Consider the following 230,686-nt stretch of genomic DNA (forward strand, 5'->3'; position numbering starts at 1 on the left):
GTGGCGGAGCCCCCGAGGTCGCAGAACAGCTGGCCCCCATCGAAACAGCCCCGCAGCCGATGTCCCACCCGCACCGCCAGCGAGGTCTTGCCGACACCGGGCATCCCGCTGAGTGCCAGCACCCGAAGACCGGCTCCGGCGGCCGCGCCGGGGGTCAACCAGTCGGCCGCGTCGTTCAGCAGGCCGGCTCGGCCGACGAAGTCCGCGATGTCATGCGGGAGCTGGGCGGGCGGCTGTTCGAGACCGACGCAGGCAACGCCGCCGGGACCCGACGGCCCGATGCTGCCGATCGTGGGGCTCTCGGCGCCCTCGGTGGTTGTCACCTCGCCGCTGAGCAGCGCGTTGTGCCGGTTCTGGAGTTCGGCGGAGGGTTCGAGTCCGAGCTGGTCGATCAGGTTCCGCCGAAACCGTCGATAGACGTCCAACGCCTCGCTGCGGCGGCCTGCGAGGTTCAACGCGCTCATGAGCTGGCCGTGGAAGCCCTCGTCGAGTGAGCGGGCGACGGTCAGCTCCTTCAGCTCGCTGATCAGTTCACGGTGCCTGCCCAACGAGAGGTCCGCCTCGATGCGGTTCTGCAGGACGCGAAGCCTGCTCTCCTCCAGCCGGGTGAGGTACCCGGTCAGTAGGCTGCCGACCTCGATGCCTCCGAGTCCGGGGCCCCGCCAGAGGGACAGGGCGGACCGAAGTCGTTCGGCCGCGGACCGCACGGAACCGGACTCCAGCTCGGCCCGCCCCTGCCGGGCGAGTTCCTCGAATCGGTATTGGTCTATGTTCTCGGCGGGAGTGATGATCAGGTAGCCGGAGTACCGCGTCCGCAACGAGACTCGTTCCTCGATGGGCAACAGCGCGAAGAGTAGTTTCCGCAGTTTGTATATGTAGGTCTGCAACGTGACCAAAGCGCTCGCGGGCGGTCGCTCTCCCCATAATTCATCCACGATCTCGCTTGTGTGCACCAGCGTATTGTGTCGCGAGATCAATAATGCGAGAACCTGTCGGATTTTCGGGGCGGTCGGAGTCAGATCGCGATCACCGACGACGACCTCCATCGGACCCAGCACGTTGAACCGAACAGCCATTCTGCCTCCGGGATTCGCACGCTGGCGGGCGAAGCCGACCCGAGCCGATCGGCTTTCCTCGATCCGCATTCGAAGACGACCAGACTACTCTCCCGCCAACGCCGCCCCATTACCCGGAAAATGTAGGGCTAATACCCGGAAGAGTCACCAACAACGCGCTGGGTGAGATTCGAAAACGAAGAAGGCAGAAACCCAATACACGTTGGGCTTAATTCATCGCGCCGCCGACGGGAGTTCCCGGCGGGCCCGACCGTGGTCGGTGGGCCCGCCGCTCCCGTGTCACGGCCCGGTTCGGCCCGGAACCCAGCTCACCGGACGGCCGGTGTCGGTGAGAATCCGCTGCCAGCGGACCAAACCCTCCGGGGCATCCGGAGACCACGGCCAGGCCCCCTGCGGAGTGGACCCGATGAGCTGCACCGCCGGGAACTCGGCCTTGCGGTACAGCAGCAGTGCATGCCCGAGGTACTCGGCGTAGTAGCCCTTGTCCACCCGTTCGAAGGTGACCGGGCAGTCCTGGAGGAAATCGTCGTACTCCCGGCCGATCACGAAGGCCTCGCCCGCGACGGTCCGCCGGATGTACTCGTTGAGCACGGTGTGCGCCACCTTCGGCGGCATCCCCACGGCCACGACCTCCGGACTGCCACACCGTCGCCACAACCCGACGGAGAAGGCGAACGGCGGCCCGGTGCGATCACCCGCGATATGCACGACGGCGGCGCCGTGCTCCTCCGCATCGGCGAGCAGTCTTCGACGGGCCTCGGCGTCTCCGGGAAGCATTCGGACGGTTCCTCCTATCCGGGTCGCCGACCGAGCGATCAGGCCTCGACGGCCTGCATGACCTCGTCGGACACATCGATGTTGGAGAAGACGTTCTGCACGTCGTCGCAGTCTTCCAGAGCATCGATCAACTTGAACACCTTGCGCGCGGTGTCCACGTCCAACTCCACGGTTCCCGACGGAACGAAGTCGGCCTCGGCCGAGTCGTACTCGATCTTCGCCTCGCGCAGTGCGTTGCGCACGCCCACCAGGTCGGCCGCCTCGGAGACGATCTCGAAGTTCTCCCCGAGGTCGTTGACCTCCTCGGCACCGGACTCCAGCACGGCACCCAGCACGTCGTCCTCGCCGAGTCCGTTCTTCGGCAGCACCACGACACCCTTGCGGGAGAAGAGGTAGGCGACCGAGCCCGGGTCGGCCATCGAGCCGCCGTTGCGGGTCATCGCCGTGCGGACCTCGGAGGCGGCCCGGTTGCGGTTGTCGGTCAGGCACTCCACGAGGACCGCGACGCCGTTGGGCCCGTAGCCCTCGTACATGATCGTCTGCCAGTCGGCGCCGCCCGCCTCCTCGCCACCGCCGCGCTTGCGCGCACGCTCGATGTTGTCGAGCGGGACCGAGTTCTTCCTGGCCTTCTGCATCGCGTCGTACAGGGTCGGGTTGCCGTCCGGGTCACCACCACCGGTACGCGCCGCGACCTCGATGTTCTTGATCAGCTTGGCGAAGAGTTTGCCCCGCTTGGCATCGACGACGGCCTTCTTGTGCTTGGTCGTGGCCCACTTGGAATGGCCGCTCATGTCTCCTCCATCGTCGAGGTCCTCGTCATTTCGCCCCGCCGGGCGGGCGGTCGCCGACCGCACACGACACCGACACCACAGCGAATCCAGCAGCCCGGTTCATCGCTCGCGCACGACGCGGACGAACTCCTCGTGCACCCGCCGATCGCCTTCCACCAGCTCGGGATGGAATGCGGTCGCGATCACTGCACCCTGCCGAACCGCGACGATCCTACCGGCGGCGGATCCGGCCTCGGGCACCTCGGGCACGGTTGCCAACACCTCGACGTCCGCACCGACCGATTCGACCCAGGGCGCCCGAATGAAGACCGCCCGCATCGGACCGTCGGACAGACCCGCGACATCGAGCGTCGCCTCGAAGGAGTCGACCTGCCTGCCGAAGGCATTGCGTCGCACCACGATGTCGAGCGCGTCGAGCGAGCGCTGGTCCTCCCGGCCGTCGAGCACCTCGCGGGCGAGCAGGATCATGCCTGCGCAGGAGCCCAACACCGGAAGTCCGTCGGCGATCCGCTCACGCAGCGGCTCGAAGAGGTCGAACACGGTCAACAGCCTGCTCATCGTGGTCGACTCCCCGCCGGGGAGCACCAACCCATCGACCTCGGCCAGCTCCGACGCCCGGCGAACGGGCCGGGCCAGCACGTCGAGCTCGGCGAGGGCGACCAGATGTTCACGAACGTCGCCCTGCAGGGCGAGCACACCGATGACGGGCGCGGCGGACACGAAACTGCCTCCTGGATGCGGTGAGATCACGTTGCGCTGATCTGCGCTGTGGGGTCTGCGCGGGTTGCGCTGCGCCGACCAGCCTAGTCAGGGCGCGGCGCGGCCGATGTCGCCGGTGAACCCGCCCTGTGCTCGACCAGGCTCAGGGCACGCCGATCAGTCGTAACAGCGCGGCGGTGGCGGCGGCGGCGAGCACGACCAGGACGAAGGGGACCCGACGCCAGGCCAGGACCGCACCGACGGCGACCCCGGCCGGCCGCGCCCAACCGGCGAAGCCGCCCGCCTCGGTCAACGCCGAGGTCAGCAGCAATGCGGCCAACAACGTGGTGGCGGCGGTGGCCAGCAGTCGTTTCGCCTCGTCCGACACCTCGACCCGCCCGCGCAGCAGCGGGCCTGCGACGCGCAGCAGATAGGTGCCCGCGGCCAGCACGAGCACCGTCGTCATCGACATGGCGTCTGCCTCCCCTCGGGTCGGCTCTCGCTCGCGGTGTCGGGCTCGGCCTGCTGCACGGGCTCGGCCTCGATCGCGGACATGCTCGCCGTTGCGATCGGATCGGACATGGTCGCCGCGGTGTCGGGCTCGTCGGTCGGATCGGCGGGCGGGGTCGGGCGCCCTCGCCTGGTCGCCCAGGCAGGCAGCGGCAGCGCGAACACGATGCCGATCAGCGCCAGCAGCACCGGCATCCCGGCGGGCAGCACGGGTGTCGCGACGACCGCGATGAGTGCGCCGACGATCGCCGAACGACGGGTTCGGGCCTCGGATCGCAGCGCGGGCAGCACCAGTGCGACCAATGCGGCGGGGAAGGCGGCATCGACGCCGTAGGCGCTGGTGTCGCCGAGCGCCTCGCCCGCCATCGCGCCCAGCACGACCGCCGGATTCCAGGCCAGGAAGGCGGCGATGCCGGACAGCCAGAAGGCCGCCCTCGCCCGCGCCGGGTCGCGTTGGGACATCGCGAACGCGACCGACTCGTCGATCAGGATGTGGCTGCCCACCAGCTTGGCGAGCAGGCCTCGCCCGATGGTGTCGCCGAGGGCGAGTCCGAAGGGCAGATGTCGCAGGTTGAGCAGCAGTCCCGCGGCCACGGCCGCCACCGCGCCGCCACCCGCCGCGAGCACTCCGACGACCATGAACTGGGAACCGCCCGCGAAGACGATCAGCGACATGAACAGGGCGTCCCAGGTCGAGAGGCCCGCGGCCACCGCCACGGCGCCGAAGGACGCACCGACCACGCCGACGGCTGAGGCCAACGCGCCGACGTCGCGGAGCAGCGCCCTGTCTATCGTTCGCCATATCGAACCCATCGACTCACATCCTGAACACCACGGCCGCGTTCGTCAAGGAGAACGACTGTTCACCGGAGGAAACATTGACTGAGAACGAGCAGCCCGGAGCCCCGTTGGACATCATCGCCGCAGCATTGCGGCGCGAACGGGGGCGGGCGGGACTGACGCTGAGCGAGGTCGCCCGACGCGCGGGCGTCGCGAAATCAACCCTGTCGCAGCTCGAGGCGGGCAATGGAAACCCGAGTGTGGAGACGCTGTGGGCATTGGGGGTCGCGCTCGACGTGCCCTTCAGCAGGCTGGTCGACCCGCCGAATCGGCCGATCCAGGTGATCCGGGCCGATGAAGGGCTACGCGTTCGCTCCGAGCAGGCCGACTTCGATGCCCGCCTGCTCTCGTCCTGCCCGCCGGGCGCTCGACGGGATGTCTACACCGTCACACTGCAACCCGACGGGGTCCGGATGGCCGAGGGACACCTGCCCGGCACCGTCGAGCACCTCGTCGTCGCAGCGGGGGCGCTCCGGGCCGGCCCCGTCGATCAGGTCGTCGAGCTCGGCCGGGGCGACTATCTGAGTTTTCCCGGCGATGTCCCCCACCTGTACGAGGCCACCGCCATCGACACCAGCATCGTGCTGGTGATGGAACACGTCTGACACCGCCCGGATCACCGCGGCAGAGGCCCGCTGCCCCGATCTCCGAGGCAGCGGGCCTGCCCATGACTCGATGGGCTGCGGTGCATCACCAACCGCGGTCGGCGTACCGCTGGCTCTCGGGCAGGTCCGTGACGTTGAGGCCCACCATCGCCTCGCCCAGGCCCCGGGAGACCTTGACGATCACGTCCGGGTCGTCGTAGAAGGTGGTCGCCTTGACGATCGCCTCGGCCCGCTTGGACGGGTCGCCCGACTTGAAGATGCCCGATCCCACGAACACGCCCTCGGCGCCGAGCTGCATCATCATCGCCGCGTCGGCGGGCGTCGCGATGCCGCCTGCGGTGAACAGCACGACGGGAAGCTTGCCCGCCTCGGCGATCTCCCGAACCAGCTCGTACGGGGCACGCAGCTCCTTCGCGGCGACGAAGAGCTCCTCGTCGTCCAGCACGGCCAGCCTGCGCAGGTCCGCACGGATCTGCCGCATGTGCCGGGTGGCCTCGACCACGTTGCCGGTGCCCGCCTCGCCCTTGGAGCGGATCATGGCCGCGCCCTCGGAGATCCGGCGCAGCGCCTCGCCCAGGTTCGTGGCACCGCACACGAACGGCACGGTGAAGTTCCACTTGTCGATGTGGTGCGCCTCGTCCGCCGGGGTCAGGACCTCGGACTCGTCGACGTAGTCCACGCCGATGGCCTGCAGGACCTGCGCCTCCGCGAAGTGACCGATCCGGGCCTTGGCCATGACCGGGATGGACACGGCCTCGATGATGCCGTCGATCATGTCCGGGTCGGACATCCTGGCGACGCCGCCCTGCACGCGAATGTCGGCGGGCACCCGCTCCAGTGCCATCACCGCGACGGCACCGGCGTCCTCGGCGATCTTGGCCTGCTCCGGTGTGACGACGTCCATGATGACGCCGCCCTTGAGCATCTCCGCCATTCCGCGCTTCACTCGCGCGGTTCCGGTGACCGGAGTCACGGCGGCCTGGTCGGAATCGGGGCTGGTGATGTCGGACGAGGTCACAGCATGAACCTTTCGCGGAACTCGAGTAGGGGTTCACCCGTTCGTACGAGTGCGGTCTCCCAGTCTACGACCCTGGTGGACCGGTCTCCCAGGCCAATCGACCTCTATCTGACCAGTCCACTACGTGGCCACCCGTGCGTGATCACGACCGCTCATAAGTCGCATATCGTGCGTTCACGACAACGGAGGTCCGATGCGCATCCTGGTCGACGGGCTCGACATGACCGGCAAGTCCACCCTCACCGAACTCGTGGTGAGAACGCTCGAGGCCCGAGGCGTCCCCGCGAGACGACACCGCGGACTGATCAGCATCGGCGCCCTGCTGGAGCCGCTGCGCAGCCCCCTCCGGCCGTTCCGGCTGCCCAGACGCACCCTGGCCAGCACGACCTTCCTGCTCGCCGGATACGCGTTGGACGCGTTACTCACCAGGGTGCTGCCCTACCGCCACCCCCGGCTGGTACTGGTCCAGGACGGCTATGTGGACCGCTGTGTCGCCTCGGGGATCGCGGCTGGCCCCTACGCGCCCGCCCGGTGGGCACTGCGCCTCGCAGATTGGTTCGTTCCCTTCGACCTGGCCGTGTACCTGCACGCTCCCCCGGATGAGCGGGCCGCCCGGCTGGCGGAACGCGCGGATGCCGATACCAACGATCGACACTCGGTCGCCGATCCCGCCTTCGCGGCCGAGTTCACCCAGGTCCTGATCGACGGCATGGGTCCCCGACACGATCGGCTGCTGGTGTTCGACACCACGACGCACAGCGTGGAGGAGACGGCGCGGATCATCGTCGACACCCTGCTGTCCGATCCCAGGCGCGCCCGCGACAGACGGCGATCGATCATCGGCGACGGTGCTCGACGGACGTCCGGTGCACACCTGGCGACCGGCAGACGAACGGCAGCCGATCGAATCGCGCCGCCGCCGGTGGCCACCGAGCCGCCTGCAACAGCACCGGAGTAACGGCCTCCGGTTCACCTGGCTGAGCTGTCTCGCCCAGTTCGCTGGTCCGGACGCCGAGCCCAGAAGGCGCCAGCGGGCGGATGTGCACCCACCCGACCGTTAATTACCGTCGACAGTTGGGAGCATCACGTAAGGAGATAACCGTGACGAGACGGCGCAAAGGCGCGTTGATCGGTGCGCTGGCGGGGATCGCGGGGCTGCTCGCGGTCCTGATGCCCGGCAGTAGCGCCCTCGCCCATGGCGGGATGTCCTCACCCGGAACCCGGACCTACTTCTGTTTCGAGGAGGGACCGGAGAACCCGCAGTCGCAGGCGTGCACCGATGCGATCGCCGAAGGGGGCACCCAGCCGCTGTACGACTGGTTCGCCATTCTCATCAGCGATGCCGCGGGCAGGCATCAGGAACTGATCCCCGACGGTCGACTGTGTGGGGCGGGTACCGACAAGTACGCTGCCTACGACGTGCCTCGGGACTGGCAGACCACCACCGTTCCCTCGGGTAGCGAGTGGACCTTCGAGTACGTGGCCTGGGCTCCGCACCCCGGCGACTTCGACCTGTATGTCACCAAGGACGGTTTCGACCCCGATCAGCCGTTGACCTGGGACGACCTCGAACCCGAGCCGTTCTCCACCGTCACCGATCCGCCGATCGTGGACGGCTCGTACCAGTGGACCGCCGAACTGCCCTCGGGCAAGACCGGCCAGCACATCATCTACTCGATCTGGCAGCGTTCCGACAGCCCCGAGGCGTTCTACAACTGCTCGGACGTCGTCTTCAACTGACTTTCGGCGGCCCCGGGCGGCAGGCGGCCGCGATCGCCCTCGCGCTGCAAGTGCTCGAGTGGGCCCAGGTCCTCGCCCGTCGTGGACCTGGGCCCGACCGACGTCCGGCCGGTGGTCACGCTCACAGCCGAGCCCGCACCACGACTCTGCTCCGGCGGCACGTCGGCCGGCGTGATCCGGCGGGACGCACCAGACGATCCGCCCCTGGCTACGGGCCGGCCGGCGAATCAGGACGTCGGGTCTCGTCCCACGAGGACGCGGGCGCCTGCTCAGCGGATGGTGCGCACCTGGCCGTCCCATTCGGCCGCCAGCAACTGCGGCAGGAACTCGGCCAGCTGCACCGGATAGACGGTGTCCTCGCTGGCGGCCAACTCGGCCGCCGTCCACCAACGGTGGCCACGCACCGTGCGCCGTTCCAGCTCGGTGAAACCGGAGACGTCCACGACCGGTGCGCTCGATCCGGCTGCCCGGACCAGGAAGAACCACTCCTCGCTGTCGAAGACATCACCCTCGAAGCCGAACACGGCCCGCCGTCGCCACACCGGTCCGATCAGCTCGGATTCCGTCAGTAGCAGCCCGGTCTCCTCCCGGACCTCCCGAATCGCCGCCGCCCGCAACTCCTCGTCGGCCTCGACGCCACCGCCCGCAGTGCACCAGAAGGTCTCCTGCGGCCGGTCCGGATCACTCGATTCGAAGAGCAGCAGACGATCTCGGTCGTCCAACAACAGGACCCGCGCCGACGGCCGGTAGGTCGCCGCAGCGACCGGCTCCGACTCGCCGGCCCGCTCGATGATCTCGAAGTACTCCGGGGGCGGGGCGCCGCCTGCCAGCCGCAGCCAACGCACCGGACGACGGGCCCGGAGGGCCAGTGTGTCGCGCACGGCGTCGTTGTAGACCCGCCTGGCCAGCATCACCCGTTCCTCGGCCTCCACGAGTTCGGCGGCCAAGGGCGAGGACAACCTCGTGCGATCCAGTTCGCCGAGCAATCTGCCGAGGAGGTTCTCGCTGTGCTCCCGGCCCGATCGCGAGGTGCGCTCGGCCTCCCAGGCGGCATCCCGCAGGCGATCCGGGTCCACCCCGAGCGGGTTCGTCCCGGGTTCCGCCGCCGTCACGGGCGCCGGGCTGCGATCCTCACCCGTGCCTGCGCCCAGCGGCGCCACCGCCGCCACGGCGCGCGCCACCACGGCCCGTCTGCCCAGCGAGGCCTCCAGGGCGGCCCACCCCGCGTCCGTGCGGATGTGCAGGCGGTTGAGTCGATTGGCGATGAGCAGCGACCACCCCCCGACCAACAGCAGGACGACCAGAACGGCCAGCACCACGGCCAAGAAGGTGGTCAGGGTCACTCGGGATCTCCCCAGCTCCGCCCGTCGACGGGCTCCTCGTCATCCGGGGCATCGTCGGCCTCGCCGACCCGACGCGGGTCGGCGGCCATGGCGGTCTCATAGACCCGCAGCACCTGCCGAGCTACCACCGGCCAGTCGAAGTTCTCCACGAACCGACGGCCGGACTCGGCGTAATCATCGCGTCGAGCGGGATCGTCCAGCAGATCCGCGAGACGCTGGGCGAGGGCGGCGGGGTCCCCGACCGGACTGAGCACTCCCGCTCGGCCGTCGTCGAGCACCCGGCGGAAGGCGTCCAGGTCGCTGGCGACCACGGCGGTGCCCGCGGCCATCGCCTCGGCGAGGATGATCCCGAAGCTCTCCCCGCCGGTGTTCGGCGCACAGTAGACATCGACGCTGCGCAGGGCGCGAGCCTTGTCGATATCGCTGACCTGGCCCAACAGATCCAGCCGGTCGGCCAATTCCGGCCCCGCCTCGGTCCGCAACGCCTCGGCGTCGCCACGGCCGACCACCACCAGACGAAGGTCGGGCCGCCGTGAGATCAGCAGTCGCATCGCCCCGAGCAGCACCGACATGCCCTTGCGGGATTCGCCGTAGCGGCCGACGAATCCGACGGTGCCACCTCGGCGCGGATAGCCCACCAGCGGATCCGCCGAGGCGAAGAAGTCGACGTCGACCCCGTTGGGAATCAGTACGGCGTCGCCGCCCAGATGCTCGACCTGGACACGCCTGGCCAACGCGGACACCGCGATCCGCGCGGTGATCTTCTCCATGAACGGCTGTAGGACGGAGTGGAACGCGGCGAGGGTGCGGGAGCGCTGGGTCGAGGTGTGGAAGGTCGCGACGATCGGTCCGTCGGCGACCATCAGGGTCAACAGCGACAGGCTCGGCGCCACCGGCTCATGCAGGTGCAACACGTCGAATCGGTGGTCGCGCACCCACCGTCTGGCCCTGGCGAAGGACACCGGTCCGAAGGACAGCCGCGCGACGGACCCGTTGTACGGGATGCCCATCGCCCGGCCTGCGGGCGTCACGAAACTCGGCAGGTCGGTGTCCTCGTCCGCCGCCGCCAGTACGTTCACCCGGTGGCCGAGTCCGATGAGCGTGTGGGCCAGGTCCATGACGTGCGCCTGAACTCCACCCGGCACCTCCAGGGAGTACGGGCAGACCAGGCCGACCCTCACGACGGCGGCTCCGTCCGGCCGTGGCCCGTCGATCTCGAGGTATCCGGTGCCACCATCGGCGATTCCACGACGGCCGTCGGATCGGGCGTGTCCCGGCTCAGCCGCGCCCGCCGTCGCTCCGAGAGATCGCTCAGCCAGAGCGGTTGCATCATGTGCCAATCCTGCGGACGGCTCGCGATATCCGCCGCGAACCGGTCCGCGACCCGCTGGGTCGCCGCCTGGACGTCCGCATGACTCGAACTGGCGACGGAGATCGGTTCATGCAACCGGATCGCCCAACCGTCGTCGGTGAACTCGCAGGCGGCGGGTACCAGCAGGGCGCCGGTCTGGGCAGCGAGTCGCGCCGGTCCGCTGGCCATGCGGGTGGTCTCGCCGAAGAACTCCACCTCGACACCACGTCGGCTCAGGTCCCGATCGGCGATGAGGCAGACCAGTCTGCCTTCCCGGATTCGGGTCAGCAGGGTCTCCATCATCCGCTTGCCGCCGTCGTGCGGCATGATCTCGAAACCCAGCGCCTCGCGATAGGCGACGAAGCGTCGGTACAGCGGCTCCGGGCGCAGTCTCTCGACGACCGAGGTCATCGAGCCGTAGGTCCCGACCGCCCACACGCCCGCGATGTCCCAGTTGCCGCTGTGCGGCAGGACCGCGATCGCCCCCTTGCCCGCAAGCGCCGCATCGAGGTTCTCGCGGCCGACCAAGGTCGTGTTGACCTTGGCGATCACCGCCGCCAGGTCCATCGTGGGCAGTCGGAACGCCTCCCGCCAGTAGCGCAGGTAGGAACGCATCGACTGCCGCACCAACTCGTCCAACTGAGCCTCGGTCGACTCCGGCGCCACCCGACGCAGGTTCCGGCGAAGCTGGTCGATCCCTCGCCCGCCCCGCCGAACCACGAGATCGGCGCCCGCCTGGAACAGCGCGACCGCCGCCCTCTCCGGCAGCAGCCGCACCAACCGCCATCCCGCCGTATAGGCGAGTTCCGCGCCGCGCTCACGAAGGGTGCGTCTCGACTTCTGTCCGCTCATGCCGCCTGCTCCACCGAGGATCGATACACCGACCACAGCCGTTGCCCCACGGTGATCACCGAGAGCACCGCCAACAGCCACAGGCTCACGGGCAGTGCGTAGGGCACACCGAGACCATGGATTCCGACTCCGACCAGGCCGATGATCAATCGCTCGGCCCGCTCGACCAGACCTCCGTCGGCCGACAGCCCAGATGCCTCCGCACGGGCCTTGATGTAGGAGATGACCTGGCCACAGCTCAGACAGATCAGGGCGGCGATCCCAGCCGCGCGATCGTCGCCGCCGACGAAGCACCAGTAGGCGATGGCGGCGAACAACGCCGCATCGGCGAGCCGGTCGCAACAGGAGTCCAGGACGGCGCCGAAGACGGTGCTGCCGCCGCTGACCCGCGCCATCGCTCCGTCGAGCAGATCGAACAGCACGAACACCGTCACCACGGCCGCGCCGACGAAGAGCTGACCTCTGGGCAGGAACCACAGCGCGGCGACGATCGTCCCCACGGTCCCCACCACGGTCATGACGTTGGGCGAGAGCCCACGACGTACCAGCCACCCGCCCACCGGATCGGTGACGCGGGAGACGGAGTCACGCGCGAAGATGTTGAGCATGGGGCTGGTGGACTCAGACCTTCTCGTCGACGGCACGGATCGACGATCGCCTGCTGGCCGTGCCGGGCCCCGGCGGAACGTCGATTTCGGAAATCAGACTAACGAGGCGCGAATCCGCCGCCCACGGCGGCGCATCGACAGGCCCGGAAACCCGTGCCGGTCCACCTCGTCATTCCGCAGGCCAGGCATCGGCCAGCATCGATCTGGTCTCGCCGAGTAGTTGCGGCAACACCTTCGTGTGCGCGATCACCGGCATGAAGTTCGCATCGCCACCCCACCTCGGCACCACGTGCTGGTGCAGGTGGGCCGCGATACCCGCGCCCGCGACGGGTCCCTGGTTCATCCCGATATTGAAACCGTGCGGCGCCGAGGCGGTGCGGACCGCCCGCATGGCGCGTTGGGTGAACGCCGCCAGTTCCGTGGTCTCGGCCAGATCGAGATCGGTGTAGTCCGGGACGTGTCGGTAGGGCAGCACCATCAGGTGACCCGGGTTGTACGGGTACAGGTTCAGCAGCGCGAAGACCCGCTCCCCCCTGGCGACGATCAGCGCGTCCTCGTCGTCCAACGACACCAGCGTGCAGAACGGACAGCCCGCCTCGTCCGAACCGACGGGCTTGTTCGCACCCCGGATGTAGTTCATCCGGTGCGGTGTCCAGAGTCGTTGCAGAGCGTCGGGCACACCGACGCCCTGCTGCTCGGCGAACTCGGTCATCCCAGCTTCGCGGGGTCGAAGATCTCGGCGTTCGGCGAGGCGTTCTCCCGACGGCCCACCCAGTCGGTCAGCGCGGCGATCGCCTGGTCGACCGGAACGTTGTTGATCTGACCGCCGTCGCGGAAGCGGAACGACACCGCACCGGCCTCGACGTCCTTGTCCCCGGCGAGCAGGAGGAACGGCACCTTCTGCGTCGTGTGGTTGCGGATCTTGCGCTGCATCCGGTCGTCGGAATCGTCGACGTCCATCCGCAGGCCCTTGGCCTTGAGCGCCTTCTGGACACCGCGCAGGTGCTCGACGTGGTCGTCGGCGATGGGGATGCCGACCACCTGCACGGGGGCCAGCCACGCCGGGAACGCGCCCGCGTAGTGCTCGGTGAGGATGCCGAAGAATCGCTCGATCGAGCCGAAGAGCGCGCGATGGATCATGACCGGCCGCTCGCGGCCCGACGCCGAGGTGTACTCGAGTCCGAATCGCTCCGGCAGGTTGAAGTCGAGCTGGATCGTCGACATCTGCCAGGTTCGACCGAGTGCGTCCCGGGCCTGCACGGAGATCTTCGGTCCGTAGAAGGCGGCGCCTCCCGGGTCGGGGACCAGTTCGAGCCCGCTGGCCTCGGCGACCTCGCGCAGCGTCTCGGTGGCGGTCTCCCAGATCTCGTCGGATCCGACCGACTTCTCCGGGTCCCGGGTCGAGAGCTCCAGATAGAAGTCGGACAGCCCGTAGTCGCCGAGTAGATCCAGCACGAAGGTCAGCAACGAGCGGATCTCATCGCGGACCTGCTCCGGCGCGCAGTAGATGTGCGCGTCGTCCATCGTCAGGCCGCGCACCCGGGTCAGGCCGTGCACCACACCGGACTTCTCGTAGCGGTACACCGAGCCGAACTCGAAGGTCCGCAGCGGCAACTCCCGGTAGGAACGCCCCCTGGCCTTGAAGATCAGATTGTGGAACGGGCAGTTCATCGGCTTGAGGTAGTAGTCCTGCCCCGGCTTGCGAACCGTGCCGTCCTCGTTGAACTCGGCGTCCAGCTGCATGGGAGGGAACATGCCGTCGGCGTACCAGTCGAGGTGACCGGAGGTCTCGAACAGCGCGCTCTTGGTGATGTGCGGGGTGTAGACGAACTCGTAGCCCGCCTCCTCGTGGCGGCGCCGCGAGTAGTTCTCCAACTCGCGGCGGATGATGCCGCCCTTGGGGTGGAAGACCGGCAGACCCGAGCCGATCTCCTCGGGGAAGCTGAAGAGATCCAGCTCGGCGCCGAGCCTGCGGTGATCGCGGCGCTCTGCCTCGGCCTGCAGCTCCAGGTACTCGTCCAGCGCCTCGGTGGATTCCCATGCGGTGCCGTAGACCCGCTGGAGCTGTGGGTTCTTGTCGTTCCCCCGCCAGTAGGCCGCCGCCGTCCTGGTGAGCTTGAAAGCGGGGATGTGCTTGGTGGTCGGGATGTGCGGGCCCCGACAGAGGTCGCTCCAGATCCGGTCCCCGGTGCGCGGGTCGAGGTTGTCGTAGATCGTCAGCTCCGCACCGCCCACCTCCATGACCTCGGAGGTGTCGACGGTGACGTCGGCGGTCTCGCCCTTGATGTCGACCAGTTCGAGCTTGTACGGCTCCGAGGCCAGCTCCTCCTTCGCCGAGGCGACCGAGTCGACGACCCGGCGGGAGAAGCGCTGGGCGCCCTTGACGATCTGCTTCATCCGCTTCTCGAGCGCCTTGAGATCCTCCGGGGTGAAGGGCCTCGGCATGTCGAAGTCGTAGTAGAAGCCGTCGGTGACGGGCGGTCCGATGCCCAGCTTCGCCTCGGGGAACAGATCCTGGACCGCCTGCGCGAGCACGTGGGCCGTCGAGTGGCGGATCACGGCGCGCCCGTCCGGGGTGTTCGCGGCCACCGGCGTGACGTCGGTGTCGGTCTCGGGGGTCCAGGACAGGTCCCGCAGGACGCCTGCGGCATCGCGGACCACCAGCACGGCGTCGGATCCCTTGACGGACAGGCCCGCCTCGCGAACCGAGGTACCCACCGTCGTCCCGGCGTGCACCCTGAGCGGCACTGCGGATTCGGGCGGCGGGGACTGCGGTCGGGACACGGTCACTCCTTGACGATCATGGGGAACATCGGACTCTGATGCTCTGGGCCGATGCTATCCGGCCGAGCCGTCCCGACCCCGCCCGGTTTGGCGTCGCGGCCGCGTGGCGGGCCCACGCGGACCGGTCAGAGCGTTTTGGCCAGCGCCAGCAGGCGATCGGCCAGGGCCGCCGCACAGGCATCCAGCCAACGACGTCCCTTCTCCGCCGAGGCACGGCCGGGTTCGTCGGTGAACCCGTCGATCCGACGCCACCGGTCGCGACTGTGCAGGGTGATCCCCGCCATCGCCTGTAGTTCGCTGACCGCTCGCGCCCCGGGACGGTCGGCGACCAGCTCCTCCCGCAGGGCGAGCAGCATCGCCGTCTCGAACACTCCGGCGTGTCCCGGCACCAGCGGGCTGTTGCCGCCCGCCTCCGCGGGGAACAGCTCCCAGTAGTCGGCGTAGCCGACGGAGAGGTCGAAACGGATCGCGGCGGCCTCGGCCACCGAGTGACACGGCCCCTTGTTTCCGCCGTGGCCGTTGACGATGACCAGCCGACGGCCGCCGCCCATCGCAATGGACCGCACGATGTCCAGCAGAACCTGGGTGAAGGTCTCGAATGTCAACGACAGGGTGCCGCCGAAGGGCAGGTGGTGATCGGAGGAACCGAAGGCCACCGGCGGCGTGATGATCAACTGTCGCGATGAGTGATCGGCCGCCTGTGCCACCGCCGCCTCGACCACGGCCTGGACGATCAGCGTGTCGGTCCCGGTCGGCAGGTGGGGGCCGTGCTGCTCGATGGCTCCGACCGGCAGGATCACCACACCCTCGGGTAAGGCTTCGATGAGGCGCTCACGTGTGGAGCCATGCCACCGCATCACGTTCACCGATCTCCTCCTCTGTACCAATCGGTGAAGCACTGAATTGCTGCATCACCACGGATGCGCACTCGGATTCGCTTATCATCTACCACACGCCCGAGTGGGATTCCCGGCCCCTGGCGCGGCAGGAAAGCGCTCCCTTGACTACAGAGCGCAACGGCAATAATCATGCCCCGCACGCATACGCACATCTGGGCTATCCTGTAGAGGTGAGTGCGGGATTGGAAACAGTGCTGGCGAACGCGGGTCTCGGGGTCTCGCCCCGCGAGTTCCTCGCCTTCGTCGAGGACGCCGTGCGCAAGCTGGCTCCGCCGCGACCGGATCCGGCCGCCTATCTCAGCCTGGACGAGCGCACGGCGCTGACCGAGGTCGGCCTCGACCTGAGTCGTCGGGGCGACACCGAGAGCGACCACCGCGCGCGCGCCATCGCGCAGCAGGCGGTTCTACACGACACGGCGCTGACCGTCCCCCAGGCCGCGGCGGCCCTGGGCATCGACGCCAGCCGCGTTCGACACCGCATCGCAGAAGGACGACTCGCAGGTTGGAAGGACCATCGAGGCTGGCGGCTGCCCGCATGGCAGTTCACCACGCACGGAGTGCTCCCCGGCCTGGACACCGTCCTCGCCGCCGTTCCGTCCGACCAACCGCCGCTCGTCGTCGCTGCGTTCATGTCGACCGTGCAGGAAGATCTTCAATCGGGACCGGCCAATGCCGCTCCTCGGGACTGGCTCCTCGCAGGCGGGGATCCGACCAGGGTCGCCCGACTGGCGGCTCGGCTCGGCGAACCCGCCTGATCAGTCCCGTCCCGGACATCCCGAAACGGAAGACGAACGAACGACGATGGCTCGGCTCCCCCAGCCGCCTGCTCCCGACGTCCTGCGCACCATGCTGCGCGAGACCGAGGACGTGGTGGCGGTTCATCAGGCGACCAGGTTGGTCCGGGTCTTCACGACCGGCGGCCGACACCGCCAGGACTGGAACACCTTCCGACGGGTGGGTCCGCTCGCACATGCCAGATTCGATCCGCATCCCGCCGTCGGGGACCCGCCTAGACCGGAACCCGCCGACGACGGAGTCCTGTATTTCGGTCTGTCGGTGCGCACCAGCATCGCCGAGGTCTTCCAGGCCGGTTCCATCGTCGACCGACGCACCCGAGCGCCACAGCTCGTCGTGCTGCGTCCGGTCCGCCCGCTGCGGCTGCTCGACATCGCGGGTCTGTGGCCCACCAGGGCGGGTGCGTCGCAGGCGATCAGCAGTGGACCCAAGGACCGCACCCAGGCATGGGCACGGGCCATCCGTGAGGCCTATCCACAGCTCGACGGCCTCTGGTACCGCTCGTCGATGGACTCGGGCAGCCCCGCGGTGTGTCTGTGGGATCCGCCCAGCGGCGGCGCGCTACCCGAGGAGCCCGATGTCCTGCTGCCGCTGGCCCATCCCGGGCTGGACCTGCCGCTGGGCCGGGTCTGCGAACAGTTGAGCTACACCCTGCTCGACTGACCCGGATCCCGAGTGGGACTGCGCCGCTCAGCCCGCCTCGACGGTCGCGGCGGCCGTCGTCGCGGGGGTGGAACCGGTCTCGGGGTCCACCGGCAGCGGTCGCGAGTATCGGATCTCTGGAAGGCTGAATCCGGGCAGCTCCAGCGGGCGCACGACCTCGTCGCACGACCATCCGACCGCCTCGTAGAACGCCCGGCCCTCGGCGTTGTCCGCCATCACCCAGACCACGACGTGCTCGAAACCGGCCTCGGTCAGATGTGTCAGGCCTGCGTCGTGGGTCAGTCGGCCCGCGCCGGTACGCAGCCACCGAGGCGCGGCGTACAGCGACATCAGCTCGCCGGTTCGCCGCGTCGGGTGGGCGTCATCGGCCTCCCGGACGGGACCGACGGTGGCGTAGGCGCCGATCCATCCGTCTGGGTCCGAGTCGGTGATCGCACCGGCCCGATCCGACACGCCCGGTCCGCCCGCAGCACCCGGCTCGTCCCCGGGTAGGACGGCGAGGAAATCGGCGTGCGGCTCCGGCCAGCCCAGGGTCTCGCGCCAGTTCGGTGTCTGGTCCACCCTGGACAGTCCGTCGAGCAGTGCGGCAGGCATCAAGCCTCGGTAGACGCGCTGCCAGGCCAGCACGTTCACCCGCCCCAGCGCCGCCGCGTCGTCGAGTCCGGCCCGCCGTAATCTCCATCGCATTGGTCCCATGATGCCCGTTCCAACGGACGCGAATACCGGACCTCGATCAACCGGCTGCCGCCGATCTCCAGTTCGATCTGCACGCCGTCGTCCGACCAGCCATGGCGTTCGTAGAATCGCCTGCCGGACAGGTTGTCCCGCAGCACCCATAACACCGCGTGCTCGAAACCCTGCTCCGCTAGGAAGTCGACACCGGCCTGGGAGGCGAGGTGTCCGGCACCGGTCCCTCGCACATCGGGATCACCGTAGAGCGCGACCAGCTCGCCGACGCGGACACCCGGCAGCTGATCGCGGGAGGTCCGGACCTGGGCGACGGCACAGTACGCCCCGATTCGGTCCTCGGCGTCGACGGCGACGAAGACCGCGTGCGGGTCGGGCTGATCCAACCATCGTTCCCAGCCCGGCTCGCGGGACTCGGGGCGTAGTCCCGCGAGGAACTCCGCCGGGACGATCCCGGAATAGGCATGCTGCCAACTACGGACGTTGATCTGGGACACCCCGAAGGCATCCGTGGGTACCGCTCGACGCACCGTCCATCGCATGGGAAGAGCATGCGTCCTCGCGCCCCTGTCTGGCCAGGGGTTTTCCACGGGGTACGGCGCTCAGGCGACGGGGCAGGTCGAACGTCCGACCTGCCCCGGCCGGCAGGAGCGGGTCAGACCGGCAGTCGGCGATTCCAGAAGTCCAACGCGGCCTCGAAGCGCTGGACGCGGTGCCGCGGCTGGCCGCTCCGGCTGAGTTCGTGTCCCTCGCCGGGGAAGATCAGCATCTCCACGTCGACACCGGACCGCTTCAAGGCCACGAACTGGCGCTGCGCCTGTTCCAGCGGGCAACGCCAGTCCTGCTCCGAGTGCACGACGGCGAACGGGATCTCGATCCGATGCGCGTGATAGAGCGGACTCTTCTCCCGCCAGACGACCGGGTCCGGCCCGAGGTAGGCCTCGGTGAAGAACCATCCGATGTCGGAGCTGCCGTGGAAGGAGTCCCAGGCGTTGACCGCGCGTTCGCTCCATGCGGCGACGAACCGCTCCCCGTGGTGGGCGGCCAGCCAGCTGGTCATGAAGCCACCGTAGGAACCGCCCATCACGCCGACCCGGCTCGCGTCGCATTCCGGTTCGGCCAACCCGATGTCCAGCAGCGCCAGGATGTCGGAGACGTCGACGGTGCCCATCGCCTCCACCACCGCCCGACCGTGCCGCTGGCCGTAGCCCGCGGAACCCCGCGGATTCGACATCACCACCGCGTAGCCTGCCGCCGCGTAGACCTGGGCCTCGTCGAAGAAGCTCCACTCGTACGACGCGAAGGGCCCGCCGTGCACGAGCAGCAACACCGGGTGCGGCCCCTCGCCCTCCGGCAGGACCAACCAGCCGTGCAGCGGATAGCCGTCGGGGCCCGTCCCGATGAGCTCCCGCGCAGGCCGTACCCCGAGGTCGCGGATCGCCCGGTTGTAGTCGGTGAGTGTCCTCGGCTCACCGGCGACGGCTCCGTCCCAGTCCAGCAGCACGACCTCGCCGGGGCCATCGGCGGCCGCACGCAGTACCGCGACGCGCCCACCGTGCACCGCGAAGGCGCGGACGTTCTCTCGTTCCGGGGTGAGCGCGGTCAACGAGGCGAGCTCGGCGTGCACCGCGTCGTCGGGCACGAACCGCAGCCGGGAAGAGCCGCGTTCGTTGACCACCACCAGAGCACCGCCCGGCACCGGGGCCGGAGCACAGCCATGGTCGAGGTGCACCGTCTCCACATCGGTGAGCCTGCGACCTTCGACGGTGCTGCCGTCGGTGGGCAGCGATGCCAGGAACAGTCCGCCGTTGCGTGCCACGGAGTCGGTCTCGCCGTGCTCGGTGCCGAGGTAGAACAGCTTGCCGTCCGGGGTGACGGTCGGGTGGGTCACGCTGCCGGTGGACCGGACGACCGGGGTGGGTTCGCCACCCGCAACCGGTACGAGGTACAGGTCGGTATGTTGGGTGTCGACCCGGCCCAGACCGCGCTCGGCGACGACGACGAGAGCGGTGCCGTCGGGTGTCCAGGCGGGTGAGTCGACCTCGAACTCGCCCTCGGTGAGCATGGTGGGCTCGGCGCCTGCTTCGAGAGCCTCCACCACGAAGAGCCGCTTGGGCTGGTCGGTCAGGAAGCCGGGACCATCGATCCGGTACTGCAGCCGGGTGATGTGACGCGGGGCCTCCGCAGCGGCGTCGATGCCCTCCTCGGTGCCGTAGCGGCCCTTCTCCGCGACCCGCGCGACGAACGCGATACGACGGGAGTCCGGGCTCCACACCGGGTTGCCTGCGCCACCGACCAGGGAGGTGATCTGGCGTGCCTCCCCGCCGTCGACGGGCATCACGAAGAGCTGTGCCCGCTCGCCGGGACAACTGCGGGAGAACGCCACCAGCCGGCCGTCCGGAGAGATCCGAGGCGCGATATCACGTTCCCCGCCGGTCCAGGCGACCGGTTCGCCGCCGTCGAGAGGGACGCGCTCGATGCGGCTGAGATAGGCGTTCTTCTCCACATCGGGACGACTGATGCCCGTCAGCAGCAGATCACCGTGAAAAGCGAGGTCACCGAGTGTCCGCAGTAGCGGTAGGTCTTGTGGACGCACCGGAGGAAACCTACCGGGCATCTCGACGGACTACGAGGGATTCGACCCGTCGAGCTGTCCGTTCAGACCAAATCGTTAGCAAGCCACACTATTTACCGCCGGGTGGTCCGGCCCGCGCAGGTCGGCACTCGGCCTGCGTCCGGAATCCGGTCCTGAAAACGGCGACGCGCCGGAACCCGTCCTGCTGGGCTCCGGCGCGACGCGATGGATCCGACGGATCAGTCGATCTCCTTCACCGCACTGGGATCGCGGCGAACCTTCCAGAGGCTCGCGACGGTGGTCACAGTGAGGACCGTGATGATCACGCCCAGGGACAAACCGACCGAGACCTCGGGCACCGGCACCGGCTGGCCGCCGTTGATGAAGCCCAGCGTGTTCTCGTGCAACGCGTGCAGCACCAGCTTCACACCGATGAACGCCAGGATGATCGAGAGACCGATCGACAGGTAGACCAGCTTGTTGAGCAGGCCGCCCACCAGGAAGTACAACTGGCGCAGGCCCATCAACGCGAAGGCGTTCGCGGTGAAGACCAGATACGGCTCCTGGGTCAACCCGAAGATCGCCGGGATCGAGTCGAGCGCGAACAGCAGGTCCGCACTGGCGATGGCCACCAGTACGACAGCCATCGGGGTCAGCCAGGTCTTGCCGTCGATCTTGACGACCGACTTGCCGCCGTGGAACTCCTCGGTCACCGGCATGAAGCGGCGAACCAGGCGGACCATCAGGTTGTCGGCGGCGTCGGAGTCGTCCTTCTCCTTGTGTCGCAGCAGGCCCCAGGCCGTGTACACCAGGAACCCACCGAAGATGTAGAAGACCCAGCTGAAGCGCTCGATCGCGGCGGCGCCCACCGCGATGAAGATGCCGCGCAGCACCAGGGCCAGCAGGATGCCGATCAACAGGACACGGTGCTGATGGATCTTGGGCACCGCGAAGGTCGACATGATGATCACGAAGATGAACAGGTTGTCGACGCTGAGCGCCTTCTCCGTCACATACCCGGCGAAGAACTCGCCGGCGATCGCCCCGTCGACGGTCAGCCACAACCCGATGCCGAACACCACGGCCGCGAGGACCCAGGCGATGGACCAGGTGGCGGCTTCCTTCATGCCGACCTCATGGGGGTTGCGCCCCACCAGTATCAGATCAACGGCGATCAGGGCCAGCAATACGCCGACCGTCACGAACCAGACCCATGTTGGAACGTCCACTGAGATTTACCCTCCGGTGTCAGGACATGCCGATCACCGGAGGTCTCTTCCGCCGGCTCCAGCCGACCGACGGCCCCGGGCGTTCTCTGCCGAGAAACACCGTGATGACGAGACCGCCGCGAAGGAATACTCCCCTCCACCAATCTCCGAATTGTCTACCATGCGCAGGCGTGCGCACCAGCCGAGGTGACCAGTGACACCGGTCGCACTATCGGCCGTCCGGGTCGGGTGCCAGGGCCCCTGCCCGCAGGCCGCCAATCAAGACCACTCATGCGGGTGATCTTCTCGCCGCTGCGACGAACGGTCGATGGCAAACACCGAGCGTGCGGACGACCGACCACCGCGCTGGACTCCCCGTTCGGCGACGATCGGTGACGACGGTGTCCCTCCGGGGTGAGCTCTGCCTTAAGGTCCCTGCCGTGGCCGTCCGATCCCGCCGGACCAGGAGACCGTTGCTCGCGGTCGCCCTCGTCCTTCTGACCTGCACCGGGTTTCTGCTGTGGCCCCGCGATGAGGCCGCACCCGAGGTCGGTGCGCGCGAACTCACCCTGGAGCTGCCCGCAGGTCCCGGAGATGCCGCGCGGGTGAGCATCGATGCGACCCTCTACACGCCGGAGCGCACCCCGGCACCCTCCGTGTTGCTCGCGCACGGTTTCGGCGGCAGCAAGGACGATCTCGTCGAACAGGCGCAGTCACTGGCCGAACGCGGCTTCGTCGTGCTCTCCTATTCGGCACGCGGCTTCGGCGCCAGCACGGGCCGCATCGGCCTGAACTCGCCGGACCACGAGGTCAACGACGCTCGCGAGTTGGTCACCTGGCTGGCGGGCAGACCCCAGGTCCTCTCGGACGGACCGGACGACCCCGTCGTCGGTGTCGCAGGCGCGTCCTACGGCGGTGCGCTGGCGCTGTTGCTGGCCGGAACGGACGACCGGGTCGACGCCATCGCCCCGATGATCACCTATAACGACCTCAACCGCGCGTTGCTGCCCAATGCCGCAGGCAAGCCCCAGTCGGGCGCGGTGACACCGGCGGCCGGGCCCGAGTCCGGAACCGGCGTCTTCAAACAAGCGTGGGCCGCCTCGTTGTTCAGCTCCGGATTCCGAGCGAACCCCGCAGGCTCGGACGACCGCGAGTCGGAGCAGGACTCACCGCAGCAGGATGGCGCGCCCGCCGCCGCCCCGGACCAGGGCCCGTTGACCTGCGGTCGCTTCAACAGCGCGGTCTGCCAGGCCTACACCGAACTCGCCACCACGGGCCGCCCGAGCAACCAGACGGTCGAGCTGCTCGCCTCGCTGTCGCCGTCCTCGGTCACCACGTCGATCCAGGCGCCCACCCTGTTGATCCAGGGCAGACAGGACACCCTGTTCGGCTTCGAGGAGGCCGATGCCACCGCCCGACAGATCACCGAGGCGGGCGGCGAGGTCCGAATGATCTGGTACGACGGCGGCCATGACGGCGACTCGCCCGGTCCGGACCTGCTCGACGAGGTCGGCGACTGGTTCGACTTCCATCTCGCCGACCGGGGCGCGGACCCCGGCACCGGTTTCGAGTACGCCCTGCCCAACACCGGTCCCAACGACGACGCGCCCATCCAGACCGTCAGCGTGGACGCCTATCCCGGCTTGGCGGGCGCCGAGGGAACGACCAGGGAGAACCATCGACTCGTCGGACAGGCGACCCCGGTGCTGCGACCGCCCGGCGGCGAACCCGCCTCGATCAGCAGTCTGCCCGGTGTCGGTCTCGGCGGCGTGCCCGGCGGGAACGAGTTCGCCACGGACCTCCCCGGCCAGGTCGCCCGATTCACCAGCGAACCGCTGACCGAGTCGGTGTTGATCACCGGCTCGCCCAAGGTCAGTCTCAAGATCTCGGCCGTCCCCGGCCAGCCCAGAGACGGATCGACGGTGCTGTTCGCCAAGTTCTACGACCTGAGCGGCGGCGACGACCGCAGGCTGCCGGGCGGCGGCGTGGCACCGATCAGACTCGGCGATCTACCGGCCGACGGTTCACCGGCCGAGGTCGTCGTCACCCTGCCGGGCATCGTGCACACCCTCGACGCCGGGGATCGCATCGAGATCGCGGTGACCACGACCGACCAGGCGTATCGAAGCCCGCAGCAGCCTGCGGTGCAGCTGGTGGAACTGGGCGGTGACGAGCACATCAGCCTGCCCACGGTCCCGGGGACACCGACCCAGGTCACGGCGCAGGCGACCCCGCTGTTCGGGGCGCTGACGGTGGTCGTCCTCGGCTTGGCTGTGGCCGCGGTCGGCGCCTTCCGCCGCAAGCAGACCGCCGACTTCGAACCGGCACTGGCCGATGCCCCGTTCGCCACCGACGGGCTCGGAAAGTCCTACGGAAGCAGCGAAACCGCCGTCGTCTCCGATCTGTCGGTCCGGGTCGAGCCCGGTCAGGTCGTCGGACTGCTCGGTCCCAACGGGGCAGGCAAGACCACCACGTTGCGCATGCTGCTGGGTCTGATCGCTCCGACGACCGGTTCGGTGCGGGTGTTCGGTCACCTCATCAGACCCGGGGCCCCGGTCCTGTCCAGGGTCGGCTCCTTCGTGGAGGGCGCAGGCTTCCTTCCTCACCTGTCCGGTCTGGAGAACCTGCGCTCCTATTGGGCGACCACCGGGCGCACCCCGGAGAGCGCCCGTCTGGACGAGGCGTTGGCGATCGCCGGGCTCGGTGCCTCGATCCATCGCCGAGTGGACTCCTACAGCCAGGGGATGCGCCAACGGCTCGCGCTGGCCCAAGCCATGCTCGGACTGCCGGATCTGCTCGTCCTGGACGAACCCGCCAACGGGCTCGACCCGCCGCAGATCCATCAGCTGCGCAAGGTGCTGGCCGACTACGCCGCGACCGGGCGCACCGTGCTCGTGTCCAGTCACCTGCTCTCCGAGGTCGAGCAGACCTGCGACCATCTGATCGTGTTGCATCGGGGTCGACTGGTCGCATCGGGCCCGGTGACCGACATCGTCGCGGGCGATGGGCAGTTCGTCTTCGCGGTGGACGATCCCGAGCTGGCAAGCCAGGCGTTGTACAGCCTGCCCGGCGTGGACGAGATCACGAAGCAGGAGCGTTCCGTGACGGCACGGCTGGTCGACGCACCGGTGTCGACGGCGGTCGCGGTCCTGGTCAACGCCGGGGTCGCCGTCGGCAACGTCGGGCCGCGCGGCAGACTCGAGGACGCATTCCTGCAACTCGTCGGTGGGGAGAACACACCGTGAATCCATCACCCGAGTTGCCCTCGACCGACGCACCCGTCGCCGATGTGGTCCACCGCAATCCCCGGGCAACGCAAGACGATGCCGAGCAGAAGGCCGGCCAGGGCACCGAGCAATGGGACGCCACCTCGCCCGAGGGTCGAGCGGGCCGTTCGCTCTTCCGCAGAGCCGCCTCCGCTCTCCCCAGGGACGCCGACGACGGTGCCGCGACCGGATACCGTCCGGAGCGGACGCTGCGGCTGAGGGTGGAGTTCGGCAGACAGCTCCGGCGCAGGCGAACTGGCATCAGCCTCGGCCTGCTACTGGTGCTACCCGTCGTGTTGTGGGCGTCCTTCGAGGTCGGCTCCGACGACACCGGTCCCGGCCAGGGCAGCTTCGTCGACCTCGCCACCAGCAGCGGGCTCAACTTCGCCCTCTTCTCGCTGTTCGCCTCGGTCAGCTTCCTCTTCGTCGTGGTCGTCGCGCTGTTCTTCGGCGACACCGTCGCAGGCGAGGCGTCGTGGTCGAGTCTGCGTTATCTACTGGCGGTGCCGATCCCCCGTGCTCGACTGCTTCGGCAGAAAGCACTGGTCTCCGGCTTACTCAGCCTCATCGCGGTGGTCGTCCTGCCCGCCTCGGCGCTCCTGATCGGTGTGCTGGTATACGGCTCGGGACCGCTGACCACGCCGAGGGGCGAGTCCCTGCCCTTCGTCGACGGGCTCACCGCGCTGGCGTTAGTCGTCGCCTACCTACTCGTCTTCTATCTCTGGATCGCAGGACTGGCCCTGCTGCTCTCGGTGTCCACGGACGCACCGCTGGGCGCGGTGGGCGGGGCGATCATCGTGTTCATCGTGTCGCAGATCCTCGACCAGATCACCGCACTCGGCGAGCTGCGGTCCTTCCTTCCCACCCACCACGCCTACGCCTGGCTCGATCTGCTGAGCGCTCGGCCCGACCTCACCGATGCCGCCCAGGGTGTGTTCGCCTCGGTCAGCTACGCCACGGTGTTCCTGCTGGCCGCAGGTTGGCGCTTCCAGCGGAAGGACATCACGAGCTGAGACACGGGAAGGGTTTCGAGCGTCCGGGTCCCCGCCCGCGCGTCACTGCACGCAGAACTCGTTGCCCTGGCGGATCACGGAGCACGAGGAACCAACCGGCCGGACCGTCCTCGTCCACCTCGCGCAGCTCGACCGCCCCGGCCTGCACGAGTGTCTCGACATGCGCCCTGGCGCGTGCCTTCTGCTCGTCCTTGTCGGTGGCTCCCCTGCCCACGTTGACATCGAGGTGCACTCGGTTCTTCACCTGTTGCGGGGGAAGGTTTGCGGCTCGAGCGAAGTCCGCCCAGGTCGCGAAGCCCGCAGGCGGCGGCTCCAATTCGTAGCGCAGCGCTCGGGCCCAGAATGCGGCGAGGCGTGCCGGGTCGGTGGCATCGAAGGTCACCTGGAAATCGATACTCGAACTCTCATCTCGCCGCCGAGGCTAACCCGCGCGCCCGACAACGATGCCGATCGACAACGGCGTCGGGTGAAGCGCGGAAAAGCCTCATGGCGGGCGCTCGCGACGGCGTCGGCCCGAGGATCAGGACAAGCCCGCCGCGTCCATCGCCCGAAGTTCCTTCTTGAGGTCGGCGATCTCGTCGCGCAGTCGACCCGCCAGTTCGAACTGCAACTCGCGAGCCGCACTCATCATCTGATCGGTGAGCTGTTGGACGAGATCGGCCAGCTCCGCTCGCGGCATCGAGCCGGTGTCGCGGTCGACCAGCACCCCCGAGCTGCCCCGTGGCTGCCCCCGCTCCCCCACCGGTTTGCGACCCCGCGAGGCGTTGCGTCCACCGACCTCGGTGCTGCCCGCGGTGTCCTCGGCCTCGGTGTAGACCTGATCGAGGATGTCGGCGATCCGCTTGCGCAACGGCTGTGGATCCAGGCCCCGTTCCTCGTTGTAGGCGATCTGCTTCGCCCGCCTGCGGTCGGTCTCCTCGATGGCGCGTTGCATCGAGTCGGTGATCCGGTCGGCGTACATGTGGACCTCGCCGGAGACGTTGCGCGCCGCCCGCCCGATGGTCTGGATCAAGCTGGTCCCCGACCGCAGGAAACCCTCCTTGTCCGCATCGAGGATCGCCACCAGGGAGACCTCCGGCAGGTCGAGTCCCTCGCGCAGCAGGTTGATCCCGATCAGCACGTCGAACTCGCCGAGTCGCAGCTGTCGCAACAGCTCGATCCGGCGCAGCGTGTCGACCTCCGAGTGCAGGTAGCGGACGCGGATGCCCAGTTCCAGCAGGTAGTCGGTCAGGTCCTCGGCCATCTTCTTCGTCAGCGTGGTGACCAGCACCCGCTCATCGCGCTCGGCGCGCACCCGGATCTCGTGCACCAGATCGTCGATCTGGCCCTCGGTGGGTTTGACCAGCACCTTCGGGTCGACCAACCCCGTCGGTCGAATCACCTGCTCGACGAACTCGCCTCCCGTCTGGCCGAGCTCGAACGGCCCGGGCGTTGCGGAGAGGTACACGGTCTGACCGATGCGATCGGAGAACTCCTCCCAGGTCAGCGGCCGGTTGTCCAACGCACTGGGCAACCGGAAGCCGTGGTCGACCAGGGTGCGCTTACGCGAGGCGTCGCCCTCGTACATCCCGCCCACCTGCGGCACCGTCACATGCGACTCGTCCATGACGAGGAGGAAGTCCTCGGGGAAGTAGTCGATCAGGGTCGCGGGGGCCGAGCCCGGCTCGCGGTCGTCCATGAAACGCGAGTAGTTCTCGATTCCGGAGCAGAAGCCGACCTGGCGCATCATCTCGATGTCGTAGGCGGTGCGCATCCGAAGTCGCTGGGCCTCCAGCAGCTTGCCTCGGTGCTCCAGGCTCGTCAGCTGGGTCTCCAGCTCGCCCTCGATCGCGCGAATGGCCTTCTCCATCCGCCCGGGACCCGCCACATAGTGCGTGGCCGGGAAGATCCGCACCTCGGTCAGATCCCGCACCACGTCGCCGGTGAGCGGGTGCAGGTAGTACAGCTTGTCGATCTCGTCGCCGAAGAACTCGATCCGTACGGCCAGCTCCTCGTAGGCGGGGATCACCTCGACGGTGTCGCCCCGAACACGGAAGGTGCCCCTGCTGAACGCCAGGTCGTTGCGTTCGTACTGGACGTCGACCAGGGTGCGCAGCAGCAGGTCCCGATCCACCTCCTGGCCGACCGCCAAGGGGATCGACCGATCGAGGTAGGACTGCGGCGTACCCAAGCCGTAGATACAGGAGACGGACGCGACCACGATGACATCGCGCCTGGTCAACAGGCTCATCGTCGCCGAGTGCCGCAGCCGCTCGACATCCTCGTTGATCGAGGAGTCCTTCTCGATGAAGGTGTCGGTCTGCGGGACGTAGGCCTCTGGTTGGTAGTAGTCGTAGTAGCTGACGAAGTACTCCACCGCGTTGTCCGGGAAGAATCCACGCAGCTCGTTGGCCAGCTGGGCGGCCAGGGTCTTGTTCGGCGCCATCACCAACGTCGGGCGCTGCACCTTCTCCACCAGCCACGCCGTGGTGGCCGACTTTCCGGTACCCGTCGCGCCGAGCAGTACGACGTCGCGCTCGCCCGCCTCGAGGCGCTTCTCCAGCTCGGCGATCGCCTGTGGCTGGTCGCCCGCGGGTTCGTAATCACTGACGACGCGGAACCGACCGTCCGAACGCGGGATATCGCTGATCGGACGGAACTGGGAGGAGGCGGTCACCGGTGCATCTGCCACGACGACAGGGTAGGCCTGCCCTCCGACACGCACCGCTGCCGCCGGGCGGCAGACGCCTGGGAGCGCAGCGCGTCGGGCGTGACAATCCGCCACACAGCCCCGAATCCGCCGTGAGCCCGCCGACTCGGGTGTGAGCAAGGCAACGCTCGCGTGGATGGGGATCAGGTCGGGCCGACGACGGCCTCTGACGGTCGGCGAGCCCTCGTGTTCGAAGAGTGGCCACACCGACATCGCGCTTACCCGAACGGGGGATCACACTACGGTCACGAATTAGGCAGTATGGGTGTATGAGCGTCGAGGTCCGGATCGCGCCGCACATCCATCCGCCCAAGGTCGAGACGTTCGACCTGGAAGACATGACGAACGTGGATCCCAAGGGGATCGTTCGCGCTGTCGATCATTTCGAGGTGCATCCGTTCGGGCTGTATCTGGCTCGCCAGGTGGTCGGACATCATCGGATCGCCTATCTCAAATCCTGGTTGTTGCCGGAACTCGGCCTACGGATCACCGATTACGACCTACACGCGAGCGCGACACCCGACTGCGATCTCTATCTGGATCTCGTGTCGATCACCTCGGAGCAAAATCGGTGGACCACGGTCGACCACTACCTCGATCTACTCGTGTGGACCGGACGCGGAGTCACCGTGGTGGATTCCGACGAGTTGTTGGCCGCTCTCGCCGCCGACCTGCTCGACACGGGCAGCGCGCAGCTCGCCATGGAGAACACCCATCGAGCCGTCGAGGGCATCGCGGCGAATGGATACGACGTCTTCCGCTGGCTGAGCACCGTGGGAATCGACATCCACTGACTGCGACGTCGCTGCTAGTCGGTGGACTCCGCGCCGTCAACCGCTGATGCGGTCGGTCTGGTGATCCACCGACCAACAGCAATATCCACGTTGGCAATCCGTAACGGAAAAGAAGCAGTCAGCATGGTCACAAATCGCGCCCATCCCGCTACGCTCTGGTTTTGTGGGCGCCATTATCACTCCGCAATTGGTCGATGTGGTCGACACGATCACCTCGGTCCGTAGCTATTCCTCGGGTACTCGCCGACGTCTCACCGCCTGTTCTGTCGAACGGTGGGGACTTCGGATGGAGTACCTCACTCCGGAGGACCCGTTCGCGGGCTCCGAGGTGACCTGGATCCTGGCCGAGTTCGGTTTACGACTGGTGCATCAGCGCCCGCGTTCCCGACACGGCCGCAGCGGTCCCAGTGTCCTGACCGCGGTCCGCGTCGAGCGCGATCACCGGTTCTGGCAGACCACGGATCTGTTACTCGGCCTCGCCGTGCCGGGCGGCACGAGCGCCAGGATCGTCCGATCCGAGGAGTTCGCGGCGGCAGTGGCAGGCCGGGTGCTCCCGCCCCGGGACGCCGATCTCGCATTGCGGACCGTTCACCGGACGCTGGAGGAGGTCAGCATGCAGCGCCACGATCTCTCCCGCTGGTTGTTGTCCTCGGGCATCTTCGAGAGCTGGCCGCCCCGCTGAGCCTGACCGCACCGGAATCGTCGCGGCCCTCGCGCGCCCGCCGCGACGGTCGTCGATGTCCGCAGCACGCCCCGGCCCGGGTGGGTGCTAGCTACCCGCCGAACCGGCGACCACCACGTAGAGATCGGCAGGCGCCCCCGGGTCGGCCGATCGGTGCAGCCGCGCACCGGACACCTCGGATTCCGAGGGTTCGGCGGTGTCCGGTTCCCGTGTCACCGGTGGGAACCCCGCCGAGGACAACGGCGCCGTGAGGTTCTCGGCTGCCTCCGCCGAGACAACGGTGAGCATGAGTTCCAGGACATCCGGAGCCGCCACCCCCGGCACCGAGGTGGCGCCGACGTGCTCGATCGCGACGATCTGCTCGTCGTATCCGCCCAGTTCGCTGCGCAGCCTGGCGATCAACCGGCCTGCCCGGACCGCCCGGTTCGGATCGAAGCCGGTGGCCGCCGAGCGAGCTGTCATCGCGGGTGTGTTCGTTCGAAGGTTGTGCGCGAAGGGTTCGATCCGGCTCGTCCACAGCAAATCCACGGCGGCCCGCGTCTGCGAGGTCGACCCGTCGTTGTCCAACCAGACGTCTGCGGCCGCCCGGCGGGCCGCCTCGGTCGCCTGACTGGCGATCCGCGCCCGTACCGCTTCCTCCGTCATGGCCCGGTCTCGACGAAGACGCTGCACTCGCACCGCCTCGTCTGCGTGGACCACCACCACCAGGTGATAGCCGGCGGCGAGCCCGTTCTCCACCAACAGCGGCACGTCATGCACGACGATGGCATCGGGTGCCGCCTGCGCCAACAACTCGGCGGTGCGGGCCGCGACCCTCGGATGCACGATCTCGTTGAGCCGGGCCCGCGCGGCCGCATCGGCGAAGACCAGCTCCCCCATGGCAGGCCGGTCGAGGGTGCCCTCGGCGGTGAGCATCCGGTCCCCGAATGCCGTGACGATCTCGGCGAGCCCGTCGGTTCCGGGCGCCACGACCTCCCTGGCCAAGCGGTCGGCGTCGACGATCACCGCCCCGAGTTCCGCCAGTCGCTTCGCGACGGTGGACTTGCCCGCCCCGATTCCTCCGGTCAGCCCGATGCGCAGCACGCGATCATCTTGCCGGCCCGGCGTATCCGGTGCCGGTCCGCCTCACGACGGACCGGCACGGCAGGCACGGTCTACCAGCCGGTCAGCTCGTAGATCTCGGTCTCCAGGAACGGCGCCATGGTGCGCATATACGTGGCGCCGATGTGGTTGTGATCCAGGTACACCAGCACGTTGCCGATCGCGGGCGGGCACTCGTCCTCGGTGCAGATGTAGTCGCTGAAGTCGAGGAACGAGACGTTGGCCGGCACATCGGGGATCAACTCGTACGGCGGGATCTCGGTGAGCAGCTCCGCCCTCGGCGTGGAGCACTGCGGTGCGTCGACGCCGTTCTCCGCGGCACACTCGGAGGGTTTGAAGTCGTAGCGCGGGTTGTCCCGCATGGCCAGCAGGGGAATGCCCGCTTCGTCGAGCCGCCGCCACTGCTCGACGAACCCGGGCGGTGTCGCCTCCGTGGGACCGACCCGGACATCCCTGCTTCCGATGGTGAAGACCGCATCCGGGTTCATCTCGATGATCTCCGAGGTGGCGTCGGCGTTCCATTGACGACAGCCGTCGTTGTTCGGATCGGTCTCGGACTCCACCGAGTACGGGCAGGCCCCGCGCAGCATCGAGGAGATCTGCCAGTTCTCCCGATCCGCGATGTCGTAGAGCGCGGTCAGCCACTGCTCGGCGTGCGAGTCACCCACGACCACGATGTGCCGGTCGAAGTCGTCGCCGACCGCGTTGCGGCAGATCTCCAGTTCCTCGTTCCGGGCAGTCGGGGCGCAATGCTCCTGTACGACCTGCGCCCAGTCATCCCCGATCGTGATGAACGAGGGGGCGACCTCCACGTCCGCGTCTCCCCAGTACTGGAAGCCGGGGACCCTCGCGGCGGCACCGGGGTAGTTCGGGTCGCCGACCGCGACCTCGTAGGCGGTCGACTGTCGCTGGGCGAGGAACTGCCAGGTACCTGCGGCGGCGATGACCGGGATGAGCAGGACCAGGCCGAAGCGGTAACCGGCCCACGGGGTCCTGGTCCCCACGGCGGAGCGGCGCAGCGGATTCTCGATCAGGTGGTAGGTCAGCATCGAGAGGATCACGGAGACGCCGATGATGAAGGCGCCACCCAGGAGACCGACCTCGGTGCGCTGCCGATAGATCAAGTAGAAGACGAGTACGGGCCAGTGCCAGAGATACAGGGCATAACTGAGATTACCCAAATACTCCAACGGCCGAGCCGACAGAATCCAATCCACACCCCACCGCGTACCCGACGCACCCGCAACAATCACCAACAAAGCCGCAACCGTCGGCCACAACGCCATATAACCCGGAAACACCGAACCAACCTGCAACACCAAACCACAGGCCACCAACGCGGTAATCCCGAACCAACCCAACAACACCCGACCAAACTTCGGCAGATTGATATGATCAATCCCCAAAGCCAACAACCCACCCAACGCGAACTCCCACACCCGCGTCAACGAGTTGAAATACGCAAAAGGCTGATTATCCGCCGTGCTGATAATCGAGAAAACCAACGACACAGTGAACACCACGAACAACGTGCCCAACAACGTCAACCGGAAACGATTCTTCGTGAACCGCGCAACCCCGATAACCAACAACACCAACAACGGCCACACAACATAAAACTGGCCCTGAATCGACAACGACCAGAAATGCTGAACCGGACTCGCCGCATTCGTCTGCGCCAAATAATCAACCGAATCAGCAGCCAACTGCCAATTCTCAAGATACAACGCCGAAGCAACGATCTCACGAATCGTCTGAAACCAACGGTTCTGCGGCAACAACAACACCGAAGCAACCATCACACCGACCAAAACGGTCAGCGCCGCCGGAAACAGACGCTTAATCATCCGCCCCCAGAACGGACGAAACTCAATCCGACCCGAACGCTCCACCGCCCGAACCAACTGACCCGTGATCAAAAAACCAGAGATCAAGAAGAAGACATCAACACCACCGGAAACCCGCCCCAACCAAATGTGGTACACGACCACCAACAGAGCCGCCACCGCCCGAAGCCCCTGCAACTCCGGCCGATACTTCCGCACCACAGGCGGAGCAATGAGACGCGAACCGGTCAAGGGTTTCGCCGCCACGTCTGCTCCGGTATTGCCCGCCGAATCTGGACTGACCATCCTCTTCCTCTGCTCATCACCGAGCCACGTACCCCGTCTACCGGACCGGCGCGGCGGGCCGTGGCCCGCAGCCCGCCGCTTCGACCCGATCCACGTTCGTCACCACTGGGTCACATCGAGGATCGCCTCCTCCAGCATCGGCGCCATGCTGGCCACATAGCTCGCGGTGATGTGGTTCTCGTCGAGGTACACCAGCACGTTGCCGATGACCGGCGGGCAGAGATCCTCGGTGCAGATGTAGTCGCTGAAGTCCACGAAGGAGACGTTCGGCGGGACATCGGGCAACAACTCGTAGGGCGGCGTCTCGGCGAGCAGCTCAGCCCTAGGCACCGAGCATTCGGGGGCCGTCGGACCAGCCTCCTGGATGCACTCGGAGGGCTTGTAGTCGTAACGTGGGTTGTCTCGTATCGCAACCACCGGAATGCCCGCTTCGTCGAGCTTGCGCCATTGTTCGAGGTAACCCTGGGGAGTGTGCTCGGTCAGGCCGATTCGGACCTCGCGGCTCGCCGTGGTGAACACCAGATCGGGCTGCATCTCGATGGTCGTCTGGGCTGCGGCCGCATTCCACTGCACACAGGACTCGTCATCCGGGAAGGTCTCCGACACGACCGAGAACGGACATCCCCCCTTGTACATGGAGGTGACCTGCCACCCGCGTTCCTCCGCCATAAGGTACATGGCGGTCACCCACTGCTCGGAGTGGGAGTCGCCGACCACCACGATGTGTCGCTCGGCGGATTCGTCGACGATGTTGTGACAGATCCGTAGTTCCTCGTGGAGCGGCGATGTGCTGCAGTGCTCCTGATTGACCTTGACGAAGTCGTCCTCCAGGTTGATGAACGGCGGTGCCGGGACGACCTCGTCCTCGCCCCAATAAGTGAAGTCGGGCGTCCTGCTCAAGGCGCCGGGGTGGTTGGGGTCGTCCATGACTCCATCGAAGGCATTGGCCTGCTGCGTCGCGGTGTATTGCCAGGTGCCTGCGGCGGCGATGACCGGGATGAGCAGGACCAGGCCGAAGCGGTAGCCGGCCCACGGGGTCTTGGTCCCCACGGCGGAGCGGCGCAGCGGATTCTCGACCAGGTGATGGGTCAGCATCGAGAGGACCACCGACACGCCGATGATGAACGCGCCGCCTGCAAGGCCGACGCCCTCGGGGCGACCCCTGGCCAGCTGGTAGAAGACGAGTACGGGCCAGTGCCAGAGATACAGGGCATAACTGAGATTACCCAAATACTCCAACGGCCGAGCCGACAGAATCCAATCCACACCCCACCGCGTACCCGACGCACCCGCAACAATCACCAACAACGCCGCAACCGTCGGCCACAACGCCATATAACCCGGAAACACCGAACCAACCTGCAACACCAAACCACAGGCCACCAACGCGGTAATCCCGAACCAACCCAACAACACCCGACCAAACTTCGGCAGGTTGATATGATCAATCCCCAAAGCCAACAACCCACCCAACGCGAACTCCCACACCCGCGTCAACGAGTTGAAATACGCAAAAGGCTGATTATCCGCCGTGCTGATAATCGAGAAAACCAACGACACAGTGAACACCACGAACAACGTGCCCAACAACGTCAACCGGAAACGATTCTTCGTGAACCGCGCAACCCCGATAACCAACAACACCAACAACGGCCACACAACATAAAACTGGCCCTGAATCGACAACGACCAGAAATGTTGAACCGGACTCGCCGCATTCGTCTGCGCCAAATAATCAACCGAATCAGCAGCCAACTGCCAATTCTCAAGATACAACGCCGAAGCAACGATCTCACGAATCGTCTGAAACCAACGGTTCTGCGGCAACAACAACACCGAAGCAACCATCACACCGACCAAAACGGTCAGCGCCGCCGGAAACAGACGCTTAATCATCCGCCCCCAGAACGGACGAAACTCAATCCGACCCGAACGCTCCACCGCCCGAACCAACTGACCCGTGATCAAAAAACCAGAGATCAAGAAGAAGACATCAACACCACCGGAAACCCGCCCCAACCAAATGTGGTACACGACCACCAACAGAGCCGCCACCGCCCGAAGCCCCTGCAACTCCGGCCGATACTTCCGCACCACAGGCGGAGCAACAGATGAGGTAGGACGGTCTATCGACCCCGATGGTTCGGCGGTACCTGTCAGGCTAAGAGTCGCCACGCTCTTCCTCTACTCCTCGCTGCGAAAGTGTGCCCGACCCGATGAATCACCGGCTCGCACGCCGGAGCCGGGGTATCGGGTGAGTCACGCGCAGCTACCTATGCGATGCACGGGTGCACGCTCCATCAACAACAGACGCTGCGAACCGCGCCACGGTAGGCGACTTACCTACCTCGAGCAAACGACCGCCAGCGACATATAACGTGACATAGCTACGCACCGAGATCGCCAGCGGGTCCGCTTTGTTATCTGGCCGACTATCAGGCGATATTCACCGGTGATAATCGGAAACAGAGCGCTACCGAATAGCGGGACAATCGAGCAGAAAAGCACAGAGGGTGATCCTCGACCGTATCGATCGAAGATCACCCTCTGGATTGTCTCCTGAGCCCGAGCTAGCCCGGATCAGTCAGTAACAGCTATCAGGCGCCGCCGGAAAGCTTCTCCCGAAGAGCCGCCAGCTGCTCGTCGCTGGCCAGCGAACCGCTCGAAGAGCTGGTCTCCGCAGCCTTCGGCGAGTCGGACGAGTAGTTCTGCTCGCCAGCCTCCCCGGCCTCTGCGTGGTCCTCGGCGGCCTTGGCGACCTGCTTCTTGTGCTGCTCGAAGCGGACCTGCGCCTCGGTGTACTGGCGCTCCCACTCCTCGCGCTGCGCGTCGAACCCGTCCATCCAGTCCTGAGTCTCGGGGTCGAAGCCCTCGGGGTAGATGTAGTTGCCCTCTGCGTCGTACTCGGCAGCCATGCCGTACTGGGCCGGGTCGAACTCCATGTCGGGAGTGAAGCCCTCGTTGGCCTGCTTCAGCGACAGCGAGATACGACGACGGTCGAGGTCGATGTCGATGACCTTCACCATCACGTCGTTACCGACCTGGACGACCTGCTCCGGCACCTCGACGTGGCGCTCGGCCAGCTCGGAGATGTGCACCAGGCCCTCGATGCCCTCGTCCACCCGGACGAACGCGCCGAAGGGCACCAGCTTGGTGACCTTGCCGGGCACGATCTGGCCGATGGCGTGGGTGCGGGCGAACTGACGCCACGGGTCTTCCTGCGTCGCCTTGAGCGACAGCGAGACCCGCTCGCGCTCCATGTCGACCTCGAGGACCTCGACGGTGACCTCCTGGCCGACCTCGACAACCTCGCTCGGGTGGTCGATGTGCTTCCAGGACAGCTCCGAGACGTGCACCAGACCGTCCACGCCGCCGAGGTCGACGAACGCACCGAAGTTGACGATCGAGGACACGACGCCCTTGCGGACCTGGCCCTTCTGCAGCTGGTTCAGGAACTCGCTGCGCACCTCGGACTGCGTCTGCTCGAGCCACGCGCGCCGCGACAAGACCACGTTGTTGCGGTTCTTGTCGAGCTCGATGATCTTGGCCTCGAGCTCACGGCTGACGTAGGGCTGCAGGTCGCGGACCCGACGCATCTCGACCAACGACGCGGGCAGGAAGCCACGCAGGCCGATGTCGAGGATCAGGCCGCCCTTGACGACCTCGATGACGGTGCCCTTGACCGGCTCGTCCTTCTCCTTGAGCGCCTCGATGGTGCCCCATGCCCGCTCGTACTGGGCGCGCTTCTTGGAGAGGATCAGCCGGCCTTCTTTGTCCTCCTTCTGGAGAACGAGGGCCTCGACGTGGTCACCAACGGTGACCACCTCGGCCGGATCGACGTCGTGCTTGATCGACAGCTCTCGCGAGGGGATGACGCCCTCGGTCTTGTAGCCGATGTCGAGCAGCACCTCGTCGCGGTCGACCTTGACGATGGTGCCCTCCACGATGTCACCATCGTTGAAGTACTTGATGGTTTCATCGATGGCGGCGAGGAAGTCCTCCGCCGTCCCGATGTCGTTCACGGCGATCTGCGACTCACCTCCACCGGCGTGGACGGGCGAGGCGGGGACGGTGGAAGTGTCGGTGGACATCAGGTAGATGGCTCCGGTACGGATAGGGGTAGGGGACTCTGCGGTTGTGATGGTGTGACGCGGCGGGGACCGATCGGCACCTCCGACGACCATGATGAGAAGTCGAACCGAGCGACCCCGTCCGCCTCGCGACCTCATGAGGGCGGCGGCATCGCACGTGGGCAGAACGATCCCACTACGCAGCGATATCGTACGCGTAGAGGCGTTCGGTGAGCAAACCCGGCATGCACTCGATGTGAAGAACCGCCCCCGACCGCGTGAAACGGAGCACCCCGCGTGACCATCGACTCCCCCCAGGAGACCAGTTCGCCGGACGTCGACCGCTATGCGGCGGCACAGGCGGCGCTGGGTGCGACCCGGTACGGGCACGCCGAGGTCGATGCCGCCTCGGCCAGAGCCGCCGGACGAGCGTGGTGGGACGCCGACGCCGACGAGTACCAGGCATCCCACGGTGATTTCCTCGGCGACGCCGAGTTCCGTTGGTGCCCGGAGGGCCTTCTCGAGTCCGAGGTCGGACTGCTCGGCGATCTCGAGGGTCGCACCGTGCTGGAGGTCGGCTGCGGGTCGGCGTCGTGCTCCCGCTGGCTGGCGGGACAGGGCGCCGAACCGGTGGCGCTGGACATCTCCGCCGGGATGCTCCGGCATGCCACGATCGGCGCGCAACGCACCGGGCTGCAGGTCCCGCTGGTCCAGGCGAGCGCCGACGCGCTGCCCTTCGCCGACGACTCCTTCGACATCGCCTGCTCCGCCTTCGGTGCGCTGCCCTTCGTGGCGGATCTCGATCTCGTCATGCGAGAGGTGTCGCGGGTCCTGCGACCGGGCGGGCGCTGGGTGTTCGCGGTGACGCATCCGATGCGCTGGATCTTCCCCGACGATCCCGGTCCGGCCGGACTGACCGTGCGGCAGTCGTACTTCGATCGGGCGCCGTATATCGAGGCAGACGAGGACGGGACGACGACCTACGCGGAGTTCCACCGCACCCTGGGCGACTTCGTCCGCGCGATCGTGCAGGCGGACCTGCACCTGACTGATCTGATCGAACCGGAGTGGCCAGAGGGACACGAACGCGAATGGGGGCAATGGAGCCCGCTGCGCGGCAGGCTGTTCCCCGGCACCGCCGTCTTCTGCTGCCGGAGTCGATGAGAACCCGCTGAGCGCGGACCTGCGCGGCAGATCGAGGGCCGATCACCGACGTCGAGAGCGAGAAGGCCGTGAACGAGGAGCTGCTTCCCGTCGACCTGCACCGTCTCGACCCGCTGTTGCCGGATCGGTTCCCCCAGCCGCGCGGGCCACTGCTGCACGCCGCGTTGCCCGACGGACGCCGGGTGTCCGCAGCCTGCGTGGTATCGCGACACCCGCCCGGCTCGATCGCGACGCTGTGGTCGGCGCGCTGGTCGTGCGCGTTGTTCCCGCTGTCGGGGGCGGCCACCGAGTCCGCCGAGTTGCGAGCGCTGGTGGAGGTCTGGCGCGCCGAACTCGATCGGCTCTCGCCGCCCGCGCAGGACTCGGCCTGTGAGATCACCTGGCCGAGTCGGGACGTGGACGGGACCAGGGTGTTCCTCGATCACTGCCTGATGCCGCTCACCGTCCTGGCGGTGCGCACGTCGGACCGGACTGCTCCGATACCTCGGGCATCCGGTACGACGGTGCGACGCGCCACGCCCTCGGACCTCGATGCCGCCGCCGAGATCGCCCTGCACGAGACCCGCTATTCGGCGTTGGTCGGCGGCACGATGCTGCGGCCGGACCACGTCGAGCTGAAACGAGCGGGTCTGCGAGCTCGGCTGGCCGCAGGGGCCCCGGTGTGGCTGGCCGAGCGAGACGGGCTGCCCGTCGGTCTCGCGGAGTGCTCGTGGAGCACCGTGCGATCCGATGATCTCGAGAGCAGGCTGCGTCCGGGCACCTGGGGGTACGTCAACTGCCTCTCGGTGCTTCCCACTCTGCGCGGTGGCGGCGTCGGGTCGATCCTGATGGCGGCGGCCCATCGACACTTCACCGAGGGCGGGGCCAGCGGCACCTACCTGTACTACAACCCGGCGAATCCGCTCTCCACTGTGTTCTGGCCAACGCAGGGTTATCGTCCTCTGTGGACGGTGTGGGAGGTGCGTCCCGCCGCGGCTCTGCGGTGAGATGACCAGGTCGAAGGGGGTTCGTCCGTGGAGCGGCCGGTGGACATCCACGCACGCCAGGTGAGCCTCGCCGACACCAGGGGAACGCTGCTCTCCCCCACCAGCGTCGAGCTCCGGGCGGGCGAACTCACCCTGATCGCCGGGCGACCGGGCTCGGGCCGGACCGCGTTGGCCCTCGTGCTGGCAGGCCGGATGCGACCGCACGACGGCCGGGTCGAGTCCGACGGTCCCCTACCGCGATCGGAGCTACGCCGCCGGTCCGCCATCGTGGACTCCCCCGAGATCAGTGCCCCCGAACCGGGCGCGCTGCTGCGCGACATCGTCGCCGAGGGCCTGTCGCAGGCGGGTCGGCCGGACGACCGAGACTCGATCATCTGGTGGTTGCGCGAACGGGGGCTGCTCGCCGAGTCGGAGGAACGCGCAGATCGCCTGGACCCCGCGGTGCGGACGCGGGTGCTCACCGATCTCGCGGCGGCACGACCCGGCGTCCACGCCCTGATCCTGGACTGTCCCGATCGACACGGCGGCAGCCCGCACAGCTGGTTCGGCGTCGCCCGCGATCAGGCCGATCAGGGTTGGGCCGTGGCCGTGATGTGCTCGCCGGAGTCGGTGTCGATGTTGGGCGTCCAGTCCGCACGGATCGGTGCCCACGACGGCCACCGACCGGCCTATCGCCGATACAGCAGCCCGGGCAGGCCCGTCACCCCCTTGTTGTCGCCCGCAGCCGAGGCCGCGTGGAGGGAATCGGGATGAGCGCACGCCGGTTGGCTTCCATCGAGCTGCGACGACTGGCGACCGGCCGGATCACCAGGCTGGCCCTGGTGGCGGCGCTGTTCGTGCCGCTGGTCTTCGGTGCGCTGTCGATCTATGCCAACTGGGACCCCTACCAGCGTTTGAGTTCGGTGCCCGCGGCCATCGTGATGGCCGACGACGGCGCGATCGACACCGAGGGCCGCACCCTGGACGCGGGCATGGAGGTCGAGGAGCAGCTGATCGCCGCAGGCGACTTCGACTGGCACCGCGTCACCTCGGAGGAGGCCGACCGGGGAGTCGCCTCCGGTCGGTTCGGGTTCGCCCTCGTCGTGCCGCCGGACTTCTCCAGCGCACTGCTCTCCCATGCCGCCCTGGACCCACGTTCGGCTCGACTCACGGTGATCACCAACGACGCCAACGATCACCTCGTCGGCACGGTCGCCAACCAGCTCGCGGAGCGGATCCGGTCGACCGTCGCCACCCAGGTCGGTACCGAGACCGCCGATCGACTGTTGCTCGACCTCAGCACGGCACAGCAGCAGACCGCCGATGCGGCGGCGGAGTCCGGGTATCTCACCGAGCTCACCGCCAGGCTCGTCGAGGAATTCGCCATCGCCGAGGAACTGCTCGCTGAGACCGCCGCGCTGATCGAGGAGGAGCTGGCCCAGGCACAGGACCGATCCGAGCGGTTCGCGGAGTTGACCGAGACGACCGGTGTCGCGACGGAGGCCGCCGAGGCGCTGGCCGCGGTGGAGGCGGATACCGAGACGGTGCGTGCGCAGCTGGCGTCTGCCGCAGACCAGGCGACCGAGCTCGGGGCACAGGCCCAGCGGGCGGCAGCGCAGGCGGCGGACACGGCGGCTGGGACCGAGTCGGCGGCCGAGACCGGCAGCGATCTGGCCGAGACCACGGGCGAGATCGCGATCGCGCTGCCGACGCTTCGGACCGAACTGACCGATGAGCTCACCCGCCTCGGGGTGTCCTCCGAGACGCTCGACGCGGTCTTGGAGACACTGGACGACACCATCGGCCGGACGGATCGGGTCGACGACACGGCAGCCGCACTCGCCGAGTCGCTCGCCGAGTTGGTGGCAACGCACCAGGCAGACGGCGACACCACCGCCGCCCTGGCCGAGACAGCACACCGCCTCGCCTCGTCGATCGGCCCCGCCGAGGAGCACAGTTCCGCGGACCCCTCTGGTGTCGGGGCGATGGCCGACGGCACGCTGGAGCTCGCCGATGCGCTTTCGACGATCAGCGCCGATGTCGCGGAGTTGGCCGCGCAGCAGGAGCTCTCCACGCAGGCCGCGGGCACCCTCGCCGAACACACCGCGCTGCTCACCGACGGGGCCGGAGCACTCATGGCCACCGCCGAGGAACTCGATGAGGACACGGTCGGATTGGCCGAGCAGCTCGCCGAGCAGTCCGAGGTGGCCCCCACGCCCGATGCGGCCACCCGGCAGGTCGCCGCCCGGACCATCGCCTCGCCGGTCACCGTGACCGACCGGGCGCACCTGACCGCAGGCAGCCACGGCGCGGGTCTCGCGCCGTTGTTCCTGGGTCTGGCCCTGTGGGTCGGGGCCGTCGTGTCCTACCTCCTGCTGCAACCGCTGTCGGCTCGCGCGCTCGCCGCCAACGTGCCCGCCTGGCGGGTGGCACTGGGCGGCTGGTTGCCCGCCGCCGTATTGGGCGTGGCACAGGCGCTGCTGCTCTTCGCCACGACGGTCCTGGTGATCGGACTGCCCGCGACACGGCCATGGGCGATACTGGGGCTGCTGGTGGTCACCGCGCTCGCGTTCACCGCGATAGCGCACGCGCTGTGCGCGCTGTTCGGCCCCGCAGGAAGGCTGATCTCGCTGGTCGCGTTGATCCTCCAGCTCACCACCGCGGGCAGTGCCTTTCCCTGGTCGGCGGTTCCCGATGCCACCCAGCCGCTGCACCGGATGCTGCCGCTGGGCTACGTCGTCGAGGGATTGCGCCACCTGCTCTACGGCACCGACATCGAGGCTGCGCTGCTGGCCACGGCGGTATGCCTGTGTTGGCTGGGGGTCGCCTTCCTCGTCGCCGTCACCGCCGCGATGAGCAGGCGGGTCTGGACACCGAGCAGATTGCGACCCGAGATCGCCTGGTGAGAGCACCGGGTGCCGCCGCCTTACGGACGACGGCACCCGGTGTCGGAGCATCCGAGGACGAGGCGGTTACTCCTCGACCTCCTCGTAGCGCGAGACCTCGATCAGGTTGCCGTCGGGGTCGCGGAAGTACAGCGAGATCATCGGGCCGAGTGCGCCGACCCTGGTGACCGGTCCCTCCTCGATGCGCACCTCACAGGCCCGCAGGTGGTCCTTGACCTCGGAGATCGCCATGAGCGTCACCAGACACACGTCGGCGGACCCCGGCACGGGATAGGTCGCCGCAGGGGCGATGGCCTCGGAGGAGGGATGCAGGTTGATCCGCTGAACGCCGAAGGCGAGACCATGCCGGTCATCGGCGAAGGTCACCGGCTCCATGCCCAGGACGTCCCGGTAGAACTCCTGGGTCCGTTCGATGTCCGCGACGGTCAGCACAAGGTGGTCGAACCGCTCGACTTTGATCAACTTATCCTCCGGGTCAGTGGGCGGCGGAGTCCCAGGAACGCCCGACACCCACCGAGACCTCCAGCGGCACGTCGAGTTGGTAGGCCGAGCCCATCGTGCGGCGAACCAATTCCTCGACCACGTCTCGCTCGCCCTCGGCGATCTCCAGGACGAGTTCGTCGTGCACCTGCAACAGCATCCGCGAACGCAGACCGGACTCAACGAGGCCCTTGTGCACCTCGATCATCGCGACCTTGATGATGTCCGCAGCGCTGCCCTGGATCGGCGCGTTGAGCGCCATCCGCTCGGCCATCTCCCGCCGCTGCCTGTTGTCACTGGTCAGGTCGGGCAGGTAACGGCGTCGCCCCAACACCGTCTCGGTGTATCCGTCCTTGCGGGCGCGCTCCACCACGTCGTGCAGGTAGTCGCGCACCGCGCCGAAACGAGCGAAGTAGGCATCCATCTGAGCACGGGACTCCTCGGCGGAGATCCGCAGCTGTTGCGCCAGACCATACACCGAGAGGCCGTACGCCAAGCCGTAGGACATCGCCTTGACCCGCCTGCGCAGTTCGGCGTCGACCTGGTCCGCAGCGACGTCGAAGGCCCGCGAGGCCACGTAGGTGTGCAGGTCCTCGCCCTGCCGGAATGCGTCGATCAGGCCTTCGTCACCCGAGAGATGCGCCATGATCCGCATCTCGATCTGGCTGTAGTCGGCGGTCATCAGCTCGGCATGCCCGGCACCGACGACGAAGACCTCGCGGATCCGCCTGCCCTCCTCGGTGCGGATCGGGATGTTCTGCAGGTTGGGTTCCGTCGAGGAGAGCCTGCCGGTCGCGGCGATGGTCTGGTTGAAGGTGGTGTGAATCCGACCGTCGGCGGCGATGGACTTGATCAGGCCGTCGACGGTGCTCTTCAATCTCGTGGCATCGCGATGGGCCAACAGGTGCGCCAGGAACGGATGCTCGGTGGAGGCGAAGAGCGTCTGCAGCGCCTCGGCGTCGGTGGTGTACCCGGTCTTGGTGCGCTTGGTCTTGGGCATCCCCAGCTCGTCGAACAGCACGACCTGCAGCTGCTTGGGCGAGCCGAGGTTGATCTCCTTGCCGATCACACCGAAGGCGGCGTCGGCGGCGACCTTGACCTGGGCGGCGAAGTGATCGGCCAAGCCGTGGAGCCGGTCGGCGTCGACCGCGATCCCGGCTTCCTCCAGCTCGGTGAGCACCCCGAGGACCGGCAGCTCCAGCTCGGTCAGCAGCGAGGAACCGTTGATGCCCGCGAGCTCGCCGTCCAGGGCATCGGCCAAGAGCGCGATGGCATTGGCGCGCACGATCTCGTCGGTGGCCTGCGCCGCCGCGTCCGCCCGCTCGTCCGCGAGCAACGAGAGTTGACCGGAGTCCTCCTCGGCCTGCAGCCGCAGTTCTCTGCCGAGATACCGGACGACCAGATCGGCGAGATCGAAGGAACGCTGCCCCGGCCGCACCAGGTAGGCCGCCAGGGCCGTGTCGCTGGTCAGGCCGGCGAGACGCCATCCGCGCGCACCCAGCACGTGGCGGACGATCTTGGCATCGTGTGCCGCCTTGGGTTGCTGCGGGTCGGCCAGCCAGGCGGCCAGCGCCTGTTCGTCGTCCTCGGTCAGGTCGACGGTCTGGATGTAGGCGCCCTGTCCTGAGGCGGTGGCCAGGGCCAACCCCTCCGTGTCGCCCGCGCCGCGCGCCCAGGTTCCCTTCGTCGCCAATCCGATCCGGGTGCCCGCCACGGCGTGCTCACCCAACCAGGCGGCCAGCGCCCCGGAGGGCAGCAACCCGCCGTGGACGTCGAGCCCCTCCTCGACCTCCGGTTCCGCAGCGCCGAGGGTGGCGAAGAGCCGGTCACGCAACACCCGGAACTCGAGATCGTCGAACAGCCGGTGCACGGCGTCGCGGTCCCACTGCCGGACCTCCAGGTCCTGCGGGGCCAGCTCCAGCTCCACGGCTCGATCCAGTTCGGTGAGCCTGCGGTTGAGCAGGACGGCCTCCAACCGCGAGCGAAGGGCCTCGCCCGCCTTGCCTCGGACCTCGTCGACCCGGTCGACCAGGTCCGCAAGCGAGCCGTACTCGCGGATCCACTTCGCGGCGGTCTTCTCGCCGACCCCGGGGATACCGGGGAGATTGTCGGACGGGTCGCCGCGCAGCGCGGCGTAGTCCGGGTACTGCACCGGGGTCAGGCCGTACTTCTCCTGGACGGCGTCCGGGGTGAAACGGGTCAGGTCCGAGACGCCCTTGCGCGGGTACAGCACGGTGACGGCCTCGGTGACCAGCTGCAACGCATCTCGATCGCCGGTGCAGATGGAGACCCGCAAACCCTGCTGGGCGGCCTGGGTGGTCAGCGTCGCGATGATGTCGTCGGCTTCGAAGCCCTCCTTGGCCAGCACCGGGATGCCGAGGACGGCCAGTACGTCCTGAATGAGGCTGATCTGGCCCTTGAACTCGTCCGGGGTGGCCGACCGGGTCGCCTTGTACTCGGGGTAGACCTCGCTGCGGAAGGTCTTGCGCGAGACGTCGAAGGCCACCGCGAGGTGCGTCGGGGTCTCGTCGCGCAGCAGGTTGATCACCATCGAGGTGAAGCCGTACACCGCGTTGGTGGTCTGCCCGGTCGTGGTCCGGAAGTTCTCCGCAGGTAGTGCGTGGAACGCCCGGTAGGCCAGCGAGTGGCCGTCGAGCAGCAGGAGGCGGCCGGGTGCGGAGTTACCGTCAGACAGGGACACGGCCAGCGAGTCTAGGCTGCGGGTCCGACTGTCTTTCAGTGCGTCATTCAGAGGAGACCACGGGTGAGTGATTCCAGCCAGACCCGAGAGCCGATCAGTGCTGCCGCAGTTCAGCACGGCTTCATCGGCGAGGGCACCCAGGTACCGGACGAGCAGCTCACCGCCCGAATGGGCATCGCGATCACCCACTGGGATGCGGATCAGCTGACGGCGACCATGCCGGTGGCGGGCAACCGCCAGCCCTACGGGCTGCTGCACGGCGGGGCCAATGCCGTGCTCGCGGAGACCCTCGGTTCGATCGCGGCGGCCATGTATGCCGGAGCTCATCGGATCGCCGTGGGCATCGAGTTGTCCTGTACTCACCACCGGGCGGCCCGCGAGGGCACCGTGACCGGCGTGGCCACCCCGCTGCACCGGGGCCGCAGCACCGCCTCGTACGAGATCGTGATCACCGACGAATCCGGGCGGCGGACCTGTACGGCACGGCTGACCTGCATGCTTCGCGATCGCCCACCGGGTGAGCCCGCCGCGTCCTGAGGCTTCGCGCCATCGACCGCGCAACCGAGGTACGGCCCCGGCGAGCGGGCGATCGACGAACCTCCTGCACGACCAAGGCGGGGCCACCGGCCCGGCTGTCACGCCGAAGCCGAGGACCCCGCCTCGATCACCGCCTACGCCACGCCGAGATAGGCGTCCTTCACCGCGGGGTCGGCGAGAAGTTCCCGCCCACCCCCGGATCGGGTGATGTTGCCGCTCTCCAGCACATAGCCTCGATGGGCCCTGCTGAGCGCCGACTGCGCGTTCTGCTCCACCAGCAACACGGTGGTGCCCTGTTCGTTGATATCGGTGATGATGCGGAAGATCTGCCGGATGAACTGCGGCGCCAACCCCATCGACGGTTCGTCGAGTAGCAGGAGTCGGGGCCGGGCCATCAGTGCGCGGCCGATGGCGACCATCTGCTGCTCACCGCCGGACAGCGTGCCGCCCGGTTGCCCGATGCGTTCCTTGAGCCGGGGGAACAGCTCGTAGACGCGTTCGAAGTCCTCCTGGATCCCCTTGCGGTCCTTGCGGGTGTAGCACCCCATCTCGAGGTTCTCCAGCACCGTCATGCCGGGGAAGACTCCTCGGCCCTCCGGTGCCTGCGAGATGCCCCGCACCACCCGGAGGTCGGCACGGAGTTTGCTGATGTCCTCGCCGTCGAAGGTGATGGAGCCCTTCGACAACGGCAGGAGACCCGACACCGCCCGCATCGTGGTGGACTTGCCCGCACCGTTGGCACCGATCAGGGTGACGATCTCGCCTTGGTCGACGGTGAGGGAGATACCGGACAGCGCCTGGATCCGCCCGTAATGCACGGAGACATCGGACAGCTCAAGCAACGTCATCGTCGGGCACCCCCAGATACGCGGCGATCACTGCCGGGTCCTCCCGCACCTGCGCGGGCGATCCCTCGGCGATCTTTCCGCCGAACTCGAGCACCACGATGCGATCCGTGACGCCCATGACCAGCTTCATATCGTGCTCGATCAACAGCACGGTGTACCCGTCGTCCCTGATGCGGCGGATGAGCTCCATGAGCTCCTCCTTCTCCGCCGGGTTGAAGCCCGCGGCGGGCTCGTCCAGGCAGAGCAGCTTCGGCTCGGTGGCCAGGGCGCGGGCGATCTCCAGCCTGCGCTGGTAGCCGTAGGGCAGGTTCCGCGCCTTGTCGGCGGCGCGGTCGGCGATGCCCACGAACTCCAGCAACGCCATGGCCCGCTCGATGCCCTCCTTCTCCTCGCGACGGTGCCGAGGCAGCCGCAGCAGAGCCCCGACGACACCGGTGCGGTGCCGGGCATCGGTGCCGACCATGACGTTCTCCAGCGCCGTCATCTCCGAGAAGAGCCGGATGTTCTGGAACGTCCTGGCGATACCGCGCCGGGTGATCTCGAAACGCTTGAGCTTGCCCAGCGGCTTGCCCTCGAGAAGCACCTGGCCCTCGGTCGGCCGGTAGACACCGGTCATGGCGTTGAAGCAGGTGGTCTTGCCTGCACCGTTGGGGCCGATCAAACCCAGGATCTCGCCTCGGCGGATGCTGAAGGAGACCGAGTTCAACGCGGTGAGCCCGCCGAAGCGCATCGTGAGGTCACGCAGTTCCAGCAGGGTGTCCCCCACCTCGACGGCGATCTCTCGATCGGGCGCGACGACCTCGGCCACCTCGGCCTCGTGTTCGGCCCGTTCCTTCTCCGTCATCCCGGCGACCTCGGCGACGAGGCCACCCTCGACCGGCTCGTTGGCCTCGGCCGTCGAGTCCGAAGGCTCGGTGCCCGTGGTCGGCGAGACCTCGTTCTCCGGTCCGTCCGGCGGTGTGTTCTGACTGCTCACGCGTTCACCCCCTTGCCCGAGTCCTGCATGGGACTCTCGGTGGCGACCGGTTCGGAACGCCCGAGCAGCTTGCGATACGCCTGTCTGCCGTAGGCGAGCAATCGCTGCCTGGCACCGAGGAGACCCTGCGGACGGAAGATCATCAACACGATCAGCGCGAGACCGAAGATGAGGTATCGGTACTCGCTGATCACCTGGAATCGGTCTGGGATGTAGGAGATCACCAGGGCGCCCAGGATGACGCCGACCTTGTTACCGGAACCGCCGAGCACCACTGCGGCCAGGAAGAGCACCGAGGTGATGACGTCGAACCGCTGGTTGTTGACGAAGGCCGCCTGACCCGCGTACAGGACACCGGAGAGTCCACCGATCGCGGCACCGATCACGAACGACCAGATCTTGAACCGGAACGTGGCCACGCCCATGATCTCGGCGGCGTCCTCGTCCTCCCGGATCGCGACCCAGGCGCGGCCGACCCGGCTGCGCTCCAGATTGCCCACCAGGATGAGCACCACGATGATCGCGGTGACCGTCAGCCAGTACCACGGAGCCCCATCGGTCTGGACGAAGATCGGCGACCCGTCGGCGTAGGTTCCCGGCGGGCCGCCGACCGACTGGAAGCCCTGGTTGCCGCGAAGCTGCGGGATGTTGTCCGCCAGCAGCCGGACGATCTCACCGAAGCCCAGCGTCACGATGGCCAGATAGTCGCCGCGTAGTCGCAGTGTCGGTGTACCGAGGATGACACCCGAGATCATCGTGACGGCCATCGCGATCGGCACCACGGCCAGCCACGGGTAATCCCCGTACAGCACCGAGTCCGGGCTGGTGAGGACTGCGGCGACATAGGCGCCGATGGCGAAGAATCCGACGTAGCCGAGGTCGAGGAGACCGGCTTGGCCGACGACGACGTTGAGGCCGATCGCCAACAGCGCCATGCGCGCCGCGTTGAAGAGCGCGATCTCGTAGTTGGTTCCCGGCTCCGTGGACAGCGGGAAGAAGTTCAGCAGTGGCAGCAGGTAGACGACCGCCACCAGCGGGATCAACAGGCCCCACTGTTGGAATCGGCTCAGCCCGTTCCACCAGGTGCGAATCCTCGTTCCGAAGGGCTCGCGAGCGGTGCTGGAGGTCTGCGTTGCACTCATACCCGTGCCTTCCCGAGAGACTCGCCCAGAATGCCGGTGGGCCGGAACATCAGGATGGCGATGAGCAGCACGAAGGCGACGATGTCACGCCACTCGCCACCGAACAGGGACTGCCCGTAGTTCTCCGCGATACCGAGGATCAGGCCACCCAGCAACGCGCCTCGCAGGTTGCCGATACCACCGAGCACCGCGGCGGTGAACGCCTTGATGCCCAGCAGGAAGCCACCGTTGTACAGCACGCCCTGCGGGATCTGCATGATGTAGAACAGCGCCGCCGCACCCGCGAGCACACCACCGACGATGAACGTCAACATGATGACGCGCTCTCGGTTGACACCCATCAACGTGGCGGTGTCCGGGTCCTGGGCCACGGCACGGATTCCCCGGCCGAGCCGGGTGCGGTTGATGAAGATGTCCGCGACGAGCATCAGCACCAGCGAGGCCAGGAAGATGGTGAGCTGGATGTTGGTCACCCTGGCGCCGAAGAACTCGAACACCGGCTCCGGACGCAACAGGCGGATCGCTCGCTCGGCGTTGGCTCCGCGCCACAGCAGGAACAGCTGCTGGATGGTGAACGAGGCACCGACCGCGGTGATGAGGAAGACCAGTCGCGGCGCCTTCTTCTTCCGCAAGGGTCGATAGGCCACCCGCTCCAGGGTCAACGCGAGCAGGCCGGAGGCGATCATGGCGACCACACCCGCTAAGAGCAGGTTCACCACGATCTCGATCATCGGGATGTCCAGGGTGGGACCCGGCCGGAACCCGAGGGCGGTGAAAGTGAAGTACGCGGCGAAGGCGCCGACGATGAAGACCTCGGAGTGCGCGAAGTTGATCAGCTTCAACACACCGTAGACGAGGGTGTATCCGATCGCCACCAGGGCGTAGATGCTGCCGTAGGACAGGCCGTCCACGGTGTTGGCCCAGAACCGGTCGATGAAGAGCCCGACGTCGAAACCGATCCAGGACTCACCTTGGGCGAGGACCTGCGCAGAAAGAGACTGATTCAATGATCGACTCGTTTCCATACAAGAGCGCCGAGGCGCGGTCGGCGGCGCTCGCCGTCGCCAAACCGCGCCTCAGCGGTGATAACCCGAAGAACCGGCGTCAGCCGATCTGCTCGCCCTGAACGATCTCGCCGCCCTCGACGCGGTACGACCAGACCGGGGTGTCGGTCAGCTCGCCCGTCTCGTCCCACTGGAAGTTCTTGGTCAGGCCCTGGCCGTTGTACTCGCGCACGTAATCCAGGACCTCCTCCCGAGTGGACAGACCCTGGTCGAGCGCGGTCAGCAGGATGGTGGCGGCGTCGTACCCCTCCGGGGAGTAGGTCGACGGCTCCGCGCCCGCAAGCTCCTCGAAGGCACTGGTGAAGTCGGTGAAACCACCGGAGGGAACACACGGGCAGGTGAAGTAGACACCCTCGGCGGCGTCACCGGCGTTGATCACGAACTCGTTGTCCCGCACGCCGTCGGGCGCGACGAGGTCGACCTCGAGACCGGTGTCGTAGAGCTGCTGCGCGAAGGGCGCGGCCTCCTGGTAGTAACCGGCGAAGAAGATGGCGTCGGGCTCGGTGGCCTCGATGCTGCCGATCACGGCGGAGAACTCGACCTGCTGGGTGCGGATCTCCTCGTTGCAGGTGACCGCGTCGCCGAGTGCCGAGGCGACCTCCTCGGCGAGCCCCATGCCGTACGCGGAGTCGTCCTGCACGATGCAGACGCTCTCGGCACCGAGGTTCTCGCTGATGAAGCTGGCTGCCGCAGGCCCCTGCACCGAGTCGTTCCCGAGGGCGCGGAAGAAGGTGTCCCAGCCGTTGGTGCTCAGGTCCGGGCGGGTGGCCGATGGGCTGAGGGCGACCAGTCCGGCCGAGGCGAAGGAGTCGCCGACCGCTGCGGATTCACCCGAGAACGGCAGTCCGACAACGCCGAGGACCGACTCGTTGTTGATGGCCTCGGTCACCACACCGGGCGCCCGGTCCGGCGTGCCCTCCGTGTCGTACTCGAGAAGCTCGACCTGACAGTTCTCGTTCGCGTCGTTGTGCTCCTGAACCGCGAGACGCACGCCGTTGAGGATGTTGAGTCCGAGCGCTGCGTTCTGACCCGCGATCGTGCCGATATAGGCGATCGCGACGTCCTCACACTCGCCGGACCCGTCGCCTGCCGGCAGCACCACATTCTCGGGAACACCGGGCGAATCGGCGGACGCGCCGCCGTCGCCGCTTGGGCCCGCGCTGTCATCCTCGGTGTTCTGCGCGCACCCCGCGACCGTCAGCGACAGGACCGCCGCTAACGCCAGGGTCCGTACGAGTCGTGTCTGGGACACCCATACCTCCATTTGGCCTACCCATGCTTTTCAGCGACCACCGCGCTCACTCGGTGCTGGGTTGGGGAGGAAGGTAGCGCCAATCGGGTGTATTGGACAGCGTCGGATTGTTGCCGTTTCCACATCGTGACGCAGCGCAAAGAGTCACCTGATCAGGTGGATCAGTCATATGTTTCCGACAAATGGCGGTTGCCAAACGACGCTGTTACGAACCGATTCTCAGTCCAGGGTATCGACGACCGCCGCGGCCACAGCCTTCATCGTGGTACGCCGGTCCATCGCCGTGCGCTGAATCCACCGGAAGGCCTCCGGCTCGCTCAGCGACTGGTTCTTCATCAGGATGCCCTTGGCCCGCTCGATGAGCTTGCGAGTCTCGAGCCGCTCCTGGAGGTCTGCGACCTCGCCCTCCAAGGCGCGCAGCTCGGAGAAACGCGACATCGCCAGCTCGACGGCCGGGATCAGGTCCCGCTTGGCGAAGGGCTTCACGAGGTAGGCCATCGCGCCGGCGTCCCGCGCCCGCTCGACCAGGTCGCGCTGGCTGAAGGCGGTCAGGATGACCACGGGAGCAATACGGTCTCCCGCGATCCGCGATGCGGCCTCGATCCCATCGACCTTCGGCATCTTGACATCGAGAATCACGAGATCCGGGCGCAAGCGCGAGGCGAGATTCACGGCTTCCTCGCCGTCGGCGGCCTCGCCTGCGACCTCATAACCTTCCTCGCGAAGCATCTCGACCAGGTCTAGGCGGATCAACGCCTCGTCCTCGGCCACGACCACTCTGCGGGGCGCAGACGGCGTGGCTTCGGTTGGCTGGGCCGTCGATCGGGCCTCGGCAGCCGGCTCGGTCACCGGGGTCCTCCAGGGGTATGACAACGGATGGGCGGACCATCATGGTGGGCATGGCTCGACGTCCGAGCTTAGCGCCCGACGACCGCCTTCGGTGTATCACGCTCACCACATGCCTGTCTCACCCGAAACGCGGGCGCGATCAGTGCGTTCCCGGTCCCCCACGCCGGTCCGAGCCGCCCGCCCGCGCTGCGCCCGCAGGACGAGCAAGGGCCTGGAGGGTTTCCGGGGTTCCACGAGTTGCCCGGGCAGGCCGAAGCGGTCTCCCGAGGGCGGGATCATTGCTGTTCAGACCTATTTCGGGCACCGGTTGCAACGCTGTGGATCGCATTGGATAGAGTCTCGGATCAGCGCCAGCCCCCGTAGCCCAATCGGCAGAGGCAGCGGACTCAAAATCCGTCCAGTGTCAGTTCGAGTCTGACCGGGGGCACCACCGCTGACCAGCGGTTACAACCGAAGATGTGGATCACTAGTTGATCTTTGGGTGCGGCCTTGGGTGCGAGTATGCTCAAGGCCATGAGTCGTGCGCGCTCCGAAGGCCGTCAACGGGGACGGGTCGAACAGCGAGGCAACACACTTCGCGTCGTCGTCTACGCGGGCACCGATCCGGTCACCAGCAAACGGCGGTATCTCCGCGAGACGGTGCAGGGAATCGACAAGGCGGCCCACCGCAAGGCCGACCGGGCGATGACACGACTGCTCGCCCAAGTAGACGGTCAGCGCGCAGCAACCTCCGTCGTCACACTCGGGTACGCCATCGACGAGTGGTTACGGACCAGCGAACACGAAGAGAGCACCCGCAAGACCTACCTCGGCTATATCGATCGCTCGATCAAGCCGGTTCTCGGCGGCCTGGCAGTGAGCAAGATCGACGCGCGGGCTTTGGAGAGCTTCTACACGGAGCTGCGTCGCTGCCGGACCCGCTGCGACCGGAACCCCTTTATCGAAAAGCACGCGACGCGCGCTGAGCACGACTGCGGCACGGCAGGGTGCAGAGTCCACGTCTGCAAGCCCATGGCCGCATCCACGGTCCGGCAGATGCACGCAATCATCAGCGGCACTCTGACCGCTGCGGTTCGTTGGGACTGGATCACTGCGAATCCTGCGCGGATCGCGCGCCGACCGAAGCAGAAGACACCGGAGCCGGACCCGCCCACTTCTACCGAAGCTGCGCGTCTCGTCGATGCGGCGTTCGAGATGGATGAGGACTGGGGAATTCTCGTCTGGGTCGCGATGACGACCGGCCCGCGACGGGGCGAACTCTGCGGGCTGCGATTCAGTCACATCGACTTCGACGCGGAGATCATCGACTATCGGCGTAACTGGGTGGCAGGCCGCGAGAAAGACACCAAGACCCATCAGCGCAGAAGAATCGCCCTCGATTCCGAGACGGTCGTACTACTTAAAGAACACCGCGATCGGGTCAAGGCTCGCATAGAAGAACTGGGCGGCGAATTCACCGAAGATCTCTTCGTGTTCACCGGCGTCCGTTCGCCCGACCACCATGTGCCTTACTCCCCCAACGCCGTATCCCAGCGGTACAAGGACATGGCGACACGGCTCGGCATCGACACCCATCTGCACGCACTGCGGCACTACTCCGCTACCGAGTTGCTGACGGCTGGTGTCGACCTGCGCACCGTGGCCGGCCGATTGGGGCACGGTGGCGGTGGGTCGACGACACTGCGCGTCTATGCCGCGTGGGTCGCTGCGGCTGACCGGAAGGCGGCGGAGCTGCTGGGTAGCCGGATGCCCAAGCGGGTACGGAAGTCAGCCGGGGACAGCAAGGCGAGCTAGCCGCCGTTGCTGCCGTGCGGAACCGATCTGTTGTGCAAGTGCATCCGCCTGCGCGGCCTGTTCGGCGGCTGAGTCTCGCTCTCCGGCGTGCAGAAGCGCGCGGGTGAGATCGACCCGCAAGGCCGTCTCTGCGCGCGTATATGACGGATCAAGGCCCCGTAGCGCGTCATTGAGAACGGCGACGGCTGAACGTTCCCCGGTCCGGGCCAGCGCGTGGCCGCGCCACCGAGTCAGATGGACGTCATCCATCGCGACGTAGGGCGTGTCGGTGTGCACGGTGTCGGCGGGGAGAGTTCGGGCGGCATGGTCGAAGGCGCGCAGGCTCTTGGCGCTCTGGTCATTCGCGGCCAGCGCTTCGCCGTGTGCTGCTGCGAGCCAGGCGAGCAGGATCGCGGGTGCGTTCTGGCGGGCTGCGGCGAGTGCGTGGCCGGTGAGATCGCTCGCGTCGGTGCTGCGGCCGATGTCGATGAGCACGAATGCCTGTTCGGCGATCACATGGGAGAACAGCGCTGCGTTGCCGGATTCGCGGGCGGCGGTCTTGGCGTTCTCGTAGTGCTGCCACGCTTCGCCGAGTAGGCCGCTGTCGAGGCATTGCCAGTCAGCGAGGGTGCAGTACTCGGTGAGCACCGCTGCCAGGCTGCGGCGAATCGCGGGGTCGATGCTGTGGCGCATCAACGGTTCGATCTGCGCGATCTTGGCTCGGACTTCGCCGCGCAGCAGTCCGGCGCCCAATCGTCGGTCCAGCGTCCGAATGTGTTCGAGTTGGGCTACGAAGGATTCGACGACCTCGGCATCGACTCGGCGGGCTGATTGAAGAGCCGCAGCAAGTTCGTGTGTCTGCTCGTCCGCCGTCGCAGCCGCGTGGATGTCGGTACTGCTGATCTTCTCGGTCGGTGTGCGGTGACCGCGTTGCGCGCGGTGGCGGAACACGGCTTGTTCTCTCTCCCGCTCGATTCGCTCGGATTCGGCGGCTGCGGATTGAAGTCGGTCGAAGTGATCGAGCAACACGCCATCGGCGCCGACCGCATCGTCGGCGGCTGCCCAGAATCGACGCGGCGGGAGGTGTCTGCCCGCTTCCGCGTGACTCACGGCGGTGCGGGTGTAGTGGACACGACGGGCTATCTCCGCTTGGGCGAATCCCGCCGCTCGGCGGTGATCGGCCAATGCGCGCCCGAGGGCTTGCTTGAGTTCTCGCACTGCGTCCGTATCGCGTGCCATGTTCGGCATCTCCCCGATCCACGCCTGACCCAACACGGGCGGCAGGGCCGATATCAGCTTAACCGAAGCGTCGATCGGCAAGATTTCACGTCCTTTTTCACCTGAGCTTTCACCTCTTCTGCTGTCACCACACCCGAGAGCACGCGGGTGCCCGCCACGGAAGGGGTCCGAGTTGACACGCCGAGGTCGACGACGTCGAAAGCCGACGGTTGCCGTCGCGTTAAAGCGCGCTGCGGTGGCGTATGCCGCATACGGATGGCCGGTGATACCGGGTGCCCGATGGAACGGCACGAAGTACATCCGCCCGGACAGCGGGCTACGGGTGCCCGGATTGCTTCCCATCGTTCCGCACACCGAGGCGACCGATCGGCAGGCGCAGATCGAGCGATGGTGGAATGCGGCGCCGTTCTCGGTACTGGTGGCCGCAGGGCGCGGCTTCGCGGTGATCTCGGTACCCGCCGAGTTGGGCGTGGCGGCAGCGCGGTTCTCGGTGTTCCGCGATTCACCGACGCCGACCCTCGTTCATCCCGAGGGCCGGATCCTGTTCCTTGTCGAGCCGATCAAGGCATTGCGACTGGAGTTGCGAAGTTTTCGCAGTGTCTTTCTGATGGAACCGGATTCGGTTTTTCCGGTGCCTCCGACCATCACAGGGTCCGGTCCGGTTCGCTGGTGGTTTCCACCGGATGCCTGTCCGATCACCAGTGGCAGCGCGCGAATAGTTCAGGAAGCACTGTGTCAGGCGATCTCCGCCGTTCGCTGGTCTCGGACGCCGCCATGATGACGCAGTCATTGGACTGGCACGACATCGTGTGGTCGCTCTTGTTAGGTGCGGTGATCGCGGAACTCATCATTGCGGTTCGTCTGGCCACTGCATCGGCCTGGTTCTGGCTGGTGTTCGCCGAATGGCGATGGCGGCAGGGGTGCCGCATTCGGAGATTTCTTCGCAGAAGGTAGTTGGTGATACCCATGAATTCCGTCGATCGTGCCTATGCTGCTTTGCTGCGCCGTGGCTTCGGATTCTGTCTTGCACCGGGTGACCACGAGGTCAGGTACACGGTGCTCGCCACCTATGGATGGCCGGGCCATGTCGATTCGCTGCATATCCGTGGCGAAGACGAGGCGACCGCCAGTCGCGTGCGTGACCGCGATGAGGGGCAAGGGCTGTTCGCGGACCAATGCACGGTGTGGAGCTACGAAGGCACGTTCCTGGCCGCAGCGGCCGAACTGCTCAACCTGCCCGCGCCCGGTGAGCGCGGTGCGCCGGAACTCACCCGCAGGACGCCGAGCGGGTTGTGGCTGCCGCCCTCGGTTCGACTGACCCGACCGGCCTGACAAGCGCGGTTTGAAGGGAGGTGAGGCCATGGAACCTGTGAGCTGACGGATAGCTCTTCCGCGTCGGATTCGTCAGCCGATCTCCTCGTGCAACATCAGCGCGGCCGGTGTCTGGGGGTCACGTCCCGGGCCGGCCGCGCTGCGCTGTTCCGCGCTCGTTCCGCGTGCGATGTCGAGCCAGCCAACGCGCAGGCGCGCGCGTGCGCGCGTAGGGGAAGTTCCGCGCACGGCACGGAACTTCCCCGGAACACGGCTTTTCCGCGCTTAGTCGGTGTGCTCGTTCCGCAGTCGCGGTGTCCCTCGGTAGTAGCCGTGTCGACCGGTGCGCTCAGCGAAACGCTCGGTCTCCAGCGCGTCCAACTCGCGATAGATCCACGTCTTGCGCCGGTCACACACCGCGCCGAGTTCTTCCACCGTGGTGCCCTCTTCGCCTGCGGCAGACAAGGCCGCTCGGAGCGCCTTGCGGGCGTGCTCGTTGTCGAGTCGTTTCTTGGCCGGTGATCGGGTAGCCGGTCCGCGCTCGGCGAGCGCGGCCAATGGTGCGGCTGGCTCGGCCGTCGACGCTTCGGTTTCCCGAGAAGCCGGCGTGGTGTCCGGCTCATCGTCCGTATCGAGCGAGAACGTCGAGACGACATCGGCGGTGACGGGATCGAGCGCCGGTTGCCTACCTCGCCAAGTCTCGACGATGTCGGACACGAGATCGTCTGTCACCCAGTAGCAGCGGACCAACGCCGGACGCTCGGCCCCGGCGGCTTCCACGTATCCGCAGCCGGGCCGGTCCTTGCGGATCACCGCCGGGTCGGTCCCGGTGGTGTCCCGCAGCACGGTGGAAGCCTCTCCGCTTTTGAGGAACCGGAATGCCACCCGCGTGCGGAGTTGAGCGCGCACCTGCGCCGAGCCGACCGCGTTGACCGTGGGGTACTGGGTGGCGAGCACCAGGGCGACGCCGAGCGCCCGACCGCGCCGGGCGACCGATTCCAGATCGGGCACGCACTCCACGGGGAGTTCGGCGGCTTCATCGATCAGCACCACGATCACCGGCTGTTCTGGGCTGGCTTGCCATACCCGTTTGGTGGCGTGTTGGCCGCGCATGTCGATGACCTCCCGCAATGCCGCCAGCATCGTGCGGGCGGAATCCGCGGTGGTCGACAGCCAGTCTGTCACCGGCCACCACGGACGCAGCTCGATTCCGCCCTTGAGGTCGATCGCCCACAGCACCGCGTCTGGTGCGGTGACCGCATGGCAGGCCATCAGGTTCAGCAGCCCGGACTTGCCGGACCCGTTCGTTCCCGCGACCAGTGCGTGATGCGTCCCGGTCTGTCGGTCGTACAGCGGGACTCGGCAGACGTCGCCGTCGTCGTAGGGACCGACCGGCATCGCATCGGCGATCGAGGCCGCCGGGCTACCCGCCCAATGGATCGGGTCGGAATGGGGGTCGGCTTCGATCACCCGCATCACCGCGATGTCTGCCCGGTCCGCCCACGGTTCGGCACGGACCGACCCGACCGGGAGTTGCAACGCGCTCTCGACGGTACGAAGTCTCCCGGTGACGTCCCGCGCCGTCTGGCCTGCGGCCAGGCGCAGCCGCCCGGTCCATCCCCAAGTGGTGACGAGCACCCCGGTCAGTCGGGACCGGGCGAGACCGGCCGTCTCGGCGACGCGCGGCCAGGCCGCAATGGTGCGTTCGACACGGACCTGTGCGCGGACGCGACGGTGCAGCCACCACGGGATAGCGCCGATCAGTCCGCCTATTACGAGTGCCCGCAGCATGATCGGGTGGTTGGAACCGAGCGCCGATGCCGCCACTATCCACGTAGCAACGGAGAAGACGACCACACGGGCATAGGCCCGCTCGATCTTCCGGTCCAACACCTGACCCACCCACAGCGCGGAAATTCCAAGCAGGAATAGGCAGATCAGTACCGTGGTGACCACGGTGAGCCAGGCGAACGCGAGGGTTCCCAATGCCCATACGGCGATGACCGTATAGAACGGGGCGAGTCGGTGTCGATGTCGCCACAGGACAGTGAATAGGGATTCTCGCGGTTCCGACTTTCGACGTTGTTGCACGGTGACCATGGCGGTTGCCTCCGAATCTGGGCGTGCGGCATCGCCACACGCCCAGTAGACGTGAGTAGGAATGAGCGGGATCAGCTTTCGGCGAAGAACTCCGGTCGCGGGATCGGCGTGCCGGATTCGATCAGTTCGAGGTAGGCGCGGTAGACGACCTTGAGTGCTTCTTGTGCATCGCGGAAACACTCACTGCTTGCCGCGAACCTGTCTCCCGCTTCAGCGAATTGGATGGTGATGCGCTGATCGATGTGATGGTCGGCCGTCCACCGTTCGCCGAGATCGGCGAGATGGTTTCCGCCGAGCACCACGGCGCGTTGGAAACCGGTCAGGATTCGCTCGAATTCTGCGACGTTCGCGGGTTCGAGCGCGGTGAGCGCTTCGGTTGCCGACACCCAAGCGTCGATCTGTGCGACCCCGGTCACCGATCGGTTGGTTCGGTGACCGGCGGTCTTCCGCCGCTGGGAGGGCCGGATAGTGCGGGTACGGCGCACCGGTATCCGGGCTGCCTGCTTCCGATGTTCCGTGCGATGGGTGGCGAAGTGGCGCGCGGCCTGTCCCGCCGGATAGCTGCCACCGCAGGAACACCGCACCTGCCGAGTTCGAGCGGTCCGCCGCCTGGTGGTCTTCCGCAGCCACCGGCCGCCCCGGCGGAGGGTGCTTCGAGCGGAGGCGAGAGTGCTCCGTTGTCGCGGCGTATTCATCGGTTCGTCTCCTCTCGCTTGAGCGCGCGAACCACGCGCCTGCCGTACTCGCGGGTGCCGAAGTGCCGATCAAGCTCGGCGCCGGAAAGCACGCGGCCCTGTTCTCGCTCGGCGAGCCAGTGAGCAGCCATGCGTTCCTTCAGATCGGCCGGTGATTCCACATCGCTGCTTTCGGTGACCGGCTCCGCCGATTCGGCCGACTGCTCCGGCGCCCTAGGCGTGTCGACGACCGTGCGATCGGCGGCCACCCTGGCCGCGAGATGCGCGACCGACGCCAGCAGAACGGGCAGCACCACCGACAACGCGATGGCCGCACCCACCGCCAACCAGCTCCCATCACGGTGGGCTTCCACGGCGTGGTAGACGCCGTTGAACACCACCGACAAGCCCACCGCGCCGTATGCCTGTCGGCGGGCGGTGGCGCGGGTGGCCGCGCTCGCATCGGGCGAGCGCAGCCATACCCGCGTGGCCACCACGGCGTAGGCGTCCAGGGCGACCGGCAACAGCCACGCCAAGGGCACCCCCTCAGCGAGGAAGGGCACCGGCAACGACTGTCGAAATCCGGCGAGTTCGGCGAACCCCGTCAGCCCGTCGAAGGAGAGCACCGCGACCGCGCCACCCACCGCGAACAGCCCCGCTGTAGTAGCACCGTCCTGTTGCCGAGCTGTCTCGTTCTTCGCGGTGGTGGCCATGATCAGCTCACCACCTGCGACACCGCGTCGATCAGACCGTTCACCACGTCGGTGGTGATGTCGATCAGCGCGACGCCCCACGAAGTACCGCCGAGGAACAGCCCGGCGAGCAGGATCGGCAGCCCGTAGACCAACGGCATCTCCCGGCGGACGAGCAGCCAGCCGCCCCAGACCACGAAGATCACGGTCAATGACAAGGTGACATTCATCGGCCTGGCTCCTGTCCGTCCGCACCGGACCGGCGAGCCACCCACAGCGGCAGCAGCGCGCGCCGGTCGTGCTCGGCGAGTCCGCCCCACACTCCGGTGGTGCGTTCGCCTGCGGTCCGCATCTCCAGTTCGAGGCACGGACCGGCCACCGTGCAGCCCTCGCACAACCGCCGGGCAAGCTCCCGATCCGCGGGCTCATCTCCGCTCGGTGCGGGCGCGTCTCCCTCGGTGAAGACCCACACGCAACGGCCATCACGCAACACCGCATCGGCCAAGACGTCATCCGGGGTGTCTCGCCACCGGTCCAGTCCGGCGGCAACCTCTGCGAGTTCTTCGCGGCCGATACTCATCGGGCACCCCCGCCGAGCACCCGTGCCACGTCCCGTTCCTGTCGTCGTCGGGTCGCGATGGCCGCGACATCCACGCAACCGCCGGACTCGGCCGCTTGGCTGATCAGTTCTTCGAGTGCCGCGACCGGCACGACGTAGCGGGTGCGCACCCGCACCGAGGGGAAGGCGTCTTCCCGGATCGCCCGATACACGGTGGCCGGGTCGACTCGAAGGATCTCGGCGGCCTCCCGCACCGTGAAGAACAACGGCGCTCGGTCAGTACTTCGCTGTGTCGACATGAGTTGTGCCCTTCCGCGCACACACCACCGGCCAATATTGCGCGATCAATGCGCCAGTATTGGCGCAATTGACGGCATAGTGAGCCGATATAGGCGTGCGAGCTATTGCTGTTCCTGCGTAATTCCGAGTCCGCGCTAATCTCGGCGCTCAAGGCGGAGCGCGGAGGAGTACGTGGCGGAAGACTGGGCGGCAGTCGCAAGAGCGATCGATGACCGCATTCACGAGCTGGGCATCAAACAACGCGAAGTAGCCGAGCGTTCGCAGGTATCGCAGGCGATCGTTCGCGAACTTCAGTACGACACCACCCGCCGCAAGCGCAGCGCCCGCACCCTCGAAGCCCTGTCCGTCGCCCTGGAATGGCACCCGCAACACCTGGCCGCCGTGCTGGCCGCGACCCGCCCGCCGGACATCAACGACGCAGGTAGACCGCCCACCGTGGACGAACGCCTTGCGGCAATCGAGGACGGCCTGACCGCGATCACCGAGCGGCTGAACACGATGGACGATCGCCTTGCCCAGGCTCTCGGCGAGACCAGCGGACGCGAGTTCCCTCGCTAGCCGGTGAGCGGTGTCGGTCGTTGTGGTCATGTCACCAAGAAACGGCAAGAATCCGCCGCTCAACAGTTGTCATCGGTTAACGGGGGTACCGATAACCCCCGTTAAGTGCGCAGGTCGCCGAGTTATCGCTATGGTGGTCGGCGATGGCAAAAACTTTGTTGGCGCGGGTACGCCAAGAGTTAGGACACAGCCAAGACGCGGTGATCCGCCTGCTATTGGCACGCGCCGACGCGACGAATGCCGCCATCGCCACCGGGCGCAGCCTCAAGACGAAACTCTCCCGGTGGGAGAACGGGCACGAGACACCCGCGCCCTATTACCAAGCGCTGTTCCGCGATGTCTACGGACGCACCAACGAAGAACTCGGCTTCCCCGCCGCAGTCGAAGAGATCGACGACGCGGCCACCGAGCTGGCCGATCGACTGATCGTCGCGCAGCGAATCGACCCCGAGACCGTGGAGCTGTTCCGCAGGCAGGTCGACAACGCCAGACACATGGATCAACGCTTCGGCTCAGTAGCGCTGCTCGATCAGCTCCGCAGCCAGATCGGCCAGATAGAAGACCTTCTGAGCCACGCCCTGCTCAGTTCGCAACGAGCGCCATTGGCCGCGACACTCACCGAGGCCAGCACCCTGGCCGGGTGGACCTCACTGGATCGCAGAGCAACACAGCAGGCGTGGCAACACTACGAACGCGCCAAAGCCGCAGCCCGCGAAGCCGGATCACCGTCGCTGCTCGCCCACGCACAGGCCGAACAAGCCATGGTCTTGGTGGAAATCGACCAAACCCATGATGCGGTCGGCTTGGTCTCCGAAGCGGTCGAACTCGGACGGACAACAACAGCGCCACTCTTGCGGGCATGGCTGGCCGCGACCCTCGGCGAAGTTCTCGCGGCCGATGGCCGCCGAGACGATGCCCTACGCGCCTTCGACCAAGCCGACGAGCTGCTGCCCGCCGACCCGCGCGACCCCGCGTTGCCGTTTGTGTTCCTCGGCGGGACACATCTGGCCCGCTGGCGCGGTAGTGCTATCGCTCGACTCGGCGAGCCGGACGCCATCACCCAACTGACCGACGCCCTTGACGGACACCCCGCAACATTCAGCCGTGCCCGCGCGAGCCTGCTCGTCGATCTAGCCCACGCCCACGGCGCAACCGGCGACCGGGACGCCGCACTGAGCTACGCCGGACAAGCCCGCCGCCTTGCCGCACAGATCTCCTCCGAACGACAAAAGCGGCGACTCAAGCGGCTCACTCTCCCCGGAACGTCAATCCTCGGCGCGTGAAGCCAAGAAGTACATCAACGCCACCAACGTCCCCGAACCGAGCAACTTCCGCTCCTTCGCAAGCTTGGTAGCCCGCTTCAACGACACCCACTCAACCGTTCCGGCTTCCTCGGTATCGGTCGGTTCGCCGATGCGTTCGGCGCCGCGCCAGTGATAGACGTCCATCTGCGAGGTCACCATGCCGGGGATGGGCTCGAAGCTGATCAAGTGCTCCGGCTCTCCGGTCGGAAGCCACCCGCACTCTTCCCCCGCCTCACGAGCTGCCGTCGCGGCCGACTCGTCATCACCGTCGATGATGCCGCCGGGCAGCTCATAGCCCCACTCGTCGGTGGCGAACCGGTACCGCCACAGCATCAACACCTCGTCACGATCGTTGGTGATCAGAGCAACCGCGACTCGGCTAAGATGCACAACGTGATGCTCCCAACGTTTTCCATTCGGAGCTTCGACATCCGCAAGCCCCAACCTGATCCAACGATTGGAATAGACAGCTCTTTCCCCGAGCACGACCCATGTTCCAAGATTCGAGGCACTATCCATGATGGGATGGTAGCCCATCCCACCATTCAATGCCAACGAAAATCGAAAATCACAATGAGTGAAGGTAGAACACATTGGAAATTGAATGGAATTCAAGAATCGGCTCATTCGCCCCGAAGCCCGCTAGTACGACGAAACGGCACCATAAGAAAGTCGAAATTCCCATCAGCGACATTCGAGAAATGACACTACAGCAAATAATAAGCTCGCTGAATGATGCAACAAACAATACTCACCTAGTTCTGTCAGCTAAGCTAAAGCAAGACGGCGACCTCCAGATTGATACCATTGAACTCGAGATAGATACAAAAAAACAAAAGGTCGAGATTAATTTCAGCATCAAGCAAACCTGGAGTGCATCAGCTGACCGGCTCGCGAAGGAAGCTGAACCCTTCCTGTTCCCCTACGGCATTACAATCACAAAGTACTACCTATTCAGTGAAGACATAGGACTTATCGACCCAAGCGGCTCCACCCTGTACCTATATCTAGCAACACCAGAAAGAAATAACAATCGAACAGATTTCTAATATTCATCAAATTCTCGTTTCTTCATTGTCGACGCAGCGCATCCCTCAAGGTACACCACTATGGGTGTTTCGATCGGCAATCAGTGCCCCAAGTGCACTCATAGGCCTTTGCGAATCTCAGTATCTCGACGCCAAATCTTCGGGGTATAACCTCAGAATTGACAGCCAGAAACTTGAGCTAGCATCGGACGTCGCCGCCTTCGCAAATGCTACAGACGGGGGAGTCATTCTTATTGGGGCAGAGACAGCAAAAGATAAATTCGGGAGAGACCAGATCGTCAAGTTTCCCGGAATCGCGAGCAGGTCCGTCGACGTTAATCAGTACCGGGATACCATTTCAAGGTATGCGATACCAGGAATATCGGGTTTGCGAATCGATGTCTGCGAAACAGAAGGGAGTGAGCTTCTTTGCATACTGATCCCTCCACAAAATCCATCCAAGATTCCATTCATTGTCAAAGGCTCGATAAACAAAAACGGCAAAATCTCCGGCAAGCATATCGCAGTTCCCATCCGCTCGACAGACGGGAATACGCACCTTGACGCCCACCTTATTCATGCGGCTCTGTCGGACGGTTGGCATAAGAAGAAATAACAAGAGAAGAATATCTATCCTCGGGCCGTCACGAAACAGCTCAAAGATATGAGCAGATCGCGCAGTGATTGCATCCGGTGAACCAGAGATAACTGCCGCTCAGAGAACTGGCCCAGCACAAAAATGAGAATCTTTACACCTGCATTAGATCTTGATACTTGAACATCGTCGCTGAATCAAGATCTATCCAAAGGGAATCCTTGGCTAGCCGAGGCATCAGTGCCAAAGGTCGGAGAAATTTCGACCACTTGATGCTCCGCAGCGCACCACCTCTCAAGCCAATCGCGCAGCAGCACCATCGCACGTTTTCGGCGAACCCAACGTGCTCACGCCCCACAGCCTCGTTGATCTCGCCGAAAAAGGATTCGCACTCGGTGACTCAGATGCCTCGCGCTAGATCAACACCACGGACACGCTCACTCAACTGCGAACGAGCGTGGCCAAATGGTCGCGAACCAATGAATGAACAAATTCGTATCCCCCACCCGACGGGACAATAACAGATGATTTCCGCAACGAGTTAATCCCGCGACCGAAAGGCTTAGGCAAAAACCCAATAATCCCCAAATACCACCTTGAAATCAGGCGACCAATTAGATCAGCCCCACCATTAATAAAGAACGCCGTAATAACGAAAAGGGGAACAAAAAAGAACACTGTCGAGACTGCGTTCGACGGAAGCTCTTCCGGCCGCGCCACATAGATCGGCGTTAGGAACATCATAAGAGTCCCAAATACCATGGAGAACACCAAAAGAGAGCAACGTCCTGCAACCTTCAGCAAGCTCTTTAGCTCATAGTTTGGGTATTTCGGCGTTACTGCCGGATCACCAGGGGCAGAGCCGACAATGAGAACAAGAACCGGCCATACCGCGACGACAATATTTCCCAATATCGCAACCACATAAGCTACTCCTGAATTTGCTCCGATTTGGTTCATGATAGCCATGATCGCACTAATGCTCATGTAGCCAATAAACCAGCGCCTGAACGCTTTCTTCATTAGCCCCTTAGTTCTCTGTTCAATACTTCCCGGCGGGTTCGTCATCACGGCGCGCGTCAATATCATGCAACCAAATGCAACCCCAGTTGAGCCAACTATTCCCATCATGAAATAAATGTCACCGGACTGCGTATTGAACGTGAATATCGCTAGCGGCATCCTACACAATAGGAAGAAAAACAAGGCTCCTACGAAGACCGCACACATCGACATGAATCGAATTCGGCGAGCGTGAATTCCAGAAACAAATCGATAGTGTACGCGGTCGGGGAAGAATACAGTTTCCCGCTCCGCCCGCATCTGATTCGCGATCCTGGGCAGCCATGAGTGAAGACCAAGGTCAATTCGAGCGGTTTTTCTACCTGCGCGCTCTGCAGCGCGATCGAGGTAAGATTGTATGATTGAATAATCCCACTTTCGGTTCTTAGAATGTATCTCTGATGGATCCAACCCAAGGAAAGCGGACATCGAAAAACGCATAAACAAAGGCGTCCGCAACAAGTCTCGAAGCTTAGAATCGTAACGCGCCCGCTGAAGTAGACCATCATGCTTTTGAGTTTGAGCAAGAACGCTTTCGACATCTTCCCACAACATCTTGGTCAGTGAAAGTCTGCCAGCCACATCAAGGCGAGTTCGTAGTTGAGAGTGTTCAAGTTCGCGACAAGCGATTACCACAGGAATAGTACCGTAATCGCGCCGAAAGGAATTGAAAGAACGCACAAAATCTTTTCGATCCCGATAATTCAATTCGTCTAGCCCGTCAAGGATCAACGCAATCTCCCCCTCGTCTAGCCAGTGTCGGATGACGTTATCTTTTACTCCATACAGGTCGAAAAGCTCTTTCGCTAGCCAAGGAACTAGTCCGCCTTTCATGCGGCTCCAACTGGTTATATTCATATAGAACGGGATAGGGTTGGAGTTTGCACACTGAGCATCCTTCAACATCTTTGAGGTCAATTCGGCTAGGACTCTCGTCTTTCCAGTTCCTGCTTCTCCCGTTACCAAAATCCTGCCACCTGACTCGCGAAAACATCGGTGAACAGATTCTTTGAACTCTCGACACTCTGAGAGCGGACCAGTGCCCGATAGGGATCCGACGATTCTAAAGTTGGCCCGAAATGGGTAACTTATCTCCCGATCTTCCGGAAGCCATAGATCGATGTTTCGCGGGATGTCCACTGGGAGAAGCCGATCGATTAGGCGATGTCGCAATTTCCGGGCTTGACGCTCCAGGTGATTCCTACCGGAAAACCACGATTGGATACGAAAATTATTTATATCGCGACCTGCGTACTGTTGATTCGGCTCATTTCGAGTTTGATCATCATGGCGCGCCACCTCATTAACGATGAAGTCGCGAGCACTCATTTGTATACGCGAGTTTCCTGAAGATTCTGCGTTTTGAATGACGGCCGGAGGGCCGTCTTTCTCAACAATCGGCCAACTAACATCCTGGTACAATGAATCATTTTTTTTGGCGCTATTCAGTTTCAACCTCGACCGAAGGAGCAGATATAGTTCTTCTTCGACCTGAGCGACAACCTCAGCTCCCTGAGAGCCCTGTGCGATAATTCGATCCTTATACGCTTCAAGGATTCGTTCACCCTTACTTTGGTCGCCCCCATCGGATGCAAGAAGCTCAGCAATCTCCCTCTTGTACCATTCCCACTTTTTACTTACTGCATAGTCGTGAAAATTCCCTGAAATTTTCCTCAAAGTATCGTTCATAACTTGCATCCAAACGTTCGCAAGCACCATGCCCGGACTGCGGTAACACAACGTGCGTTTGATGCTACTCGGTGTGCTCGAAGCTGTAGCCAGCACCGCCGATCAGGCTGAGCAAGCTGGGTGCGAGCTTGGGTGCGAACTGGGTGCGAATGGTGCCTTGACAGGCCACTCGCACCCAACTCCAGCACGCGAATGCCCAGGTAGAAGCCCTATGCCGCGCTCCGATGCCGACTCAAAATCCGTCCAGTGTCAGTTCGAGTCTGACCGGGGGCACCACCGCTGACCAGCGGTTTTTCGTTAGATTCCTGCATCTTCGTTGATCTTCGTCCGTGACTTGGTCCCCGGTTTGGGTCCGAAAGTTCGCCGCCCCGGTGGACATCCCGCACGACGTGTCGCTCGTTGACCTCGCCGCCGACGCCTGCATGCACCGCAGCGGTGATCGAAGGGCGCTCTGGCCGGCTGCCGCGCCCGGCTGCGAAGCGCCCCGGACTCGAGTGTCAGGACTCATGCCTGTCCACAGCGAACGGATCCTTCAAGTACCGAGCCGGATCGAATCAACCACCGCCGTACCCCTGGAACGCGATTCAGCACACGACGCGGATAGCGCTCTCGCAATTCTCACATTGTGAGAATTGTGAATGCGCGCCCTGTTGCGGAACCCAATCCCTTTTGCACTCGGTGTCGTCTTCGCCCCCGCTGACGAAATGCCCGGGACTACCAGCCCGTGGCCATCGGATCGCCAACCATCGAGCAGACAGGCGAGGAAGCGGCTGGCACCGACCTCGCGAGTTCGTCGGGCCGCGAGCCGCGCAGCAGGCACCTCACCCGTCCAGGACGATCGCACCGACATCTGGCTGCGGCTTCGGTCGGTAGAGTGACCGGTTCGTCTGGTGGTTCTCGGGCACTGCTGGGCGCTGTGGGTGCGGAGGGAGTACGGGAGACGATGCCGCCGAGCAAACGGGAGGGCAGCGCCGCGATCCGGCCGGTTCGGGATCGGGTCCTGGACGTGGCGACCGTGCTGTTCTACCGGGACGGCATCCGGGCGGTGAGCGCCGACAAGTTGATCGCCGAGGTCGGCATCAGCAAGGTGACCTTCTACCGACATTTTCCGACCAAGGACGACCTGGTGGTCGCGTATCTCCAGCAGCGTTCGGACATCGAACGCGAGGGGCTGACCCGGATCCGGCGCGAGCTCGCTGATGATCCGATGGCGATGCTGCGGGCGTACACGGTCGCACTGGGCGAGGTGAGCTGCGCCCCCGGGTTCCGAGGCTGCCCGTTCATCAATGCCGCCGCCGAGTTCGCCGATCCCGACCATCCGGTGCGCGTGACGGTGGCGGAACATCGGCGCTGGTTCTCGAGTGAGATCCGCGAGATCCTGGCCGAACTCGGTGTCACCGACGTCGGGTCGGTCGCCGAGCAGCTCATTCTGCTCCGGGACGGGGCGATGGTCAGCGGCTACGTCGGGAATCCACAGGACGCCTCGAAGGCCTTGACCGACGCGCTGAGCGCGATCATCGACGCCGCTCGTTGACCCCGTCTCCCTCGGCGGGCTGGGCGCACCACAGTCGCCGGGATGTAGTCCCGATCACCTTGTCACCACATGCGGGTCTCGTGTTGACTCGGCCAGGTAGACGAACTAGTTCGTCTACCTGGTTCCGGGGGCCCCGATCCCCCGGAACCGGGCTGTCACCTTCACCGACCGTCCCCGGGCGGTCGAGCGACAGAGAGGAAGCCGCTATGAGCGCGATCTACTCCACCGCTGCCGTCTCCACGGGCGACGGGCGGGAGGGTCAGGTACGCACCATCGACGGTCAGGTCCAGCTCGACCTCGCCATGCCGCGTGAACTGGGTGGCGCAGGCGGCGCGACCAACCCGGAGCAGCTGTTCGCGCTCGGCTACTCGGCCTGCTTCCACAGCGCGCTCAAGCGCGTGGCCCAATTGGAGAAGATCACGGTCACCGATTCCGCGGTCACCGCCGAGGTCGGGTTGGAGAAGGTCGACACGGGGATGGCACTCACCGTGGCGCTGCACGCCGAGCTCTCCGGAGTCGACCAGGCCACGGCGGAGTCCCTGATGGCCAAGGCACACGCCCTGTGCCCCTACTCCGCAGCGGTGAAGGGCAACGTGGATGTGACCCTGGACGTCGTCGTCGGGTGACGTCCCCGCTCGCGGCAATAGGCCGGGCGGCGCGGCGGAACCGCATCGGATGATCAGCTCGGGGCGAGGCATCCACACGACACCATGGCGCGGCTTTCGACTCCGCAGTAGGCAGGGCTCGGCTCCGCACGGCAGGCGCGGAGCCGAGGTCCGGCGGTCGTAGACTCGTCCGATGGCTTCCCCGGTGACGACCGATCCTGAGGTGAGCGAACCCCTCCGAGTGCTGCGCCGGGTCTTCGGCTACGACTCATTCCGAGGCGATCAGCAGTCGATCATCGAGACGGTGGTCAACGGGGGCGATGCCCTCGTGCTGATGCCGACCGGCGGCGGCAAGTCGCTGTGCTATCAGATCCCGGCGCTGGTTCGGGAGGGCGTCGGGATCGTGGTCTCCCCGCTCATCGCGTTGATGCAGGACCAGGTCGATGCCTTGACCGCGTTGGGGGTGCGGGCGGGGTTCCTCAACTCCAGCCAGGACTTCGAGCAGCGTCGCGAGGTCGAGGCCGCGTTCCTGGCGGGCGAGCTGGACCTGCTGTACCTCGCGCCGGAACGCCTCACCGTCGAATCGACCCTCCGGCTGCTCGATCGCGGCACGATCTCGTTGTTCGCGATCGACGAGGCGCACTGCGTGGCGCAGTGGGGCCACGATTTCCGTCCGCACTATCTCGAGCTGTCCATGCTGCACGAGCGTTGGCCGGACGTGCCCCGAATCGCGTTGACCGCGACGGCCACGGAGGCCACCCACTCCGAGATCGCCACGCGGCTGAACCTCACGGCCGCCAGGCACTTCGTCGCCAGCTTCGACCGGCCGAACATCCAGTACCGGATCGGGCTGAAGAACCGCGCGCAGCAACAGCTTCTCGACCTGCTGCGCACCGAGCATCCCGGCGATGCGGGGATCGTCTACTGCCTTTCGCGCAACTCCGTGGAGAAGACCGCCCAGTTCCTGGTGGACAACGGCTTCGCCGCAGTGCCCTACCACGCCAAGCTGGACCCCGCCGTCCGTGCGGCGAACCAGGCCCGGTTCCTTCGTGAGGACGGCGTGATCGTGGTCGCGACCATCGCCTTCGGCATGGGGATCGACAAGCCGGACGTCCGGTTCGTCGCGCACCTCGATCTACCGAAGTCGGTCGAGGGCTACTACCAGGAGACCGGACGAGCCGGGCGCGACGGCCTGCCGTCCACGGCCTGGATGGCCTACGGCCTGCAGGACGTCATGCAGCAACGCAGCATGATCGACTCCTCGGAAGGCGATGCCGCGCATCGGCGGAAACTCGCCGCCCATCTCGATGCGATGTTGGCGCTGTGCGAGACGGTGGAGTGCCGCCGCGTGCGGCTGCTCGCGTACTTCGGGCAGCAGAGCACCGCCTGCGGGAACTGCGACACCTGCCTGACGCCGCCGGAATCCTGGGACGGCACCATCCCCGCCCAGAAGATCCTCTCGGCCGTGTACCGGCTGGATCGGGAACGTGATCAGCGGTTCGGGGCGGGCCACGTCATCGACATCCTGTTGGGCAAGCGGACGCCGAAGGTCGAGCAGAACCGCCACGATTCACTCACCGTCTTCGGGATCGGAACCGAACTGCGGGATTCCGAGTGGAGTGGCGTGGTCCGACAGCTCCTCGCGCAGGGGCTGTTGGGTGTCACCGGCGACTACAACGTGCTGGTACTCACCGAGGGCAGCGAAGCGGTGCTGGCCAGGAAACGGGAGGTCCGACTCCGGCGAGAACCAGAGCGCCAGGCTCGACCGGCCAAGAGCGCCAAGGCAGGGCGCGGGCAGAAGGCGACCATCGACCTAGCGGCCGAAGCCGTCCCGGTCTTCGAGCGGCTTCGAGCCTGGCGGGCCTCGACCGCCAAGGAGCAGGGCGTCCCCGCCTATGTGATCTTCCACGATGCCACGCTGCGCGAGATCGCTGCGCGCCGACCGTCGGATCTGACCGAGCTCGGCACGGTCAGCGGGGTGGGCGAGAACAAGCTCGCCAAGTACGGCCAGCAGATCCTGGAAAGCCTGGCCGACTGAGCCAAGGCTGGTGATCGCGACCGAGGGGCTCTCGTGCTTGGTTCCGGTGATCGCCCGGGCCTGCAGCCTGCAGCCGAGCGTCAACGGGTCGGACGCTCGGTGTCCCCGGTCGCCGCACCGGCCGGGACCGGATCATCGCCGAGCATTCGTCTACCGAGTTCGACGAGGACGACTGCCCGCCGATTCTGTTCGCTCAAGGTCGTGGCACGGCTGAAGAGTCGGTAACAGCTCTTCTCGATCAACCACAGGAGCGATTCGGCCAGTTCGAGCGGCGTCTCGTCGGTCACCGTCAGCAGGCCGGTCGCCCGGCAGCGGGCGATCCACTGCGCCAGCAGCCCGGTGAGGTCGCTCGCCGTCCGCTGCCACTGTCGGGCGACGTCGAGGTCGTCGGCCGCTTCGAACCCCCGTCGCAGAACGACGGTGTTCTCCCGCCATGTCCGAAAGGTCTGACGCACTATCGACTGCACCTGACCGGCGACCGGTTGCTCGGAGTCTGCCGCGCAGAGCAGGAACCCGGGTGTGCGGTGATATCCGGTACGCGCCAACAGAGCGCAGAAGACCTGCGCTTTCGAGTCGAAGTAGAAATAGAGACTAGGTCGGGAAATTCCGGCGCCCTTGGCGATATCGCCGATAGTGATCGACTTCAATGGTGCGGTGGTCAACAATCCCGCGAGGCTGTCCAAGATCGCGCTTTCTCGACGGTCGCCACGCTCGAATGATACTTCCGCCCGCCCCGACCGGCGCGTTGGTCGTCCCAAGGCCATTCATCGATGCTATCCGCCCGTCTCGTCGGTCACCAGCATCGACTCCGCATCGTGGGAGCCGGTGGTCACAACTGCAGGTCGCGCGATGGAATCGAATCTTGACAACACATCAATTCACTCGTCAAGGTGTCTATTCAGATATCGATAATTCGGAAAACCACGCGGTGAAACATGGTAATCCAGCTCGGTCGGCCGGCTCGCTTCGTGCGCTATGGGACTCGGGTCGGTGGAGAACGCGCTTTGCGAAGCCGGCCGATCGAGGGTGTCTCTCGCATCCGGCTGAATCAGGCATGACCCCAACGACGCGGTGAATACCAGTGGCGCTTCGCAGGCCGAGTGTCCGGGGAGACATGCGTCCTGGCGGCACCCGACGCCGAGTGAGTGGGCTCCGGCTCCGGATTCGCCGTGGCTGCGGTGTCCGTCGTCGCGGCCACCCGACCGGTCGGCTGCTGCTGCTGAGCGGACCGCTGGGCCGCCGCCTTGCGCCGCGCCCGCTCCCGCGCCAGCGACTCGAGCATCATGTTCTCCCGGATCCGCTGCTCGGCGAGGTAAGCCGCCGGGTCGTAGTGCCTGCCCGGACGTGTGGCCTCGCGACGAGCCTCGCGGGAGGCCCGGAAATCCTCGATTCCACTCATATCCTTCCCCGTCCCCTCCTAGCTCGTCCCCGATGCAGCACCCCTGGGATGTCGACCGGCTACGAGCCTTGGCGTGTGGAGCGGTCCGTCCCCGGACCCGATCTCCCCTCGGTGATCAGGATGCGGCGGAACTGGATCATCCGAACAGGGTCGAAAGACCCGTGTCCGCACGACGGAAAGACCCTGACCTATCGAGGCCGGTTCGGTGGTGGCCGCGCGCCTGGTCGACGGCGACGTCGTCCCGGAAGGAGAGTCGCCCACCTTCGCACCGCGCCTGCCGTCCGAGGAGTCGTCCTGATCAGGCAGTGCGATCAACTCATGGGCCCGTTTCGCTCACCAGCCGCGACCTGTTCGTCTCCATCTCCTCTGCGGCACCGGGCGGGATGACGATCACCGGGCACCGTGCGTGTCGAATGCAGGCGGCACTCACCGAACCGACGATCGAGGAGTACGCCCGCCCGTGTCCGTGACTGCCCAGCACCAGTACCGCGGCATCCCGAGAGGCATCGAGCAGGACGGTGGCGGGCGGTCCCTCGATGACCTCCTGCCGAATGTCGATCTCGCCGACCGCCTGCTGCTTGGCTTCCGCCACCATCTCGTGCAGTCGGTCGATGTGCTCCTGTCTGAGGTTGTCCGGGTCGACCAGGACGGTCGCCGGACCCGCAGCCATGGGCACGAAGTGCCAGGCGCTGACCGCGCGAACCGGTCGCCGCAGCGCCTCCGACTGGGCAACCACCCAATCGAGCGCGGCGGCGCTGGACGGCGATCCGTCGACTCCGACCACGATCGGCCTGCCACCGGCAGGGTTCGAGGTGTCTTCACTCATCGTCGTCTCCTTCCGTGACGACCCCTCATCGGCAGGCCGTCGTCTCAACTCGGGTCCCCCGTGCTCGGTTCCTCGGCATCGGCGAGCAGCGAGCCGACGACCCACAGACGTCCATCACTCCACCCTCGTCCGACTCGGCCTGTCCGACCACGGGCACTCGACTCGTACGGGAGGGCCTTTCGGCCCTGCTGAACACCAGAAAGGGTGCGCTGACCAGCCATGACTCGGCCGCGAATCGGCCATATGGTCGGTGCGACCCCACGCCCGGCCGGGACCATCGAGCAGGGAGCAGGGTCCACTCCCGACCCGGTCCGACAGCCCCGGCGAACATGTCACTCGGGAGTGGCGGAGGGCTGGGCCGCCACTCGACCTGGCGGCGGAATCACGACGACCGGTGTGTGCGCATGCCGAAGGCAGGCCGCACTGCACGAGCCCAGAACGACCTGTCGAAGGAATCCGCCCCGATGCGAACCGACCACGAGCAACTCGCCCTCGGCGACCTCGGCGAGTAGTACCGCCGCAGGCGTGCCGGGGACACCACGGGCGCTCACCTCCACATCGTCGCCCGCCTGTGCGACCGCGAGACCGATCTGCCGATCGAGCAGCTCGTTACTCGCTCGGATGGCGTCCTCGGGGTCCGCGAAGGCGAATTCGGCCAGCGGTTCGTGACGCCAAGCGTGCAGCGCCCGTACCCGGCTACCTCGGATCCGAGCCTCGCGGATCGCCCACACCAGGGCGGCCACACTCGACTCGGAATCGTCGACGCCGACCACGATGTCGGTGCGATCGTCGGGCCCGGTGTGCTCCGCGAGCCCCGCTGCCTCCGAACGGTGGGCCCCGTTGATCACGGTGGCTCGCGCCGCATGCGTCGTCTGTGCCTCGTTCATGGCACCCGCCTTCCTTCCGGTCACACTCCGTTCTGGATGCCCGCTGAGGAGGCCTACGACTCGGATGACCGCGTACTCGATCGCCGACGTGGTCCGGCGGCGGAGCTGCGGCCGCACCGACGACCTCGCAGCCGACGAGCCGGACAGGTACTTGGTTCTCTCGCTGATCGACCATGACAAAATGGTCGAACATTTGTTCGATTCCGGCAAGATATCGATCGAGTGCATCTCGGACCTGCGTCGAGCGCGAGCGATCCCACAACGGGACAGCCCTCGCCCCGAGGCCCCGCCTGCTCACCGATCGCCCACCCACCCGAACAGGCGACATACTGATCGACACCGGACAAAAGGTCTCGGACCTGCGACGATGCCTGGGAACTCGGTAGAATTCGGGGTCCGACGCACGTCATCGCCGCCAGCGGGGGCTCGATGTCCGCAATGCCGTCCCCACCGTCACCCGAGGAGTTCGCGGCCGACCGCTGCGATCACTGCACCGAACAGCCGTCGGACCACGCCTTGGTCGAGGCGGTGTTGGCCGTCGCCTCCGGGATGAGTCTCGAACCGACGCTTCGCAGAATCCTGCGTTCGGCCCTGTCCCTGCTCGGCGCCCGCTTCGGCGCCTTCATCGCCGTGGAGCGCGGCAGGGCGGCGGACTCCGTCTTCCTCGGCCTCGACGCCTCGCAGTGGCATGAGCGAATCAGCCGGGAGTCGGCCGCCGATCCGGAGGACACCGACGCAGATGTGCTCACCGTCGCGGTGGGCGTTCGCGACGAGGTCTACGGCAGGTTGAGCGTGGCCGGGAGATCGAGTACCCCGTTCGGCCCCCGTGATCGGGAATTGCTCACCGGGCTGGCCTCGACCGCGGGCATCGCCGTGGCCGACGCGCGACTCTTGGAGCAGGAGCAGGACCGACGACGATGGTCCGCGGTGGAAAGCGAGATCACCACCGCGTTGATCGCGGGCGTCTGCGCCGAGGATGCCTTCGGCCTGCTGGCCCGACGCACCCTGGAGACGACGAGCGCGGATCTCGCGCTGGTGTTCCTGGCCGAATCGGACGGATCGACACTGCGCCGCGTGGGGTCGGCAGGCGCCATCACCACGCCCACCACGTCCCGGGTGGACCGAGCGGTCCTGCTGCCGACCGGGCAACCTGGCGCGATAGGTCCGCAGGTCCTCGACGCAGCGGCCATCGCGTCCGACGCGGGCCTGAACGACATGACCGATACGGGCTCGATCGGCTCTGCGGTCGCCCTCCCGTTGGGTGGAGTCGTCGATCCCCTCGGCGCCATTCTGGTTGCTCGCGTCGATCGGCGGGAGCCGATGCCGGACAGTCGGATCGCGGCGATGGCCGCGTTCGCGGACCAGATCTCGTTGACCCTGCAGCTCGTCGAGCGTCAACGGACCCGCAGGCAACTGGACCTACTGGCCGACCGGGACCGCATCGCCCGCGAGCTGCACGATCAGGTGATCCAACGGCTGTTCGCCATCGGGCTGGCCCTCGATGGGACAGCCGACCGCAACACCGATCCGGTGGTGGACGAACGTATCCACGAGGTCCTCGACGCACTGGACGCGACGGTCCGCGAGATCCGCACCTCCATCTTCGATCTGCACGCCGAGACGGGTGCTGTCGGTCTCCGCCGACGGCTTCTCGACACCGTGTCCGAGTTGACCGTGGACACGGCGCTGTCGCCGGTGGTGCGGATATCCGGGACCCTCGACTCCCGGGTCTCGGGCATCCTGGCCGGACACGCCGAGGCGGTGCTGCGAGAAGCCGTCAGCAACGTGGTCCGGCATGCGGGTGCCACCCGACTCACCGTGACCATCGAGGTCGCCGATCAGCTGGTCATCGACGTACTGGACGACGGTGTCGGCGTGCCCACCTCCGTCGCCCGCAGTGGACTGCGGAACCTCGCCGAACGCGCCGCCGAGGCCGACGGGACCCTGACGATCCTGGCGGCCACGCCGAGGGGGACCCGGTTGTCCTGGCGGGCTCCCGTCCGTCCGGAGGTGCCACAGGACCACCGCAGCACGGGCGCCGTCTAGTCGGTGCGCTCCTGATCCGAGACCGGAGGGCGCCGGAGTCGGGTGGCCAGCACGGCAGCCTGGGTCCGCCGCTGCATGCCGAGTTTCGCGAGCAGATGCGACACGTAGTTCTTCGCGGTCTTCTCGGCCAGGAACATGCGTTGGGCGATCTCTCGGTTGGTCAGTCCCTCCCCGATGAGCTCCAACACGGTCCGCTCCTGCTGGCTGAGCACCTGTAGTGGGTCGGTCTCCTCGCGTTGGCGCCGCAGTCTGTTCAGCAGGGCGGTCGTGGTGTGCGGGTCCAGCAGGGAACCGCCTGCGCCCACGATGCGTACCGCGGCGACCAGGTCGTGGCCGCGCACCTCTTTCAGCACGAAGCCCGCCGCGCCCGCCATCACCGCGTCGAAGAGTGCCTCGTCATCGGAATAGGACGTCAGGATCAGGCAGTTGAGTTCGGGCATCATCGAGCGCAGCTCGCGGCACAGTTCGACGCCGTTGCCGTCGCCGAGGCGCACATCGAGTACCGCGACATCCGGACGGGCGGCGGGAATCCGCACCAGTGCCTCGGCGACCGAGGCCGCTTCGCCGACGACCTCCAGGTCCTCCTGGTCCTCAAGCAGGCGAGCCAGACCGAGTCGGACGACATCGTGGTCGTCGACCAGGAACACGCTCGTACTCACCAGCGCTCACCGCCCTGTTCTTCTTCGGGGTCACCATCACCGTGCCGTACCCCGCCCCGCGATGCCACCGCCTGGCGGGTGGGGGTGTCGCCCAGACGGAGCATCGAGGATCAGCGCCCCGACAGGCCGGTTCGTCGAGGAGCTCGGTCCTGCTGCGGGCCCCGCCAGCGATTTGGGTGACTCGCAACGTGCTTGCCCTGCTTCTGGTGACCCGGTGTCGAGATAGTGCTTTTGGGGGTACCGGCGTCCCGCCGAACGAATAACGTCTGCATCACGAGGAACGCGCTTTCCGTTTCGCCGAAACGGTTGGACAACGCTGTTTCCTCGTGGTTTGGCATGCCGTGAGCAGTAGGTCTTCAACGCCTGTTCTCCCGTGGCCGTCGAGACTCGCTGCCGCCACACCTGCCGTGTCACACCGATCGACGACACACCGCGTCCCCCTGCACGACGAGAAGGAGTCGACCGATATGAGTAACTGGAACCTCGCGAGAATCAGCGCGGTGGTGGTCCTGGCTGCGGGCACCACCGCAGGCCTGGGCACCGCTGCCGCCTCCGAATCCACCCCGGCACAGGACGCCCCGCTCTCCCCCGGCCTGGTCTCGGCGATGGCCGTCGAGTTCGGCGTCAGCGAGAAGCAGGCCGAGATCCGCCTTACGCAGGAAGCCACCGCGATGGAGGTGGCGCCCTTAGCCGAGGACGCCGCCGGTTCCGCGTTCGGCGGTTCCTGGTTCGATGCGTCCAGGGGCCAGCTGATCATCGGCCTGTCCGACCCCGCGCGGGCGGCGGCCGTGGAGGCCACCGGCGCCGAGACCGTATCGGTCGAGCACAGCCTGGCCACGCTCGACGCGGCCAAGGCCGAGATCGACGCGCTCACCGAGGGCGAGAACGCTCCCGAGGGCATCGCAGGCTGGCGGGTCGACCTGGAGAGCAACCGCGTCGTGGTCGATGTGGTCGCCGGAGCCGAGGGCGCCGAGGTCGACGCCTTCCTCGACGCCGCGACCGCGACCGGCCCGGTCACCGTCGAGGAGGTCTCCGAGGCACCCGCCACCTTCGCCGCGGGCACCGTCGGCGGCGACCCGTACTACATCAACGGCAACACCCGATGCTCGATCGGTTTCTCCGTGCACGGCGGCTTCGTCACCGCGGGCCACTGTGGAAGGACCGGTAGTTCGGTGGCCGGTTGGGACGGCTCGGCGATGGGCTCGTTCGCGGGCTCCTCGTTCCCCGGCAACGACTACGGCTGGGTGCGGATCGGCAACGGCTGGTGGACCGAGCCCGTCGTCCTGGGCCACGGCACGGTCAGCGACGTCCTGGTCCGGGGCTCCAACGTGGCCCCGGTCGGCTCCTCGATCTGCCGTTCCGGTTCGACGACCGGATGGCACTGCGGCACGGTGCAGGCCTTCAACGTCACGGTGAACTACGCCGAGGGCGCCGTGCACGGGATGACGCAGACCACCGTCTGCGCCGAGCCTGGCGACTCGGGTGGCTCCTACATCACCGGTGACCAGGCGCAGGGCGTCACCTCCGGCGGTTCCGGCAACTGCACCTCCGGCGGGCGTACCTTCTTCAACCCGGTCAACGAGATCCTCTCCGCCTACGGGTTGAGCCTCGTCACCGCCTGATCGAGCACTCGCCGCTGATTCGCGGCACGCACACCCGCACCACGGACCGCCCCACCGCAGCGATGCGGTGGGGCGGTCCTGTTCGTGCCGGGTCGGGTGGCCAGCACCGAACGGTCGACGCGTGGGCATCGCAGGGCGCCCGGTTAGGGTCGCGGTCATGGAACAGCGGGTCTTGGGCAGGACAGAGCGTTCGGTGTCGGTCGTCGGACTGGGCACCTGGCAGTTGGGGGCGGACTGGGGGCAGGTCGACGAGGCGGCGGCACAGGCGGTCCTCGCCTCGGCGGTCGAGGCAGGTGTGACACTGCTGGACACTGCGGACGTCTACGGGGACGGGCGTAGCGAACAGCTGATCGGCCGGTTTCTGGCCGACAATCCCGGCTCCGACCTGTTCGTGGCCACCAAGATGGGCAGACGTGCACCGCTGGACCCCGCGCAGTACACCCTGGACAACTTCCGGGCGTGGGTCGATCGATCGCGATCCAACCTCGGTGTCGATCGGCTCGATCTGGTTCAACTGCACTGCCCGCCCACGCCGGTCTACTCCACGGCAGGCGTCTTCGACGCCTTGGACACGCTGGTGGCCGAGGAGCGGATCGCCGCATACGGAGTGAGCGTCGAGACCTGCGACGAGGCGCTGACCGCCATCGGTCGGCCCGGCGTCGCCAGTGTGCAGATCATCCTGAACGCCTTCCGCCGTAAGCCGTTGGAGGCGGTCCTGCCCGCCGCCCGCGAGGCGGGGGTGGGCATCATCGCCAGGGTTCCGCTGGCCTCCGGGTTGCTGTCGGGCCGCTACTCCCTCGAGTCCACCTTCGCCCCGGACGACCATCGGGCGTTCAACCGGGACGGCTCGGCCTTCGACGTGGGCGAGACGTTCTCGGGCGTCGACTTCGCCACCGGGGTCTCGGCCGCACAGGAGTTCGCGGCACTGCTGCCCGAGGGGCTCACGCCTGCGGAGGCCGCACTGCGGTGGGTGATCGACCAGCCCGGTGTGACGACGGTGATTCCCGGGGCACGCAGCACCGAACAGGCCCGATCCAATGCGGCGGCCGCCGAGCGCGCCCCGCTGTCGTCGGAGGTGTCGGAGGGCGTGCAGGCGATCTACGACACGCGTATCCGGCCGCTGGTGCACGATCGCTGGTGATCCTCCCGTCGGCGCGCTGATCCGGCTCGGTAGCCGGATCAGCGATAGGACTCCGCGATCGCGGTGACATCGCCCGCGATCAGCTCGCGCAGTGCGGCATCACGGACCACGGCCGGCCGGGCCGCGATCCCGCCGAACACTCCGAGCACCCGCTCGACGCTGGAGTGATCACCTGCCTGCTCCATGAACCGGACCGTGTCCAGCAGGCTGGTCAGCAGGACCGCCGAGGTCCGGTTGATCTCACCACCGTCGCGCAGCCGGTGCACCAGCGACCGCAGATCGACGCTGGAGGTGGTCACGGTGAAGTCCGCACCGGCCGAGGCGACGTTGCCCGCTGTGTCCGTGGCGGTGACCTCGAGCCGATGTTCACCCAGCGGCAATCGCCAGGTCTCCAGCGAGTCCAGGGTCGTCTCGGTGGCGGCGGCGCCGGAGACCACATCGGTCGTCTCCACCGCGACATCGACGTCCGAGCTCGGCCGAGAGCGGCGCCGTCGTCGATGCCGCCCACCGCGATCTCGAGCGCGCTCGTATCGATCGGCACGGGCACCGTCACAACCCCGGAGGACACCCCGGCGGCATCGATGGCCCGCACCAGTACCTCGTGATCGCCGTCGGTATCGATCGACACCGCGTCACCGGCCGGAGCCCAGTTCGCGCCTCCGTTCAAGGAGTACTCGCGCTCCCACAGTGGTGCCGCCCCACCGCCGCCGCCGGAGGTGGTCGAGGTGAGGGTGACTCCGGTTGTGTGCCAGCCGTTCTCGCCCGCGGGCTCGGCCGGGTCCCGTGCGACCTGGACCTCGGGCACCGTTTGGAACTGGAAGGTGCGCACGAACAGCTCGGGCTGGTCACCCTCGTCCCAGCGCGCGATGAAGTACAGGTCGTGTACCCCGCCGGGGTCGGTGACCTCGGAGTGACAGGTCTCGTAGACGCGGTCGTCCAACGCCACCGATCCGGTGGCGGGGATGTCGGTGAACTCCGCGACCACGGGGCCATTCGGTGCGCCCGGGTGGACGGTGACGTCGACACCCTCGGTTCGGGTGGCGAACTCCATGCTCAGGTGATCGATCGGCGAGATTGATCGCGGGGAAGGAGAACCAGTTGCCCGAGCCCGGTACGAGGAGTTCGCCGCGGTGAGCAGCCGAGTAATGCGCTATGGCATTCCTCGTTGCATGGTCTCTCCGTCCTCGAGTCGACGCAGCCCGCGCAGGGCAGGGCGATGGGCCTGGGTAGGCATCTCGGCCATGCGAAGAAACACGCAAGCCGATCATTGCGCATCGCCGTCGATCATGCAAGTCTGTACTTGCATATCCGCGACGAGTTCACCGTGATCGGAGCATGATGATCCCCGAATCGATCCACGACGAGGTCCGCATCGACGCCTCCCCCGCCCGGGTCTGGACGGTGCTGACCGAAGCCGAGCACCTGGCGGCCTGGTTCGCCTTCGACGGCGCCGAGATCGACCTGCGGCCCGGTGGCGCGATGGTTTTCCGTTGGAAGGAGGAGGGCGTCTTCCACGCCAGAATCGAGGCCATCGAGCCGCAACGGAAGCTGTCCTTCCGATGGGCGCTGCTTCCGGACGTCGCCCCGACCGAGGGCAACGCGAACCTCGTCGAGTTCACCCTCACCGCCGACGGAGCGGGCACGCTCCTGCGAGTCGACGAGAGCGGGTTCCGCGAGCTGCACGGCTCCGACGACGACCGCGCGGGCCACGTCCGGGACAACCGGATGGGCTGGGAGGGCGCCCTGAGCACACTCGTGAAACACCTCGACGCGTCGGCGGCATGAGCGAGCGCGACGTCCTCGGCGCGCTCGCCGATCCGATGCGGCGCCGAATACTCGAGGGAATCGGTGCCCACGGCGAGACGACCGCCACGATGTTGGCAGGCGGACTTCCGGTGAGCAGGCAGGCCGTCGTACAGCATCTGGCCGTCCTGGAACGCGCCGGGCTGGTACGCGGCAGGAAGGAGGGGCGCGAGGTTCGTTTCACCGTGTGCCCCGACGCGCTGACCGACACCGCCGACTGGCTGACCGGACTGGCCGACCGATGGGCCGGGCGGTTGGCGGCGATCAAACGCATCGCGGAAGAGGATCCGGACCCGGATTCCGGGACGCGCGGAGCGCCGCGCAGACGGGGGTCCGACTGACCGGTGCGAGATCGGGTCGTGCCTGCGGCCGGGTGCCTATCGGCATCGACGACGTGCGGACCCGGTCGGATTCAGCCCGACCGCGCGTCGTCGATCCGGTAGTGCAGCAACGCGCAGTCGCCGATCGACCTGGTCTCCACCAGGCTCATCCGGTGCGCCGCGTCCTGTGGGAACGCCGCCGGGCCGACGAAGCGGGGCGCGGTCGGGTCGCCGACGAAGAAGGGCGCGACGACCAGGTGCAGTTCGTCGACGAGTCCCGCCGCCAGGAAACGGGTGTGCACCCCGCCCCCGCCCTCCACCATGAGCCGCCGCACGCCTCGATCGGCGAGATCGGTCAACAGCACCTCGAGATCGAGCGGGTCGCCCGCGGCCACCACCCGGGCCGCAGTTCCCAATCGGGCTTCGACGGTCCGGACCTGCCCGTTCGGGACATAGACCAGTCGGTCGCTGTCGCCGACGGTGAAGAACCGGGCGGTCGGATCGAGATCACCGGAGCCGGTCAGGGTCACCCGGAGCGGGTTGGGCGGCCTTCCCGATCGGACGCGGGCGGCCCGGTGCCGCTCGGAACGGACCAGCAGTCGCGGGTCGTCGCGGCGGATCGTGTTGGCGCCGACCAGGATGGCGTCGACACCGGCACGGACCTCGTCGACGCGCTCGAGGTCGGCAGCGTTGGACAGCACCAGTCTGCGCTGTGCGGAGTCGTCGAGGAAACCGTCGATCGAGCAGGCGGCCGAGGCCAGGACATGGGGACGACTCGCCATGACGCTCTCCTCTCGGGCGGGCCCACACCTCGGGCGGAGCGTCGTTCGATGTCGATCGCGGCCCGCTAGACTGCTCGACCATGGCATCGCCCGTGCAGAAGATATCGGTGACCGGGATCAAGCCCACGGGCGAACCGCATCTCGGTAACTACATCGGGGCGATCCGGCCCGCGCTGGATCTGGCCTCCGAGTATCAGGCGATGTACTTCATCGCCGACTATCACGCGCTGACCACGCTGCGCGATCCGGAGCTGCTGCGCCACTACACGCGCTCGGTGGCGGCGAGCTGGATCGCGGCGGGGCTCGACCCGGAGCGCACCCTGATCTACCGGCAGTCCGACGTACCGGAGACCTTCGAACTCAACTGGGTCATGTCCTGCCTGACCGGCAAGGGACTGATGAACCGGGCACACGCCTACAAGGCCGCCCGCGACCGCAACGAGGAAGCGGGCCGGTCCGACCTCGATGCGGGCGTCAACATGGGGTTGTTCAACTACCCGCTGCTGATGGCCGTCGACATCCTGATCATGAACGCCGAGGTGGTACCCGTCGGCAAGGATCAGGTCCAGCACGTCGAGATCGCCGCCGACATCGCGGGCTCCTTCAACCACGTCTACGGCGCGGGTTATCGGTTCACCGTGCCGAAGCCGCTGATCCCGGACACCGACAACGCGCGCACGCTGCCCGGTGTCGACGGCCGGAAGATGAGCAAGTCCTACGACAACACCATTCCGCTGTTCATCCCCGCGTCGAAGCTGAAGAAGCTCGTCCGGCGGATCCCCACCGACAGCACTCCGGTGGAGGACCCGAAGAACGCCGACGACTCCTCGGTGTTCCAGATCCTTCGGCAGTTCGCCGACGAGGAGGTCGTCGAGGACACCCGGACGAGGCTCGCGGCAGGCGGAGTGGGGTGGGGCGTGTTGAAGGATCAGCTCTTCGAGATCCTCGATGAGCAGCTCGCCCCGATGCGGGAGCGCTACGAGGCGCTGGTGGCACCCGGAAGCGAGCTGGACGACATCCTCGCGGCCGGCGCGGAGAAGGCACGGGCCAGGGCAGGCGAGACGCTCGCCGCCGTCCGCAACGCAGTCGGGATCTGACGACGCCCCCGATCACCTGCCGTCGGGCTACGGTCGGGCCGTGACCGACACGATCACCGAACTGGTTCGGCTGTCGGATCGAGCGACGCTGTGGACCGAGTCGACCCGGCTCCCGGACGCGCCCGGTGTCGTCTTCGTACACGGCGGCCCCGGGATGTGGGACTACCTGGGGCCGCTCGCCGCGACCGTGGCCGACGAGGTCAGCACGCACCGTTTCGATCAACGGAGCTGCGGGCGATCGAGTCCCTCCGATGATCAACGGCTCGACCGGCTGATCGGGGACCTCGAGGAGTTACGCGAGCATTTCGGGCATCGCCGCTGGTTCGTCGTCGGCCACTCCTTCGGTGCGACCCTGGGATTGGCCTATGCCGCAGCACACCCCGCTCGGGTCAGCGGCCTGGTCTACTGCAGCGGTGTGGGACTCGACTGGCCGCAGCACCGTGCGGCCTACCGTGCTCGGGCCTCGGCTCGACTCACCCCGCAGCAGCGCACGCGGCGCGACGAGCTGGCCCGGCGAGAGCGGAACCCCGCCGAGGAGATCGAGTGGCGCACGCTCTGCTGGCTCCCGGACTTCGCCGATCCCGCGCGGGCGGCGATCATGGCCGGGCAGGACGCCGCTGCTGAGTTCGCGCTGAATCATCACGCCAACTCGGTGCTCAACTCCGAGTGCGCCCGGTGGGCGGTAGCAGGCGAACGGGCCGCCTGCAGCCGGGTACGGGCACCCGTTCTCGTCATCCGAGGCACGGCGGACCCTCGGCCCGCCGAGGGCGTCGAATCGCTGGTCGCCGAGCTCCCTAGGGCCCGGTACGCACCGCTGTCGGGTGCGGGTCATCAGCCGTGGCGAGAGCGCCCCGCCGAGATGCGGTCCCTATTGCGCGGTTTCCTCCTCGGTGATCCCGACTGAGCGGATTCGACCATCCGATCGTGTCGAGCGACACACCGACACCCGCCTTCCGACCCGCTCCCGGCGGAACCCACGCCGCGAATATTCCGTTGCAGAAGGTATCGGGGCCGAGACACCCTCGGCCTTGCGTCCGCGAGCCATCACCTCGCGCTTTACCTCAACCTTAATTCAGGTAACAGAATGGAGGAATGGCCAGCCCACCACGCCTGCCCTCCTACCTCGACGGCGTCGCTCGTCGCGATCGCGCCCGCGCGCACCGGACAGAGCCGACGTGAGCCGCAGGTCTCGACAGGGCTCCCGGTCAGCGCCATCGAGGACTGAGCGCCGCGATCCTCGATCCGGCCGAGCCTCGATCGCCTCGTGGTACCTGTGGACGTCGTCCCCCGAAACCCCTGTGGCACCGGCCTCGCGCCGCGCCGTGCGCTTCTCATTCCTACGACAGCGGAGATTCCGATGACCTCGACCGACTCGGCCGTGTCCGAGGCAGGTCCCGACGCGACACGCCGCCCCAAAGGTTCGCTGACCCGGCTGCTGCGCGTCCACCTGCGTCCGTATCGGAGCTGGGTCACGCTGGTGGTCGTCTTCCAGTTCGGCCAGATGCTCGCGATGCTGTTCCTGCCGACTCTCAACGCCGACATCATCGACAACGGGGTGGCGCGAGGGGACACCGGCTACATCCTGCGCAGCGGCGGAGTGATGCTGGGGGTGACGCTGCTGCAGATCATCTGCGCCGCCGGGGCCGTCTTCTTCGCGGCACGCACCGCGATGGCGGTGGGCCGGGACATCCGGTCGGCGGTGTTCACCAGGGTTCAGTCGTTCTCGGTGCGCGAGATCGGCCGCTTCGGCGCTCCCTCGCTGATCACCCGCACCACCAATGACGTCGAACAGGTACAGATGCTGGTGCTCATGGGGTCCGTCCTCGTGGTCCCCGCACCGATCATGGGGATCGGCGGCACACTGCTGGCCCTCGACCAGGACGTCCAACTGTCCGGGCTGCTGCTCTTCATCCTGCCGGCACTGGTGATCACGATGTCGTTCATCGTCAGCCGAATGGGCCCACTGGCCAGGGGGATGCAGCACCGCATCGACGAGGTCAACCGCGTGGTGCGCGAACAGATCACCGGTATCCGCGTCATCCGAGCCTTCGTCCGCGACGAGCAGGAACGCGAACGCTTCGGCCGGGCCAACACCGAACTGCTGAACGTCTCCCTGCGTTTCGGCAGGCTGATGGCGCTGATGATGCCCGCAGTGATGCTGATCATGGAGTTCTCCAGCATCGCCGTCATGTGGTTCGGCAGCCACCGCATCACCGACGGCTCGATGCAGTTCGGTTCGTTGATCGCCTTCCTGAGCTACCTCATGCAGATCCTGATGGCGGTCATGATGGCCACCGCCGCGTTCATGATGACGCCCCGCGCCCGCGTCTGCGCCGAACGCGTCCAAGAGGTCCTGGACACCACCACCAGCCTGGAGACGGCCACGACCGTCGCCGAGGACACGGCATCCGTCGACGCGGAGGAGCCGTCCCGGGGACTGCTCGAGTTGAGCGGCGTCGACTTCGGCTATCCGGGCGCGGAGGAACCGGTCCTTCGCTCGATCGACCTCGTCGCCCGGCCAGGTGAGACCACCGCGATCATCGGTTCCACCGGCAGCGGCAAGACGACCCTGCTCAATCTGATCCCCCGACTGGCCGATCCCACGGCGGGAACGGTCCGCATCAACGGGACCGACATCCGCGAGCTGGACCGCGCCCGGCTGCCCGGACTGGTCGGCCTGGTACCGCAGAAGCCCTACCTGTTCTCCGGGACGATCGCGACCAACCTTCGTTACGGGAAGTCGGACGCGACCGACGCGGAACTCTGGCACGCCCTGGAGGTGGCACAGGCCGCCGAGTTCGTCGCCGCGACACCGGAGGGCCTCGACGCCCCCATCGGACAGGGCGGCACCAATGTCTCCGGGGGGCAGCGACAGCGACTGGCCATCGCCCGGCTGCTGGTGGCCCGACCGGAGATCTACCTCTTCGACGATTCGTTCTCGGCCCTCGACTACGCCACCGACGCGGCGCTGCGGTCCGCACTGGCCTCGGAGATCAGCGACGCCACCCTGGTCATCGTCGCGCAACGGGTGTCGACCATTCGCGATGCCGACCGCATCGTCGTCCTGGACGAGGGCCGCGTCGTCGGTACCGGGACGCACTCCGAATTGATGGCAAACAACCAGACCTATCGGGAGATCGTGCTCTCCCAGCTCACCGAGCAGGAGGCGTCATGAGTACCGACGAGCGGGACCGCGACGCTCCTGCCAGCAAGAAGCCCAGCGATTTCCGGGGCTCCTCTCGAAGACTGATCAGCTCGATGCGCCCCGATCTGCCGTTGATCTCGGCCGTTCTGGCGCTGGCGGTGGTCAGTGTCGGGTTCTCGGTGGTCGTCCCCGCTCTGCTGGGCCGCGTCACCGACCTGGTGGCGAGCGGACTGCAAGGCAGCGGGGTCGACTTCACCGCCATCGGACGAATCCTGACGCTGGCCGCCGCCATGGTGGTGCTCTCGGCACTGCTCACCCTCATCAGAGGAAGGCTGACGGCCCGGATCGCCCTGGCCACGGCGTTCCGGCTCCGTGAACAGGCCACCACGAAGATCACCCGACTCCCGCTGGGCTACTTCGACCGGCAGCCACGCGGCGAGGTGCTGTCGCGGGTCACCAACGACATCGACAACATCTCGCAGACCCTCCAGCAGGCGGTCAACCGCATCGTCACCTCGGTGCTCACCCTCGTCGGCGTGCTGGCCATGATGTTCTGGATCTCGCCGCTGCTCACGGTGGTGGTCATCCTCAGCGTCCCGGCATCGGTACTGATCACGATGATGATCGGCAAGCGGGCCCAGCCACAGTTCGTCCGGCAGTGGTCCGCCACCGGCAGGCTCAACGGCCACATCGAGGAGATGTACACCGGCCACGCCCTCGTACAGGTCTTCGGCAGGCAACGCGAGGCCCTCGACACCTTCGACGAGCACAACCAGGCCCTCTACGACTCCAGTTTCCGTGCCCAGTTCGTCTCGGGGGTCATCGAGCCTGCATTACGGTTCGTCGGCAACCTCGGTTACGTGCTGGTCGCGGTGATCGGTGGGCTAGGGGTCATCTCCGGTTCGATGACCATCGGCGACGTGCAGGCGTTCATCCAGTACTCGCAGCAGTTCAACCAGCCGATCAGTCAGATCGCGTCGATGGCCAACCTGCTGCAGTCCGGGGTGGCCTCGGCGGAGCGGGTCTTCGCGCTGCTCGACGCCCAGGAGCAGGATCCCGACCCGATCGACGCCCCCACACCGGCGAAGGTCACCGGCCACGTCGCCTTCGAGGACGTCTCGTTCCGCTACGAGGAGTCCACACCGCTGATCGAGGGCCTGTCGTTGACCGTGGAACCCGGGCAGACGGTGGCGATCGTCGGGCCGACCGGGGCGGGCAAGACGACGTTGGTCAATCTCCTGATGCGCTTCTACGAGATGACCGGGGGTCGGATCACGATCGACGGCGTGGACATCTCGGCGATGGCGCGGGCGGACCTGCGACGCGACATCGGGATGGTCCTGCAGGACACCTGGTTGGTGGGCGGGACGATCGCCGAGAACATCGCCTACGGAGTGGACCATGCGACGCGCGAGCAGATCGTCGAGGCGGCCATGGCCACCCACGTCGATCGTTTCGTCCGCACCCTGCCCGACGGCTACGACACGGTGATGGACCGTGAGGGCGAGGGCGTCAGCGCGGGTGAGAAGCAGTTGATCACCATCGCCAGGGCGTTCCTCACCGAGCCGCCGATCCTCATCCTCGATGAGGCGACCAGCTCCGTGGACACCCGCACCGAGGTACTGATCCAGCACGCGATGGCCTCCCTGCGCACCGGCCGGACCAGTTTCGTGATCGCCCACCGGTTGTCCACGATCCGCGACGCCGACGTGATCCTGGTGATGGAGTCCGGTCGCATCGTCGAGCAGGGCGACCACGAGACCCTGCTGGCATCGGGAGGTGCCTACGCTCGGCTGTACGCCGCGCAGTTCGCCACCTCGGAGGTGGAGCCTGATCTGGTCTGATCGAGCCCCGTGGGCACGCGCGGCGGGTGCGGCCGCCCCCGGATCGGTGTCTCGACTGGCCGAGCGAGCGGGACGAGAAGATCATCCGAGTCATGAGTGACGATCGGGATCACACCGGCGCCCAGGCGGAGAAGCAGCGGGACATCGAGGCGTTGTCGCCGGAGGCCAGACACGCATGGCGATACCTCGCCGCGCTGCCGAGTCCGTCGACACCCGGGCTGGCGGCCGCCGCCCTGGGAATGGAACAGGCGACGGCCCGCCGACTACTCGATGAGTTGGCGGGCCGCTCGCTGCTGGTCCACACGCACGATCGCTACGAATTCGAGGCAGGCGGGCGCGAGCTGGCCTCGGCGCAGGGGCCGCTGGACGAGCAGGGGTCGGCTCGGGTCGCCCAGCGAGCGACGGACTGGGTGGTCCATTCCGCCGCCAACGCCAACCAGGTCATAGCACACCTCGATGACCACACCCTGCCGTGTGCCCCGGCGAGCGAGGGGGTGCAGCCCGACAGGTTCACCTCGCGGGAGCAGGCGTGGGATTGGTGCAAGCTCTGGACTCGCGATCTGGTGCCGTGGGTGCGCTTCGCCGTGGCCAACGGGCTCACCCGCCGGGCGTGGGAACTCCCGGTGGTGTGGTGGGAGTTCCTCTTCCTGACCAAGCCGTGGGTGGTCTGGCGGACCTCGGCCAAGGCCGCGTTGCGGGCCGCACGAGCAGCGCAGGACACGGAGGGCGTCGCGTGGATGCTGCACTCGCTGGGCATCATCGCCATCGAGGAGACCGATTGGGACCGGGCCTCGGCGTACCTCGACGAGGCGCTGCAGGTGCGTTCCGAGTTGGAGGATCGACGTGAGTTCGCCTGGACGTTGATCGCACTGATCCGCGCCGAGCTGGACCGGCAGAGCATCGACGAGGTGCCGGTGAGCTCCGACGTGATCTTGGACCGACTCGAACAGGCCGAACGGGAGTTCACCGAGCTCGGCCGCATCGACGGTCTCTCCTCGATGTGGTCCTACCGCGCCCAGGCCCTGCATTATCGCGGCCGGGAGGCCGAGGCCGAGGCCGCACAACGGAAGGCTGCCGAGCTGGCCGATCAGATCGACGCGCCGCTGTTGGCGGCGTTCACCCTGACAAGGCTCGCCGAGATGCGGCTGGCCAAGGGGGAGTTCGACGGCGCGGTCGTGGTGGCACAGGCCGCAGCCGATCAAGCCAGGGAGATCGGCTGGCTGTGGTGCGTGATCAACGCCGCCACCTCGGAGGGCACCGCGCATCGCGCGGCAGGCCGCGCCGAGGAGGCCCGCCGAGCGTGGGAGACCGCGTTGACCGTCGCCCTGCAACTCGGCGATGTGCGCGCCGAGGCGTTGGAACGACGGCTCGCCGAGTTGTGATCCTGACCGGACCGCACGGCCCGAGCTGCTCTCGGAACTGACCAGGATCGGGGCGCGAGCGGCTCCAGCGGGAACCTGGCTGGTGCTGCCCTCGTTGTCCGACCGAGCAGGTGAGATGGGCGGTGGTTCCGCTCGCGGGTCGCGTGATCCCGAGTCGGCGTACGACCCTGCGGGCACTGGTCACGGCCGCGGGCCGACCGTGCGGAGCCGCGCACGCCAGGCGACCGCGTTCACGCGCAGCGCACAGAGATCCGGCGGGTGGCCTGGGCAGGCACTCGCCCGAGCACGGCTGGTCCGAGAACCTCCGGCCGCCCGCCTATTCGGCGGCGGAATCGGACTCGGAGTTCAAGGCCGCGCCGATCCACCTGGCGACCTCATCGGCCGTCTCGACGGTGGGGACACCGGTGGTGTCCAGTAGCCGTACCGGCGGGGTCATGGTGGCAGCCGTGGCCACCAACCAGTCGGTGAACTCCAGCGTCTCGGCGATCCTCGGTTCCGACCATTGCCGCCAGGCAGGCCGACCACGAAGCCGTTCGGCCAGGATCTCTCGGTCGGTCACCAGACTGAGGTAGCGGATCTCGCTGAACAGGGCGCGTTCCGGGAGCCGCTCCAGCTCGATGGGAACGACCGTGCCACACAGCACGGCAGGTCGACCGCTCTGATGGATCATCGCGGCGAGCCGAAGCCAGGTGGACCGGAAGTGCCGGTGGTCGTCGGTCGGGTCACGAAGCCCCTCGACCCAGAGCACATCCTGCTCCAGGACCACGGCACGGTCGGCCAGGCGCTCGCTGAGCAGCCGGGCCACCGTCGATTTCCCGGTGCCGCTGGGCCCGATCAGGGCGAACAAGGGCAGGCGCCGGAAACGGCGACGGTGGCCGCAGGCTGAACAGACGAGTACCGGCGCCGATGGTGTGACGACGGGTGAGTCGGTTCGATCACCACAGCCGGGACAGACGAGCAGATTCATCCTGATTAGTCGAACAGACCCCGGAGGAACGCGCCGGGGCCCCGCTCCCGACGGTGTCCGTGCCCGTACGGCCCGGGAGAGTCCGCGTAGTGCCCACCGCCGTGACCGCCCCGGTACGGACCGGGGGAATCGGGACGGTGGCCCTGGTACGGGCGAGGCGAGTCGGGGCGGTGCCCCTGGTACGGACGGGGTGAGTCCGCGTGACCGCCATGCTGCGGGTAGCCCGCGTTGTGCGAGCGGTAGTAGCTCTGTTCCGCGTTGGTCATCTGTTCCAGCTCGCCTCTGTCGAGGAAGATCCCCCGACAGCCTTCGCACTGTTCCAGATGGACGCCGTTGCGCTCATAGGTGCGCATCAAGTTCTGACACTTGGGACAAACCACCATGCAAGCATACGCATACGAACAAGCCCGATGATCAGTCCACAGCAGACGTCTTCGCAGCTCACAGCTATTTCACGGCGCCTTCACCGCGACCTCACACCATGGGCGGCGCGGCGATCGATCCCGGGCGTCCGCAATAGGCACAATCACCGCCGTCACGGTCCGCGCGAGGTCGATTCACCCGCAATCGCGTCGCCGCATTCGCCGCCGACGAGCCTGCGGACGATGGGTGACGGCTCTTGACAGTACGTCACCGCCCTGCTTTTCTGTAATAGCCGTCACATCGCTCTCTTGAAATCGTCGAGCGGCCGGTAACGGACAGTTCGCGCGCGATTCATGGAGATCGAGTACGACACCCGGCTCCACCCTCGCAAATCGGACTCTCCCGGCGGACCCGAGAATCGTCGGGCGTCCGATCCTGGAATGCCTACATCGAATGCCCGCACTGACGCCGGGCAATCCCATCGGCTCCCACCACCGGTAAATCGAGGACGACCACACGAGTCCGCGACAGTGCAATCGGGCCCGTGTCGCCGCCGGAACGAGGCTTGAACAAATGAAGAAATGGCAGGAAGAAGGATATCCGGCCCGCTTGCAGGACAGCCTGGGCGACGGCGTCGTCCGATGTCGACTCAGTCCGAGGAACTGCCGGATACGTCCTGGTCAACATGGTTTCTGCATGGTCCGTGCCAACCGTGACGGCCAGCTGGTGAGTCTCAACTACGGGCGTTCGGTCCACGCCACGGAAGAGACGATCGAGACCGAGGCGGTATTCCATTACGAACCGGGTGCTCGAATACTTTCGATGGGCAACATCGGCTGCATGCTGAACTGCGACTACTGCCACAACTGGAAGACCTCGCAAGCGCGTTTCGTCGCGGATTCGGATGTCTTCTATTACACACCGCAAGAAGTAGTCGACATCGCAGTGCGACACGGCATCAAGGTCATCTCCTGGACCTACAACGATCCGGTGGTATGGCATGAGTTCGTCACCGAGACCGCCGCGCTCGCCCAGGCACGCGGGATCGTGAACCTGTACAAATCGGCATTCTTCATCTCCGAGAAGGCCGTCGAGGAGTTGATCCCGGTGATAGACATCTTCTCGGTGTCGATCAAATCGATGGATCCGAAGTACTACCGCAAGATCACCAAGGGCTGGATCGAACCGGTACTGGCCGCGACCGAGCAGGTCTACCGATCGGGCAAGCACCTGGAGGTCTCCACGCTGATGGTCACCGACCTCAGCGACGGCGAGGACAGCGCCCGCGACATGGCACGGTTCGTCGGCGAGCGCCTCGGCCCGGAGGTCCCCACCCATTTCGTGCGTTTTCACCCCGACTACAAGATGACCAATACGACCCGCACACCGGTGGACCGGCTGGAACGGGCGCGCGAGATCGCCTTGGACATGGGTCTGGATCACGTCTACCTGGGCAATGTCTACGACACCGATTCGGCCAACACCTGGTGCAGGCGGTGCGGCGAACTCCAGATCACCCGGTACGGACTGAACGCCCGACGACCGGGCCTCACCGCCGAGGGCACCTGTGCGAACTGCGGCACCGATGCCCGGATCCGCCGGATACCCGGCGCCGTGCCCGAACGGCCCACCACGCCCGGTCTTCCGTCGAGCATCCGCCATGAGACCGCGGGATTCGATTGGCAGGGCGACGTGCGCGCGGTGCACATCCGGGTCCGCAACGACGCGGCCGAGACCAGGAGCGTCTACCACCGGCGGCTGGTCACCGATGGTGCGCACACCGACTGGACCCGGATCGATCTGCGAGGCGGCGAGAGTTATCGGTTCATCGCGGCCCAATCCCTGCCGGGTGAGACGGGGGTGGTGGTCGCCGTGCCGCCGGACTGCACCTCCAGCCTGCATCAGGTGTTCGACCGCGCGCACTTCCCCACCACCGATGCCGACGCCGGAACGGTGAACGCCGACGTCACGCCCCTTCCGCTCTATGTCCGTCCCATCCGATGAGTGCGAGGAACCCAGCATGCCGTTCGATTCCCCCTCTCCCGCCGACCCGAGCGTTCCCGAGACGGACCCGACCGAGGCCCAGGCGACCGCGCTTCCGGCCGATCAGGACACCGCGCAAGGACCTCGGATCGACGCGGACGTCGTGATCACGCCCGCCGCCGGAGTCGATGGGGCGGAGGCGTTCCCGGGTCTGCTCCGCCGGGTGCTGGCCTACAACGACCGGCTGATGCTGGTGGAACACGTCATGGAGGAGGGTTCGGTCTTCCCCCGGCACAGCCATCCGCACGAACAGCTGGCCTACCTGGTCTCCGGTCGGGTCCGCGTCGTGGCGGGCGACGAGACCTTCGAGGCGGGTCCCGGCGACAGCTTCGTCGTGCGCGGCGGAGTCGAGCATCAGGTGTGGGCATTGGAACGCTCGGTGGCGCTCGACGTGTTCACGCCTTTCCGGGAGGACTACGTCGAGTGGGTCGACGGGCGATGACGTCCTCCTCGGTCCCGGGGGCGGCGACGAGCGTTCCGCGATCAGTCGCCTCATCGGCGGATCCGGACCGAGCACCGTTGGCGATGGTGGTCGGCCCGACGAGGCTGGCGCCCTCGGTGTTGGCCAGGCTCGGCGATCAGGCCCGCCCCATCACCGATGCGGTGTTCCTGGCGGACATCCGGCGGGCGTTGTCGCAGCTGCGTTCCGTACTGGGCACGGAGGAGGGCGAATGCCTCGTCCTGCCCGGTTCGGGGACCGCGGGCATGGAGAGTCTCGCCGTGAGTCTGCTCGATCCGCGGCGGCCGGCCCTGGTGCTCTCCACCGGGATGTGGGGCGAGCGTTGGCAGGCCCTGTGTTCCGATCTCGGTCTGCCCACCGCGATCCACCGTGCCGAACCGGGACGCGGGCTCGACCTCGACCGGGTGGAGTCGCTGCTGGCGGCCCGCTCCTATCAGGCGGTGCTGGTCACCCACGTGGACTCCAGCAGCGGGGTGTGTGCCGATGTCGCTGCGGTGACCGAGGCGGCGCATCGGCACGGTGCGCTCAGCCTGGTCGACGGGATCGCCGCCGCCGGGGCCGAGGTCATCCGCCAGGACGAGTGGGCGATCGACGCCTATCTCGCGGCACCGCCCAAGGCGTTGAGCGGTCCCGGCGGGCTGTACCTGGTCTCCCTCCGCGAGGCCGCCGTGCGGTCCTTGGTCGACCGCGATTTCTCGCCGCGCGGATACAGTCTCGACCTCCGGCGTTGGCTACCGGTGATGCGGTCGCTGGCCGAAGGCGAGTTCGCCTACTTCCAGACGCCGCCCGGCAATCTGATGGGCGCGCTCGCCGAGAGTCTGCGGCTGGTGGTCGAGGAGGGCCCCGCGCGGCTCGTCCGTCATGATCGGCTGGCCGAGCGGTTGCGTCGGGGTCTCACCGAGTCCGGTGTCGAGCTGTTCACCATCGACCCGACCGACCGGGCGCACGGGGTGACGGTGTTGCGCACCCCGGAGGGCAGCAGCCCGGCCGAGCTGGTGGCGGCCGTGGAACGGCATGGGGTGGTGCTCCAGGCAGGCACACATCCGGTGGCCGCCGAGTACACCGTCCGGATCGGGCATCTCGGCAACCACACCGAGTCGGATATCGATCGGACGATCGCCGCGATCCGAGCCGCGATGGCGGAGTTCTGATCTGGCGATGTCGTGCTGGACGGCCGCCGTCAGAGGAACACCTGCCACGCGAGCAACACCGCGAGTACCAGCAGTCCGACTGCGGCCACCAGGTCGATCGTCCGGCGCACGCTCGGGCCGATGAAACGCCCCAGTCCCGCGACCAGGACCGAGAGCAGCCCGAACCAGCAGAAGGTCCCCACCCCGACGCCGATCAGCAGCATCGAGGAGTCGCCCGTCTCGCCGCCTGCGGCCGAGACCGCGGCGAAGACCGCGGCCCAGGACAGGATCGTCAGCGGGTTCGACGCGGTGGCGCCGAGGCCGGTGAGGAACGCCCGCCGCACCGCGAGCACGTCACCGGTCTCGACATCGCCGGGCGTGGTGCGCAAGGCCGAGGTCAGCGCACGTACTCCGAGTACGAGCAGGATCGCCACGCCCAGCGCGCCCGCCGCCATCCGGACGCCCCAGATCTGCAGTGCGGTCGCGACTCCCGCGATGCCCAGCGCCGCGTAGGCCACGTCGACCAGCGCCGCGCCCAAACCGAGCGCGAGCCCGACCGTCACCCCACCTCGGAGCACGCTGCGCACGCACAGCAACCAGATCGGGCCGACCTGCGCCGCCACCAGCAATCCGAAGCCGAACCCACTCGCCAATGCCGTCACCATGTGTGACTCACTCCCCCTTTTGGCGGAACACCTCCACCAGTCCGGGAAGTATCGGCAACCCGGTGAACGAAATGCGAGCCGAACCCGGCGATCTCAGCGACGATGACGGTATGGACGAGATCAACAGAGCGATCCTCCGTGAGGTGCAGCGAGATCCTCGGATCTCCTACAGCAGACTCGGCGCCGCCGTGGGCCTGAGCTCGAATGCCGCCGCCGAACGGCTGCGCAGGCTCACGGTGCGCGGCGTCGTCCGCTTCAAGGCCGTGGTCGATCCGTCGGCCTCGGGTGCGGGCGGACTCCAGGTGCTCATCGATGTGCGCCTGCGAGGCGATCAGGACAACGCCGGTTTCGAGGCGGCGCTCGAACCCTTCGCGGGCATCGTGGAGTTCCACCATGTCACCGGCGAGTTCGACTACCTGTTGCGCGCGGAGCTGGCCGACGTGGCCGCGTTGGACTGGTTGTTGCGCGAGCTCAAGAACCGCGCCGGGGTCGCCGACACCTCGACCCGGCTGATCTTGAGCCCGACGCGGGTGCCCGGGCGGCGTCCCGTTCCGACCAAGATCCCCACCGCCAAGTCCGCGATCGGACGAGAAGTCCTTGATCAGTCAATAATCCGTGAATAACCCCGAGATGACTGCGCTTGCACTACTGTGGCGCATTCAGACCACCGTGGGCTTTCGCGACTCACCACTGACCTTGGGATAATCACACGTTCACAAATTCAACCTGGCCCTGGGGGACGGGGCCGATTCTCGTGGCATGACATCGGGGCGATCCATAGCGATCAGTCAATCCACGAAGGTCCACCGAACGCTGTTCGCTGTTGCACACCAGCACCGAATCAGCTACTCAGACGGCAGGGGGAATCGTTCATGACGGAGACCGATCGGCCAGGGTCGCCCGGACGCCACGCAGCCGCGATGCCGAACTTCGACGGCGCCGCCGAGTTGCTGCGGCTGCTGAAGAGACTGGTCACCAGGCCGTCAACCGGTGAAGCACCGGTCAAGCAACAGGGCCGCCGGGGTATTCCGATGCTCTGTCTGGCTCGCGACACCGCACAATCGGAACTCCTGCGTGCACTCCGAGAAGAACTCAAGACCGCGAGGCCGAGACGGGTTCCCCACGCTTATCATTCCTTCGGCGACATCGACGGTCAATCGGTTCATCAGACCGCGCTGCTCCTTGCTGCGTTACGCAGTTTCGCCCTGCAGCTGTCCACCGGGGCCAATACCCGGCACGGCCGGATCCGATTCAAGCGGTTCCAGTTGGTCGACTGGCTGTTACACCAGGATTTCACCGAGACCGAGGATGATCTCCGAACCCGACTCGCGCTGCGCTCCCGCCGCAGGGATTGGATCGAACGCGGCGAAGAACCGACCTCCGAGGTGTTCGGTTCCCGCTGGGGCCTGCTCTTACGAGCCGTCGGTGCACTGCGGATCGCCGTCCGGCTACGCGGACGGATCCCCGGTGTGGGGGTCGAGTATCGGTGGCTACTCCGCCAGCCGTATCTGGCGCCCCAGGACCCCGGTACCTTCATCGGGTTCGCCGAACGGCTTACCAGGACCTTGAACGGGAACGAGGACGAAGGCCAGCTCCAACGGCTGATCGTCAACGCCTTCCTCGAAGACATCCGCAGTGCTCACCGAGCCTTCCCGCACTTCCTTCGCGCCGCCCGCCGCACCAGCTACACCGTCCTGCTCCTCGACGACATCACTCCGCACAACGGCGGCAACCGGCTGCTCCGCCTTGTCAACGACGTCCGCAACGACACCGGCGCCTTCGATCCGCTCGTCATCATCAGCGGAAGCGTCGAGATCCCACCCGACTCCGCCGAATTGCGAGCCCTGGACTTCGCCGGAGACCAACGCATCGTCCGAACCGCCGACAAGGCCGAGGAGGTATACGAACACTGGCTCCAGAAGTTCGCCGGACACAGCAGGACCCGCCATCACACCGCGTGGTATCTGCCGTTGCGGATACCTGCGGCGTCCACCGATCCGCAGCGGGACAGCATGCCGCCGTTGAGCGGCAAGAGGCTCACCCTTCCGTCGCCACCGTGGTGGGCACGCAGGCGTTATACCCGCACGATCGCGGTGCTTCTCGCCGCAGGGCTGGTGAGCGCGGGGGTTCTGCTCACCCGGGACACGGTCGAGACCTGGCGGGTGTGCGGAGTCCTGCCCGGGACCCGTGATGCGAGCACGCTGGAGGTGCACGGGGGCGAATGCGTGGGAGTGAGCACCGGATCGCACATCTTCCTACAGAACGATTCCCCCGTGATCGCCCAGATCGAGGAGACGATCAAGGACACCAACCGGGAGATGGAGCAGAAACGGGGCGGTGGGCGGGATTTCGCGACCGTCGTCTATCTCGTCGCACTGGATACCACCAGAAGCGGCGAGGAACGGGACGACCTGGATTCCACCCACGAGGGTCTGATGGGGATCGCGGCCCGACAACACGAGTTGATCAATGACGAGAGCTCGCCGCTGATTCGGGTACTGGTCGCCAATGCGGGCGAGGGAATGGAATACGGCGTGCAGGTCGCCAGGATGATCGGCAAGCTGGCGGCCGAGGACGAGAGCCTGGTCGGCGTCGCAGGCCTGAACGACAGCAGACAGGCCACAGTAGACACGATCAAGGAGCTGAACGGCTTCGAACTGCCGATGGTCGCGGCCACGCTGTCCGCCGCCGAGATGCCCGCAGCATCACCGCTGTACCGGCAGGTCTCCCCGGACAACAGGAGAGAAGCCGAGGTGGCCTTCGAGTTCGCCACCCAGCAGGAGATCGGCGGCGGCTCGAATCTCCGCATCATCTCGAGCGCGGACGACCGCAACTTCTACACGGTCGATCTGGCTCGACAGGTCGCCACCAGGTTCAAGGACCACTTCGCCATCGAGGGCTGGATCTTCGGCGACGATGACGACGACGGAGCACCCGATCCGGCCTATCGCTACGCGAACGCGGCCCACGCACGGGACCTCGGCGAGAGCTCGTGTGGCGAGCGACTCGTCTTCTTCGCGGGTGGACATGACGCATTTCCCAACTTCCTGCGCGGGATCAAAGCGAATTGCGGGGATGCGATGCCGGTGATCCTGGGGGGCGACGACATCTCCCGCCACGCCGCCAATAGCCAACTCCGCCGAGAGATCGCCGTGCCCTTCTACTACCTCACCTTCGCGGTCGGTCAGGAATCCTGCGATGCGGAGGACTCGAACGAACCGAGTCGCAGCATGGGACGCTTGTTCAGCGAGATCTGCGGTAGCGAGGATTACGATCCGGCCCTGGACGGTCATGCCGCGCTGGCCTACGACGCACTCGACGCATTCGTCATCGCGGTACGTGAAATCGACACCGCTTCCGGCGTCCCGATCTCTCCCGGCATGGCCCATCACCAACTGGGTCAAATTCGGGGGAACGCCTTCAACGGCACGACCGGAACCATCGATTTCAACGGCGGGCAGGTGCCCATCGACAAGCAGGTGGCCGTCATGCACACCAGTGGTAACGATGTCGTACAGGCCTTCCCGAACCCATAACCATCAGCATTCACAACCGGTACTCGCGGGCGCGAAATAATACTGGACGACCTCCCGGTCGGCAATACCCGATAATCCAGCACGAAGAACAACTGGAATCCGGGAGAAATTCTCCTTACCGCCTTCCGTCTGATCGTTTCGTGTGGTCAGATCGTCGGGTTCATGCTCCCGGTGACGGCCGATCGGCGGTCATCTGAAGGTAGGGAGGAATGTGCATGACGCTCAGAAGACGGATCGGTGCTTTAGCGACGGCCTTCGCCATCTCACTGCTCGGCCTGGTCGTCGGGCAGGGAACGGCGCTGGCCGCCCCGAATTACCAGGTGCCGTTCGAATGTGGCGAGACCGTCAACGCGAACACTCGAACGAACCACAGCCCGGTTCAATCCGTCGATTTCCAACGTAGCAACATCAACAATCTTCCGGTGCTCGCCTCCGCCGCGGGACGGGTCTCCCGCGTCGAGAACACCGGTAGCACCAGCTACGGCCGCTGGATCGAGATCAACCACGGATCCGGTTTCACCACCCGGTACGCCCATTTGTCCAGCCAGTCCGTCTCGGTCGGCACCCAGGTCCGCCTGGGCCAGCAGATCGGCCGGGTCGGCTCGACGGGCGGTTCGACCGGGCCCCACCTGCACTACGAGCAGCGTTCTGGGGGCTCGCCGGTGCGAGTCACGCTGCATGGAGTCGCGGTCCCTTACTACGGAAACACCAATTTCACCAGTGAGAACAGCTGCCCCGGCGGCGGTAACCCGTACACGCCCACCGAGGTGTGCGGCACCGGCTACCGGGTCATCAACCAACGGGCCCTCGGCACTGCCGGCACGGTCTACCTGACGTACAACTCGTCCAATCAGCACAACTGCGTGGTTACGTTGAAGTCCAAGTCCGTAGGCACCCCGACCGCCACCTCGGCGTTCCTCGAGGTGCAGGGTCAGAGTCGACAGACCGACTCCGGTTCCTTCGGCTATTACGCGGGCCCCGTGCGCAAGGCAGCGGGCAGCACATGTGTGAAGTGGGGCGGGTCGGCAGGCGGCCAGTCCTACACCAGTCCGTTCGAGCACTGCGGCTGATCGACAGCCGAAGCACTCTCGAGTGCTGCCCGCCGAGGCCGTGACACCACCTCGGCGGGCAGCATCCACTCGCGGCCCCGTTCCGCCGGCTCACCGGGGAACGGGGCCGTTCACGTCCGAGGGCGGCGACTTCGCACCCGGAGCACGACGCGCCAACGGTCCGGGCGGGTCCAGTCATCCTCGGCGGCTACGGTGGTGGGCGATGAACACCGACGAGGTCGCCGAGCAGCCCATCGGCGTGATCTCCGCCGAGACCGCAGCCTTCGCGCTGGACCGGTTCGCGGGCCGCAATGCGCGGGTGCCGGGTTCCACCGTCGTGCATGCCATGCGCCCCGCGCGTTTCCTCGGTCGATCGGTACCAGGACTCGGTTGCGGGACGGCGGTCGGCGGTTGGGACTGGTCTCGACTGTTGCCCAGCGCGGAACCGATCACCTGTTCACGATGCCGCCGAAGCCGGTCCTCTGCCGCCGACGACGATCTGTTCGACGAACGAGCACAGCTGTCCCTGGACTTCGGCGGCCTCGGCTAGAGATGACTGCCTGATTCCGAGCACTTCGTTCCTGCGGATCGACGCCGAGGTGCTTCCGAGCATCAATTTCGTTCAACACTGAAGGAATAATGTTCAGGGATCTCTGCCCGGACCATGCTCCGTTCAGCTCCCGGGCACAACCGCCGAACATCCGAGACATCCTGGGCATAGAGGGCCTGTCCGATTTGCCGGGTGGTCGTGTGCACCTGGATGTCAGGTTCCATACACTTCCCGGCCATGATCAACACGATTGGAGGTCGGGTGCTCTCCTCCCTGCGTTCGCCCGACCCCGCCGCCGAAGCCCACGACGTCGTGCCCATGGCCGCAGGGGAGCCGGAGATCGACGGTGTCCCGGCCGTGAGCGCGACCTGGTATCAGAACCTCGTCGAGTTCGCCAACGGCACGCCGGGGTGGGTGCATCTGTTCGCAGAGGTGGGCACCGAGGCCTTACCGATCCTGTTGGTCGTCCTGATGGCGGTGAACTGGTGGCGATCGAGGAGACTCGGGGCCGCCGTCACCGCGCAGGCCTTCCTCGCGCCGACGGCAACGGCGATCGCCTACTTCATCAGTGACATCGCCAAGTCGATCATTCAACAGCCGCGGCCCTGCCAGGCCATGGACCTGGTATCGATCGCGCCATGTTCACCCATGGGCGACTGGTCCTTCCCCAGTAACCACACCACCTTCGCGATGGCGGCGGCCGTCGGCCTGGCCATCGCCTGGCGCCGCACCATGCCCTGGGTGCTCACGGGGGCGGTGTTGACCGGGTTCTCCCGGGTGTTCGTCGGCGCGCACTACCCGCACGACGTCGTCGTGGGCCTGGCGCTCGGCGCGGCCGTGGCCGCCGCGATCATGTTCGGCACACGCCGACCCACCACCACACTCGTGACCTGGGCGTCGGGCGTTCCCGCGCTGCGTTGGGCGGTGGCGACGGGCAGGCAGCCGGACGCCACGGAGCCTGCGACCGTGCGATTGCCCGCCACCCCGGCCGCACCGACGACGAGTCCAGGCGACGGCGATCCCGGCGGGGCCCCGGACGCGAACTCGCTGCCCACCCAACGAATCCCCGCAGCCCACGGTCGAGGACACCGTGATCCCGCCCGGTCGGGCATGCCGCAGGAGCCGACCGAGCGCATCCAGGTGCGTCCGCCGTCGAACCGCCCGCTGAGTCGCGAGGACGGTCGACCAGCTGCACGTCCGGGCACCCCGGCCGATCGGGAGAGGACCACCCGACTACGTCATCCGCGCTGAACCCGCCGAGCCGGCAGGCGGGGTGCGTCAGTGCAGCGCCCCGCCGGGCAGCGCACGATCCGTCGTCACCGACAGGCTCGTGTCGACGATCCGCAGCAATGCGGCGGTGGAGACGTCCACCGCCATGCTGGGATGCCTGCCGTCGCTCGCCTGCTCGGGAGCGAACGGAATGTGGACGAACCCACCCCTCGGCTCCGGACCCGTGCCTGCGCCGCGCCGCGCCGTCAACTCGTGCATCAGCCGGTAGAAGACGTGATTGCAGGTGAAGGTGCCCGCCGTCTGGGACACGGCGGCGGGGATGCCCGCCTCCCGCAGATCCGCCACACACGCCTTGACCGGCAGCGTGCCGAAGTAGGCGGCGGGGCCGCCCTCGACGATCGGCACGTCCACCGGTTGATTGCCCGCGTTGTCCGGGATGCGTGCGTCATCGATGTTGACCGCCACCCGCTCCAGGGCGATTCCGGCCCGGCCGCCTGCCTGGCCCACCGCGACGACCAGATCGGGGCGGTACTCGTCCAACGCCTCGACCAGTGTGGGCCCGCAACGTTCGAAGTCGACGGGCAACTCGGCGGTATGCAGCCGAGCCGACCCGGACCACCGCCGTTCCGCCTGCACCACGGCCTGCCAGGACGGGTTGGTGCTCGCGCCGTCGAAGGGCTCGAAGCCGGTGAGCAGGACGACGGTCATACGGGGCTCCTTCGAAGAGACGTCTCGCCTCACCGGGCGGCGTCGAGGTCGGCGGCGATGTCGCGGTACAGCTGCTCGTCGAGTCGGATGCCCCACCGTGCCTCGGCCTCCGAGGCGAGATCACGACTCCACTGCCAGCTCTGCCGGGCGGCCGCCGCCAATGCGACCGGCTCCAGTGCGGCGGTGGTGGCGGCATAGCGGGCGACGTCGGCCTCGGGTAGGTCCGCCTCCAATGCCCGGCTGGGAGTCAGCCAGTGGGCGGTGGAGCCCCGTAGCAGCCTGCACAACTGGAGTTGGTGCGGCGCGACCATGGTGGTCAGCGCGGTATGCACGCGGGCGTACTCGCCCCGGGCCAACACCTGCGCGAGCATCAGCGTCCAGTTGGCCAGTTCGTCGACGAGTTGCCGCGCGGTGTCGGCAGGCGCGGGCGCGGCGAACTCGCTAAGGCTGCGCGCGGCGGGGAGCAGCCGACCACTGCGGTCCAGCAGCACGGCCCGCTCCGGTTCGGGAAGGTGCACCAGGCCACGCCAGGAGGTCACCTGTTCGACACAACCGGCGGCGGAGTCGAGATGGAACTCGCCGCGCATGAGGTCGTCGAACACCACGGCGAGAATCCCGAAGCCGTTGGTGTAGGCCAACGACAACGGCGCCAATCCGGTGAGGAACTCGCGGCCGTCGAAGTCGCCGAGGTGCTCCTCGGCGACGAACAGATACGCCTCGATGTCGGAGTGGGCATCGGCCTCGCCGAGGGTCCAGGACCCGTAGAGCAGCACACCGTCCAGCCGGGGTTCGGCGTGTGCGATCGAGCGGAGCCGATCGATCCTGGCGTCGAGTGCCGGAGATGTCGAGGGCATCGTGGTGATCGTCCTCCGCGTGGGTGGGGCGTCCCTGATCGTCGAGCCGTGGCCCGGGACGAGAACCTGGGTCGGGCCGGAACCCGTCGGGGAGGGTACCGCCCGGTGGCATCGCCGTTCGGCCTGCGGTTCGTGCCGGGGACTCGACCGAAGGCCGGTACGCACTACGGCCGTCGTACCAATCCGACTGGGCGAGGTTGACCGAACCGTGATCTTCCTGCCACGGTCTAGCTCGATCCACCCCCGGCCCCGACAAACCGAACTCGAGGTGCCCGTGATGCGCGGTGTTCGATCAATGACAACGTTACCGGTGGCCGTCGCCGCCGCCGTGACTCTCACGGCGTCGGCCGGGATCGCGCACTCCGCCGCCCCTGCGGCCGAGTCGCCTTCCAGCGGAGTCGGCACCACGGTGACGAGCTCGATAGCGGATTCCCCCGCCCGGCCGAGCGCGCTGCTCTCCCCCTCGGCGTCCGCCGCCGATCAGGAGGCGGCCATCGCCGAGTTCTACACGGACTGGAAGTCGGCGTTCGTGCGCAACGACTGTCAGGACGACTGGTACCACGTCTACTCACCCGACGCCTACGAACCGTATGTCGCCGAGGGGCAGGGCTACGGTCTGGTGATCACCGCCCAGATGGCCGACGTCGATCCCGAGGCGCAGCAGCTGTTCGACGGCATCCTGCAGTACGTGCTCGATCATCCGTCCGCGTTGGACCCCGACCTGATGGCGGGCGCCCAGGACCTGTCGTGCAACACGACGGGCGGCCAGGACTCCGCCACCGACGGCGACCTGGACATCGCCTACGGCCTGCTGCTGGCCGACGCCGTCTGGGGTAGCGAGGGCGTCCACGACTATCACGCGCTGGCGGTCCGGCGCATCGACGCGATCAAGCGCAGCGAGGTCCACCCGGACACCCGCCTGATGGAACTGGGCGACTGGGCGCACCCGGAGTGGACGCCCGAGCTCTATTGGGGCAGCAGGCCCTCCGACTGGATGCTCGGGCACTTCCGCGCGTTCCGCGAGGCCACCGGGGACAGCGACTGGGACACCATCCGGATCGCTCACCAGGACCTGATCGAGACGCTCCAGCAGGACTACGCGCCCGACACGGGGCTGCTCCCGGACTTCGTGCAGGACACCGGGACCGACCCGAAGCCCGCCCAGGGACAGTTCCTGGAGAGCGATACCGACGGCTACTTCAGTTGGAACGCCTGCCGGACTCCGTGGCGGATCGGAGTCGACGCGGTGGAATCCGGCGATCCCCGTTCGGTCGCCGCCGCCCAGCGGATGGACGAGTGGATCAAGCAGTCCACCGGCGGTGACCCGAACCAGATCGGCTCGGGCTACCGGCTGGACGGCACCCGGTACGCCACCGGCTCGGATGCGGCGTTCTTCGCTCCCTTCGCGGTGGCCGCGATGAGCAACCCGGAGAGCCAGCAGTGGTTGGACGCGCTGTGGGCGAAGATCGTGGCAACCGAGGTCGACCCCGACACCTACTACGCGGCCAGCATCCAACTGCAGGTGATGCTGATCGTCAGCGGCACGGGCGTCACCCTGTAACCGGTCGCCTCGCCGCCGAGTCGAGGTCCATGGCCGACGGCTCGGCGGCGGCTCCGGTCCGCTGCATCCGATGCGCGGCGGCCTCGCAGGCGGCCGCGCGTTCCGCGAGCAGGGCGCGTTCCCGCGCGTTCTTGGTGAGCGTGGCGGCCCTGGCGAACTCGGTGGCCGCCTCGGAATCGCGGCCGAGTCGCCGAAGCAGATCGCCACGCAGGCTCGGCAGCAGGTGATGGGCCGCCAGGCTCGGTTCCCCGGTCAGCGTGTCGACCAGTTCCAGTCCCACCGCCGGTCCGAAGGCCATCGACAGCGCGACCGCCCGGTTGAGTTCCACCACCGGGGACGGCGTCTGCAGGGCGAGCGCTTGATACAGCGCGGCGATGCGGATCCAGTCGGTCTCCTCGGCGGTGCGGGCCCGCGCATGACACGCTGCGATCGCAGCCTGCATCGCATACGGTCCGCGCGGGTGTGCGAGGGCCTCCGACCGTTCCAAGGCCGCGAGTCCCCGATTGATGAGCAGTCGATCCCACCGGGCTCGGTTCTGGTCGAGCAGCAACACGGGATCACCGGTGGGCGAGGTGCGCGCCCGCATCCTCGACGCCTGGATCTCCATCAGGGCGACCAGACCATGGACCTCGGCGTCCTCGGGCAGCAGTCCGGCGAGCACCCTGCCGAGCCGCAACGCCTCCTCGCATAGGGCGGGCCGCATCCAGTCCTCGCCCGAGGTCGCCGCGTAACCCTCGTTGAAGATCAGGTAGATCACGCTGAGCACGGAGGCGATCCGGGCTGGTCGGTCCGCAGGGGCGGGTACCTCGAAGGGCACCCCGGCCTTGGTAAGCGTGCGTTTGGCCCGGACGATCCGCTGGGCCACCGTCGACTCCGGGACCAGGAAACCTCTGGCGATCTCCTCGGTGGTCAGACCGCCGAGTAGCCGCAGGGTGAGGGCGACCCTGGCATCGGTGGACAGCACCGGATGGCAGGAGACGAACACCAGGCGAAGCAGGTCGTCCTGGATGTCGTCGGAGTCGAGCTGCTCGCTCGCCGCATCCGGCGCGGTCCCGACCCCGTCCACGCCCTGATTGCGGCCCAACTCCACGAGGTTGGCCGCGAAGCGTTCCCTACGGCGGAGATGGTCGATGGCCCGACGTTTCGCGATGGTCGTCAACCACGCTCCCGGATTCCGGGGAATCCCGGTCTCCGGCCACTGTTCCAAGGCCGCCACCAGGGCGTCCTGCGCGAACTCCTCGGCAAGGCCGACATCGTGGAGGAATCGGGCGAGGCCTGCGATGAGCCGCGCCGACTCGGTTCGCCACACCGCGTCGATCGCAGGGCGAGGGTCGGAAGCCGTCATGACCTCCGACCCAAGCACACGGCGTCGGCTATCGGGAGGGTTTCGCCCCCTCCGGCGCCCCCGGTTCGACGGCGAGGCCGAGTCCGAGGCCGTGAATCAGGGGGCGGCCGCTCACTTCTTCTCGGTCTTCGACCGCAGCGCCTCGGCCGACTCGCGCACCTCCGGGGTCGCGGCGTCGCCGAAGTCGTCCATCTCGAAGATCTGTCGGACCTCCAGTACCTGCTCGCCCTGTTCCGGGGCCGGGCAGCGCTTGGCCCACTCGATGGCCTCCGCCTTCGACTTCACCTGCAGGATCCAGAATCCGGCGACGAGCTCCTTGGCCTCCGCGAATGGGCCGTCGACCACCGTCGGGGCGGCGCCGTCGTTCCACTGGACCCTGGCGCCGTTCTGGCTGGCCTGGAGACCCTCGCCTGCGAGCAGGACGCCCGCCGCGACCAGCTCCTCGTTGTAGCGGCCCATCGCGGTGAGCAGTTCCTCGCTCGGAAGCACGCCCGCCTCGGTGTCGGCATCGGACTTGACCAAGACCATGAATCGCATGGGGGCTCCCCTGTCACTCGGTTGGCGGCCCGGACACCCGTCGGTGACGGGATGGGTTCCCGGGCCCTACTAGTGCGTCGAACGGTCGACGGCCGGATCGACACGTCGACAGAACTTTCCGAGAAGATTTTTCCGCCGCTTCTCCGCGACCGCACCATTCGGCTCCACCTACCGCGCCGACCAGTGCCTCCGCCCAGGTGAGCGCTCGATCCTCCGCGCACGGCGCCATCCTCGGGAGCGCTCCGAGGATCGCTGGGGGCGGTGGTGATCGCGGCCGGAGGGGACGCCGGCCGATGGAGTACGGATCGCGGACGACCGTGGTCGCACGGCCTAGAATCGACCATGACCGAGTCACCTCCGATACACCGAGCGTTACATTAGGGCGGTGGTGGGATGGGAGTACGCGCTCTGGGGACTCTTCGGTGGCTTCGCCGTGGAGGGTCTCGAGTTCTCCGGCGCGATCCGACGGACGGGCACCTGGCCGTGGCGGGTTCCCGACGAGCCGGGGCCGCTTCCCCTGTTGGTCTCGGTTCTGATCCGACTGGGTGTCGGTTCGGGGTTGGCCGCAGCTGCCGGTATCGCGGGTCAGGTCAGTGGGCCCTTCGGCGCGCTCGCGATCGGCGTGGCGGCCCCGCTGCTGGTGGAACAGCTCACCAGAGCGCTGCCCGCCGCCGACGCATCCCGTCCACCGCAGGCCCCGGAGGGCCCGCAGCGCCGGGACATCGCCTGGCGCGACACCGATGCGGAGCGGATCCGTTCCGTGGAGCAGGCACCCCGCCCCGCACCCGCCGTTTCACCGCACAGTGGAGGTGCCGATGAATGACGGCTTCCTGAGGAATCTGGTCCGCGCGCTGGCGAGGAACACACCTGCCTTCACACCGCCGCGCCCCGTCTACGCCGATCGCAGGCCGGGGCTGCGGGCGGCGCTGGCCAGGGACGTCGCAGAACAGGCCGAACGCCACGCCCCGGATGACAGGCTCGATCGACGATCCGATGGTGACACGCACGCCGAATCGGCCGGTGGTCGACGTCGTGACTCCGCCGCCTCGATCAACCGTTCGCCGGACGGCCGCCGACGACCGCTCACAGCCTCGGGCTGAGGTTCCGCCGCCTGCGCTAGGTGCTGGAGGCTCGTCGCACCGCCGCCACGGGCAGCGGTGCAGGCCGGTGGGAACCCTGCCGGCCTGCTCGCCGCGTGCCCCGAAACGGCTTCGGCGAGCGGCCTCGGTGACCGGTTCGGCCGAAGACGGCCGGCGAATCCTATAGGATCCGGCGCCGCCGACCCCTAGGGTGCGAACCAGCGGCCGCGAACGGATCGGGCGCAGGCACCGGGGAGCACGGGATGAACGCTGCACCGAGGGGTTCCGGGTCGACGACGGCCCGCGCCCCGAGTGCGCCCCGCCGGAGCGTGTTGGTCGACGAGGTCTACGAGACGATCAAGAATCTGATCATGGACCACGCCATCGCCCCGGGCGAGCGGCTGTCCATCGACGGTCTGGCCCGCAGACTCGAGGTCTCCCCCACCCCGGTCCGGGAGGCCCTGGCCCGGTTGGAGTCGACCGAGCTGGTGGTCAAGGAGCCGCTGCGGGGGTATCGCACCACCGCGTTGCTCACGCTGGAGCAGCTGGACGATCTCTATCGCTTCCGTCTGCTGCTGGAACCCTGGGCCGCCGCCGAGGCCGCCCGAGGCGCCACCGAGCCCGCGAAGGACCGATTGCGGGCGGAGCTGGATTCCTGCGCGCCGCCGGATTCGCAGCGCTACCAGGCCCTGGCCCTGCACGACACCCGCTTCCATCTCCTCATCGCGGAGCTCTCCGGGAGCGCGCAGATCCGTCGCGCCTTCGAGCAGACCCACTGTCATCTGCATATCTTCCGGCTCTACTACGACCAGCGGATCGCGACGATGGCGCTGGCCGAGCATCGGCGGGTCACCGAGGCCGTCGTCGCGGGCGATCCCGTGGCGGCGAAATTGGCGATGCGTGCGCATCTGGAGGCCTCCTACTACGAGCGGCTACGCCCGCTGTTCGACACCGGGAACCCGCCGTGAGGTCGGGGCGCGGATGCCGCCGATGGGCGACACAGAATTCCGAACCATCCGAGACACCGCCTGTGACGGCGGTAGGAGAGGAGTACCCGTGCGGCTGCTGCGACTCGGTGCACCCGGGGCCGAACGTCCCGCCCTGCGAACGGACGACGGCGCGTTCTTCGATCTGAGCCCGATCACCGACGACATCGACGGCGCGTTCCTCGCCGCCGAGGGCATCGACCGGGCCCGAACGGCGTTGGCCGCAGGCACGCTGCCCGCGCTGGATCCGACCGGGTTACGCATCGGCGCCCCGATCGCCCGGCCGATGGCCGTGCTGTGCATCGGCCAGAACTATGCCGCGCACGCCCGGGAGTCCGGGGCGGAACCACCCGCCCAGCCCATCCTGTTCTTCAAGCACCCCAACACCATCGTCGGCCCGGACGACGCGGTGCGGATTCCGCCGGGCAGTTCGCGCACCGACTGGGAGGTGGAGTTGGCCGTGGTGATCGGCAAGCGCGCCAGCCGACTCGCAGGCCCCGAGGATGCGGCGGCGCACATCGCCGGTTACACGGTCTCCAACGACATCTCCGAGCGCGAGTGGCAGCTGGAGCGCTCCGGCGGGCAGTGGTCGCTGGGCAAGTGCGGTCCCGGCTTCAATCCCCTGGGCCCCTGGTTGGTACCCGCCGAGGACATCGGCGATCCGCAGTCGCTGCGGCTGCGTTCCTGGGTCAACGGTGCGCCCCGGCAGGATTCCGCCACCTCGGACATGGTGTTCGACGTCGCGTTCCTGGTGTGGCACCTGAGCCGATTCCTCACGTTGGAACCCGGCGACGTGATCAACACCGGCACCCCGGAGGGTGTGGCGCTCTCCGGTCGTTTCCCCTATCTCGGTGCGGGCGATGTCGTGGAGTTGGAGATCGACGGCCTCGGCAGACAGCGACAGGTGATGACCGGGCCGGAGGGCGAGGCCGCGTGAGCCGGATCGTCGCCCTGGAGGTGTCCGACGTCCGATTCCCGACCTCCCGGGAACTCGACGGCTCGGACGCCATGAATCCCGATCCCGACTACTCCGCCGCCTATCTGGTGCTGCGGACCGACGAGGGTCCCGACGGCCATGGTTTCGTGTTCACCATCGGTCGGGGCAACGACGTCCAGTGCGCGGCGATCGAGCTGCTCGCCCCGCACGTCGTCGGCCGCGATGTCGAGAAGTTGTGCGCCGACCTGGGCGGGCTGTCCCGGGAGCTGGTCTCGGACTCGCAGCTTCGCTGGCTCGGTCCCGAGAAGGGCGTCATGCATATGGCGGTGGGGGCCGTGGTCAACGCAGCGTGGGACCTGGCCGCCAAGCGCGCGGGGATGCCGGTGTGGCGACTGCTGGCGAGCCTGACTCCGGAGCAGATCGTCGAGTTGGTGGACTGGCGCTATCTGACCGACGCGCTCACCCCCGACGAGGCGCTGGAGATCCTGCGGGCCGCCGAACCCGGCCGATCCGAGCGGCTACAGCGACTCGAACGCGAGGGCTATCCCGGCTACACCACCTCGCCGGGGTGGCTCGGTTACGACGACGCCAAGTTGGCGAGGTTGGCGACCGAGGCGGTCGCCGAGGGTTTCGACCTGATCAAGTTGAAGGTCGGCGCCGCCCTCGACGACGACGTCCGCAGGCTCGGGGTGGCCAGGGCCGCGGTGGGTCCCGACGTGCGGATCGCCATCGACGCCAACCAGCGCTTCGACGTCGATACGGCCATCCCCTGGCTGCGCAGACTGCGCGAGTTCAACCCGTGGTGGATCGAGGAGCCGACCTCCCCCGACGACGTCCTCGGCCATGCCGCGATCCGCAACGCGGTGGCGCCGATGCGGGTCGCCACCGGTGAACACGTCCAGAACCGGGTGATGTTCAAGCAGCTCCTGCAGGCCGGGGCGATCGACATCCTGCAGATCGACGCCACCCGGGTCGGCGGGGTGAACGAGAACGTGGCGATCCTGTTGCTGGCGGCCAAGTTCGGGGTTCCGGTGTGCCCGCATGCCGGTGGAGTGGGCCTCTGCGAACTGGTCCAACACCTGGCGATGTTCGACTACGTGGCCGTGTCGGGAGCCCTCGACGGCCGGGCCATCGAGTACGTGGACCACCTGCATGAGCATTTCAGCACCCCGGTGCGGATCCGCGATGGCCGGTACCAGGTGCCGATCGATCCCGGATCCGGTGCGGAGATGCTCGCCGACTCCCGACAACGGTTCGCCTACCCCGCAGGCGAGGTGTGGCGCGGCGGGTCCTGATCGGCCGCCGTGGGCCGCGCCGCATCGGCAGTCGCTCCTGCCGGTGCGGCGGGCCGCAACACGGTGGAGGCGCTGCGCTGCTCCCACCGTCGGAAGAGCAGGATGAAGCCGCACAGCACCACACCGCAGAGCGGCAGCAGCGCCAGGCGACTCAACAGCCAGGTGAGATCGGCGGGCACCCCGTCGAATCCCAGAAGGCTCAGTCCCACCGCGTGGGTGGCCAGCTGGGTCGACATCAACGCCGTCTGATGCCAGAGGTAGACGGTCATGGCCACCAGATTGATCGTCACCACGATCGCCCAGAGCCACGGCCGGGTCAGCGCCCGGGCCAACCGCCGGTAGAACGTCAACGCCACCCCGAGTTGGGCCAGCGCCATCGCGGGGACCAACAGCGAGGGCGGGCCCATATTGGAGCGGTCGGCGCCGGTCACCCCGGTCATGCTCGCCGGATAGTCGGCGAACACGATCAGCGCCACGCAGGCCGCCAGCCCCGCGACGAACAGCCATGGTCCGGCCGCCTGCACCAGCCTGCCCCTGGCGAAGGCCACCCCCAGCACGTAGGGCACCAGCCAGGCGGCGATCAGGTTCGGGGTGCCCACGGACGCGGGCAGCTCCCACCACGGGCCGTACCGCAGCAGGTCGAGCAGCAGGACGACCGCAGCGGGCCCCACTGCCGCCCACGCGCCCCAGCGCCGAACCGCCGCGTCGACGATCGGCGTACCCGCCGTCAGGACCAGGTAGACCGGCAGGAACCACAGTGGACTGACGACGAACAGTCCGACGGTGTACAGGTCGGCCCCCGTCCACCCGCTCAGGCCCAGCACGGCGAGCAACACCGCGACGAACCCGGCCAGCAGCACCACCGGTCGCAGCATCCGGTCCAGCCGGGCGCCCAACCACGGCAGGTATCCCCGGCCGAGAATCGAACCTCGGGTGGTCGCCGAGGCGCTCCCGCCGGAGGCTCGGTCGAGGCTGCGGACATTGGCCCAACCGCCTGCGAAGAAGAACAGGCCGAGTAACTGCAGAACCCAGGTGAGCGGTGTCAACTCGGGCAGATGCTGCAACGGGCTGGCGATGTGCGGCCCGTTCTGGTCGAAGACGACGACGCTGACCAGCCAGTGGCCGAGGACGACACCGACGATCGCCAGCGCGCGCAGGGCATCGATCACCCGGTCGCGCTCCGCAGGGGTGGCGTCGTCGATCGCCCGGAGTCGTGCGGACAGACCGCGCCGCGCGTGGCGTGGCTCGGGTACCCGTCCTCGTCGGGTGCGGCGGGGAACGGCGGTCGAGTCGGTACTGGTCATCGGTGGGTGTCCGCTCCGGTGTGGTGTGGCTCGGATACGAGGTCGAGCGAGATCTGGGCGAATCGGCGCGCGGTGTCGGTGTCGCGGTGGAGATATCCGTCGTGGCCTCGGACGTCGGTGGCCGGGATCCGCCGAGCGCCGAAGGCGGCCGACGTCGGTGCCCGGCCGTGGCCGAAGCCGAGGAATCGGACGTTGGGCACATGTCGAATCCAGTCCGAGGGACCCAACGCCGCCCAGAGCCGGGCGTCGGTGTGCAGTTCCGTCACGGTGTCCACGCCCATGCCGGGGCTCCCGAAGACGACGATGTCGTGCACCGCTTCGGGCAGCTTCTCGGCCGCCCGGCCGCAGACCACCGATCCGTAGCTGTGGCAGAGCAGCGTCACCCGAGTCGTCGACCGAGTCGGGTGACCCGCGTCGGGACTGCTCCGGGCCGCGATCAGTCCGTCGATCAGATCGCGTAACTCCTCGGCCCCCGCCTCGGCGTACCGAGCGGTTGCCGCGCCGACGCCCAGGGCCTGCGGGGTGGCATAACCCGCCCAGGCGACGACTGCGGTGGACGCAGCAGGCGACAGTGCGCGTTGGGTGCGGTACAGCTCGGCGGCCATCGCTCCCGGGGTGCCGACGTGACCGGAGCGCGGGTCGAAGGATCTGGTCGAGATCCCCGTCCCCGGTACGACGACCGCGACGTGGGTGGCGTTCGCCAGATCGCCGTGTACCTCCGCGTAGCGGCCCCGACCGCGAGGATCGAAGAGCAGCACCGGTCGACGGTTCTCGGCCAGGCGGCGGTACATCGCCTCGGTGCGTCGGGCCGAGGAGCGTGCGGGTTCCGAGAGGCTCTGGTCGGCGGCGACGGCGGCGAGGCGGGCGCGTTCCAACGCGATGGCCCGTCGGTTGGCGGCGAAGCGGGTCCGGAGTGGGGCACCGTCGAGATTGCCCATGACGAAGGGGAATCGCTCGACGAGCTCGTCGGTGTTCTGTCGGCCCGCATCGGTGAGGAAATCGGCGACCGTCTGCGGCTCCGCCTGCTCCGCGTCGGGCAGCGCTTCGCCGTCCACTCGGTGACGGGACCAGGCGACGGCACCGGGAAGCGGCTCGGCGGGCTCGGGTCCGGTCACCGAGCCCGAGCACCAGGGCAGCACGAGTGCGGCCACCAGTGCGGTTAACGACGCCCGCGTGAATCCCATGGTCTCCCCCAGCCGAATACGCCTGCTGACTAGGGAAAATCTAGGTACGTCGCGAGCCGCTCACCATGGCGTCAGACAGTGGATCTCCAGGGGTGGAATCCACCCGACGGGGGTAGACCCAGCCGTAGGGCGGGCGGGGGTCCAGCCGCTCCACGACGGGGTTCCGCCTGGTAGACAGGTCGGATCGGGCCGGCTCGATGCAGGACTCGCCCGCCGCCCAAGAGACCACATCGGACGGACGGGCGAGCGAGCTGCCGTCGATCGACGAATCGATCAGGGCGTGATGTCCAACGGCAGCGTGGTGTTCTCGACGGCGTCGTCGAAGTAACCGGTCGAGTCCAGGTGCGGGGAATAGGTCTGCACCTGGAGAGTGCTCGCGGCGGTGTCGACGGTCAGCAGACGCAGGTAACCGGATCCGCCCTGCGGGGCGTCCTGGTAGTCGGCGAGCATCTCGACGACCCGACGGTCCCCGTCGAGTTCGACGACGTTGGTGGCGGCACCGTGGATGTGTCCGGAGATCACCAGCGACACGTTGTCGTGCGGCTCGACGAGTTCGTCGAAGATCTGCTCGCCACGACCGCTGTACTCGCCCTGCGCGTCGATGTACTCGTGCACGCCGATGATGGCGGGCTTGTCGGCGTGCTCGGTGAGCACCTCGGAGGCCCAGGCGATGTCGGCCGCGTCGAGCCGCCATGCCAGGTACAGCACCACGAATTCGACGCCGCCGATGGTGACGAGGTCGTAGTGCTGGCGGTTGTCCTTGAAGGACTCACCGTAGACCGGCGAGTCGGCGAAGCGGTCCTCGCCGAAGTACTCGCTGAACACGCCGTAGTCGGTGATGGTGTAGCCGGACCAGAAGGTCGCCACATCGTGGTTGCCCGCGGCGACGCCGTAGGGGATGCCCGCGTCCTCCAGGACTCCCATGCTGGCCGAGGCGTTGTCCCATTCCCGGGTGAAGGGGTAGTACTCGACGATGTCCCCGGTGTGCGCCAGGTACTCGATTCCTCGACTGTCGGCCTCGGACGCCACCCACTCGGTCATGCCGGTGAAGATGTCCGGGTAGCGCTGCGAGTAGTACTGGGTGTCGCTGATCCAGGCGATGGTGCCCTGTGAATCGGACTGATCCGGCTGCGCCTGGGCGGCTACCGGTGCGACGGCGAGGCCGGTCGCGATCAACGTCGAGAACGCGGCGCCGAGAGCGACGGCTTTGGTGGACGGCATCGAGACTCCTTCACTGGGCGAACGCACGCAGGGGGACGCTCGCCACGATGTTCCGGACAGTGGCGACCGGATCACCGTAAGCAATCACGGTGAGCTGCGGGTGGACTCCGGGTGACGGGCAATCGAGATCGATGCGAAGGAGACCGGTGGTGGATCACCGGACCCGCTACCTGCGCCGATCTCGTTGGTGTGACGGCGATCGACGCGGCGGACCGCCCTGGCCATCGCCGGATCGGCGGTACCGCAGGGCATCGAGCGGCCTCAGCGGGCGGCCGTCATCCGCAGCGCGATGCTGTGCGCGAGGGTGGGCACCACCACGGCGAGCCTGCGTCGCCGTGGCACCACGGCTCGTCGACTCACCACGTCGAAGTCGGCGGCCTCGATCTCGGACAGGATCCCCTGGTAGAGCACCGCGGCGGTGGTGACGCACGGCCGCGCGACCGGGGCGAGCATCGGGATTCCCGGCAGCGCCCGGCGATAGACCGCCCGGTTTCGCGCGATGAAGTGCGCCACCGCGCGACGCAGGCGCGGCTCGGTCCGGCCCGTCCGGCGGCACCAGCGTAGGAGTTCCCGGTCGACGCCGAAGGTCGCGAGTTCGTCCATCGGCAGATAGATCCGGCCGCGATCGAGATCCTGGCCGACGTCGCGGAGGAAGTTCGTCAGCTGGAAGGCGGCGCCCAATGCGGCGGCATGCTCGGCTGCCACGTCGTCGGCGACCACGGTGCCCAGAACCGGCAGCAGTTGGAGGCCGATCACCTCGGCCGAGCCTCGGATGTACCCGGCCAGTTCCCGGTCGCTCGGGTACTCCGTCACCGTGAGGTCCATCCGCATGGAGGTGAGGAAGTCGGTGAACAGCCGGTGATCGATCCCGTACCGCCGGACGGTATCGACCAGCGCCGCCAACACCGCGTGCGTGCTGTGTGTCGCGTGGAGATCGGCCGCGACTCGGTCGGCCACCCGGTCCAGGCGCGGCGCGGGATCCTCGCCGCCGGGTTCGTCGACGATGTCGTCGACCCAACGGGCGAAGCCGTAGAGGGCGTGCACGGCGGGTCGCTGTTCGGGGCGCAGGAGCCGCGTCGCCAGGAAGTAGGTACGGCCGAACCTGGCATGCAACGCCCGGCAGCGCAGATAGGACCGACGCAGTGCGGTGCCCTCGATGCCCGCTGCGTCCAGCTCGCCCGGACTCATCCCCGACCGGCCATGGCGCCGGTGACCCGCGCGGCCGCGAGCTTCCCGGAGATCAGGGCGGTGGGCACGCCGACGCCGGGGGTGGTACCCGAGCCCGCGAGAGCGGCGTTGGCGATGCCGGACACGAGATTCGCGGGCCGGAACGGACCGGTCTGGGCCACGGTGTGCGCCAGGGAGAACGGGGTGCCCGCCCCCAGCCCCTGCGCGGCCCAGTCCCGAGGGGTGACCAGCTCGCTCAGGTCGATGTCCGGCGCGGCATCGAGCAGACCCCGGTCGGTGAGCACGGCGAGCAGCTCGTCTCGGTAGGCGGTGCCCATCCTGGCCCAGTCCTGCCTGCCGACGGCGAGGTTGGGCGCCGGGGCGAGCACGGAGAGCAGTTCGCGGCCCGGCGGGGCCAGCCCAGGATCGCTGCGGGTCGGTCGGGTGATCAGTAGGGAGGGGTCCGACATCAGCCGACCCTCGTCGATGATCTCGGCGAAGGTGCGGCGCCATGCCGAGCCGAAGGAGATGACGTGGTGATCGGTCTGCATCGCCGCACCGCGTGCCACCCCGAGGTGCAGCACGACGGCGGAGGGCGACCACCGCAGCGGCACCGGGCGACGCGGGGTGCGGCCGAGCAACCGGTAGGTCTCGGGCAGGTCCGGGGTGAGGACCACGGCGTCGCACTCGATGCGGCCCTGATCGGTGTGCACGGCGCGGATGCGGTCGCCGGTGCGCTCCAATCGCCGCACCGGTGCGTCGTAGTGGAATTCGGCGCCGTGCGCGGTGGCGGCGGCTGCCAGCGCCCTGGGTACCGCGTGCATGCCGCCTCGGGGGAAGTACACCCCGCCGACGGTGTCCATGTAGGCGATCACGCCGTAGGCCGCCCTGGCACGGTGTGGGGCGAGCCCGGCGTACAGCGCCTGGAAGGAGAACACGCGGCGCAGACGCTCGTCGCCTATCCGCCGCTCGACGGCCGGGCCGAGTCGCCCCAGCCCGCCGAGCGCGACGAGGCGGGCGGCGGCCGGGTGTACCAGGTCGCTGGGCGAATCGATGTTGGCGGCGATGAAACGGTCGTACTGCGCGGTGTACAGCTCGGTCAGCCAGCGACGCAGCCTGCGGTAGCCCTGGGCCTCGACCGGACCCGCGAAGCGGCGGATCTCCGCCTCCATCCGCTCCGCGTCGGTGTGCACCGCGACCGTGCTGCCGTCGGCGAAGGCGGCGCGGTAGGCGGGATGCAGCGGGAGTAGGTCGAGGCGGTCGGTGAGGGACTCCCCCACCGCGTCGAGCGCGTCGGCGATGATCTCCGGCATGGTCAGCACGGTGGGGCCGGTGTCCACCCGATAGCCCGCCGTCTCGGCCAGACCGGCCCGCCCGCCGGGACGCGGCCCGGCCTCCACGACGGTGACCCGTCTACCGGCGCCGAGTAGATGCAGGGTGGCCGACAGTCCCGCCAATCCGGCGCCCACCACCACGACGTGGTCGGTACGGCCGGTCATGCCACGGCCCGTTCGCAGCGCGCCGGACCACCGCCGCGCCAGGGGATCAGACATCGCGCCGGATCATCGCATCCGCCAGGGTGCGCAGGCGGGCCGCCGTCGACTCCGAGAGATCGACCCCGGACAGTCGGTCGACCGCCGAGATGGCCAGGGTCTCGATCCGCTGTTCCACGACGGCGACGGCGCCGGAGTCGACGAGGACTCGACGGACCTCGGCCAGGGTCTGCGGGCTCAGCAGTGGGTCGCCCAGCGCGCCGCGCAAGGTCGCCGCCTCGTCGGGACGGCCGTGCAGCTCGGTCAGCCGCAGGGCCTCGTTGACCAGCACGGTGTGCTTGCCCTCACGGATGTCGTCGCCTGCGGGCTTGCCGGTGATCTCCGGCTCGCCGAACACGCCGAGGAAGTCGTCGCGCAGTTGGAAGGCCGTCCCGAGATCGACACCGTAGGCGTGCAGCGCCGCCGACAGCTCCGACGACGCCCCGCCGAGCAGTGCGCCGAGCAGCAGCGGTTGGGCGACCGTGTATCCGGCGGTCTTGAGCAGGTTCACCCGCAGCGCCGACTCGATCGACTCGGTGCCGGTGGCCTGCGCCCGCAGGTCGAGGAACTGACCCGCCATCATCTCGGTGCGCATCGCCCGCCAGGCCGAGCCCGCCCGGTGCAGCATCGCCTGCGAGGCACCCGAGGTGTGCATCATGTCGTCCGCCCAGCACAACGCCAGGTCTCCCACCAGGATCGCCATCGACCGGCCGAAGCCCACGTCGTCGCCGCGCATGCCCGCAGCCCGGTGTCGCGCCGCCATCGCCACGTGCACGGCGGGCTTGCCCCGCCGGATGGCGGAGTCGTCCATCACGTCGTCGTGCACCAGCGCGCAGGCGTGCACGAGCTCCACGGCGCTGACCGCGCGGAGCACCGCATCGGCCTCGGCGCCCGCGTCGGCACCGCCCGCCGCACGCCAGCCCCACCAGGCGAACAGCGGCCGGAGCCGTTTGCCGCCCTCTCGCACGAAGGAGATCAGCGGATCGACCAGTTCCACGGTGAAGTGGTCGTCCACGGCGACGGCCTCGGCACGGCGCTGGGCCAGGTACTCGGCCAGATGGGCGTCCACCGCCCGCACCACCTCGACGTCGGCCGCCTGCAGGCCGGGACCGGGCAGGCCGGACCCGTTGGGGCTGCCGGGACGGACCACGGTCGCGACGTGGTCGCCGGTTCGAGTCATGCCACGTCTCCTCGTTGCCTGGGGGTTGTCGGCACGGACCGCTGGGCAGCGGACGCCGACGTGGTCTTCAAGACGCTAGCCGGCGCGAAACCATCGGAGAGCACACCCCCCGGTGTCGGGGTTGGGCACGCGAGGCGGGCGAACCGGCGTACGCGGACGGGCACTGGTCGACGGCGCCAACGGCCATTACCGTCCGTGCAGGTGGAGCGGCGGATAGATCTGGACAACCTAGACCTCGACCAAGCGGCGCTGTTGGTCGACCAGCGTCGCAGGCGGTGGTCTGCCGCTGGGATCACCGTCGCGCGGATCACCTGGATGGACGCCCACGACGGGTGGCCCCGACCGCTGTACGAGAATCGCCGCCTGGTCCGGCGGCCGATGTCGCTCGGGCTGGAACTGGACGGCACCGGTGGGTCGGCGTGGATCGTGCTCTACGCGGGCGGCTGGGCGGACGTGGACCTGATGGTCGGGGACGCCGACCCGGTCGCGGAGTACGTCGAGCCGGCTACCGTGGCGGAGTTCGGACCGCTGTTGGACCGGGTGAGCGACCGGCTGTGAGCGACCGGGTGCCACCTCGGGTTCGCTCTCGCCCGAGCCGACCCCGCCTCGGGTCGTTGTCCTAGGCTGGGCCATTGCCGTCGGCAGGGTTCGCCGTCGGCCGTCGTCGTGGGGAGAGGCTCCCGTGCCGTACCGATTCGCCGTCGAGCAGACCGATCATGCCGATCTGGCGGGCGGCGCGGTACTGCGGTCGGCCCCCGGACTGCCTGCCTTCCCGGTCCGACTGGCCACCGAGCTGTTCGCCAGGGCGGCCGCGCGGCTGCCCGGGGGCGCCGAGCTGACGATGTGGGACCCGCTGTGTGGCAGCGGATATCTGTTGACGGTCCTGGGTCTGTTGCACCGAGGCGAGCTGGGCGCCGTCCTGGGCTCGGACGTCGACGAACGGGCCACCGAGGTGGCGACGGCGAATCTGGCACTGCTCACCTCGGCCGGGCTGCGGGCCCGCGCGGGGCGGCTGCACGAGCAGGCCGCCGAGTTCGACAAGCCCGCGTACGCGCTCGCCGCCGAGGCAGCAGGCCGACTGGCGGGCCTACTGCTAGCCGGGGGCGGCGATCTGCGTGCCGAGGTCCGGCGGGCGGACGCGCTGGATCCCGATGCGCTCGGCGGGGTCGTCGAGGGCTTCCCGCCGGTCGACCTGGTGCTGGCCGACCTGCCCTATGGCGAGCAGACCCGTTGGCGAGGCGAGCACGGCGCTGCGGCCGAGCCGCAGGCACGGCTGTTGAGAGCACTGCGGCCGAATCTGCCCGATCACGCCGTGCTGGTGCTGGTCGATCGATCGCGCAAGGTGGTACTGCCCGCCGGTTTGCGGCCGTTGGAACGCTTCCGGATCGGCACTCGATCGGCCGTGCTGTTGCGGGCCGCCGACCTACCCACCTGAGTCGCGCCTCGGCGCTCGCAGGGTCACCCGGCCGCCCTGGGGTGGATGAGCAACGCGGCGGTCTTGTCGGACAGGGTGATCCGGCCGTGGTTGTGGAAACCGGCCGCCTCGAAGGCGCGGACCGACGGCGCGTTGGAGATGTCGGGTTCGGCCACCACCCGATCACAGGCCGGGTCGGCTCGGAGCAGACCGAGCGCGACCTCCCGGAGCAGCGCCCGGCCCAGCCCACGCCCGGTCGCCTGGAGTTCCCCGATCGCGACATGGACCCCGAGGTCGTGGGGCCGCACCGGGTAGCAGGCGGCGAGTCGGTCCCGGATCACCCGGTAGACCTCCAGGTACGCCAGCGGCGCCCCCTCGTGGGACAGCAGCACCGGCCGGGAATGATCACCGGCCGCCTGGGTCGTCAGTTCCTCGATCCACCGCTGCCGTGACCAGTCCTGATGCCAGAACGCCGCCACGTGCTCGCGGTTCATCCACTCGTGCAGCAGGGTCAGATCGGCGCCCTCGGGTCGGAGGTCGCGCACCGCCCACGGGCCGGTCACCTCGGGAAGCGGCGGCGGTCCCACCTCGCTCGTGGCCATCCGGCATCGACTCCCTCGTCCGATCGACCGGCCTTCGCACGGCCGTCCCGATGCAACGATCCCACGATCTTCATCGCGCGGAACACGAGTTGTGTCACCTCGGCGCGGTGGGCGGGAGCAACGGACCGCCCACCCACTGTTGGAAGATCAGGGTGGTGTTGATGTGGGAGACCTCCTCGCGGGAGGCGAACTCGTCGAGCACCAGCCGGTGCAGATCGGTCGCGCCCGAGGTGGAGACATGCACCAGGAAGTCGTCCGGGCCCGCCAGGTTGTAGAGCGCCCTGGTCTCGGGAAGGGCCAGCGTGTGGGCGGCGAAGGGGTCGCACAGCTCGCGGCGATGCGGCTGGATGCGTAAGGCGATCAACGCGTCCAGCGGTCTGCCCAGCCGTTCCGGGTCGATGCGGATCGTCTGCCCGAGGATCACCCCGGTCGAGCGCAGTCGGGCGACGCGGTCCAGACAGGTCGACGGGGCGACCCGGACCGCCGAGGCCAGCTCCTTGTTCGTGATCCGTGCGTCCTTCTGCAGTAACCGCAGGATCTCCAGGTCGATCGAATCCAATTCGACGGAGGTCGTCATCGTCGAATATTAAACGAACTTCTCGCCGGATCCCCGGATGTGGTTGCAGAATCCTCCCGTCGCCTCGTGTCCGGCGACAGCAGCGCTCGACCGGAGAGAGAATTCGACGTGCCCGAAGGCATTCCACTGTTCATCGCGATCACGGCGCTCACCATCGTGGTCCCCGGTCCGGACTTCGTCCTGGTCACCCGGAACACCCTGCTGCTGGGCCGTCGTGCGGGGTATCTCACCGCCGCCGGGATCAGCATCGGCCTCACCGTGTACACGCTGCTCGCCGTGCTCGGACTGACCGCTCTGATCGCCGCCCAGGACGGGATGCTGACCGCGCTGAAACTCGCAGGCGGCGGCTACCTGGTCTTCCTCGGTTGGCGCGGTCTGCGGTCCTGGTGGCGCAGCAGGAGGGCGGCGGGCACCGATGTCGCGGCCGTCCTCGCGCAGGGCCCCGCCCCACTCGACACCGCCCCACTCGACACCGCCACGGACGAGCCCACCCGCGCGGGCCTGCGCGGCGGCGGACCGTTGGCGCAGGGGGTGCTGAACAATCTGCTCAATCCCAAGGCCTTGGTCTTCTACGTCACCCTGCTTCCGCAGTTCATCACTCCGGGCGACCGAATCGTCGAGCAGACGCTGTTGTTGAGCACCACGGCGACCCTGCTGGCGGTGCTCTGGTGGTTCCTGTTCGTCACGGCCGTCGACCGGGTGACCCCGATCCTGCGTCGACGCAGGGTGCGGGACGGGCTCGACCTCGGAACCGCCGTGCTGCTGGGCGGCTTCGGCATCGCCGTCGCGGCGGGCGCCCTGTGAACCCCGCCCGATCGGTAATGTCTGGGTGGTGACCGCCGAATCCGACGTCGAACCGCCCGCCGCAGGCCCCGCCGAGCGAACCCCGACGGAGTCCACACCGAGGGCCACTCGAATCCGGGCCACGCTGTTGGCCGTCGCCGTCGTGCTGGCAGCGGTCGACCTGATCGTCAAGCACCTGGTCGAGCAGGCGCATCCCGCAGGTCCCGACTTCGGATTCCTCAGTGTGCGACTGTCCTACAACCCGGGAATCGCCTTCAGCCTCGGCGACACCCTGCCTGCCTGGGTGGTCATCGCCCTGACGAGCGCGGTCACCCTCGGGATCACGCTCTATGCGTTACACACCGCACCCGAGGTGCCCACGGCGGCTCGGGCGGGCATGTCGATGATCCTCGCCGGAGCCGCGGGCAATCTGATCGACCGGATCGCCGACGGCGCGGTAACCGACTACCTGTACACGGGGTGGTTTCCCACCTTCAACCTCGCCGACAGCCTGCTGACCTGCGGGGTCGTGCTGTTGATCGCCTCGACGCTGCGCGCCGAGTCCCGCGCCGACTGATCCGCGACGTTCCCGGCCCACTGCCGCCGAGCTCAGCGCGGATCGCCGAGCCGCGCGACCCGCTGCTCGATGTCGACGAAGTGGGCACCCAGGGCCGATCGGGCCGCCACCGGATCGCCCGCTCGAACGGCTTCGACGATCGCCCGGTGCTCGGAGCAGATCTCCGCCCGCTCGGGCCCCGGCGGGTCGAGTTCGGTCTCCACCCGGTGGTAGACGGTCCAGAACAGGCCGATGAGTTCCAGGGCGATCCCGTTGTTCAACGGCCGGAACAGGGTCTCGTGGAACCGTTGATCGGTCTCGACGAGATCCCCCGACTCCATCGCGGCGACCAGGTCGTCCAGCTCGCCCACCAGGTCCTCGTCGGCCCGGTCGACCACGGTCTCGATCAGCGACATCTCCAGCACGCGGCGGATCTCCACCAGGTCGCGGAGCACCGACGCGTCCTGCTGCATCGACTGCCGGGTCCGGAACAGCAGACCCGGGGTGAAGGCGGTGATCGGGGCCGCGCCGACGAAGGTCCCGTAACCGTGTCTGATGTCGACGATGCCCAGGGTGCTCAACGCACGCAGCGATTCCCGCACCGAGTTTCGGCCGACACCCAGTTCGTCGACGAGCTGCCCCTCGGTGGGCAACGGTTCGCCGGGGGCGAGCCCTCGGTCGATGATGAGATCGATGATCCGGTCCTGAAGGCGCCGACCGTTCTCTGCCACTGACCATCCCTCTTGCCACGGTGTGGGTACCAACCGTACCTTGCCAAGACATCCCACCTCCCAGGTGGGATGTCTGCCAGCGGAGCAAGGAGGCTCTGATGGACCAGCAGTACACCCGACCTCGGTGGTATCACCAGCTCACCAGGAAGGACTGGAAGTCGTTCTTCGCCGCGTGGCTCGGTTACGCGATGGACGGCTTCGACTTCGTCCTCATCTCGCTGGTGCTGACCGAGGTCGCCGACGAGTTCGGCTTATCCACCGTCGAGGCGGCCACCCTGATCTCCGCGGCGTTCATCTCCCGCTGGTTCGGCGGGTTGGCGCTCGGCGCGATCGGCGACCGCTATGGACGGCGGCCCGCGATGGTGCTGAGCATCGTGCTCTACTCCGTCGGCACCTTCGCCTGCGGCCTCGCCTGGGGCTACTGGCCGCTGTTCGTGGCCAGGCTGGTCGTCGGCATGGGCATGGCGGGCGAGTACAGCGCGAGCGCCACCTACGTGATCGAGAGCTGGCCGAAGGCACTGCGCAATCGGGCCAGCGGATTCCTCATCTCCGGCTTCTCCCTCGGCGGAGTGCTCGCCGCCCAGGCCTACCGATTCATCGTTCCCGAGTTCGGCTGGCGCGCGCTCTTCCTGCTCGGTCTGCTGCCGATCGTGCTGGCACTGTGGCTGCGCCGCAGCCTGCCGGAGGCACCCGACTGGCAGCACCAGGCCGCACAGCGCGACGACACCACCAAGGAGCGCGACTTCGTCAGCGTCCTCTACGGCGGGCGCACCCGGGCGATCAACATCGTGCTCACGGTCGCCGTGTCGCTGGCCCTGTTCTGGTTGTTCGCGGGCGGCGCGACCGGTGTGCTGTCCTGGTTGTTGATCGCGGTGACGATCGGCGGACTGGCCGCCTTCACCATCCAGTTCGCGGGCAGGCGCAGTCCGATGATGCTGACCTTGATCGTGGTGGTGTTCTGCGCCTTCCTCTACTCGTGGCCCATCCAGGCGCTACTGCCGACCTATCTGAAGACCGACCTCGGCTACGACGCCGCACAGGTCAGCGGAGTGTTGTTCTTCGCGGGCTTCGGCACCGCCGTCGGCTGCTGTCTCGCGGGCTTCGTCGGCGACTGGTTGGGCACCCGACGTGCCTACAGCCTGACGCTGCTCGCCTCGCTGGCCTTCACGTTGCCGGTGTTCGCGATCGGCGGCGACCAACTGCTGCTTCTCGGCGTCCTGCTGTTCTGCCAGCAGGCCCTGGCCCAGGGAATCTCCGGAATCCTGCCGAAGCTGGTCTCCGGCTACTTCGACATCGGTACCCGGGCGGGCGGCCTCGGTTTCACCTACAACGTGGGAGCGCTGGGCGGCGCCGTGGCACCGGTCCTCGGTGCGCAGATCGCCGAACGGACCAGCCTCGCGACCGCGTTGGGCGGGTTGGCCTTCGGTCTCACCCTGATCGTGATCATCCTGATCGCCGTGGACGCGCCAGCCCTGGTGCAACGGTGGTTCGGCGACGACTCGGCCGGGGTCGACCTCACGGTCGACGAGGCCCAGATCGCCCCCAGGCTGCGGGCAGCCGAGACCCCCGGAGGCGGCGCGGCCACTGCCGTGGCCACCTCCGAGCCGACGACCGGCCCACCACCGCAGTCCGGGGGCGCGGAGAGCACAGCCGGATCCCCCGCCGCAGAGTCCGATCCCGACACTCCCGATGGAGAGCCGAAGACATGACCGACCAGCACGCCACACCAGGACGATCGCCGCACGCGCCGCTCATCACGGGCGGTGTGGTGCCACCGCTGTGCACCCCGCTGACCCCCGATCGGGAACTCGACGTCGACTCGCTCGAACGTCTCGTCGCGCATCTGGTGACCGCCGGGGTGCACGGGCTGTTCGTCGGCGGCTCGACCGGCGAGGCCGCCTATCTGCCCGATGCGCTGCGTCGACAGGCCCTCGACGTCGTGGTCGGCACCGTCGCGGGCCAACTGCCGGTGCTGGCGGGCGTCGTCGACATGTCCACCCCTCGGGTCGTGGAGCACGCCAGGGCTGCGGCTGCCCTGGGTGCCGACGCCCTGGTCGCGACCGCGCCGTTCTACTCCCCCACCCATCCCGTCGAGATCCTCGGGCATTTCCGGACCATCCGCGCCGCCGTCGATCTGCCGCTGATCGGCTACGACATCCCCAGCGCCGTCCACACCAAACTGGCCGCCGCGACCGTGGCCGAGCTGGCCGCCGACGCGACCCTGGCCGGGCTGAAGGACTCCAGCGGGGACCTCGACGGGTTGCGCGATGTCCTCGAACTGGTCGCGGGGATCGACGGTTTCCGGGTGTTCAGCGGCTCGGAGACCGTGGCCGACCTCGGATTGCGCTGCGGCGCCGCCGGCGTGGTCCCCGGACTGGGCAATGTCGATCCGCACGGCTACGTCCGGCTGTACGACGCGGCGGTGGCAGGCGACTGGGACGAGGCCTTACGGCAGCAACGCCGACTGCACACCCTGTTCGACCTGATCAGGGTGGCGCCGACCGATCGGATGGGCCGGTACTCCTCGGCCATCGGGGCGTTCAAGGCGGCGTTGATGCTGCGCGGCGTCATCCGGTATCCGACCACGAGCCTGCCGATGATCCCGCTGGAGGCGGCGGAGATCGAGGCCGTCGGCAAGCACCTGGCGGCCGCAGATCTGCCGGTAAGTACACAGTAGACCGCCGAACGCGCCCGACTATCACCCTTTCGGGCGCGGCAGGCGTGTCGTCCGGTTCGCCAGGCTGGTGGACGAGATCGTCAAGAGTTCCCGCCCCTGTCATGTCCGGGACAGCCCTCGGCCGGCTGGATGGGCTGTGCTCGGCGGGCTCACCACCGGATACGAGTGTGCCAGGGGGCGGCCGTGCGACGGCGGATCAACGGATGGACGACACGACGAACAGCACCGACGGGCACGTCGGAACCGCAGCGATCCCGGCCGAGTCGGCTCGCCCGCACGGCCGGGATCGCGACGGCAGCGGCGATGCTGCTGCTCGCGGCGGGCACCGGCGCGGGCGCGCAGGGCGCCGACACCGGGGTTCCGGCCGGGCCTCGACCCGTCGAGGACTCGCCCGCCGCGTCATCGGCCTCGGAACAGGCGCTGCGGACCTCGATCGACCCGGCCGCGACGCCGCATCCGGGGCTCACCACCGACAGCACCACCACCCTGGTGGCCCCCGGAGTGGAACTCACCGAGTTCGATCGATTCGACCCGCAGGGCTGGATCCGGGGTGACGTGCTCAGCGCCGAGTTGTCCACGGCGGGCCTGGAACCGACCTACCTGCACCCCGGCACGGTCTCGGCGCGAACCCCGCTGTCCGAACAGCTGGCCAGGGTCGACGCGGTCGCCGGGGTCAACGGCGACTTCTTCGACATCAACGCGACCGGCGCCCCCCTGGGCGTCGGCATCGACGACGGGGAACTGCGGCACGCACCCGCCGCCGGACACAACCTGGCCGCGACCTTCACCGAGGACCACCGCGCCGCGCTCACCGAGGTGTTCCTCGAAGCGCACCTCACCCTGCCCGGCGGCGACGTCCTGCCCGCCGACAACCTGAACTCGCCGGTGATCGCCGCCGACGGCATCGGGGTGTTCACCCCCGAATGGGGCTCGGCGAGTCGACTCACCGCGACGGCGGGTGCCACCGAGGTACTCGAGGTCGAGTTGGTGGACGGACTGGTCACCGCCATCCGCACCGCACCCGGCGACGGCCCGATCGCCGAGGGCACCCAGGTGCTGCTGGCCCGTGATGCCGGGGCCCGGGCGCTCGCCGACCTCGCGGAAGGCGATGCCGTCGGGGTGAGCCTGGCTCCACGCACCGACTCCGAGGACATCGCCGACATCGCGGTGGCCGTCGGCGGCAACCGGGCGCTGATCGTCGACGGCGAGGTCCAGCCGGTCGACAACGTGACCGCGCATCCCCGGACCGCCGTCGGATTCTCCGAGGACGGATCGCGGTTCTGGCTGGTCACCATCGACGGCAGGCAGTCGGCCAGCCGAGGCATGACCGAGTTGGAACTGGCCCATCAGCTGCGTTCCCTCGGTGCCCACGACGCGCTCAACCTCGACGGCGGCGGCTCGTCGACGCTGCTGGCCCGCAAGGCGGGCGAGGCCGCACCGACGGTCCATAATTCGCCGTCGGACGGCGGGCAGCGGTTGGTGCCCAACGGATTGGGGCTGCGCACCGCGCCCGGCAGCGGCAGACTGACCGGTTTCCGCGCCGAACCGGCGACAGCGGGTCCGGACTCCCAGCGGGTGCTCGCGGGGCTGAGCAGACGGTTGCAGGCCTTGGGCCACGACGAGAGCGGCGCCTCGGTCGAGGCGGCACACCGCTGGTCGGTGGATCGCCCGAGGCACGGACGCATCCGAGGCGACGGGATCTTCCACGCCACCGACCGCGCGGACCGGGTCGGTCGGACGGTCGTCACGGCCACCTCCGGTCGAGTCCGGGGTGATGTCGAGCTGGACGTGCTGGGCGCGCCGGTCCGGCTCCGGGCCGACGTCGGACAGGTGATGCTGTCCGACGCCGATGTCTCCAGCTCGCTGCGCGTCCTCGGCAACGACGCGGACGGCTTCAGCACCTGGGTCGAGCCCGCCGACCTCGAACTCGACTACGACCCCGAGGTGGTGCGGGTCGAGCCGAACGGTGACGGTCTCACCGTGACCGCCCTGGTCGACACCGGGTCGACCACGATCACCGCGACCGCGGCCGGACTCACCGCACGGGTCGGGGTTTCGGTCGGCACCGAGGCGCGGATCGTGGACCCGTTGGACGGGGTGGAGGGCTGGCAGGCCACCGCCTTCCCCTCGGTCGTGGGATCGGCCGTCTCGCAGGCCGACGGCCGCGAGGGCGGCCAGGGGATCGCGCTGGACTACCGGCTCACCGGGACCACCGCCACCCGCGCCGCCTACGTCAACGCCGTACCCCAGCGGGAACTGCCCGCCGGTACGCAACGCATCGGGCTGTGGGTCGATGGCGATGGCGCGGGCGCCTGGCTGCGACTGGAGCTGCGCGATGCGGCGGGATCCCCCGCCGTGCTGAGTCTGGCCGACTCGGTCGACTGGACGGGGTGGCGTTACGTCGAGACCGACGTCCCCGCCGGGCTCGCCGCACCGCTGCGGCTGCACCGCTTCTACCTGGTCGAGACCGATCGCGACCATCAGTACGAGGGTCGGGTCGTCTTCGACGATCTCACCGCCTCGGTCTCGCCTATCGCCGAGGTGCCCGCCGAACCGGTACGCCCCGACACGTCGGTGGTGGTCGACGACGCGCTGGACGCCGAGCGGGGTGCCCTGCGGGTCGCGGTGGTCAGCGACGCCCAGTTCACCTCGGACGACCCGGACGGCCCGTTGGTCGAGCAGGCCCGCCGCAGTCTGCGCGAGGCCGTCGCGGCCGAACCCGATGTGGTGCTGATCAACGGCGACCTGGTGGATCGGGGCACCGGACCCGATTTCGACCTGGCCAGGACCGTGTTGGACGAGGAGCTGGGCGAGCAGGTCCCCTGGTACTACCTGCCGGGCAATCACGAGGTGTCCGGTCCCGGTGACACCGGGGAGTTCAGCGCCGAGTTCGGCGAGACCCACCGCAGTGTCGACCACGGCGGCATCCGGTTGATCCTGCTCGACAGCTCGCGGGGCACCCTGCGCGGCGGCGGTTTCGATCAGGTCGAGCTGCTGCGGGACGAGCTCGCCGAGGCGAAGGCCGACCGGTCGGTCGAGGGCGTGATCGTCGCGCTGCACCATCCGACCGAGGACCCCGGTGCGGCCGGGAACTCGCAGTTGGGTGACCAGCGCGAGGCCGAACTGGTACTCGACTGGCTGAGCGAGTTCGAGGACGCCTCGGGCAAGCCCACCGCGCTGGTGGCCGCGCACGCGGGCCGGTTCCACGCCGACCGGGTCGACGGGGTGTCGAGGCTGATCAACGGCAATGCGGGCAAGGCTCCCTCGGCGCCCGCCGATCAGGGCGGTTTCACCGGATGGAGTCTGCTGCGGATGCACCCCGCCGACCGGGACGAGTCCGTCCGGGTCGAGATGCGGCCGCATGTCGACGAGCTGAGCCTCGCCGCGCCCGCCGAGCTCGCGGTGGGCCGGACCGAGAGCGTCACGGCCTCGGTCCGCCAAGGCGAGCGCGAGGTGCCGGTGAGCTATCCGGTGGCAGCGGACTGGGCGGGCTCCCGGCGACTGCACATCGTCGATCCGAATCGTCCCGACGACGGCCCCCGACCCTGGCAGGTGGCGAGTCTCGATCCGAGGACCGGCGACATCGAGGGCCTGCGGCCGGGCCGATTCACCCTGTCGGTGACGGTCAACGAGGTCGTCGAGGAGACCGAGATCGTCGTCCGATGACACACCGGGCGGGATACCCGGCGAACGTGCGCCGGGTATCCCGTCCGATCAGGACTTGCGCTGCTTGCGCTCCCGGACCCGGATGGAGAACCGGACCGGACTGCCCGCGAAACCGAAGGTCTCCCGGAATCGGCGTTCCAGGAAGCGTCGGTAGCCGGCCTCGAGGAACCCGGTGGTGAACAGCACCACCGTCGGCGGCCGGGTCTGCGCCTGGGTCGCGAAGAGCACCTTCGGCTGCCGACCGCCCCGCACCGGCGGCGGGGTGGCCTGGATGAGTTCGGTGAGCCAGGAGTTGAGCTGTCCGGTGGGCACCCGGGTGTCCCAGGAGTCCAGCGCGGTCCGCAGTGCGGGGGCCAGCTTCGCGACAGCCCGACCGGTCTTGGCCGAGACGTTGACGTGCTCGGCCCACGGCACCCGGACCAGTCCCCGGTCGAGTTCCCTGGGGATCTGGTTGCGTCGTTCCTCGTCGACGAGGTCCCACTTGTTGAAGGCCAGCACCAGCGCCCGGCCCGCCTCGACGATGTCGGTGATGACCCGAAGATCCTGCTCGGTGATCGGCTCGCTGGCATCCAGCAACACGATGACGACCTCGGCGGCGTCGATGGCCGCCTTGGTGCGCAGCGAGGCGTAGTACTCGGTGCCGCTCGCGGTGTTCACCCGCTTGCGCAGGCCCGCGGTGTCGACGAACTTCCAGACCTCGCCGTCGAGCTCGATCAACTCGTCGACCGGGTCGACGGTGGTGCCCGCCACCGAGTCGACGACCACACGCTGCTCGCCCGCCAGCTTGTTGAGCAGGCTCGACTTGCCGACGTTGGGCTTGCCGACCAGCGCGACCCGGCGGGGACCGCCCGCGCCGGCTCCGACCATGTCCTTCGGCGACTCCGGCAGCGCGTCGAGCACCGCGTCCAGCAGGTCACCGGAGCCACGCCCGTGCAGACCACTGACCGGCAGCGGCTCGCCGAGTCCCAACGACCACAGCTGGTGGACCTCGGCCATCGCCCGATCGCTGTCGACCTTGTTGGCCGCGACCAGCACCGGCCGGTTCGACCTTCTCAGCACTCTGGCCACCGCGTCATCGGTGGCGGTGGCTCCGACGGTGGCATCCACCACCAGCAGCACCGCGTCCGAGGAGTTCATCGCCAACTCGGCCTGTGCTGCGACCGCGGCCTGGAGCCCGGTGGCATCCGGCTCCCAACCGCCGGTGTCCACGACGGTGAACTTCCGCCCGTTCCACAGCGCGTCGTAGGCGACGCGGTCCCTGGTCACACCGGGGATGTCCTGCACGACCGCCTCTCGGCGGCCCAGGATCCGGTTGACCAGCGTCGACTTCCCGACGTTGGGTCGCCCCACCACCGCGAGCACCGGTTGGGCGAGCGCGGCCTCCTCGGAGTCCTCCGTCATCTCATCATCGGCCGACAGCTCCCACTCGGCCTCGTCGGTCCAGCTCCCGTCCAGGCCGGTCACGTCTGCTCTCCTTCGTCCATGCCGGGTGAACCCGTCTCGGCGATCAATCGCCGGTCGAGTTCACGCACCAGCTCCGCGAGTTCGCCCTGCACCCGCGCCGTCGCCTCGTGTAGGGCGGCGCGCCCCCGTCCCGACGGTACGGTGAAGGCCTCTCCGAACAATACGTCCACCCTGGGCCGGAACCTGCGGCCGGAGCCCTCCGGACGCCGAGTTCCTCGACAGGCCACCGGCACGACGAGGGCATCGGAGGACCTCGCCAACCAGGCGGCGCCGTTGTGCGCACCACTGACGTCGCCGCTGCCCCTGGTCCCCTCCGGGAACACCGCGACGAGCCCACCCGCCCGCAGAACCCGGATCGAGGCCAGCAGCGGGACCCGGTCGACCTCGCCCCGGCGGACCGGCAGCTGCCCCATCCGACGCAGGGCCCGACCCAGCGGACCTCGGAAGATCTCATGCTTGATGAGGAACACGCAGGGCCTGCGAACGAGGCCGAACAGCAGGGGCCCGTCGATGAGGGAGCTGTGGTTGGCGACCAGCACCACCGGTCCGCCATGCGGAAGCCGATCGCGGTCGCGGACACGGATCCGGAAGAAGACCAGGCCGATCGTCGTCCCGATCCACCGTCCGATCCGGTTCACCCACCGCGAGGCGCCCTCGGGCAGCGGCGAGCGATCGTCCTCGGCGGTACCCGAGGACGACGCGGGCGGAGTCGCGGCGCTCATCGCGCGGTCCGTCGCCTCGCGACGGCGAGACCGCGCTCGATCACCAGACCGTTGAGCACGGCCAGCACGCCCGCCACATCGAGTTCGGTGGTGTCGACCTCGATGGCGTCGGCGATCCGCCGCAGCGGGGAGGTCGCCCTGGTCGAGTCGAATTCGTCACGGCGGCGGACGTCGGCCTGGATCTCGTCGATCGACGCATCGCGGCCCTGGGCGCTGTCCTGCGCACGACGGCGACGGGCACGAACCCCGGCGTCCGCCGTCAGATAGATCTTGAGCCCCGCGTCCGGGGCCACCACCTCGCCGATGTCGCGGCCCTCGACCACGATTCCGACCTCGGCCTCGAGCGCCTCGGCGATGATCTGCTGCTGTCGAGCCACCAGGATCGCCCGGACCGCAGGCACCGCGGCCACGGCGGAGACCGCCTTGGTGACGGCCTCGCCTCGGACCTCGACGCCGACGTCCACGCCGTCCAGGCGGATCTCGGGCCGCTCCGGGTCGGTACCGGCACTCACCACGGCCCGCTCGGCGATCCGCGTGATCGCCTCGGCGTCGGCGAGGTCGGCCTCGGCCTGCAACACACCCAACGTCACCGCCCGGTACATCGCACCGGTGTCCAGGTAGCGCGCCCGCAGACCGCCAGCCAGCCGCCGCGAGACGGTGGACTTCCCCGTCCCAGACGGCCCGTCCATCGCGACGACTCCGCGCAACTCAGCGCCCTCCACCGTGCCTCCGTTCGATCAGCCTGCCGATGCGGTAGGCCTCCGATCGGGCGACACCGCGTTCGGTCCATTCTGCCCGCCACGCCCGGTGCTCTTCGCGCCGGTCACGGCAGCGAGGCCGTAGGAGAGGCCCCGGGCGGGAATAAACGAAGGGGTGGCGTGTCGTCCGCGCCGCTGCCGGGCGGCCGCGACGGCGGCGAGCAGGTGCGCGCCTGCCCCGACGGGCAGCTTCAAGGCCTCGGGTGGCGCAGACGGAGGGACATGTCACAACAGGCGGTGGGCGACGGTATCGACACCGAGCAGCCGAGACCACGACGCCGACGCCGCCCGAACCGGCGGGCGGCGTCGGCGGAGGCGGTCGCTGTTCGGTTGCTCAGTCCTTGGTTCCGCCTGCTTCCGCTGCGCCGGAGCCACCGACGCCCGCGTCCTCCTTGGCGGCGGGCCCGTCCGAGTCGGAACCCCGCCGATCCGGGTCGCCCCGTTGCGCGGAATCGCCGCCGATCGGGCTCGGGTTCCGAGTGTCCGAGGCCTCGTCTGCGCCGGAGTCGTCGGCACCCACACCGTCGTCGCCGTCGGGCGCGGAGCCCCGCGCCACGGAGGGATCCTCCCGGCTGCCGCGAACCAGCACCAGGTAGGCCACCGCACCGAGGAAGACCAGCGCGCTGGTGAAGACGTTGATCCGCTGACCGAAGATCATCGTGGCCTGATCGGTCCGCATCAGCTCGATCCAGAACCGGCCGAGGGTGTAACCGGCCACGTAGAGCGCGAACACCCGGCCGTGGCCGAGGCGGAACCGGCGGTCCGCCCACACCAGCAGCAGGACCACACCCAGGTTCCACAACAGCTCGTACAGGAAGGTCGGGTGCACCACGGCGATCGGGGTGTGGTCGATGGCGACACCGTTGAGCTGGTCCTCCAGCCCGGTCACCGGATCGACCCGCTGGTACAGCTCCAGCCCCCACGGCACATCCGTCGGCGCTCCGTAGAGCTCCTGGTTGAACCAGTTGCCGAGCCGGCCGATGGCCTGCGCCAGGATGATGCCCGGCGCCAGGGCGTCCGCCATCATCGGCAGCGGGATGCCCTTGCGTCTACAGGCGATCCACGCGCCGACCCCGCCGAGCGCGATGGCGCCCCAGATACCGAGACCGCCGTTCCAGATCGCCAGGATGTCCAGCGGGTTGCGGCCCTCGCCGAAGTACAGGTGGTAATCGGTGGCCACGTGATACAACCTGCCGCCGATGATCCCGAAGGGAACGGCGAACACGGCGATGTCGAGAACGGTGCCGCTCTCCCCGCCCCTGGCGGCCCAGCGACGCTCGCCCCACCAGATCGCCAGCACGATCCCGAGCATGATGCAGATCGCATAGGCCCGGATCGAGAGCGGTCCGATCTGCCAGACACCCTGATCAGGGCTCGGAATGTTCGCCAGGAACATGGTTTCGGTACCGGTCACGCCGTCACACTATCGGCCACTCGCCGTGCTGCCCACGCATGGTGCGAGATCAATTGAGATCGAGCTGCACCGGGAACGGCCGGGTGAGACTCAATCTGCCGTCTCTACTTCTGCCCGTCTCGTGGTACTGCCCGCCGATCAACTCGAACCCCGTCATCGTCACCGAGTGCGCCATCGGCGTCACCAACAGCAGAAACGGAATTCCCGCGTGGGCGTAGAGCTGCTTCTTCAAAGCCCTGTCGAACATCTTCGACGCGGGCGAGGACACCTCGACGACCAGCACCAGGTCGGCCGCATCCAGGTAGAGACCATCCCTGGCGGGCAGGTTCGTGATGGCCAGGTCCGGGATGAGCAGGCGTCCGCTGTCCAGCAGGACACTGATCCTGGGCAGCGACTCGTACTCCTCGGGCACGGCCGCCAGGAAGGAGACCTGGAGCCGCTGGAGAATCCGCTGATGCGTTCGGCCCGCCACCGGGCTCACGACCAACGCGCCGTCGACGAGCTCGATGCGCTGCCCGTGGTCCTCCGGCAGTTCGAGAACCGCGGCCGCCGTCCAAGGACCTGCGTGCGCGAAGATGTTGGTGCTTGTTTCTGTGGGTGCCACCATGACCGGGCGCCTCCTCCGGAGTCGGCGGCATCACCCTGGCATGGGAGCCCGTCGATCGTCTTTCGCACACGCTGAGTCTATCGCCAACCACACAGAGTGGTGAATCGCATGGCACGGATCAGACGGGCTGCGGACGACGCCCTCGCACTCCGGCCGACAGCTCCTCGGCCAGTTTCCGCACCTCGGCCTCGGCGCCCGACAGCTCCCGGTCGACGCCGCCGATCTTGGAGACGAAGGCCGAGCCCACGATCACGGCGTCGGAGAAGGCCGCGAGTTCGGCGGCTTGAGCACCCGAGCGAACCCCGAGGCCCACACCGATCGGCAACGTGGTGTGCGCCCGGGCGCGGCGCACCGTGCTCAGCGCCTCGGAGCCCACGGTGTCCCGGGTTCCGGTCACCCCCATCACGGCGGTGGCGTACAGGAAACCGCTGGTGGCCTCGGCGGTGATCGAGATCCGTTCCTCACTGGAGGACGGGGCGATCAGGAAGATCCGGTCCAACCGGTGTTCGTCGGCGGCGGCCATCCAGTCGTCCGCCTCGTCCGGCACCAGGTCGGGGGTGATCATCCCGAGTCCACCCGCCGCCGCCAGGTCCCGCGCGAAGGCGTCGACGCCGTACCGGTGCACCGGGTTCCAGTAGGTCATCACCACGGCGCGGCCGCCCGCCGAGGCGACCGACTCCACGACCTCGAACACGTCACGGATCCGGAAGCCGCTATGCAACGCGGACTCGGCCGCCTGCTGGATCGTCGGCCCGTCCATCACCGGGTCCGAGTACGGCACGCCGATCTCGACGAGGTCGACACCGGAGTCGAGCATCGCGCGGAACATCGTGCTGGAGCCGGGCACCGACGGGTAGCCCGCGGGCAGGTAGCCGATCAGCGCCGCCCGCTCCTCGGCACGGCAGGCGGCGAACATCGGGGCGAGGCGACTCATCAGGCTTCCTTCTCACCGAGCAGACCGAACCAGGAGGCCGCCGTGTCGACGTCCTTGTCACCCCGGCCGGAGAGGCTCACCAACAGCACGGCCTTGTCGCCCAGCTCACGGCCCACCTTCAACGCGCCCGCCAGCGCGTGGGCGGACTCGATCGCCGGGATGATTCCCTCGGTGCGGCACAGCAGCTCGAAGGCGTCCATCGCCTCGGCGTCGGTCACCGCCCGGTATTCCGCCCGCCCGGTGTCCTTGAGCCACGAGTGCTCGGGACCGACTCCCGGATAGTCCAGGCCCGCCGAGATCGAGTGGGTCTCGATGGTCTGACCGTCCTCGTCCTGCAACAGGTACGAACGGGCGCCGTGCAGCATGCCCGGCTCGCCCGCCGTGAGCGTGGCGCCGTGCCGACCGCTGTCCAGCCCCTCCCCCGCGGGTTCGAAGCCGATCAACGACACGCCGTCGTCGTCGAGGAACGGGTGGAAGATGCCGATCGCGTTCGAGCCGCCGCCGACACAGGCCACCACCGCGTCGGGCAGTCTGCCGGTCCGGTCCAGGAGCTGGGCGCGCGCCTCGACCCCGATGACCCGGTGGAAGTCGCGCACCATCACGGGGAACGGGTGCGGTCCCGCAACGGTGCCCAGCAGGTAGTGCGTGTCGTCGACGTTGGCCACCCAGTCGCGCAGCGCCTCGTTGATGGCGTCCTTGAGGGTGCGGGATCCGGTGGTCACCGGGATGACCTCGGCTCCGAGCAGCCGCATCCGTGCGACGTTCAGCGCCTGCCTGCGGGTGTCGACCTCGCCCATGTAGACGACGCAGTCCAGGCCGAGTAGCGCGCAGGCCGTCGCGGTGGCCACGCCGTGCTGGCCCGCTCCGGTCTCGGCGATCACCCTGGACTTGCCCATGCGCTTGGTGAGCAGCGCCTGACCGAGCACGTTGTTGATCTTGTGGGATCCCGTGTGGTTGAGATCCTCCCGCTTCAGGAAGACCCGGGCGCCGCCCGCATGCTCGGCGAAACGCACCACCTCGGTCAGCGGCGACGGCCGCCCCGTGTAGTCCCGCAGCAGGTTCGACAGCTCGTGGGCGAACTCCGGATCGAGCCGCGCCTTGTCGTAGGCGGCGGAGAGCTCCTCCAGGGCCGACATCAGTGCCTCGGGCACGAACCGACCGCCGTACGGACCGAAGTGGCCGCCCGCATCCGGTTCGTGGCGGCCGGCCCCGCCCGCGTCGGGCTGGGCGGACCCCGGGGAGCGGCCCGCTCCCCGACCGACTCCGCTCATCGACTCGGCCTCGGACAGGCCGGGTGCGAACCCGCCGTGACCAACTGGGTCACCGCGGCCTTCGGGTCGCCGCTGGCGACCAATCCCTCGCCGACCAGGACGGCATCGGCCCCTGCGCCCGCGTAGGCCATCAGGTCGCTCGGGCCGCGTACCCCGGACTCGGCGATCTTGAGGACCTCGGGGGGCAGCCCTGGGGCGATCCGGCCGAAGACCTCGCGATGCACCTCCAGCGTGTGCAGATCCCGGGCGTTGATGCCGATCAGGCTGGCGCCCGCCTGCAGCGCACGGTCCGCGTCCTCTGCGGTGTGCACCTCGACCAGCGCCGTCATGCCCAACGACTCCACCCGATCCAGCAACGCCTCCAGCGCGTTCTGCTCGAGGGCGGCGACGATCAGCAGCACGATGTCGGCGCCGTGCGCCCGCGCCTCGTGCACCTGGTAGGTGCCGACGATGAAGTCCTTGCGCAGCAACGGCACGTCGACGACCGCACGCACCGCATCGAAGTCGGCCAGCGAACCGCCGAATCGCCGTTGCTCGGTGAGCACGCTGATCGCCCGTGCTCCCGCAGCCGCATAGGAGGCCGCCAGCTCGGCCGGGTCGGCGATGTCGGCGAGATGCCCCTTGGAGGGGCTACGCCGCTTCACCTCTGCGATGACACCGATTCCGGGCGCGAGCAGCGCCGCTTTGACGTCTTTCGGCGGCGGGGCCTGATCCGCCAACCGCTTGATCTCGTCGAAAGGCACCGCCGACTCGCGTTCCGCGAGATCCGCACGCACTCCGTCGAGGATCGATTCCAGGACACTGTTCACGAGATCACCTCGTTGACGTGCCCGTCCGTGCGCTCGATCACGCCCACTCCCCTCGCGCGACGCCGGGTTGTCAGGATGCTAACCCCATTCACTCGACGCATCGGCAACCGGGTCCGGCGATTCCCCAGCGCAACAAGGCTGTCGGCCGCTCCGACCTGCATGGTCTGTTGCAGGATCAACGATCCCCCTCCGTCGGGTCGGTTCCCTCGTCCAACGTGTCCCACAGCCGCCGTTGCGGATCGGTGGGGCGACGCTCGGTCCTGCGCCGCGAGTACCGGCTGCCCATGGTCGGCAGCACCGGCCCTCGCAGCACCGTCCAACACCCCACCACCGCGAGCAGCACGCCACCCGCACCCGCCGCGACGCGGCCGAGCAGGATGGCAGGCGGCTCGTCGACGGCCTGCTCGATCAATGATCCGGAAAAAGACGTCAGCTCGCTGCTCATCTCGCCATCTCCGCCGACGATCGAGGCCCAGAGCACCACCGCACCCGCCACGACCAGCACCCCGCCGACGATCCGACGCGGCAGCCCGCCCAATGAGACCAGCGCCGCGATCGCCGCCAGCGCCAGCAGGGCGAGCGGGACCAGCCACCCGGCGGTGTCCCCGCCGGTCAGCAGGACCAGCGGAACGCCGTCGACCACGCTGGGCAGCACCAACCAGGGCAGCAGCGTGCCCGCCCACAGCAGTCCCGCCGACAGCACCAGCAGCCCGCTCAGGATCGCGAGCAGCCTCCGGCCCTCGGCGGCCGAGGCGGGGGCGCCGTCGGTGCCGCCGACGGCGTCCGTGGCGCCATCGGAGTCGACTTCGGCGGGTCTCCGCGCTCCGGGAGCGTCGAGGGGCTCAGCGGTCCCGTCAGCGGCAGGCTCGGCGGTCTCCCCTCGGCCCGAGGATCGCTCGGGTCCGCTCGACTTCATCGGAGTGGGTTCCTCGTCGGGGCCCTCACTCATCGGGGCCCCGCGCGGCGACGACGTCGGTGCGGGCGGTGCCCGCCGGGGCGGGCTCGGCCATGGTGCCCGCCATGGCGATCGCGGCCAGGACGGCGCCCGCCTTGTTGAGGCACTCGTTGTCCTCGGCCACCGGATCGGAGTCGGCGACGATGCCACCGCCCGCCTGGACGTAGGCGGTGCCCGCCCGCATCAAGGCGGTGCGGATGGCGATGGCGGTGTCGGCGTCGCCCGCGAAGTCCAGATAGCCGACCACGCCGCCGTAGAGGCCGCGTCGGGTCGGCTCCAGTTCCTCGATCAGCTCCATGGCCCTCGGCTTGGGGGCGCCGGACAGCGTGCCCGCCGGGAAGCAGGCGGTGATCGCGTCGAAGGCGGTGCGGCCCGGCGCCAGCCGGCCGGTGACGGTCGAGACGATGTGCATCACGTGGCTGTAGCGCTCCACCGTGAAGAACTCCACCACCGAGACCGAACCCGGCTCGCAGACCCGTCCGAGGTCGTTGCGGCCGAGATCGACCAGCATCAGGTGCTCGGCGCGTTCCTTCTCATCGGCCAGCAGGTCCTTCTCCAGCACGATGTCCTCCTCGGCGTCCGCCCCGCGCCACCGCGTGCCCGCGATGGGATGGGTGGTCGCCTGGCCATCGCGCACCGTCACCAGCGACTCCGGGCTGGAGCCGACGATGTCGAAGGGCACCATCTCGCCATCGGCGCCCGGCGACTCCAGTCGGAGCAGATACATGTAGGGGCTGGGGTTGGTGGCTCGCAGTACCCGGTAGACGTCCAGCGCGTCCGCACCGGTGGTCATCTCGAACCGTTGCGAGACCACCACCTGGAAGGCCTCGCCCGCCCGGATCGCCTCCTTCGCGCTGAGCACCGCCTCGTGGTGCTCGGCCTCGCTGCGCCTGCGCACGAAGTCCGGCTGCGGCCGTTGGTAGACCGCCACGCTGGACGGCGCGGACACCGCGAGACGGGCCGTCATCTCGTCCAGTCGCCGCAGGGCGTCCTGGTAGGCCGCGTCGACCCGCTCCGGGCTGTCGTCCCAGTTCACCGCGTTGGCGATCAGGGTGATGGTGCCCTCGTGGTGGTCCAGGGCAGCGAGATCGGTGGCCAGCAGCATCACCATCTCGGGGATGCCCAGGTCGTCCTCGGTGAGCTCCGGGAGCCGCTCCAGCCTGCGGACCGCGTCGTAGCCGAGGTACCCGACCATTCCGCCGTGCAGCGGCGGCAGCCCCGGCAGTGCGTCGGTGTGCAGCTCGGCCAGGGTCTTGCGCAGCGCGACGAGCGGATCGCCGCCGCTGGGCAGTCCGACCGGCGGGGTGCCGGTCCAGACCGCCTCGCCGTCGCGCACGGTCAGCGCCGCCGGGCTGTTCACTCCGATGAACGACCAGCGCGACCAGGATCTGCCGTTCTCCGCGGACTCGAAGAGGAAGGTCCCGGGCCGGTCGTCGGCGAGCTTGCGATACACGCCCAACGGGGTCTCGTCGTCGGCCAGCAGCCTGCGCACGACGGGGATCACCCGCCGATCGGCGGCCAGGGCACGGAACTCCTCGAGCGTCGGACCGACCGCGCCGATTCCCCCACGGGTTGCGTCCACCATGGGGTCATTGTGCCGGTGCGGGTTCCCCGCTCGTCACCGGACATGATGAGTCGGTGACCGGCTCGACGAACCCGCAGCCCGAACCGAGGGACACCCGCCGCCGAGGCCGCCGTAGCGGCGGAGACACCCGCGAGACCCTCCTGGCCGCCGCCAGGGAGGTCTTCGCCGAACGCAGCTTCGAGCAGGCGACGGTGCGGATGATCGCGGAGCGGGCGGGCGTGGACGCGGCCATGGTCAACCACTGGTTCGGCGGCAAGGACGGGCTGTTCGCCACCGCCGTGGCGCTGCCCTTCGATCCGGGGCTGCTGATCCCCACGGTCGTGGAGGGCGACCGCGCGCAGGCGCCCGCACGCATGATCGGCGCCTTCCTCTCGATCTGGGACGCCCATCCCGGGGGCTTCGCGGCGCTGTTCCACAGTTACAGCTCCAACGAGGCCGCTGCCGGGATGCTGCGCGATGCCCTCGACCGCCTGGTGATCGGCGAGGCGCTCGCACGCCTGGGGGTGGATCGGGCCTCGACGCGGGCGGCGCTGTGCGCCAGCCAGTTGGTGGGGCTGGGCGTGGTGCGTTATGTGCTGCGGTTCGAACCCCTCGCCGAGGCGGACCCGGACTGGGTGGTGGCCGCCGTGGCACCGACCATGTACCGGTACCTGTTCGAGGAGCTGCCCCCGGACGATGGCGGCGGCGGCGATTCCGCGTAGGCACCGCCTACCCGGTCAGTCCCCTTCGGCGAGCAGCACCCTGGCGTCGAAGCAGGTCCGGTCACCGGTGTGGCAGGCGCCGCCGACCTGGTCCACGGTCAGCAGCACCGTGTCCCCATCGCAGTCCAAGCGCACCCCCCGGACGTGCTGGGTGTGCCCGGACGTCTCGCCCTTGACCCAGTACTCCTGCCTGCTGCGGGAGTAATAGGTGGCTCGGCGGGTCGTCAGGGTTCGGCGCAGCGCCTCGTCGTCCATCCAGCCCACCATCAGCACCTCGCCGGTGCCGTGTTGCTGAGCGACCGCGCAGACGAGTCCGTCCGCCCCGCGTTTGAGCAGTGCGGCGATCTCGGGGTCGAGCACATCGTCGGTCATGAGCGGCCGGGAGCCTCCAGTCCGAAGAATTGCCGGGCGGGCCCGGTATTGAGCAACACCACCGCGTACACGGCGCCCGCAGCGGCCAGGCCGCCGAGGACCCGCACCCACCAGAAGCCGTCGCTCAACACGAACTGCAGATAGAGCAGCGCCGTGAGCGAGGCGATGACCATGGCGAAGATCCGCAGTCCGATCCGCCCGGTGAACAACCCGGCCGCCGAGGAGCCTGCGGCGAGGAAGACCACCAGCGGCAGGCCGACGACGTCGAAGCCGCCCTCGGTCAGCCAGCGTACGAGCCCGACCAGCAGGAACAGCGCGGCGCCGCCCGCCAGGGTCCCGGCGGCGACCCGAACCTCGACCGGAGTGTCGGTCACGGTGCTCATCGCACGGTCACCCCCGCCGCGCGCAGACCGTCCTTGACCTGGCCGATCCGCAGCTCGCCGAAGTGGAAGACGCTGGCGGCCAGGACGGCGTCGGCGCCTGCCTCGACGGCGGGTGCGAAGTGCCCGACCGCGCCTGCGCCGCCGCTGGCGATCAGCGGGACGTCCACGACCCGCCGGACTGCGGTGATCATGTCCAGGTCGAAGCCCGCCTTGGTTCCATCGGCGTCCATCGAGTTCAAGAGGATCTCGCCGACGCCCAGTTCCTGGCCGCGTTCGGCCCACTCGACGGCGTCCAGGCCGGTCCCGCGCCGTCCGCCGTGCGTGGTCACCTCGAAGCCCGAGGGCGTCGGCGGCTCGCCGTCCGGCACTCTGCGGGTGTCCATCGACAGCACGATGCACTGGGCGCCGTAGCGCCGCGAGGCCTCGTTGAGCAGCTCGGGGCGGGCCACCGCCGCGGTGTTGAGACTCACCTTGTCCGCTCCGGCCCGCAGCAGTCGATCGACGTCGCCGACCTCCCGGACGCCACCACCCACCGTGAGCGGGATGAAGACTTGTTCGGCGGTCCGACGGACCACGTCGTAGGTGGTCTCGCGGTCGCCGGAGGACGCCGTGACATCGAGGAAGGTCAGTTCGTCCGCGCCCTCGGCGTCGTAGGCGGCGGCCAGCTCGACAGGATCGCCCGCGTCGACGAGGTCGGTGAAGTTGACGCCCTTCACGACGCGACCCCGATCCACGTCGAGGCAGGGGATCACCCGGAGTGAGACGGACATGGCCACCACCCTACGGCGCGGGCGAGGTCTCCTTCTCCGTGCGGTGGCGCATCCAGTATCGGCCGAAGAGCGCGATCACCGGCAGGGTGCACAACAGCGGGCCGACCACCGAGATCGGACGCTCCAACCACCAGACCACGTCGGGGACCGCCTCGGTGGCCACGGGCGCGCCCTGCAACAACCGGCTCAGCAGCTCGGACAGGGCCATGCCGGTGGTGTGGAACAGGAACAGCGGCAGCGCGAACCGGTTGATCACGTCGTTGAATCGCTGCCAGCTCGACCGTTTCAGTCGGGCCTCCATCCGGGGGCGCAGCACCTCGACCATGCCCACCTGGAAGACGAGCAGGGCGACGAGCACGAAGGTGGGAGGCGCCATGTTGGACAACCGGTCACCGGGCACCCCGACCATCGAGCCGGGATACAGACCGGAGGACACCAGTCCGACCAGGGCGAACAGTCCCGCCCACAGCACCAGCGACCCGAACCGGCGCCCCGCCCTGGCCAACCGTTGGTAGAAGAACCCGGCCTGGTGGGCCAGCCCCCACACCAGCAGCATGTTCACCCAGCTCAGCGCTTCCAGGTCGTATCGGAACCGCAGGACGTCCACCACCATCGCGCCGCCACCCATCCAGACCAGGGCGAGCAGGTCGAACCGACGATGCAGCCACAGGCTGAAGGGCAGCAGCGCGATCAGCACCAGATAGACCGCCAGGAACCACAGCGGGCTGATCACCAACAGCACCACCCGACCCATCCACCGCAGGTCGAACACCGCGACCAGCACCCCGCCGAGCACCACCCAGGTCAGTAACAGCGCGGCCCCGGGAACAGCGAGTTGTCGCAGCCGGGCACCGACGAACGCGGCGAGTCCGGTGCCCCGGGCCTGGGCGCGCTGCCAGGACACCCGGTGCACGTACCCGCCGATGTAGAAGAAGACGGGTAAGACCTGGAACAGCCAGGTGGCGATCCACAGTCCCGAGGTGAAGCCGAGCGGGCTGGTCGCCTCCGGACCGTCCGGCCCCCAGACCAGGATCGTGAAGGCCCAGTGCCACAGCACCACGACCAGCAGGCTGCTCGCCCGCAGCAGGTCGACATAGCGATCACGATGGCCTGCCGAGGGCGACGGGGGCGCGGACTGCGATCCGGGCAGGCCCGGGTCCGCCTGCGTCACCCGGTCGACCGGGGTGGCGGACGGTGCGGGCTCGTCCGGTGTCGGCTCTCGCTGTGTCGGCTCGGGCTCCGGCCGCACAGGCTCCGGCTGCTCCGAGGGGGTCGATCTCGACACGGTGGGTCCCCTCTCGACCTGCCCATGCGGCACGATGACGACATGGCGGTCGTGACTCCTCGCGCAGGTTCGAACACGGTTCGGGGTCGGTGGCGGGCACGTACCGGCCTGGTCGTTCTGACCTCGGTACTGACCGCCGGGACCGTGAGCATGAACACAGTCCTGCCACCACGGGCCTACCCCGTCGGTGGCCTCACGATCACATTATCCGCACTCTGGGTAGCGAACCGCTGCGGAATGTCACGAGACGATGTCGGTCTAGGTACTGCCGCCGTACCCGCAGGACTGCGAACGGGCGGTGTAGCGGCCGCGGTGGTGTCCGGCGCCCAACTGTGCGCCCTCGCCCTCCCCCGGTTGCGCGATGCCTACGACGACGACCGGGTCGCCGTCGCCGGGATCGGCGAACTGCTGTGGACGGCGGCGGTCCGCATTCCGGTGGGGACGGTGCTCACCGAGGAGGTGGTGTTCCGGGGCGTACTGCCGGGGCTGCTCGCGACGATGCCGGGGCCCCGCTGGCGGCCTGCGGTCGTCTCCGCAGGGCTGTTCGGTCTCTGGCACGTGTTGCCCGCGCTGCGCCTGGCGGGCGACAACCCGGCGCTGGCGTCGCTGGTGGGCCGGGGCAGGCTGCCGACGGTGGTGGCCGGCGTGTCCGGCACGTTCCTGGTCGGCCTCGCGTTGCACGCGCTGCGAGTCCGCGGGCGTGGGGTGCTCGCGCCGATCCTGGTGCACCTGGCGACGAACTCCGGCTGTTACCTGATCTCCTGGCTGGTGCGACGCAGACGGACCCGACCGGAGGGCCTGCCGCCGACCTAGGGAACGCGATCAGCGGCAGCGCAGCGTCCGAGCGTGCACCGAGGATGGAGAGGGACGCCGGATCGGCTCAGACGGCGGCGAGTGCCTCGGGCAGGGTGAACGCCCCGGCGTAGAGCGCCTTGCCGACGATGGAGCCCTCCAGGCCGATCGGGCCCAGCTCGGCGAGAGCCTGCAGGTCGGCGATGCTCGACACGCCACCGGAGGCGATGACCGGCGCGTCGGTGCGGGCGCAGACCTCGCGCAGCAACTCGATGTTCGGGCCGCGCAACGTGCCGTCCTTGCCGACGTCGGTCACCACGTATCGCGAGCAGCCGTCGGCGTCCAGCCTGGTCAGCACCTCCCAGAGGTCGCCGCCGTCGCTGGTCCAACCCCGGGCGGCCAGTCGGTGGCCCTGCTCGGTGATACGCACGTCGAGTCCGACGGCCACGGCGTCACCATGCTCGGCGACGACCTTCGCGCACCAGGCCGGGTCCTCCAGCGCTGCGGTGCCCAGGTTCACTCGGCTGCATCCGGTGGCCAGGGCCGCCCGCAGGGACTCGTCGTCGCGGATGCCGCCGGAGAGCTCCACCCGGACGTCGAGCCTGCCGACGACCTCGGCCAGCAGCTCCCGGTTCGAACCTCGGCCGAAGGCGGCGTCCAGGTCGACCAGATGCACCCACTCCGCTCCATCGCGCTGCCAGGTGAGAGCGGCTTCCAGCGGCGAGCCGTAGGTGGTCTCGCTACCTGCCGCGCCCTGAACCAGGCGGACGGCCTGTCCGGAAGCGACATCGACGGCGGGGAGCAGGGTGAAAGTCACGGGAGGCACTGTATCGCCGGCCGCGCCGAGGAGATGCGCCGTGTGCCCTTGACAGCGAAGCGGTGATCGCCTCGACGACACTCGCGGACGTCAGCGACCGTCGCGGCCCGCGAACGGTGGCTGCCGATCCGATGGCGGCCTACGCAGGATCACCGCTGCGGGCACTCCGATCACGGCGACCAACAGCGCCACCGCCGTCCAGCCCGACATGCCGAGACCGACGAGCGCCGACAGACCGGCGCCGCCCGCCAACGCGATGATGACCAGCAGGGCCACCAGACGTGTGCCGCCGCCCCGGCGCACCGAGCCGTAACGTCGCGGGCTCATGCGAGGGTGTCCAACCAGTTGGTCAACAGGGCCGCCCCCGCATCCCCCGACTTCTCCGGGTGGAACTGGGTCGCCCACAGCGGGCCGTTCTCCACTGCCGCGACGAACTCCGCGCCGTGTTCGGCGTAGGTGACCAGCGGCGGGAGGAACGGCGGGGTGTCCTCCAGCGTCCACGACCTGGCCGCGTAGGAGTGCACGAAGTAGAAACGGGTGTCGGTGTCCAGTCCGGCGAACATCCGGCTCTGCTCGGGGGCGCGCACGGTGTTCCAGCCCATGTGCGGCAGGACGGGCGCCGACAGTCGGTCGACCGTTCCCGGCCACTGGCCGCAGCCCGACGTCTCCTCGCCGTGTTCCACGCCGCGCTCGAACAGGACCTGCATGCCGACGCAGATGCCCAGCACCGGCCTGCCGCCCGAGAGGCGATCGTCGATGATCTTGTCGCCGCGCACCTCGCGGAGGCCGGCCATGCAGGCGGCGAAGGCTCCGACTCCCGGTACGACCAGACCGTCGGCGGCCAAGGCGGCGTCACGGTCGGAGGTCACCTCGACCTGGGCGCCCGCTCGTTGCAGGGCCCGCTGGGCGGAGCGCAGATTTCCCGACCCATAGTCGAGTACGACGACGTTCGGCACGCCCTCCAGGCTACCGAGGACGTCCACCCGCACGGTCATCCCCCGTCCGTCCGCGCCGGTCACCGCCTGCGCCGGAGTGATCCGCCCGACCGCATACCACGACACTCCGAGGCCAATACTTCGAGGTAGGTAGAGCTTCTGGCTATGCTGGGGTCATGCCACCACTGCGTGATCAGTTGACCATCGGCGAGGTCGCGACCCGCAGCGGAGTCCCGCACACGGCCCTACGGTTCTACGAGCAGCGTGGGCTGATCTTCGCCGAGCGCACCGGCGGCAATCAACGTCGTTACCCGCGCACCGTCCTGCGCAGGCTCGCCTTCATCCGCGCGGCGCAACGCGTCGGCATGAGCCTGGACCGGATCGCCGAGGCACTGGAGAAGCTGCCGCCCGGCACCAGTCCGACCAAGGCGCATTGGGCCCGGCTGTCGGCCTCCTGGAAGGAGGAGCTGGAGACCCGGATCGACGGAATGCAGCGGCTCCGGGACCGGCTCGCCTCCTGTATCGGCTGCGGTTGCCTCTCGCTGAAGTCCTGCTCACTGCACAATGCCGACGACCAGCTGGCCGATCTCGGCGCGGGCGCCAGCGGACTCCAGCCCGCCGCCGAGGGCGGTTGCTGAGCGAGGCCGCCCCGCAGCGACACGGAGCCGGTCCTCAGATCAGCCAGAGCACCGTGGCGACACCCGCGATCACCGCGCCCACCAACAGCAGGATCGCCAGGGTCTTCGCGGTCTTCCACAGCGACCACACGCCGCCCAGCAGGAACCCGGTCACGCCCAGCAGGACCAGCCACACCCAGTCTTCCACCACAAGCCTCTCGTCACGCCGGGCTCGTCGCCCGCGTCCTCACCTGGCCGGACGAGGTTACCCACGGGCCTGCGGTGATCAGAGCGTGCCCTTCGTCGACGGCACGCCGGTGACCCTCGGATCGGGTTCGACGGCGGCACGCAGGGCCCTGGCCACCGCCTTGAACTGCGCCTCGGTGATGTGGTGCGGATCGCGGCCGTGGATCACCCGGACATGCAAGGCGATCTGGGCGTGGAAGGCCAACGAGTCGAAGACGTGCCGGTTGAGCACGAAGGGGTAGTTGCCGCCGATCGTGAAGGTGTTGAACGCCTCCGGTTCGCCGACGTGCACGCAGAACGGCCTGCCGGACAGGTCGACGGCGGCGTGGGCGAGGGTCTCGTCCATCGGAATCCAGGCATCGCCGAAGCGGCGGATACCGGCCTTGTCGCCCAGTGCCTGGCGGAATGCCTGGCCGAGCACGATGGCGACGTCCTCCACCGTGTGATGGGCGTCGATCTCCACGTCGCCGCGCGCCGCCACGGTCAGGTCGAAGGAGCCGTGGACGCCCAGCGCGGTGAGCATGTGGTCGTAGAACGCGACCCCGGTGTCGATGTCGACCTTCCCGGTGCCGCCGAGATCGATCTCGACCGTCACCGAGGACTCCTTGGTGACGCGCTCCACCCTTGCCGACCGGCTCATCGGCCGTCTCCTCGCTGCTCGTCCCGCCAGAGCGGCCACGCCGCCAGGTCACACCTCCCACCAGCGTAAACGACCCGCGATCCGTGCAGCGCGGCGGTCGGACACCCCAGCACGCCCTGCTCGCCCCCCGCTGAGGATCCGCACGACCCGGCCGTCGTGTCCGACCCCGATCCGTATGCTTGATCTCGTGTCGGTCACGTCCGAGGAGCTGAACGAGTTCGAGGCGCATCGCACTCGACTGTTCGCCATCGCCTACCGACTGCTCGGGTCGGCGAGCGAGGCCGAGGACGCCGTGCAGGACACCTTCCTGCGGTGGAACGACGCCGAACGCGGCTCGATCCGGGAACCCGCAGCCTGGCTGACCACCGTGCTGACCAATCTGTGCCTCACCCGGCTCACCTCTGCTCGCGCCCGCCGGGAGAGCTACATCGGACCGTGGCTCCCGGAGCCCGTGATCACCGACAGCCAGGCGTTGGGCCCGTTGGACACGGTGGAGCAACGCGAGTCCGTGTCGATGGCCTTCCTCGTGTTGTTGGAACGCCTCACACCGCCGGAGCGCGCGGTGTTCGTGCTCCGCGAGGCCTTCGAGTACGGACATCGGGAGATCGCCGGAATCCTCGGGATCACCGAGACGAACTGCCAGCAGCTCTATCATCGAGCCCGCGAGCGGGTGAACCGCGATCGGCCCCGCTTCGACGCCGTGCCCGAGAAGGGCCGTCGGATCGCACAGCGCTTCCTGGAGGCGGCCCGGGGGATGGACATCGCCGGGCTGGAGAGCATGCTCGCCGCCGACGTCGTCGCGTGGTCCGACGGCGGCGGCAAGGCCAATGCCGCCCGTAGGCCGGTGTTCGGCGCCGACCGAGTGGCCCGACTGCTGGCGGGCTTCATGCGCAAGGGCGGCTTCACGACCGTGTTCACCGAGGTCAACGGGGCGCCTGCCTGGCTGGCCATCGCGGATGGTCGGCCCATCACCGCCCTGGTCCTGCATATCGTGGACGAGCGGATCACCGCGATCCACACGAGCGTCAACCCGGACAAGCTGGAGTACCTCGCCGCCCAATTCGCGTGACCACCGTCACGACCGCAACGTGTCAGCAATCCCGTCGCCACCCGGTTCAAGAGTCGATCGAACACGGGAGAAGGAGCTGACGATGACTCATCGGATCGTGATCATCGGTGCGGGCTATGCGGGCCTCACGGCGGCGGCGCGGGTGGCGCGGCAGACCCGCGATGTCGAGGTGGTGTTGGTCAACGCAAGCCCGAACTTCGTCGAGCGGGTACGACTGCACGAGGTCGCCTCGGGGGCGAGTGTCGGGGAGCACCCCCTGGCGGAGCTGCTGCACGGCACGGGAGTCGAGCTGCGGATCGGATGGGTCACCGACATCGACCCGCAGCGTCGGGAACTGCGGATCGACGACGAGGTGTTGGACTACGACACCCTCGTGTACGCGCTCGGCAGCACGGCCGAGCACGGCACGAATGTTCCCGGTGTCGCGGAGCACGCCACCAGCGTCGCCGAGTTGGAGGCGGCCCGCGACGTGCACGAGCGGATCACGCAATCGGCCGCCCGACGCGGCCGGGTCACGGTGGTCGGCGGCGGGCTGACCGGCATCGAGGCGGCCACCGAACTCGCCGAGTCGCACCCCGGACTACGGGTGCAGCTGCTCGTCGGAACGGTGGTCGGCCCGGCGTTGTCCGCGAGGGGTCGGGCGCATCTGGGCCGGGTGTTCGACCGGATGGGCATCGAGGTGCGGGCAGGCGCCCGAGTCGCCGAGGTACGCGAGTCCCGCCTGGTACTGACCGACGGGCAGACGGTCGACACCGATCTGACGGTGTGGGCGACGGGCTTCGGCGTACCCGACCTCGCAACGCGGGCCGGGTTGGCCGTCGACGCCGCAGGCCGTCTCCTGGTCGACGACGCGATGCGCTCGACCTCGCACCCGGATGTCTACGGCGCCGGTGACGCCGCGACGGTCCGGTTCTCCGACGGTCAGGAACTCCGGATGTCCTGTGCCACGGCCAAACCGGTCGGGCAGCATGCGGCGGACTCCATCGTCGCCCGGTTGTCGGGCCGCGTGCCGAGGCCGTTCCGATTCCGCTACTACCTCCAGTGCATCAGTCTCGGCCGTCACGACGGGCTGATCCAGCTGGTCGACGCCAGGGACAACGCGAAGGAACGGATACTCACCGGTCGCGCCGCAGCCCGCGTGAAGGAGACCGTCGTGCGCTTGGCGCTGCGCACCTGCTATCAGACCGTCCCGCAGCTGTTCCGCCGTGAGACCCGTGGCGCAGAGCGGGTCGACAGCGTCGGTAGGTGAGTGGCCGCCGCAGCCGGGTGGAGCCGTTCTCCTGCGGCTCCACCAGCCGACCGCCAACACCGTCGAGGCCGCGTCGACGAGGTAAATCATTTGTCCGCCCCCTGAATCGGCGCCGATGATGACGACCATGGCGACCCATCGACGTGCCGACATGTTCACCGCAGACGGCAGGCCCTCCGACGACGACCCGCGAGAGCACGGGCCCCGGCTGGGCGACGAGCGGGTCACCCTGGTGGATTCGTTGCGCCGCCAGCGACTCACGTTGGAGATGAAGTGCGCCGACCTGGACGCCGAGGCCATGGCACGCCGAGCCGTGGAGCCCTCGACGATGTCGTTGCTGGGCATCGTGCGACACCTGGCCGAGATCGAACGGGCGACGTTCCGGGTGATGATGGCGGGTCAGGACGCGCCTCGACTGTTCTGCACCACGGATGATCGGGACGGTGACTTCAACGGCGCCGTCGCCGATCCACAGGTCGTCGAACAGGCCTGGAAGGCCTGGCGGACGGAGGTGGACTTCGCCGTGCAGTGGGTCGCCGGTGCGCCCGGTCTCGACGTCACCGGCGACGATCCCCTGAATCAGCACGGCAGCGGCGGCGGGACGATGTCGCTGCGCGAGGTACTGCTCGGAATGATCGAGGAGTACGCCCGTCACATGGGTCACGTCGACCTGCTTAGGGAACGCATCGACGGCAGGCTGGGACAGTGAGTCCCGCGAGTCTGATCAGCCGATCCCGAAGCGGGCCGCGACCTCCTTGCTCGCGTTGAGGAACGCATCGTTCTCCGCCGGGGTGCCCACCGTCGCCCGAAGGTGGCCCGGGATTCCGACATCGCGGACCAGTACCCCGCCGTCCAGGTAGGACTGCCAGGCCTCGGCCGGATCGGCGAAGCCCCCGAACAGCAGGAAGTTCGCGTCCGAGTGCACCACCGGGAAACCGAGCCCCGTCAGGGCGTCGGCGACCCGGTGTCGCTCGGCGACCAACGCGGCCACCGATCCGAGGGTGGCCTCGGCGTGCCGCAGTGCCGCGCGCGCGGCGGCCTGCGTCAGGACCGACAGGTGGTAGGGCAGCCGGACGAGCTGCAGCGCGTCGACGACGGCGGGCGCCGCCGCGAGGTAGCCGAGTCGGCCACCCGCGAAGGCGAAGGCCTTGCTCATGGTGCGGCTGACGATCAGTTTCGTCGGGAACTCGGCCAGCAGCCGCACACCGCTCGGCGCGGCGGAGAACTCCCCATAGGCCTCGTCGAGCACCACGATGCCCGGAGCCGCCGCCAAGAGCGTCCGCAGGTCTTCGAGGGGAACCGACTGTCCGGTGGGATTGTTCGGACTCGTCACGAACACGATGTCCGGTCGGTGCTCCTCGATCGCCCGCACGGCGGTCGCCGCGTCCAGCGAGAAGTCCTCTCTGCGGGGCGCGGCCACCCACTCGGTGCGAGTGCCCGAGGCGATGATCGGGTGCATCGAGTAGGAGGGCGCGAAGCCGAGCGCGGTGCGCCCCGGCCCGCCGAAGGCCTGCATGATCTGTTGGAGCACCTCGTTGGAGCCGTTGGCCGCCCAGACGTTCACCGTGTCCAGTTCGACGCCGGTGGCGGTGCCGAGATAGTCGGCCAGGTCGGTGCGCAGCGCGATCGCGTCCCGATCCGGATAGCGATGCAGATCGGCGGCCACCGCGCGGATCGACTCGGTGACATCGTCGATGAGCCCGGGCGGCGGTAGGTAGGGGTTCTCGTTGGTGTTGAGCCGAACGGCGACGTCGAGTTGCGGCGCTCCGTAGGGGCTCTTACCCCGCAGGTCCGCCCGCAATGGAAGCGCGGCGATATCGATCTCGCCGCCCGGAATGGCACGTTCGGTCATCGTCATCCCCGCTTCCGCACGGCGACGGCATCGCCGTGGGCCGGTAGTCCCTCGGCCTCCGCCAAGGCGATCACCTGTTCGGCGACCTCCTGTAGGGCCGTCTCGTCGTACTCCACGACGTGGATGCCGCGCAGGAAGTTCTGCACGGACAGGCCACCGGAGTGCCGCGCGCAACCACCGGTGGGCAGCACGTGGTTGGACCCGGCGCAGTAGTCGCCCAACGACACCGGCGAGTACGCACCGACGAAGATCGCGCCTGCGTTGCGCACCCGGGCCGCCACCGTCGAGGCCTGCGCGGTCTGCACCTCCAGGTGTTCGGCGGCGTAGGCGTCCACCACGCGCAGCCCGGCGTCGATGTCGTCGACGAGGATGCAGCCGGACTGCCTGCCGCCCAAGGCCTCGCGGACTCGGTCGGTGTGCCGGGTCTTGGGCACCTGCACGGCCAGTTCGGCGTCCACTGCCTCCGCCAACGGCAGCGAGTCGGTGACCAGCACACTCGCGGCCAGGGTGTCGTGCTCGGCCTGACTGATCAGGTCGGCCGCGACGTGCACCGGGTCCGCGGTGCCGTCGGCCAGGATCGCGATCTCGGTGGGACCCGCCTCGGCGTCGATGCCCACCAGTCCGCGCAACAACCGCTTGGCGCCGGTGACGTAGATGTTGCCCGGCCCGGTGACCAGGTCGACCGGGTCCAGTTCCCGACCGTCGGTGTCCCGGCCGCCGTAGGCGAGCAGCGCCACCGCCTGGGCGCCGCCGACGGCCCACACCTCCTCGACACCGAGCAGCTCGCAGGCCGCCAGGATCGTCGGGTGCGGGAGGCCGTCGAAGTCGGCCTGCGCCGGGGAGCACACCACCAGCGAGTCGACGCCCGCTGCCTGGGCGGGTACCACGTTCATCACGACGCTGGAGGGGTAGACGGCCAGGCCGCCGGGCACGTACAGCCCGACCCGGCCGACCGGTACCCACCGTTCGGTGACGGTTCCGCCGGGCGCCAGGGTGGTGGTGACGTCGGCGCGTCGCTGGTCGGCGTGCACCAGGCGGGACCGCCGGATGGTCTCCTCCAGCGCGGCCCGCACCCCGGGGTCCAGTTCCGCGAGTGCCTTCGCCAGCCGTTCCGCGGGCACGGTGACCCGCTCGGGCCGGACGCCGTCGAACTGTTCGGTGTAGTCCAGCACCGCCTCGACGCCGCGTTGCTCGACCTGCTCGACGATCGGTCGCACCCGATGCAGCACCGCATCCACGTCGACCTCGGCACGCGGCAGCACCGTGCGCAGCTCGGCGGGACTCGGGACTCGACCACGCAGGTCGGTACGGGACAGCATCGCGCTCCTTCGATTCGTGAGCAGCGCCGAGAGGGCGCCGCTCGACAGCGTAGCCGGCAGCGCGTGAGGGCGGGCAGGAAGACCCGGGCCCCGCGATTGTCACTTGCCGGTAGTCACCCAGGTACGAAGTGTCCATTCGCCTTGTCAGACATCAACATGGCGATCACGATCGGATGATCGTTTCCCTCTGTAGAACCGGAGGCCCCATGTCCCGCGTCCATCGTCTACCCATGGCCTTGGCCCTGGGCGTCTGTCTCGTGGTGTCCCTCGCCGCACCGGCCGCAGGCACCGATGAGCCCGCAGCGAGCCCCGACCCGCAGGAGACGCCCGCAGGCGTCTACCTGGTCGAGGAGGCCGACACCCCACAGCAGCGCACCGCGATCGCCGCCCTCGGTGTCGACGTGCTGAGCGCCGACGACACGAGCATGACCGTCGTCGCCGATGCCGAACAGCTCGTAGGACTCCGCGCCACCGGGCGGCCGCTGACCTTTCTGGCGGAGCGCGGTGAGTTCATCGATCTCGGCAGGAGCGACGGACCGTCGATCAACGCCTTCCCATCCGGCTACGAGGACTACCACGACTTCGCCGAGCTGACCTCGGCGCTGGAGCAGGCCGCCGCCGACCACGCGGGGCTGGCCGAGCTGGACAGCGTCGGCAGCTCCGTGGAGGGCCGAGACCTGTGGTTGATGAGCATCACCCAGGCACCGGCCGGGTCGCCGGAGGTGCTGTTCACCTGCCAGCTGCATGCCAGGGAGCACCTCACCAGAGAGATGTGCCTGCACATCGTGGACCGCTTCACCGACGAGTACGGCAGCGATCCGGCGGTCACCGAACTGGTGGACAGCAGGATCATCCGGGTGATCCCCTCGGTGAATCCGGATGGTGCCGAATACGACCACGCGAGCGGTGGTTTCCGAGGCTGGCGCAAGAACCGGCAGGGCCAGGGCACCGACCTCAACCGCAACTGGGGACACCAGTGGGGTTGTTGCGGCGGATCCAGCGGTAGCCCGAGCAGCGACACCTATCGTGGTTCCAGCGCGTTCTCGGCGATCGAGAACCAGCACGTCCGGGACTACGTGGAGTCGCGGGTGGTCGGCGGAACACAGCGGATCACCGCGCACATCGACTTCCACACCTATTCGGAGCTGATCCTCTGGCCCTACGGCTACACCTATTCCGACACCGCGCCCGGCCTGACCGCGCAGGACGCCGCCGCCTTCGAGGCCCTGGGCACCCGAATGGCGGACACCAACGGCTACACCCCACAGCAGATCAGCGATCTCTACATCGCCGACGGCGGTATGAACGACTGGATGTGGGGCGCCCACGGGATCTACAGCTTCACCTTCGAGATGTATCCCCGGTCCGGTGGCCTGAACGGCTTCTATCCCGGTGACGAGGTCATCGACCGCGAGACGGCCCGCAACGACGAGGCCGTCGATCTTCTGCTGTCCTATGCGGACTGCGTACCCCGGGTGATCGGGGCGAGCTGCGGGGCATAGCCGTCGAGGTCGGGCACGGAGTCAGCCAGGGATGGAGCTCCGTGCCCGCCACGCCTCTTCCAACAGTTCCAGCAGTTCCTCGGTGGCGAGCGAACCGGAGTGGGTGCCGCCGCCGATGCGGTAGGCGGGCACGGCGGTGGCCCCGACCTCGGCGGCGCGGGCATGTTCGGTGTGCACGACATCCGAGTACGCGTCGGTGCGCCACAGTTGCGCCGCGACGGCGCGGTCCAGACCCGCCGCTGCCGCCAGTTCGGTCAAGAGGTCGCGATCGGCGAGGTCGGCGAGATCCCGTTGGTACGCGGTGAAGAGGGACTCCCGCACGGCGTCGCCGACGCCGTGCTCGACCGCCGCCTGGGTGAGCCGGTGCGCGTCGAGGGTACTCACCGGTCGCACGGACTCCGGGCGCAGCTGCAGGCCCTCCGTGTTCCCCTCGGACCGGATGCGTTCGAGGATCTCCGTCACGGTCGCCTCGTCCATCGCCCAGTCCTCGCGCATGATCTCGACGAGGAGGCGCGGCGGGGTCCCCGCGTAACCGGGCCGCAGTTCGAATGATCGCCAACGGGTCTGGACCCGATCGGCATGGGCGAACCGGGCGAGTGCGGCGTCCCAGCGTCGCGCGCCGATCCAGCACCAGGGACAGGCGAAGTCGAACCAGATCTCGACGTCGAGTGTGCTCGTCGCGCCCCGATCCGTGGGCACGTCGGCAGCGGTCTGCTCAATCATGATCAACCCACCACCGTGTTCTGTCCGACCCTGATCCGCCATCCCGCCGAGGTGCGCACCGCGACGAACACCACGATGCTCTCCCGGTTCTCGGTGTCGACCGGCAGCAATGCGCCATCTGCCGCGGCGGGCCGCTGCCGAGCATGGACCACCGCGATGTCGGTGTGGAGGAAGATCAGGCTCTCGACGTCGTATCGGACGTAGACCTCGCGTAACGGACCGTCGAACACGAAGGCCTGCGCACGCAACAACGTCTCCCTGTCCAGGACCAGATTGCCCACGATGTTGACGAAGATCGGGTCGTCGTCGAACAAGGCGTTCATGGCCGGGGCGTCGTTGGTGTTGAAGGCATCCTGATAACGCCCGACGAGCTCGACGACGGCGGTGCGGTCCTCCGACGACCGACCGTCGGTGCCGGATCGCTGCTGCTGATCTCGGCCATGGTGGTGGGCGCTCCTCTCGTCGACGGCGGGTCCTGAGGTGACTCGCCTGCCGAGAGCATCCGACCTCAACAGAGGTTGATGTCAACCGAGAGGAACGAAGGGGTGGCCCCCGTCAGTCCAGCGTCCAGTGGTGGAGGTTCCACCACGGTCCCCAGGTGATCCCGTGTTCGGTCGACTCGACGACGGGTCGATAGCCGTCCCAGCCATCACGCTGCAGGTAGGCGTGCTCCAGGAAAGTCAGGAACACCAGGCCGGGTTCCTCCAGGTAGGCACGCTGGGCCTCCCAGTAGTAGACGGTTCGCTGTGCCGGATCGGCGATCTCGCGGGCCGCGTCGAGCGCGGTGTCGACACTCAAGTTGTGATAGCCGCCCGGGTTCGCGGTCACCTCGACCGGCGACGTGGAGTGCAGGGCGTCGAAGAACTGGAAATCCGGGTCGAGGTGGCGGCCACCACTGGTCAGCACGGCGTTGTCGGCGGCGTGTTCGGCGAGGTCGGCCGCGTCGACTCCGCGCGTCTCGACCTCGATGCCCACCTCGGCCGCGTCGGCGGCGAACGCCTCGACCAGCCTGCCGTCGAGGTCGTCGTCCTGCGCGTAGAACAGGCTGAATCGTGCGGTCTCGCCCTCGCGCTCGCGCACCCCGTCCTCACCGGGGGTCCAACCACCGGTGGTGAGCAGGCGCCCCGCCTGGAGCGGGTCGGCGGTGAACGCCGACTCGGGTTCGAGGAGATCGGGCATCGCCGGGCTCGCCGGGGTGGAGGCAGGCGAACCCAGGCCGCCGAGGACCTCGGCGACCAGCTCGTCCCGATTCACCGCGAGATTGAGCGCCATCCGAATCGAGGGATCGCCGGTGACCGGTCCCTCGGTGGGCAGGCTGACCGCCCGGTATTCGACGCTCTCGTGTCGCAGGACCTCGTAATCCTCGGTGATCTCGTGGATCTCCGGGTCGCGCAGCTGCTCCGGATCACCTGGCGGCAGCATCGCTCCGTCGGCCACTCCCGAGGAGAGGAACCGGGCCTGCTCGGCCGGGTCGGTGTGGAAGACGACCCGCACCTCCTCGATCTCCGGCGGGCCCTGCCAGTGATCCGGATTCCCCGACCAGGTCATCTCCTCGCCCTGCGTCCAGCCGGTGAGCCGATAGGGCCCGGTGCCGATCGGTTCGTCCGCCAGGGCGGAGTCCCGCACCGGTTCCGCATCCTCCAGTGCCTCGCTCGGCAGGATCCCCAGCGTCAGCAGGGAGAGGAACGGCGAGTACGGCTCGTCGAGCTCGAATCGGACGGTGGTCTCGTCGACGGCCGTGACCTCGCGCAGCATCGAATACCGTGACGCGATCGGCGACTCGAAGGCGGGATCGAGCAGTGCCCGATAGGTCGCGACGACATCCGACGAATCGAATTCGCTGCCGTCGTGGAAGGTCACGCCCTCCCGCAGGCGCACCGTCCACACGGTTGCGTCCTCCTCGGGGAAGGGCAGTTCCGAGGCGAGCGCGGGACGCAGGTCCAGCCGGGCGTCCGAGGTGAGCAGCCCGTCGTAGAACTTGGCGGCGCCGCTGTTACCGAAACCCGCCAGCGGGTGCAGCGTCTCCGGCTCGTCCACGGTGGACAGCACCATCGGGGCCGTCGCGTCGGCGGAGTTCCCACCCGGCGACAGCGTGCTGGTGCAGGACGAGGACAGCAGCGCGACGGTCAGCACACAGGCCGACGGCAGCAGGCGGGGAGTGGGCACAGGTCACCCTAGAAAGCACGGTGTGCGCCGGGCAACCGGGGTTGGCCACCCTTCGATGCTCGGGATCGGACGACGGGTGGAAACCCGGTCGGTGTCGGCGGCCCCGAGCATCGCGGCCGTTCGGCACCTCCGTGGTGCGGCGACCGCAGTGCAATGGGGCCGCCCGAGAATCGGGCGACCCCACCGTGTCCTGCGGCGAGCGATGTCACACCCGCCGAGGTGCGATGCCGAATCGCGGCTCAGAGCAGATCCAGCCCCAGATCCAGGGCGGGTGCCGAATGGGTGAGGCCGCCGACGGCCAGGTAGTCGACCCCGGTGGCGGCGTACTCCCTGGCGACGTCGAGGGTCAGCCCGCCGGACGCCTCCAGTCGGGTTCTGCTGCCGATCGCGTTGCGGACGCGGACCGCCTCGGCGCACTGCTGCGGGCTGAAGTTGTCCAACAGCACCAGTTCGGCGCGCGCGGCGAGCACGGCGTCGAGTTCGGTCAGCGTGGTCACCTCCACCTCACACGACACGTCGGGCGCGTATGCCCGGACGGCGTTCAGCGCGTCGGTGACCGATCCGGCCGCGACCACGTGGTTGTCCTTGATCAGCACGGCGTCCCCGAGGCCCATCCGGTGGTTGGCGCCGTCGCCGCACCGCACCGCGTACTTCTCCAGATGCCGTAGCCCCGGCGTGGTCTTGCGGCTGTCCCGGATGACGCAGTTGGTGCCGCGCACCTCCGCGACCCAGGCCGAGGTGAGCGTCGCGATGCCCGAGAGATGACAGAGCAGGTTCAACGCCGTGCGTTCCGCGGTCAGTAAGCCGCGGACCGGTGCCTTGACCCGCAGTGCGACCTGACCGGGCGCCACCCGATCACCGTCGGAGAGCTCGGTGTGCACCTCGACCTGGTCCGGACCCACCACGGTGTCCAACACCGCGAGGAAGACGGGGATGCCCGCCATGGTCCCCGCCCGCCGCGACGCCACGTCGGCGACCGCGATCGCGTCGGCGGGCACCGTGGCCATCGTGGTCACGTCCGGCCCGTAGCGAAGGTCCTCCTCCAAGGCGGTGAGGACCACCCGGCGGATCTCCACCGGGTCGAGCGAGGCTGCCTCCAACTCGCCGAGGACGGTCGAGGAGAACTCGGCCGGTGTGAACTCCGCGAAACGCGAACTCATGCGACACCCTTCAGGCTGGTCTGTTCGACGAGGATCGGCTGTCCGGCCACATCCAGTCGGGTGAGCAGGCTGCGCCGCCAGATCCGGTCGTCACGTTCGGGGTGATCATGTCGCACGTGACAACCACGGGATTCGGTGCGGTTGCTCGCCGCGAGCAACGACAGTCGGGCCACCAAAGCCAGCGCGGCATCGGCGACCAGGTCGGGCGTCCGCAGCGGCCGGACCACGGTGCAGGCGTCCAGCGTGGTCGTCGCCGTGGCCAGTCCCTCGGCGTCCCGGCCGATGGCGGCGTACCGACTCATCGCCCGCTGTAGCACCGGACGGTCGGCGACCGCCTCGGCGGGCAGGACCGGGTCGATCTCGGCGCAGGGCCCGCCGAGCAGACAGGCGGCGCGGTCCTCGGCCACCGCCTCGGCGACCCGACGACCGGTCACCAGACCTTCCAGCAGGCTGTTCGACGCCAGCCGGTTCGCCCCGTGCAGCCCCGTTCTGGCCACCTCGCCCACGGCGTAGAGGCCGACGACGCCGGTACGGCCGTGGGTCGATGCCACGATGCCGCCGCAGGCGAAGTGCGCGGCGGGCGCCACCGGGATCGGGTCGGTCGCCGGGTCGATCCCCACCGCCTGGCAGGCCGCGAACACCGTGGGGAACCGACGCCGGAAGGCCGGGCCCGCCAATCCGGTGGCATCGAGGTAGACGTGATCGTCGACTCCGCCAGGGGCCTCGGCGAGCCTGCGGGTGATCGCGGCGGACACGACGTCCCGGGGCGCGAGATCGGCCATCGGATGCACACCGGCCATCACCCGGCTGCCCGTGGCGTCGATCAACACGGCGCCCTCGCCCCGGACCGCCTCGGTGATGAGGGGACGGCGTCCCCGGTCGGCGGGCCCGCTGTAGAGGACGGTGGGATGGAACTGCACGAACTCCAGATCGGAGACCACCGCTCCCGCCCGCAGTGCCAACGCCAGTCCGTCGCCGGTGGCGCCGTCGGGGTTGGAGGTGGCCTGGTAGAGCTGCCCCGCTCCCCCGGTGGCGAGCACCACCGCAGGGGCCCGCAGCAGACCGGTGCCACCCTCGGGATCGAGCACCAGCAGGCCGGCCACCGCGCCGGTCGGCGTGCGCAGGGCCTCCACCGCGACGTGGTGTTCGAGGATGGCGATCCGCCCGTCCCGGCCTGCCGCGAGCAGCGCCCGGGAGACCTCGGCGCCGGTCGCGTCGCCGCCCGCGTGGATCACGCGGTAGGCGCTGTGACCGCCCTCCCTGGTTCTGGCGAGACCGCCGCCGTCCGAGGCCGCGTCGAAGCGTGCCCCGAGTCCGATCAGCTCGGTCACCGCGTCCGGACCCGCACCGATCACGCCTCGGACGGCCGCTTCGTCGCACAGGCCAGCCCCGGCGGTCAGGGTGTCGGCGACGTGCCTGTCCACCGAGTCGGCCGATGGATCCCGATCGTCGAGGACGACGGCCACCCCGCCCTGCGCCCACCGGGTGTTGCCGTCCTCGGCGGCCCCCTTGGTGACCACGAGGACGCGCAGGCCGAGGCGCTGGGCATGCAGGGCGGCGGTCAGCCCGGCCACCCCGGTGCCGACCACGAGTACGTCGGCCTCCGACTCCCAACGGGCGGTCATTCGCCGCCGCCCGGCCTGCCGATCTCGATCATGCGACGGACCGCGTTACGCGCCTGATCCGCGGTGTCGGGATCGACGTGCACCTCGTCGAGGCCCTCGCGCAGGCAGCGCAGCAGCGCGGCGGGAGTGATCATCTTCATGTAGCGGCAGGAGGCGCGGTCGTTGACGGCGCGGAAGTCGACCTCCGGCGCGGCCTGTCGTAACTGGTGCAGCATGCCGACCTCGGTGGCAACCAACACCGAGGTGGCCGAGGTCTCCCGCGCCGCGTCGAGCATGCCCCCGGTGGAGAGGATCTTGACCTTCTCGGCGGGGACGGCGCCCTCGCCCGCGAGGTAGAGCGCGGAGGTCGCGCAGCCGCATTCGGGGTGGATGAACAGATCCGCATCGGGCGCGGCCGCGGCACGGGCGGCGAGCTCGGTGCCGTTGATGCCCGCGTGGACGTGGCACTCGCCCGCCCAGATGTGCAGGTTGTCCCGGCCGGTCTCGCGCTGGACGTGCGCACCGAGGAACTGGTCCGGCAGGAACAGCACCTCCCGGTCGGCCGGGATGGAGGCGACCACGTCGACCGCGTTGGACGAGGTGCAGCAGATGTCGGTCTCGGCCTTCACCGCGGCCGTGGTGTTGACGTAGGAGACGACGACCGCGCCGGGGTGCTCGGCCTTCCAGGCGCGAAGTTCGTCGGCGGTGATGGAGTCGGCCAGCGAGCAGCCGGCCCGCTCGTCGGGGATCAGGACCCGCTTGTCCGGGCTGAGGATCTTCGCGGTCTCGGCCATGAAGTGGACGCCGCAGAAGATGATCGTCGAGGCGGTGCTCTCGGCGGCGATCCGGCTCAGCGCGAGCGAGTCGCCCGCGTGGTGGGCGACGTCCTGGATCTCGGGGAGCTGGTAGTTGTGCGCCAGCACGACGGCGTCCTGCTCGGCAGCCAGCCGCCGGACCTCCTCCCGCCATGCCTCGTTCGCCTCGACGCCGCCGTAGGGCGTCAGGTCTGCATCGGTCGGGCCCGCGTCGACTCTGTCGCCCACCTGGCCGTCCGCGTGTGTGGCACTCGCAGTCATCCTGGTCCTCCCCACCCGACCACGGATCTCGGCCGGATTGACTACCCTGAGTTTTCGCCCGTTAAGCGAAAACCAGCCGGATAGTATCAGCCAAGTGAGCACTACCGGGCACGAGGTATTGGCGGCAGTACTCGGAGTGCGGGGGCTCGGAGCGGCCAGATCACTTCAGGTGCTGCTCTGGGAACGTGGGATGGAACCGCAGGCGGGGCGTTGGTCGCTGCCCGGCGGCGGCTTGGGCGCCGACGAGGACGTCGAGACCTCCATTCGCAGGCAACTGGCGGAGAAGGTCGACGTCCGCAGGCTCTCGCATGTCGAGCAGCTCGCCGTGTTCAGCGCACCGGACCGCGTCCCCGGCCCTCGGACGGTGGCCACCGCCTTCCTCGGCCTGGTGCCCTGCGACGTGGACCCGGCGATGCCCGCCGACACCCGGTGGTATCCCGTCGACCGGCTCCCCGACACCGCGTTCGACCACCACGCCATCGTGCAGCGGGCTCGCAACCGGCTGCGAGCCAAGCTCTCGTACACCAACCTGGGTTTCGCGCTGGCACCTCGGGAGTTCAGCATCTCGACGCTGTGCGGCATCTACTCGGTGGCGTTGGGCTACCGCGTCTCGGCGACCAACCTCCAGCGGGTGCTCTCCCGGCGGGGACTGCTGGAGCCGACCGGACACACCTCGCCCTCCGGCCCCTCGGGCGGCAGGCCTGCCGCGCTCTTCCGATTCACCGGTCACGGCCTCCAGGTCACCGACCCGTTCGCCGTGCTCCGGCCCCCGTCGGGCGGCGCTACACCACGCAGGTGATCAGTACCACAGTCCCCCGGGGGAAATGGAGCCCTTAGGTCGGGCTAACCTCTACCTAACGGCAGGGTTCACCGCGAGGACGTGGAGATACTGCCTCCCGAACGTGTGCTGACGATGAGGAGAGTCCATGAGTCGCCCGCTGCGGGTAGCCGTGATCGGGGCAGGGCCTGCCGGGATCTACGCGGCCGACATCCTGACCAAGTCCGAGCAGCCGGTGAGCATCGATCTCTTCGAACGGCTGCCCGCTCCCTACGGCCTGGTCCGCTATGGCGTCGCCCCGGACCATCCCCGGATCAAGCAGATCATCCACGCGCTGCGCCGGGTTCTGGAGAAGCCGGAGGTTAGGTTCATCGGCAACGTCGACTACGGCGTGGACCTCAAGCTCGACGAACTGCGCGAGCACTACGACGCGGTGATCTTCTCCACCGGCGCCACCGCCGACCGGGCGCTGGACATCCCCGGCATCGAGCTGACCGGCTCGTACGGCGCGGCCGACTTCGTCTCCTGGTACGACGGACACCCCGATGTCTCCCGGGAGTGGCCGCTGACCGCCCGCAGTGTCGCGGTGATCGGCGCGGGCAACGTCGCGCTGGACGTCGCACGCATCCTGGCCAAGACGGCCGACGAGCTGCTCACCACCGAGATCCCCGACAACGTCTACCAGGGCTTGGCGGCCAGCCCGGTCACCGACGTCCACGTCTTCGGCAGGCGTGGCCCGGCCCAGGCGAAGTTCACGCCGCTGGAGCTGCGGGAACTGGACCACTCCCCCAACGTCGAGGTCATCGTCTACCCCGAGGACATCGAGTTCGACGAGGGCAGCATGGCCGCGATCCGGGAGAGCAACCAGGTCAAGACGATCGTCAAGGTCCTGCAGGACTGGGCGATGCGCGAGCCCGGCACCCGGACCCGACGGCTGCACCTGCACTTCCTGCACCGACCGGTCGAGATCACCGGCAGCACCGAGGTCGAGGGCCTGCGTACCGAGCGGATGGAACTCGACGGCACCGGCAACGTCGTGGGCACCGGCGAGCTGCACGACTGGGACGTCCAAGCGGTGTACCGGGCGGTCGGCTACCTCAGCTCCCCGCTGGCCGAGATGCCCTTCGATCACACCACCGGCACCGTGCCGCACCAGGCAGGCCGGGTGCTGGACCTCGACGAGCAGCACCTTCCCGGGGTGTACGTCACCGGCTGGATCAAGCGTGGCCCGGTCGGCCTGATCGGTCACACCAAGGGTGACGCGCTCGAGACGATCAACAGCCTGCTCGCCGACATCGACGGCGTCGACCTTCCGGAGCGGCCCGACGAGGCGGCGATCCTGCGGTTGCTGGCCGATCGAGGCGTCGACTTCACCGACTGGTCCTGCTGGAACCGACTCGACGAGCACGAGATCGGCCTCGGCACCGCCGCAGGCCGCGAGCGCATCAAGGTCGTGGACCGGGACGAGATGCTGTCGGTCGGCAAGGGCGACTGACACCGGCGGCCTTCGCTCGCAACGACGACAGGGGCGGATCCTCCCTCCGGAGGGTCCGCCCCTGCTGCGTCTTGGGGCCTGCCGAGCAGGCCCTGATCAGGACAGTCGGCGCCCGAGGTCGTCCTCGCCGTTCCAGGCGGTGGCCAGCCCGTAGGCCAGCGCCGCGCCCAGGGGTTGCGCGATCATCGCCCACGCCGAGTCCAGCGCGGGCGGTCGGACCAGGGTCATCCCGGCACCGATCTGGTCTCCCAGCGGATGCGCGCTCGCCGCGAAGGACAGGCCCGTGCGCATCGCCAACCACGCGGCCAGCGCCGAACCCCCGACGACGGCCAGCGCGGTCAGCGGTCCTCGACGGGCCCGCAGCAACCAGCAGGCCACCCCGGTCAGGACGCCCAACGCCATCCCGAGCAGGACGAAGACCGCGATGGCGTCGAACCGGTGATAGCTCTCCATCGCCAGCGGGGCCAGCGTCCCGTTGGAGAGCACCCGTACCTGCATCGACGGCGCCAGCTCCGACCACACCCAACCCAACGGCAGTCCGAGCAGGCCGACGAGCGACAACGCGCTCAGCGCCGGCAGGATGTCGCGCCGCGAGAAGACCGGCGCGACCGGCCTGCGTCGCAGGATCACGCCACCGTGGCCGACACCGCCACCCGTCGGGCCGGATCCGACGCCGTGAGCGGCGACGACGCCCTCCGAATCCGCAGGCTGCTGCCCCACATCGGCCTCCACATTCCACGCACGTCCATCCTCGGACGTCAGCGTCACCGCCGGTCCGAGCCCAGCTCTGGGGCGTGCAGCTCGCCATGCGCACTGCATCGGGCGCTCCACCCCGCCGGAGTCACCTGCACAACCATACGGCGGGCGCACCGAACGCAATATCGCGGTGGATCAACGATCCGCCGCCTCGCGCAGCCTGCGGCGTGCTCGGTGGACCCGCTGGCCGCGCACCAGCCGCAGAACTCGGCGTCCGGCATCGTCACAACGTCCGATTCAGCGCTTTGATCGGCATCCGCAGCTCCTCGAGCATGTCGAGGTCCTGCTGGGCCGGGCGGCCGAGATTGGTCAGGTAGTTGCCGACGATGATGGCGTTGACACCGCCGAGCATCCCCTGTTCGGCGCCGAGATCACCGAAGGTCAGTTCGCGGCCGCCCGCGAAGCGCAGGATCGTCCGAGGCAGCGCCAACCGGAAGGCGCCCACCGTGCGCAGCGCCTCGGTGCCCTCGACCACCGGGTAGTCCTGGAAGGGGGTGCCGGGGTTGGGGATGAGGAAGTTCAACGGAACCTCGTCGGGGTCCACCTCGCTCAGCTCGGCGGCGAATTCGGCACGCTGCTGCACGGTCTCGCCCATCCCGATGATCCCGCCGCAGCAGACCTCCATCCCGGCCGCGCCGACCATGCGCAGGGTCTCCCGGCGTTCCTCCCAGGTATGGGTGGTGACGACCTCGGTGAAGTGGGAGCGGGCGGTCTCCAGGTTGTGGTTGTAGCGGTGCACGCCCATCTCGACCAGTTCGTCGACCTGGTCCTGGGTGAGCATGCCCAGCGAACAGGCGATGTTGACCTCGGCCGTCATGGGGTCGGCGCGAATCGCCTCGATACCCGCGCGGACCTGCGCCAGCAAACCGGCGTCCGGGCCACGTACCGCAGCGACGATGCAGAACTCGGTCGCCCCGGTCACCACGGTCTGGCGGGCGGCGGCGACCAGACCGGGGATGTCCAGTCGCACGGCTCGAACCGGCGAGAGGAATCGCCCGGACTGCGAGCAGAAATGACAGTCCTCCGGGCAGCCACCGGTCTTGAGACTGACGATGCCCTCGACCTCGACCTCGGGCCCACACCAGCGCATCCGCACCTCGTGTGCGAGTTCGAGCAGTTGCGGAGTCCGCTCGTCGGGCAGGCGCAGGACCGCTTCGATCTGCGACCGGTCCAACCCGATCCCGCCGTCCAACACCTGTTCCCTGGCCAGAGCGAGGATGTCGGTCTGATCAGCCGTCACGGTCACAGTGGACTCCCTTGGACTCGGGTTCGCCTCGCCCGATCACGATGACAGCCCCTCATCGATGGACGCATTGTCTCGGTACGCCCGAATCCGGAGCGCGACACTGTCGATAACCGCCAGTGGTGATCGCGGGAATCCCCCGGGTCAGCGACTCGGCGGCGGATCCTCGGGGCGGGCAGAGCTGTCGAGGTCGTCGATCGACTTCTGCTCGGCACGGTGCGGTGGTCGACGGGCCGCCGTGGGCGGACCCGCACCGTTGGTCCTCCGGGCGGCGTCGGCCTGCTGGGCCGCGCCGTCACGCAACGAGGCGACGAATCGTTCGGCCTTGTTCAGTCCGAAGGCGATGATCGTGACCAACAGCCAGGTCAGCACCAACAGCCAGCCGACCACCTCGATCAGCACCCGGACCACGCCGCTCGTCTCTCCCAGGTAGACGCTGCTCAGCAGCAGGCCTGCGGGGACCAACAGCAGCAGGACCGCGATGCCCGCGCACCCCAGCTGGCTGCGGCCGGATCCCAACCGCAACGTGGCGCCCGCCGAGGCGAACGCGACCAGGAACAGCAGCGCGGCCCCGAACGCGGCGACCGCCTGCCCGGCGCCGGTCGAGCCGATCGCCGACCACAGGGTGAGGCCCGCGACGATCGTGAACACCCCGGTGATCCACAGTCCGCAGCCGGTCGGGCGTCCTCGGCCGGGTCCCGGACCCATGGGTGGTGAGCCGTTCCCGGGACGGTTCTCGGGCCGAGGCGGCCGGTCGCCCGCCGCACGCGCCCGATCGCCGGGCTGTCCGCCCGGCCCGGACTGCTCCGGTGGTCCTGCGATGGTCATCGTCGATCTCCCACTGTTGTGAGCAGTCCGGCCGCCGGGTCGATGGCCCGTCCGCCCAGGTCGGGATGCAGCCAGTCGGGTGCCCGAAGGACGAAGTCCGAGGTGGACAGCGCTCCCGATCCCGCGGGCAGCACGCCGAGAAGCGGGGCGCCCGCCGCCGCTGGCAGGTCGACGAGATTGTGCCGGGCGGCGAGATCGGGCTCGGCGGGCCACTCGCCGATCACCACGCCGAGGCAGGTCAGGGCCCTGGCTCGCAGCGCCTCCGAGGTCAGTGCCGTCTCGTTGAGGGTGCCCAGTCCGGCGCGGGCCACGATCACCACGGGTGCCGCCAGGGCGACGGCGATATCGGCGAGCGTCGTGCCCACCGAGTCGAAGCGGACCAGCAGGCCGCCCGCGCCCTCGATGAACACGGGATCGTGGTGCCGGGCCAGTTCGGCGACCGCCGCGACGATCTCGGCCGGTCTCGTCTCGGCCAGACCGGATCTGGCTGCGGCGGTCGCAGGCGCGAGCGGATCGGGATACCTGGCCAGTTCGCGCACGGTCACCGGACCCGCCAGCCGCCGGACGTCGTCGACGTCGCCCGGTTGCCCGGGCCCGACGCCGGTCTGCACGGGTTTGACGACTGCGGGAGTGCGATCCGCACCGAGCGCACCGGCTACCAGCGCTGCGGTGACCACGGTCTTGCCGACGTCGGTTCCGGTCCCGGTGATCACGACGACACCCATTGTGCCGAGCCTAGAGGCACCGGCTTCTTCGTCTCTCGGCCACCGGTCGAATGCGAATGGTTGGTCGATTCCGCCCGTGGCGTGGGGCGGCCCGCCGCTCAGCCTGCCGAGGCGATCTCCGTCATCGCCTCGGTGACCCGAGCCAGGTCCGCGTCGTCGATCACATACGGCGGCATCGTGTAGACGACATCGCGGAACGGCCGCAGCCAGACACCGTGTCGTGCGGCGATCGACCGCGCGACGGCGGGGTCGATGGGCTCGGCGAGTTGCAGCGCGCCGATCGCACCGAGCACTCGGACCTCCCGCACCGAGGGCAGTTCACGGGCCGCCGCCAGGCCGCGGGTCAGGCCGCGTTCGATGCGGGCCACGTCGTCGCGCCACGCGCCGGAGTCCAGCAGGTCCAGCGATGCCCCGGCCGCCGCGCAGGCCAGTGGATTGCCCATGAAGGTCGGTCCGTGGGCCAGGGTCGGGTACCGACCCCGTGAGATCCCCTCGGCCACGCCGGGGGTGCACAGCGTCGCGGCCAACGACAGATAACCGCCGGTCAGTGCCTTCCCTACGCACATGACGTCGGGGGCGATGCCCGCGTGGTCGGCGGCGAACAACTCCCCGGTACGGCCGAATCCGGTGGCGATCTCATCGAAGATCAGCAGCACGTCGTGGGTGAGCGTCAGCTCCCGCAGCACGTGCAGGTACCGGGGATCGTGGAAGCGGATCCCGCCGCCGGCGTTCTGCACCACCGGCTCGACGATCACCGCGGCCAGTTCGTCGGCGTGCTCCTCGATCTCTCTGGCCAGCAGGGCCACGTAATCGTGCTCGACGCCGACGTCGTAACCGGACGGCGGTGCGGGCACGAAGACCTGTTCCGGCAGTACCCCGCGCCACAACGAGTGCATCCCGCCCTCGGGATCGCAGACGCTCATCGGGTGGAAGGTGTCCCCGTGGTAGCCGCCCCGCCAGGTCAGCAGGCGGCGTTTCTCGGGCCGCCCGGCCGAACGCCAGTACTGCAGGCACATCTTGACGGCCACCTCCACCGACACCGATCCGGAGTCGGAGAGGAAGACGTGCTGCAAGGGATCGGGGGTGATCTCGACCAGGCGCGAGCACAGCCGCACGGCGGGTTCGTGGGTGAGTCCGCCGAACATCACGTGGCTCATCCGTCCGACCTGATCGGCGATCGCCGCGTCGATCGTCGGGTGGCGATAGCCGTGGATCGCCGACCACCACGAGGACATGCCGTCGATCAGCTCGTCCCGTCCCTCGACCGGCTCGGCCAGGCGGAGCCGCACACCGGAGGCGGACTCCACGAGCAACGGGTCGACGATGCCGGGCATCGGCGCGTAGGGGTGCCACACGTGGGCTCGGTCCAGTTCGATCAGCCGCGCTGGGTGCACAAGGGCGAGCATAGGCAGCCGCGCCCGGCGCCCTCGCGCGGACGGGGGCCGACGATCCGGATCGGCGCGCCCGTCCGGGCGAGGGAACGGCGCTATCAGGCGGTGAGGCGCACCGGGAGCGTCTCCAAGCCGTGGATGATCGTGCTGTACCGCCACCGCAGCGGCGCGGCCGGATCCCCGGCCAGGGCCAGGTCGGGGAAGCGCGCCAGCAGCCTGCCGAAGGCGATCTCGCCCTCGAGCCTGGCCAGTGCCGCACCGAGGCAGAAGTGGATGCCGTGGCCGAAGGCCAGATGGCCGCCGGGAGCCCTGGTGACGTCGAGCCGATCCGGGTTCTCGAAGCGGTTGGAATCCCGGTTGGCCGCGAGCAGGGAGACCAGCACCATCTGGCCCGCCTTCACCTGCGCGCCGAAGAGGTCCATGTCCTCGGACGCCCATCGGGCCGTGGCCAGGTGCACCGGTCCGTCGAACCGCAGGAACTCCTCGACGGCGCCGGGGAGCAGCTCGGGGTTCGCTTGCAGTGCGGCGAGTTGATCCGGGTTGCGCAGCAGCCCGTTCACGCCGTTGCCGATCAGGTTGACCGTGGTCTCGTGCCCCGCGACCAGCAGGACGAAGACCATGCCGACCAGTTCGCGCTCGGTCAGTCGGTCCTCGGAGTCCCTGGCGTCGATCAGCGCGGTGAGCAGGTCGTCGGCGGGCTCCTCGCGCTTCTGCGCGATGAGCTTCATCAGGTAGGCGGCCATCGCGGTCGAGGCCTCGTGGACCGAGCTGCCGTCCTCATCGGTGACATCGGTGTCGAGCAGGCGGTTCGACCAGGCGCGGAAGTCGTCGCGGTCGTCGTCGGGAACGCCGAGGAGTTCGCAGATCACCGTCATCGGCAACGGGAACGCGTAGGCGTCGAGCAGGTCGAGCTCGGTGTGTCCGTCCATCTCATCGAGCAGCTCGTCGGCGATCTGCTCGATGCGCGGCCGCATCTCCTGGATACGACGCGAGGTGAACGCCTTGGTCACGAGCTTGCGCAACCGGGTGTGCTCCGGCTGATCGGCGCGCAGCAGGTTGGCGCTGAGCTCGTCCTCGAACGGCGAGTCGAAGGCCACGCCCTCCGCCGTGTCGGGCGGCGCCTTCTGCAGGCTCTGGTCCGCCAGTGCCGCGCGTGCCTCCTCGTAATCGGTCACCACCCAGGCGTCGAATTCGGGGAAGAGTTGCAGCTGCCTGATCGGGCCTGCAGAGCGTAAGAGCTGGTAAGCGGCGTGCGGATCGCGCAACACCATCTCGTCGACGTCATCGCTGCGCTCAGCGGAAGGATGAGACACGGTCATGGGCACCCCACGTCATGGTTTTCACTCGCATACATCTGACTCATTCCAGTGAACGCCTATAACGAAGTGCTCCAGGTCACAGATCGGCGGCGTCGAGCGCGACATCGCTGCTAGGCACCGTGTCCGCCGCTCATCCGCCATTCGATGTTCACTCGTTCGGATCAGTCACCCACCCGTGGATCGCCCCCCGACTATCACCCGGACGGGTCAAGGTCGCCGTCGGCCGGAGAGCCGCAGAATGCTCTTTGAGCCTGGATAAACCGGATAAAACGGTCAAAAAATGATTGATCTCCGTTGTCAGACGGTTTTTCTCGGCCTCGGGCATGAGAACATCGGCGCTGCCGCGACTTCGGGCTCGCTCTTCCGGAAGGTCTCGACATGGTCGACCAGCCCAGCACCACAGCCCCGCCGCTCGACGACTGGGGATCACTCTTCCCCGAGGGAACGGCGGGTGGCACTCCGTCGACCCCGCTGCCCACCGGCAGACTGATCCTCCCGGACGAGAGCTTCGCGCGGACGGTGGCATCACGCAGCAGGCCCGCGCTCTGGCTCGGCGACGACGCCGCCGACGCCGAGCTGTGGTCCCGGCTGCACGCCGAGCATCCGACCTCGGGTCTGTGGCCGCTGATCCTGGAGACGGCCGAGCACGGCGGGTTGCCCTGGGAGACCGGCGAACTGGCCCCCGAGACCGTATCCGACGTCGACCGCTTCGACGCGGCGCGCGTGATGGCCGCGATCTGGGCGGAGTGGCTGGAACCCGCGGGCAGTACCGACACCAGTCACCTGGAGCCCTTCGACTCGACCTTCCCCGGTCTGGCACCGGCGGGCACCTCGCCCAGGACCGCAGGCGAGGTGGCCGACTGGTACGCGGACCTGATCGCGTCGGAGTCGGCTCGACTCGGCCTGGTCGCGGCACCGCGCAGTGCCGACGCGCTGGCCGTCATCGGCTGGATGGGGCCGGTCAACCACTCCGAGCACACGGCGCCGATGGCAGCCGTCGTGCGCAGCTGGGAGGACCGCTTCGGGGCCCGCGTCGTCCGTATCGGCTTCGACACACTGGATCTGAGTGTCGCCGCGCCGCCGACCACGATCGAGCACGCCGAGCAGGTCGCTGCGGAACACTGGACCTTCTGCCCGGACAACATCGATCAGGGACCGGGCACACTGCGCGACTACGCCGAGGAGATCCTCGGGAAGAACTCCTGGTCCTTCTGGTGGGACTGACCGTGCCGACGCCGCGAGGACGCGGTCTCCTCGACCCCGCCACCCGGCATTCGAGCGCCCACGGCCGCGTCGGCGACGGGTCCGGCGCTGCGGGAGCACACTCCCACCGATGGCCGGCGAGCGGTCGATGACCCCCGAGCTCCCCACGGCCGTTCGACCCGAATCGGCCGCCCCGCGCAGACGGATCAACATCCCTGCGCCGTCGCCGGTAGCCGACCGGGTAGCGTGCGCAACCGTGGTAGCGCCGGACCCCGTGGACACCCGCCTGCTCGCCGTGGTCGCGGAGGCGGGACGAACCTCTGTGGCCGATCTGGCCAACCACCTCGGGATGGACGTCCGAGAGGTCGCCGCGCGACTGGCTCAGCTGTCGGTCAGCGGTCTGCCACTGGTCGTCGGTGTGGAATGCGACCCGCAGGGCATCCGAGGGGCGCTCGCGGCGATCGGCGCCTGGGGTGCGCCGCCACCGCACCATCCGATGCAGGCGACGCCGAGCGGCCCCTACCCGATGCACGGCGGCCCCAGCGGGCCCTATCCGCAGGCCACGCCCAGCGGGCCGCATCAGCAGTCGGGAACACCCAGCGGCGCCTACCCGGTGCACGGAGCGCCGCCGCACGGCCAGCAGTTCCCGCCGCCGCATCCGAGCCATGCCCCGGGCCCCCAACAACATCCGGTGAGCCCGCCGAGCACCCCGTTCCCGATGCAGGGACCGCCCCACCAGCAACCGGCGGGACCGCCGAGCAGCCCCTTCCCCGCGCAGCAGCCGAATTCGGACCCGTTCAGCACCTGGGGCCCGCCGCAGTCGGCCTCCTGGGCCAGAGGCGACCAGCCCACCAACGTCCTGTCCCAGCCCGGTCCGGCCACGAGTGTCCGCCGGACCGGCGAGGTGGGCAGTGCCCTGGACATCCAGGGCTTGGAGGGCGAGCAACTGCGTATCCAGCTGCTCGAGGTGGTCGACCCGGCCAACTTCCTGTTCGAGGCGGCCGGCTACCGCCTGCAGGAGGGCGAACGAGCGGTGGTCGTGCACACCGAGTTGACCAACCGAGGCCAGGTGCCGTTCTCCTCACTTCCGGATCTCTATCTGGTGTTGGTCAGCGAGGACGGCCAGGAGGTCGGCAAGGCACCCGTCTCGTTGTCCTCCCGACCGCCGTATCGGATCGGTGTCCAACCGGGCGAGACGGCGGGCGGACACACCGTGTACGTCCTACCGGAATCGACCCGCCTCGCCGCTGTGCGGTGGACGCCGCAGCAGGGCGAGGACCGGCTCAGTCTGACCTGGACCGTCGAGGACTAAGCACGACGGCTCGCATTCAGGTCGCCGACCGAACTCCCCCGAGTCGAGGCCGGACGAGATCGGGAGTGGCCGCAGCGGCCAGCTTCAATCCCTCCTGAGCTCCGATATCGATGGCGGCGTACTGGCCGTACCCCGCTGCGGTCGTCGCGGTCACCGACAGGAGGCCGAGCCTGCGTTGCAGCACGGACTCACGGATCGTCCATCCGATCACCGCCTCTCGGCGCAGCACCGCGGTATCCCTGGTCAGGCCGCTTCGGACCACCAGGTAGTCCCCGACGAGTGCGTGTCCGAGCGAGCGGTATCCCACGGCCGCGAGCACCGACAGGATCGGCAGCATGCCGAGCGCGACCAACCAGGACCATTCCGGAATGAAGGAGACATTCCGGCCGAGCCAGGCGAACAGTCCGGTGAGCACCGCCGTGGTCAGTACCGCCCAACCGAGTCGGCGACGCAGGGCGGCACGCGGATGCGGAATGGGCGGTGTCGTGAACGGCCGATCGTCGCCGATGACGGCGGCGGCCACTCGCCGAGCCTCCCGGACCCCCACCCTAGGCAGAATGGTCGCCGACGGGTTCTCCGATACGCTGCCGCTCGACATCCCCGTCGAGATCACCGATGTATCCGCAGTACCCATCCAACGCCACAGCAGCGGTTCCCAGATCTGCACTCCGCGCAGCCTGCGGTCGTCCCGGTTGATCTCGCGGGTCTTGAACAGACCCTGCTTGGTGCGCAGCATGGTTCCGTTCGCACTTCGAACCCTGCTGAGCCGGAACTTCCAGTTCTCGGTGAAGAAGTTCACCCCCAACGCGAGGACGCCCAGCACACCCGCACCCAGGATGCCCAGCGGGATCAAGCCGAAGCCGGTGACACCGAGATCGGCGGCAAGGCCCAGCAGCGTGCCCAAGAGGTCGAACCCGACGGTCGTGCCCGACCAGTGCACTCCCCAGACCAGACCCACCGCCGCGACGAAAGCCCATACATTGAAGAGGTTGTGCACCATCCAGCGCGACCGGAAGGCGGCCAGCGTCACCTCGTCGCTCGGCGTGATGGCCACCGATGGCTCGGATTCGTCCGCCGACACCACGCTCTCCGTCGCCGCGCCGGTCTGCGCAGGCTCCGCAGGCCCCGCAAGCAGCTCGCGCTGCAATTGTTGCGCGGCGGGCAGCGAGATCGCGTCCAGCACCAGTTCCGGCTCCGCACTGGTGGCCTGCGCCCCGGAGCGGATGTTCACCACCCGCAATCCGGCGACTCGGTGCCGTAGGCGGGCCGTGGTGTCGACACTGCGGACCCGGTCCCGCCGCACGGAGCGATAGGTCCGGACCAGTAGGCCGGAACGGTATTCGACGAGCTCGCCGGTGAGGCGATAGCGGGTCTTCACCCACCGGAGCAGATCCGCCGTCGAGCTGACGATGCCGAGTCCGCCCGCGATCACCGCGAACCAGACCACCTCGTCGAACAGCACGGTGGTCGCCACGATCGGGATGAGCGAGAGCACCATCAGGATGAGATCGATCCACACCATCCTGAAATCCAGCCGCAACCACGGCGGACCGGAGTCGGGTTCGACGGTCGGCGGCGCGCTCTGTTCCACGATGGGCTCCGAGGGTGGTTCCTCGGTGGTCGATGCAACGGTCATGTCGCATCTCCGGGAGTCGCCTGGGTGATCCGGGTGAGGTCCTTGGCGAGGTCGGCCGCGACCCGGTGATCGAGTCCGACCAGGTACATCGCCCCGTGTGCCGACGCCGTGGTCACCGTGACCGTGGCCAGGCCGAAGGCCTGTTGCAGCGGACCTCGGACGGTGTCGACGGTCTGGACCCGGGAGATCGGCGCGACCCGCCACTCCCGGACGAACCAGCCCGTTCGGACGTAGACGGCCTCCTCGGTGGCCTCCCAACGGTGCACGGCGTACCGCCAGAACGGCACGATGGCGAGGTAGGCCACGCCCACGCCCGCCACCGCGATCAGGATGGGCAGGATCCAGGGTCGGGCGGGTTCGGCCAACACGTAGCCGGTGGTGAGCCCGCCGACGAGGACGGCGATCGCGATCAGCGCGCGCAGGGCCCACCACCCGATCGCTCGTCGCTCGATTCGATGTCGGGGCGGCTGCAGCCATAAGGGCTCGGCAGGCGGGTCCAGGGTCTGGGTCGTCATCTCATCTCTTCCAGTGCTCGAAAGTTCAGCCACGACGTCGGCCTCTACCGGTGCGGCGCACGGCGATCGCGAAGATCTCGGCCAGTTCCTCGGCATAGGTGTCGACATCGAGTTCGGGTTTGGAGTACAGCTCGCGAGGCACCGATTCCAGGACGGAGGCAAGCGTCGCCGCCATCACGGGAACGGAGAAGTCTCGGAATTCGCGGTGCTGTTGCCCTTCGATTAGCAAGCCCGACAGCGACGCCGCTATCGCCTCACGGTCGTGGCGATTGGATGTTCCAGTGCGGGCCCGGGCGCTGCTCGCGATTGCGTACAACGCGTACATCTGAGTGCGGTGCTTCGCGGTGTAGTGCACGAAGCCCGTGATCAGCCCGCGTAACGCATCGACATAACTCGCGGCGTTCGCCATCCGCTGTTCCAACGCCTGCTCGATCTCGGTGTCCACCTGTGCGGCCACCTGATTGATCAGATCGTCCCGGCCATCGAAGTGGTAGGAGATCAACGCGGCGCTGATCCCCGCGTGCGCGGCGATGCGGGCCAGGGACGCCTTGGCCAGTCCGACCTCGGCGATGGTCTCGGTGGCGGCACGCAGAATCTGCTCGCGTCGAGCCTGCTCGATGAACGTCCGCGACTTCTGATCGCTCCGTTCATTTCCTGATTGCACGATCAGAAAACTAGCAGAGCAGTCAAGATTCTGCATCGGCGCTGTTCAGGGACGGACCGACCATGCGCGCCCGACAGCGGCCAAGCCATGCGACAGCAGAAGCGTCAGATGTGCCACCCGTCAGGGGGCGGTCGAGAAGATCGAGACGGCGCGCGACACCCTCGGGTGTCGGAGGGCGGCCTGCGCTCGGAAAGGATCGGATGATCAGCCGCGCGGGCCGCGAGCCGTGGCCTCGTCGGGAGCATCGCGCGGAGTGGAGGCGGGGCGCAGCAGGCGCGACGACCAGAGCATCGCGCGGCGACAGGGCCGCACACCTCGATGAATCAACCCGCCGTCGAGTCCGGCGGCGGGAAACCGGGGCACTGCGGTGGAACCATCACGGGTCCGCACACCACAGGCCGGTGCAGCGGTGGCGGGCGAGCCGTGTCGACGGCTCGCCCGCGACCGCCCGGGTCAGCCGTCGCGCCGACCGAACATCCGATTGCCCCGCTTACCGCCATCGGCGGACTCGTCCGCCTGGGCGTCACGGGTGCGCTGCAAGGTCGGCCAATCCCGCGTATCGCCGTCACCTGCGTCGCCGAAGGGGTCCTCGCCGCCGATCACCGCAGGCGCGGCATGGCCGGAATCATCGCCGATCAGCGAAGCGACATCGGGTTCCCCGATCGCCGAGCCACCGAACGCGGCGCCGGTCCCGGCACCACTCAACGGCAGCGGATTGCCCATCGGCGGCGTCACCGGCTCGACCCGCGCCGACGGCGCCTGGCCGCCTTCCCAACCGGACTGCGGGGAACGCTGTTCGCCCTGGTACGGCCCGGCCGGAGACTGCGCACCGGGCCCACCCGCAGGCAGCCGGATACCCATCGGCGGGGTCGCGGGTTCGACCCGTCCCCCATCCGGCATGCCGAACTGGTCTCTGTTCTGCACGAGGCCTCCCAGTGCTCCCGAAACGTGCGTCACGATGCTATTACGTCCGTGTCCGCCTGCGACGGGAAATGTCAGATATCCCGGCGGCTGCGCGGAACCCGCCTCAGGAGGTCTCCTGCAACCGTTGTAGGGCCGAGGCCAGATCGGCCGGGTACTCGCTCTCGAACTCGACCCACTGCCCATCGGCCGGATGCTCGAAGCCGAGGCGCCGCGCGTGCAACCACTGCCGAGTCAGCTTCAGATCCTTGGCCAGGGACGGGTCCGCGCCGTAGGTGAGGTCGCCGACGCAGGGGTGTCGCAGTGCGGAGAAGTGCACCCGGATCTGATGTGTCCGGCCCGTCTCCAACCGGACCTCGGTCAGCGAGGCGTGCCGGAATGCCTCGATCACCTCGTAGTGCGTCACGCTGGGCCTGCCATCGGCGATCACGGCGAACTTGTAGTCATGCCGGGGATGCCGATCGATCGGCGCGTCGATGGTGCCCTTGGTCGGATCCGGATGGCCTTGGACCACGGCGTGATAGATCTTCTTGACCGTGCGCTCCTTGAAGGCGCGCTTGAGCACCGAATAGGCGTGCTCGCTCTTGGCGACCACCATCACGCCCGTGGTGCCCACGTCGAGTCGGTGCACCACACCCTGGCGTTCGGCGGCACCCGAGGTCGCGATCCGCAGTCCCATCGCCGCCAGCCCCGCCACCACCGTCGGGCCGGTCCAGCCCGGGCTCGGGTGCACGGCGACGCCGACCGGCTTGTCGACCACCGCGATCTCGTCGTCCTCGTAGATCACCCGGAGTCCGTCGACCTCGCTCGGCTCCACGACCTGCGGCGCCGCCGGGCCGGGGATCACGACCTCCAGATTGCTGCCCGCGATCAACCGATCGGACTTGCCCACGGTGCGGCCGTCGATCAGCACGTCGCCTGCCTCGGCCATCGCGACGATCGCCGTGCGGGACAGACCGAGCAGTTTGGCCAGCCCCGCGTCCACCCGCAACCCGTCCAGCCCATCGGGCACCGGCAGTGCTCGCTGCTCGCTCATGCGGAACCCTCCTGTCGGGTCCTCCCGGACCCGGTCGACTCAGTGCGATCAGCCGCGTCGGTCGCCGCACCGGGTGGGGCTTCGCGTGCCGCCTTCTTCGCGCTCTTCTTCTCGTTCTTGATCGTCGTGCCGTCGTAGTCCTTACCCAGGAAAGCGAGCAGGACCAACAGCACACCACCGCTGACCAACGAGGAGTCCGCGATATTGAACACCGGCCACACACTGCCGTCGGGGGCCAACAGCGACAGGAAGTCGACGACGTGGCCCTCCAGCGGCCCGGGCGCCCGGAACAGCCGGTCGACGAGATTACCGAGCGCACCACCCAGCACCAAGCCGAGTCCGATTCCCCAGCCGATCGACCGCAGTCGAGGCGCCATCCACAGGATTCCGACGACGACGGCGATCGAGATCAGGGACAACAACCAGGTCATCCCGGTGGCCATCGAGAACGCGGCGCCGGGATTGCGGAAGAGCACCAGGTAGAGCCCACCACCGAAGAGCTCGACCGGCGGTCGGTGCTCCAGATTCTCCACCGCGACGACCTTCGTGACGATGTCGAGCGCCAGCACCGCCAGCGCCGCCGACACCAGTAGACCGACTCGCTTGGGCGGCAACGGCACAGCGGGCTGCTCGACCACGACCGAGTCCGCCGCCGGGTCTGCGACGGTGTCCCCGGCAGCGGCTCGGTCCGGGTCGCTGCCGGTCTCGACGGGCTCGGCCCGAGGCGTGTCGCTCGCCCTGTCGACGGGGTCCGGGTCGGGATGCTCGGTGTTCACCCGGCCATTGTCCCGCACGAACACCCGGCGACCGACCCGACGCACACCGAGCGGCCGCACAGGCCGCTTCGAGCAGGCACCGTCATCGGGACCGGAGATCGTCATGGCCGTAGCTCCTCGCCTCTCCCGCTCAGGGGTACGCCCCCCACACATCATGGCGATGTGCGGGGAGGCGACGAGCCTCAGGCCTTGCGTACCGCGACGGCGATCTGTGCGCCGTCGCCGACCGTTCCGGCGAAGCCACCGTCGACGGGTGCGAAGACGACCCGGACCGCCAGTGTCTCCTTGCCCAGGAAGCCCTCCCACTGTCGCAGGGCTGCGGTGACGTCCTCGGTCGCCGACACGGTCAGCTCGATGCGGTCGGAGACGTGCAGGTCCGCGTCCCGCCGCGCCTGCTGCACGACCCGTACCGCGTCCTTGACCAGACCCTCGGTGGCCAGCTCCTCGGTGACCTCGGTGTCCAGCACGACCACGCCCGCGCCGCCGGGTAGTGCCGAGGTAGCCGATGGATCGGCCGCGACCAGCCGCTCCTCGAACTCACCGGGAAGCAGTTGCACGCCCGCCGCCGTGACGGTGCCGTCGGCCTCCTGCGTCCACTCCCCCGCCTTCACCGCGCGGATGACCTGCTGGACCGCCTTGCCGATCCTCGGGCCCGCCGCCCTGGCGTTGACGGCGATCTCGAACCGACCGTAGGCCGAGACGTCGTCGGTCAACTGCACGTCCTTGACGTTGACCTCGTCCCGGATCAGATCCAGGAAGGGCTCCAGTGCCGCCGCGTCCGGCGCCGCCACCACGAGGGTGCGCAACGGCAACCGCACCCGCAGCTTGGCGGCCTTGCGCAGCGCCGACGTCGTCGAGCAGACCTGGCGAACGCGGTCCATCGCCGTCACCAGCGCCGGGTCTGCGGGCAGGTTCTCCACCTCCGGCCAGTCGGCCAGGTGCACCGAACGCCCGCCGGTCAACCCACGCCACACGGCCTCGGTGGTCAGCGGCAGTAGCGGCGCGGCCACCCGACACACCACCTCCAGCACCGTGTGCAGCGTGTCCACCGCGGCCTGGTCGCCCGCCCAGAAACGTTCCCGCGACCGACGCACATACCAGTTGGTGAGCACCTCCAGGAAACTCTCGACCAGGCCGCAGGCGCCCGCCAGGTCGGAGGCGTCCATCGCGGCACCCGTGTCGACCACCAGCTCGTGCGTCTTGGCCAGCACATACCGGTCCAGGACATGGGTGGAGGGACCGCGCCCGGTCCGCGCACCGAAGTCGGAGTCGGTCAACGAGGCACCCTCGACCGACTCGGCGTTGGCGTACAGCGCCAGGAAGTACCAGGAGTTCCACAGCGGCAGCACCGACTGCCGGACCGCGTCGCGCACCCCCCGCTCGGTGACGATCAGGTTGCCGCCACGCAGGATCGAACTGGACATCAGGAACCAGCGCATCGCGTCCGCGCCGTCCCGCGCGAACACCTCGTCCACCGCCGGGTAGTTGCGCAGCGACTTCGACATCTTCTGGCCGTCGTCACCGAGGACGATCCCGTGCACCACCGCGTGCCGGAACGCGGGCCGGTCGAACAACGCCGTGGCCAGCACGTGCAGCGTGTAGAACCAGCCCCTGGTCTGGCCGTTGTACTCCACGATGAAGTCGCCGGGGTAGTGGTGCTCGAACCAGTCGCGGTTCTCGAACGGGTAGTGCACCTGGGCGAAGGGCATCGCCCCGGACTCGAACCAGCAGTCCAGGACCTCGGGAACCCGGCGCATGGTCGACCGACCGGTCGGGTCGTCCGGGTTGGGGCGGGTCAGGTTGTCGATGTACGGCCGGTGCAGATCGGTGGGCCGGACCCCGAAGTCGCGCTCCAACTCGTCGAGCGAGCCGTACACGTCGACCCTGGGGTAGGCGGGGTCGTCGGAGGTCCACACCGGGATCGGCGAGCCCCAGTAGCGGTTCCGCGAGATCGACCAATCCCTGGCGCCCTCCAGCCACTTGCCGAACTGGCCGTCCCGGATCTGCCCGGGCACCCAGTCGATCTGCTGGTTCAGCTCGACCATCCGGTCCCGGAAGCGGGTGACGGCGACGAACCAGGACGACACCGCGCGCTGGATCAGCGGGTTCCGGCAGCGCCAGCAGTGCGGATAGGGGTGGTCGTAGGTCTCGTGCCGCACGAGCGACCCGGCGGCCTTGAGGTCGCGGATGATCTCCTTGTTGGCCTCGAAGACCTGCTGTCCCGCATACGGCGGCACCTCGGTGGTGAAGCGGCCCCGCGAGTCGACCGGCACGACGGGTTCGATGTCCGCGGCGTCGGTGACGGCCTTGTCGTCCTCACCGAAGGCCGGGGCGATGTGCACGATCCCGGTGCCGTCCTCCGTGGTGACGTAGTCGGCCGCCAGGATCTGATGGGCGTTGGGCCGACCGAGGAAGAAGTCGAAGGGTGGCGTGTAGCGGCGGCCGAGCAGTTCGGCGCCGGTGCACCGCGCGACGATCCGGTCGACGGCGTCCTCACCGAGTTCCCTGGCATAGTGCGCCAGTCGCGCCTCGGCGAGCAGGTAGCGCTCGCCCTCGTGCTCGACGGTCACGTACTCGACGTCCGGGTGGACGGCCATGGCGAGGTTACTCGGCAGCGTCCACGGGGTCGTCGTCCAGATCAGCGCGCGTTCCCCGGTCTCCAACCGCATCGAGACGGTGACCGCGGGGTCCTGCCGATCGCGGTAGACGTCGTCCATCTTCGTCTCGGTGTTGGACAGCGGTGTCTCGCAGCGCCAGCAGTACCAGAGCACCCGGAAGCCGTCGTAGACCAGACCCTTGTCCCACAACGACTTGAAGGCCCACATGACGCTTTCCATGTAGTCCAGGTCGAGGGTCTTGTAGTCGTTGTCGAAGTCCACCCAGCGGGCCTGGCGGGTGACGTACTCGCGCCACTGGTCGGTGTAGCGCAGCACCGAGGTACGGCAGGCCTCGTTGAAGACGTCGATGCCCATCTGCTCGATCTGCGACTTGTGATCGATCCCGAGCTGCCGTTCCGCCTCCACCTCGGCGGGCAGGCCGTGGGTGTCCCAGCCGAAGCGGCGCTCGACACGCTTGCCGCGCATGGTCTGGTACCTCGGCACGACGTCCTTGACGTAGCCGGTCAGCAGGTGCCCGTAGTGCGGGAGCCCGTTTGCGAAGGGCGGGCCGTCGTAGAAGACGAACTCGTTGGAGCCATTCTCGCCACTGGGGCGGGCCCGGATGCTCTCGGCGAAGGTGTCGTCGGCCGACCAGTAGGAGAGCACCGCTTCCTCGACCTCGGGGAACGAGGGCTGGGCGGGAACTCCGGCGGAATCCGGACCGGTGAGGCGGACCTTGGGGTAGGCCATCGAATTGCTCCTCGCGGGTGGTGGCGTTCGTCTGGAGTCCGCTGACGCAGATCTCCTGGGGACGACATGCCACTGAGACATCCCGCGGTACCACCCCGCTTGCCGACGCGTTCGCTCCTTCGCGAGCGTCGACCTCTCGATTCGGGGCTATGACGGGCCCACCCGACCGGTTCTACTGAGAGCCGAGGGCTCGGTTCTTCCGGCGGCTCCCCGGTGATGGCCGGATCGATGCCTGTGACTACAGATTAGCGACGGGGTCAAAACCGTTTCGCTCCGACCCCGGTGGATCATCGGGTTCGATGACAGACGGCACCGCCCCAGCGGATTCCGCTGGGGCGGTCGACGGTTCTCGACGCCGATCCCGACCGACGTCGCCGGTCGGCCTCGGTGCTCAGCCCGCCTCGGCGGTGCGACCGCCGAAGCTGTATCCCGTCTGATGGCTGGATCGAGTGGACTCGATGGGCGGGACGGCGCTGCCCCGGTCCTCCAGCTCGCGCAGCTGGGAGTCCAACATCGTCTTGAGCCTGGTGCGGTACTCGCGTTCGAAGGTCCGCAGGACCTCGATCTCCTTGTCCAGGCTGTTCTTCTCCTGGGTGATCCCCGCGAGGATCTCGGAGTGCTTGCGCTGCGCATCGCGCTCGAGGGTCGCGGCCTTCTCCCTGGACTGCCGCTCCACTGCTTCGGAGCGAGTGCGCGCGTCACCGAGCATGGTCTCGGCCCTGGTCCGGGCCTCGTTCACCAGCCCGTCGGACTTCGTCCGTGCCTCGGAGAGGAGCTGCTCGGACTTCGTCCTCGCCTCCGAGAGCATGCCGTCGGCCTCGGCCTTCGCCTCGCCGGTGAGGCGGTCGGCCATCTCCTGGGCCAGTCCGAGAACCTTCGCCGCCTGGACGTGGTGGTCCCCGCCCGGTGCGGTCTGCTCGACCATCGACGGTGCGGGCACCGGCGAGAGTCGCCTTGGCTCCTCCGCAGGCCTGCTCGCGGGCGCGGCGGCAGCACCTGCTCGGGCGTCCTCCAGGTCCGCGCGCGTGTTGTCGAGTTGCTGGTCCAGCTGCTCGATCTGGTTGCGCAGTTCGTTGTTCTCTTCGATCAGTCTTGCGAGTTCGCCTTCAACCAGGTCGAGGAATGCGTCCACCTCGTCCTCGTTGTAGCCCCGCTTGCCAATCGGTGGCTTGCTGAACGCGACGTTGTGCACGTCGGCGGGCGTCAACGGCATGGCTAGATCACCTCACGCACTCCTCGACAACGGACCCCGGAGCTCCCCGCTGCCCGGTCCGTCCGTGTCGTCTTGTCTAAGCCGGGCTCACCAGTCGCATCAGGATGAAGACGACCAGCAGTAGAACCATAATCGACAGGTCCAGTCCGACCCCGCCGATTCGAACCGTCGGGATCATGCGCCGGAGCGCCCGAACCGGCGGGTCGGTCACTGTGTAGATGGTCTCGAGCGCGACCGCAACCCCTCCGGCCGGTCGCCATTCCCTGGCGAACGCCCGAACCAGCTCCACCACGATACGCGCCATCAAGAGCAGCCAGAAGAAGAACAGCGCGTAGTAAGCGATGATCCGGAAGAGTTCCACAACCCCAACTCTGCCATCACCTGCCGTCAGCCGAACAGACCACCCTCGGCGATCCGCCGCCGCTGTTCGACGGTGACGTCGGCATCTGCGGGCGACAGCAGGAAGACCTTGCTCGTCACCTTGTCGATGTCACCCCGGAGAGCGAACGCCAATCCGGCGGCGAAGTCGACCAGTCTGCGGGCGTCGGCGTCCGTCATGGCGGTCAGGTTGATGATCACCGGGGTGCCCTCCCGGTAGTGCTCGCCGATGGTCCTGGCCTCGAGATACGTCTTCGGGTGCAGCGTCGTGATCCGACCGGGACCGAACCCGTTCGCGCCGGCCGAGGCCGTGGAACCCGCCGGTGCCGAGGCCTTTCCCGACTCCGTCGCCGGCCGCAGTCTGGTGATCGACTCCCGGTTCGGATCGACGGCGAGCGAGCCGCGCGTCACGGGCTGGGCGGACCAGCCGCCACGCGAGCGAGACCTGGGCTGATCAGCGTCGACGTCCTCGGCCTCGTCGAAGTCGACCGGCCGGTAGCCGCCCCGCAAGGCGGTTGCACGCCGCGACCGAGCCCCCGCTCGATCGGGGTACTGGTCGTAATCCTCGGCGTCGTAACCTGCCTCGTCGTAGTCGTCCATGTCCTCGGCGGGGACCATCCCGAAATAGGCCTTCAACTTCTGCAATGCGCTCATCGACAGCCCTTCCGCGCATCCGGACCGCCTGACCTGGCCACTGTCCCGACGCCTGTCGCGACGACGGACTGCTCCGCCGTCTGCCTCCCCACAACGCCCGTACTCACGCTATCGGCCTGGTACCCAGCAGTGCCGTTCCGACACGCACACTCGTGGACCCCGCCGCAATAGCCCGTTCGAGGTCATTGCTCATGCCCGCAGAGATCTCCACGGCATCCCGATGATCACGTTTCAGCAGGTCGGACACTGTGCGCAAGGTCTCGAAAGAACGCTGCGGATCGCCCGTCAACGGAGCTACCGCCATCACTCCAATGAGTCGCAATTCACTCGATTGGCCGATCACTTCCGCGAGCTGGGGTACCTCATCCGGGGAACAACCGCCACGCCCTGCTGCCCCGTCGAGGCTGACCTGCACCATGACATCGAGACGAGACTCACGTTCCCCGGCCGCCCGCGCCGCTGCGGAACCCTTCGCCAACGCCTCGGCGAGTCGTGGGCTGTCGACCGATTCGACGACGTCGGCCCACCGAGCCACCCCCCTGGCCTTGTTGCGCTGCACACTCCCGACCATGTGCCACCGCACCGCTCTACCCGGACGCATCGCGGCCACCTCGGCGGCCTTGACCGACGCGTCCTGCGCCCGATTCTCGCCGAACTCGGTGAGTCCAAGATCACCGAGAAGAGCTACATCGGAAGCCGGAAAAGTCTTCGTCACCGCCAGCAGACGCACCGAATCGGACGCTCGATCCGCCGCCGCACACGCCGCCGCGATGCGTTCGCGGACTCCACCGAGCCGATCGGCGAGGAATTCACGTCGGGAATCCGCGCCCGAAAAGTCCGTTTCGGTCATCCCGTGGCCTCCAGCCAGATAGCCGCGCCGAATCGCCCAGTGGTCGATTCTCTGCGGTGACTGAACAGCTCGGGCGACTCCACGGTGCATCGGGGGTCCACCCCGATCCGGCTCACACCGGCTTCGGCGAGCTGCCGCCAGAGGCCAGCCCGAAGATCCAAGCCGGGTTTCCCGTTCCGTGTTCGGCAAGCCGTACCGGGCAGATGCTCCTCCACGTCCTGGCGCATCGCGGCGGGGACCTCGTAGCACTCGCCGCAAACCGAGGGACCCAGCAACGCCTCCACCCGCTCGGTGCTCGCCCCGGCACGTCGCATCGCGGCCAAGGCGCTGGGCACCACACCGATCCGGCTCCCCACCCGACCGGCGTGCACCGCCGACACCACACCCGCATCTGGATCGGCCAGCAGCACGGGAACGCAGTCGGCGACCAGCGCGACCAGGACCAGACCCGGTTCGGCGGTGACCAGTGCGTCGGTCGCCTCCACCGGCTCGGTTCTGGGTCCGTCCACGATCTCCGCATTGCGGCCGTGGATCTGCTCCATCCACACGGGGCCGTGCGGTGCGTTGGGCAGGCTCTCGGCGAGCCGCTTGCGGTTGGCGGCGACCGCATCGGGTGCGTCGCCGACATGGTCGCCGAGATTGAACGAGGAATAAGGGGCAGTCGACGCGCCGCCGTCCCGCGTGGTGATCACTCTTCGAACCCGCACCGGAACCCCTCCCATCGCTCGAGCACCACCCCCAGGTTCCCGACCACCCAAGATCCTAGATGCGGGTGTGGTGCGGTGCGCCGGCCGGGCACTCCTCGCGACCGAGCCGTGACACGATCGAGCCCGTGACACCGTGGATCCGGTGTCACGGGCTCGAGGCACGTGGGCGGTGCGCGCCGCCGCCGAGACCGCCCGCACCCAGGGGCGCGAGGGTCCGGCGTCGAGTCAGCGCCGCATGAAGGGCGGGATGTCGACCTCGCCGTCCTCACCGTCGTCGGAGACCGGCAGCGCCCGACCGGGCACGCCACTGGTTCGAGAGGGCCCCGGCAACGGCGAGCGTCCGCCGTCGTAGCCGCCGAGATCGCGGCCCGGCTGCGACTGGTGGTCCACAGCGCCGAAGCGTCCACCGTGGATCGGCGGCATGGTCGGCCGAGGACCCATCGGGTCGGACTGCCGGGACACCGCCGGGGTCACCGGGTTGAGCGGGTTCATCGGGTTCATCGGCGACTGGTGCTGCTGCGGGGGCGGTGCCAGCCGCTCCGGCTCCGGATCCTGCGGCGGGCCGGGCGGTGGCTCACCGGGTGAGCGTCCGGACTGCGCGGGTGCCACCGGGGCTCGCGAGGTGACCGGCGCCGGTTCGAGTTTCTTGTGCGTCGGTCCGCCGCTGTCGAACCCGGCGGCGATGACCGTCACCCTGACCTCGTCACCGAGTGAGTCGTCGATCACCGTTCCGAAGATGATGTTCGCCTCGGGGTGTGCGGACTCCTGCACGAGCGAGGCCGACTCGTTGATCTCGAACAGACCCAGATCGGAGCCGCCCGCGATGGACAGCAGCACGCCGTGCGCGCCGTCCATCGAGGCTTCCAGCAGGGGTGAGTTGATCGCCTTCTGCGCGGCCTGCACGGCTCTGCCCTCGCCTCTGGCCGAGCCGATGCCCATCAAGGCACTGCCCGCCCCGGACATGACGCTCTTGACGTCGGCGAAGTCGAGGTTGATCAGACCGGGTGTCGTGATCAGGTCGGTGATGCCCTGCACACCGGAGAGCAGCACCTCGTCCGCCGAGCGGAACGCGTCCATGAGGCTGACGCCGATGTCACCGAGCTGCAGGAGTCGGTCGTTCGGGATGACGATCAGGGTGTCGCACTCGTTGCGCAGCTCCTGAATGCCGTCCTCGGCCTGCTTCCCACGCCGCTTGCCCTCGAAGGAGAAGGGCCGGGTGACCACACCGATGGTCAGCGCGCCGAGCTTGCGGGCGATCGAGGCGACGACCGGGGCCCCACCGGTTCCGGTGCCACCGCCCTCGCCCGCCGTCACGAACACCATGTCGGCGCCCTTGAGGACCTCCTCGATCTCCTCGCGATGGTCCTCGGCGGCGCGGTGCCCCACCTCGGGATTGGCGCCGGCGCCAAGGCCCCTGGTGAGTTCGCGGCCGATATCGAGCTTGACGTCCGCATCGGACATCAACAGCGCCTGTGCATCGGTGTTGACCGCGATGAACTCAACACCCTTGAGCCCGACCTCGATCATGCGGTTGACTGCGTTGACTCCGCCGCCACCAATGCCGACGACCTTTATCACCGCGAGATAGTTGTGCGGGGGCGTCATCGGATCCGCCTTCCTGATCGTGGCTCGTGCTCGGACTGTCGTGCCGGCGCCGGCACGTCCAGGCCGCCTGCCCTGGACCGACAGATTTCAACCTCGGCGTGAGGCCGCAAGGTCCGTCGACCCCGGTACTTCCGCTGCGGACGTTAGGCACCGTAGCGCCCCCGGTCCAGCAGCCACGCCGGGCGTCGGTGATGTGAGACGTCACCCGCCCGGGATCTGTCCCCTGCGGATGATCACTAGAACATCCAAGCGTCCGCCCGGGTCTGACGCAAGCCTGCCAGACGTGCGAGGGCGCGTGGCGTGCTTTTCTCCAGTCATACCTGATGTTTCGCAATCTCCGCGTGATGTGGTGTCGATGGTGACTTCGCGCAGGCGGGCGCGGGATCGGGCCCCGGCTGTCGACCGAGGACATCCCCGACGCCCGACCAGTGTTCACCCGGAATTACCGTGTCGCCGTCGGGAACGGCGTGGCCACCCGTCAGTGGTGTCCGTGCCCGTGCCCGTGTCCGAACTCGTCCTCGACGTAGGGCTCCACCAGTTCTCGATAGCGTAGGAAGCCCTCGGTGTGGTCCCGTCCGCTCGGCCGCACCGGTATCCCCGCCGCCGGTTGCACCTGCGGAACCGGCAGCCCAGCTGCCGAGGCGGCGAGCATCGCGGCGCCGACCGCCGATGCGCTGCGCAGCTCCACCGGCGCCAGTTCCACCTGCATCACATCGGCCACCAGCGCTCGGAATCGCCTGTCTCGGATGCCACCGCCTGCGAGGCGGATCACATCGGGCAGCGGGCCGGGCAGCGGGCCGGGCAGCGCCTCGGCCGCGTCGCGGATCGCGAACGCCACCCCCTCCACCGCAGCCCGCAGCAGACTTCCCCGATGGTGACCGATGCGCAGGCCGGTGAACCCGCCCGCGAGAGTCGGATCCATCCTCGGTGTCCGTTCGCCCGTCAGATAGGGCACGAAGATCACTCCGTCGGAGTCGGCCCCGTCCTCGCCCGCCGCCGCGTAGACCTCGTCCCACCCGGCACCCAGGACGCCGCGAACCCAGTCCAGTGCCAGTCCGGCGTTCTGCACCGCCGCCATCCGATACCAGCCCTGCGGTTCGGCCGTCCGATAGAGATGGACGAGCGGTTGCGGCGGCGTCGTCGGATCGTCGGTGCGGGACACCAGTTGGGCGCCGCTGCCGATCGTCAGCTGCACCTCCCCGTGCGCCAGTCCGGTCGCCAGCAACGCCGCTGCGGTGTCGGCGGCTCCGACGGCCACCGGAATGCCTGCGGGCAGGCCCAGTTGCGCGGCCTGCGCGGCCCGCAGCGTCCCCGCAGCCGATCCCGAGGGCGCGACCGGCGGGAGTAGGTCCCGGTCGAGGTTCAGGACGTCCAGAAGCCGGTCTGCCCAGCGGTCCGAGCCGATGTCCCACAGCAGCGTCCCCGAGGCGTCGCTCGGGTCGGTTCCGGCGCTCCCGGTGAACTGCATCCGCAGCCAGTCCTTGGCCGACAGCAGGTGTCGGGCTCGCGCGCAGTGCTCCGGTTCGTGCTCCGTCAGCCAGGTCAACAGTGGACCGGCCATCCCCGGCACGATCGGATTGCCCAGGGTGTTGCGGAGCGCGGTCGACAGCTCGCCCCAGACCTGTGCCTGCTCGGTCGCCCGTTGATCGGGCCAGAGCAGCGCGGGCCGGACCGGGTCGCCGTCTCGGTCGGTCAGCACCACGCCGTGCATCTGGCCGTCCACGCCGACGCCGCGCACCGTGCACGGATCCGAGCAGGATGCCAACGCCTGGCCGACCGCGAGAACGGTCGCGCGCCACCAGTCCGACGGGTCGGCTTCCGCCCATCCCGGTCTGGGGCTGCGCAGGGGACAGTCGGCCGAGCCCTCGCCGAGGATCTCGCCCGAGGCCGACAGCAGTACCGTCTTCACCCCGCTGGTGCCCAGGTCGATTCCCAACAGCGCCTCGCTCGTCACCGCGACAGCCTCTCATTCCGACGGTGGCCGATCGAGCAGTGCGAGCCGGTGTCGTGGCATGGGAACGAGTCGAGCTCACGGCGGGTCGGCGTCGGTGAACCGGTCCGCAGCCGGCAGGCTCTGCACCGATCACGCCGGGGTGGCGGTGGACGCGCCAACCGAGGAGAACCCCGCGCCGAGTACGAAAGAGGACCATCGACGGTGAACACCAGCAGCGAACCCACCGGCACGGCGGACTCGCCGAAGCCGGGCGGGAATCGGGCCGAGTCCACGGTGGTGGATCTGAACTGCGACCTCGGCGAGGGCTTCGGGATCTGGCAGCTCGGCGACGACGACGCACTGCTGGACGTGGTGACCAGCGCCAATGTCGCCTGCGGATTCCACGCGGGTGACCCCGCAACGCTGCGCAGGGTCACCGCTCGCGCCGTGGAATCCGGTGTCGTCATCGGCGCCCAGGTCTCCTACCGCGATCTCGCGGGCTTCGGTCGTCGCTTCATCGACGTGCCCGCCGCCGAACTCGCCGACGACATCGTCTACCAGCTCGGCGCGCTGGATGGATTCGCCAGGATCGCGGGTGACCGCGTCCGCTACGTCAAACCACATGGGGCGCTGTACAACGCGATCGTCGACCACGAGGAGCAGGCCGCCGCCGTGGCCGCTGCGGTGTACGACTACGACCCGGAGCTGGCGGTGCTGGGGCTGCCCGGTTCGCAGTGGCTCCGGCATGCGGCAGCGGTAGGACTGACCACCGTCTCGGAGGCGTTCGCAGACCGGGCGTACACGGCGCGTGGAAGTCTGGTCTCCCGTCGGGAGCCCGGCGCGGTGTTGGACGACCCGGATCGGATCGCCGACCGCTGCGTCCGCATGGTGCGAACCGGGCTGATCACGTCGGTGACCGGCACCGACGTCGAGGTCCGGCCACGCTCGATCTGCGTCCATGGCGACACCCCGGGTGCGGTGCGCATCGCCCGGCTCGTCCGGGACCGACTCACGGCCCTGGACATCGTGCCCACCGCGTTCGCGTGAACGACCACCGAGGACGGCGACCGTGATCGCCTGCAGCCGGCGCCGGTGTCCGTTGGGAGGGAAGCAGTCATGACCTACCCCCGAATTCTTCCGGTAGGCCGGTCCGCCCTGCTCGTCGAGCTCGCCGACCTCGACGCGGTGCAGGCACTCCACCACTCGTTGACCACGGATCACATCGACGGCACGACCGAGATCGTTCCCGCCGCGCGAACCGTGCTGGTCGCCTTCGATCCCCGACTGGTCTCCGCCGAACTACTGGCCGAGGCGGTGCGATCGCGGGATCCAGCCCCGCTCTCGCGCACGGCGGGCGAGTCGATCGAGGTTCCGGTGACCTACGGCGGACCCGACCTGGCGGCGGTGGCCGAGCTGGCCGGACTCTCCGAACAGGAGGTCGTACGGCGGCACAGCGGCGGCGACTACCGGGTCGCGTTCTGCGGTTTCGCGCCCGGTTTCGGCTACCTGGTCGGCGGTGACCCGGCCTTGCGGGTGCCACGCCGGGAGACTCCCCGGGTGCGCGTCCCGGGCGGTTCGGTGGCGATCGCCGACGAGTTCACCGCGGTCTATCCCCGGGACTCCCCCGGCGGCTGGCAACTGCTCGGGCACACCGAGTTGGAGCTCTGGCACAGCGACCGTCCGAACCCCGCCCTACTGGCCCCGGGGGACCGCGTTCGTTTTCGGGAGGCGTGAGGATGTCGAAGACCGGCTCGGCACCGGCCATGGTCACGGTGCTCGCCTCGGGTTCGCTGGCCACCGTGCAGGACCTCGGCCGTCCCGGCTACGCGGCGATCGGTGTCACCCGCTCCGGCGCGGCGGACGTGCCCGCGCTGCGCTTGGCCAATCGGCTCGTCGGCAACGCCGAGTCCCTCGCCGCGATCGAGGCGACGTTCGGCGGTGTGGTATTGCGATTCCACGGTGCGACGCTGATGGCGTTGACCGGTGCCCCGGTGCCCGCCGACGTCGACGGTCGGGCGATCGGGATGAACGGACCCGTCTGGGTCGACAGCGGCGCGATTCTGCGACTGGGCATCCCGAGTTCGGGTCTGCGTAGCTATATCGCGATTCGGGGCGGCATCGCGGTGCAGGAGGTACTGGGTTCGCGGGCCACCGACCTGCTCTCCGGACTCGGCCCCGCACCGCTGAGTGCGGGCCGGGAACTCCCGGTCGGGCCTGCACCTGCGGATTGGCCGTCGGTGACCCAGGCACCGGTGGGCGGGCTCGCCGAGGTTCCGATCCTGCGGCTGCGGCCGGGCCCCCGAGACGACTGGTTCGAGCCCGACGCGCTACAGACGCTGTGCGGTCATGCCTACGAGGTCACATCGGAGAGCAATCGGGTGGGGCTCCGGCTGGCGGGGCCGCAGCTGCGGCATCGGGTCTCGCGGGAACTGCCGTCCGAGGCGATGGTGCGCGGCGCGATCCAGGTCCCCGCCAGTGGGAAGCCGGTGTTGTTCCATGTCGATCACCCGGTGACCGGTGGTTACCCGGTGATCGGCGTCGTCGAGGAGGCGGATCTCGCAGCGGCGGCACAGGCCCGCCCCGGATCTCGAGTCCGATTCCGATGCCTGCCCGGGCTGCGCTGAGCAGTGCGTCGGATCAGCAGAGCTCGGCCGTCACCGACTCGATGAACCGTGCCGACTCCGAGGTGGACAGCGCCTGCCAGGAGAGTAGATCGAACATCGAGGCGTAGTGCTCGAGATCCTCGTTGCGCTCCAGGATCTGCACCGCGCGCGGACCCGCCAACCGCACCGCGCCGTTGCCCGGGGCGTCGTCGAAGGACATCAGGTCGAAGGCCGACTCCATCGCGGAATGAGCGCCGCTGGAGAACGGCAACACCTGGATCGAGACCGTCCGTTGCTGCCCGACGACCAACAACCAGTCGAGTTGGTCGCGCATCTCACGCGTGCCGCCCACCAGTCGACGAAGAGCGCCCTCGCCGATGATCGAGACCAGTCTGGTCCCGTTGTCCGAGAACGCGGCTCGTCGCGCACGACCGAGCGCGACCGCCTCGTCGAGCTGCTCCGGGGTGCTTCCCGGACGTTGAGCGGCCCGGGTGGCCCGGAGATAGCCGTCGGTGTGGACCGCGGGCGGCAACATCTCCGGATGCCAACTGCGCAGCTCCGTCGCCGTGTTCTCCCATTCGAGATGGTAGGAGCCTGCCTGGTCCAGGGCCGGCGAGTTGCATTCCCACCGGACCGGGCGGTCGGCCTCCACAGCGAGTTCGATGACCCGGTTCGCCTCGGCCGCCTCGACGCCGTACCCGGACAACAGCATGCGGACGTCGCCCGGCCAGACCCGGCGCACCCCGTTCTCGATCCTGCTGACGGTGGCGGCGGGTAGGCCCGTCTGCTGCGACGCCTCCGGCACGGAGATTCCCCGCACCAGCCGGAGCTCGCGCAGCGCGGCGCCGAGTTGGCGTCTTCTCAGGGTGGGGCCGGACATCGTCTACCTCCTGCTCGGGGCGCTGCCGATCTCCACTCTGATCAACAACACGCCTCAACCCAAGGAGGTTCACCCCACCGTGGACCCCAGGCGAGTGATCTTCGTCGACGGCCGAGCGCCCGGTCCGCACAACGGATCCGCCCCGACCACGCGAAACGGTCGGGGCGGACTCATCGACGGTCCCAACACCGGATGGCTCAGCCGAGGGTCGCCGGGGAGAGCTTGCGCAGCAGCGGCAGCACCTGCTCGGCATACAGCTCGAGGAATCGCTTCTGGTCCTCACCGGGCGCGTGGAACACCAGGTGGTCGAAGCCCAGGTCCAGATACGCCTTGATCTGCTCGACGTGCTGCTCGGCGTCGTCGGAGACGATCCACCGGCTGGCGGCCTGCTCTGCGGTCAGCTCGGCGGCCAGGCGCTCCATCTCCCTCGGGTCCTCGACGCCCACCTTGGACTCCGGCGGCAAGGCCAACGCGGCCCAGTTGCGGGTGTCCTCCATGGCCCTGGCGCGATCGAGATCGAAGGAGACCTTCACCTCGATCATCCGCTCCACGGAGTTGGGGTCGCGGCCCGCCTTGGTGGCGCCGTCGATCAGCCCCGGCAGCAACTTGTCGCGGTACAGCTCGACGCCCTTGCCGCTGGTGCAGATCATCCCGTCGCCCGTGCGGCCCGCGAAGCGCGCCATCCGAGGTCCGCCCGCAGCGATGAAGATCGGCACGGAGTCGGCGGGCCGGTCGTAGATGGTGGCGTTCTCGGTGCGGTAGTAGGTGCCCTCGTGACTGACGAAGTCGCGCTGCCACAGCTCGCGGATGAGCCCCACCGACTCGCCGAGACGCTCGAAGCGCTCCTTGTACTCGGGCCACTCCATCCCGGTCGCGGGCACCTCGTTCAGCGACTCACCGGTGCCAACGCCCAGGATCACCCGGCCGGGGAACAACACTCCGAGAGTCGCCGTCGCCTGTGCCACCAGCGAGGGGTGGTGGCGGAACGTCGGGGTGAGCACGCTGGTCCCGATCTGCACCCGCGAGGTCCGTTCGCCGAGGGCTCCGAGCCAGGCGAACGCATACGGCGCATGTCCGTCGGTGTGCTTCCACGGCTGGAAGTGATCGCTGATCATCACCGAATCGAAGCCGGCTTCCTCGGCGAGCACGCCGAACTTGAGCAGCGTGCGCGGCTCGAACTGCTCTGCCGACGCCTTGTAGCCGATTTTCAGCATCTGATCGCCTTTCTAGCTCGGATATCGTCCGCCGGTCCGACCGAGGGGACGATCTCGAGACCCACATTAGGACGATCTGATCAAAGTGGCTCTGCTCTCGCCGTCAACGGGGGTGGCCTCGGCGACACGAGGTCGATGGTTGCGCCGCCCTCGACCGCTCTCCCGAGTCGTCATCCGAGGTCAGGCGTGGTGTGGCACCCGAGGCATGCCGGCAGGGGCCGCGATGTGGCAATCGGCACGCACCAGATCGGGAATCAAATCCGGATCGGATGACGCGCCGTTGAGCGCCGCCGACGTCCTCGCCCGATCACGTGACGGCGGAGGGCCCGCCGTCCGGGCCGGCACGGCGTCAGCTGATCGTGGGGAGTTCTGGGGCCGCGACGTCGTAGACGGTGCCCTCCCTGGTGAGCAGAGCGGCCAGCACCCGGCCCTTGCGCCGAGACTCGACCGCCTCACCCCAACGGACCTCGCGTCCTCGGCTCAGTTCCAAGCGGATGTCGTTGACCGAGTCGGCGCTGACCGACACGACCTCGGAGCGGACCTCGGCGGGCAGCGAGTCCACCACGCTCACCGCGTCCAGCGTCGCGGGGTCCTCGGGCCCGGGATCGGCGACCCGAAGCTCGGGAAGTCCGGCGGGCGGCGCGTCGACCATCGCATAGGCGATGCCCTGTCGATCGGTCAGCCAGAGACCGTCGGCGGAACGCAGCAGTACTACGGGTTCGCGCTCCACCACGGTCACCACCGCGGTCGACGGCCAGGACCGAGCGACCGACACATCGGCGATGCCGGGCAGCTCGGCCACCCGGCCGTGCACGGTCTCGGTGTCCAAGCGCAGCATCGGCGTACCCATCGTCACCCCGGCGGCCTCGCGGACCTCCTCCTCGATCATGGTCTCGTTGCCGACGATCTCGACCGCGCGAACCGCGAGCAACGGGGTGTACCAGAGCACCGCCGTCACGGTCAGTCCGGCCAGCAACAGGATCAGCAGCCCTCGCGGCCGCACGTGGTCCCGCAGGATCGTCCGCAGGGTCCGAGGAGCTCGGCGGGACCGACGCCGCCGGTCCCGCCGAGCGCTGGACCGCACCGAACGGCCGCGAACCGACCGCACCGGAGCGGGTTCCCGCCTGGGCACCCCGCCACCGCCGTCGGACCGGGTACGGGCGACACGACGTGCACCCCGGCCCGGCTCCTTCGCGCTCGGCGTCGGCCGCCGCCGCGAAGGAGACGAGCCTCGGGTCCGCGCTCGATCAGCGCGCCCACCGCGTCGTTCCCCGCGCCCGGTTGCGGCCATCTACCGCTCCTGCTCCGAGGCCAGCCGGGTGAGCACCTCGGCACCGAGCATGGTCACGTCGCCCGCTCCCATGGTGATCACCACGTCGCCCGGCCTGGCCAGTTCGGCGATCAGATCCGGTACCCGGTCGAACGAGGACTCGAACCGAACCCGCTCGGGAGGCAATGGGACCTGCGAGGCGACCAGCGCGCCGGTGACACCCGGTTCCGGTTCCTCCCTGGCGCCGAAGACGTCGAGCACCACCACCTCGTCGGCCAAGGCCAGGGCGGCACCGAACTCGGCGGCGAAGGTCTTGGTCCGCGAGTACAGATGCGGTTGGAAGACGACGATCAGTCGATGCTCGCCCGCCACCGGCCGCGCCGCGCGCAGCTGCGCCGCCACCTCGGTGGGGTGATGGGCGTAGTCGTCGTAGACCCGGACGCCATCCGCCTCGCCCTTGAGCTCGAAGCGACGCCGAACGCCTCGGAACCCCGCCAGCCCCGCGAGCATCTCGGCACGATCCGCGCCGAGTTCGAGCCCGGCGAGCAGCGCGGCGACCGCGTTGCCCGCCATGTGCTCGCCGGGAACCGCGACCTTGATCTCGACCCGCTCCGGCTCCGCCTCGCCGAGCAGCTCGATCGTCACGTTGCCGAGCAGCTCCGAGGGGGAGTATCCGACGATCCTGGCGTCGCCCGGCGACCGGACATCGCGGCCGTAGCGACGAATCCGCAGCCCCGCCCGTTCGGCGTGGTCGGCGAGCAGGGCCGATCCCGGGTCGTCGACGCCGACGATCAGCACGCCGCCGGGGCGGACCCGCGCCACGAAGGACTCGAACACCTCGGTGTAGGCCTCGGCTGTGCCGTGGTGATCCAGGTGATCCGGCTCCACATTGGTCACGACGGCGACGTCGGGGCTGAAGAACAGGAAGGAGCCGTCGCTCTCGTCGGCCTCGGCGACGAACATGTCCCCGGTGCCGTGGTGTGCGTTGGATCCCGATTCGTTGAGGTCCCCGCCGATCGCGAACGACGGGTCCAATCGGCACTGCTGCAGTGCAACGGTCAACATCGAGGTGGTGGAGGTCTTGCCGTGCGTGCCCGCCACGCACACCACTCGCAGTCCCGAGGTCAGCGCGGCCAGCGCCTCGGCCCGCCGCAATACGGTGATGCCGCGCTCCTGCGCTGCGGCCAGTTCCGGGTTGTTCGAGCGGATGGCCGTGGAGACGACCACCGCCGTCGGCGGTTCGTCGAGTTGATCGAGGTGGGCGGCCTCATGACCCAGGCCCACCTTCGCCCCCTGCGCACGCAGCGCGAGCACCGTCCGCGAGTCCTTCGCGTCGGACCCGGTGACCTCCGCACCCCTGGCCAACAGGATCCGGGCGATCCCGCTCATTCCTGCACCGCCGATGCCGACCAGGTGCACCCGTCGCAGCAGCGTCGGCAGCGGCGTGCCGTCGTGCGGCTGCCGTTCCATCGTTCCCCCCTCGACGTGCCGGCCCGCTCGGTCCGGCACGATCCGTTCAGCCTCAGTCATCCCCGCCATCGGCCCATCCTGCCCTGGAGTCCGTCTGATTCTCGTCGAATCGAGTCAGGCACGCCGGAAGCATCGATCATCGTCCCGCCGCCCGCAGCACGATCCTGGCGAGCACGTCGGCCGCCTCCCGGTGTCCGCTGCCCGCGGTCGCGCTTGCCATGGTGGCCAGTCGATTGCGGTCCAGAAGCAGCGGCAGGACGGTGTCGATCACCCGCTGCGCCGTCAGCTCGTCGTCCTTGATCATCAATCCGCCGCCTGCGTCGACGACCGGCACGGCGTTGAGTGCCTGTTCGCCGTTGCCGTGCGGCAGCGGGACGTACACCGCGGGTAGGCCGACGGCGGAGATCTCCGCGACGGTCATCGCGCCGGAACGGCACAGCACGAGGTCGGCCGCCGCCAGTGCGAGGTCCATCCGCTCCAGATAGGGCACCGCCACGTACGGCGGGGTGCCGGGGATCGCCTGTACCGCCACCGAGTTCTTCGGGCCGTAGGCGTGCAGCACGCCGATTCCCGCGCGGGACAACGCGCCCGCCGCGCCGGACACCGCGGTGTTGAGCGACCGGGCGCCCTGCGAGCCGCCGGTGATCAGCAGGGTCGGCGCGTCGGGGTGCAGTCCGAAGTGCGCCCTGGCCTGCGCCCGCAGCGCCTGCCGGTCCAGGGAGGTGACGGATTCCCGCAACGGGATGCCGATCACCTTGGCGTTGGGCAGCCCGCTGTCCGGGACGGCGGCGGCCACCGCGGCGGCGAACTTGGCGCCGACCTTGTTGGCCAGCCCGGCGCGGGCATTGGCCTCGTGCACCACGATCGGCACCCGGCCTCGGGCCGCGAGATAGGCGGGCAGCGAGACGTAGCCGCCGAATCCGACCACGACGTCCGCACCGACCCTGGAGAGGACCGCCCTGGTGTCGCGCACCGCCGAGCGCACCCGCAACGGCAGTTTCAACAGGTCGGGGCTGGGCTTGCGGGGCATGGGCACCGGTGGGATGAGTTCGAGCGGGTAGCCCCTGGCGGGGACCAGCTTGCTCTCCAGGCCGCGTTCGGTGCCCAACGCGACCACGGTGGCCTCGGGCATCATCCGGCGGACCGCGTCGCCGAGGGCGAGCGCAGGCTCGATGTGACCCGCGGTTCCACCGCCCGCCACCACGACGCACAGTCCCCGACCGGAGGGCACGGATCCGGCGGCCGAACCCGCGCCGTGGTCGGCGGGTGATCCCGTCGGGTTAAAGCGCACCGTCTCGTCGCCATACTGACCGTGTCCGGAAGGTCCGGTTGCGGGTCCGGCCATCGTCGAAGACCTCCTGATAAGTGGGACGCCGGGATCGTCACGACCCGGCGATCGGGGATGTTCACGGGGCTCGTCGGGGACGTCGTCGCCGACCGGCACGAGCCGACGGCGCCCGGCCTGCTCGCCCCCGGCCCGCCGACTGTGAGGTCGAGCGGAGGGTGCCGGTGTTGCGGCCGGGCCGACGCGGTGTCGTCGACGGGCGCGCGGGCCGCCGACGCGCGCGAGGGCGGTAGGCGTCGGGTAGCGGAAGGTGGAACCAGCGCCGCCGACGGTTCTCGCCCTGGGACCGCAGTGCGGCCACCGCCTCCGGCTCATGCCGGGCGAAGTTGGCGAGCATACCGAAGACGATCATGCCTGCGATGAGGCTGGTTCCTCCCGAGGACATCAGCGGAAGCTGGAGGCCGGTGACCGGCAGGATCCCGACGACATAGCCGATGTTGACTGCGGCCTGTGCGACCAGCCAGGTCGTCAGGGTCGCCGCCACCAGACGGTTCCACGGGTCGGTGTTGCGGGCCGCGATCCGCAGTCCGACGTAGGCCAGGGTCGCGAATAGCCCGATCACCAGCGCGCAGCCGACCAGTCCGAGTTCCTCCCCGACGACGGCGAAGATGAAGTCGTTGTGCACATTGGGCAGATAGCTGAACTTGGCGCTGCCCTGGCCGAGGCCCTTGCCGAGCATTCCGCCGTCGGCCAGCGCGAACAGCGCCTGTCGGGCGTGATAGCCGGTGTTGAGCGGATCGCCCGCCGGGTCGAAGAAGGACAGCACCCGGTTCAGCCGGTAGGGCGCGGAGAAGGCCAACACCAACGCGCCGGTGACCCCCGCCAGCACGATGACGGTGAACAGCCGCAGTGGTGCACCCGCGAACCAGAGCAGGGCCAGCAGCACGATCGCCACCGTGATCGTGCTGCCCAGGTCGGGCTGCATCATGATCAGCGTGAAGATCAGCAGCGCGACCGGCACCACCGGGACCAGCAGATGCCGCCACTGGCGAAGCAGGGCGCGCTTGACCACCAAGACATGCGCGCCCCACAGCGCGAAGGCGACCTTGGCTACCTCCACCGGCTGGAACGACGGCAGCGGGCCGAGCCGGAACCAGCTTCGGGCCCCGTTGCTCTCATGCCCGATCACCAGCACCAGGGCCAGCATCGCCAGGCAGATCAAGAACATCAGCGGACTGAGTCGACGGAAGGTCTTCGGTGGGATCCGCAGCACCACGACGAAGAGCACCAGGCCGACACCGCAGTACAGCAGTTGCCGGTAGAAGATCGCGTACGACGAGCCGTACTGGTCCATCGAGTCCACGGCGGAGGCCGACAGCACCATCACGAGCCCGAACGCCGTGAGCAGACCGAACACGGCGAGCACGAGGTGGAACGAGGTGAGCGGCCGAGCCAGCCATGCCGTGAGCACCCCGCGCAGCAGTGCGAAACCGCTGAGCCGGTCGGACTTGGCTCTCGGCTTCCTACCGGCGCTCGGCGCCGTCTTCGTCGCGTCGCGGGTCAGACCAGGCCACCTCGTTCGACATCGCGGGATCGGCCCGTCTGGCCGACGGGCGTCGGGGTCGGATCGGGCTCGCGTGGGTCGATGCGGAGGCCATCGGCGTCGGCGGAGGCCAGCCGATCCCGTACCGCAGCGGCGAAGGCGTCGCCCCGATGTGCGTAGTCGGTGAACATGTCCATCGAGGCCGCTGCGGGGGCCAGCAGCACCGTCTCACCCGGATTCGCCACCCGGATCGCGATGTCCACCACCTCCGACATCGCCTTATCGTCGCCGGTGGCGACCTCGTGCACCGGGACATCCGGGGCGTGTCGCGTCAGCGCGGCGGCGAGCGAGGCCCGATCGGCCCCGAAGAGCACGACGGCGGCGAGGCGCTCGCCGATCTCCGCCACGAGTTCGTCCACCGAGGCACCCTTGAGCAGGCCGCCCGCCAGCCACACCACCGCCGCATGTCCTCGAAGCGAGGCGGCGGCGGCATGTGGGTTGGTCGCCTTGGAGTCGTCGATGAACTGGACGCCATCGCGCTCGGCGACCACCACCGCACGGTGCGCACCGGGTTCGAAGGCACGTAGCCCGGCCTCGATATCGGCTGCGGCGATCCCGTGGGATCTGGCCAGTGCAGCGGCGGCCAGGGCATCGACGATCCCGGTCGGCCCCGCAGGCCGGATCGCGGCGACGGGGATCAACTCGACCGGCGTGTCATCCGGGCCGAATGCGCGGTCGATGAGCATCCCGTTCTGGACGCCGAGTTCCCCCGGCGCTGGTTCGGACAGTGTCACGCCCACCCGTCGGGGCGCGGGGGCGGCGGCCAGCAGCGCGGCGGCCGGTTCGTCATCGAGGCCCGCCACGGCGACCGCGCCGGTGAGCACCCTGGACTTGGCCTCGGCGTAGGCCTCGGCCGAGCCGTGCCAGTCGAGATGGTCCTCGGCGATGTTGAGAACCACGCCTGCGGCGGGCCGGATCGAGGAGGACCAGTGGAGTTGAAAGCTGGACAGTTCGACGGCCAACACCCGGTGGCCCGCCGCCACCGCGTCGACGACCGGGAGTCCGACGTTGCCACAGGCCACGGCATCGAGGCCCGCAGCGGCCAGAATGGACTCGACCATGGTCACGGTGGTGGTCTTGCCGTTGGTTCCGGTGACGACCAGCCAGTCGGCGGGCCCGTCGGGGCGGAGTCGATCGAGTCGCCAGGCCAGCTCGACCTCGCCGATCACCTCGATGCCCGCCTCGGCTGCCGAGACCAACAGCGGCGACGAGGGCCGCCAACCCGGGCTGGTGACCACCAGGTCGGTGCCGGGAGGCACCACGTCGACTCCGACGAGCCCCGTGATGCCGGGCAGGTTCATCGACTCGATCCGCACGGCCGAACCGTCCACCACGCTGACCTCGGCGCCCTGCGCGAGCAGCGCCGCAGCCGCGGAGCGCCCCGAGACACCCGCACCCGCGACGACCACCGAGGCCCCCGCAAAGGGAGAACCGGTCACGGCCACCTCTTTCCGCTGGTCACACCCGGTCCCGCCCGTCCTCGGCACGTCCGGCTGCCTTGTCGACTTCACCACTGTCCTCATCACTACCGCGCCCGGATCAGGAGTCCGGCCGCTTGCACGGCTCCGCGCCGATGCGTTCGGCGCATCGGCGCGGAGAACCCGTCCTACAACGAGGACCATCCCGCCACAAGACGCGGTGACGGGCGGTCCCGTTGCTCGATCGCGCTACGGGGTGATCCCGGTCGACGCCCAGTCGTTGTAGAACACCCCGAGGCCGAGCAGACAGGTCACACCCGACAACAACCAGAATCGGATGATGACCGTGGTCTCCGCCCAGCCCCCCAACTCGAAATGATGATGGAAGGGGGCCATGCGGAACATTCGTCTGCGAGTCGTCCGGAAGACTGCCACCTGAAGAGCCACCGACAGCGCCTCGACGACGAACACACCGCCCAGGATCACCATGAGCAGCTCGGTGCGGCTGGTGATCGACAGACCTGCGAGCAGGCCGCCGAGCGCCAACGAACCGGTGTCGCCCATGAAGATCTTCGCAGGCGCCGCGTTCCACCACAGGAATCCGATACAACCCGCCATCGCGGCGGCGGCGATGATCGCCAGATCCAGTGGGTCACGGACGTCGTAACACCCCGGGGTGGCGCGGATGCCGCAGTCATAGCGGAACTGCCAGAACGTGATCAACACGTAGGCCGCGAGCACCATGGCCGCGCTGCCGCCCGCCAACCCGTCCAGTCCGTCGGTCAGGTTCACCGCGTTGGACCACGCCATGATCGCGATGTTGCAGAACACCACGAAGCCGACCACACCGAACGAGACCACCGCGATGTCCCGCATGAAGGACAGGTGGACCGACGCCGGGGTGAGCCCGCGATCATTGGCGAAGCGAAGCGCTAACACCGCGAAGATCACTGCGGCCAGGAACTGGCCGATGAGCTTCGCGGTCTTGTTCAACCCGAGGTTGCGCTGTTTGCGAATCTTGAGGAAGTCGTCGAGAAAACCGACGAGCCCCAACACGCTGGTGAGCATCAGGACAAGCAGGCCGGACGCCGTGGGGCCGTCACCCACCGTCAGATGGGTAACGATGTACCCGGCCCAAAGCGCCACCAGGATGGCGACACCGCCCATGGTGGGCGTTCCGCGTTTGCCCTGGTGGCTCTGCGGTCCCTCCTCCCGGATCTCCTGGCCGAAGCCCTGCCGAGAGAACACCCGGATCAGGTAGGGGGTGAGCAGGATCGATACCGCAAGCGCGACCATGGCCGCGATGAGGATCGGTCTCACGAAGTGCCTCCGTTCGATGCCCGGGAGCCGTCGAGGATCGCGTCGGCCACCCGCCAGAGTTCGGCGGCCTTCGACGCCTTGACCAAGACGACGTCGCCGGGCTGCATCTGATCACCCAATAGATCGATGGCGCCTGCCACGTCAGGCACCAGTACTGCCTCGTTCCCGTAAGAGCCTTCCAGGCACGCGCCTTGATACATCGGGCGGGCCCGGTCCCCGACGACCACGAGCCTGCTGATGTTCAGCCGGACCGCCAGCCTGCCGATCTCGTCGTGCGCCGAGGTCTCGTCGGTACCCAGTTCCCCCATCACACCGAGCACCGCCCAGCTGCGCCTCGGCTCCCCCGCCGTCTCGCGCGCCATCGTCGCCAAGGTCCGCAACGCGGCCCGCATCGACTCCGGGTTGGCGTTGTAGGAGTCGTTGACCACCACGACGCCGTCGGGTCGCTCGGTGACCTCCATCCGCCGCGCGGAGAGGCGACGCGCCGAGGACAACCGCTCGGCGACCTCCTGCGGTGTGGCACCCAGTTCCAGGGCCACCGCGGCGGCGGCCAGCGCGTTGTCCACCTGATGGGCGCCGTGCAGGGCCAACCGGACCTCGGCCTCGCCCTGCGGCGAGATCAGCCGGAAGCTCGGCCGCGCCGCCGAATCGAGCTGGACGTCGACCGCCCGGACCTGCGCACCGTCCCGCTGTCCGAAGTAGACGACACTGGCCGAGGTGCGCTCGGCCATCTGAGCGACTCTCGGGTCGTCGAGATTGAGGATCGCCACGCCGCCGTCTGCCTCGCTGGGCAGCGCGGCGGGCAACTCGCCCTTGGTCCTGGCCACCGCCTCCTGCGAGCCGAACTCGCCGAGATGCGCGGTGCCCACGTTGAGGACCACCCCGATCCGGGGCGGGGCGATCGAGCACAGCTCGGCGATATGACCGGGACCCCGAGCGGAGAGTTCCAGCACCAGGTGTCGGGTGTCCCGATCGGACCGCAACACCGTCCAGGGATGACCGAGTTCGTTGTTGAAGGAGCCCGGCGGCGCCACCGTGGCGCCCATCGGCTCCAACACCTGGGCGATCAGGTCCTTGGTCGAGGTCTTGCCGGAGGACCCGGTCACGCCGACGATGGTCAGCCCGTTCTGGGACAACCGGCCCGCGACCTGCCTGGCCAGCGCGGCCAGCCCCGCCAGCACCGAGGCCCCGGCCCCGGTCCGATCGCCGAGCAGGGCCATCGGGGTTCCCGGCCGTTCGACCTCGGTCGCCGCCGGGACGATCACCGCCGGTGCGTCCACCTCGCGTGCCGCGAGCACGCCGCTCGCGCCTGCCGCCACGGCCTGAGCAGCGAAGTCGTGTCCGTCCACCCGCTCGCCGGGCAGCGCGACGAACAGTCCGCCGTCGGTCAGCTTGCGGGTGTCGAACTCCACCGTCGAAGCGACGGTCTCCGAGCCGTCCGCACGGTGCAGCCTGCCACCGACGATCTCGGCGATCTCGCCCAGCGTGAGTGCGATCAACGTTTCTCCTCCGTCTCACGATCGCGGATGGCCTCGGCCAGCACGTCGCGGTCGGAGAAGGGCAGCATCAGATCGCCCACCTGCTGACCGGTCTCGTGGCCCTTGCCCGCGACCACCAGGATGTCGCCGGGCCGCGCCCTGGACACGGCCTCGGTGATCGCGGCCCGCCGATCGCCGATCTCGACGATCTCACCGCGTTGGGCGCTGGGCACCGCCAACGCGCCCGCCAGCATCTCCGAGCGGATCGAGGTCGGGTCCTCGCTCCGGGGGTTGTCGTCGGTGACGACGACGAGGTCCGCCCGACGGGCCGCCTCCGAACCCATGGCGGGACGCTTGCCCGTGTCGCGTTCCCCGCCGCAGCCCAGGACGACCAACACCCGTCCCTCGGCCTGCGCCCGCGCGGCATCGAGCACCGCGGCGACCGCGCCGGGCTTGTGCGAGTAGTCGACCATGGCGACGAACGGCTGGCCTTCCACGACCCGTTCCATCCGGCCGGGCACGTCGACCGAGGCCAGACCGGCCGCGATGGCATCCGCCGGGATGCCGTCCTCGTGCAGGCAGGCCACCGCGACCAGCGCGTTGGCGATGTTGAACGGGCCGGGCAGCCGGATCAGCAGCTCGAGGCGGACGCCGTCGGGACCCACCGCGACGAAGGTCTGCTCCCCGGTGGGAAGCGCCCGCGCGTCGCGAACGGTCCAGGAGGCGTCCACACCGGGAGTCGTCGACACGGTGATCGTGTCCGGGGTGATCAGGCGGGAACCCCAGTCCCCGTCCACACAGACCACCTCACGGCGGGAACGGCCGTCGAACAACTTCGCCTTGGCCGCGAAGTAGTCCTCGAGATCGAGGTGGAAGTCCAGGTGGTCCTGGGAGAGGTTGGTGAACGCGCCGACGGCGAACTCGGTCCCGCCGACCCGTCCGAGGGACAGGGCGTGGCTGGAGACCTCCATCGCGACGTGTCCGACGCCGCGTTCGACCATCACGGCGAAGAGCGCCTGGAGGTCGGGGGCCTCGGGGGTGGTGAACGCGCTGGGCAACCGTTCGCCCGCCACCCGGGTCTCCACGGTACCCACCAAGCCGGTCGACACGCCCGCGGCGCGCAGCCCGCCGTCGAGCAGGTAGCAGGTCGTGGTCTTGCCCGAGGTACCGGTGACACCGAGGACGCGCAGTGCCGAGGAGGGATTGCCGTAGATCCGCGCCGACACCGGGCCGATGGCGGAACGGGGATCCGGGTGCACCATGGCGGGTAGGTCGATGCCTGCCGCCCTCGCGCGTCTCACCCCCTCCTCGTCGCTCAACAACGCGACCGCGCCCGAGGCGGCCGCCTGCTCGGCGAAATCGGCGCCGTGGGCCCTGGCGCCGGGCAACGCGGCGAACAGGTCGCCGGGGCGGACGTCCTGGGCACGGAGGGTGGCACCGGTGACCGCCCGCGAGTCCGGCGCCAGACTGGTCTGATCGACCTGAAGTCCGGCGGCCACGACGCTCGCGAGCTCGGCCACCGAGTGGGGCGTCACGCGGGCCGGTCTCGGCGCCTTCATGACGGCTTTCGGGGAGGCGAGGGCTGACACGCGCGAAAGGCTACCGACGCGACTAGCAACACCTGACACATGGGACCGTCCCAGCATTCGAGTCGGATGGCGTAACAGACGGGGGGTCGCCCCGCAGGCGGACACCGCCGGTGATGTGGCCCGACGTGTGTCCACGCACGGACGGGGTGCCCAGCCGAGGCACCGTCCACACCCGACAGCGTCGTCGGACACCCGCCTGCCGGCTGGAACGCGTCCGGACCGCCGGTCAGCGCTCGGTCAGAGTGACGATCGGACTCGGCTCCGGCGACAGCGGGATCTCATGACGCTGCGTCAGATAATCGATGGTCTCGCGGAACAGCGGCGCCGCCGAGGTCCCGGGGTCGGGTGCGTCCAACATCACTGCCACCACGAACCGGGGGTCGTCGGCCGGGAGGATGCCCGCGAAGGTGATCCATTCGTCGACCTGACTGTATCCGCCGGTTTCCGGGTCCGGTTGTTGCGCGGTGCCGGTCTTGCCTGCGATCTGATAGCCCTCCAACGCCGCCGCGCTGCCGGTACCACGCTGCCCCGGCTCGTCCTGGGTGACGGCGCGCAGCATGTCCCGCACGGTCCGCGCCGTCTCGGGGCTCACCACCTTCACCCCGGTCGGGCGCGGCGCCTCGACTCGCTCGCCGTCCTGGTCGATTCGCGCGTCGATGATCCTCGGGGGGATGCGGACGCCGTCGTTGGCCAAGGCCTGGTACATGCCTGCCATCTGCAGCACCGTCATGCTCAGTCCCTGCCCGATCGGCAGGTTGCCGAAGGTGCTGCCGGACCATTCCTCCCTCGGTGGAACCCGTCCCGCGCTCTCGCCGGGCAGGCCGACCTCGGTCCGGCGGCCCAGCCCGAACCGATCGAGCATCTCGACGAAGCGTTCCTCGCCGACCTCGTCGGCCATCATCAACGTGCCGACGTTGGACGAACGAGCGAGCACGCCGGTCGCCGTCATCGACTCGACCCCGTGCGGCCAGGCGTCGCTGATGGTCCGATCCGCCACCTCGATGGAGCCGGGGACCTCGAGTACGTCGTCCGGCATGAGCAGCCCGTCCTCGATGGCGGCGGCCACCGTGACGACCTTGTTCACCGAACCGGGCTCGAAGGGATTCGACACCGCGGGATTGGCCAACTGCTCCGGGGTCGCCACGGCGGTGTTGTTCGGGTCGTAGGTCTGATCGTTGACCAGTGCGTGGACCTCACCGGTCTCCGCCTCCAGCACGACCAGACTGCCGCCCTCGGCACCGGTCTCCTCGATGTAGGAGGTCAGCTGTTGCTGCGCGACGAACTGGAGATCGGAGTCCAGGGTCAGAACGAGATCGGAGCCGGGTACCGCGGGCTCGACCACATGGGACGAACCCGGGATGACGACCCGTGATCCCTCGGCCATGTCCGCGACGAGCAGGCCGTCCTCGCCGGCGAGCAGATCGTTGCTGGAGCTCTCCAGCCCCTGCATGCCTCGGATCTTCTTCTCGTCCGGCCGCCAGTTCGCGAAGCCCAGCACGCTGGAGGCCAGCTCGCCGCCGGGGTAGCTGCGGCGGGCGCGGTACTCGCTGCCGATCTCCGGGTACTGCGAGCGGATCTCCTCCGCCTGGCTGGGCCGCACTCCGTCGACCAGGTACACGAAGGACCGGTCGCTGAACAGATCCTCGATCAGCTCCTGTTCGTCGACGGCATCGCCGAGCACCTCCACGAGGTAGGCGACCATCTCACGCTTGTAGGCGGCCGGATCCTCGCCCTCCTCGCGTTGTACCTCCTCGATCACGCTCGGCTGCGCGAAGAGCATCCTGGTCTCGATGCTGATGGCCAGCGGGCTCCCGTTGCGGTCGAAGATCGCGCCGCGTTCCGCGTTGACGACGGTGTCGTTACGTCGTTGCCGTTCGGATCCCTCGGAGATCGCACCCGCCTGCACGACCTGTACCTCGACGAGCTTCACCGAGGTCGCCAGCAGGCAGATCACGAGGAACAGCCTGCCGATCCGCAGGCGACGGTGGTTGTTCTGGATGTCCGATCGAACGCGATTGCGCGCCCGCACCTGCAGCGGGCGGCGGGTGGTTCGTCCTCGATGCGGTGGCATCAGGGACTTCCCGGGAGCGCGGCCGCGTCGGCCGGGCCCTCCTCGGCGGAGGTATCCCGGTCCGCCTCGGTCTCGGTGTCCTCGGACTGCTCCGGCGCCGACTCGTCCGCCGGATCCGATACCGGCGCGTCTTCGGGCTCGTCGGCGACTCGGTCGGCATCGCCCGTCGGGCGCCCCGCCGCCTCGCCACCCGCAGGCGGCACGAGGCTTGCCTGCTGTTCGAGCTCGCCTTGCCCCTCGTCCGCTGCGGCGTCGTCCCCGCTCTCGGCGGGTGTCGGCTCGCCGACCAGTTCGATGGTCCCGTCGGGCAACACCAGCAGGCGGGCGGGGTCCTCCACCGGGATCATGCCCAGTTCGACGGCCTTGTCCGCCAGTGTTCCCGGCGATTCCAGCTCGGCCACCTGCTGGCGCAGCAGCTCGGTGTCCTCGGTGAGCGAGGCGACCTCGGCGTGCAGATCACTGAGCTCGTAGGAGTCCGAGGCCGCCGAGGTCGACAACCACAGCGTGCCGACCAGACCGGTGCCAAGCAGGGCCATCACCAGCAACACGAACGGGGTTCGAGGTGAGGAACCCGGCCTGCGACGCGGCAACACCGAGGAGAGACGTCTGCGGCGGCCTCGGCGGGACGCCTGGATGGTGGTCGCCGCCCGACTCCGGCTTGCTCGGCCGGGGGTGCGCATCCCGTTGCTCATCCCGTGACCTCCCTGATCCGCTCGGCCGCCCGCAGCCGCACCGAGGCGGCTCGCGGATTGACCGTCACCTCGTCCTCGGTGGCCTGTTCACCCCGACGCACCAGCAACCGCAGCTCCGGTCCATGGCCGGGTAGTTCGACGGGCAGCCCTTCCGGGCTGGTGGAGCGGGATCGTCCGACCAACGACTGCTTGACGATGCGGTCCTCGAGGGAGTGGTACGACAACACCACCACCCGACCGCCGAGCCGCAGCGAATCGACCGCGGCGGGCACCGCCCGACCCAGTACGTCCAATTCGGTGTTGACCTCGATGCGCAAGGCCTGGAACGTGCGCTTGGCCGGATGACCGCCGGTTCGGCGGGTCGCCGCGGGCACCGAGTCGTAGATCAGCTCCACGAGTCTGCCGCTGGTGACGAAGGGTGCTCTGCCCCGCTCCCGCACCACGGCCGCCGCGATCCGGGAGGCGAACCGCTCCTCGCCGTAGACGCGGAGCACCCTGGCCAGGTCCCGGGCCGGATACTCGTTGAGCACGTCGGCGGCGGTCGGCCCGACCGAGGGGTCCATCCGCATGTCCAGCGGCGCGTCCTGCGCATAGGCGAAGCCACGCTCGGCCTCGTCGAGCTGGAGCGAGGAGACGCCGAGGTCGAACAGCACGCCGTCGACGCCGGGGAACCCCAGTTCGGTCAGCACCTCGGGGATCTCGTCGTAGACGGCCTGCACGAGACGGGCCCGGTCACCGAAGGGTTCGAGTCGGGCCTGCGCGAGCCGCAAGGCCTGCGGATCCCGATCCAGACCGATCAGGGTGAGCCCGGGGTGCGCCGTCAACAACGCCTCCGCGTGCCCACCGAGACCCAGCGTCGCATCGATGAGAACCGGCCGGTCGCCCTCGAGGGCCGGCGCCAGCAGTTCCAGTGTTCGCTCCAGGAGCACGGGAACGTGTCGGGCCGATCCGCGTTGTGCCGACTGCGTGTTGTCCTCTGTCATGGTGGCCCCCTCCCACGGTGGCGCGACTGGCGAAACCGACACAGATTGTCCTGTGATCACCGGGGCGGATACCGTCAGGTCCCCGCCCGCCTACTCGTCCTGGCACCGGGGAAGGTGTGTCAGGACCGTGAGTACAGCGGACCGAGGCCTCACAGCATCCGAACCACGCTCATCGCAGTCGCGAAGAACTCCGCCGGAGACTAGAAGACTCCGGGCAGGACCTCCTCCCTGGCCTGCGCATAGGCGTCCTCGTGATCCGCCAGGTATCGCTCCCAGGCCGAGGCGTCCCAGATCTCCAACCTGCTGATCGCGCCGATCACCACGCAGTCCTTGGCCAGCCCCGCATAGCGCCGCAGGTCCGAGGTGATCGAGATCCGCCCCTGCCCATCGGGGCGTTGTTCGTCGGTGCCCGCGAACAGATACCGCTGGTACGCACGGACGGCCTCGTTGGTGAACGGGGCCTGGGCGACCTTGTCGGCCATCTCCTCGAAGACCGCGCGGGGGAAGACGAAGAGGCAGTGGTCCTGCCCCTTGGTGATCATCAACCCACCTGCGAGCGCATCCCGGAACCGAGCAGGCAGCGTCACCCTTCCCTTGTCGTCGAGCCGAGGGGTGTGTGTACCGAGGAACATCTACGCCACCTCCCCACCGATCCCACGCGATCGGCGGCAGGGCTCCCGTCTGCCCCACCGGCGGCCACATTACCCCACTTCGCACCACAGTCAACGCGAGAAGACGACACCTTCCACTTGCGACCGCAATGTTTGCGCAGGTCAACGAGCCGAGTCCTTGGTGGAGCACCGTGGGGCACCCACGCCGAGGATCCCCCGGCTGCACCGCCGGTCCACCCGTTCATGCCACGCCTGACCGCCATCACTCGGTATCGGCTGCGGCGGCGACGGTCCTCGCGGGTGGTGGGAAGTGGGGCACGCGCGCTCGGCGGCCGACCGACCAGCGAATCCCAATCCGGTGCCACGAGTTCGCACAACCGCCCTGGGTGACCGCACCAAGGTTTGACAGACTGGATGTAACGCTGCTCGCCGCTCGGTGCAGGATCGCCAATGGATGTGCTCGCCCACCGGGAAGGCGCATTCGGCCATCGCCGTAATCGCGCTTGACGGACTCCCGGGTCGACCACCGGCTGCGGCGGCACCGCAAAGCACAGGAGGTCGTGTGACGCCGAGTACTCATCCCCCCGCACCGCCGATCGAACAGCACGTCGCTCCGGTCGAGACTCGGCCGATCCCCGGGTTGAGCGATGTACAGCGAGCGGCCGGGGCGATCGCCTCCAACGTCGAACGCGTGCTGGTCGGCAAACCCGAGGTGGTTCGCACGGCGATGGTGACCCTCCTCGCCGAGGGGCACCTGCTCGTCGAGGACGTGCCGGGCGTCGGCAAGACCTCGCTGGCCAAGGCACTCGGCAAGTCGATCGACTGCACGGTGAGTCGGATCCAGTTCACCCCGGATCTGCTGCCGAGCGACATCACCGGTGTCTCCATCTACAACCGACAGAACACCGAGTTCGAATTCCGCCCCGGCCCGGTGTTCGCCAACATCGTCGTCGGCGACGAGATCAACCGTGCCTCGCCCAAGACCCAGTCGGCGCTGTTGGAGTGCATGGCCGAGCACCAGGTGACGGTGGACGGCAACACGTACCCGCTCGGCAGGCCGTTCATGGTGGTGGCCACGCAGAACCCGGTGGAGATGGAGGGCACCTACGCCCTCCCCGAGGCGCAGCGCGACCGCTTCACCTGCCGCGTCTCCATCGGCTATCCCGACCCGCAGGCCGAACTGGCGATGGTCGACGAGCATTCGGGACCGGACCCGTTGTCCGAGTTGGGACCCGTGTCCACCTCCGGCGATATCCTCGGCCTGATCAAGGCGGTGCGCGGCGTTCATCTGGCGACCGAGATCCGACGCTATGCCGTGGAGCTCGTCGCAGCCAGCAGGCGTCTGCCGGAGCTCCGGCTGGGTGCATCGCCGAGGGCGACCCTGCATCTGGTGAAAGCCGCCCGTGCGCAGGCCGCGCTGCTGGGTCGCGACTTCGTCGTTCCGGACGATCTGCAGGCGGTGGCGATCCCGGTGCTGGCTCATCGGCTGGTGTTGACCGCCGAGGCCCATGCCGCCCGGCGTACTGCGGCGGAACTGGTCCGCGCCCTGTTGCAACGTGTTCCGGTCCCACACGGCGGCGGAAACGGCCAGGCTCCACCCGCACAGCCCAACCATTGGCCCGCACAGGCGATGCAGGGCTGAGTCTTCTCGTCGGTGGGCACCGCGACCGTGGCGCCCACCGGCCACCGATGTCGAGTTCGAGGCGGACGATGCGCAGGGCACTGGCAGGACTGACCACCCGGGGGCGATGTCTACTGGCCGCCGGGATCGCTGCGGCGCTGTGCGCCATGGTCTTGAACGAACGCGATCTCATGCGGGTCGCGTTGTTCACCATCCTGCTGCCGCTGGTGGCGGCGGGCTTCGCCAGCCGGTCCAGCGCAGGCGTCGCGGTGGAGCGAATGGTCGCCCCGACCCGCGTGCAGGTCGCGCACGGCGCCGAGGTGCGGCTACGGCTGTGGGGGCGCGGCAGGCTGCGGGCGGGGTCGCTGTTGTTGGAGGACGCGGTACCCAACGCGGTCGGTGAGAGCCCTCGGTTCCTCACGCCGCGCCCGCATCACCGCAGGCCGCTGCTGCTCAGCTATCGGATCCGACCCGGCGTCCGGGGCTTGCATCGTGTCGGGCCGCTGTCGCTCAAGGTCACCGATGCCTTCGGCCTGGCCGAGTACGACAAGGAGACCGCAGGGACCTCCTCGCTGATAGTCGTTCCCCCGGTCTACCCATTGCGGGGACTGCCGGGCGGTTCGGGGCTCGGCTCGGGTGAGGACGGCTCGATCCGACTCCGCTCCGGACAGGGCGAGGACGACGCGATCATTCGGCCCTATCGCCAGGGCGACGACCTGCGCAAGGTGCACTGGAAATCCACGGCGCGACGGGACGAGCTGATGGTCCGGGTCGAGGACCGCCCCTGGCGAGGCGGCACCACGGTCCTGCTGGACACCCGCAGCGCCGCGCATCGGGGCATCGGCCCGGCCGCGAGTCTGGAGTGGGCGATCTCGTTCACCGCCAGCATCTGCGTCCACCTGCACCGGTTCGGCCACGAGGTCCGGTTGTGCACCGACGATGGTCGAGTCCTCGCGGGCGGCACCGGCGACGGCGGCCACGACGACACCGTCGTGCTCGATGCGCTCGCGATGCTGCCCGCCTCCCACCGACGGGACCTGCACTGGATCTCGGATCCCGGCTTCGGACAGGAGACCTTCGCCGTGCTCGGCGCGGTCACGCCCGGCGCAGCCGAGGAACTGGCCCGGCACCGGCCGAGGGGCCTGCGCAGTGCGGCCGTCCTCCTGGACGTCCGGGCGTGGGCCGGTTCCGACCAGCCTGCCGCGCCCGACCCGGCCCCCGCTGCGGCGTTGCTCCGCGCGGCGGGATGGTCGGTGGCGATCGCACAACCGAATCAGGCGATGACCACGATCTGGGCCGAACTGTGCCAGGCCGACGCGTGGCGGCCGGCGGCGGGTTACGCCGCAGACATCGGGAGGAACGCATGAGCGCGTCGTGGACCACATGGGAGCAGGACTCCACGACCGCGGTCGTCGCGGGCACCTCGGTGATCTGCGCGGCGACCGCGATCTCCGGAGTCGTCACACCGATGACGTGGTTGCTGTTCTGCATGGTCGCGGTCGTCGCCGTGGTGAGCACCGGCATCCTGCTGCGCACGCTGCGCGTCCCCACCCCGTTGGTCGCCACGCTCCAGCTCATCGTGTTGATCTTCCTTATCACCGCCATCTTCAGCAGGCAGGGTTTCCTGGCGGTCATCCCGACGCCGGAATCGGTCGATGATCTGCTCGCGCTGCTGGTCCAGGCGGCCGCCGAGGTTCGAGTCGGAGTGTCGCCGATCGAGACGACGGCGGCCATCACAGCGGTCCTGGTGGCCACGATCGGCCTGATGGCCATCCTGGTCGACCTGCTCACCGTGTCGGTGCGAGCACCTGCGGCCGCAGGGCTGGTCCTGCTCACCGTGTTCGCGGTGCCCGCATCGCTGGCCTCCGACATGCTTCCCTGGTGGACCTTCGTCCTCGGCGTCGTGGGCTTCTCGATGCTGCTCGCGGTGAACGGCAGGCTCCGGGCTCTGGGCTGGCGGCGAGCGGGCGGTGCGGGCTCCTCCGGTGCGATCGCCCCCGGCAAGTCCGCCGCCGTCGGGATCACCGCTCTGGTCGCGGTGCTGGCGCTGGGCGTCGGATCGACCCTGACCTTCATCGGCACCGATGGGCGGATCCCCGGCGCCCGGGACGGAACGCAGAGCGTCGGCTTCCAACCGTTCACCTCGTTGCGCGGGCAGCTCAACCAGCGCGATGTGGAGCTGTTCCGGGTACGCGGCCTGGAGAATCCAGCTTATCTGCGCTTGTTCACGCTCGATCAGTACGTAGCAGGCGAGGGTTGGGAGATGGGTCCGTTGCAGGACGGCGGACCCGCAGGCGGGCAGCTGCCGCTGCCCGTGGGCACGCCTGCTCCGACGGAGACGACCAGCATCGAGATCGAGCCGACCAACTTCGAGGACCCGTGGCTACCGGTCTACGGGCTGCCGACCGCGTTGACCGACGTCGACGAGACCTGGCGTTACGACGAGCGCACCGGGGTGGTGTTCGGAGACCGTCAGGTCGCCGAGCCCTACACGGTGGAGACCTCGCTGCACGTCCCCTCGTTCGCGGACCTGCAGGCGGCGCCCGAGCCGGTCAGCGTCGACGAGCGATACCTGGTGACCGAGGGCATCCCCGACGAGGTCGTCGCGCTGGCGGAGGAGATCACGGCGGGCGCGCCGACCGCGGCAGACCGGGCCAAGGCACTCAACGACTACTTCACCGACCCCGAGAACGGTTTCACCTACAGCCTGGAGACCGAACAGGGCAGCCACTCCGACGCGCTGAGCGACTTCCTCCTCGACTCCAGAACCGGCTACTGCGAACAGTTCTCCTCGGCGCTGGCAGCGCTGCTGCGGACCGTGGGCATCCCCTCCCGGGTCGCGCTCGGTTTCACCGGCGGGTACAACGCGGGCGACTACCGGGTCATCGGGACCAGGGAGGCGCACGCCTGGGTCGAGGGCTACTTCGAGGGCGTCGGGTGGGTGACCTTCGAACCGACCCCCTCGGACGGCCGGATGATCACGCCCGAGTACCTCGACGAGGACCTACCGGACGCGCCCGAGGACATCGAGCAGACCGAGGAGGACGTCGCCCCCACCGACGAACCGGAGACCACCACCGAATCCCCCGAGGAGACGACCACCGAGGACCTCGCGGTGGGCGGTGGCACCGATTCGCCGGGCAGGGGTGCCCCTCCGATGCCGCTCTGGGTGTTGACCGCGCTCGCGCTGGTGACCGCCGCCGTCGCGGCCCTGCTCATGCTGCGCGGTTCGGCCGGGCGCGGGCGGGCACCGACCGGCCCCGGGTCGGCGGCCGAGAACGGGATGCCGTTGCTGCGCGCGGTGCTGTTGTTCACCTCGATGGCCGTGGTGCTGCCGTGGCTGTGGTGGTTGTTGAGCCCGGTCGCCGCTGCGGGCTGGTGGTGGGCACCGCTCGTGCCGTTGGCTGCGGCGGCGGCCCTGTTCGGGCCGTCGATACTCCGGTCGAGTCAGCGCGCCGCGCGGCTGCGGCTCATCGCGGCCGCAGGTCCGGGTGCGGCGAGTGCCGCTTGGCGCGAGCTGATCGCCGAGGCAGGCGATCGCGGCGTCGACATCGGCAGTACCGAGACGGTGCGGATGGCTGCGAGCAGGCTGACCACCCGGTTCGCGCTGGACCCCCGGGGAGCTCAGGCGCTAGACGCACTGGTGGCGGCGGTGGAACGGGACTGGTACGGCCGAGCCGGACAAGCCGACGTCGGGCTGATCGAGGCGGTGCACACGCTCACCCGGTGCCTGCGGCAGACCGCCCCGATGTCCTGGACGGCCCGGTTGCTCCCGCGTTCGGTGCTACGGCCCGCGTCGGCCCGGGCGTGATCTACCCGAATCGATGGGGACGTCGGGACCGTTCCGTCGTCCTGGAGTGAGTGTTCGATCAGGGGGTGTGGGGCGGTTACCCGTCCCACGCGGTACGACGGTCCGCGACCGCTGTCCGATCGGACGACCGGTCGAGACCGCCGTTCCGATCACCGTTGCTCACCGGGAGAAACGGTGATCGGAACGATCAGCGATCACCGTCCATACGACGCCGAAAGCGCTCCTCCATACGTTGCGAGAAGGAACTCCTCGGGCGACGCGGCGGTGCCGCACTCCCTTCTGCTGGCTCGTCCTGTTGCTCTTCGCCCTCCGCAGGTGTGGAGCGGAGCGCGACCAGCATCAGGGCGACACCACCGAACATGAGCAGGAAGCCGAGGACGCTGATGACCGGGATGTCTGCCAGTCGAACCGGCAGGACCACCCCCAGCACCAGCATGACGAGACCCACCACCAGCAATGCAATGCCCTGCAGGCGACGCCGCCTGGCGGGCTTGCGCAGCCGTGCTCCGCGCACGCTGGAAGCGAACTTCGGGTCCTCGGCATAGAGCGCGCGCTCGATCTGATCGAGCAGTCGCTGCTCGTGCTCGGAGAGTGGCATTGCTCCTCCTCCGGCACTGGGGTCGCGGGCACCGGATGGTCTCGTGGCCTTAGACCCCGGCGGACACCTCGCGTGGGGTGTCATCACTAAGGATACGAGGCACGGGACGCCTCGACTACCCGGTCCGGGCACCGGACCGTTTCCAAATGCCACGAACTCCACTCGGATCGAGCAGGAATCGAGGACACACCCTCGATGAACAGCGGTTTCGTCCGATCGGAGCAAGACGGGGCAAATCAGAGGTTTGGGCCCACATTCCGTCTACCCACGGCATGCAGCCTGCTGGCGGTGGCCAACAGCGCGGGATGCCCGACGGCGGCCGCCTCCAACTCGGCGGCCGTGTCGGCGTTACCCGTCCCGGTCGTCGAGGCGGAACCGGGAATGAGGTCGGAGAGCACCCCGTCGCCCTGCAGGGTCTCGACGACGAGACCCGCCGCCGACAGCAGCCCCGCCAGCCCCGGCCCGTCGAAACGACGAAGCAACCGATCCCGGCCGGGTCCGCCGTCCTGCGAGCCCAATCGACCCGCCGGATCGGTGAGCAGCTCGCGCGCCTCGTCCAACCTGCCCGCGAGCGTGCGGTGGATCACCGCCGCGTAGCGGTTGGACACCAGGATGGAGACCGCGCCGCCCGGCACCAGCACCTCGGCCAGCGAACACAGCGCCACGGCGGGGTCCTCGACGAACTCCAGCACGTCGTGCCCGAGTACGAGATCGACCTCGCCCGCGGGCACCAGGTCGGCGAGTGTCTCGATGTCGCCCTGCACACCACGCACGCGATCGGCGACCCCGGCATCGGCGGCGCGGCGGCGCAGGGTCGCCAAGGCGTCCGGGCTGGAGTCGACGACGGTGACGGCACAACCCGAGGCAGCCAGCGGCACCGCCCACACACCGGTGCCACCGCCGACGTCGAGTACACGGGGAACGCGGTCCGCACTCCGAGCTCGCGCGGCGGCGAGCTCGGCGATCAGCGCGCGGTGGACGGCCTCTGAACGCATGCCGCAAAGCGTAACGGCCCTGCATGCGCGCCTTAGCCCAACCGGCTCCGACCCGAGGGTTGCGGTCCCGTTACACAAGACCACCCCTTGCACTGCATACGTGGCAGGCTGCTGCCCGTAGGCTGCACCCCGTGCATACCGTGGCAGTCCTGAGCCTGAAAGGTGGTGTGGGCAAGACGACCGTCGCGCTAGGACTGGCTTCGGCAGCCATGCGACGCGGCTTGCGCACCCTGGTCGTCGATCTCGACCCGCAGTGCAATGCGACGTCGGCCTTGGAACCCGGCGAATCGGAGACCGATCTCGCCGATGTCCTCGCCGACCCGAGTCCATCGGTCGTGGGCTCCGCGATCGTGCCCAGCGGCTGGGGCGAGGACGTCCACGTGTTGGTGGGTGCCGAGGATGCGGAGTTGCACAACGTCCCGGATCCCAATCTGAACCGGCTTTCCACCCTGTCGAGGGTGCTCGGGTCGGTCAACGATCTCGAGATCGCCCAGGAACGCCCTTTCCAACTCGTGTTACTGGACTGCCCGCCGTCGTTGGGCAGGCTCACCAGGTCCGCGTTGGTCGCCGCGCATCGCGCCCTGCTGGTCGCCGAGCCGACGATGTTCGCGGTCTCCGGTGTCCAACGGGCGTTCGAGGCGGTCCAGAACGAACGCGACGAGCACAACCCCGATCTCCAACCGCTGGGTGTCGTCGTCAACCGAGTCCGCCCTCGCTCGCATGAGCACCAGTTCCGGATCAACGAGCTGCGGGAGATCTTCGGGCCGCTGGTGATGCCGGTCGTGATGCCCGACCGGCTCGCCGTGCAGCAGGCCCAGGGCGCGTGCATGCCGATCCACCAGTGGGGCACTCCAGGCGCCCGCGAGGTGTCCCTGGCGTTCAACCTGCTGTTGGCGCGGGTGTTGAGATCCGGGCGGGCTCGCCGCAGCAGGCAGCGCTCCGAGGAAGCAGACGACGACTAGACCGCGTCACCCGCCCGCGCCCCCTGCGAGAGGCACCGCAGGCGGGCGGCGGGTCAGGCCCCGCCGGACCTGCGGTGTCGGGAGAGTCTGGTGAGAATCGGATGCAGCACGACCGCCAGTAGCGAACCCCAGACGATCCCGCCGAGTTCGACACCCGCCACCGAGAAGGTCAGGTCGCCGATCCCCGCCATCAGCGCGGCGGCGGCGACCAGGAGGTTCACCGGGTCGGAGAGGTCGATGCGCGCCTCCAGCCAGATGCGCACCCCGATCAGCGCGATCAGACCGAACAGCACCATGGTGGCGCCGCCGAGCACGCCCACCGGCATCGTCAGCATCAGCGCACCGAACTTCGGGGACAGCGATAACAGCATCGCGATCAACGCAGCGATCAGGTAGGCCGCGGTCGAATAGACCTTGGTGGCCGCCATGACGCCGATGTTCTCGGCGTAGGTGGTGGTCGCCGAGCCGCCGCCCGCGCCCGCCAACGCGGTGGCCAGTCCATTGCCGATCAGCGCGTCGCCGACGCTGCCGTCCAGATCGCGGCGGGTGACGGCGGCGACCGCTTTGACATGGCCGACGGTCTCGGCGACGACGACCAGGATCACCGGTAGGACGATCAGCGTCACGGACGGCGACACCACGGGAGCGGTGAACTCCGGGACACCGATCCACGGGGCCGCGGCGAGATCGGCGAGGGCATCGTCGTCCAAGCCGTGGATGGCCAGGGCCAGCACCCAGCCCGCCAGCACACCCAACAGGACCGACAACCGGGCGGGCATCCCCCTACCGAGGATCGCGATGCCGATGATGCAGAGCAGGGTGATCAGCGCGATGCCCGGCTGCTCCGCGACGTCCTGCGCCGCCATCGGGGCCAGGGTGAAGCCGATCAGCATGACCACGGCACCGGTCACCACCGGAGGCATCAGGGAGTCCAGCAGCCGGGCGCCCAACGCCTTCACCGCGATGCCCACCGCGACCAACAACAGGCCCGCCACCAGCACACCGCCGAGGAGTAATGCGGGGCTCGCGCCGTCCAGCTGCGCGGCACTCAGCGGCGCGACGAACGCGAAGGACGAGCCGAGATAGCTGGGCACCCGGTTACGCGTGACCAATAAGAACAGCAGCGTGCCGAGGCCGGAGAAGAGCAGCGTGGTGGTGACGGGAAACCCCGTCTGCAACGGCACCAACACCGTCGCGCCGAACATCGCGAAAACGTGTTGTAAACCGAAACCGATCGTCATCGGCCAGCTCAGTCGCTCATCGGCAGCGACAGCGCCACCGTCTCGGACCGAGCGACCGCCATCTCGGACAGCCCACAGCGCCAAATACCTCACCCCCGACAGGTGCTGTAGTGACGAATCCTGCCACGGGTTGTAGCCAATCTTGACTGATAACTATCCGATATCACTCGTATGTACGAAGAAAAGTCTTCGCACCACGGCCAACAGTCAGTCAATGATCACAGAAAGTAAGATAAATGCGAGTTCGCCGCTTCGGAACTAGTCCATACAGGCGATGCAAGGCCGAGATAAGCACGGCGGGCGGGGCGTCTACTACCCGATGCGTCGAGAACGGCGGGGTCGATCAAGGGAGAGATCCCCTCGATCGACATCCGCCCACCCCGTGATACCCCGAACCCAGTGCCTGTGGCGGAGCGACGACTCAGCGTTCGACCCCTCGGGACAGCTCGCGCAACGCCGAGGCCAGACCGGCCAACCGGTCGGATGCGTCGGTCAGAGCGGTCTGCGGTTCGGCGCTGGCCGATGCGGCCACCGCCCGACCCGCCTCGGCAACCAGACGTCCGTAGCCGTCCACGCTCTCGTCCAGTTGGCGCTCCAAGCGCCGGATCTCCGAGGAGAGCGACGCACGCTCGGTGGCCGGTGCTGCCTGCGCAGCTCGTTCCACCGCCTGTAACCGGTCGGCGCCGTCCCGCACCGCCGAAGCGGCATCCACGGCCGTCAGCCGGGTCTGCACCACGACGTCCAACGGCACGGAAGCCGCCCCCTTCGTCGGCTCGCCGAGCCGATCCAGCAGCTCACCGAGGCTGGACTCCGCCGCGATAAGGCGCTGCATCGGAGCGCGGGCCGCCGAGGACACCGGAGGCAGCTCCGGTGGTGGCACGCTCGCGGCAGGCAGCGGGGTGCGGTACAGCTTCTGCACCCGGATCCCCGAGGAGACGGCCGACACCGACGACACGACCGCGATACCGCCGAGTGCGATCTCGGGGAACTCGATCTCCGGACCGTCTGCGACGAAGAACGCGGCCGTACCCGCGATGGCGGCCAGCCCGATACGCAGCTTCAGTCCCCGCTTCGCGCGCTTGCGCTTGCGCTCCGCTTTGGCCCGCGGATCGCGCCACGTGGAGACACCCCGACTCACCTCGCCGGCCAGTTCGCTGCCGAACTTGCCGATCGAGGCCGCGTGTTTAGCCCAATCGGGCTTGTCGCCGGCCATCAGTGATCAGACGCTCACGCCTGGCCCGGCTGCTGCTGCCCGGGCTGCTGGATGGCCTGCGTGGCCGGCTGCGGCGCAGCCTGTCCGCTGGTGACCTCGCCTGCGGCGCCGCCACCGCGCATGGATGCACGGATCTGCTCCAACCGCGAGGACCCCGCCATGTCCATGGTGGACTGCTGGACCTCCAGCATCCGGCCCTGCACCGAGTTCTTCGCCAGCTCCGTCTGCCCCATGGCGGTGGAGTAGCGCTTCTCGATCTTGTCCCGGACCTCGTCGAGGCTCGGGGTGTTCTTCGGCGCGGCCAGCTCGCTCATGCTCTGCAACGAGCTCGAGACCTGCTCCTGCATCTTCGCCTGCTCGAGCTGGCTGAGCAGCTTGGTGCGCTCGGCGATCTTCTGCTGGAGCTGCATCGAGTTGCGCTCGACGGCCTGCTTGGCCTCGCCCGCAGCCTGGATCGCCGAATCGTGGAGGCTCTTGAGATCCTCGATCTCCTGCTCCGCGCTGACGAGCTGGGCGGCGAATGCCTGGGCGCTGTTCTCGTACTGCTGCGCCTTCTCCGCGTCTCCCTTCGCCATGGCGTCCTCTGCCATGACCAGCGCCTGCCGCGCCGACGCCTGGAGCTTCTCCACGTCACCGAGGCGCCTGTTGAGCTTCATCTCCAGCTGGCGCTGATTACCGATGACGGCTGCGGCCTGCTGGGACAAAGCCTGGTGCTGCCGCTGTGCCTCCTCGATGGCCTGCTGGATCTGCACCTTCGGGTCGGCATGCTCGTCGATCTTCGACGAGAACGCCGCCATCAGGTACTTCCAAGCTTTCACGAACGGGTTGGCCATCTCCTCCGCCTGCCTTCTCTAACCACTCGGATATCACCTTGACCGCTTCCGAGCACTGACCCGGTTCCGATTCCCATTACATCGTGTCAGGTGCGCTCTTCTGCTTCCACCGCCCCCGGTCGATATCAGGGCTTTCCCTGAGCGGGCGGCGAACCTCGATCCGGCAATCGCCGCACCTCGACCAGTCCTTCCCGCAGACCCTGTAACCGTTCGGCCAGCTCAACCGATGCGCTGGAGCGTTGTGGCGTCGCCGAGAATCGCTCGCGTGCTCGGTCCGCAGGCATTGCGGGCTGATCGGATGGCATCGAGTATTCCCGATCGACCGCATCCATTGCCGGATCCGTCGGCGAGACCCACTCCCGGACCTCGAGTGCCGCCGCCTCCAGACCGGTCACCGTCGCGTGCATCTCCGCCAACAAGGCGTCGCGCACCGCGCGGCGTCGACGGTCCGATTCCAGAGTGTGATCCACCGCGCGCACCGCGTCCAGGATCTCCGCGCGTTCGTCCTCACCACTGGAGGCCGCCGAGGCGGCCAGCCGATCGCGGCTCGCCGCCAGCTCCGGAGAGGGGACGGACGCGATGACCTCGTCGAGTACCGCGACTCGATGCGCGGTGTCGCGCAACTCGGCCAGGACGGCCTCCGCGTCGGCTCGGACTCCGGAGAGTTCCGGCCGTGAACGCGTCAGCTCCTCGAGACTCTCGATGGCCCGCCTGCCCCGGGTGTGCCACAACCCCGCCGTGCCCGACGAGGCAGCGCCACGATCGGTGGGAAGGCGCCCCGCGAGTGCACGGTCGGCCGCTCGACGTGCCTGGATGACGAGCAGCACGAGGACCAGGATCACGCACAGTGCCGCTACCGCGACGATAGTGGTCAACACCGTGTCTCTCCCGTCCTGACCGCCGTCTGCCGATTCGCAGACCCCGACTCCCGGCGCGCACCTCGCGACACCGAGAAACGGCAACGCAGTCGATTCTAGGGAATCGCCGGACATTTCCGGCGGCGATCCGTCACGCCGCCACCACAACCTTGTTGGTGATCTGCATCGTCGAACCGAGACGGGCGCGTCCCCGAACCGGTTGAACTCGCATATCCGATTGGACCCGCATATCCGCGCCGATCACCGAGGGCACCAGGCGACCACCCTCGATGTCGCCGGTGCCATGTCCGGGCGCCCGCTCCACGCTCGTGGCGGCGGCCTGGACGGGCACGGTCTCCGAGTCGAGCTCGCCTCGGATATCGGTGGCCACATCGTCGAGCAGCCGAGCGAGTTCGAGTTCCAAGGCATGGCAGATCGCAGCGAGAAGCTCGCTCGATGCCTCCTTGCGCCCCCGCTCGACCTCGGAGAGGTATCCCAGGCTCACCCGGGCGATACGCGACACCTCGCGGAGGGTTCGGCGTTGGGCGGTGCGCTCATGGCGCAGCCGCTCGCCGATAGCCTCCCGCAGCAAGACGGCCATCCTGTGTCTCCTTCCGCCGTGAGACCACCGTACCGAGCCCGGCAGGCACCGTCAGCGATTCTTCAATCCCAGGTCCGCCCTCGTCGAACGTGTGGCGACGCCTGGTTGTTCCCGACCGCCACCACGTGGCGGGTGGGCGACCCCGACGACCGGTTCATCGTGCATCCTGCATCACCACGTCGGCCAGCAGTCCGCAGGCCAGGTCGATCGCACCATGCCGCACCCGACTCCGATCGCCTGCCAACCGGGCCGAGCGCACCAGCAGACGTGTCGGACCGCACACCGCGACGTGCACCGTTCCGGGCGCGGCACCGTCCTGAGCCGTGGGGCCGGCGACACCGGTCACGCCGATCCCCCAGTCGGCCAGGCACCGATCGCGCGCCCCGGTCGCCAGTTGCTCGGCGACCGTCGGATGCACCGCCCCGTGCTCGGCGAGCACCTCGGCGTCGACCCCCGCGAGCCGAATCTTCAGATCGGTGGCATAGACCACCAGCCCACCTCGGAACACATCGCTGACGCCTGCGATCGAGGTCAGGGCGGCGCCGAGCAGGCCGCCGGTCAGCGACTCCGCCAGCGCCAGGGTCTGCCCCCTGGCACGCAGCGTGTCCACGACCCGACTCAACGCGGTCGTCGCCACGTCGACCTCGAAAGACTCGGCGGCGGACCCGTCGGTGCCATCATCGGGTTCGTCCGAGGTCACGGAGCTCCCGCAGTCGCCCGACGCCCTCTGGCACGCATCTTGACCGCACGCACGGCGTAGTCCAGGCCGGTGATCAGGGTCAGCAGGACCGCCACCGCCATGACACCGCCCACCACGATGGCGAAGCTCGCGGGCAACGGCAGCAGCAGCAGCACGATCGCGACGATCTGCACGAGGGTCTTGGCCTTGCCACCCCGGCTGGCGGGGATGACGCCGTGACGGATCACCCAGAATCTGAGCAGGGTGACGCCCAACTCGCGGGCCAGGATCGTGCCGGTGACCCACCAGGGCAGGTCGCCGAGCATGCTCAACCCGATCAGGGCGGCGCCGATCAAGGTCTTGTCCGCGATCGGGTCGGCGATCTTGCCGAAGTCGGTGATCAGTCCGCGCTTGCGGGCCAGGTCGCCGTCCAGGCGGTCGGTGGCGGCGGCCAGCAGGAAGATGCCGGTGGCCAACAGGCGCCAGGTGGTGCTGCCCTCGTGATCACCCAGCAGGGCGAACAGGAACACGGGGACGAGCAGCAGGCGGAATACCGTCAGCGCGTTGGCGATGTTCACGACGGGCACCGGCGTCGGTGCGGGGGTCGGCTCGACGGCGTCGTCGGCGGCTGCGGTCATGGCTGCCGCCCTCCCGAATCCGCGCTCAACGGCTCGACGATCAGGTCGACGCCCTCGGAGCCGATGACCCTGGCGCGAACCAGATCACCGACCTTCAGGCCGGTCGGGTCGCTGAACACGCACTCCCCGTCCACCTCCGGCCCCTGATGCGCGGCACGACCCGCGCAGTCCTCGTCCTCGGTCTCGGTCCGTTCCACCAACACGATGACCTCCTCGCCGATGCGTTCCTCCGCGCGCTGCGCCGTCAACTCCTCCACGAGGGAGGAGACCCGCGCGACGCGCTCCGCGACCACATCCGCGTCGATCTTGTCGTCGAAGTCCGCAGCCTCGGTGCCGTCCTCGTCCGAGTAGCCGAACACACCGACCACGTCGAGTCGAGCCCTGGTGAGGAAGTCCTCCAGTTCGGCGACGTCCTCCTCGGTCTCCCCGGGGAAGCCGACGATCACATTGCTGCGCAGCCCCGCCTGCGGTGCCTGCTGTCGGATCTGGTCGATGAGGGTGAGGAAGGAGCTCGTCGATCCGAAGCGCCGCATCCGGCGCAGCACCGACTCACTGGAGTGCTGGAACGACAGGTCGAAGTAGGGCGCGACGCCGGGCGTCGAGGCGATCGCCGAGATCAAGCCGGGACGGGTCTCGGCCGGTTGCAGGTAGGACACCCGCACTCGGTCCACGCCGGGAACCGCCGCCAGCTGCGGGATCAGCTTCTCCAGCGCCCGCAGATCGCCGAGGTCCTTGCCGTAGGAGGTGGAGTTCTCGCTGACCAGGAACAGCTCGCGGACGCCGTGCTCCGCCAGCCAGGCCGCCTCGGCGAGGATCTCGGGCGCCTGCCTCGAGACGAAGGCGCCACGGAACGACGGGATCGCGCAGAAGGTGCAGCGACGATCGCAGCCGGAGGCGAGCTTGAGCGGTGCGACGGGTGAGTCGTCGAGCCTGCGCCGCAGGACCTTCGGTCCCCAGGCGTGGCCGGGAACCGTGACCTCGTCGGATGCGGCCGGTCGCTCGACGGGCGAGATCGGCAGCAGCAGTCGACGGTCGGTCGGGGTGTGGGAGGCGAGGGTCCGCCCGGCGAGCACGTCGTCGAGGCGATCGGTGACGGCCGGGTAGTGGTCGAAGCCCAGCACGGCGTCGGCCTCGGGAAGCTGGTCGGCCAACTCGACGCCGTAGCGCTCGGCCATGCACCCGACGGCGACGACCTTCGCGCCGGTGTCGGAGGCGGCCAGCAGCGTGTCGACGGAGTCCTTCTTGGCGGACTCGATGAATCCGCAGGTGTTGACCATGATGACGTCCGGTTGCTCCGGCCCGTCCGGCTCGACCAGGTCCCAGCCGTCGGACGAGAGCCGACCGGCCAGCTCTTCGGAGTCCACCTCGTTTCGGGAGCATCCGAGGGTGACCATGGCGACGCGGCGAGTGGCGGGAGGTGGCGGCACGCCCCAAGGGTAACGGTGGACACCAGCCGCCGAAGACCTCACGGGGCATTGGTGCCCTTGATCGGTCTTCACCCGCTGGTGGAGCGGTTCCGCCGATCGGGCGGCGTGTCGTTCGTCGTTGCGCCCGGAGAGCCCGACCGATTCGGGCGTCGCCGCCGGCGAGAACAACGCGATCCCGCTCGCTTCCACCTCAACGGCCACGGGTGCCGGATGGTTCCCGATCTCACGGATCCGCTCTCTTCCGAGCGGTCGACGCACTACGGACAGCCGGTCGCCTCCTCGGCGGCACGGTGCCGCCCGTATCCGCATCGCCTCAACCCTCGTGGCGACGACCAGCGTCGATCGCCGCCCGCACCGCCGCGAGGAAGTCGGCACCGTCGACGACGGGGATCGCCCCGAACCGTCCCGCCAGATAAGCCGCCTCGATGCCCTCTTCCGACGCCTCGGTCGCCGGGCCGCCGCGCTGCGCACCATCGGTGACCCGGAACTCCGCAGGCGAATGCAGAGTCGAGGAGCCTGCGGCGTCCTTGTCCACGAACCAGATCTCCTCGCGGTCCAGCCCGTCCGCCGCGATCGGCGTGCGCATCAGGGTGGTGTCGTGGGTGGTGAACAACAGCTGCCCGCCATAGCCCGCGGCAGCCGCATCCCGGAACAACGCGACCAGTCGACGGGTGAGACCGGGATGCAGACTCGTGTCGATCTCGTCGACGATCAGCGTGCGCCCATGGATCAGTGCGCGCAGCACCTGCGGCAGCAGTTCGAGACACGACTGGGTGCCCTCGGACTCCTCCTCCCACTCGAAGCGGGTTCGGCCCGCCCCGTGGGCGAAGAACAAGGCCGCCGATCTCGACTCGTCCTCACGGGACGGGGTCCGCGCCGCCGCGTTCGCCGCCAGGCGCGCGGCCGATGCCTCGGACGGATCCAGCGGCACGTCGAGACCGAAATCGGGGCCGGCGGCGGTGTCCTCGTCCGGCAGGCCGGAGGTGGTGGCGTGCGCTGACTGCAAGCGCTCCAGCAGGCCCGCGACCAGCGGGTCCTGATGCAACACCTCCTCCTCCAGGACCACATCGGCGATGCCCAGATCGGCCAGGCGCAGCAGTTCGACGAGCGGGGCTCGCAGCTCGGGACTCGTGCGGAGCAGGTCGACGAGGTGGTGCTGGGCGGCCGAGCGGCGGGAGACGTCGACGAAGACCAGCTGTCGGGCGAACCACCGATAGACCGGCAGTGCCCAGTCGAGATGGGACTGGGCGGCGACGCTGAGCAGCAGGGTGTTGGGTCGGGTCAGCGCACCGAGCACCGCTGCCCGTTCGAGCTCGGACTCCGACTCTCCTGCGACGTGCCGGACTCCCTCGACGTCCCGGTCCAGCAACAGTCGCCGTTGCCCCGCCGATTCGCGGTGCAGCCACTCGTGACGCACCTTCTCGTCGTCGACGTCGAATCCGTAGCCGAAGCCGACGCCATCGATGACGAGCTCGACCTCGAAGGAGGACGGTCGCAGCGCGGCGGCCTGGTCGAGCCGGAACGGCCTGCGGGCAACGCCGCCGTCCTCCGGCCAGCGGTCGAAGGAACCGGTCACCGCCAGCGCCATGAAGCGCAGCCCGTCGAGAAGGTTGGACTTCCCTGCGGCGTTGGCCCCGTAGACACCGGCCACCGGCCGTGCCGAGGTGTCGTGGTCGCCGGACAGTCGCCAGTCCTGCGCATGGTGGAACGAACGATGGTTTCCCAGCCGGAATCGCCGCAGCATCGTCAAGACCACCGTTCTCCCCGTGGACCGGTCCTGATGCAGGTGTACCGCAGAACCGGACCCCCGACCCGCCGGCCGAGGACGAACCCACCGATCGATCAACCCGGATGGGGAGGGCCGCTACGGCATCAGGTTGATGTTCTTTCTCGCCCGGCGGGACGTCGTGGGCCGAGGACTAGTCTTTCCGCTGTGCCACCACAGCCAGCTGTCCTCGTTCGACGTGCCCGGATCGCCGATGTTCGCCCGATCAAGGCCTTGGTGGACGCCTACGCGGGCAAGGTGCTGCTGACCAAGGAACTGGTGACGCTCTACGAGAGCGTTCAGGAGTTCTGGGTCGCCGAGCTCGACGGCGAGATCGTCGGCTGCGGCGCGCTGCACGTGCTGTGGGAGGACCTCGCCGAGATCAGGACCGTCGCGGTGGCACCTGCGGCGCGGGGCACCGGCATCGGTCATCGGGTGGTCGCCCGGTTGATCGAGCTGGCGGTGGAGCTGGGCCTGCCGCGGATCTTCGTGTTGACCTTCGAAACGGCGTTCTTCGGCGCCCATGGATTCGTCGAGATCGACGGCACACCGGTGTCCCCCGAGGTCTACGAGCAGATGCGGCGTTCCCTCGACGAGGGAGTCGCGGAGTTCCTCGACCTGCCGTACGCCAAGCCCAACACGCTGGGGAACAGTCGAATGCTGTTGACCCTGCCGCTGTGAACCACCCGTTCGGACGTTGACCGATTCCACTCTCGACGATCCGTCACGATGGGTGGTGAAATTCCGCCGTGTTATAGGGGATTGCGCTTTGCCCGCACCCCCTATTCATTCGCGCATCCCGCCTCGGACCTGGCTTTACCTGAACGAAACGGTTAGAAATCTTCTACCAGCATCCATGACCAACAGGAGATTTCGTGGCCACCACCCTGCGTCGCGCCGTGAAGGCGGCCGTTGCCGCAACTCTCGCCTCAGCCGCCCTTTTCCTGGGTACCGGAACGGCTAACGCGGCGCTGCCGCCCGCCGAACTGCAGTCGTTCACCGACAACCAGCTGTACAACGCCTCGCTCAGCCAGTTCGTCTCCACCCGGAGCCAGGCGCCGCACTCCGGCCAGGTGGACTGGAGCTCCGACGGCTGCTCGTGGTCGCCGGACGAGCCATTCGGCTACGAGTTCCTCAATTCCTGCCACCGGCACGATTTCGGTTACCGCAACTACAAGCTCCAGGGTCGATTCACCGAGGCCAACCGGCTGCGGATCGACGACAACTTCCGCGACGACATGTACTCGGTGTGCGGCGGCGGTTGGGCGTGCGAGCGCACCGCCGACGTCTACTACCACGCCGTCCGCAACTTCGGCGGTTCCAGCGCCAGCACTGCGGAGGCGGTGGCCAAGGCCACGCTGACCGTCGGCTGATCAGCGAAGAGTCGTCCGGCTGGTGCGCGTCCTGGGGGCTCGCACCAGCCTTCGGATCGCCCGCTCACTCCCCGTCGGGATCGCCGCCCTTGATCAGGGTCAGTACCGAGTCCAACTCGTCCGGCTTGACCAGCACATCGCGCGCCTTGGAGCCCTCCGACGGGCCGACGATCGAACGGCTCTCCAGTAGATCCATCAGCCTGCCCGCCTTGGCGAACCCGACCCGCAGTTTGCGCTGCAGCATCGACGTCGAACCGAACTGACTGGTGACCACCAGCTCGGCCGCCTGCAACAGCACATCCAGGTCGTCGCCGATATCGGCGTCGATCTCCTTCTTCTCGCCGGCCTTCGCGGCCGTCACGTCGTCCTGGTATTCCGGCGTCGCCTGCTCCTTGGCGAAGGCGACCACCGCCGAGATCTCCTCGTCGGTGATGAACGCGCCCTGCATCCGGACGGGGCGGGAGGCACCCATGGGGAGGTAGAGCCCGTCGCCCATCCCGATGAGCTTCTCGGCGCCGGGTTGGTCGAGGATCACCCGGGAGTCGGTCAGCGATGACGTGGCGAAGGCCAACCGGGAGGGCACATTGGTCTTGATCAGGCCGGTGACCACGTCGACGCTGGGCCGCTGGGTGGCCAGTACCAGGTGGATGCCCGCGGCCCGAGCCTTCTGCGTGATACGCACGATGGCGTCCTCGACATCGCGCGGCGCGGTCATCATCAGGTCGGCGAGCTCGTCGACGATGGCCAGAATGTAGGGATAGGGCTGGTAGACGCGTTCGCTGCCCGGTGGCGCGGTGATCTCGCCGTTGCGGACCTTGCGGTTGAAGTCGTCGACATGCCGCACCTTGTTGACCTGCATGTCCTGGTAACGCTGTTCCATCTCGTCGACCAGCCAGCTCAGCGCCGCAGCGGCCTTCTTCGGCTGGGTGATGATCGGCGTGATCAGGTGCGGGATGCCCTCGTACGGCGTCAGCTCGACCATCTTGGGGTCGATCAGGATCATCCGTACCTCGGTAGGGGTGGCCCGGGCCAGCAGTGAGACCAGCATCGAGTTGACGAAGCTGGACTTACCGGATCCCGTGGAACCGGCGCACAGCAGGTGCGGCATCTTGGCGAGGTTCGCGGTCAGCATGTGACCCTCGATGTCCTTGCCCAGCCCGATGACCAGTGGATGCTCGTCGCCGACCGCGATCGGCGAGTAGAGCACGTCGGCCAGCCGCACCATCTCGCGATCGCTGTTGGGCACCTCGATGCCCACCGCCGATTTGCCTGGGATGGGGGCCAGCAGTCGGATGTTGTCGGTGGCGGCCGCGTAGGCGATGTTCTTGGTCAACGCGGTGATCTTCTCGACCTTCACCCCGGGGCCGAGCTCGACCTCGTAGCGGGTGACCGTCGGCCCCCTGGTGAATCCGGTGACCTGCGCGTTGATCGAGAACTGTTCCAGCACCCCGCCGATGGCCTCGATCATCGACTCGTTGGCCTTGCTGCGGGCTCGCGGCGGGTCGCCCGCCTTCAACAACTCGGCGGGAGGTAGCCGGTAGTCGCCCTCGACCGCTCGGACGGGCGCGAAGCCCGATCCCGCCGAGCCGGCGCTCGCCGAGGCATCCGCCGCCTGCGCCGCCACCGTGTCCTCGGGCTCCGGCAGGCCCGCCGTCCGCTGTACGGCGGTGGTCGCTGCGGGCTGGGTCTTCCTGGTCCTCGGCTTGGGTTTGAGCGCGGCGGCTCCCACCGAGGCTTCGGTCGGTGACTCCTCGGCCTCAACTGCCTGTTCCGAGGCCGGTTGCGCCGCGCTGGACTGCCGCCGCCGCGCGGGCCGCCGAGTACGGGTGGGCACGGGCTCGATCGGGTCCGTGTCCACCGGAAGTCGAGAGTCGGGCTGATCCGGGTCGGAGAGTCCGGCCAGTTCCCGGAGTCGTTCGGGAATGCGGCGCACCGAGGTGCCGGTGAGGATCAGCAGGCCCAGACCGCAGATCAACGCGAGCAACGGGCCCGCGACCCAGGCGGTCAGGCCCTGGCCGAGCGGTCCGCCCAGGATGAAGCCGACGACACCCGCCGAGTCACGCCAGTCGGCCGGATCGGTGGGGGCACCGGTCATCAGGTGCAGGATGCCCTGGATGCCGAGGATGGCCAGCAGCGAGCCGACCGTGT

General features: G+C 68.4%; 214 protein-coding genes and 1 tRNA gene (2 of these 215 running past the window's edge). 76 read left to right on the forward strand and 139 right to left on the reverse strand.

The window, feature by feature from the left end:
• The 6 genes from BKA25_RS16805 to BKA25_RS16830 form a co-directional block, all read right to left on the reverse strand.
• Positions 1 to 1,145: the 5' portion of an AfsR/SARP family transcriptional regulator gene (locus tag BKA25_RS16805; protein WP_069848449.1), read on the reverse strand. It extends 940 nt beyond the left edge of the window; the window shows 1,145 of its 2,085 coding nt (coding positions 1-1,145); the start codon lies at positions 1,143 to 1,145; its stop codon lies beyond the left edge, outside the window.
• Positions 1,146 to 1,355: 210 nt separating this feature from the next.
• Positions 1,356 to 1,853, reverse strand: coding sequence for a DUF4262 domain-containing protein (locus BKA25_RS16810; RefSeq protein ID WP_069848447.1), 498 nt, complete (start codon positions 1,851 to 1,853; stop codon positions 1,356 to 1,358).
• Between the two features lie 38 nt (positions 1,854 to 1,891).
• Entirely contained in the window at positions 1,892 to 2,644 is a 753-nt protein-coding gene (locus BKA25_RS16815) for a YebC/PmpR family DNA-binding transcriptional regulator (RefSeq protein ID WP_069848446.1), read from the reverse strand.
• Between the two features lie 99 nt (positions 2,645 to 2,743).
• Entirely contained in the window at positions 2,744 to 3,364 is a 621-nt protein-coding gene (gene pdxT, locus BKA25_RS16820) for a pyridoxal 5'-phosphate synthase glutaminase subunit PdxT (RefSeq protein WP_069848444.1), read from the reverse strand.
• Positions 3,365 to 3,506: 142 nt separating this feature from the next.
• A complete protein-coding gene (locus tag BKA25_RS16825) occupies positions 3,507 to 3,815 on the reverse strand; it encodes an AzlD domain-containing protein (RefSeq protein ID WP_069848442.1) in 309 nt (102 codons plus the stop codon).
• Complete coding sequence (locus tag BKA25_RS16830) at positions 3,806 to 4,666, reverse strand: AzlC family ABC transporter permease (RefSeq protein ID WP_084642848.1); 861 nt, start codon at positions 4,664 to 4,666, stop codon at positions 3,806 to 3,808. The genes BKA25_RS16825 and BKA25_RS16830 overlap by 10 nt, the downstream gene beginning before the upstream one ends.
• A 65-nt stretch (positions 4,667 to 4,731) precedes the next feature.
• Here BKA25_RS16830 and BKA25_RS16835 point away from each other — a divergent pair, with 65 nt between their 5' ends.
• On the forward strand, positions 4,732 to 5,298 hold the full coding sequence (locus tag BKA25_RS16835) for a helix-turn-helix domain-containing protein (RefSeq protein WP_069848439.1): 567 nt from the start codon (positions 4,732 to 4,734) through the stop codon (positions 5,296 to 5,298).
• 85 nt (positions 5,299 to 5,383) lie between these two features.
• On the opposite strand, the gene pdxS is transcribed toward BKA25_RS16835, so the two are convergent.
• Positions 5,384 to 6,316, reverse strand: a complete 933-nt coding sequence (pdxS, locus tag BKA25_RS16840) for a pyridoxal 5'-phosphate synthase lyase subunit PdxS (protein WP_069848437.1) — start codon at positions 6,314 to 6,316, stop codon at positions 5,384 to 5,386.
• Positions 6,317 to 6,509: 193 nt separating this feature from the next.
• Between pdxS and BKA25_RS16845 the strand changes: the two genes are divergently transcribed.
• Entirely contained in the window at positions 6,510 to 7,274 is a 765-nt protein-coding gene (locus BKA25_RS16845) for a nucleoside/nucleotide kinase family protein (protein WP_069848436.1), read from the forward strand.
• Positions 7,275 to 7,417: 143 nt separating this feature from the next.
• Positions 7,418 to 8,056, forward strand: coding sequence for a lytic polysaccharide monooxygenase auxiliary activity family 9 protein (locus BKA25_RS16850; protein ID WP_236750651.1), 639 nt, complete (start codon positions 7,418 to 7,420; stop codon positions 8,054 to 8,056).
• Positions 8,057 to 8,325: 269 nt separating this feature from the next.
• Here the strand turns inward: BKA25_RS16850 and BKA25_RS16855 are convergent, their stop codons facing one another.
• The 7 genes from BKA25_RS16855 to BKA25_RS16885 form a co-directional block, all read right to left on the reverse strand.
• A complete protein-coding gene (locus tag BKA25_RS16855; RefSeq protein ID WP_069848434.1) occupies positions 8,326 to 9,399 on the reverse strand; it encodes an NUDIX hydrolase in 1,074 nt (357 codons plus the stop codon).
• Positions 9,396 to 10,580 (reverse strand): glycosyltransferase family 4 protein, encoded by a 1,185-nt coding sequence (locus BKA25_RS16860; protein WP_069848432.1) that lies wholly within the window; start codon positions 10,578 to 10,580, stop codon positions 9,396 to 9,398. The genes BKA25_RS16855 and BKA25_RS16860 overlap by 4 nt, the downstream gene beginning before the upstream one ends.
• The gene (locus BKA25_RS16865) at positions 10,577 to 11,602 is read right to left on the reverse strand and encodes a phosphatidylinositol mannoside acyltransferase (RefSeq protein WP_069848430.1); all 1,026 of its coding nucleotides are present in this window, start codon (positions 11,600 to 11,602) and stop codon (positions 10,577 to 10,579) included. The genes BKA25_RS16860 and BKA25_RS16865 overlap by 4 nt, the downstream gene beginning before the upstream one ends.
• A complete protein-coding gene (gene pgsA / locus BKA25_RS16870) occupies positions 11,599 to 12,210 on the reverse strand; it encodes a phosphatidylinositol phosphate synthase (RefSeq protein WP_069848427.1) in 612 nt (203 codons plus the stop codon). The genes BKA25_RS16865 and pgsA (BKA25_RS16870) overlap by 4 nt, the downstream gene beginning before the upstream one ends.
• Before the next feature lie 169 nt (positions 12,211 to 12,379).
• Positions 12,380 to 12,922 carry an HIT family protein gene (locus BKA25_RS16875; protein WP_069848425.1) on the reverse strand — a complete coding sequence of 181 codons (543 nt, stop codon included), beginning with the start codon at positions 12,920 to 12,922 and terminating at the stop codon, positions 12,380 to 12,382.
• The gene (thrS, locus tag BKA25_RS16880; protein ID WP_069853532.1) at positions 12,919 to 14,994 is read right to left on the reverse strand and encodes a threonine--tRNA ligase; all 2,076 of its coding nucleotides are present in this window, start codon (positions 14,992 to 14,994) and stop codon (positions 12,919 to 12,921) included. The genes BKA25_RS16875 and thrS overlap by 4 nt, the downstream gene beginning before the upstream one ends.
• Positions 14,995 to 15,119: 125 nt before the next feature.
• Positions 15,120 to 15,851: a creatininase family protein gene (locus BKA25_RS16885; protein WP_236750941.1), complete on the reverse strand. Its 732-nt coding sequence runs from the start codon at positions 15,849 to 15,851 to the stop codon at positions 15,120 to 15,122.
• Between the two features lie 212 nt (positions 15,852 to 16,063).
• Between BKA25_RS16885 and BKA25_RS16890 the strand changes: the two genes are divergently transcribed.
• Together BKA25_RS16890 and BKA25_RS16895 are read left to right on the forward strand one after the other, a co-directional pair.
• Positions 16,064 to 16,648 carry a helix-turn-helix domain-containing protein gene (locus tag BKA25_RS16890; RefSeq protein WP_069848421.1) on the forward strand — a complete coding sequence of 195 codons (585 nt, stop codon included), beginning with the start codon at positions 16,064 to 16,066 and terminating at the stop codon, positions 16,646 to 16,648.
• 46 nt (positions 16,649 to 16,694) lie between these two features.
• On the forward strand, positions 16,695 to 17,351 hold the full coding sequence (locus tag BKA25_RS16895; protein ID WP_069848419.1) for an RES family NAD+ phosphorylase: 657 nt from the start codon (positions 16,695 to 16,697) through the stop codon (positions 17,349 to 17,351).
• 27 nt (positions 17,352 to 17,378) lie between these two features.
• Here the strand turns inward: BKA25_RS16895 and BKA25_RS16900 are convergent, their stop codons facing one another.
• The 4 genes from BKA25_RS16900 to BKA25_RS16915 all read right to left on the reverse strand — a co-directional run bounded on the left by BKA25_RS16900 (position 17,379) and on the right by BKA25_RS16915 (position 21,842).
• On the reverse strand, positions 17,379 to 18,038 hold the full coding sequence (locus BKA25_RS16900) for a GNAT family N-acetyltransferase (RefSeq protein WP_172803769.1): 660 nt from the start codon (positions 18,036 to 18,038) through the stop codon (positions 17,379 to 17,381).
• Complete coding sequence (locus BKA25_RS16905; RefSeq protein WP_084642844.1) at positions 17,981 to 18,580, reverse strand: GNAT family N-acetyltransferase; 600 nt, start codon at positions 18,578 to 18,580, stop codon at positions 17,981 to 17,983. Before BKA25_RS16905 ends, BKA25_RS16900 begins: the two co-directional genes overlap by 58 nt.
• 113 nt (positions 18,581 to 18,693) lie before the next feature.
• On the reverse strand, positions 18,694 to 20,634 hold the full coding sequence (locus tag BKA25_RS16910) for a S9 family peptidase (RefSeq protein WP_069848414.1): 1,941 nt from the start codon (positions 20,632 to 20,634) through the stop codon (positions 18,694 to 18,696).
• A gap of 218 nt (positions 20,635 to 20,852) precedes the next feature.
• Complete coding sequence (locus tag BKA25_RS16915) at positions 20,853 to 21,842, reverse strand: TerC family protein (protein WP_069848413.1); 990 nt, start codon at positions 21,840 to 21,842, stop codon at positions 20,853 to 20,855.
• 419 nt (positions 21,843 to 22,261) lie between these two features.
• Here BKA25_RS16915 and BKA25_RS16920 point away from each other — a divergent pair, with 419 nt between their 5' ends.
• Together BKA25_RS16920 and BKA25_RS16925 are read left to right on the forward strand one after the other, a co-directional pair.
• The gene (locus tag BKA25_RS16920) at positions 22,262 to 25,066 is read left to right on the forward strand and encodes an alpha/beta fold hydrolase (RefSeq protein ID WP_084643627.1); all 2,805 of its coding nucleotides are present in this window, start codon (positions 22,262 to 22,264) and stop codon (positions 25,064 to 25,066) included.
• Positions 25,063 to 26,100 carry an ABC transporter permease gene (locus BKA25_RS16925; protein ID WP_236750649.1) on the forward strand — a complete coding sequence of 346 codons (1,038 nt, stop codon included), beginning with the start codon at positions 25,063 to 25,065 and terminating at the stop codon, positions 26,098 to 26,100. The genes BKA25_RS16920 and BKA25_RS16925 overlap by 4 nt, the downstream gene beginning before the upstream one ends.
• On the opposite strand, the gene BKA25_RS16930 is transcribed toward BKA25_RS16925, so the two are convergent.
• Both BKA25_RS16930 and uvrB read right to left on the reverse strand, forming a co-directional pair.
• A complete protein-coding gene (locus BKA25_RS16930; protein WP_236750647.1) occupies positions 26,090 to 26,482 on the reverse strand; it encodes a VOC family protein in 393 nt (130 codons plus the stop codon). The genes BKA25_RS16925 and BKA25_RS16930 overlap by 11 nt on opposite strands.
• Before the next feature lie 138 nt (positions 26,483 to 26,620).
• Entirely contained in the window at positions 26,621 to 28,771 is a 2,151-nt protein-coding gene (gene uvrB, locus BKA25_RS16935) for an excinuclease ABC subunit UvrB (RefSeq protein ID WP_084642842.1), read from the reverse strand.
• A gap of 287 nt (positions 28,772 to 29,058) precedes the next feature.
• Here uvrB and BKA25_RS16940 point away from each other — a divergent pair, with 287 nt between their 5' ends.
• Positions 29,059 to 29,583, forward strand: a complete 525-nt coding sequence (locus BKA25_RS16940; RefSeq protein ID WP_069848412.1) for a ribonuclease FAU-1 family protein — start codon at positions 29,059 to 29,061, stop codon at positions 29,581 to 29,583.
• Positions 29,584 to 29,746: 163 nt separating this feature from the next.
• Complete coding sequence (locus BKA25_RS16945) at positions 29,747 to 30,265, forward strand: ribonuclease FAU-1 family protein (protein WP_069848411.1); 519 nt, start codon at positions 29,747 to 29,749, stop codon at positions 30,263 to 30,265.
• A gap of 87 nt (positions 30,266 to 30,352) precedes the next feature.
• Here BKA25_RS16945 and coaE read toward each other — a convergent pair whose 3' ends face one another.
• From coaE to rpsA, 4 genes are all read right to left on the reverse strand, one after another.
• Positions 30,353 to 31,348, reverse strand: coding sequence for a dephospho-CoA kinase (gene coaE / locus BKA25_RS16950; protein ID WP_069848409.1), 996 nt, complete (start codon positions 31,346 to 31,348; stop codon positions 30,353 to 30,355).
• Between the two features lie 71 nt (positions 31,349 to 31,419).
• Positions 31,420 to 33,498 (reverse strand): acyltransferase family protein, encoded by a 2,079-nt coding sequence (locus BKA25_RS16955; RefSeq protein WP_084642841.1) that lies wholly within the window; start codon positions 33,496 to 33,498, stop codon positions 31,420 to 31,422.
• Positions 33,499 to 33,597: 99 nt separating this feature from the next.
• A complete protein-coding gene (locus BKA25_RS16960; RefSeq protein WP_069848408.1) occupies positions 33,598 to 35,595 on the reverse strand; it encodes an acyltransferase family protein in 1,998 nt (665 codons plus the stop codon).
• A gap of 500 nt (positions 35,596 to 36,095) precedes the next feature.
• Positions 36,096 to 37,589, reverse strand: a complete 1,494-nt coding sequence (rpsA, locus tag BKA25_RS16965; protein WP_069848407.1) for a 30S ribosomal protein S1 — start codon at positions 37,587 to 37,589, stop codon at positions 36,096 to 36,098.
• A gap of 276 nt (positions 37,590 to 37,865) precedes the next feature.
• On the opposite strand from rpsA, the gene BKA25_RS16970 reads away from it, so the two are divergent.
• The 4 genes from BKA25_RS16970 (at position 37,866) to BKA25_RS16985 (ending at position 42,603) form a co-directional block, all read left to right on the forward strand.
• On the forward strand, positions 37,866 to 38,732 hold the full coding sequence (locus tag BKA25_RS16970; protein WP_084642839.1) for a class I SAM-dependent methyltransferase: 867 nt from the start codon (positions 37,866 to 37,868) through the stop codon (positions 38,730 to 38,732).
• Between the two features lie 68 nt (positions 38,733 to 38,800).
• Positions 38,801 to 39,718, forward strand: coding sequence for a GNAT family N-acetyltransferase (locus BKA25_RS16975; protein ID WP_069848405.1), 918 nt, complete (start codon positions 38,801 to 38,803; stop codon positions 39,716 to 39,718).
• 39 nt (positions 39,719 to 39,757) lie between these two features.
• Positions 39,758 to 40,471 (forward strand): ATP-binding cassette domain-containing protein, encoded by a 714-nt coding sequence (locus tag BKA25_RS16980; protein WP_172803768.1) that lies wholly within the window; start codon positions 39,758 to 39,760, stop codon positions 40,469 to 40,471.
• Entirely contained in the window at positions 40,468 to 42,603 is a 2,136-nt protein-coding gene (locus BKA25_RS16985) for a YhgE/Pip family protein (protein WP_069848401.1), read from the forward strand. Before BKA25_RS16980 ends, BKA25_RS16985 begins: the two co-directional genes overlap by 4 nt.
• A 66-nt stretch (positions 42,604 to 42,669) precedes the next feature.
• Here the strand turns inward: BKA25_RS16985 and BKA25_RS16990 are convergent, their stop codons facing one another.
• Entirely contained in the window at positions 42,670 to 43,065 is a 396-nt protein-coding gene (locus BKA25_RS16990) for a VOC family protein (RefSeq protein WP_069853526.1), read from the reverse strand.
• 13 nt (positions 43,066 to 43,078) lie between these two features.
• On the reverse strand, positions 43,079 to 45,784 hold the full coding sequence (gene polA / locus BKA25_RS16995; RefSeq protein ID WP_069848400.1) for a DNA polymerase I: 2,706 nt from the start codon (positions 45,782 to 45,784) through the stop codon (positions 43,079 to 43,081).
• A gap of 93 nt (positions 45,785 to 45,877) precedes the next feature.
• On the opposite strand from polA, the gene BKA25_RS17000 reads away from it, so the two are divergent.
• Complete coding sequence (locus BKA25_RS17000; protein ID WP_069853525.1) at positions 45,878 to 46,321, forward strand: hotdog fold thioesterase; 444 nt, start codon at positions 45,878 to 45,880, stop codon at positions 46,319 to 46,321.
• Positions 46,322 to 46,455: 134 nt separating this feature from the next.
• Here the strand turns inward: BKA25_RS17000 and BKA25_RS17005 are convergent, their stop codons facing one another.
• From BKA25_RS17005 to BKA25_RS17030, 6 genes are all read right to left on the reverse strand, one after another.
• The gene (locus BKA25_RS17005; RefSeq protein WP_069848398.1) at positions 46,456 to 47,169 is read right to left on the reverse strand and encodes an ABC transporter ATP-binding protein; all 714 of its coding nucleotides are present in this window, start codon (positions 47,167 to 47,169) and stop codon (positions 46,456 to 46,458) included.
• Positions 47,156 to 48,013, reverse strand: a complete 858-nt coding sequence (locus tag BKA25_RS17010; RefSeq protein WP_069853524.1) for an ABC transporter ATP-binding protein — start codon at positions 48,011 to 48,013, stop codon at positions 47,156 to 47,158. The genes BKA25_RS17005 and BKA25_RS17010 overlap by 14 nt, the downstream gene beginning before the upstream one ends.
• A gap of 128 nt (positions 48,014 to 48,141) precedes the next feature.
• A complete protein-coding gene (locus BKA25_RS17015) occupies positions 48,142 to 49,287 on the reverse strand; it encodes a branched-chain amino acid ABC transporter permease (protein ID WP_069848396.1) in 1,146 nt (381 codons plus the stop codon).
• Complete coding sequence (locus BKA25_RS17020) at positions 49,284 to 50,294, reverse strand: branched-chain amino acid ABC transporter permease (RefSeq protein WP_260331251.1); 1,011 nt, start codon at positions 50,292 to 50,294, stop codon at positions 49,284 to 49,286. Before BKA25_RS17020 ends, BKA25_RS17015 begins: the two co-directional genes overlap by 4 nt.
• A gap of 97 nt (positions 50,295 to 50,391) precedes the next feature.
• Entirely contained in the window at positions 50,392 to 51,603 is a 1,212-nt protein-coding gene (locus BKA25_RS17025) for a branched-chain amino acid ABC transporter substrate-binding protein (protein ID WP_236750637.1), read from the reverse strand.
• Between the two features lie 219 nt (positions 51,604 to 51,822).
• The gene (locus tag BKA25_RS17030) at positions 51,823 to 52,452 is read right to left on the reverse strand and encodes an ANTAR domain-containing response regulator (protein WP_069848390.1); all 630 of its coding nucleotides are present in this window, start codon (positions 52,450 to 52,452) and stop codon (positions 51,823 to 51,825) included.
• A gap of 353 nt (positions 52,453 to 52,805) precedes the next feature.
• On the opposite strand from BKA25_RS17030, the gene BKA25_RS17035 reads away from it, so the two are divergent.
• Positions 52,806 to 52,882 (forward strand) — tRNA-Leu (locus BKA25_RS17035).
• 209 nt (positions 52,883 to 53,091) lie between these two features.
• The gene (locus BKA25_RS17040; RefSeq protein ID WP_236750635.1) at positions 53,092 to 54,246 is read left to right on the forward strand and encodes a tyrosine-type recombinase/integrase; all 1,155 of its coding nucleotides are present in this window, start codon (positions 53,092 to 53,094) and stop codon (positions 54,244 to 54,246) included.
• Here the strand turns inward: BKA25_RS17040 and BKA25_RS17045 are convergent.
• Positions 54,220 to 55,464, reverse strand: coding sequence for a helix-turn-helix domain-containing protein (locus BKA25_RS17045; RefSeq protein WP_172803767.1), 1,245 nt, complete (start codon positions 55,462 to 55,464; stop codon positions 54,220 to 54,222). The genes BKA25_RS17040 and BKA25_RS17045 overlap by 27 nt on opposite strands.
• A gap of 235 nt (positions 55,465 to 55,699) precedes the next feature.
• Between BKA25_RS17045 and BKA25_RS17050 the strand changes: the two genes are divergently transcribed.
• Both BKA25_RS17050 and BKA25_RS17055 read left to right on the forward strand, forming a co-directional pair.
• A complete protein-coding gene (locus tag BKA25_RS17050) occupies positions 55,700 to 56,242 on the forward strand; it encodes a bifunctional DNA primase/polymerase (RefSeq protein ID WP_069848385.1) in 543 nt (180 codons plus the stop codon).
• 188 nt (positions 56,243 to 56,430) lie between these two features.
• Positions 56,431 to 56,796, forward strand: coding sequence for a hypothetical protein (locus tag BKA25_RS17055; protein WP_069848382.1), 366 nt, complete (start codon positions 56,431 to 56,433; stop codon positions 56,794 to 56,796).
• 264 nt (positions 56,797 to 57,060) lie between these two features.
• Here the strand turns inward: BKA25_RS17055 and BKA25_RS17060 are convergent, their stop codons facing one another.
• From BKA25_RS17060 to BKA25_RS17085, 6 genes are all read right to left on the reverse strand, one after another.
• Complete coding sequence (locus BKA25_RS17060; RefSeq protein WP_069848380.1) at positions 57,061 to 58,875, reverse strand: FtsK/SpoIIIE domain-containing protein; 1,815 nt, start codon at positions 58,873 to 58,875, stop codon at positions 57,061 to 57,063.
• Positions 58,876 to 58,946: 71 nt separating this feature from the next.
• A complete protein-coding gene (locus BKA25_RS17065; protein ID WP_157421022.1) occupies positions 58,947 to 59,261 on the reverse strand; it encodes a hypothetical protein in 315 nt (104 codons plus the stop codon).
• A 305-nt stretch (positions 59,262 to 59,566) separates the two neighbouring features.
• The gene (locus BKA25_RS17070; protein ID WP_069848377.1) at positions 59,567 to 60,262 is read right to left on the reverse strand and encodes a DUF2637 domain-containing protein; all 696 of its coding nucleotides are present in this window, start codon (positions 60,260 to 60,262) and stop codon (positions 59,567 to 59,569) included.
• Positions 60,263 to 60,264: 2 nt separating this feature from the next.
• On the reverse strand, positions 60,265 to 60,471 hold the full coding sequence (locus BKA25_RS17075; protein ID WP_069848375.1) for a hypothetical protein: 207 nt from the start codon (positions 60,469 to 60,471) through the stop codon (positions 60,265 to 60,267).
• Positions 60,468 to 60,821: a WhiB family transcriptional regulator gene (locus BKA25_RS17080; protein ID WP_069848373.1), complete on the reverse strand. Its 354-nt coding sequence runs from the start codon at positions 60,819 to 60,821 to the stop codon at positions 60,468 to 60,470. Before BKA25_RS17080 ends, BKA25_RS17075 begins: the two co-directional genes overlap by 4 nt.
• On the reverse strand, positions 60,818 to 61,099 hold the full coding sequence (locus BKA25_RS17085; RefSeq protein WP_069848371.1) for a helix-turn-helix domain-containing protein: 282 nt from the start codon (positions 61,097 to 61,099) through the stop codon (positions 60,818 to 60,820). Before BKA25_RS17085 ends, BKA25_RS17080 begins: the two co-directional genes overlap by 4 nt.
• A 172-nt stretch (positions 61,100 to 61,271) precedes the next feature.
• Here BKA25_RS17085 and BKA25_RS17090 point away from each other — a divergent pair, with 172 nt between their 5' ends.
• Positions 61,272 to 61,658: an XRE family transcriptional regulator gene (locus BKA25_RS17090; protein ID WP_069848369.1), complete on the forward strand. Its 387-nt coding sequence runs from the start codon at positions 61,272 to 61,274 to the stop codon at positions 61,656 to 61,658.
• A 143-nt stretch (positions 61,659 to 61,801) separates the two neighbouring features.
• A complete protein-coding gene (locus tag BKA25_RS17095; protein WP_069848367.1) occupies positions 61,802 to 62,941 on the forward strand; it encodes an NsdA family TPR-like regulatory protein in 1,140 nt (379 codons plus the stop codon).
• On the opposite strand, the gene BKA25_RS17100 is transcribed toward BKA25_RS17095, so the two are convergent.
• Positions 62,924 to 63,481: an NUDIX hydrolase gene (locus BKA25_RS17100; protein ID WP_069853523.1), complete on the reverse strand. Its 558-nt coding sequence runs from the start codon at positions 63,479 to 63,481 to the stop codon at positions 62,924 to 62,926. The two genes, BKA25_RS17095 and BKA25_RS17100, sit on opposite strands and share 18 nt — an antisense overlap.
• 182 nt (positions 63,482 to 63,663) lie before the next feature.
• On the opposite strand from BKA25_RS17100, the gene BKA25_RS17105 reads away from it, so the two are divergent.
• Positions 63,664 to 64,011 (forward strand): hypothetical protein, encoded by a 348-nt coding sequence (locus tag BKA25_RS17105; protein WP_157421021.1) that lies wholly within the window; start codon positions 63,664 to 63,666, stop codon positions 64,009 to 64,011.
• A gap of 64 nt (positions 64,012 to 64,075) precedes the next feature.
• Entirely contained in the window at positions 64,076 to 64,606 is a 531-nt protein-coding gene (locus BKA25_RS28675; RefSeq protein ID WP_172803766.1) for an AlbA family DNA-binding domain-containing protein, read from the forward strand.
• A 420-nt stretch (positions 64,607 to 65,026) separates the two neighbouring features.
• Here the strand turns inward: BKA25_RS28675 and BKA25_RS17115 are convergent, their stop codons facing one another.
• Positions 65,027 to 67,336 carry an NACHT domain-containing protein gene (locus BKA25_RS17115; protein ID WP_172803765.1) on the reverse strand — a complete coding sequence of 770 codons (2,310 nt, stop codon included), beginning with the start codon at positions 67,334 to 67,336 and terminating at the stop codon, positions 65,027 to 65,029.
• An 874-nt stretch (positions 67,337 to 68,210) separates the two neighbouring features.
• On the opposite strand from BKA25_RS17115, the gene BKA25_RS17120 reads away from it, so the two are divergent.
• The 3 genes from BKA25_RS17120 (at position 68,211) to recQ (ending at position 71,513) form a co-directional block, all read left to right on the forward strand.
• On the forward strand, positions 68,211 to 68,870 hold the full coding sequence (locus BKA25_RS17120; protein WP_216637813.1) for a TetR/AcrR family transcriptional regulator: 660 nt from the start codon (positions 68,211 to 68,213) through the stop codon (positions 68,868 to 68,870).
• A gap of 206 nt (positions 68,871 to 69,076) precedes the next feature.
• Entirely contained in the window at positions 69,077 to 69,496 is a 420-nt protein-coding gene (locus BKA25_RS17125) for an organic hydroperoxide resistance protein (RefSeq protein ID WP_069848365.1), read from the forward strand.
• Between the two features lie 172 nt (positions 69,497 to 69,668).
• Positions 69,669 to 71,513 (forward strand): DNA helicase RecQ, encoded by a 1,845-nt coding sequence (gene recQ, locus BKA25_RS17130; protein WP_069848364.1) that lies wholly within the window; start codon positions 69,669 to 69,671, stop codon positions 71,511 to 71,513.
• Positions 71,514 to 71,593: 80 nt separating this feature from the next.
• Here recQ and BKA25_RS17135 read toward each other — a convergent pair whose 3' ends face one another.
• The 4 genes from BKA25_RS17135 to BKA25_RS17150 all read right to left on the reverse strand — a co-directional run bounded on the left by BKA25_RS17135 (position 71,594) and on the right by BKA25_RS17150 (position 74,625).
• Positions 71,594 to 72,277: a TetR/AcrR family transcriptional regulator gene (locus BKA25_RS17135; protein WP_084642834.1), complete on the reverse strand. Its 684-nt coding sequence runs from the start codon at positions 72,275 to 72,277 to the stop codon at positions 71,594 to 71,596.
• A gap of 284 nt (positions 72,278 to 72,561) precedes the next feature.
• On the reverse strand, positions 72,562 to 72,912 hold the full coding sequence (locus tag BKA25_RS17140) for a hypothetical protein (protein WP_069848360.1): 351 nt from the start codon (positions 72,910 to 72,912) through the stop codon (positions 72,562 to 72,564).
• Positions 72,913 to 73,228: 316 nt separating this feature from the next.
• Entirely contained in the window at positions 73,229 to 73,738 is a 510-nt protein-coding gene (locus tag BKA25_RS17145; RefSeq protein ID WP_069848358.1) for a universal stress protein, read from the reverse strand.
• A gap of 332 nt (positions 73,739 to 74,070) precedes the next feature.
• Positions 74,071 to 74,625, reverse strand: coding sequence for a universal stress protein (locus BKA25_RS17150; protein ID WP_172803764.1), 555 nt, complete (start codon positions 74,623 to 74,625; stop codon positions 74,071 to 74,073).
• 429 nt (positions 74,626 to 75,054) lie between these two features.
• On the opposite strand from BKA25_RS17150, the gene BKA25_RS17155 reads away from it, so the two are divergent.
• The gene (locus BKA25_RS17155) at positions 75,055 to 76,671 is read left to right on the forward strand and encodes a sensor histidine kinase (protein ID WP_084642830.1); all 1,617 of its coding nucleotides are present in this window, start codon (positions 75,055 to 75,057) and stop codon (positions 76,669 to 76,671) included.
• On the opposite strand, the gene BKA25_RS17160 is transcribed toward BKA25_RS17155, so the two are convergent.
• Positions 76,668 to 77,330 (reverse strand): response regulator transcription factor, encoded by a 663-nt coding sequence (locus BKA25_RS17160; protein ID WP_069848354.1) that lies wholly within the window; start codon positions 77,328 to 77,330, stop codon positions 76,668 to 76,670. The genes BKA25_RS17155 and BKA25_RS17160 overlap by 4 nt on opposite strands.
• Positions 77,331 to 77,797: 467 nt before the next feature.
• On the opposite strand from BKA25_RS17160, the gene BKA25_RS17165 reads away from it, so the two are divergent.
• Both BKA25_RS17165 and BKA25_RS17170 read left to right on the forward strand, forming a co-directional pair.
• Entirely contained in the window at positions 77,798 to 78,952 is a 1,155-nt protein-coding gene (locus BKA25_RS17165; RefSeq protein WP_069853520.1) for a S1 family peptidase, read from the forward strand.
• Positions 78,953 to 79,109: 157 nt separating this feature from the next.
• Positions 79,110 to 80,093 carry an aldo/keto reductase gene (locus tag BKA25_RS17170; RefSeq protein WP_069848353.1) on the forward strand — a complete coding sequence of 328 codons (984 nt, stop codon included), beginning with the start codon at positions 79,110 to 79,112 and terminating at the stop codon, positions 80,091 to 80,093.
• Between the two features lie 38 nt (positions 80,094 to 80,131).
• Here the strand turns inward: BKA25_RS17170 and BKA25_RS17175 are convergent, their stop codons facing one another.
• The gene (locus BKA25_RS17175; RefSeq protein ID WP_069848351.1) at positions 80,132 to 80,392 is read right to left on the reverse strand and encodes a hypothetical protein; all 261 of its coding nucleotides are present in this window, start codon (positions 80,390 to 80,392) and stop codon (positions 80,132 to 80,134) included.
• On the reverse strand, positions 80,389 to 81,144 hold the full coding sequence (locus tag BKA25_RS17180) for a carbohydrate-binding protein (protein ID WP_069848349.1): 756 nt from the start codon (positions 81,142 to 81,144) through the stop codon (positions 80,389 to 80,391). Before BKA25_RS17180 ends, BKA25_RS17175 begins: the two co-directional genes overlap by 4 nt.
• A gap of 284 nt (positions 81,145 to 81,428) precedes the next feature.
• Here BKA25_RS17180 and BKA25_RS17185 point away from each other — a divergent pair, with 284 nt between their 5' ends.
• Both BKA25_RS17185 and BKA25_RS17190 read left to right on the forward strand, forming a co-directional pair.
• Positions 81,429 to 81,878, forward strand: a complete 450-nt coding sequence (locus BKA25_RS17185; protein WP_216637812.1) for an SRPBCC domain-containing protein — start codon at positions 81,429 to 81,431, stop codon at positions 81,876 to 81,878.
• A complete protein-coding gene (locus BKA25_RS17190) occupies positions 81,875 to 82,237 on the forward strand; it encodes an ArsR/SmtB family transcription factor (protein ID WP_069848347.1) in 363 nt (120 codons plus the stop codon). The genes BKA25_RS17185 and BKA25_RS17190 overlap by 4 nt, the downstream gene beginning before the upstream one ends.
• Positions 82,238 to 82,308: 71 nt before the next feature.
• Here the strand turns inward: BKA25_RS17190 and BKA25_RS17195 are convergent, their stop codons facing one another.
• Positions 82,309 to 82,998, reverse strand: a complete 690-nt coding sequence (locus tag BKA25_RS17195) for a RibD family protein (protein ID WP_069848346.1) — start codon at positions 82,996 to 82,998, stop codon at positions 82,309 to 82,311.
• A gap of 80 nt (positions 82,999 to 83,078) precedes the next feature.
• On the opposite strand from BKA25_RS17195, the gene BKA25_RS17200 reads away from it, so the two are divergent.
• The 5 genes from BKA25_RS17200 to BKA25_RS17220 all read left to right on the forward strand — a co-directional run bounded on the left by BKA25_RS17200 (position 83,079) and on the right by BKA25_RS17220 (position 90,466).
• Positions 83,079 to 84,095 (forward strand): tryptophan--tRNA ligase, encoded by a 1,017-nt coding sequence (locus BKA25_RS17200; protein ID WP_069848344.1) that lies wholly within the window; start codon positions 83,079 to 83,081, stop codon positions 84,093 to 84,095.
• A 40-nt stretch (positions 84,096 to 84,135) separates the two neighbouring features.
• Positions 84,136 to 84,999 carry an alpha/beta fold hydrolase gene (locus BKA25_RS17205; protein WP_084642828.1) on the forward strand — a complete coding sequence of 288 codons (864 nt, stop codon included), beginning with the start codon at positions 84,136 to 84,138 and terminating at the stop codon, positions 84,997 to 84,999.
• A 453-nt stretch (positions 85,000 to 85,452) separates the two neighbouring features.
• Positions 85,453 to 87,270: an ABC transporter ATP-binding protein gene (locus BKA25_RS17210; RefSeq protein WP_084642826.1), complete on the forward strand. Its 1,818-nt coding sequence runs from the start codon at positions 85,453 to 85,455 to the stop codon at positions 87,268 to 87,270.
• Entirely contained in the window at positions 87,267 to 89,084 is a 1,818-nt protein-coding gene (locus BKA25_RS17215; protein WP_069848342.1) for an ABC transporter ATP-binding protein, read from the forward strand. The genes BKA25_RS17210 and BKA25_RS17215 overlap by 4 nt, the downstream gene beginning before the upstream one ends.
• A gap of 92 nt (positions 89,085 to 89,176) precedes the next feature.
• Complete coding sequence (locus tag BKA25_RS17220; protein ID WP_157421020.1) at positions 89,177 to 90,466, forward strand: tetratricopeptide repeat protein; 1,290 nt, start codon at positions 89,177 to 89,179, stop codon at positions 90,464 to 90,466.
• Positions 90,467 to 90,782: 316 nt separating this feature from the next.
• On the opposite strand, the gene BKA25_RS17225 is transcribed toward BKA25_RS17220, so the two are convergent.
• Both BKA25_RS17225 and BKA25_RS17230 read right to left on the reverse strand, forming a co-directional pair.
• Positions 90,783 to 91,433 (reverse strand): AAA family ATPase, encoded by a 651-nt coding sequence (locus BKA25_RS17225; protein ID WP_069848339.1) that lies wholly within the window; start codon positions 91,431 to 91,433, stop codon positions 90,783 to 90,785.
• Positions 91,434 to 91,438: 5 nt separating this feature from the next.
• Positions 91,439 to 91,816: a TFIIB-type zinc ribbon-containing protein gene (locus BKA25_RS17230; RefSeq protein WP_084642825.1), complete on the reverse strand. Its 378-nt coding sequence runs from the start codon at positions 91,814 to 91,816 to the stop codon at positions 91,439 to 91,441.
• Positions 91,817 to 92,369: 553 nt separating this feature from the next.
• On the opposite strand from BKA25_RS17230, the gene amrS reads away from it, so the two are divergent.
• The 3 genes from amrS to BKA25_RS17245 all read left to right on the forward strand — a co-directional run bounded on the left by amrS (position 92,370) and on the right by BKA25_RS17245 (position 95,450).
• A complete protein-coding gene (gene amrS / locus BKA25_RS17235) occupies positions 92,370 to 93,800 on the forward strand; it encodes an AmmeMemoRadiSam system radical SAM enzyme (RefSeq protein ID WP_069848335.1) in 1,431 nt (476 codons plus the stop codon).
• 16 nt (positions 93,801 to 93,816) lie between these two features.
• Positions 93,817 to 94,281, forward strand: coding sequence for a cupin domain-containing protein (locus BKA25_RS17240; RefSeq protein ID WP_084642823.1), 465 nt, complete (start codon positions 93,817 to 93,819; stop codon positions 94,279 to 94,281).
• A gap of 86 nt (positions 94,282 to 94,367) precedes the next feature.
• Entirely contained in the window at positions 94,368 to 95,450 is a 1,083-nt protein-coding gene (locus BKA25_RS17245; RefSeq protein ID WP_172803763.1) for a pyridoxal-phosphate-dependent aminotransferase family protein, read from the forward strand.
• Positions 95,451 to 95,479: 29 nt separating this feature from the next.
• Here the strand turns inward: BKA25_RS17245 and BKA25_RS17250 are convergent, their stop codons facing one another.
• A complete protein-coding gene (locus tag BKA25_RS17250) occupies positions 95,480 to 96,094 on the reverse strand; it encodes a LysE family translocator (RefSeq protein ID WP_069848332.1) in 615 nt (204 codons plus the stop codon).
• Between the two features lie 71 nt (positions 96,095 to 96,165).
• Between BKA25_RS17250 and BKA25_RS17255 the strand changes: the two genes are divergently transcribed.
• The 5 genes from BKA25_RS17255 (at position 96,166) to BKA25_RS17275 (ending at position 102,480) form a co-directional block, all read left to right on the forward strand.
• Positions 96,166 to 96,717: an Lrp/AsnC family transcriptional regulator gene (locus BKA25_RS17255; RefSeq protein WP_069848330.1), complete on the forward strand. Its 552-nt coding sequence runs from the start codon at positions 96,166 to 96,168 to the stop codon at positions 96,715 to 96,717.
• A 249-nt stretch (positions 96,718 to 96,966) separates the two neighbouring features.
• Positions 96,967 to 99,630: a hypothetical protein gene (locus BKA25_RS17260; RefSeq protein ID WP_069848328.1), complete on the forward strand. Its 2,664-nt coding sequence runs from the start codon at positions 96,967 to 96,969 to the stop codon at positions 99,628 to 99,630.
• A gap of 215 nt (positions 99,631 to 99,845) precedes the next feature.
• On the forward strand, positions 99,846 to 100,700 hold the full coding sequence (locus BKA25_RS17265; RefSeq protein WP_069848326.1) for a M23 family metallopeptidase: 855 nt from the start codon (positions 99,846 to 99,848) through the stop codon (positions 100,698 to 100,700).
• Between the two features lie 202 nt (positions 100,701 to 100,902).
• The gene (locus BKA25_RS17270; protein WP_069848324.1) at positions 100,903 to 101,229 is read left to right on the forward strand and encodes a hypothetical protein; all 327 of its coding nucleotides are present in this window, start codon (positions 100,903 to 100,905) and stop codon (positions 101,227 to 101,229) included.
• Positions 101,230 to 101,466: 237 nt separating this feature from the next.
• The gene (locus BKA25_RS17275) at positions 101,467 to 102,480 is read left to right on the forward strand and encodes a phosphatase PAP2 family protein (protein WP_172803762.1); all 1,014 of its coding nucleotides are present in this window, start codon (positions 101,467 to 101,469) and stop codon (positions 102,478 to 102,480) included.
• Positions 102,481 to 102,507: 27 nt separating this feature from the next.
• On the opposite strand, the gene pcp is transcribed toward BKA25_RS17275, so the two are convergent.
• Together pcp and BKA25_RS17285 are read right to left on the reverse strand one after the other, a co-directional pair.
• Entirely contained in the window at positions 102,508 to 103,167 is a 660-nt protein-coding gene (gene pcp, locus BKA25_RS17280; RefSeq protein WP_069848320.1) for a pyroglutamyl-peptidase I, read from the reverse strand.
• 29 nt (positions 103,168 to 103,196) lie between these two features.
• A complete protein-coding gene (locus BKA25_RS17285; RefSeq protein WP_069853515.1) occupies positions 103,197 to 104,021 on the reverse strand; it encodes a nucleotidyltransferase domain-containing protein in 825 nt (274 codons plus the stop codon).
• A 295-nt stretch (positions 104,022 to 104,316) separates the two neighbouring features.
• On the opposite strand from BKA25_RS17285, the gene BKA25_RS17290 reads away from it, so the two are divergent.
• Positions 104,317 to 105,582, forward strand: a complete 1,266-nt coding sequence (locus BKA25_RS17290) for a family 8 glycosyl hydrolase (RefSeq protein ID WP_069848319.1) — start codon at positions 104,317 to 104,319, stop codon at positions 105,580 to 105,582.
• Here BKA25_RS17290 and BKA25_RS17295 read toward each other — a convergent pair.
• Positions 105,572 to 106,927 carry an RNA polymerase sigma factor gene (locus tag BKA25_RS17295; RefSeq protein ID WP_069848317.1) on the reverse strand — a complete coding sequence of 452 codons (1,356 nt, stop codon included), beginning with the start codon at positions 106,925 to 106,927 and terminating at the stop codon, positions 105,572 to 105,574. The genes BKA25_RS17290 and BKA25_RS17295 overlap by 11 nt on opposite strands.
• Before the next feature lie 111 nt (positions 106,928 to 107,038).
• Positions 107,039 to 107,464, reverse strand: coding sequence for a YciI family protein (locus tag BKA25_RS17300; protein ID WP_069848315.1), 426 nt, complete (start codon positions 107,462 to 107,464; stop codon positions 107,039 to 107,041).
• Positions 107,465 to 107,849: 385 nt separating this feature from the next.
• Here BKA25_RS17300 and BKA25_RS17305 point away from each other — a divergent pair, with 385 nt between their 5' ends.
• From BKA25_RS17305 to BKA25_RS17325, 5 genes are all read left to right on the forward strand, one after another.
• Positions 107,850 to 108,287, forward strand: coding sequence for a hypothetical protein (locus BKA25_RS17305; protein ID WP_069848313.1), 438 nt, complete (start codon positions 107,850 to 107,852; stop codon positions 108,285 to 108,287).
• Positions 108,280 to 108,564 (forward strand): hypothetical protein, encoded by a 285-nt coding sequence (locus BKA25_RS17310; RefSeq protein ID WP_157421016.1) that lies wholly within the window; start codon positions 108,280 to 108,282, stop codon positions 108,562 to 108,564. Before BKA25_RS17305 ends, BKA25_RS17310 begins: the two co-directional genes overlap by 8 nt.
• Positions 108,565 to 108,806: 242 nt before the next feature.
• Positions 108,807 to 109,511 (forward strand): GntR family transcriptional regulator, encoded by a 705-nt coding sequence (locus tag BKA25_RS17315; protein ID WP_069848310.1) that lies wholly within the window; start codon positions 108,807 to 108,809, stop codon positions 109,509 to 109,511.
• A gap of 88 nt (positions 109,512 to 109,599) precedes the next feature.
• A complete protein-coding gene (locus BKA25_RS17320; protein ID WP_069853514.1) occupies positions 109,600 to 110,466 on the forward strand; it encodes a fumarylacetoacetate hydrolase family protein in 867 nt (288 codons plus the stop codon).
• Positions 110,463 to 111,761, forward strand: coding sequence for an L-fuconate dehydratase (locus BKA25_RS17325; protein WP_069848309.1), 1,299 nt, complete (start codon positions 110,463 to 110,465; stop codon positions 111,759 to 111,761). Before BKA25_RS17320 ends, BKA25_RS17325 begins: the two co-directional genes overlap by 4 nt.
• Here the strand turns inward: BKA25_RS17325 and BKA25_RS17330 are convergent.
• From BKA25_RS17330 to BKA25_RS17355, 6 genes are all read right to left on the reverse strand, one after another.
• On the reverse strand, positions 111,725 to 113,065 hold the full coding sequence (locus tag BKA25_RS17330; protein ID WP_084642820.1) for an acyltransferase family protein: 1,341 nt from the start codon (positions 113,063 to 113,065) through the stop codon (positions 111,725 to 111,727). The genes BKA25_RS17325 and BKA25_RS17330 overlap by 37 nt on opposite strands.
• Entirely contained in the window at positions 113,062 to 114,249 is a 1,188-nt protein-coding gene (locus BKA25_RS17335) for an alpha/beta hydrolase (RefSeq protein WP_069848307.1), read from the reverse strand. Before BKA25_RS17335 ends, BKA25_RS17330 begins: the two co-directional genes overlap by 4 nt.
• A gap of 273 nt (positions 114,250 to 114,522) precedes the next feature.
• Complete coding sequence (locus BKA25_RS17340) at positions 114,523 to 115,470, reverse strand: metallophosphoesterase (protein WP_069848305.1); 948 nt, start codon at positions 115,468 to 115,470, stop codon at positions 114,523 to 114,525.
• Positions 115,471 to 115,731: 261 nt separating this feature from the next.
• On the reverse strand, positions 115,732 to 116,658 hold the full coding sequence (locus BKA25_RS17345) for a phytoene/squalene synthase family protein (RefSeq protein WP_069848303.1): 927 nt from the start codon (positions 116,656 to 116,658) through the stop codon (positions 115,732 to 115,734).
• A complete protein-coding gene (gene crtI, locus BKA25_RS17350; protein WP_069848301.1) occupies positions 116,655 to 118,190 on the reverse strand; it encodes a phytoene desaturase family protein in 1,536 nt (511 codons plus the stop codon). The genes BKA25_RS17345 and crtI overlap by 4 nt, the downstream gene beginning before the upstream one ends.
• Positions 118,183 to 119,349, reverse strand: a complete 1,167-nt coding sequence (locus tag BKA25_RS17355; protein ID WP_084642818.1) for a polyprenyl synthetase family protein — start codon at positions 119,347 to 119,349, stop codon at positions 118,183 to 118,185. The genes crtI and BKA25_RS17355 overlap by 8 nt, the downstream gene beginning before the upstream one ends.
• A gap of 201 nt (positions 119,350 to 119,550) precedes the next feature.
• Here BKA25_RS17355 and BKA25_RS17360 point away from each other — a divergent pair, with 201 nt between their 5' ends.
• Together BKA25_RS17360 and BKA25_RS17365 are read left to right on the forward strand one after the other, a co-directional pair.
• Entirely contained in the window at positions 119,551 to 119,907 is a 357-nt protein-coding gene (locus tag BKA25_RS17360; RefSeq protein ID WP_157421015.1) for a hypothetical protein, read from the forward strand.
• 124 nt (positions 119,908 to 120,031) lie between these two features.
• Positions 120,032 to 120,784, forward strand: a complete 753-nt coding sequence (locus tag BKA25_RS17365) for an rRNA methyltransferase (RefSeq protein WP_069848297.1) — start codon at positions 120,032 to 120,034, stop codon at positions 120,782 to 120,784.
• Between the two features lie 23 nt (positions 120,785 to 120,807).
• Here BKA25_RS17365 and BKA25_RS17370 read toward each other — a convergent pair whose 3' ends face one another.
• Both BKA25_RS17370 and BKA25_RS17375 read right to left on the reverse strand, forming a co-directional pair.
• On the reverse strand, positions 120,808 to 121,365 hold the full coding sequence (locus tag BKA25_RS17370; protein WP_069848295.1) for a GNAT family N-acetyltransferase: 558 nt from the start codon (positions 121,363 to 121,365) through the stop codon (positions 120,808 to 120,810).
• A 94-nt stretch (positions 121,366 to 121,459) separates the two neighbouring features.
• Positions 121,460 to 121,942, reverse strand: coding sequence for an Lrp/AsnC family transcriptional regulator (locus BKA25_RS17375; protein WP_069848293.1), 483 nt, complete (start codon positions 121,940 to 121,942; stop codon positions 121,460 to 121,462).
• Between the two features lie 108 nt (positions 121,943 to 122,050).
• Between BKA25_RS17375 and BKA25_RS17380 the strand changes: the two genes are divergently transcribed.
• Positions 122,051 to 122,746, forward strand: coding sequence for a LysE family translocator (locus BKA25_RS17380; protein WP_069853511.1), 696 nt, complete (start codon positions 122,051 to 122,053; stop codon positions 122,744 to 122,746).
• A 28-nt stretch (positions 122,747 to 122,774) separates the two neighbouring features.
• Positions 122,775 to 123,302, forward strand: a complete 528-nt coding sequence (gene lspA / locus BKA25_RS17385) for a signal peptidase II (RefSeq protein WP_216637810.1) — start codon at positions 122,775 to 122,777, stop codon at positions 123,300 to 123,302.
• Positions 123,303 to 123,334: 32 nt separating this feature from the next.
• On the opposite strand, the gene BKA25_RS17390 is transcribed toward lspA (BKA25_RS17385), so the two are convergent.
• Complete coding sequence (locus tag BKA25_RS17390) at positions 123,335 to 124,012, reverse strand: FadR/GntR family transcriptional regulator (RefSeq protein WP_069848292.1); 678 nt, start codon at positions 124,010 to 124,012, stop codon at positions 123,335 to 123,337.
• A gap of 98 nt (positions 124,013 to 124,110) precedes the next feature.
• On the opposite strand from BKA25_RS17390, the gene BKA25_RS17395 reads away from it, so the two are divergent.
• From BKA25_RS17395 to BKA25_RS17405, 3 genes are all read left to right on the forward strand, one after another.
• Positions 124,111 to 125,721 (forward strand): MFS transporter, encoded by a 1,611-nt coding sequence (locus tag BKA25_RS17395; RefSeq protein ID WP_084642815.1) that lies wholly within the window; start codon positions 124,111 to 124,113, stop codon positions 125,719 to 125,721.
• Entirely contained in the window at positions 125,718 to 126,689 is a 972-nt protein-coding gene (locus BKA25_RS17400; RefSeq protein ID WP_069848290.1) for a dihydrodipicolinate synthase family protein, read from the forward strand. The genes BKA25_RS17395 and BKA25_RS17400 overlap by 4 nt, the downstream gene beginning before the upstream one ends.
• Before the next feature lie 303 nt (positions 126,690 to 126,992).
• Positions 126,993 to 130,355: a phosphodiester glycosidase family protein gene (locus BKA25_RS17405; RefSeq protein ID WP_069853509.1), complete on the forward strand. Its 3,363-nt coding sequence runs from the start codon at positions 126,993 to 126,995 to the stop codon at positions 130,353 to 130,355.
• A gap of 48 nt (positions 130,356 to 130,403) precedes the next feature.
• On the opposite strand, the gene der is transcribed toward BKA25_RS17405, so the two are convergent.
• The 10 genes from der to BKA25_RS17455 all read right to left on the reverse strand — a co-directional run bounded on the left by der (position 130,404) and on the right by BKA25_RS17455 (position 140,874).
• Entirely contained in the window at positions 130,404 to 131,819 is a 1,416-nt protein-coding gene (gene der / locus BKA25_RS17410) for a ribosome biogenesis GTPase Der (protein WP_069848288.1), read from the reverse strand.
• Positions 131,816 to 132,541 (reverse strand): lysophospholipid acyltransferase family protein, encoded by a 726-nt coding sequence (locus BKA25_RS17415; RefSeq protein ID WP_069848287.1) that lies wholly within the window; start codon positions 132,539 to 132,541, stop codon positions 131,816 to 131,818. The genes der and BKA25_RS17415 overlap by 4 nt, the downstream gene beginning before the upstream one ends.
• On the reverse strand, positions 132,538 to 133,263 hold the full coding sequence (gene cmk, locus BKA25_RS17420; RefSeq protein ID WP_069848285.1) for a (d)CMP kinase: 726 nt from the start codon (positions 133,261 to 133,263) through the stop codon (positions 132,538 to 132,540). The genes BKA25_RS17415 and cmk overlap by 4 nt, the downstream gene beginning before the upstream one ends.
• Positions 133,264 to 133,633: 370 nt before the next feature.
• Entirely contained in the window at positions 133,634 to 134,695 is a 1,062-nt protein-coding gene (gene lgt, locus BKA25_RS17425) for a prolipoprotein diacylglyceryl transferase (RefSeq protein WP_069853508.1), read from the reverse strand.
• A 67-nt stretch (positions 134,696 to 134,762) separates the two neighbouring features.
• The gene (locus tag BKA25_RS17430) at positions 134,763 to 135,320 is read right to left on the reverse strand and encodes a Uma2 family endonuclease (protein WP_069848283.1); all 558 of its coding nucleotides are present in this window, start codon (positions 135,318 to 135,320) and stop codon (positions 134,763 to 134,765) included.
• Between the two features lie 118 nt (positions 135,321 to 135,438).
• A complete protein-coding gene (gene trpA, locus BKA25_RS17435) occupies positions 135,439 to 136,254 on the reverse strand; it encodes a tryptophan synthase subunit alpha (protein ID WP_069848281.1) in 816 nt (271 codons plus the stop codon).
• Positions 136,254 to 137,525, reverse strand: coding sequence for a tryptophan synthase subunit beta (trpB, locus tag BKA25_RS17440; protein WP_069848279.1), 1,272 nt, complete (start codon positions 137,523 to 137,525; stop codon positions 136,254 to 136,256). Before trpB ends, trpA begins: the two co-directional genes overlap by 1 nt.
• Positions 137,522 to 138,334, reverse strand: coding sequence for an indole-3-glycerol phosphate synthase TrpC (trpC, locus tag BKA25_RS17445; protein ID WP_069848278.1), 813 nt, complete (start codon positions 138,332 to 138,334; stop codon positions 137,522 to 137,524). Before trpC ends, trpB begins: the two co-directional genes overlap by 4 nt.
• Before the next feature lie 175 nt (positions 138,335 to 138,509).
• Complete coding sequence (locus BKA25_RS17450) at positions 138,510 to 139,283, reverse strand: Trp biosynthesis-associated membrane protein (protein ID WP_069848274.1); 774 nt, start codon at positions 139,281 to 139,283, stop codon at positions 138,510 to 138,512.
• On the reverse strand, positions 139,276 to 140,874 hold the full coding sequence (locus BKA25_RS17455) for an anthranilate synthase component I (protein ID WP_069848273.1): 1,599 nt from the start codon (positions 140,872 to 140,874) through the stop codon (positions 139,276 to 139,278). Before BKA25_RS17455 ends, BKA25_RS17450 begins: the two co-directional genes overlap by 8 nt.
• Before the next feature lie 53 nt (positions 140,875 to 140,927).
• On the opposite strand from BKA25_RS17455, the gene BKA25_RS17460 reads away from it, so the two are divergent.
• The gene (locus tag BKA25_RS17460; RefSeq protein WP_069848271.1) at positions 140,928 to 141,575 is read left to right on the forward strand and encodes a TetR/AcrR family transcriptional regulator; all 648 of its coding nucleotides are present in this window, start codon (positions 140,928 to 140,930) and stop codon (positions 141,573 to 141,575) included.
• Between the two features lie 15 nt (positions 141,576 to 141,590).
• Here the strand turns inward: BKA25_RS17460 and hisI are convergent, their stop codons facing one another.
• Genes hisI through BKA25_RS17480 form a run of 4 tightly spaced genes read right to left on the reverse strand, consistent with a single transcriptional unit; the run spans position 141,591 to position 144,385 of the window.
• Entirely contained in the window at positions 141,591 to 141,947 is a 357-nt protein-coding gene (hisI, locus tag BKA25_RS17465; protein ID WP_069848269.1) for a phosphoribosyl-AMP cyclohydrolase, read from the reverse strand.
• Positions 141,944 to 142,330 carry a hypothetical protein gene (locus BKA25_RS17470; RefSeq protein ID WP_069848267.1) on the reverse strand — a complete coding sequence of 129 codons (387 nt, stop codon included), beginning with the start codon at positions 142,328 to 142,330 and terminating at the stop codon, positions 141,944 to 141,946. Before BKA25_RS17470 ends, hisI begins: the two co-directional genes overlap by 4 nt.
• Positions 142,327 to 143,100 (reverse strand): imidazole glycerol phosphate synthase subunit HisF, encoded by a 774-nt coding sequence (hisF, locus tag BKA25_RS17475; RefSeq protein ID WP_069853506.1) that lies wholly within the window; start codon positions 143,098 to 143,100, stop codon positions 142,327 to 142,329. The genes BKA25_RS17470 and hisF overlap by 4 nt, the downstream gene beginning before the upstream one ends.
• A 10-nt stretch (positions 143,101 to 143,110) precedes the next feature.
• Complete coding sequence (locus tag BKA25_RS17480) at positions 143,111 to 144,385, reverse strand: acyltransferase family protein (protein ID WP_236750633.1); 1,275 nt, start codon at positions 144,383 to 144,385, stop codon at positions 143,111 to 143,113.
• Positions 144,386 to 144,622: 237 nt separating this feature from the next.
• Here BKA25_RS17480 and BKA25_RS17485 point away from each other — a divergent pair, with 237 nt between their 5' ends.
• Complete coding sequence (locus tag BKA25_RS17485) at positions 144,623 to 145,198, forward strand: CPBP family intramembrane glutamic endopeptidase (RefSeq protein WP_172803761.1); 576 nt, start codon at positions 144,623 to 144,625, stop codon at positions 145,196 to 145,198.
• 67 nt (positions 145,199 to 145,265) lie between these two features.
• Here BKA25_RS17485 and priA read toward each other — a convergent pair whose 3' ends face one another.
• The 3 genes from priA to hisH form a co-directional block, all read right to left on the reverse strand.
• Positions 145,266 to 145,994, reverse strand: coding sequence for a bifunctional 1-(5-phosphoribosyl)-5-((5-phosphoribosylamino)methylideneamino)imidazole-4-carboxamide isomerase/phosphoribosylanthranilate isomerase PriA (gene priA, locus BKA25_RS17490; protein WP_069848265.1), 729 nt, complete (start codon positions 145,992 to 145,994; stop codon positions 145,266 to 145,268).
• A 90-nt stretch (positions 145,995 to 146,084) separates the two neighbouring features.
• Positions 146,085 to 146,321 carry a hypothetical protein gene (locus BKA25_RS17495; protein ID WP_069848263.1) on the reverse strand — a complete coding sequence of 79 codons (237 nt, stop codon included), beginning with the start codon at positions 146,319 to 146,321 and terminating at the stop codon, positions 146,085 to 146,087.
• Positions 146,318 to 146,989 (reverse strand): imidazole glycerol phosphate synthase subunit HisH, encoded by a 672-nt coding sequence (gene hisH, locus BKA25_RS17500; RefSeq protein WP_069853504.1) that lies wholly within the window; start codon positions 146,987 to 146,989, stop codon positions 146,318 to 146,320. Before hisH ends, BKA25_RS17495 begins: the two co-directional genes overlap by 4 nt.
• A gap of 116 nt (positions 146,990 to 147,105) precedes the next feature.
• On the opposite strand from hisH, the gene soxR reads away from it, so the two are divergent.
• Positions 147,106 to 147,567, forward strand: coding sequence for a redox-sensitive transcriptional activator SoxR (soxR, locus tag BKA25_RS17505; RefSeq protein ID WP_069848262.1), 462 nt, complete (start codon positions 147,106 to 147,108; stop codon positions 147,565 to 147,567).
• A 34-nt stretch (positions 147,568 to 147,601) separates the two neighbouring features.
• On the opposite strand, the gene BKA25_RS17510 is transcribed toward soxR, so the two are convergent.
• Positions 147,602 to 147,754, reverse strand: coding sequence for a CG2302 family histidine operon protein (locus BKA25_RS17510; protein ID WP_172803705.1), 153 nt, complete (start codon positions 147,752 to 147,754; stop codon positions 147,602 to 147,604).
• Positions 147,755 to 147,832: 78 nt separating this feature from the next.
• Positions 147,833 to 148,432 (reverse strand): imidazoleglycerol-phosphate dehydratase HisB, encoded by a 600-nt coding sequence (hisB, locus tag BKA25_RS17515; RefSeq protein WP_069848260.1) that lies wholly within the window; start codon positions 148,430 to 148,432, stop codon positions 147,833 to 147,835.
• 175 nt (positions 148,433 to 148,607) lie between these two features.
• On the opposite strand from hisB, the gene BKA25_RS17520 reads away from it, so the two are divergent.
• The 3 genes from BKA25_RS17520 (at position 148,608) to BKA25_RS17530 (ending at position 151,459) form a co-directional block, all read left to right on the forward strand.
• A complete protein-coding gene (locus BKA25_RS17520; protein ID WP_069848259.1) occupies positions 148,608 to 149,501 on the forward strand; it encodes an RNA polymerase sigma-70 factor in 894 nt (297 codons plus the stop codon).
• Between the two features lie 82 nt (positions 149,502 to 149,583).
• A complete protein-coding gene (locus BKA25_RS17525; protein WP_157421013.1) occupies positions 149,584 to 150,750 on the forward strand; it encodes an NAD(P)/FAD-dependent oxidoreductase in 1,167 nt (388 codons plus the stop codon).
• 127 nt (positions 150,751 to 150,877) lie between these two features.
• Entirely contained in the window at positions 150,878 to 151,459 is a 582-nt protein-coding gene (locus BKA25_RS17530) for a DinB family protein (protein WP_236750631.1), read from the forward strand.
• 15 nt (positions 151,460 to 151,474) lie between these two features.
• On the opposite strand, the gene BKA25_RS17535 is transcribed toward BKA25_RS17530, so the two are convergent.
• Positions 151,475 to 152,602 carry a histidinol-phosphate transaminase gene (locus tag BKA25_RS17535; RefSeq protein ID WP_069853501.1) on the reverse strand — a complete coding sequence of 376 codons (1,128 nt, stop codon included), beginning with the start codon at positions 152,600 to 152,602 and terminating at the stop codon, positions 151,475 to 151,477.
• A 2-nt stretch (positions 152,603 to 152,604) separates the two neighbouring features.
• Positions 152,605 to 153,921 (reverse strand): histidinol dehydrogenase, encoded by a 1,317-nt coding sequence (hisD, locus tag BKA25_RS17540; protein ID WP_069848257.1) that lies wholly within the window; start codon positions 153,919 to 153,921, stop codon positions 152,605 to 152,607.
• Positions 153,922 to 154,151: 230 nt separating this feature from the next.
• On the opposite strand from hisD, the gene BKA25_RS17545 reads away from it, so the two are divergent.
• Positions 154,152 to 155,423, forward strand: a complete 1,272-nt coding sequence (locus tag BKA25_RS17545) for a M14 family zinc carboxypeptidase (protein WP_236750629.1) — start codon at positions 154,152 to 154,154, stop codon at positions 155,421 to 155,423.
• Positions 155,424 to 155,444: 21 nt separating this feature from the next.
• Here the strand turns inward: BKA25_RS17545 and BKA25_RS17550 are convergent, their stop codons facing one another.
• The 6 genes from BKA25_RS17550 to nadA form a co-directional block, all read right to left on the reverse strand.
• On the reverse strand, positions 155,445 to 156,146 hold the full coding sequence (locus BKA25_RS17550; protein ID WP_069848254.1) for a DsbA family oxidoreductase: 702 nt from the start codon (positions 156,144 to 156,146) through the stop codon (positions 155,445 to 155,447).
• 2 nt (positions 156,147 to 156,148) lie between these two features.
• A complete protein-coding gene (locus tag BKA25_RS17555) occupies positions 156,149 to 156,658 on the reverse strand; it encodes an SgcJ/EcaC family oxidoreductase (protein WP_084642812.1) in 510 nt (169 codons plus the stop codon).
• A 43-nt stretch (positions 156,659 to 156,701) separates the two neighbouring features.
• Complete coding sequence (locus BKA25_RS17560; protein ID WP_069848252.1) at positions 156,702 to 158,312, reverse strand: ABC transporter substrate-binding protein; 1,611 nt, start codon at positions 158,310 to 158,312, stop codon at positions 156,702 to 156,704.
• 239 nt (positions 158,313 to 158,551) lie between these two features.
• A complete protein-coding gene (gene nadC, locus BKA25_RS17565) occupies positions 158,552 to 159,472 on the reverse strand; it encodes a carboxylating nicotinate-nucleotide diphosphorylase (protein ID WP_084642808.1) in 921 nt (306 codons plus the stop codon).
• The gene (locus BKA25_RS17570; protein WP_069848250.1) at positions 159,469 to 161,097 is read right to left on the reverse strand and encodes an L-aspartate oxidase; all 1,629 of its coding nucleotides are present in this window, start codon (positions 161,095 to 161,097) and stop codon (positions 159,469 to 159,471) included. The genes nadC and BKA25_RS17570 overlap by 4 nt, the downstream gene beginning before the upstream one ends.
• Complete coding sequence (nadA, locus tag BKA25_RS17575) at positions 161,094 to 162,152, reverse strand: quinolinate synthase NadA (protein ID WP_084642806.1); 1,059 nt, start codon at positions 162,150 to 162,152, stop codon at positions 161,094 to 161,096. Before nadA ends, BKA25_RS17570 begins: the two co-directional genes overlap by 4 nt.
• Positions 162,153 to 162,270: 118 nt before the next feature.
• Between nadA and BKA25_RS17580 the strand changes: the two genes are divergently transcribed.
• Entirely contained in the window at positions 162,271 to 162,951 is a 681-nt protein-coding gene (locus BKA25_RS17580) for an NUDIX hydrolase (RefSeq protein WP_221313505.1), read from the forward strand.
• 154 nt (positions 162,952 to 163,105) lie between these two features.
• Positions 163,106 to 164,425: an FAD-dependent oxidoreductase gene (locus BKA25_RS17585; protein ID WP_069853497.1), complete on the forward strand. Its 1,320-nt coding sequence runs from the start codon at positions 163,106 to 163,108 to the stop codon at positions 164,423 to 164,425.
• Positions 164,426 to 164,521: 96 nt separating this feature from the next.
• Here the strand turns inward: BKA25_RS17585 and BKA25_RS17590 are convergent, their stop codons facing one another.
• The 7 genes from BKA25_RS17590 to BKA25_RS17615 form a co-directional block, all read right to left on the reverse strand.
• Positions 164,522 to 165,193, reverse strand: a complete 672-nt coding sequence (locus BKA25_RS17590; protein ID WP_236750627.1) for a DUF2567 domain-containing protein — start codon at positions 165,191 to 165,193, stop codon at positions 164,522 to 164,524.
• The gene (bsaP, locus tag BKA25_RS27950; RefSeq protein WP_084642801.1) at positions 165,190 to 165,402 is read right to left on the reverse strand and encodes a biotin synthase auxiliary protein BsaP; all 213 of its coding nucleotides are present in this window, start codon (positions 165,400 to 165,402) and stop codon (positions 165,190 to 165,192) included. Before bsaP ends, BKA25_RS17590 begins: the two co-directional genes overlap by 4 nt.
• Positions 165,403 to 165,404: 2 nt before the next feature.
• Positions 165,405 to 166,427, reverse strand: a complete 1,023-nt coding sequence (gene bioB, locus BKA25_RS17595) for a biotin synthase BioB (RefSeq protein ID WP_069848249.1) — start codon at positions 166,425 to 166,427, stop codon at positions 165,405 to 165,407.
• Between the two features lie 141 nt (positions 166,428 to 166,568).
• A complete protein-coding gene (locus BKA25_RS17600) occupies positions 166,569 to 167,252 on the reverse strand; it encodes a hypothetical protein (RefSeq protein ID WP_069848247.1) in 684 nt (227 codons plus the stop codon).
• Entirely contained in the window at positions 167,249 to 167,977 is a 729-nt protein-coding gene (gene bioD / locus BKA25_RS17605) for a dethiobiotin synthase (RefSeq protein ID WP_069848246.1), read from the reverse strand. The genes BKA25_RS17600 and bioD overlap by 4 nt, the downstream gene beginning before the upstream one ends.
• A 98-nt stretch (positions 167,978 to 168,075) precedes the next feature.
• Positions 168,076 to 169,383, reverse strand: coding sequence for an adenosylmethionine--8-amino-7-oxononanoate transaminase (locus BKA25_RS17610; RefSeq protein ID WP_069848244.1), 1,308 nt, complete (start codon positions 169,381 to 169,383; stop codon positions 168,076 to 168,078).
• Positions 169,384 to 169,466: 83 nt separating this feature from the next.
• Entirely contained in the window at positions 169,467 to 170,687 is a 1,221-nt protein-coding gene (locus BKA25_RS17615) for a cytochrome P450 family protein (RefSeq protein ID WP_069848243.1), read from the reverse strand.
• A 378-nt stretch (positions 170,688 to 171,065) separates the two neighbouring features.
• Between BKA25_RS17615 and BKA25_RS17620 the strand changes: the two genes are divergently transcribed.
• Both BKA25_RS17620 and BKA25_RS17625 read left to right on the forward strand, forming a co-directional pair.
• Complete coding sequence (locus BKA25_RS17620) at positions 171,066 to 171,911, forward strand: DUF4253 domain-containing protein (protein ID WP_069848241.1); 846 nt, start codon at positions 171,066 to 171,068, stop codon at positions 171,909 to 171,911.
• 235 nt (positions 171,912 to 172,146) lie between these two features.
• Positions 172,147 to 173,202 carry an Lrp/AsnC family transcriptional regulator gene (locus BKA25_RS17625; protein WP_236750625.1) on the forward strand — a complete coding sequence of 352 codons (1,056 nt, stop codon included), beginning with the start codon at positions 172,147 to 172,149 and terminating at the stop codon, positions 173,200 to 173,202.
• Between the two features lie 16 nt (positions 173,203 to 173,218).
• On the opposite strand, the gene BKA25_RS17630 is transcribed toward BKA25_RS17625, so the two are convergent.
• The 14 genes from BKA25_RS17630 to xylB form a co-directional block, all read right to left on the reverse strand.
• The gene (locus BKA25_RS17630; RefSeq protein WP_084642800.1) at positions 173,219 to 174,838 is read right to left on the reverse strand and encodes a PH domain-containing protein; all 1,620 of its coding nucleotides are present in this window, start codon (positions 174,836 to 174,838) and stop codon (positions 173,219 to 173,221) included.
• Positions 174,835 to 175,353, reverse strand: coding sequence for a PH domain-containing protein (locus tag BKA25_RS17635; RefSeq protein ID WP_069848239.1), 519 nt, complete (start codon positions 175,351 to 175,353; stop codon positions 174,835 to 174,837). The genes BKA25_RS17630 and BKA25_RS17635 overlap by 4 nt, the downstream gene beginning before the upstream one ends.
• A gap of 25 nt (positions 175,354 to 175,378) precedes the next feature.
• On the reverse strand, positions 175,379 to 176,017 hold the full coding sequence (locus BKA25_RS17640; RefSeq protein ID WP_069848237.1) for a TetR/AcrR family transcriptional regulator: 639 nt from the start codon (positions 176,015 to 176,017) through the stop codon (positions 175,379 to 175,381).
• 453 nt (positions 176,018 to 176,470) lie between these two features.
• Positions 176,471 to 176,941, reverse strand: a complete 471-nt coding sequence (locus BKA25_RS17645) for a hypothetical protein (protein ID WP_069848236.1) — start codon at positions 176,939 to 176,941, stop codon at positions 176,471 to 176,473.
• A 103-nt stretch (positions 176,942 to 177,044) separates the two neighbouring features.
• Entirely contained in the window at positions 177,045 to 177,974 is a 930-nt protein-coding gene (locus tag BKA25_RS17650; protein WP_069848234.1) for an RluA family pseudouridine synthase, read from the reverse strand.
• The gene (gene lspA, locus BKA25_RS17655) at positions 177,971 to 178,855 is read right to left on the reverse strand and encodes a signal peptidase II (protein ID WP_084642796.1); all 885 of its coding nucleotides are present in this window, start codon (positions 178,853 to 178,855) and stop codon (positions 177,971 to 177,973) included. The genes BKA25_RS17650 and lspA (BKA25_RS17655) overlap by 4 nt, the downstream gene beginning before the upstream one ends.
• Before the next feature lie 77 nt (positions 178,856 to 178,932).
• A complete protein-coding gene (gene ileS, locus BKA25_RS17660) occupies positions 178,933 to 182,097 on the reverse strand; it encodes an isoleucine--tRNA ligase (RefSeq protein ID WP_069848232.1) in 3,165 nt (1,054 codons plus the stop codon).
• A gap of 391 nt (positions 182,098 to 182,488) precedes the next feature.
• Entirely contained in the window at positions 182,489 to 183,310 is an 822-nt protein-coding gene (gene wag31 / locus BKA25_RS17665; protein ID WP_069848231.1) for a DivIVA-like cell division protein Wag31, read from the reverse strand.
• A 76-nt stretch (positions 183,311 to 183,386) separates the two neighbouring features.
• Positions 183,387 to 183,671, reverse strand: a complete 285-nt coding sequence (locus BKA25_RS17670) for a YggT family protein (RefSeq protein ID WP_069848229.1) — start codon at positions 183,669 to 183,671, stop codon at positions 183,387 to 183,389.
• A 26-nt stretch (positions 183,672 to 183,697) separates the two neighbouring features.
• Entirely contained in the window at positions 183,698 to 184,342 is a 645-nt protein-coding gene (locus BKA25_RS17675) for a cell division protein SepF (protein ID WP_069848227.1), read from the reverse strand.
• A 103-nt stretch (positions 184,343 to 184,445) separates the two neighbouring features.
• Positions 184,446 to 185,192, reverse strand: coding sequence for a YggS family pyridoxal phosphate-dependent enzyme (locus BKA25_RS17680; RefSeq protein ID WP_069848226.1), 747 nt, complete (start codon positions 185,190 to 185,192; stop codon positions 184,446 to 184,448).
• The gene (gene pgeF, locus BKA25_RS17685) at positions 185,189 to 185,899 is read right to left on the reverse strand and encodes a peptidoglycan editing factor PgeF (RefSeq protein ID WP_069853493.1); all 711 of its coding nucleotides are present in this window, start codon (positions 185,897 to 185,899) and stop codon (positions 185,189 to 185,191) included. The genes BKA25_RS17680 and pgeF overlap by 4 nt, the downstream gene beginning before the upstream one ends.
• A gap of 225 nt (positions 185,900 to 186,124) precedes the next feature.
• Positions 186,125 to 187,504, reverse strand: a complete 1,380-nt coding sequence (gene ftsZ / locus BKA25_RS17690) for a cell division protein FtsZ (RefSeq protein ID WP_069848224.1) — start codon at positions 187,502 to 187,504, stop codon at positions 186,125 to 186,127.
• A 478-nt stretch (positions 187,505 to 187,982) separates the two neighbouring features.
• The gene (xylB, locus tag BKA25_RS17695) at positions 187,983 to 189,458 is read right to left on the reverse strand and encodes a xylulokinase (protein ID WP_069848222.1); all 1,476 of its coding nucleotides are present in this window, start codon (positions 189,456 to 189,458) and stop codon (positions 187,983 to 187,985) included.
• 276 nt (positions 189,459 to 189,734) lie between these two features.
• On the opposite strand from xylB, the gene BKA25_RS17700 reads away from it, so the two are divergent.
• The 3 genes from BKA25_RS17700 to BKA25_RS17710 all read left to right on the forward strand — a co-directional run bounded on the left by BKA25_RS17700 (position 189,735) and on the right by BKA25_RS17710 (position 192,061).
• Complete coding sequence (locus BKA25_RS17700; RefSeq protein ID WP_069853492.1) at positions 189,735 to 190,484, forward strand: LamB/YcsF family protein; 750 nt, start codon at positions 189,735 to 189,737, stop codon at positions 190,482 to 190,484.
• A gap of 69 nt (positions 190,485 to 190,553) precedes the next feature.
• Positions 190,554 to 191,171: a 5-oxoprolinase subunit B family protein gene (locus BKA25_RS17705; RefSeq protein ID WP_069848221.1), complete on the forward strand. Its 618-nt coding sequence runs from the start codon at positions 190,554 to 190,556 to the stop codon at positions 191,169 to 191,171.
• A 2-nt stretch (positions 191,172 to 191,173) separates the two neighbouring features.
• On the forward strand, positions 191,174 to 192,061 hold the full coding sequence (locus BKA25_RS17710) for a 5-oxoprolinase subunit C family protein (protein WP_236750623.1): 888 nt from the start codon (positions 191,174 to 191,176) through the stop codon (positions 192,059 to 192,061).
• 13 nt (positions 192,062 to 192,074) lie between these two features.
• Here BKA25_RS17710 and BKA25_RS17715 read toward each other — a convergent pair whose 3' ends face one another.
• From BKA25_RS17715 to mraZ, 14 genes are all read right to left on the reverse strand, one after another.
• Positions 192,075 to 192,920, reverse strand: a complete 846-nt coding sequence (locus BKA25_RS17715) for a helix-turn-helix domain-containing protein (protein WP_069848219.1) — start codon at positions 192,918 to 192,920, stop codon at positions 192,075 to 192,077.
• A gap of 197 nt (positions 192,921 to 193,117) precedes the next feature.
• Positions 193,118 to 194,134, reverse strand: a complete 1,017-nt coding sequence (gene fgd / locus BKA25_RS17720; RefSeq protein WP_069848217.1) for a glucose-6-phosphate dehydrogenase (coenzyme-F420) — start codon at positions 194,132 to 194,134, stop codon at positions 193,118 to 193,120.
• 349 nt (positions 194,135 to 194,483) lie between these two features.
• On the reverse strand, positions 194,484 to 195,137 hold the full coding sequence (locus BKA25_RS17725; RefSeq protein ID WP_069848215.1) for a cell division protein FtsQ/DivIB: 654 nt from the start codon (positions 195,135 to 195,137) through the stop codon (positions 194,484 to 194,486).
• 288 nt (positions 195,138 to 195,425) lie between these two features.
• Positions 195,426 to 196,874, reverse strand: a complete 1,449-nt coding sequence (gene murC / locus BKA25_RS17730; protein ID WP_069853490.1) for a UDP-N-acetylmuramate--L-alanine ligase — start codon at positions 196,872 to 196,874, stop codon at positions 195,426 to 195,428.
• 136 nt (positions 196,875 to 197,010) lie between these two features.
• A complete protein-coding gene (gene murG, locus BKA25_RS17735) occupies positions 197,011 to 198,219 on the reverse strand; it encodes an undecaprenyldiphospho-muramoylpentapeptide beta-N-acetylglucosaminyltransferase (RefSeq protein ID WP_084642794.1) in 1,209 nt (402 codons plus the stop codon).
• Between the two features lie 61 nt (positions 198,220 to 198,280).
• Complete coding sequence (ftsW, locus tag BKA25_RS17740; RefSeq protein ID WP_069848214.1) at positions 198,281 to 199,723, reverse strand: putative lipid II flippase FtsW; 1,443 nt, start codon at positions 199,721 to 199,723, stop codon at positions 198,281 to 198,283.
• The gene (gene murD, locus BKA25_RS17745) at positions 199,720 to 201,201 is read right to left on the reverse strand and encodes a UDP-N-acetylmuramoyl-L-alanine--D-glutamate ligase (protein ID WP_069853488.1); all 1,482 of its coding nucleotides are present in this window, start codon (positions 201,199 to 201,201) and stop codon (positions 199,720 to 199,722) included. The genes ftsW and murD overlap by 4 nt, the downstream gene beginning before the upstream one ends.
• A gap of 228 nt (positions 201,202 to 201,429) precedes the next feature.
• On the reverse strand, positions 201,430 to 202,476 hold the full coding sequence (gene mraY, locus BKA25_RS17750; RefSeq protein ID WP_221313511.1) for a phospho-N-acetylmuramoyl-pentapeptide-transferase: 1,047 nt from the start codon (positions 202,474 to 202,476) through the stop codon (positions 201,430 to 201,432).
• 20 nt (positions 202,477 to 202,496) lie between these two features.
• Positions 202,497 to 203,999, reverse strand: coding sequence for a UDP-N-acetylmuramoyl-tripeptide--D-alanyl-D-alanine ligase (locus tag BKA25_RS17755; RefSeq protein WP_069848210.1), 1,503 nt, complete (start codon positions 203,997 to 203,999; stop codon positions 202,497 to 202,499).
• A complete protein-coding gene (locus BKA25_RS17760) occupies positions 203,996 to 205,537 on the reverse strand; it encodes a UDP-N-acetylmuramoyl-L-alanyl-D-glutamate--2,6-diaminopimelate ligase (RefSeq protein ID WP_069848209.1) in 1,542 nt (513 codons plus the stop codon). Before BKA25_RS17760 ends, BKA25_RS17755 begins: the two co-directional genes overlap by 4 nt.
• 256 nt (positions 205,538 to 205,793) lie before the next feature.
• A complete protein-coding gene (locus BKA25_RS17765) occupies positions 205,794 to 207,638 on the reverse strand; it encodes a peptidoglycan D,D-transpeptidase FtsI family protein (protein ID WP_069848207.1) in 1,845 nt (614 codons plus the stop codon).
• On the reverse strand, positions 207,638 to 208,330 hold the full coding sequence (gene ftsL, locus BKA25_RS17770) for a cell division protein FtsL (protein ID WP_157421011.1): 693 nt from the start codon (positions 208,328 to 208,330) through the stop codon (positions 207,638 to 207,640). The genes BKA25_RS17765 and ftsL overlap by 1 nt, the downstream gene beginning before the upstream one ends.
• The gene (gene rsmH / locus BKA25_RS17775) at positions 208,327 to 209,313 is read right to left on the reverse strand and encodes a 16S rRNA (cytosine(1402)-N(4))-methyltransferase RsmH (RefSeq protein ID WP_069848202.1); all 987 of its coding nucleotides are present in this window, start codon (positions 209,311 to 209,313) and stop codon (positions 208,327 to 208,329) included. The genes ftsL and rsmH overlap by 4 nt, the downstream gene beginning before the upstream one ends.
• 200 nt (positions 209,314 to 209,513) lie before the next feature.
• On the reverse strand, positions 209,514 to 209,945 hold the full coding sequence (mraZ, locus tag BKA25_RS17780; protein ID WP_069848201.1) for a division/cell wall cluster transcriptional repressor MraZ: 432 nt from the start codon (positions 209,943 to 209,945) through the stop codon (positions 209,514 to 209,516).
• 541 nt (positions 209,946 to 210,486) lie between these two features.
• Here mraZ and BKA25_RS17785 point away from each other — a divergent pair.
• The 3 genes from BKA25_RS17785 (at position 210,487) to BKA25_RS17795 (ending at position 215,356) form a co-directional block, all read left to right on the forward strand.
• Positions 210,487 to 211,566, forward strand: a complete 1,080-nt coding sequence (locus BKA25_RS17785) for an AAA family ATPase (protein ID WP_069848199.1) — start codon at positions 210,487 to 210,489, stop codon at positions 211,564 to 211,566.
• A gap of 68 nt (positions 211,567 to 211,634) precedes the next feature.
• Positions 211,635 to 212,912 carry a DUF58 domain-containing protein gene (locus BKA25_RS17790; RefSeq protein ID WP_069848197.1) on the forward strand — a complete coding sequence of 426 codons (1,278 nt, stop codon included), beginning with the start codon at positions 211,635 to 211,637 and terminating at the stop codon, positions 212,910 to 212,912.
• Positions 212,909 to 215,356, forward strand: a complete 2,448-nt coding sequence (locus BKA25_RS17795; RefSeq protein ID WP_069853487.1) for a transglutaminase TgpA family protein — start codon at positions 212,909 to 212,911, stop codon at positions 215,354 to 215,356. The genes BKA25_RS17790 and BKA25_RS17795 overlap by 4 nt, the downstream gene beginning before the upstream one ends.
• A 187-nt stretch (positions 215,357 to 215,543) precedes the next feature.
• Here BKA25_RS17795 and BKA25_RS17800 read toward each other — a convergent pair whose 3' ends face one another.
• Positions 215,544 to 215,954, reverse strand: coding sequence for an SCO2097 family morphological protein (locus BKA25_RS17800; RefSeq protein WP_069848196.1), 411 nt, complete (start codon positions 215,952 to 215,954; stop codon positions 215,544 to 215,546).
• Between the two features lie 236 nt (positions 215,955 to 216,190).
• Complete coding sequence (locus tag BKA25_RS17805; protein ID WP_069848193.1) at positions 216,191 to 216,949, reverse strand: class I SAM-dependent methyltransferase; 759 nt, start codon at positions 216,947 to 216,949, stop codon at positions 216,191 to 216,193.
• 131 nt (positions 216,950 to 217,080) lie between these two features.
• Between BKA25_RS17805 and BKA25_RS17810 the strand changes: the two genes are divergently transcribed.
• Complete coding sequence (locus BKA25_RS17810) at positions 217,081 to 217,911, forward strand: ParA family protein (RefSeq protein WP_069848191.1); 831 nt, start codon at positions 217,081 to 217,083, stop codon at positions 217,909 to 217,911.
• A gap of 53 nt (positions 217,912 to 217,964) precedes the next feature.
• Here BKA25_RS17810 and BKA25_RS17815 read toward each other — a convergent pair whose 3' ends face one another.
• The 9 genes from BKA25_RS17815 to BKA25_RS17855 all read right to left on the reverse strand — a co-directional run bounded on the left by BKA25_RS17815 (position 217,965) and on the right by BKA25_RS17855 (position 227,156).
• A complete protein-coding gene (locus tag BKA25_RS17815; RefSeq protein ID WP_084642787.1) occupies positions 217,965 to 219,152 on the reverse strand; it encodes a uracil-xanthine permease family protein in 1,188 nt (395 codons plus the stop codon).
• A gap of 421 nt (positions 219,153 to 219,573) precedes the next feature.
• Positions 219,574 to 220,365, reverse strand: a complete 792-nt coding sequence (gene pspM, locus BKA25_RS17820) for a phage shock envelope stress response protein PspM (RefSeq protein WP_069848189.1) — start codon at positions 220,363 to 220,365, stop codon at positions 219,574 to 219,576.
• Between the two features lie 14 nt (positions 220,366 to 220,379).
• On the reverse strand, positions 220,380 to 221,198 hold the full coding sequence (locus BKA25_RS17825; protein WP_069848187.1) for a PspA/IM30 family protein: 819 nt from the start codon (positions 221,196 to 221,198) through the stop codon (positions 220,380 to 220,382).
• Positions 221,199 to 221,323: 125 nt separating this feature from the next.
• Positions 221,324 to 222,076, reverse strand: coding sequence for a hypothetical protein (locus BKA25_RS17830; RefSeq protein ID WP_069848185.1), 753 nt, complete (start codon positions 222,074 to 222,076; stop codon positions 221,324 to 221,326).
• Between the two features lie 130 nt (positions 222,077 to 222,206).
• Complete coding sequence (locus BKA25_RS17835; RefSeq protein WP_069848183.1) at positions 222,207 to 222,656, reverse strand: helix-turn-helix domain-containing protein; 450 nt, start codon at positions 222,654 to 222,656, stop codon at positions 222,207 to 222,209.
• Positions 222,657 to 222,810: 154 nt separating this feature from the next.
• Complete coding sequence (locus BKA25_RS17840) at positions 222,811 to 223,293, reverse strand: CinA family protein (RefSeq protein WP_069853485.1); 483 nt, start codon at positions 223,291 to 223,293, stop codon at positions 222,811 to 222,813.
• A gap of 59 nt (positions 223,294 to 223,352) precedes the next feature.
• Positions 223,353 to 223,973 carry a CDP-diacylglycerol--glycerol-3-phosphate 3-phosphatidyltransferase gene (pgsA, locus tag BKA25_RS17845; RefSeq protein WP_069848181.1) on the reverse strand — a complete coding sequence of 207 codons (621 nt, stop codon included), beginning with the start codon at positions 223,971 to 223,973 and terminating at the stop codon, positions 223,353 to 223,355.
• Positions 223,970 to 225,367 carry a 30S ribosomal protein S12 methylthiotransferase RimO gene (rimO, locus tag BKA25_RS17850; protein ID WP_069848179.1) on the reverse strand — a complete coding sequence of 466 codons (1,398 nt, stop codon included), beginning with the start codon at positions 225,365 to 225,367 and terminating at the stop codon, positions 223,970 to 223,972. Before rimO ends, pgsA (BKA25_RS17845) begins: the two co-directional genes overlap by 4 nt.
• Before the next feature lie 346 nt (positions 225,368 to 225,713).
• The gene (locus BKA25_RS17855; RefSeq protein ID WP_069848177.1) at positions 225,714 to 227,156 is read right to left on the reverse strand and encodes an AAA family ATPase; all 1,443 of its coding nucleotides are present in this window, start codon (positions 227,154 to 227,156) and stop codon (positions 225,714 to 225,716) included.
• Between the two features lie 177 nt (positions 227,157 to 227,333).
• Here BKA25_RS17855 and BKA25_RS17860 point away from each other — a divergent pair, with 177 nt between their 5' ends.
• The gene (locus BKA25_RS17860) at positions 227,334 to 227,846 is read left to right on the forward strand and encodes an amino-acid N-acetyltransferase (RefSeq protein WP_069848175.1); all 513 of its coding nucleotides are present in this window, start codon (positions 227,334 to 227,336) and stop codon (positions 227,844 to 227,846) included.
• 194 nt (positions 227,847 to 228,040) lie between these two features.
• Positions 228,041 to 228,538, forward strand: coding sequence for a phospholipase (locus BKA25_RS17865; RefSeq protein WP_069848173.1), 498 nt, complete (start codon positions 228,041 to 228,043; stop codon positions 228,536 to 228,538).
• A 64-nt stretch (positions 228,539 to 228,602) separates the two neighbouring features.
• Here BKA25_RS17865 and BKA25_RS17870 read toward each other — a convergent pair whose 3' ends face one another.
• Positions 228,603 to 230,686, reverse strand: partial view of an FtsK/SpoIIIE family DNA translocase gene (locus BKA25_RS17870; RefSeq protein ID WP_069848171.1) — the 3' portion only. 445 nt of this gene lie beyond the right edge of the window; only the last 2,084 of its 2,529 coding nucleotides appear in the window; its start codon lies beyond the right edge, outside the window — the gene reads right to left on this strand; it ends in the stop codon at positions 228,603 to 228,605.

Origin of the sequence: Actinoalloteichus hymeniacidonis, from assembly GCF_014203365.1 — a bacterium.
Lineage (GTDB): Bacteria > Actinomycetota > Actinomycetes > Mycobacteriales > Pseudonocardiaceae > Actinoalloteichus_A > Actinoalloteichus_A hymeniacidonis.

Bases quoted from the DNA above. Each gene is read 5' to 3' on its own strand.
- rpsA (WP_069848407.1), bottom strand. From the start codon at position 37,589: ATGTCCACCGACACTTCCACCGTCCCCGCCTCGCCCGTCCACGCCGGT.
- pspM (WP_069848189.1), bottom strand. From the start codon at position 220,365: ATGGCCGGCGACAAGCCCGATTGGGCTAAACACGCGGCCTCGATCGGC.
- BKA25_RS17285 (WP_069853515.1), bottom strand. From the start codon at position 104,021: ATGCCCTCGACATCTCCGGCACTCGACGCCAGGATCGATCGGCTCCGC.
- BKA25_RS17290 (WP_069848319.1), top strand. From the start codon at position 104,317: ATGACAACGTTACCGGTGGCCGTCGCCGCCGCCGTGACTCTCACGGCG.
- BKA25_RS17250 (WP_069848332.1), bottom strand. From the start codon at position 96,094: ATGGTGACGGCATTGGCGAGTGGGTTCGGCTTCGGATTGCTGGTGGCG.
- hisI (WP_069848269.1), bottom strand. From the start codon at position 141,947: ATGACCGACGATGTGCTCGACCCCGAGATCGCCGCACTGCTCAAACGC.
- BKA25_RS17680 (WP_069848226.1), bottom strand. From the start codon at position 185,192: ATGACCGAAACGGACTTTTCGGGCGCGGATTCCCGACGTGAATTCCTC.
- BKA25_RS17080 (WP_069848373.1), bottom strand. From the start codon at position 60,821: ATGAGTATCGGCCGCGAAGAACTCGCAGAGGTTGCCGCCGGACTGGAC.
- BKA25_RS16875 (WP_069848425.1), bottom strand. From the start codon at position 12,922: ATGACCGAGTTCGCCGAGCAGCAGGGCGTCGGTGTGCCCGACGCTCTG.
- pgsA (WP_069848427.1), bottom strand. From the start codon at position 12,210: ATGCTCAACATCTTCGCGCGTGACTCCGTCTCCCGCGTCACCGATCCG.
- BKA25_RS17650 (WP_069848234.1), bottom strand. From the start codon at position 177,974: ATGAGCGAGCAGCGAGCACTGCCGGTGCCCGATGGGCTGGACGGGTTG.
- ileS (WP_069848232.1), bottom strand. From the start codon at position 182,097: ATGGCCTACCCCAAGGTCCGCCTCACCGGTCCGGATTCCGCCGGAGTT.
- BKA25_RS17170 (WP_069848353.1), top strand. From the start codon at position 79,110: ATGGAACAGCGGGTCTTGGGCAGGACAGAGCGTTCGGTGTCGGTCGTC.
- BKA25_RS17240 (WP_084642823.1), top strand. From the start codon at position 93,817: ATGCCGTTCGATTCCCCCTCTCCCGCCGACCCGAGCGTTCCCGAGACG.
- BKA25_RS17330 (WP_084642820.1), bottom strand. From the start codon at position 113,065: ATGACCAGTACCGACTCGACCGCCGTTCCCCGCCGCACCCGACGAGGA.
- BKA25_RS17075 (WP_069848375.1), bottom strand. From the start codon at position 60,471: ATGAATGTCACCTTGTCATTGACCGTGATCTTCGTGGTCTGGGGCGGC.
- BKA25_RS17535 (WP_069853501.1), bottom strand. From the start codon at position 152,602: ATGACCGAACGTGCCATTCCGGGCGGCGAGATCGATATCGCCGCGCTT.
- murG (WP_084642794.1), bottom strand. From the start codon at position 198,219: ATGGCCGGACCCGCAACCGGACCTTCCGGACACGGTCAGTATGGCGAC.
- BKA25_RS16865 (WP_069848430.1), bottom strand. From the start codon at position 11,602: ATGAGCGGACAGAAGTCGAGACGCACCCTTCGTGAGCGCGGCGCGGAA.
- BKA25_RS17210 (WP_084642826.1), top strand. From the start codon at position 85,453: ATGACCTCGACCGACTCGGCCGTGTCCGAGGCAGGTCCCGACGCGACA.
- BKA25_RS17805 (WP_069848193.1), bottom strand. From the start codon at position 216,949: ATGCGTTCAGAGGCCGTCCACCGCGCGCTGATCGCCGAGCTCGCCGCC.
- BKA25_RS17675 (WP_069848227.1), bottom strand. From the start codon at position 184,342: ATGAGCGCATTGCAGAAGTTGAAGGCCTATTTCGGGATGGTCCCCGCC.
- BKA25_RS17790 (WP_069848197.1), top strand. From the start codon at position 211,635: ATGCGCAGGGCACTGGCAGGACTGACCACCCGGGGGCGATGTCTACTG.
- BKA25_RS17545 (WP_236750629.1), top strand. From the start codon at position 154,152: ATGGCCTTGGCCCTGGGCGTCTGTCTCGTGGTGTCCCTCGCCGCACCG.
- hisB (WP_069848260.1), bottom strand. From the start codon at position 148,432: ATGAGCCGGTCGGCAAGGGTGGAGCGCGTCACCAAGGAGTCCTCGGTG.
- BKA25_RS17100 (WP_069853523.1), bottom strand. From the start codon at position 63,481: ATGGATAGTGCCTCGAATCTTGGAACATGGGTCGTGCTCGGGGAAAGA.
- trpB (WP_069848279.1), bottom strand. From the start codon at position 137,525: ATGAGCGGAGTCGGTCGGGGAGCGGGCCGCTCCCCGGGGTCCGCCCAG.
- BKA25_RS17835 (WP_069848183.1), bottom strand. From the start codon at position 222,656: ATGGCCGTCTTGCTGCGGGAGGCTATCGGCGAGCGGCTGCGCCATGAG.
- BKA25_RS16905 (WP_084642844.1), bottom strand. From the start codon at position 18,580: ATGCGATGGACGGTGCGTCGAGCGGTACCCACGGATGCCTTCGGGGTG.
- BKA25_RS17010 (WP_069853524.1), bottom strand. From the start codon at position 48,013: ATGACGGAGAAGGAACGGGCCGAACACGAGGCCGAGGTGGCCGAGGTC.
- soxR (WP_069848262.1), top strand. From the start codon at position 147,106: ATGCCACCACTGCGTGATCAGTTGACCATCGGCGAGGTCGCGACCCGC.
- ftsZ (WP_069848224.1), bottom strand. From the start codon at position 187,504: ATGACGCCCCCGCACAACTATCTCGCGGTGATAAAGGTCGTCGGCATT.
- BKA25_RS17530 (WP_236750631.1), top strand. From the start codon at position 150,878: ATGGCGACCCATCGACGTGCCGACATGTTCACCGCAGACGGCAGGCCC.
- BKA25_RS17795 (WP_069853487.1), top strand. From the start codon at position 212,909: ATGAGCGCGTCGTGGACCACATGGGAGCAGGACTCCACGACCGCGGTC.
- BKA25_RS16810 (WP_069848447.1), bottom strand. From the start codon at position 1,853: ATGCTTCCCGGAGACGCCGAGGCCCGTCGAAGACTGCTCGCCGATGCG.
- BKA25_RS17200 (WP_069848344.1), top strand. From the start codon at position 83,079: ATGGCATCGCCCGTGCAGAAGATATCGGTGACCGGGATCAAGCCCACG.
- BKA25_RS17825 (WP_069848187.1), bottom strand. From the start codon at position 221,198: ATGGCCAACCCGTTCGTGAAAGCTTGGAAGTACCTGATGGCGGCGTTC.
- trpA (WP_069848281.1), bottom strand. From the start codon at position 136,254: ATGAGTCGCCTCGCCCCGATGTTCGCCGCCTGCCGTGCCGAGGAGCGG.
- BKA25_RS17495 (WP_069848263.1), bottom strand. From the start codon at position 146,321: ATGAGCCCGCGACGTTACGGCTCGGTGCGCCGGGGCGGCGGCACACGT.
- BKA25_RS17430 (WP_069848283.1), bottom strand. From the start codon at position 135,320: ATGGTGGCACCCACAGAAACAAGCACCAACATCTTCGCGCACGCAGGT.
- BKA25_RS16940 (WP_069848412.1), top strand. From the start codon at position 29,059: ATGAGCGTCGAGGTCCGGATCGCGCCGCACATCCATCCGCCCAAGGTC.
- BKA25_RS17215 (WP_069848342.1), top strand. From the start codon at position 87,267: ATGAGTACCGACGAGCGGGACCGCGACGCTCCTGCCAGCAAGAAGCCC.
- BKA25_RS17415 (WP_069848287.1), bottom strand. From the start codon at position 132,541: ATGAGCGCCGCGACTCCGCCCGCGTCGTCCTCGGGTACCGCCGAGGAC.
- nadC (WP_084642808.1), bottom strand. From the start codon at position 159,472: ATGAGTTCGCGTTTCGCGGAGTTCACACCGGCCGAGTTCTCCTCGACC.
- mraZ (WP_069848201.1), bottom strand. From the start codon at position 209,945: ATGTTCCTCGGTACACACACCCCTCGGCTCGACGACAAGGGAAGGGTG.
- BKA25_RS17105 (WP_157421021.1), top strand. From the start codon at position 63,664: ATGACACTACAGCAAATAATAAGCTCGCTGAATGATGCAACAAACAAT.
- BKA25_RS17455 (WP_069848273.1), bottom strand. From the start codon at position 140,874: ATGGTGGACGCAACCCGTGGGGGAATCGGCGCGGTCGGTCCGACGCTC.
- BKA25_RS17125 (WP_069848365.1), top strand. From the start codon at position 69,077: ATGAGCGCGATCTACTCCACCGCTGCCGTCTCCACGGGCGACGGGCGG.
- BKA25_RS16830 (WP_084642848.1), bottom strand. From the start codon at position 4,666: ATGGGTTCGATATGGCGAACGATAGACAGGGCGCTGCTCCGCGACGTC.
- BKA25_RS17570 (WP_069848250.1), bottom strand. From the start codon at position 161,097: ATGACCGCCCGTTGGGAGTCGGAGGCCGACGTACTCGTGGTCGGCACC.
- BKA25_RS17315 (WP_069848310.1), top strand. From the start codon at position 108,807: ATGAACGCTGCACCGAGGGGTTCCGGGTCGACGACGGCCCGCGCCCCG.
- hisF (WP_069853506.1), bottom strand. From the start codon at position 143,100: ATGTCCGTCTCACTCCGGGTGATCCCCTGCCTCGACGTGGATCGGGGT.
- lgt (WP_069853508.1), bottom strand. From the start codon at position 134,695: ATGTTCCTGGCGAACATTCCGAGCCCTGATCAGGGTGTCTGGCAGATC.
- BKA25_RS17295 (WP_069848317.1), bottom strand. From the start codon at position 106,927: ATGACGGCTTCCGACCCTCGCCCTGCGATCGACGCGGTGTGGCGAACC.
- BKA25_RS17115 (WP_172803765.1), bottom strand. From the start codon at position 67,336: ATGAACGATACTTTGAGGAAAATTTCAGGGAATTTTCACGACTATGCA.
- nadA (WP_084642806.1), bottom strand. From the start codon at position 162,152: ATGACTGCGAGTGCCACACACGCGGACGGCCAGGTGGGCGACAGAGTC.
- BKA25_RS17760 (WP_069848209.1), bottom strand. From the start codon at position 205,537: ATGAAGGCGCCGAGACCGGCCCGCGTGACGCCCCACTCGGTGGCCGAG.
- BKA25_RS17220 (WP_157421020.1), top strand. From the start codon at position 89,177: ATGAGTGACGATCGGGATCACACCGGCGCCCAGGCGGAGAAGCAGCGG.
- BKA25_RS17155 (WP_084642830.1), top strand. From the start codon at position 75,055: ATGTCCGCAATGCCGTCCCCACCGTCACCCGAGGAGTTCGCGGCCGAC.
- BKA25_RS17375 (WP_069848293.1), bottom strand. From the start codon at position 121,942: ATGACGACCTCCGTCGAATTGGATTCGATCGACCTGGAGATCCTGCGG.
- fgd (WP_069848217.1), bottom strand. From the start codon at position 194,134: ATGCTGAAAATCGGCTACAAGGCGTCGGCAGAGCAGTTCGAGCCGCGC.
- hisD (WP_069848257.1), bottom strand. From the start codon at position 153,921: ATGCTGTCCCGTACCGACCTGCGTGGTCGAGTCCCGAGTCCCGCCGAG.
- BKA25_RS17600 (WP_069848247.1), bottom strand. From the start codon at position 167,252: ATGACCATCGCAGGACCACCGGAGCAGTCCGGGCCGGGCGGACAGCCC.
- BKA25_RS16885 (WP_236750941.1), bottom strand. From the start codon at position 15,851: ATGCGGTGGCATGGCTCCACACGTGAGCGCCTCATCGAAGCCTTACCC.
- rimO (WP_069848179.1), bottom strand. From the start codon at position 225,367: ATGGTCACCCTCGGATGCTCCCGAAACGAGGTGGACTCCGAAGAGCTG.
- BKA25_RS17070 (WP_069848377.1), bottom strand. From the start codon at position 60,262: ATGGCCACCACCGCGAAGAACGAGACAGCTCGGCAACAGGACGGTGCT.
- BKA25_RS17230 (WP_084642825.1), bottom strand. From the start codon at position 91,816: ATGGTGGTTTGTCCCAAGTGTCAGAACTTGATGCGCACCTATGAGCGC.
- pcp (WP_069848320.1), bottom strand. From the start codon at position 103,167: ATGACCGTCGTCCTGCTCACCGGCTTCGAGCCCTTCGACGGCGCGAGC.
- BKA25_RS17135 (WP_084642834.1), bottom strand. From the start codon at position 72,277: ATGGCCTTGGGACGACCAACGCGCCGGTCGGGGCGGGCGGAAGTATCA.
- BKA25_RS17610 (WP_069848244.1), bottom strand. From the start codon at position 169,383: ATGCTCGCCCTTGTGCACCCAGCGCGGCTGATCGAACTGGACCGAGCC.
- hisH (WP_069853504.1), bottom strand. From the start codon at position 146,989: ATGACCGTGCGGGTGGACGTCCTCGGTAGCCTGGAGGGCGTGCCGAAC.
- BKA25_RS17165 (WP_069853520.1), top strand. From the start codon at position 77,798: ATGAGTAACTGGAACCTCGCGAGAATCAGCGCGGTGGTGGTCCTGGCT.
- BKA25_RS17340 (WP_069848305.1), bottom strand. From the start codon at position 115,470: ATGCCGTCCACCAAAGCCGTCGCTCTCGGCGCCGCGTTCTCGACGTTG.
- BKA25_RS17190 (WP_069848347.1), top strand. From the start codon at position 81,875: ATGAGCGAGCGCGACGTCCTCGGCGCGCTCGCCGATCCGATGCGGCGC.
- BKA25_RS17765 (WP_069848207.1), bottom strand. From the start codon at position 207,638: ATGCCACCGCATCGAGGACGAACCACCCGCCGCCCGCTGCAGGTGCGG.
- lspA (WP_084642796.1), bottom strand. From the start codon at position 178,855: ATGACGATCTCCGGTCCCGATGACGGTGCCTGCTCGAAGCGGCCTGTG.
- bioD (WP_069848246.1), bottom strand. From the start codon at position 167,977: ATGGGTGTCGTCGTGATCACCGGGACCGGAACCGACGTCGGCAAGACC.
- murC (WP_069853490.1), bottom strand. From the start codon at position 196,874: ATGGAACGGCAGCCGCACGACGGCACGCCGCTGCCGACGCTGCTGCGA.
- BKA25_RS17615 (WP_069848243.1), bottom strand. From the start codon at position 170,687: ATGACCGTGTCTCATCCTTCCGCTGAGCGCAGCGATGACGTCGACGAG.
- pgsA (WP_069848181.1), bottom strand. From the start codon at position 223,973: ATGACCGCAGCCGCCGACGACGCCGTCGAGCCGACCCCCGCACCGACG.
- BKA25_RS16955 (WP_084642841.1), bottom strand. From the start codon at position 33,498: ATGGTCAGTCCAGATTCGGCGGGCAATACCGGAGCAGACGTGGCGGCG.
- ftsL (WP_157421011.1), bottom strand. From the start codon at position 208,330: ATGAGCAACGGGATGCGCACCCCCGGCCGAGCAAGCCGGAGTCGGGCG.
- BKA25_RS17800 (WP_069848196.1), bottom strand. From the start codon at position 215,954: ATGCCACTCTCCGAGCACGAGCAGCGACTGCTCGATCAGATCGAGCGC.
- BKA25_RS17485 (WP_172803761.1), top strand. From the start codon at position 144,623: ATGTCACGAGACGATGTCGGTCTAGGTACTGCCGCCGTACCCGCAGGA.
- BKA25_RS16985 (WP_069848401.1), top strand. From the start codon at position 40,468: ATGAGCGCACGCCGGTTGGCTTCCATCGAGCTGCGACGACTGGCGACC.
- amrS (WP_069848335.1), top strand. From the start codon at position 92,370: ATGAAGAAATGGCAGGAAGAAGGATATCCGGCCCGCTTGCAGGACAGC.
- BKA25_RS17055 (WP_069848382.1), top strand. From the start codon at position 56,431: ATGAATTCCGTCGATCGTGCCTATGCTGCTTTGCTGCGCCGTGGCTTC.
- BKA25_RS16845 (WP_069848436.1), top strand. From the start codon at position 6,510: ATGCGCATCCTGGTCGACGGGCTCGACATGACCGGCAAGTCCACCCTC.
- BKA25_RS17045 (WP_172803767.1), bottom strand. From the start codon at position 55,464: ATGGCACGCGATACGGACGCAGTGCGAGAACTCAAGCAAGCCCTCGGG.
- BKA25_RS17095 (WP_069848367.1), top strand. From the start codon at position 61,802: ATGGCAAAAACTTTGTTGGCGCGGGTACGCCAAGAGTTAGGACACAGC.
- BKA25_RS17715 (WP_069848219.1), bottom strand. From the start codon at position 192,920: ATGTCCGGCCCCACCCTGAGAAGACGCCAACTCGGCGCCGCGCTGCGC.
- BKA25_RS17710 (WP_236750623.1), top strand. From the start codon at position 191,174: ATGTCGAAGACCGGCTCGGCACCGGCCATGGTCACGGTGCTCGCCTCG.
- BKA25_RS17005 (WP_069848398.1), bottom strand. From the start codon at position 47,169: ATGACGTTGCTTGAGCTGTCCGATGTCTCCGTGCATTACGGGCGGATC.
- BKA25_RS17450 (WP_069848274.1), bottom strand. From the start codon at position 139,283: ATGAGTGAGGGCCCCGACGAGGAACCCACTCCGATGAAGTCGAGCGGA.
- BKA25_RS17185 (WP_216637812.1), top strand. From the start codon at position 81,429: ATGATGATCCCCGAATCGATCCACGACGAGGTCCGCATCGACGCCTCC.
- BKA25_RS17400 (WP_069848290.1), top strand. From the start codon at position 125,718: ATGACCGACCAGCACGCCACACCAGGACGATCGCCGCACGCGCCGCTC.
- BKA25_RS17255 (WP_069848330.1), top strand. From the start codon at position 96,166: ATGCGAGCCGAACCCGGCGATCTCAGCGACGATGACGGTATGGACGAG.
- BKA25_RS17620 (WP_069848241.1), top strand. From the start codon at position 171,066: ATGGTCGACCAGCCCAGCACCACAGCCCCGCCGCTCGACGACTGGGGA.
- BKA25_RS17525 (WP_157421013.1), top strand. From the start codon at position 149,584: ATGACTCATCGGATCGTGATCATCGGTGCGGGCTATGCGGGCCTCACG.
- BKA25_RS17470 (WP_069848267.1), bottom strand. From the start codon at position 142,330: ATGAGCACCGTGACCGACACTCCGGTCGAGGTTCGGGTCGCCGCCGGG.
- BKA25_RS17275 (WP_172803762.1), top strand. From the start codon at position 101,467: ATGATCAACACGATTGGAGGTCGGGTGCTCTCCTCCCTGCGTTCGCCC.
- BKA25_RS17140 (WP_069848360.1), bottom strand. From the start codon at position 72,912: ATGAGTGGAATCGAGGATTTCCGGGCCTCCCGCGAGGCTCGTCGCGAG.
- BKA25_RS17635 (WP_069848239.1), bottom strand. From the start codon at position 175,353: ATGACGACCCAGACCCTGGACCCGCCTGCCGAGCCCTTATGGCTGCAG.
- BKA25_RS17355 (WP_084642818.1), bottom strand. From the start codon at position 119,349: ATGACTCGAACCGGCGACCACGTCGCGACCGTGGTCCGTCCCGGCAGC.
- BKA25_RS17260 (WP_069848328.1), top strand. From the start codon at position 96,967: ATGACGGAGACCGATCGGCCAGGGTCGCCCGGACGCCACGCAGCCGCG.
- crtI (WP_069848301.1), bottom strand. From the start codon at position 118,190: ATGTCTGATCCCCTGGCGCGGCGGTGGTCCGGCGCGCTGCGAACGGGC.
- BKA25_RS17180 (WP_069848349.1), bottom strand. From the start codon at position 81,144: ATGGAGTTCGCCACCCGAACCGAGGGTGTCGACGTCACCGTCCACCCG.
- BKA25_RS17150 (WP_172803764.1), bottom strand. From the start codon at position 74,625: ATGAACGAGGCACAGACGACGCATGCGGCGCGAGCCACCGTGATCAAC.
- BKA25_RS17345 (WP_069848303.1), bottom strand. From the start codon at position 116,658: ATGAGTCCGGGCGAGCTGGACGCAGCGGGCATCGAGGGCACCGCACTG.
- BKA25_RS17335 (WP_069848307.1), bottom strand. From the start codon at position 114,249: ATGGGATTCACGCGGGCGTCGTTAACCGCACTGGTGGCCGCACTCGTG.
- BKA25_RS17630 (WP_084642800.1), bottom strand. From the start codon at position 174,838: ATGACCGTTGCATCGACCACCGAGGAACCACCCTCGGAGCCCATCGTG.
- BKA25_RS17085 (WP_069848371.1), bottom strand. From the start codon at position 61,099: ATGTCGACACAGCGAAGTACTGACCGAGCGCCGTTGTTCTTCACGGTG.
- recQ (WP_069848364.1), top strand. From the start codon at position 69,669: ATGGCTTCCCCGGTGACGACCGATCCTGAGGTGAGCGAACCCCTCCGA.
- BKA25_RS17395 (WP_084642815.1), top strand. From the start codon at position 124,111: ATGGACCAGCAGTACACCCGACCTCGGTGGTATCACCAGCTCACCAGG.
- BKA25_RS16900 (WP_172803769.1), bottom strand. From the start codon at position 18,038: ATGCGATGGAGATTACGGCGGGCCGGACTCGACGACGCGGCGGCGCTG.
- wag31 (WP_069848231.1), bottom strand. From the start codon at position 183,310: ATGCCGTTGACGCCCGCCGACGTGCACAACGTCGCGTTCAGCAAGCCA.
- BKA25_RS16815 (WP_069848446.1), bottom strand. From the start codon at position 2,644: ATGAGCGGCCATTCCAAGTGGGCCACGACCAAGCACAAGAAGGCCGTC.
- BKA25_RS17265 (WP_069848326.1), top strand. From the start codon at position 99,846: ATGACGCTCAGAAGACGGATCGGTGCTTTAGCGACGGCCTTCGCCATC.
- BKA25_RS17195 (WP_069848346.1), bottom strand. From the start codon at position 82,998: ATGGCGAGTCGTCCCCATGTCCTGGCCTCGGCCGCCTGCTCGATCGAC.
- BKA25_RS17225 (WP_069848339.1), bottom strand. From the start codon at position 91,433: ATGAATCTGCTCGTCTGTCCCGGCTGTGGTGATCGAACCGACTCACCC.
- BKA25_RS17300 (WP_069848315.1), bottom strand. From the start codon at position 107,464: ATGCGATTCATGGTCTTGGTCAAGTCCGATGCCGACACCGAGGCGGGC.
- BKA25_RS16895 (WP_069848419.1), top strand. From the start codon at position 16,695: ATGGCTCGGCTCCCCCAGCCGCCTGCTCCCGACGTCCTGCGCACCATG.
- BKA25_RS17705 (WP_069848221.1), top strand. From the start codon at position 190,554: ATGACCTACCCCCGAATTCTTCCGGTAGGCCGGTCCGCCCTGCTCGTC.
- BKA25_RS17405 (WP_069853509.1), top strand. From the start codon at position 126,993: ATGCTGCTGCTCGCGGCGGGCACCGGCGCGGGCGCGCAGGGCGCCGAC.
- rsmH (WP_069848202.1), bottom strand. From the start codon at position 209,313: ATGACAGAGGACAACACGCAGTCGGCACAACGCGGATCGGCCCGACAC.
- BKA25_RS17520 (WP_069848259.1), top strand. From the start codon at position 148,608: ATGCTTGATCTCGTGTCGGTCACGTCCGAGGAGCTGAACGAGTTCGAG.
- BKA25_RS17815 (WP_084642787.1), bottom strand. From the start codon at position 219,152: ATGACGATCGGTTTCGGTTTACAACACGTTTTCGCGATGTTCGGCGCG.
- BKA25_RS17550 (WP_069848254.1), bottom strand. From the start codon at position 156,146: ATGATTGAGCAGACCGCTGCCGACGTGCCCACGGATCGGGGCGCGACG.
- BKA25_RS17015 (WP_069848396.1), bottom strand. From the start codon at position 49,287: ATGAGTGCAACGCAGACCTCCAGCACCGCTCGCGAGCCCTTCGGAACG.
- BKA25_RS17270 (WP_069848324.1), top strand. From the start codon at position 100,903: ATGAACACCGACGAGGTCGCCGAGCAGCCCATCGGCGTGATCTCCGCC.
- bsaP (WP_084642801.1), bottom strand. From the start codon at position 165,402: ATGCCGGACGCCGAGTTCTGCGGCTGGTGCGCGGCCAGCGGGTCCACC.
- BKA25_RS16825 (WP_069848442.1), bottom strand. From the start codon at position 3,815: ATGTCGATGACGACGGTGCTCGTGCTGGCCGCGGGCACCTATCTGCTG.
- mraY (WP_221313511.1), bottom strand. From the start codon at position 202,476: ATGGTCGCGCTTGCGGTATCGATCCTGCTCACCCCCTACCTGATCCGG.
- BKA25_RS17145 (WP_069848358.1), bottom strand. From the start codon at position 73,738: ATGAGTGAAGACACCTCGAACCCTGCCGGTGGCAGGCCGATCGTGGTC.
- BKA25_RS17310 (WP_157421016.1), top strand. From the start codon at position 108,280: ATGAATGACGGCTTCCTGAGGAATCTGGTCCGCGCGCTGGCGAGGAAC.
- BKA25_RS17370 (WP_069848295.1), bottom strand. From the start codon at position 121,365: ATGGCCACGAGCGAGGTGGGACCGCCGCCGCTTCCCGAGGTGACCGGC.
- BKA25_RS17060 (WP_069848380.1), bottom strand. From the start codon at position 58,875: ATGGTCACCGTGCAACAACGTCGAAAGTCGGAACCGCGAGAATCCCTA.